The 230686-nt window shown below is 64.5% G+C and carries 210 protein-coding genes and 6 pseudogenes (2 of these 216 only partly in view); 117 read left to right on the top strand and 99 right to left on the bottom strand.

Features of this window, described 5'->3' with window-relative positions:
- On the top strand, positions 1–179 hold the 3' portion of the coding sequence (gene hpnO, locus IVA88_RS07055) for an aminobacteriohopanetriol synthase HpnO (protein ID WP_247496556.1). The gene continues 1213 nt to the left of window position 1, outside the view; only the last 179 of its 1392 coding nucleotides appear in the window; its start codon lies beyond the left edge, outside the window; its stop codon occupies positions 177–179.
- Positions 180–294: 115 nt separating this feature from the next.
- Positions 295–699, top strand: coding sequence for a GFA family protein (locus IVA88_RS07050; protein ID WP_247496555.1), 405 nt, complete (start codon positions 295–297; stop codon positions 697–699).
- Between the two features lie 15 nt (positions 700–714).
- Here the strand turns inward: IVA88_RS07050 and IVA88_RS07045 are convergent, their stop codons facing one another.
- The 5 genes from IVA88_RS07045 to IVA88_RS07025 all read right to left on the bottom strand — a co-directional run bounded on the left by IVA88_RS07045 (position 715) and on the right by IVA88_RS07025 (position 5221).
- Complete coding sequence (locus IVA88_RS07045) at positions 715–1470, bottom strand: anti-sigma factor (protein ID WP_247496554.1); 756 nt, start codon at positions 1468–1470, stop codon at positions 715–717.
- Complete coding sequence (locus IVA88_RS07040; RefSeq protein WP_247496553.1) at positions 1467–2015, bottom strand: sigma-70 family RNA polymerase sigma factor; 549 nt, start codon at positions 2013–2015, stop codon at positions 1467–1469. Before IVA88_RS07040 ends, IVA88_RS07045 begins: the two co-directional genes overlap by 4 nt.
- A gap of 142 nt (positions 2016–2157) precedes the next feature.
- Positions 2158–2493, bottom strand: coding sequence for a cupredoxin family copper-binding protein (locus IVA88_RS07035; RefSeq protein ID WP_247496552.1), 336 nt, complete (start codon positions 2491–2493; stop codon positions 2158–2160).
- A 23-nt stretch (positions 2494–2516) separates the two neighbouring features.
- Complete coding sequence (locus IVA88_RS07030) at positions 2517–3461, bottom strand: metallophosphoesterase (protein ID WP_247496551.1); 945 nt, start codon at positions 3459–3461, stop codon at positions 2517–2519.
- Between the two features lie 140 nt (positions 3462–3601).
- Positions 3602–5221: a GMC family oxidoreductase N-terminal domain-containing protein gene (locus tag IVA88_RS07025; RefSeq protein ID WP_247496550.1), complete on the bottom strand. Its 1620-nt coding sequence runs from the start codon at positions 5219–5221 to the stop codon at positions 3602–3604.
- A 175-nt stretch (positions 5222–5396) separates the two neighbouring features.
- Here IVA88_RS07025 and IVA88_RS07020 point away from each other — a divergent pair, with 175 nt between their 5' ends.
- Positions 5397–6569, top strand: a complete 1173-nt coding sequence (locus tag IVA88_RS07020) for a M20 aminoacylase family protein (protein WP_247496549.1) — start codon at positions 5397–5399, stop codon at positions 6567–6569.
- 87 nt (positions 6570–6656) lie between these two features.
- On the opposite strand, the pseudogene IVA88_RS32355 reads toward IVA88_RS07020, so the two are convergent.
- The 3 genes and pseudogenes from IVA88_RS32355 to IVA88_RS07000 form a co-directional block, all read right to left on the bottom strand.
- Positions 6657–7118: pseudogene (locus IVA88_RS32355) on the bottom strand (inorganic phosphate transporter); the annotation flags it as partial.
- An 80-nt stretch (positions 7119–7198) separates the two neighbouring features.
- Positions 7199–8641 carry a UdgX family uracil-DNA binding protein gene (locus IVA88_RS07005; RefSeq protein WP_247496548.1) on the bottom strand — a complete coding sequence of 481 codons (1443 nt, stop codon included), beginning with the start codon at positions 8639–8641 and terminating at the stop codon, positions 7199–7201.
- Positions 8641–9876: a putative DNA modification/repair radical SAM protein gene (locus tag IVA88_RS07000; protein WP_247496547.1), complete on the bottom strand. Its 1236-nt coding sequence runs from the start codon at positions 9874–9876 to the stop codon at positions 8641–8643. The genes IVA88_RS07005 and IVA88_RS07000 overlap by 1 nt, the downstream gene beginning before the upstream one ends.
- A 163-nt stretch (positions 9877–10039) precedes the next feature.
- On the opposite strand from IVA88_RS07000, the gene IVA88_RS06995 reads away from it, so the two are divergent.
- The 3 genes from IVA88_RS06995 to IVA88_RS06985 are packed head-to-tail and all read left to right on the top strand — an operon-like array spanning position 10040 to position 15733.
- A complete protein-coding gene (locus IVA88_RS06995) occupies positions 10040–10834 on the top strand; it encodes a DNA repair protein (protein WP_247496546.1) in 795 nt (264 codons plus the stop codon).
- Complete coding sequence (locus IVA88_RS06990; RefSeq protein ID WP_247496545.1) at positions 10725–12314, top strand: DNA polymerase Y family protein; 1590 nt, start codon at positions 10725–10727, stop codon at positions 12312–12314. The genes IVA88_RS06995 and IVA88_RS06990 overlap by 110 nt, the downstream gene beginning before the upstream one ends.
- Positions 12311–15733, top strand: a complete 3423-nt coding sequence (locus IVA88_RS06985) for an error-prone DNA polymerase (protein ID WP_247496544.1) — start codon at positions 12311–12313, stop codon at positions 15731–15733. Before IVA88_RS06990 ends, IVA88_RS06985 begins: the two co-directional genes overlap by 4 nt.
- A 116-nt stretch (positions 15734–15849) precedes the next feature.
- On the opposite strand, the pseudogene IVA88_RS06980 reads toward IVA88_RS06985, so the two are convergent.
- Both IVA88_RS06980 and IVA88_RS06975 read right to left on the bottom strand, forming a co-directional pair.
- Positions 15850–16619: pseudogene (locus IVA88_RS06980) on the bottom strand (SDR family oxidoreductase).
- A gap of 174 nt (positions 16620–16793) precedes the next feature.
- Complete coding sequence (locus tag IVA88_RS06975) at positions 16794–17081, bottom strand: hypothetical protein (protein ID WP_211379005.1); 288 nt, start codon at positions 17079–17081, stop codon at positions 16794–16796.
- 52 nt (positions 17082–17133) lie between these two features.
- Here IVA88_RS06975 and IVA88_RS06970 point away from each other — a divergent pair, with 52 nt between their 5' ends.
- The 3 genes from IVA88_RS06970 to IVA88_RS06960 all read left to right on the top strand — a co-directional run bounded on the left by IVA88_RS06970 (position 17134) and on the right by IVA88_RS06960 (position 23088).
- On the top strand, positions 17134–18546 hold the full coding sequence (locus IVA88_RS06970; RefSeq protein WP_247496543.1) for a CoA transferase: 1413 nt from the start codon (positions 17134–17136) through the stop codon (positions 18544–18546).
- A gap of 156 nt (positions 18547–18702) precedes the next feature.
- A complete protein-coding gene (locus tag IVA88_RS06965) occupies positions 18703–19947 on the top strand; it encodes an efflux RND transporter periplasmic adaptor subunit (protein ID WP_247496542.1) in 1245 nt (414 codons plus the stop codon).
- Between the two features lie 24 nt (positions 19948–19971).
- Positions 19972–23088, top strand: coding sequence for a CusA/CzcA family heavy metal efflux RND transporter (locus IVA88_RS06960; protein ID WP_247496541.1), 3117 nt, complete (start codon positions 19972–19974; stop codon positions 23086–23088).
- Positions 23089–23097: 9 nt separating this feature from the next.
- On the opposite strand, the gene IVA88_RS06955 is transcribed toward IVA88_RS06960, so the two are convergent.
- The 6 genes and pseudogenes from IVA88_RS06955 to IVA88_RS06930 form a co-directional block, all read right to left on the bottom strand.
- Positions 23098–23259: a hypothetical protein gene (locus IVA88_RS06955; protein ID WP_247496943.1), complete on the bottom strand. Its 162-nt coding sequence runs from the start codon at positions 23257–23259 to the stop codon at positions 23098–23100.
- A 121-nt stretch (positions 23260–23380) separates the two neighbouring features.
- A pseudogene (locus IVA88_RS06950) lies at positions 23381–23623 on the bottom strand (permease); the annotation flags it as partial.
- A 280-nt stretch (positions 23624–23903) separates the two neighbouring features.
- Positions 23904–24866 carry an amidohydrolase family protein gene (locus IVA88_RS06945; protein WP_247496540.1) on the bottom strand — a complete coding sequence of 321 codons (963 nt, stop codon included), beginning with the start codon at positions 24864–24866 and terminating at the stop codon, positions 23904–23906.
- A gap of 126 nt (positions 24867–24992) precedes the next feature.
- Positions 24993–26390, bottom strand: a complete 1398-nt coding sequence (locus tag IVA88_RS06940) for a TolC family outer membrane protein (RefSeq protein ID WP_247496539.1) — start codon at positions 26388–26390, stop codon at positions 24993–24995.
- A 221-nt stretch (positions 26391–26611) separates the two neighbouring features.
- Positions 26612–27391, bottom strand: coding sequence for an enoyl-CoA hydratase (locus IVA88_RS06935; RefSeq protein WP_247496538.1), 780 nt, complete (start codon positions 27389–27391; stop codon positions 26612–26614).
- Between the two features lie 140 nt (positions 27392–27531).
- Entirely contained in the window at positions 27532–28197 is a 666-nt protein-coding gene (locus tag IVA88_RS06930) for a hypothetical protein (RefSeq protein WP_247496537.1), read from the bottom strand.
- A 289-nt stretch (positions 28198–28486) separates the two neighbouring features.
- Here IVA88_RS06930 and IVA88_RS06925 point away from each other — a divergent pair, with 289 nt between their 5' ends.
- On the top strand, positions 28487–29032 hold the full coding sequence (locus tag IVA88_RS06925; protein WP_247496536.1) for a sigma-70 family RNA polymerase sigma factor: 546 nt from the start codon (positions 28487–28489) through the stop codon (positions 29030–29032).
- 2 nt (positions 29033–29034) lie between these two features.
- Complete coding sequence (locus tag IVA88_RS06920) at positions 29035–29673, top strand: DUF1109 domain-containing protein (protein ID WP_247496535.1); 639 nt, start codon at positions 29035–29037, stop codon at positions 29671–29673.
- Between the two features lie 10 nt (positions 29674–29683).
- Here IVA88_RS06920 and IVA88_RS06915 read toward each other — a convergent pair whose 3' ends face one another.
- Entirely contained in the window at positions 29684–30784 is a 1101-nt protein-coding gene (locus IVA88_RS06915) for a DUF2336 domain-containing protein (protein ID WP_247496534.1), read from the bottom strand.
- A 63-nt stretch (positions 30785–30847) separates the two neighbouring features.
- Positions 30848–32005: a GGDEF domain-containing protein gene (locus IVA88_RS06910; protein ID WP_247496533.1), complete on the bottom strand. Its 1158-nt coding sequence runs from the start codon at positions 32003–32005 to the stop codon at positions 30848–30850.
- Between the two features lie 435 nt (positions 32006–32440).
- On the opposite strand from IVA88_RS06910, the gene IVA88_RS06905 reads away from it, so the two are divergent.
- From IVA88_RS06905 to IVA88_RS06890, 4 genes are all read left to right on the top strand, one after another.
- Positions 32441–33010: a sigma-70 family RNA polymerase sigma factor gene (locus IVA88_RS06905; protein WP_247496532.1), complete on the top strand. Its 570-nt coding sequence runs from the start codon at positions 32441–32443 to the stop codon at positions 33008–33010.
- Entirely contained in the window at positions 33007–33702 is a 696-nt protein-coding gene (locus IVA88_RS06900) for a hypothetical protein (protein WP_247496531.1), read from the top strand. Before IVA88_RS06905 ends, IVA88_RS06900 begins: the two co-directional genes overlap by 4 nt.
- 15 nt (positions 33703–33717) lie before the next feature.
- A complete protein-coding gene (locus IVA88_RS06895) occupies positions 33718–35424 on the top strand; it encodes a S8 family serine peptidase (protein ID WP_247496530.1) in 1707 nt (568 codons plus the stop codon).
- Between the two features lie 481 nt (positions 35425–35905).
- Positions 35906–36523: a TIGR03809 family protein gene (locus tag IVA88_RS06890; RefSeq protein WP_247496529.1), complete on the top strand. Its 618-nt coding sequence runs from the start codon at positions 35906–35908 to the stop codon at positions 36521–36523.
- A gap of 44 nt (positions 36524–36567) precedes the next feature.
- Here IVA88_RS06890 and IVA88_RS06885 read toward each other — a convergent pair whose 3' ends face one another.
- The 15 genes and pseudogenes from IVA88_RS06885 to IVA88_RS06815 all read right to left on the bottom strand — a co-directional run bounded on the left by IVA88_RS06885 (position 36568) and on the right by IVA88_RS06815 (position 50649).
- Entirely contained in the window at positions 36568–37938 is a 1371-nt protein-coding gene (locus IVA88_RS06885) for a TIGR03808 family TAT-translocated repetitive protein (protein WP_247496528.1), read from the bottom strand.
- Between the two features lie 103 nt (positions 37939–38041).
- The gene (locus IVA88_RS06880; protein WP_247496527.1) at positions 38042–38695 is read right to left on the bottom strand and encodes a pyroglutamyl-peptidase I; all 654 of its coding nucleotides are present in this window, start codon (positions 38693–38695) and stop codon (positions 38042–38044) included.
- Positions 38692–39681, bottom strand: coding sequence for a methylmalonyl Co-A mutase-associated GTPase MeaB (gene meaB, locus IVA88_RS06875; protein WP_247496526.1), 990 nt, complete (start codon positions 39679–39681; stop codon positions 38692–38694). The genes IVA88_RS06880 and meaB overlap by 4 nt, the downstream gene beginning before the upstream one ends.
- Positions 39682–39732: 51 nt before the next feature.
- A complete protein-coding gene (locus tag IVA88_RS06870) occupies positions 39733–41247 on the bottom strand; it encodes a tripartite tricarboxylate transporter permease (protein WP_247496525.1) in 1515 nt (504 codons plus the stop codon).
- A 4-nt stretch (positions 41248–41251) separates the two neighbouring features.
- Positions 41252–41743 carry a tripartite tricarboxylate transporter TctB family protein gene (locus IVA88_RS06865; RefSeq protein ID WP_247496524.1) on the bottom strand — a complete coding sequence of 164 codons (492 nt, stop codon included), beginning with the start codon at positions 41741–41743 and terminating at the stop codon, positions 41252–41254.
- Between the two features lie 174 nt (positions 41744–41917).
- On the bottom strand, positions 41918–42910 hold the full coding sequence (locus tag IVA88_RS06860) for a tripartite tricarboxylate transporter substrate binding protein (RefSeq protein WP_247496523.1): 993 nt from the start codon (positions 42908–42910) through the stop codon (positions 41918–41920).
- Between the two features lie 107 nt (positions 42911–43017).
- Positions 43018–43251: pseudogene (locus tag IVA88_RS06855) on the bottom strand (hypothetical protein); the annotation flags it as partial.
- A gap of 16 nt (positions 43252–43267) precedes the next feature.
- Positions 43268–45424 carry a methylmalonyl-CoA mutase gene (gene scpA, locus IVA88_RS06850; protein WP_247496522.1) on the bottom strand — a complete coding sequence of 719 codons (2157 nt, stop codon included), beginning with the start codon at positions 45422–45424 and terminating at the stop codon, positions 43268–43270.
- A gap of 23 nt (positions 45425–45447) precedes the next feature.
- Positions 45448–45912, bottom strand: coding sequence for a GFA family protein (locus IVA88_RS06845; RefSeq protein WP_247496521.1), 465 nt, complete (start codon positions 45910–45912; stop codon positions 45448–45450).
- Positions 45909–47780, bottom strand: a complete 1872-nt coding sequence (locus tag IVA88_RS06840; protein WP_247496520.1) for a methylmalonyl-CoA mutase family protein — start codon at positions 47778–47780, stop codon at positions 45909–45911. The genes IVA88_RS06845 and IVA88_RS06840 overlap by 4 nt, the downstream gene beginning before the upstream one ends.
- Before the next feature lie 80 nt (positions 47781–47860).
- Positions 47861–48352, bottom strand: a complete 492-nt coding sequence (gene folK / locus IVA88_RS06835; protein ID WP_247496519.1) for a 2-amino-4-hydroxy-6-hydroxymethyldihydropteridine diphosphokinase — start codon at positions 48350–48352, stop codon at positions 47861–47863.
- Between the two features lies 1 nt (position 48353).
- Positions 48354–48722: a dihydroneopterin aldolase gene (gene folB, locus IVA88_RS06830; RefSeq protein ID WP_247496518.1), complete on the bottom strand. Its 369-nt coding sequence runs from the start codon at positions 48720–48722 to the stop codon at positions 48354–48356.
- Positions 48719–49579, bottom strand: a complete 861-nt coding sequence (folP, locus tag IVA88_RS06825; protein WP_247496517.1) for a dihydropteroate synthase — start codon at positions 49577–49579, stop codon at positions 48719–48721. Before folP ends, folB begins: the two co-directional genes overlap by 4 nt.
- A gap of 270 nt (positions 49580–49849) precedes the next feature.
- Positions 49850–50257 carry a DUF4332 domain-containing protein gene (locus IVA88_RS06820; protein WP_247496516.1) on the bottom strand — a complete coding sequence of 136 codons (408 nt, stop codon included), beginning with the start codon at positions 50255–50257 and terminating at the stop codon, positions 49850–49852.
- Positions 50258–50283: 26 nt separating this feature from the next.
- Positions 50284–50649, bottom strand: a complete 366-nt coding sequence (locus tag IVA88_RS06815; protein WP_247496515.1) for a DUF2267 domain-containing protein — start codon at positions 50647–50649, stop codon at positions 50284–50286.
- A gap of 346 nt (positions 50650–50995) precedes the next feature.
- Between IVA88_RS06815 and IVA88_RS06810 the strand changes: the two genes are divergently transcribed.
- The 3 genes from IVA88_RS06810 (at position 50996) to IVA88_RS06800 (ending at position 55520) form a co-directional block, all read left to right on the top strand.
- Complete coding sequence (locus IVA88_RS06810; protein ID WP_247496514.1) at positions 50996–52624, top strand: helicase HerA-like domain-containing protein; 1629 nt, start codon at positions 50996–50998, stop codon at positions 52622–52624.
- 133 nt (positions 52625–52757) lie between these two features.
- A complete protein-coding gene (locus IVA88_RS06805; protein ID WP_247496513.1) occupies positions 52758–54080 on the top strand; it encodes a glycosyltransferase family 87 protein in 1323 nt (440 codons plus the stop codon).
- 45 nt (positions 54081–54125) lie between these two features.
- Positions 54126–55520 carry a M20/M25/M40 family metallo-hydrolase gene (locus IVA88_RS06800; protein WP_247496512.1) on the top strand — a complete coding sequence of 465 codons (1395 nt, stop codon included), beginning with the start codon at positions 54126–54128 and terminating at the stop codon, positions 55518–55520.
- Positions 55521–55660: 140 nt separating this feature from the next.
- Here the strand turns inward: IVA88_RS06800 and IVA88_RS06795 are convergent, their stop codons facing one another.
- Positions 55661–56440, bottom strand: coding sequence for a class II aldolase/adducin family protein (locus IVA88_RS06795; protein WP_247496511.1), 780 nt, complete (start codon positions 56438–56440; stop codon positions 55661–55663).
- Between the two features lie 112 nt (positions 56441–56552).
- Positions 56553–58202, bottom strand: a complete 1650-nt coding sequence (locus IVA88_RS06790; protein WP_247496510.1) for a glycosyltransferase family 39 protein — start codon at positions 58200–58202, stop codon at positions 56553–56555.
- A 313-nt stretch (positions 58203–58515) separates the two neighbouring features.
- Here IVA88_RS06790 and IVA88_RS06785 point away from each other — a divergent pair, with 313 nt between their 5' ends.
- Positions 58516–59376, top strand: a complete 861-nt coding sequence (locus IVA88_RS06785) for a DUF308 domain-containing protein (protein WP_247496509.1) — start codon at positions 58516–58518, stop codon at positions 59374–59376.
- A 172-nt stretch (positions 59377–59548) separates the two neighbouring features.
- Positions 59549–59965, top strand: coding sequence for a MucR family transcriptional regulator (locus tag IVA88_RS06780; RefSeq protein WP_247496508.1), 417 nt, complete (start codon positions 59549–59551; stop codon positions 59963–59965).
- Positions 59966–59969: 4 nt separating this feature from the next.
- Here IVA88_RS06780 and IVA88_RS06775 read toward each other — a convergent pair whose 3' ends face one another.
- On the bottom strand, positions 59970–60401 hold the full coding sequence (locus tag IVA88_RS06775; protein WP_247496507.1) for a SufE family protein: 432 nt from the start codon (positions 60399–60401) through the stop codon (positions 59970–59972).
- Positions 60402–60467: 66 nt separating this feature from the next.
- A complete protein-coding gene (locus IVA88_RS06770) occupies positions 60468–60893 on the bottom strand; it encodes a DUF5330 domain-containing protein (protein ID WP_247496506.1) in 426 nt (141 codons plus the stop codon).
- A 405-nt stretch (positions 60894–61298) separates the two neighbouring features.
- On the opposite strand from IVA88_RS06770, the gene IVA88_RS06765 reads away from it, so the two are divergent.
- From IVA88_RS06765 to IVA88_RS06755, 3 genes are read left to right on the top strand one after another with little or no spacing between them, the layout of a single operon-like run.
- Positions 61299–63182 (top strand): PAS domain-containing sensor histidine kinase, encoded by a 1884-nt coding sequence (locus IVA88_RS06765; protein ID WP_247496505.1) that lies wholly within the window; start codon positions 61299–61301, stop codon positions 63180–63182.
- A complete protein-coding gene (locus IVA88_RS06760) occupies positions 63175–63870 on the top strand; it encodes a peptidoglycan-binding domain-containing protein (protein WP_247496504.1) in 696 nt (231 codons plus the stop codon). Before IVA88_RS06765 ends, IVA88_RS06760 begins: the two co-directional genes overlap by 8 nt.
- A 56-nt stretch (positions 63871–63926) precedes the next feature.
- Positions 63927–64271, top strand: a complete 345-nt coding sequence (locus tag IVA88_RS06755) for a DUF1491 family protein (RefSeq protein WP_247496503.1) — start codon at positions 63927–63929, stop codon at positions 64269–64271.
- On the opposite strand, the gene IVA88_RS06750 is transcribed toward IVA88_RS06755, so the two are convergent.
- The gene (locus tag IVA88_RS06750; protein WP_247496502.1) at positions 64268–65245 is read right to left on the bottom strand and encodes a DUF2336 domain-containing protein; all 978 of its coding nucleotides are present in this window, start codon (positions 65243–65245) and stop codon (positions 64268–64270) included. The genes IVA88_RS06755 and IVA88_RS06750 overlap by 4 nt on opposite strands.
- A gap of 253 nt (positions 65246–65498) precedes the next feature.
- Between IVA88_RS06750 and IVA88_RS06745 the strand changes: the two genes are divergently transcribed.
- The gene (locus tag IVA88_RS06745) at positions 65499–65687 is read left to right on the top strand and encodes a hypothetical protein (RefSeq protein WP_247496501.1); all 189 of its coding nucleotides are present in this window, start codon (positions 65499–65501) and stop codon (positions 65685–65687) included.
- Positions 65688–65702: 15 nt separating this feature from the next.
- Positions 65703–66464: a hypothetical protein gene (locus tag IVA88_RS06740; RefSeq protein ID WP_247496500.1), complete on the top strand. Its 762-nt coding sequence runs from the start codon at positions 65703–65705 to the stop codon at positions 66462–66464.
- Positions 66465–66478: 14 nt separating this feature from the next.
- Here IVA88_RS06740 and IVA88_RS06735 read toward each other — a convergent pair whose 3' ends face one another.
- On the bottom strand, positions 66479–67303 hold the full coding sequence (locus tag IVA88_RS06735) for a dienelactone hydrolase family protein (RefSeq protein WP_247496499.1): 825 nt from the start codon (positions 67301–67303) through the stop codon (positions 66479–66481).
- Between the two features lie 253 nt (positions 67304–67556).
- On the opposite strand from IVA88_RS06735, the gene IVA88_RS06730 reads away from it, so the two are divergent.
- The 3 genes from IVA88_RS06730 (at position 67557) to IVA88_RS06720 (ending at position 72403) form a co-directional block, all read left to right on the top strand.
- The gene (locus IVA88_RS06730; protein WP_247496498.1) at positions 67557–70976 is read left to right on the top strand and encodes a CHAT domain-containing protein; all 3420 of its coding nucleotides are present in this window, start codon (positions 67557–67559) and stop codon (positions 70974–70976) included.
- Between the two features lie 22 nt (positions 70977–70998).
- Entirely contained in the window at positions 70999–71442 is a 444-nt protein-coding gene (locus IVA88_RS06725) for a hypothetical protein (protein WP_247496497.1), read from the top strand.
- A 274-nt stretch (positions 71443–71716) separates the two neighbouring features.
- Positions 71717–72403, top strand: a complete 687-nt coding sequence (locus IVA88_RS06720; RefSeq protein ID WP_247496496.1) for a hypothetical protein — start codon at positions 71717–71719, stop codon at positions 72401–72403.
- Between the two features lie 25 nt (positions 72404–72428).
- Here IVA88_RS06720 and IVA88_RS06715 read toward each other — a convergent pair whose 3' ends face one another.
- The 3 genes from IVA88_RS06715 to IVA88_RS06705 all read right to left on the bottom strand — a co-directional run bounded on the left by IVA88_RS06715 (position 72429) and on the right by IVA88_RS06705 (position 74691).
- A complete protein-coding gene (locus tag IVA88_RS06715; RefSeq protein WP_247496495.1) occupies positions 72429–73022 on the bottom strand; it encodes an amino acid synthesis family protein in 594 nt (197 codons plus the stop codon).
- Between the two features lie 9 nt (positions 73023–73031).
- On the bottom strand, positions 73032–73895 hold the full coding sequence (locus IVA88_RS06710) for a fumarylacetoacetate hydrolase family protein (RefSeq protein ID WP_247496494.1): 864 nt from the start codon (positions 73893–73895) through the stop codon (positions 73032–73034).
- Positions 73896–73989: 94 nt separating this feature from the next.
- Entirely contained in the window at positions 73990–74691 is a 702-nt protein-coding gene (locus IVA88_RS06705; protein WP_247496493.1) for an FCD domain-containing protein, read from the bottom strand.
- A 104-nt stretch (positions 74692–74795) separates the two neighbouring features.
- Between IVA88_RS06705 and IVA88_RS06700 the strand changes: the two genes are divergently transcribed.
- The 3 genes from IVA88_RS06700 (at position 74796) to IVA88_RS06690 (ending at position 77799) form a co-directional block, all read left to right on the top strand.
- A complete protein-coding gene (locus tag IVA88_RS06700; protein WP_247496492.1) occupies positions 74796–75800 on the top strand; it encodes a zinc-dependent alcohol dehydrogenase family protein in 1005 nt (334 codons plus the stop codon).
- Positions 75801–75816: 16 nt separating this feature from the next.
- Positions 75817–76722, top strand: a complete 906-nt coding sequence (locus IVA88_RS06695) for a VOC family protein (RefSeq protein ID WP_247496491.1) — start codon at positions 75817–75819, stop codon at positions 76720–76722.
- Between the two features lie 75 nt (positions 76723–76797).
- Positions 76798–77799, top strand: coding sequence for a tripartite tricarboxylate transporter substrate binding protein (locus IVA88_RS06690; RefSeq protein ID WP_247496490.1), 1002 nt, complete (start codon positions 76798–76800; stop codon positions 77797–77799).
- 30 nt (positions 77800–77829) lie between these two features.
- Here the strand turns inward: IVA88_RS06690 and arsC are convergent, their stop codons facing one another.
- From arsC to IVA88_RS06675, 3 genes are read right to left on the bottom strand one after another with little or no spacing between them, the layout of a single operon-like run.
- A complete protein-coding gene (gene arsC / locus IVA88_RS06685; protein WP_247496489.1) occupies positions 77830–78231 on the bottom strand; it encodes an arsenate reductase (glutaredoxin) in 402 nt (133 codons plus the stop codon).
- Complete coding sequence (locus tag IVA88_RS06680) at positions 78228–78932, bottom strand: MIP/aquaporin family protein (RefSeq protein WP_247496488.1); 705 nt, start codon at positions 78930–78932, stop codon at positions 78228–78230. Before IVA88_RS06680 ends, arsC begins: the two co-directional genes overlap by 4 nt.
- Positions 78925–79287, bottom strand: a complete 363-nt coding sequence (locus tag IVA88_RS06675) for a metalloregulator ArsR/SmtB family transcription factor (RefSeq protein WP_247496487.1) — start codon at positions 79285–79287, stop codon at positions 78925–78927. The genes IVA88_RS06680 and IVA88_RS06675 overlap by 8 nt, the downstream gene beginning before the upstream one ends.
- 124 nt (positions 79288–79411) lie before the next feature.
- Here IVA88_RS06675 and IVA88_RS06670 point away from each other — a divergent pair, with 124 nt between their 5' ends.
- The 7 genes from IVA88_RS06670 (at position 79412) to IVA88_RS06640 (ending at position 88118) form a co-directional block, all read left to right on the top strand.
- Positions 79412–79729, top strand: a complete 318-nt coding sequence (locus IVA88_RS06670; RefSeq protein WP_247496486.1) for a helix-turn-helix domain-containing protein — start codon at positions 79412–79414, stop codon at positions 79727–79729.
- Positions 79730–79775: 46 nt separating this feature from the next.
- Positions 79776–81140, top strand: coding sequence for an NAD(P)-binding domain-containing protein (locus IVA88_RS06665; RefSeq protein WP_247496485.1), 1365 nt, complete (start codon positions 79776–79778; stop codon positions 81138–81140).
- 127 nt (positions 81141–81267) lie between these two features.
- Positions 81268–82440: an MFS transporter gene (locus tag IVA88_RS06660; protein ID WP_247496928.1), complete on the top strand. Its 1173-nt coding sequence runs from the start codon at positions 81268–81270 to the stop codon at positions 82438–82440.
- Positions 82441–82579: 139 nt separating this feature from the next.
- On the top strand, positions 82580–82945 hold the full coding sequence (locus IVA88_RS06655) for a hypothetical protein (protein WP_247496484.1): 366 nt from the start codon (positions 82580–82582) through the stop codon (positions 82943–82945).
- Positions 82946–83045: 100 nt separating this feature from the next.
- Positions 83046–83438 (top strand): FixH family protein, encoded by a 393-nt coding sequence (locus IVA88_RS06650; protein ID WP_247496483.1) that lies wholly within the window; start codon positions 83046–83048, stop codon positions 83436–83438.
- A gap of 82 nt (positions 83439–83520) precedes the next feature.
- Entirely contained in the window at positions 83521–84948 is a 1428-nt protein-coding gene (locus IVA88_RS06645) for an efflux RND transporter periplasmic adaptor subunit (RefSeq protein ID WP_247496482.1), read from the top strand.
- Entirely contained in the window at positions 84945–88118 is a 3174-nt protein-coding gene (locus IVA88_RS06640; RefSeq protein ID WP_247496481.1) for an efflux RND transporter permease subunit, read from the top strand. The genes IVA88_RS06645 and IVA88_RS06640 overlap by 4 nt, the downstream gene beginning before the upstream one ends.
- A gap of 62 nt (positions 88119–88180) precedes the next feature.
- On the opposite strand, the gene IVA88_RS06635 is transcribed toward IVA88_RS06640, so the two are convergent.
- Positions 88181–89260 carry a Cj0069 family protein gene (locus tag IVA88_RS06635; protein ID WP_247496480.1) on the bottom strand — a complete coding sequence of 360 codons (1080 nt, stop codon included), beginning with the start codon at positions 89258–89260 and terminating at the stop codon, positions 88181–88183.
- Between the two features lie 455 nt (positions 89261–89715).
- On the opposite strand from IVA88_RS06635, the pseudogene IVA88_RS06630 reads away from it, so the two are divergent.
- From IVA88_RS06630 to IVA88_RS06610, 5 genes and pseudogenes are all read left to right on the top strand, one after another.
- Positions 89716–89948, top strand: a pseudogene (locus IVA88_RS06630) (hypothetical protein).
- Between the two features lie 17 nt (positions 89949–89965).
- A complete protein-coding gene (locus IVA88_RS06625) occupies positions 89966–90874 on the top strand; it encodes a DUF1259 domain-containing protein (protein ID WP_247496479.1) in 909 nt (302 codons plus the stop codon).
- Between the two features lie 127 nt (positions 90875–91001).
- Entirely contained in the window at positions 91002–91625 is a 624-nt protein-coding gene (locus tag IVA88_RS06620; RefSeq protein WP_247496927.1) for a hypothetical protein, read from the top strand.
- Between the two features lie 28 nt (positions 91626–91653).
- Positions 91654–92154, top strand: coding sequence for a heme-binding protein (locus tag IVA88_RS06615; protein WP_247496478.1), 501 nt, complete (start codon positions 91654–91656; stop codon positions 92152–92154).
- A 160-nt stretch (positions 92155–92314) separates the two neighbouring features.
- The gene (locus tag IVA88_RS06610) at positions 92315–92713 is read left to right on the top strand and encodes a VOC family protein (RefSeq protein ID WP_247496926.1); all 399 of its coding nucleotides are present in this window, start codon (positions 92315–92317) and stop codon (positions 92711–92713) included.
- A 302-nt stretch (positions 92714–93015) separates the two neighbouring features.
- On the opposite strand, the gene IVA88_RS06605 is transcribed toward IVA88_RS06610, so the two are convergent.
- Genes IVA88_RS06605 through IVA88_RS06595 form a run of 3 tightly spaced genes read right to left on the bottom strand, consistent with a single transcriptional unit; the run spans position 93016 to position 96473 of the window.
- The gene (locus tag IVA88_RS06605) at positions 93016–93600 is read right to left on the bottom strand and encodes a DUF1254 domain-containing protein (protein WP_247496477.1); all 585 of its coding nucleotides are present in this window, start codon (positions 93598–93600) and stop codon (positions 93016–93018) included.
- Positions 93597–94175 (bottom strand): DUF1214 domain-containing protein, encoded by a 579-nt coding sequence (locus IVA88_RS06600; RefSeq protein ID WP_247496476.1) that lies wholly within the window; start codon positions 94173–94175, stop codon positions 93597–93599. Before IVA88_RS06600 ends, IVA88_RS06605 begins: the two co-directional genes overlap by 4 nt.
- Before the next feature lie 9 nt (positions 94176–94184).
- Positions 94185–96473: a PBP1A family penicillin-binding protein gene (locus tag IVA88_RS06595; protein WP_247496475.1), complete on the bottom strand. Its 2289-nt coding sequence runs from the start codon at positions 96471–96473 to the stop codon at positions 94185–94187.
- A 294-nt stretch (positions 96474–96767) separates the two neighbouring features.
- Here IVA88_RS06595 and IVA88_RS06590 point away from each other — a divergent pair, with 294 nt between their 5' ends.
- The gene (locus IVA88_RS06590) at positions 96768–97283 is read left to right on the top strand and encodes a YcgN family cysteine cluster protein (RefSeq protein WP_247496474.1); all 516 of its coding nucleotides are present in this window, start codon (positions 96768–96770) and stop codon (positions 97281–97283) included.
- A gap of 156 nt (positions 97284–97439) precedes the next feature.
- Entirely contained in the window at positions 97440–99023 is a 1584-nt protein-coding gene (locus IVA88_RS06585; protein WP_247496473.1) for an MDR family MFS transporter, read from the top strand.
- Positions 99024–99026: 3 nt separating this feature from the next.
- On the opposite strand, the gene IVA88_RS06580 is transcribed toward IVA88_RS06585, so the two are convergent.
- From IVA88_RS06580 to IVA88_RS06565, 4 genes are all read right to left on the bottom strand, one after another.
- Positions 99027–100724, bottom strand: a complete 1698-nt coding sequence (locus IVA88_RS06580) for an alpha/beta-hydrolase family protein (protein WP_247496472.1) — start codon at positions 100722–100724, stop codon at positions 99027–99029.
- Between the two features lie 19 nt (positions 100725–100743).
- On the bottom strand, positions 100744–103245 hold the full coding sequence (locus tag IVA88_RS06575; RefSeq protein WP_247496471.1) for a GAF domain-containing protein: 2502 nt from the start codon (positions 103243–103245) through the stop codon (positions 100744–100746).
- A 114-nt stretch (positions 103246–103359) separates the two neighbouring features.
- Complete coding sequence (locus IVA88_RS06570; protein ID WP_256466776.1) at positions 103360–105015, bottom strand: thiamine pyrophosphate-requiring protein; 1656 nt, start codon at positions 105013–105015, stop codon at positions 103360–103362.
- Between the two features lie 112 nt (positions 105016–105127).
- Positions 105128–105550: a hypothetical protein gene (locus IVA88_RS06565; RefSeq protein WP_247496469.1), complete on the bottom strand. Its 423-nt coding sequence runs from the start codon at positions 105548–105550 to the stop codon at positions 105128–105130.
- Between the two features lie 59 nt (positions 105551–105609).
- Between IVA88_RS06565 and IVA88_RS06560 the strand changes: the two genes are divergently transcribed.
- Positions 105610–107193, top strand: a complete 1584-nt coding sequence (locus IVA88_RS06560) for a hypothetical protein (protein ID WP_247496468.1) — start codon at positions 105610–105612, stop codon at positions 107191–107193.
- Between the two features lies 1 nt (position 107194).
- On the opposite strand, the gene IVA88_RS06555 is transcribed toward IVA88_RS06560, so the two are convergent.
- The 7 genes from IVA88_RS06555 to IVA88_RS06525 all read right to left on the bottom strand — a co-directional run bounded on the left by IVA88_RS06555 (position 107195) and on the right by IVA88_RS06525 (position 112895).
- Complete coding sequence (locus IVA88_RS06555) at positions 107195–107878, bottom strand: class I SAM-dependent methyltransferase (RefSeq protein WP_247496467.1); 684 nt, start codon at positions 107876–107878, stop codon at positions 107195–107197.
- A gap of 8 nt (positions 107879–107886) precedes the next feature.
- Positions 107887–108882: a glycosyltransferase family 2 protein gene (locus IVA88_RS06550; RefSeq protein ID WP_247496466.1), complete on the bottom strand. Its 996-nt coding sequence runs from the start codon at positions 108880–108882 to the stop codon at positions 107887–107889.
- 130 nt (positions 108883–109012) lie between these two features.
- Positions 109013–110605, bottom strand: a complete 1593-nt coding sequence (locus IVA88_RS06545; protein ID WP_247496465.1) for a hypothetical protein — start codon at positions 110603–110605, stop codon at positions 109013–109015.
- A 248-nt stretch (positions 110606–110853) separates the two neighbouring features.
- Entirely contained in the window at positions 110854–111018 is a 165-nt protein-coding gene (locus tag IVA88_RS06540; RefSeq protein WP_247496464.1) for a Flp family type IVb pilin, read from the bottom strand.
- Between the two features lie 193 nt (positions 111019–111211).
- Positions 111212–111394, bottom strand: a complete 183-nt coding sequence (locus tag IVA88_RS06535; RefSeq protein ID WP_247496463.1) for a hypothetical protein — start codon at positions 111392–111394, stop codon at positions 111212–111214.
- A 221-nt stretch (positions 111395–111615) separates the two neighbouring features.
- A complete protein-coding gene (locus IVA88_RS06530; RefSeq protein ID WP_247496462.1) occupies positions 111616–111852 on the bottom strand; it encodes a hypothetical protein in 237 nt (78 codons plus the stop codon).
- 59 nt (positions 111853–111911) lie between these two features.
- Positions 111912–112895 (bottom strand): Ku protein, encoded by a 984-nt coding sequence (locus IVA88_RS06525; RefSeq protein ID WP_247496461.1) that lies wholly within the window; start codon positions 112893–112895, stop codon positions 111912–111914.
- 233 nt (positions 112896–113128) lie between these two features.
- On the opposite strand from IVA88_RS06525, the gene IVA88_RS06520 reads away from it, so the two are divergent.
- The 14 genes from IVA88_RS06520 (at position 113129) to IVA88_RS06455 (ending at position 130096) form a co-directional block, all read left to right on the top strand.
- Positions 113129–113284: a hypothetical protein gene (locus IVA88_RS06520; protein WP_007593402.1), complete on the top strand. Its 156-nt coding sequence runs from the start codon at positions 113129–113131 to the stop codon at positions 113282–113284.
- 231 nt (positions 113285–113515) lie between these two features.
- Positions 113516–114187: a response regulator transcription factor gene (locus IVA88_RS06515; protein WP_027531116.1), complete on the top strand. Its 672-nt coding sequence runs from the start codon at positions 113516–113518 to the stop codon at positions 114185–114187.
- A gap of 123 nt (positions 114188–114310) precedes the next feature.
- Positions 114311–115687 (top strand): sensor histidine kinase, encoded by a 1377-nt coding sequence (locus tag IVA88_RS06510; RefSeq protein ID WP_247496460.1) that lies wholly within the window; start codon positions 114311–114313, stop codon positions 115685–115687.
- A 160-nt stretch (positions 115688–115847) separates the two neighbouring features.
- Positions 115848–117248 (top strand): hypothetical protein, encoded by a 1401-nt coding sequence (locus IVA88_RS06505; RefSeq protein WP_247496459.1) that lies wholly within the window; start codon positions 115848–115850, stop codon positions 117246–117248.
- A gap of 100 nt (positions 117249–117348) precedes the next feature.
- Positions 117349–117618: a hypothetical protein gene (locus IVA88_RS06500; protein WP_247496924.1), complete on the top strand. Its 270-nt coding sequence runs from the start codon at positions 117349–117351 to the stop codon at positions 117616–117618.
- 131 nt (positions 117619–117749) lie between these two features.
- Positions 117750–118865 carry a c-type cytochrome biogenesis protein CcmI gene (gene ccmI / locus IVA88_RS06495; RefSeq protein WP_247496458.1) on the top strand — a complete coding sequence of 372 codons (1116 nt, stop codon included), beginning with the start codon at positions 117750–117752 and terminating at the stop codon, positions 118863–118865.
- A 37-nt stretch (positions 118866–118902) separates the two neighbouring features.
- Entirely contained in the window at positions 118903–119412 is a 510-nt protein-coding gene (gene ccmE, locus IVA88_RS06490; protein ID WP_247496457.1) for a cytochrome c maturation protein CcmE, read from the top strand.
- The gene (locus IVA88_RS06485) at positions 119409–121391 is read left to right on the top strand and encodes a heme lyase CcmF/NrfE family subunit (RefSeq protein ID WP_247496456.1); all 1983 of its coding nucleotides are present in this window, start codon (positions 119409–119411) and stop codon (positions 121389–121391) included. The genes ccmE and IVA88_RS06485 overlap by 4 nt, the downstream gene beginning before the upstream one ends.
- A gap of 4 nt (positions 121392–121395) precedes the next feature.
- Positions 121396–121878: a cytochrome c-type biogenesis protein gene (locus IVA88_RS06480; protein ID WP_247496455.1), complete on the top strand. Its 483-nt coding sequence runs from the start codon at positions 121396–121398 to the stop codon at positions 121876–121878.
- A 279-nt stretch (positions 121879–122157) separates the two neighbouring features.
- On the top strand, positions 122158–123741 hold the full coding sequence (locus tag IVA88_RS06475) for a Do family serine endopeptidase (protein WP_247496454.1): 1584 nt from the start codon (positions 122158–122160) through the stop codon (positions 123739–123741).
- 274 nt (positions 123742–124015) lie between these two features.
- The gene (locus IVA88_RS06470) at positions 124016–124696 is read left to right on the top strand and encodes a response regulator transcription factor (protein WP_247496453.1); all 681 of its coding nucleotides are present in this window, start codon (positions 124016–124018) and stop codon (positions 124694–124696) included.
- Positions 124680–126140, top strand: a complete 1461-nt coding sequence (locus tag IVA88_RS06465) for an ATP-binding protein (RefSeq protein ID WP_247496452.1) — start codon at positions 124680–124682, stop codon at positions 126138–126140. Before IVA88_RS06470 ends, IVA88_RS06465 begins: the two co-directional genes overlap by 17 nt.
- Positions 126137–129118, top strand: a complete 2982-nt coding sequence (locus tag IVA88_RS06460; protein ID WP_247496451.1) for a bifunctional [glutamine synthetase] adenylyltransferase/[glutamine synthetase]-adenylyl-L-tyrosine phosphorylase — start codon at positions 126137–126139, stop codon at positions 129116–129118. Before IVA88_RS06465 ends, IVA88_RS06460 begins: the two co-directional genes overlap by 4 nt.
- Before the next feature lie 84 nt (positions 129119–129202).
- A complete protein-coding gene (locus tag IVA88_RS06455) occupies positions 129203–130096 on the top strand; it encodes a LysR family transcriptional regulator (protein WP_247496450.1) in 894 nt (297 codons plus the stop codon).
- Between the two features lie 2 nt (positions 130097–130098).
- Here the strand turns inward: IVA88_RS06455 and IVA88_RS06450 are convergent, their stop codons facing one another.
- The 13 genes from IVA88_RS06450 to IVA88_RS06390 form a co-directional block, all read right to left on the bottom strand.
- On the bottom strand, positions 130099–132429 hold the full coding sequence (locus tag IVA88_RS06450) for a PAS domain-containing sensor histidine kinase (RefSeq protein ID WP_247496449.1): 2331 nt from the start codon (positions 132427–132429) through the stop codon (positions 130099–130101).
- A 226-nt stretch (positions 132430–132655) separates the two neighbouring features.
- Complete coding sequence (locus IVA88_RS06445; RefSeq protein WP_247496448.1) at positions 132656–134029, bottom strand: cation-efflux pump; 1374 nt, start codon at positions 134027–134029, stop codon at positions 132656–132658.
- Positions 134030–134287: 258 nt separating this feature from the next.
- The gene (locus IVA88_RS06440) at positions 134288–135256 is read right to left on the bottom strand and encodes a zinc-binding dehydrogenase (protein WP_247496447.1); all 969 of its coding nucleotides are present in this window, start codon (positions 135254–135256) and stop codon (positions 134288–134290) included.
- A 25-nt stretch (positions 135257–135281) separates the two neighbouring features.
- Positions 135282–136277, bottom strand: a complete 996-nt coding sequence (locus IVA88_RS06435) for a nitronate monooxygenase family protein (RefSeq protein WP_247496446.1) — start codon at positions 136275–136277, stop codon at positions 135282–135284.
- 548 nt (positions 136278–136825) lie between these two features.
- Complete coding sequence (locus tag IVA88_RS06430) at positions 136826–137476, bottom strand: hypothetical protein (protein WP_247496445.1); 651 nt, start codon at positions 137474–137476, stop codon at positions 136826–136828.
- Positions 137477–137533: 57 nt separating this feature from the next.
- A complete protein-coding gene (locus IVA88_RS06425) occupies positions 137534–137734 on the bottom strand; it encodes a hypothetical protein (protein WP_007608336.1) in 201 nt (66 codons plus the stop codon).
- A 168-nt stretch (positions 137735–137902) separates the two neighbouring features.
- Complete coding sequence (locus IVA88_RS06420) at positions 137903–139309, bottom strand: hypothetical protein (RefSeq protein WP_247496444.1); 1407 nt, start codon at positions 139307–139309, stop codon at positions 137903–137905.
- Positions 139310–139538: 229 nt separating this feature from the next.
- A complete protein-coding gene (locus IVA88_RS06415) occupies positions 139539–140327 on the bottom strand; it encodes a fumarylacetoacetate hydrolase family protein (protein WP_247496443.1) in 789 nt (262 codons plus the stop codon).
- On the bottom strand, positions 140324–141343 hold the full coding sequence (locus IVA88_RS06410; RefSeq protein ID WP_247496442.1) for a 2-dehydropantoate 2-reductase: 1020 nt from the start codon (positions 141341–141343) through the stop codon (positions 140324–140326). Before IVA88_RS06410 ends, IVA88_RS06415 begins: the two co-directional genes overlap by 4 nt.
- Positions 141344–141450: 107 nt before the next feature.
- The gene (locus IVA88_RS06405; protein ID WP_247496441.1) at positions 141451–141879 is read right to left on the bottom strand and encodes a CBS domain-containing protein; all 429 of its coding nucleotides are present in this window, start codon (positions 141877–141879) and stop codon (positions 141451–141453) included.
- A gap of 175 nt (positions 141880–142054) precedes the next feature.
- The gene (gene oxlT / locus IVA88_RS06400; RefSeq protein ID WP_247496440.1) at positions 142055–143377 is read right to left on the bottom strand and encodes an oxalate/formate MFS antiporter; all 1323 of its coding nucleotides are present in this window, start codon (positions 143375–143377) and stop codon (positions 142055–142057) included.
- Between the two features lie 247 nt (positions 143378–143624).
- Complete coding sequence (gene oxlT / locus IVA88_RS06395; protein ID WP_247496439.1) at positions 143625–144911, bottom strand: oxalate/formate MFS antiporter; 1287 nt, start codon at positions 144909–144911, stop codon at positions 143625–143627.
- A gap of 242 nt (positions 144912–145153) precedes the next feature.
- Complete coding sequence (locus IVA88_RS06390; RefSeq protein WP_247496438.1) at positions 145154–145291, bottom strand: hypothetical protein; 138 nt, start codon at positions 145289–145291, stop codon at positions 145154–145156.
- A 279-nt stretch (positions 145292–145570) separates the two neighbouring features.
- Here IVA88_RS06390 and IVA88_RS06385 point away from each other — a divergent pair, with 279 nt between their 5' ends.
- The gene (locus IVA88_RS06385; RefSeq protein ID WP_247496437.1) at positions 145571–146902 is read left to right on the top strand and encodes an Hsp70 family protein; all 1332 of its coding nucleotides are present in this window, start codon (positions 145571–145573) and stop codon (positions 146900–146902) included.
- Between the two features lie 157 nt (positions 146903–147059).
- Here the strand turns inward: IVA88_RS06385 and IVA88_RS06380 are convergent, their stop codons facing one another.
- Genes IVA88_RS06380 through pcaB form a run of 4 tightly spaced genes read right to left on the bottom strand, consistent with a single transcriptional unit; the run spans position 147060 to position 150138 of the window.
- Entirely contained in the window at positions 147060–147503 is a 444-nt protein-coding gene (locus IVA88_RS06380; RefSeq protein WP_247496436.1) for an SRPBCC family protein, read from the bottom strand.
- A gap of 58 nt (positions 147504–147561) precedes the next feature.
- On the bottom strand, positions 147562–147693 hold the full coding sequence (locus tag IVA88_RS32405) for a hypothetical protein (RefSeq protein ID WP_256466759.1): 132 nt from the start codon (positions 147691–147693) through the stop codon (positions 147562–147564).
- Positions 147694–147736: 43 nt separating this feature from the next.
- Positions 147737–148726, bottom strand: a complete 990-nt coding sequence (locus IVA88_RS06375) for a tripartite tricarboxylate transporter substrate-binding protein (RefSeq protein WP_247496435.1) — start codon at positions 148724–148726, stop codon at positions 147737–147739.
- Complete coding sequence (gene pcaB / locus IVA88_RS06370) at positions 148723–150138, bottom strand: 3-carboxy-cis,cis-muconate cycloisomerase (protein WP_247496434.1); 1416 nt, start codon at positions 150136–150138, stop codon at positions 148723–148725. Before pcaB ends, IVA88_RS06375 begins: the two co-directional genes overlap by 4 nt.
- Before the next feature lie 272 nt (positions 150139–150410).
- On the opposite strand from pcaB, the gene IVA88_RS06365 reads away from it, so the two are divergent.
- From IVA88_RS06365 to IVA88_RS06350, 4 genes are all read left to right on the top strand, one after another.
- Positions 150411–151505 (top strand): alpha/beta fold hydrolase, encoded by a 1095-nt coding sequence (locus IVA88_RS06365; protein ID WP_247496433.1) that lies wholly within the window; start codon positions 150411–150413, stop codon positions 151503–151505.
- 212 nt (positions 151506–151717) lie between these two features.
- Complete coding sequence (locus tag IVA88_RS06360; protein ID WP_007593324.1) at positions 151718–151927, top strand: cold-shock protein; 210 nt, start codon at positions 151718–151720, stop codon at positions 151925–151927.
- 97 nt (positions 151928–152024) lie between these two features.
- The gene (locus IVA88_RS06355) at positions 152025–152267 is read left to right on the top strand and encodes a transcriptional regulator (protein WP_247496432.1); all 243 of its coding nucleotides are present in this window, start codon (positions 152025–152027) and stop codon (positions 152265–152267) included.
- A 54-nt stretch (positions 152268–152321) separates the two neighbouring features.
- A complete protein-coding gene (locus IVA88_RS06350) occupies positions 152322–152546 on the top strand; it encodes a hypothetical protein (protein WP_247496431.1) in 225 nt (74 codons plus the stop codon).
- 66 nt (positions 152547–152612) lie between these two features.
- Here the strand turns inward: IVA88_RS06350 and IVA88_RS06345 are convergent, their stop codons facing one another.
- The 4 genes from IVA88_RS06345 to IVA88_RS06330 all read right to left on the bottom strand — a co-directional run bounded on the left by IVA88_RS06345 (position 152613) and on the right by IVA88_RS06330 (position 156999).
- Positions 152613–152795, bottom strand: coding sequence for a hypothetical protein (locus IVA88_RS06345; RefSeq protein ID WP_247496430.1), 183 nt, complete (start codon positions 152793–152795; stop codon positions 152613–152615).
- Positions 152796–153153: 358 nt separating this feature from the next.
- The gene (gene frc, locus IVA88_RS06340; protein WP_247496429.1) at positions 153154–154431 is read right to left on the bottom strand and encodes a formyl-CoA transferase; all 1278 of its coding nucleotides are present in this window, start codon (positions 154429–154431) and stop codon (positions 153154–153156) included.
- Positions 154432–154494: 63 nt separating this feature from the next.
- Positions 154495–156228, bottom strand: a complete 1734-nt coding sequence (oxc, locus tag IVA88_RS06335; RefSeq protein ID WP_247496428.1) for an oxalyl-CoA decarboxylase — start codon at positions 156226–156228, stop codon at positions 154495–154497.
- Between the two features lie 78 nt (positions 156229–156306).
- Positions 156307–156999 (bottom strand): GntR family transcriptional regulator, encoded by a 693-nt coding sequence (locus IVA88_RS06330; RefSeq protein ID WP_247496923.1) that lies wholly within the window; start codon positions 156997–156999, stop codon positions 156307–156309.
- A gap of 349 nt (positions 157000–157348) precedes the next feature.
- Between IVA88_RS06330 and IVA88_RS06325 the strand changes: the two genes are divergently transcribed.
- The 11 genes from IVA88_RS06325 to IVA88_RS06275 all read left to right on the top strand — a co-directional run bounded on the left by IVA88_RS06325 (position 157349) and on the right by IVA88_RS06275 (position 170333).
- Positions 157349–159478, top strand: coding sequence for an acetate--CoA ligase family protein (locus IVA88_RS06325; RefSeq protein ID WP_247496427.1), 2130 nt, complete (start codon positions 157349–157351; stop codon positions 159476–159478).
- 79 nt (positions 159479–159557) lie between these two features.
- Positions 159558–160391, top strand: coding sequence for an IclR family transcriptional regulator (locus IVA88_RS06320; RefSeq protein WP_247496426.1), 834 nt, complete (start codon positions 159558–159560; stop codon positions 160389–160391).
- Positions 160392–160506: 115 nt separating this feature from the next.
- Positions 160507–161475: a tripartite tricarboxylate transporter substrate binding protein gene (locus IVA88_RS06315; protein ID WP_247496922.1), complete on the top strand. Its 969-nt coding sequence runs from the start codon at positions 160507–160509 to the stop codon at positions 161473–161475.
- The gene (locus IVA88_RS06310) at positions 161472–161957 is read left to right on the top strand and encodes a tripartite tricarboxylate transporter TctB family protein (RefSeq protein WP_247496425.1); all 486 of its coding nucleotides are present in this window, start codon (positions 161472–161474) and stop codon (positions 161955–161957) included. Before IVA88_RS06315 ends, IVA88_RS06310 begins: the two co-directional genes overlap by 4 nt.
- A complete protein-coding gene (locus IVA88_RS06305) occupies positions 161957–163456 on the top strand; it encodes a tripartite tricarboxylate transporter permease (RefSeq protein ID WP_247496424.1) in 1500 nt (499 codons plus the stop codon). The genes IVA88_RS06310 and IVA88_RS06305 overlap by 1 nt, the downstream gene beginning before the upstream one ends.
- Positions 163457–163508: 52 nt before the next feature.
- The gene (locus tag IVA88_RS06300) at positions 163509–164309 is read left to right on the top strand and encodes an NYN domain-containing protein (RefSeq protein ID WP_247496423.1); all 801 of its coding nucleotides are present in this window, start codon (positions 163509–163511) and stop codon (positions 164307–164309) included.
- An 85-nt stretch (positions 164310–164394) separates the two neighbouring features.
- Positions 164395–166197 (top strand): adenine deaminase C-terminal domain-containing protein, encoded by a 1803-nt coding sequence (locus IVA88_RS06295; RefSeq protein WP_247496422.1) that lies wholly within the window; start codon positions 164395–164397, stop codon positions 166195–166197.
- Positions 166198–166349: 152 nt separating this feature from the next.
- A complete protein-coding gene (gene gcl / locus IVA88_RS06290; protein ID WP_247496421.1) occupies positions 166350–168140 on the top strand; it encodes a glyoxylate carboligase in 1791 nt (596 codons plus the stop codon).
- An 11-nt stretch (positions 168141–168151) separates the two neighbouring features.
- A complete protein-coding gene (gene hyi / locus IVA88_RS06285) occupies positions 168152–168937 on the top strand; it encodes a hydroxypyruvate isomerase (RefSeq protein ID WP_247496420.1) in 786 nt (261 codons plus the stop codon).
- Positions 168938–168948: 11 nt separating this feature from the next.
- A complete protein-coding gene (locus tag IVA88_RS06280) occupies positions 168949–169836 on the top strand; it encodes a 2-hydroxy-3-oxopropionate reductase (protein WP_247496419.1) in 888 nt (295 codons plus the stop codon).
- A 113-nt stretch (positions 169837–169949) separates the two neighbouring features.
- Positions 169950–170333: a DUF1236 domain-containing protein gene (locus IVA88_RS06275; protein ID WP_247496418.1), complete on the top strand. Its 384-nt coding sequence runs from the start codon at positions 169950–169952 to the stop codon at positions 170331–170333.
- Positions 170334–170375: 42 nt separating this feature from the next.
- Here the strand turns inward: IVA88_RS06275 and IVA88_RS06270 are convergent, their stop codons facing one another.
- The 3 genes from IVA88_RS06270 to IVA88_RS06260 form a co-directional block, all read right to left on the bottom strand.
- Positions 170376–170753, bottom strand: coding sequence for a VanZ family protein (locus IVA88_RS06270; RefSeq protein ID WP_247496417.1), 378 nt, complete (start codon positions 170751–170753; stop codon positions 170376–170378).
- A 77-nt stretch (positions 170754–170830) separates the two neighbouring features.
- Positions 170831–171439, bottom strand: a complete 609-nt coding sequence (locus tag IVA88_RS06265; protein ID WP_247496416.1) for a thiamine pyrophosphate-dependent enzyme — start codon at positions 171437–171439, stop codon at positions 170831–170833.
- Between the two features lie 10 nt (positions 171440–171449).
- Complete coding sequence (locus IVA88_RS06260) at positions 171450–172016, bottom strand: thiamine pyrophosphate-binding protein (RefSeq protein WP_247496415.1); 567 nt, start codon at positions 172014–172016, stop codon at positions 171450–171452.
- Positions 172017–172281: 265 nt separating this feature from the next.
- On the opposite strand from IVA88_RS06260, the gene IVA88_RS06255 reads away from it, so the two are divergent.
- Complete coding sequence (locus tag IVA88_RS06255) at positions 172282–173331, top strand: hydroxyacid dehydrogenase (RefSeq protein WP_247496414.1); 1050 nt, start codon at positions 172282–172284, stop codon at positions 173329–173331.
- Between the two features lie 161 nt (positions 173332–173492).
- Positions 173493–173705 carry a hypothetical protein gene (locus tag IVA88_RS06250; protein ID WP_211383000.1) on the top strand — a complete coding sequence of 71 codons (213 nt, stop codon included), beginning with the start codon at positions 173493–173495 and terminating at the stop codon, positions 173703–173705.
- Positions 173706–173708: 3 nt separating this feature from the next.
- On the opposite strand, the pseudogene IVA88_RS06245 reads toward IVA88_RS06250, so the two are convergent.
- From IVA88_RS06245 to IVA88_RS06225, 5 genes and pseudogenes are all read right to left on the bottom strand, one after another.
- Positions 173709–173822 (bottom strand): annotated as a pseudogene (locus IVA88_RS06245) (GNAT family N-acetyltransferase); the annotation flags it as partial.
- A gap of 28 nt (positions 173823–173850) precedes the next feature.
- A complete protein-coding gene (locus IVA88_RS06240) occupies positions 173851–176052 on the bottom strand; it encodes a xanthine dehydrogenase family protein molybdopterin-binding subunit (protein WP_247496413.1) in 2202 nt (733 codons plus the stop codon).
- 7 nt (positions 176053–176059) lie between these two features.
- Complete coding sequence (locus IVA88_RS06235) at positions 176060–177076, bottom strand: xanthine dehydrogenase family protein subunit M (RefSeq protein WP_247496412.1); 1017 nt, start codon at positions 177074–177076, stop codon at positions 176060–176062.
- Positions 177073–177564, bottom strand: a complete 492-nt coding sequence (locus tag IVA88_RS06230) for a (2Fe-2S)-binding protein (RefSeq protein ID WP_247496411.1) — start codon at positions 177562–177564, stop codon at positions 177073–177075. The genes IVA88_RS06235 and IVA88_RS06230 overlap by 4 nt, the downstream gene beginning before the upstream one ends.
- 140 nt (positions 177565–177704) lie before the next feature.
- On the bottom strand, positions 177705–178184 hold the full coding sequence (locus IVA88_RS06225; RefSeq protein WP_247496410.1) for an Lrp/AsnC family transcriptional regulator: 480 nt from the start codon (positions 178182–178184) through the stop codon (positions 177705–177707).
- Between the two features lie 132 nt (positions 178185–178316).
- Between IVA88_RS06225 and ald the strand changes: the two genes are divergently transcribed.
- Positions 178317–179432 (top strand): alanine dehydrogenase, encoded by a 1116-nt coding sequence (ald, locus tag IVA88_RS06220; protein WP_247496409.1) that lies wholly within the window; start codon positions 178317–178319, stop codon positions 179430–179432.
- Between the two features lie 61 nt (positions 179433–179493).
- Here the strand turns inward: ald and IVA88_RS06215 are convergent, their stop codons facing one another.
- The 4 genes from IVA88_RS06215 to IVA88_RS06200 form a co-directional block, all read right to left on the bottom strand.
- Positions 179494–180129, bottom strand: coding sequence for a DsbA family protein (locus tag IVA88_RS06215; RefSeq protein ID WP_247496408.1), 636 nt, complete (start codon positions 180127–180129; stop codon positions 179494–179496).
- A 198-nt stretch (positions 180130–180327) separates the two neighbouring features.
- Positions 180328–182238: an NAD(P)-binding domain-containing protein gene (locus IVA88_RS06210; protein ID WP_247496407.1), complete on the bottom strand. Its 1911-nt coding sequence runs from the start codon at positions 182236–182238 to the stop codon at positions 180328–180330.
- Entirely contained in the window at positions 182235–182882 is a 648-nt protein-coding gene (locus IVA88_RS06205; protein WP_247496406.1) for a TetR/AcrR family transcriptional regulator, read from the bottom strand. Before IVA88_RS06205 ends, IVA88_RS06210 begins: the two co-directional genes overlap by 4 nt.
- Positions 182879–184372, bottom strand: a complete 1494-nt coding sequence (locus IVA88_RS06200) for an AMP-binding protein (RefSeq protein WP_247496405.1) — start codon at positions 184370–184372, stop codon at positions 182879–182881. The genes IVA88_RS06205 and IVA88_RS06200 overlap by 4 nt, the downstream gene beginning before the upstream one ends.
- Positions 184373–184542: 170 nt before the next feature.
- Here IVA88_RS06200 and IVA88_RS06195 point away from each other — a divergent pair, with 170 nt between their 5' ends.
- The 7 genes from IVA88_RS06195 to IVA88_RS06165 all read left to right on the top strand — a co-directional run bounded on the left by IVA88_RS06195 (position 184543) and on the right by IVA88_RS06165 (position 190827).
- Positions 184543–185802, top strand: a complete 1260-nt coding sequence (locus IVA88_RS06195) for an ABC transporter substrate-binding protein (protein ID WP_247496404.1) — start codon at positions 184543–184545, stop codon at positions 185800–185802.
- An 87-nt stretch (positions 185803–185889) separates the two neighbouring features.
- Positions 185890–186792 (top strand): branched-chain amino acid ABC transporter permease, encoded by a 903-nt coding sequence (locus tag IVA88_RS06190; RefSeq protein ID WP_247496403.1) that lies wholly within the window; start codon positions 185890–185892, stop codon positions 186790–186792.
- Positions 186789–187808, top strand: a complete 1020-nt coding sequence (locus IVA88_RS06185) for a branched-chain amino acid ABC transporter permease (protein WP_247496402.1) — start codon at positions 186789–186791, stop codon at positions 187806–187808. Before IVA88_RS06190 ends, IVA88_RS06185 begins: the two co-directional genes overlap by 4 nt.
- A gap of 2 nt (positions 187809–187810) precedes the next feature.
- Entirely contained in the window at positions 187811–188566 is a 756-nt protein-coding gene (locus IVA88_RS06180) for an ABC transporter ATP-binding protein (RefSeq protein WP_247496401.1), read from the top strand.
- Entirely contained in the window at positions 188563–189276 is a 714-nt protein-coding gene (locus tag IVA88_RS06175) for an ABC transporter ATP-binding protein (RefSeq protein WP_247496400.1), read from the top strand. The genes IVA88_RS06180 and IVA88_RS06175 overlap by 4 nt, the downstream gene beginning before the upstream one ends.
- Before the next feature lie 203 nt (positions 189277–189479).
- A complete protein-coding gene (locus IVA88_RS06170; protein WP_231171117.1) occupies positions 189480–189659 on the top strand; it encodes a hypothetical protein in 180 nt (59 codons plus the stop codon).
- A 109-nt stretch (positions 189660–189768) separates the two neighbouring features.
- Positions 189769–190827: a putative sulfate exporter family transporter gene (locus tag IVA88_RS06165; RefSeq protein WP_247496399.1), complete on the top strand. Its 1059-nt coding sequence runs from the start codon at positions 189769–189771 to the stop codon at positions 190825–190827.
- 192 nt (positions 190828–191019) lie between these two features.
- Here the strand turns inward: IVA88_RS06165 and IVA88_RS06160 are convergent, their stop codons facing one another.
- The 5 genes from IVA88_RS06160 to IVA88_RS06140 all read right to left on the bottom strand — a co-directional run bounded on the left by IVA88_RS06160 (position 191020) and on the right by IVA88_RS06140 (position 195643).
- Positions 191020–191892 carry an ABC transporter ATP-binding protein gene (locus tag IVA88_RS06160; protein ID WP_247496398.1) on the bottom strand — a complete coding sequence of 291 codons (873 nt, stop codon included), beginning with the start codon at positions 191890–191892 and terminating at the stop codon, positions 191020–191022.
- Positions 191889–192758 carry an ABC transporter permease gene (locus IVA88_RS06155; protein ID WP_247496397.1) on the bottom strand — a complete coding sequence of 290 codons (870 nt, stop codon included), beginning with the start codon at positions 192756–192758 and terminating at the stop codon, positions 191889–191891. Before IVA88_RS06155 ends, IVA88_RS06160 begins: the two co-directional genes overlap by 4 nt.
- Before the next feature lie 35 nt (positions 192759–192793).
- On the bottom strand, positions 192794–194215 hold the full coding sequence (locus tag IVA88_RS06150; RefSeq protein ID WP_247496396.1) for an ABC transporter substrate-binding protein: 1422 nt from the start codon (positions 194213–194215) through the stop codon (positions 192794–192796).
- Between the two features lie 165 nt (positions 194216–194380).
- On the bottom strand, positions 194381–195154 hold the full coding sequence (locus IVA88_RS06145; protein ID WP_247496395.1) for a Crp/Fnr family transcriptional regulator: 774 nt from the start codon (positions 195152–195154) through the stop codon (positions 194381–194383).
- 192 nt (positions 195155–195346) lie between these two features.
- Complete coding sequence (locus tag IVA88_RS06140; RefSeq protein ID WP_247496394.1) at positions 195347–195643, bottom strand: gamma-butyrobetaine hydroxylase-like domain-containing protein; 297 nt, start codon at positions 195641–195643, stop codon at positions 195347–195349.
- Positions 195644–195850: 207 nt separating this feature from the next.
- On the opposite strand from IVA88_RS06140, the gene IVA88_RS06135 reads away from it, so the two are divergent.
- The 25 genes from IVA88_RS06135 (at position 195851) to IVA88_RS06015 (ending at position 223261) form a co-directional block, all read left to right on the top strand.
- Complete coding sequence (locus IVA88_RS06135) at positions 195851–196624, top strand: ferredoxin--NADP reductase (RefSeq protein ID WP_247496393.1); 774 nt, start codon at positions 195851–195853, stop codon at positions 196622–196624.
- A 104-nt stretch (positions 196625–196728) separates the two neighbouring features.
- Positions 196729–198471 carry a fumarate reductase/succinate dehydrogenase flavoprotein subunit gene (locus IVA88_RS06130; protein ID WP_247496392.1) on the top strand — a complete coding sequence of 581 codons (1743 nt, stop codon included), beginning with the start codon at positions 196729–196731 and terminating at the stop codon, positions 198469–198471.
- Between the two features lie 29 nt (positions 198472–198500).
- Positions 198501–198734: a ferredoxin family protein gene (locus tag IVA88_RS06125; protein WP_045011595.1), complete on the top strand. Its 234-nt coding sequence runs from the start codon at positions 198501–198503 to the stop codon at positions 198732–198734.
- Between the two features lie 2 nt (positions 198735–198736).
- On the top strand, positions 198737–199714 hold the full coding sequence (locus tag IVA88_RS06120; RefSeq protein WP_247496391.1) for a HEAT repeat domain-containing protein: 978 nt from the start codon (positions 198737–198739) through the stop codon (positions 199712–199714).
- Positions 199715–199824: 110 nt separating this feature from the next.
- Positions 199825–200997 (top strand): fumarylacetoacetate hydrolase family protein, encoded by a 1173-nt coding sequence (locus IVA88_RS06115; RefSeq protein WP_247496390.1) that lies wholly within the window; start codon positions 199825–199827, stop codon positions 200995–200997.
- 380 nt (positions 200998–201377) lie between these two features.
- On the top strand, positions 201378–202343 hold the full coding sequence (ytfQ, locus tag IVA88_RS06110; RefSeq protein WP_247496389.1) for a galactofuranose ABC transporter, galactofuranose-binding protein YtfQ: 966 nt from the start codon (positions 201378–201380) through the stop codon (positions 202341–202343).
- Between the two features lie 117 nt (positions 202344–202460).
- Positions 202461–204005, top strand: coding sequence for a sugar ABC transporter ATP-binding protein (locus IVA88_RS06105; RefSeq protein WP_247496388.1), 1545 nt, complete (start codon positions 202461–202463; stop codon positions 204003–204005).
- Positions 204002–204994 (top strand): ABC transporter permease, encoded by a 993-nt coding sequence (locus IVA88_RS06100; protein ID WP_247496387.1) that lies wholly within the window; start codon positions 204002–204004, stop codon positions 204992–204994. Before IVA88_RS06105 ends, IVA88_RS06100 begins: the two co-directional genes overlap by 4 nt.
- Positions 204991–205971 carry a galactofuranose ABC transporter, permease protein YjfF gene (gene yjfF / locus IVA88_RS06095; protein ID WP_247496386.1) on the top strand — a complete coding sequence of 327 codons (981 nt, stop codon included), beginning with the start codon at positions 204991–204993 and terminating at the stop codon, positions 205969–205971. The genes IVA88_RS06100 and yjfF overlap by 4 nt, the downstream gene beginning before the upstream one ends.
- A complete protein-coding gene (locus tag IVA88_RS06090) occupies positions 205968–206744 on the top strand; it encodes a FadR/GntR family transcriptional regulator (protein WP_247496385.1) in 777 nt (258 codons plus the stop codon). The genes yjfF and IVA88_RS06090 overlap by 4 nt, the downstream gene beginning before the upstream one ends.
- Positions 206741–207667 carry a Gfo/Idh/MocA family oxidoreductase gene (locus tag IVA88_RS06085; protein ID WP_247496384.1) on the top strand — a complete coding sequence of 309 codons (927 nt, stop codon included), beginning with the start codon at positions 206741–206743 and terminating at the stop codon, positions 207665–207667. The genes IVA88_RS06090 and IVA88_RS06085 overlap by 4 nt, the downstream gene beginning before the upstream one ends.
- A gap of 2 nt (positions 207668–207669) precedes the next feature.
- On the top strand, positions 207670–208746 hold the full coding sequence (locus IVA88_RS06080; protein ID WP_247496383.1) for an aldose epimerase family protein: 1077 nt from the start codon (positions 207670–207672) through the stop codon (positions 208744–208746).
- On the top strand, positions 208746–209624 hold the full coding sequence (locus IVA88_RS06075; protein ID WP_247496382.1) for an SMP-30/gluconolactonase/LRE family protein: 879 nt from the start codon (positions 208746–208748) through the stop codon (positions 209622–209624). Before IVA88_RS06080 ends, IVA88_RS06075 begins: the two co-directional genes overlap by 1 nt.
- A 72-nt stretch (positions 209625–209696) precedes the next feature.
- Positions 209697–210770, top strand: coding sequence for a multiple monosaccharide ABC transporter substrate-binding protein (gene chvE / locus IVA88_RS06070; RefSeq protein WP_247496381.1), 1074 nt, complete (start codon positions 209697–209699; stop codon positions 210768–210770).
- A 164-nt stretch (positions 210771–210934) separates the two neighbouring features.
- Positions 210935–212512, top strand: coding sequence for a multiple monosaccharide ABC transporter ATP-binding protein (gene mmsA, locus IVA88_RS06065; protein ID WP_247496380.1), 1578 nt, complete (start codon positions 210935–210937; stop codon positions 212510–212512).
- A complete protein-coding gene (gene mmsB / locus IVA88_RS06060; RefSeq protein WP_247496379.1) occupies positions 212509–213699 on the top strand; it encodes a multiple monosaccharide ABC transporter permease in 1191 nt (396 codons plus the stop codon). The genes mmsA and mmsB overlap by 4 nt, the downstream gene beginning before the upstream one ends.
- 73 nt (positions 213700–213772) lie before the next feature.
- Positions 213773–214432: an HAD family hydrolase gene (locus IVA88_RS06055; protein WP_247496378.1), complete on the top strand. Its 660-nt coding sequence runs from the start codon at positions 213773–213775 to the stop codon at positions 214430–214432.
- An 8-nt stretch (positions 214433–214440) separates the two neighbouring features.
- Positions 214441–215391: a sugar-binding domain-containing protein gene (locus IVA88_RS06050; RefSeq protein ID WP_247496377.1), complete on the top strand. Its 951-nt coding sequence runs from the start codon at positions 214441–214443 to the stop codon at positions 215389–215391.
- Positions 215392–215676: 285 nt separating this feature from the next.
- Complete coding sequence (locus tag IVA88_RS06045) at positions 215677–216990, top strand: sugar ABC transporter substrate-binding protein (RefSeq protein WP_247496376.1); 1314 nt, start codon at positions 215677–215679, stop codon at positions 216988–216990.
- Between the two features lie 89 nt (positions 216991–217079).
- The gene (locus tag IVA88_RS06040) at positions 217080–217952 is read left to right on the top strand and encodes a sugar ABC transporter permease (RefSeq protein ID WP_247496375.1); all 873 of its coding nucleotides are present in this window, start codon (positions 217080–217082) and stop codon (positions 217950–217952) included.
- Positions 217953–217955: 3 nt separating this feature from the next.
- A complete protein-coding gene (locus IVA88_RS06035) occupies positions 217956–218786 on the top strand; it encodes a carbohydrate ABC transporter permease (protein WP_247496374.1) in 831 nt (276 codons plus the stop codon).
- Positions 218787–218802: 16 nt separating this feature from the next.
- Positions 218803–219810 carry an ABC transporter ATP-binding protein gene (locus IVA88_RS06030; RefSeq protein ID WP_247496373.1) on the top strand — a complete coding sequence of 336 codons (1008 nt, stop codon included), beginning with the start codon at positions 218803–218805 and terminating at the stop codon, positions 219808–219810.
- A gap of 40 nt (positions 219811–219850) precedes the next feature.
- Positions 219851–220624 carry an SDR family oxidoreductase gene (locus tag IVA88_RS06025; RefSeq protein ID WP_247496372.1) on the top strand — a complete coding sequence of 258 codons (774 nt, stop codon included), beginning with the start codon at positions 219851–219853 and terminating at the stop codon, positions 220622–220624.
- 37 nt (positions 220625–220661) lie between these two features.
- Positions 220662–222308 carry an FGGY-family carbohydrate kinase gene (locus tag IVA88_RS06020; RefSeq protein WP_247496371.1) on the top strand — a complete coding sequence of 549 codons (1647 nt, stop codon included), beginning with the start codon at positions 220662–220664 and terminating at the stop codon, positions 222306–222308.
- 17 nt (positions 222309–222325) lie between these two features.
- Entirely contained in the window at positions 222326–223261 is a 936-nt protein-coding gene (locus IVA88_RS06015) for a carbohydrate kinase (RefSeq protein WP_247496370.1), read from the top strand.
- Positions 223262–223268: 7 nt separating this feature from the next.
- Here the strand turns inward: IVA88_RS06015 and IVA88_RS06010 are convergent, their stop codons facing one another.
- The gene (locus IVA88_RS06010; RefSeq protein ID WP_346657558.1) at positions 223269–224156 is read right to left on the bottom strand and encodes a LysR substrate-binding domain-containing protein; all 888 of its coding nucleotides are present in this window, start codon (positions 224154–224156) and stop codon (positions 223269–223271) included.
- A 121-nt stretch (positions 224157–224277) separates the two neighbouring features.
- Between IVA88_RS06010 and IVA88_RS06005 the strand changes: the two genes are divergently transcribed.
- The 6 genes from IVA88_RS06005 to IVA88_RS05980 form a co-directional block, all read left to right on the top strand.
- On the top strand, positions 224278–225699 hold the full coding sequence (locus IVA88_RS06005; RefSeq protein WP_247496369.1) for an amidase: 1422 nt from the start codon (positions 224278–224280) through the stop codon (positions 225697–225699).
- A gap of 114 nt (positions 225700–225813) precedes the next feature.
- Positions 225814–226764, top strand: a complete 951-nt coding sequence (locus IVA88_RS06000; protein WP_247496368.1) for an ABC transporter permease — start codon at positions 225814–225816, stop codon at positions 226762–226764.
- Complete coding sequence (locus tag IVA88_RS05995) at positions 226761–227654, top strand: ABC transporter permease (RefSeq protein WP_247496367.1); 894 nt, start codon at positions 226761–226763, stop codon at positions 227652–227654. Before IVA88_RS06000 ends, IVA88_RS05995 begins: the two co-directional genes overlap by 4 nt.
- Before the next feature lie 2 nt (positions 227655–227656).
- Entirely contained in the window at positions 227657–228670 is a 1014-nt protein-coding gene (locus IVA88_RS05990; protein ID WP_247496366.1) for an ABC transporter ATP-binding protein, read from the top strand.
- Positions 228667–229671, top strand: coding sequence for an oligopeptide/dipeptide ABC transporter ATP-binding protein (locus IVA88_RS05985; protein WP_247496365.1), 1005 nt, complete (start codon positions 228667–228669; stop codon positions 229669–229671). The genes IVA88_RS05990 and IVA88_RS05985 overlap by 4 nt, the downstream gene beginning before the upstream one ends.
- A gap of 55 nt (positions 229672–229726) precedes the next feature.
- Positions 229727–230686 carry the 5' portion of an ABC transporter substrate-binding protein gene (locus IVA88_RS05980; protein WP_247496364.1) on the top strand. 537 nt of this gene lie beyond the right edge of the window, so 960 of the gene's 1497 nt are visible here — the first part of the coding sequence; the start codon lies at positions 229727–229729; the stop codon falls past the right edge of the window.

Below are 230686 nucleotides of genomic sequence, written 5' to 3'. Positions count from 1 at the left end.
TCGCCGGCCATGGCAGCCACACCATCAAGCTTCTGCCGCCGCTCACCATCACCGAGGAGGATTGCGGCTGGATCGAGCGCGCCTTCGACGACGTCATCGCCGGCAGTCACAAGGTCCCCGGCGCAATCTGGTCGCTCGGCAAGACGTTGGTGGACAACGCGGTGCGAAGGTCTGCGTAAGGCCTCTGCTGCGGCCTGATGTCGCGACGTGCGACCTGCTGAAGCAGTCCGTCTCCTGAAATTCCAAATCGACACTTATTTTCCGGCATTGACCTGACCGGGAGAGGAGTGGGCGATGCCTTTGACTGGCGGCTGTCATTGCGGCGCGATCCGCTATGAAGTGAACGGCGACATGATGGTGCACGCGCTCTGCCATTGCGCGGATTGCCGCCGCCACTCCGGGGCACCGATGGTCGGCTGGGCGATGTATTCGCTCAAAGCGGTCAAAGTCGTGCGCGGTCAGCCGAAGATCTATCAATCATCCGAGCATGGACGACGGCTCTTCTGCGCCGATTGCGGCACGGGGCTGTTCTACATCAACGAAAACCTGATGCCTGATATCATCGATATCCAGAGCGGCACCTATGATGACCCCGATGCAGTTCCGGCGACGATGCACATTCAGGTCGCTGAGCGGATTGGCTGGATGGAGCGGGCTCACGAACTGCCCGTCTTCGAACGATTTCCTCCGCTCGAATGACTGCATGCGCAGAGGCTAACCCGTTATCGCCGCCTCGAACTTCTCGACGAATTCGGCAAGCTCGTCGGCGGCGAGATCGCTGACGGCCCAGAAGTTCAGGCCGCGATTGCCCCAGCGCCGGCAGTTGAAGCCCTGCATGGTTTCGGTCTTGGGCGCGCGGTATTCCGCATTCGATGTCTGCGACACGAACAGATTGACCACGTGCTGGCGGCGCTTGTAGACGACCGCACCGATGGCACGTGCGTCGATATAATCGAGCCTGCCGCCGACCAGCGTAAAACCTTGCGCGGTGAGGTCGATCACGGGCGGGGCGACGTCAAGCTTGCCGTTGAACCACGGCTTCACCGTATGCTGGTCGGTCGAGACCACGTCAATGAGGTGGCCGGCCTGGAGCGAGCGGAGATGCGCGGAGACGACCTCCGACAGGATGCGCTGCTGGTCGTCCTGGCGCAGCACCACCGCGACGACGCCAGAGGCGGCGAGCGCGGAGACTGCCGAGCCCATCGCAAAGCCGCGCAGCACGGAGCGGCGGCTCGGTTGTTGGCGCTGCGGCTGCGGCAGCGAAGCCTCGATCCGGGTGCGCAAACTCGTCGGAGCGGTGTAGCGCAAATCGGCGTCTGCGAGTACGCGCTGCATGTCGCGTTGTGCCAAAAACTCCGCAGCGCAGGCCGGGCACCTGGCGATATGGGCTTCGACCTCGCGCGCATGGCCGGCATCGAGCTCGTTGTCGAGCAGCGCGTGAAGCAGGATCCTTGCGTCGTCGCAGGTCATCTTGCTTGCTCCTCTTCCGCCGTCCAGGCCGCGCGCAGCATGGCGCGGGCGCGGGCGAGGCGGGACATCACGGTGCCGACGGGCGCGCCGACGGCGTCGGCGATTTCACGATAGGACAGGTTGTTGATCTCCCGCAGCACGAATGTTTCCTTGAACGGCTCGGCGAGCGCGTCGATCAGCTTGCGGACCGCGCCTGCATCGCGGCTGCGCAGCACTTCGGTTTCGGGGCTTGCCTCGGTCTCCTGCCAGATCGGCGTCTGCTCGGCAGCGCCGGGCGTATCCTCGATCGGGCTGTGCCTATGCGCGCGCCGTGCGTATTCGGCGTTGCAGACGTTACGCAGGATCGCGAACAGCCAGGGCTTCATCGCCGGCCCGCGATAGCTGTCGAAATGCTTCAGCGCGCGCAGATAGCACTCCTGCACCGCGTCTTCGGCGTCGGAGGCGTCGCGCAGCAGATAGCGCGCGAGCGTGTAGACGTCATCTAGATGGGGCAGCGTCGCCTCGCGGAAGTGCTGCGCCCTCTGCAGATCGTCGCTCACGGGCATCGCTCCTCGCTTTGCCACTTGTTCTGCTCGTTGCTTGGTTTCTTCGCCGTTCGTTTCGTCCCTTTGTGTGATCGAGGGCACACCAGCCCGGCCGGCGTGGGACCACCGGCCGGGCAAGACGTTGATGCCTTGGTTCGAGATGTTACTCAACCTTGATCATCCCCGTCATTTGCGGGTGCAGCGAACAAAAATACTTATAGTCGCCCGCATTGGTGAAGGTGAACGAGAACTTGTCGTCAGTGTCCAGCGTCTTGGACCTGAACTTGCCGGCCGACACCACGGTGTGCGGGATGTCGTCCCGGTTGGTCCAGGTCACGGTGGTGCCGACCTTGATCTTGAGCTCGGCCGGCTGGAAGACGAAATTGTCGATATGCACCTCAATGTCGTCGGCACGGGCGGTTGTGACGGGCAACAGGACGGCCGCGGCCAAAGCGAGACCGAAGTCGACACCGAAGTCGCGGCGATTGAGTGTCTTCATTGTCAGCTTCCGTTAGCCCTGCATCAACCCTGGAGCGGCGTATCGATGATCGCGAGCCGCTGCTCGTTCTGCTTGAAGTTGATGCTGGCAACGCCAAGCATGGCGCGGAGCTTTGCGTCTTCGACCTTCATCGGTCCGGGCGAGGGTGCGGCTCCCGGCGCCGGCTGAGGGAAGGCGGTGGAGCGTGCAGTGTGGAAGGTGACGTTGCCCTCGACCTTCTGCATCACCTGATGGATATGGCCGTTCAGCACGGTGACCGAACCAAAGCCTTTCACCTGTTCCAGCGCGCGAGCGCCGTCCTCGGTGCCCCAGCCCCATTCGGGGTAGACGGTCCAGAGCGGGATGTGGGCGAACAGCACGATCGGCGTCGATTTCGACTTGCCGCGCAGGTCGTCCTCGAGCCAGGCGAGTTGCTCGGCGCCGAGATTGCCGAGACCGCCGGCCTTGAGATCGATGACATTGACGAGGCCGATGAAGTGTACGCCGCCGGCGTCGAACGAATACCAGCCCTGGCCCTTGGTGCCCCGGCCGTAGCGCTCGCGATAGAATTTTACTTCCTCGTCGAGGAAGTCATGCTCGCCGGGCACGTAGTGCACGTCCAGTTTGCTCTGCGAGATGATACGATCGGCGTTGTCGAATTCGGCGGCCTTCGACAAATGAGTAATGTCGCCGGTATGGATCATGAACGACGGCTTGGCCGGCATCGCGGTGATCTTGTTGATGGCCTCCTCCAGCGTGCCGAGCGCGTTTGGGTTGGCCGGCTTGTCGAAGCCGACGTGGCTGTCGCTGATCTGGAGGAACGTCATGCCGGACGCAGCCGCGGTCGCGGCTTGCGCGGAATCGATGATGCCGAGCGAGCGCGGGACCCCGCCCGTGATGGTCCAGAGCACTCCGGTGCCGGCCCAGGTCATGCATTCCAGCACCTTGCGGCGGCTGACGCCGTCGTCGCCGTGATCGTGTCCGCTCATCGCGCGTCTCCTCTCACCCGGAATTGGGCTTCGGGGAGGTGATTGGCGGAGGGACGGATTTATTCCTGGAAGAGATGACGTTTTCGTGAGCGAGGGGGGCGTGTCAGGAGGCGCGGCGCCGCGTCCGGGAGCCGCGATCTCTAACGCGCATCCTCCAGGATCATCGTCGCGCCTTTCTCCGCGATCATCGCGGTCGGCGTGTTGGTGTTGCCTGAGGTGATCGTCGGCATGATCGAGGCATCGACGATGCGCAAGCCTTCGAGACCGTAGAAGCGCAGCCGCTCGTCCACCACGGCCATCGGATCGCTCACCGCGCCCATTTTCGCGGTGCCGACGGGATGGAAGATGGTGGTGCCGATGTCGCCGGCGGCTTTTGCCAGCGAGGCATCATCGTCGCCGACGGAGGGGCCTGGCAGATACTCGCTCGGGCGATATTTTGCCAGCGCCTTCTGCTGCATCAGACGGCGGGTGGTACGAATGGCGTCGGCGCCGACCTGACGGTCGTCGTCCGTTGAAAGATAATTCGGCGCGATGATCGGCTTCTCGTTCGGCGTCGCCGAACGCAGACGAACGGTGCCGCGCGATGTCGGCTGGAGATTGCAGGCGCTCACCGTGATCGCGGGGAAGCGGTGCAGGGGATCGCCGAACTTGTCGAGCGACAGCGGCTGCACGTGGAATTGGATGTTGGCGCGCGCGCGCGTTGCATCGGAGCGCGTGAAGATGCCGAGCTGCGACGGTGCCATGGTCAGGGGACCGCGGCGGCGGAAGGCGTAGTCGAGCCCCATCAGGCCGCGTCGGACCAGATTGTAATAGGTCTCGTTCAGTGTGCGCACGCCCTCGACCTTGTAGATCGCGCGCTGCTGGAGATGGTCCTGGAGATTGCGACCGACGCCGGGCTCGTCCATCACGATGTCGATGCCGAGCGGGGACAGCCAGTCGGCGGGCCCGATGCCGGAGCGATGCAGCACCTGCACTGAGCCGATCGCCCCTGCCGAGAGGATCACCTCGCGTTTCGCACGCGCCTCGATGATCTCGCCATTCTGGATGAAGCGCACGCCGACGGCGCGGCGCTGCTCGATGATCAGACGATCGACCAGCACATGCTTCTCGAGCCGCAGATTCCGGCGGTTCAGTGCTGGCTTGAGGAAGCCGCGCGCCGACGACCAGCGCCGGCCGCGCTTCTGATTGACGTGGAAATAGCTGGTGCCTTCGTTGTCGCCGGTGTTGAAATCCGGAATGCGCTTGATGCCCATCTCCTCGGCAGCGTCGCCAACGGCGTCGAGAACGTCCCAGGACAGCCGCGGCGCCTCAATGCGCCAGCCGCCTCCGGTGCCGTGATGCTCGCTGGGACCGAGGAAGTGATCCTCGAGCCGCCTGAACAGCGGCAGTACGTCATCATAACCCCAGCCTGTCATGCCGAGCTGGCGCCAGTGATCGTAATCGGCGGCCTGTCCACGCATCGAGATCATGGCGTTGATCGACGAACAGCCACCGATCACCTTGCCGCGGGGATAGGCAAGCGAGCGGCCGTTCAGGCCGGGCTCGGCCTCGGTCCTGAACATCCAGTCCGAGCGCGGATTGCCGATGGCGAAGAGATAGCCGACGGGAATGTGGAACCAGATCCAGTTGTCGTCGCCGCCGGCTTCGAGAACGAGGACGCGATTGCTGGAATTGGCCGACAGCCGGTTGGCGACGATGCAGCCCGCCGTGCCGGCCCCAACGACAATGTAGTCAAACTCACCTTCGAGCCGCCTTGGCATTCTGCTTCCACCCGGATGGTCACTTAACGTTCCGTCCTAATAGGCAGACGCGGCGGATCGGGACAAGCCCGGCCATGCCGGGCGAGCAGGGCAAGACCCCGATCGCCGGCAGTTGGGTGGACTGGTGCTTGCATGGTAGACAGTCCTGTATTTTCAATAAGGCTTGAGACCCTCCATGCCCATCGTGAACCGCGTCGCCGACCTTCAACCCGATATTCAGGCCTGGCGCCGGGACATCCACCAGCATCCTGAGCTGCTCTATGACGTCCACCGCACCGCAGCATTCGTCGCGGACCGCCTGCGCGAATTCGGCTGCGATGAGGTCGTGACGGGCATCGGCCAGACCGGCGTGGTCGGCGTGATCAAGGGCAGCAAGCCAGTCGGCGAGGGCCTCAAGGCCATCGGCCTGCGTGCCGACATGGATGCGCTGCCGGTCGAGGAACAGACCAACCTGCCCTACGCTTCGAAAACCCCCGGCAAGATGCACGCCTGCGGCCATGACGGCCACACCGCGATGCTGCTCGGTGCTGCGCGTTATCTCGCTGAGACCCGCAACTTCGCCGGCGATGCGGTGGTCATCTTCCAGCCGGCTGAGGAGGGCGGCGCCGGCGGCTTGGCCATGGTCAAGGACGGAATGATGGAGCGCTTCGGCATCGAGCAGGTCTACGGCATGCACAACGGTCCGGGCATTCCGGTGGGCTCGTTCGCGATCCGGCCAGGTCCGATCATGGCGGCGACCGACGAGGTCGATATTATGATCGAGGGCCTCGGCGGCCATGCCGCGCGGCCGCACAGATGCGTCGATTCCGTTCTGGTCGGCGCGCAGGTGATCACGGCGCTGCAGTCGATCGTCGCGCGCAGCGTCGATCCGCTGGAGTCGGCCGTGATCTCGATCTGCGAGTTCCACGCGGGCAATGCCCGCAACGTTATTCCGCAAACCGCGATACTGAGGGGCACCATCCGCACGCTGTCGCCGGAGGTGCGCAAGCTGGTCGAGAAGCGCGTGCACGAGGTGGTGGCGGGCGTGGCGCAGATTACCGGCGCCAAGATCGATCTGCACTACAAGCGGAATTATCCCGTGGTGAACAACCACGCCGCGGAGACCGAGATTGCGCGTCGCATCGCCGGGCAGGTAGCGGGCGAGGCTAATGTGCTCGAGATGTCACCGCTGATGGGCGGTGAGGATTTCGCCTATATGCTGGAAGCGCGCCCCGGCGCCTTCATCTTCTGCGGCAACGGCGACAGCGCGGGCCTGCATCACCCCGCCTACAATTTCGACGACGGGGCGATCGTTTACGGCACGTCGTACTGGGTCAAGCTGGTCGAGGAATCGCTCGCGGCAGCGTAACGCCAAACGCAAGGTCAAGCCGAAAGCGCACATGAAAAGGGCCCGTGCATCGCACGGGCCCATTGTCTTTGAGTGACGTGATCGGCTTCAGAAGACCCGCGAGAAGATCACGTAGAGCGTGGCCGACAACGCGATCGCGCAGGGCAGCGTCAGCACCCATGCCATCAGCAGATTGCGGATCGTCGGCCATTGCAGGCCCGAGCCGTTGGCGGCCATGGTGCCCGCGACGCCGGACGACAGCACGTGGGTGGTCGAGACCGGCAGGCCGAACACGTCGGCGGCGCCCTGCGCGTAGGTGGATGGGTCTTGCCGATCTTCTCACCAACCGTGATGACGATACGCTTCCAGCCGATCATGGTGCCGAGGCCGAGCGCGATGGCAACAGCGACCTTCACCCAGGTTGGGATGAACTTCGTGGCGGCGATCGAGCGAGCCCTTGTAGGTGTTGAGCAATGCGACGTCGTCCTTGCTGAGATGGTTCGCCTTGTCCTTCATCAGGAAGCGGATGGCTTCCGAAGTCATGTGCATGTCGTTGCGGGTGTTGCCCACTTTCTGTAAGGGCGATTGTCCCCGATGGATTTGAAGGCTGGATGACAAGCGGCGCCTGAAAGGCGTTTTCCCGCCTGTATTTAGGCGGCGCGCGCGGCTTTCCTCTGCAAGCCGGCAACGATCTTCAGGTCTTCAACAAAGCGCCGATATTCCAGCACCTTGGCTTCCGGATCGGGCAGCCGGAGCAGATAGGACGGGTGCACGGTCACCAGCGCCTTGTGGCCGTCGGGAAGGTCGATCAGCCGGCCGCGGTTTTTGCCGATCGGGGTGATCTTGCCGAACACGCTTTGCGCGGCCGTGGCGCCCATCGCCACGATAAGATCGGGCTGGATTACTGAGACTTCCCGCTCATACCACTGCCGGCAGGCGCGGATTTCCGGCGTCGCCGGCTTCTGATGCAGGCGGATTTTGCCGCGCGGCACGAATTTGAAGTGTTTCACCGCGTTGGTGACATAGACCTTCTTGCGGTCGACGCCGGCTTCCGCCAGTGCCCGGTCGAGCATCTGGCCGGCGGGACCGACGAAGGGGTGGCCGGCGAGGTCTTCCTTGTCGCCGGGCTGTTCGCCGACCAGCATGATATTGGCGGACTTCGGGCCTTCGCCGAACACGGTCTGGGTGGCGTCCTTGTAGAGATGGCAGGCCCGGCAGTGGGCGGCCTCCTCGCGGAGCGCTTCGAGATCGTCGGTTGCGGTCTTGCGTCTCATCGGAGCCTCCGGCCGCTTTTGAGGCTTGTGCGGATCGGTTGCGGCATTTGCGATCATGGCGCCGGCCATGCGTTCGGCGTCCTCGATCAGAGGCTTAATGATCGAAGCCTCGGGCAGGTTCCTCCAATATTTCTTCGGCATCTCCGTTTGCATCGCCTTCACCTTCAGGCGGGCCGGATTGAAGATGCTGGCGTAGTAGTGCCGCCAGGTTTCCTCCAGCCGGTCTTCGCTCGGCGCCTCACTCTTGCTGACGCCTGATGTGAACGAGAGCGCGTGGCCATCCCAATGCGCGCACAAATCGGGCGTCAGGATCGACCAGGGCATGTCTGCAAAGCGCTTGGCGAAGAACGGCGCGGCAAGCTCGACGATGTGATGCTCCGGCTCGAACCAGGCGACATAATGTGCTTCGCGTTCCCTGCCGATCTCACGGAAGCGCACGAAGGCATGCATCTTGTGCTCGTCGCGGTAGACCGCCTTCGCCATGGCCGTGACTTGCGCGACATCGGGATCGGTCGCGACCTCGATGAGGTCGTGATTGTTCTTCAGCCGAAACAGCAACCGATAAAGGATCGCGAAACGTTCGCTGTCGCGATTTAGGATCGCGGCCTTGGCGAGTTCGACGAATTTTGCCGGCACGTTGAAGGTGCTATCGCTGCCATCCGGCAGCGGAGACGGCGAGGGCGGCGCGAACAGCTCCGCTTCACCGCCCTGCACGACCCAGGTGACGTCGGCCGGCTTCACCTCGTGAAGCACGAGCGCACGGGCGGCTTTGCGCCAGCCGTCGAAATCGGTTTCGGTGTCGAGAGTAATGAACTGCATCAGAAGCCAAACCCCAGTTGCGTTGCCTTCGGCTTGAACCGCTCGATCAGCCGGGCCTCGTCGAGGCGATGCCGCGGGGGCCGGTGATCGCTGAGGACGATGAACGGCAGCGCCTTGTTCCGGGGCACACGCAGCCGCGCGAGATCGGCGACGCGGATCGTGGTCGTGCGGCGCGTCGCGATGATGCGCTCGACCGCCTTGGTGCCGAAGCCCGGCACGCGTAACAATTCCTCGCGGCTGGCGCGGTTGACGTCGAGAGGGAAGCGGTCGCGGTGGCGCAGCGCCCAAGCGAGCTTTGGATCGGTGTCGAGCGGCAGCATCGCGCTGTCGTCGACGATCTCGCCGACATCAAAACCGTAGAACCGCATCAGCCAGTCGGCCTGGTAGAGTCGATGCTCGCGCAGCAAGGGCGGCGCGCGCAGAGGCAGTGCGCGGCTGGCATCGGGGATCGGGCTGAACGCGGAATAGTAGACGCGCTTCAGTTTGTATGAGCCGTAGAGATTGGCGCTAGTGTGAAGGATGGTGTGGTCGGAGGCCGCGTCGGCGCCGACGATCATCTGCGTGCTTTGGCCGGCCGGCGCGAAGCGCTGCGGCTTGGCTTTCGTTTTCGCGCTGCGGCTTTCTTCGGCCTCGTCCAGCTTCAGCCGCAGCCGGCCCATGGTGCGGCGGATCGCGCGCACGTCTTTCTCGGGCGCGAATTGCTGCAGGCTCGTTTCCTGCGGCATCTCGATGTTGATGGAGAGACGGTCGGCATATTTGCCGGCCTCGGAGATCAATGCATCGTCGGCCTCCGGGATCGTCTTGAGATGGATGTAGCCGCGGAAATGATGCTCTTCGCGTAGTTTTCGCGCGACGCTCACCACTTGCTCCATGGTGTAGTCGGGGCTGCGGATGATGCCGGAGGAGAGAAACAGCCCTTCGATGTAATTGCGCCGGTAGAAGTCGAGCGTCAGCTTGACCACTTCGTCGATGGTGAAGCGGGCGCGCGGCACGTTGGAGGAAGCGCGGTTGACGCAATAGAGGCAGTCGTAATTGCAGGCGTTGGTCAGCAGCACCTTGAGCAGCGAGATGCAGCGGCCGTCCGGCGCGTAGGAATGGCAAATGCCCATGCCGGGCGCGGTCGAGCCCATGCCCTTGCCGTCGCTGGAATCCCGCCTCTCGGTGCCGCTGGAGGCGCAGGACGCGTCGTACTTGGCGGCGTCTGCCAGAATCTCCAGCTTACGTTGCACGTCCATACCTAAAACCCTTTGATTCGGCTTATGAATCCCGAAGAGTGCCAATTCGATTGACTCCAAGGGCGCCGTTAGCTTTATATTAGAACATATCATGAACAATTGAGCCAGTCGTTGGTTCTCCTTTTTGAGAGCCACCGGCAATCACCCTGATGGAGCGGCGAGCATGAGCGGCGCACGAAGAAGCGCGCTTGCGACCTTGCGCGGCCAGATCGAGCGCATCGAGACGGCGGAGGTCGTGCATCATCGCGACCGCGTCGCGCTCGGCCATAGCGAGGCCGACAGCGCGCTGAAGGGCGGGCTCGCGCGCGCGGCAATCCACGAGGTGTTTTGCGATGGACGTCATGGCGCGGCCGCGACGGGCTTTGTCACCGGACTTGCGGGGCGCGTGACGACACGCAAACCGCTGCTGTGGGTGCGGCAGGATTTTTCAGAAATTGAAACCGGCGCGCTGTCGATGAGCGGGCTCGCCGAGATCGGTCTCGATCCGCGCCGCATGGTGATGGTGCGCGCCGCCGACGTGGAGAGTGCGCTACGGACTTCGGCCGATGCGCTCGCCTGCGACGCGCTGGGTGCCGTCGTGCTCGAGCTCTGGGGTGAGACCAGGCAGTTCGATCTCGTGGCGAGCCGCAAGCTGACATTGGCCGCGCAGTCTTCAGGCGTGACCGGCCTGTTGCTGCGGATGGCCGCGCAACCTTTGCCCTCGACCGCAGAGACCAGATGGATGCTGCGCGCGGCGCATTCGCCACCGGGGCCGGTGTGGAGTGCCTGGGGCGCGCCGCGCTTCGATGCCGAGCTCCTGCGCAATCGTCATGGCCCGTGCGGCCGGTGGATCATGGAATGGAAATGTGATGAGTGCCAGTTCTCTGAATCGTCGGCGTATCCTCAGCCTGTGGCTGCCGCGCCTGCCCATCGACCGGATCCAGCGGTTTTTGCAAATGGGCAGCGGCTCGCCGGATGAGCCCAGCATCGTCGTTGCCAAGGACAACAACGCGCTGGTGATCCATGCACTGGACGAGGCCGCCGAGCGGCTCGGTCTGCATATCGGCCAGCCCCTGGCCAATGCCCGGGCGATGTGTCCGGATTTAAAGGTGTTCGACGCTGATGCCGTGGCCGATGCGAAGACGATCAGCGACATCGCCGACTGGTGCGATCGTTTCACGCCGCTGGTGGCGCTCGATCCGCCGCACGGATTGTTCCTCGACATCACCGGCTGCGCGCATCTGTTCGGCGGCGAGGCTGCGCTGTTGCAGACCCTCGTCCGGGCGCTTGGGCGGCAAGGTTTTGCCGTCAGCGCGGCGATCGCCGGCACCTCGGTCTGCGCGCGCACGCTGACGCGGCAGGCATCTGGTAGCATCGTTGCCGATGGCGGGGAGGCGGCGGCGATCAGCCGGTTTCCCGTGTCCGCGCTCGGCGCGGGCGAGACTATCAGCACCGGCCTGCGACGCGCCGGCCTGAAAACCATCGGTGATGTCGCCTCGCGCACGCCGAGCGAAATCACGGCGCGGTTCGGCGCACGATTCTCCACGCTGCTCGCGCATGCGCTGGGGCAGGGCGATGCGCCGATCAATCCACGAAAGCCGCTGCCCGATTACATCGTGGAGAAACGCTTTGCCGAGCCGATCGCGACCGACACAATGATCGCGATGACGCTGTCGCGGCTCGCCGACACGTTGATCGCATCGATGGAGAAGCAGGGCAAGGGCGCGCGCCGGCTCGAGGCCGCCTTCTTCCGCACCGACGGCGCGGTGCGCGCGATCATGGTCGAGACCGGGCGTCCCGTGACACGAAGTGCGGTGGTCGACCGGCTGTTCCGCGAGCGCCTCGATGCGCTCGCCGATCCCCTCGATCCCGGTTTCGGCTTCGACATGGTGCGGCTGTCGGCAAGCCGCACCGAGATCGTGGTGCAGGAGCAGCGCGATCTCGATGCCCATGTCCACGACAATGACGAGCTTGCCGCGCTGATCGACCGCATCGCCGCGCGCATCGGCGGAAAGCGGGTCGTCGTGCACCTGCCTGAGGATACGCATATCCCCGAATGTGCAGTGCTGGCCGCGCCGGCGCAACATCATCTAGCCGTGGCCTTGCAGGCCGAATGGCCAGCGCGCACCGAGAGTGAGCCGCCGCTGCGCCCCTTGCGGCTGTTCGACAAGCCGGAGCCGATCAATGTGCCGTTCGCGACCGTGCCCGACGGCCCGCCGCATCAATTCACCTGGCGCCGCGCGCTGCATGCGGTGGTGCGGGTGGAAGGCCCCGAGCGCATCGCTATGGAATGGTGGCGGCAGGACGGCAAGCAACTGACGCGGGATTATTTCCGTATCGAGGATGCCGAGGGCCTTCGCTTCTGGATCTTTCGCGACGGTCTTTACGAGGGGGAGTGCTTCGATGACGACGGCAAGCCTGCTCCTCCCGGTTGGTATGTGCACGGTCTCTTCGCATGAATACGTCCGCTTATGCCGAGATCGGCATCACCACGAATTTCTCCTTCCTGCGCGGCGGCTCGGATCCGCGCGCCTATGTGCACCAGGCCAGTATCCTCGGCATTCCCGCGCTCGGCATTGCCGATCACAACACGCTCGCCGGCGTGGTGCGCGCCTACAAGGAGCTCGACAATGACGCGGTGCTGCACAAGCCGAAGCTTCTGATCGGCACGCGCATCGTCTTCATCGACGGTACGCCCGATATTCTGGTCTATCCGCGGGACCGCGCTGCCTATGGCCGGCTGTGCCAGCTTCTCACCAGGGGCAAGCGCGGCGACGACATTACGCGGATCGAGAAGGGCGAGTGTCATCTCACCTTCGCCGACCTCCTTGCGTTTTCCGAAGGCCAGCTCCTGATCCTGACGCTGCCGCATCGCTTTGATGCGACGCAAGCGCAGGACATTCTCGCCAAGCTGAAGGCAAGTCGGGCCGAGGGCGTGTGGCTGGCAGCGAGCCTGGTCTATCGTGGTGACGACCGGCGCCGCCTCGCGCAGCACGATGATCTCGCCATAAAAGCAAAAGTGCCGCTGCTTGCGACCAACGAGGTGCTCTATCACCATCCCGCGCGCCGTGCTCTGCAGGACGTGCTGACCTGCATCCGGGAAAAGACCACGATCGAGGCGGTCGGCCGGAAGCTGGAAGCCAATGCAGAGCGGTTTCTGAAGACGCCCAGGGAGATGGCGCGGCTGTTCCGCGATTTTCCTGAGGCTATCGCGGAGACCATGCGCTTTGCGGACAAGATCACCTTTTCGCTCGATCAGCTCAAATACCAGTATCCGGACGAGCCGGTGCCGCGGGGCAAGACCGCGCAAGGGCACCTGGAGGATCTGACCTGGGCCGGTGTCGACAAATATTTTGGCGGCAAGATCGACGAGAAGCTGCGCGCGACGCTCAACAAAGAACTCGCGCTGATCGCCGAGCTGAAATACGCGCATTACTTTCTCACCGTGCACGACATCGTGCATTACGCGCGCAGCCAGAACATCTTGTGCCAGGGGCGGGGATCGGCGGCGAATTCGGCGGTCTGCTACGTGCTCGGCATCACCTCGGTCGATCCGACCAAGGTCGATCTGCTGTTCGAGCGCTTCATCTCCAAGGAACGACTGGAGCCGCCCGACATCGACGTCGATTTCGAGCATTCGCGGCGCGAGGAGGTGATGCAATATGTCTATCGTCGTTACGGCCGCCATCGCGCCGCGATCATCGCTACCGTCATTCATTATCGCCCGCGCAGCGCCATCCGCGACGTCGGCAAGGCGCTAGGCCTGACCGAGGATGTCACCGCCGCACTCGCCGACACCGTCTGGGGCAGCTGGGGCAAGGGCCTCAACGACATGCAGGTCAGGCAGGCCGGCCTCGATCCGCAAAATTCCATGATCAACCTCGCGGTCGAGCTCGCGACCGAGTTGATCGAATTCCCGCGTCATCTGTCCCAGCATGTCGGCGGCTATGTGCTCACGCAAGACCGGCTCGACACCTATGTGCCGATCGGCAATGCCGCGATGGACGATCGCACCTTCATCGAATGGGACAAGGACGATGTCGACGCGCTCAGCATGATGAAGGTCGACGTACTCGCACTGGGCATGCTGACCTGCATCCGCAAGTGCTTTGATCTGATCGAGCAGTACAAAGGAAAACGCTGGGTGCTGGCGAGCGTCCCGCAGGACGATCCCAAGGTCTACGACATGCTCTGCGATGGAGAGTCACTCGGCGTGTTCCAGGTCGAGAGCCGTGCGCAGATGAACATGCTGCCGCGCCTGAAACCGCGGACCTTCTACGATCTCGTCATCGAGGTCGCTATCGTGCGGCCGGGACCGATCCAGGGCGATATGGTGCATCCCTATTTGCGGCGGCGGAACGGCCTGGAAAAAGTGAACTATCCATCGCCGTCACCGGATCATGGCGACAAGGATGAGCTTTACAGAGTGCTGCACAAGACGCTCGGCGTGCCCTTGTTCCAGGAGCAGGCGATGCGAATCGCAATCGAGGCCGCAAAGTTCACGGCCGAGGAGGCCAACGGCCTCCGCCGTGCGATGGCGACGTTCCGCAATGCTGGCACCATCGGCACCTTCGAAGACAGGATGACCAGCAACATGATCGCGCGCGGCTATGCGCCTGATTTCGCCAGAAACTGCTTCGAACAGATCAAGGGTTTTGGCAGTTACGGCTTTCCGGAGAGCCATGCCGCAAGCTTCGCGCAGCTTGTCTACATCTCCTCATGGCTGAAGCATTATCACCCTGATGCCTTCTGCTGCGGCCTGCTGAACTCGCAGCCGATGGGCTTTTACGCCCCGGCGCAGATCGTCAGCGACGCCCGCAAGAACGGCGTCGAGGTGCGCGACATCGACGTGTCCTACAGCTTTGCGCAGAATACGCTGGAGGAGGGGAGCGGCAAATATTGCGCCGTCCGCCTGGGCTTCCGCCAGATCGACGGTTTCCATTGGCTCGATCAGGATGAGGAGAGGCTGAAACGTTCTCAATTGTCATTCCGGGGCGCGCAAAGTGCGACCCCGAAATCCAGGCCAAGTGGCGCGCTAGGGAATGACGATGTGCGGACAGCCCAGGACTGGGCCGACCGCATCGTCGTCGCGCGCAACCGCCGGCCCTTCACCTCGCTGGAAGACTTCGCCCGCGACACCGGACTGCCCAAGCGCGCGCTGATCCTGCTCGCCGATGCCGACGCGTTCCGTTCGCTCGGGCTCGACCGCCGGGAGGCGCTGTGGCAGGTGCGGCGCCTGCCCGACGATGTGCCGTTGCCGTTGTTCGAGGCGGCCACCGCACGCGAGCAGCCGGACGAGCACGCAAAACCGTTGCCGGTGATGCCGCGTGCCGAACAGGTGGTCGCGGACTACCAGACCATTCGCCTTTCACTCAAAGGCCATCCGATGGAATTTTTGCGCGAGATGTTTACGCACGAGCGCATCGTCGCCTGCAAGGACATCAATCATGCCAACGAGCGGCGCCGCGTCCGCTGTGCCGGCGTGGTCCTGGTACGGCAGCGGCCGGGCAGCGCCAGTGGCGTCGTGTTCATGACACTGGAGGACGAGACCGGCATCGCCAATGTCGTGGTGTGGCCCAAGATCATGGAGCAGTACCGCAAGGAGGTGATGGGCGCGCGCCTCATTCTGGTCGAAGGCTACGTCCAGAGCAGCCCCGAAAAGGTGACGCACCTCATCGCCCAGCGCATGATCGACCGCTCGCACGATCTGGTCGGCCTCGCCAACGACGCCCTGAGCCGCAAGCATTCGATGCCGGCCGGCGCCGCCACGATTGAGCCGCTCAATGACGACCCCCGCGCCCACGCGGATGCGCCTGCGCAAAAACTCCGCCATCCCCGCAACGTTCGCATCCTGCCGCCGTCGCGGGATTTCCATTGAAGGCTGTAGCGCGGGCTTGTCGCCACGCCGTCATTGCGAGCGCAGCGAAGCAATCCAGACTGTCACCGCGGAAAGACTCTGGATTGCTTCGCTGCGCTCGCAATGACGATCATGTTCTAAAAATTCACCCGGCTCGAGATCGCGCCATCCACGACCAGATTGGAGCCCGTGGTGAACGACGACACCGGGCTTGCCAGAAACACCGCCGCACTCGCGATCTCCTGCGGCGTCGCCATGCGGCCGGTCGGATTGCGGCTCAGCGCATCCTCGTAGCGTTTTGGCATGTTCTGCTCGACGTATTCCAGACGCCGCCCTTGAAATAGACCGTGCCGGGCGAGACCACGTTGACGCGGATCTTCTTCTTCGCGTACTGCCGCGCCAGCCCCTTCGCCATGTGGATCAGTGCCGCCTTGATCGGGCCGTAGGAACTCGCCGTGTCCGCTTGCGCCGCGGAGATCGAGGAGATGATGACGAAGGCGGCGTCGCCGCTGCTCGCACCGCTGGCCTCGAGGAACGGCCGTGCGGCGTCGAACGCATGCACGGCGCCGAGCAGGTCGAGCCGAAAATTCTGCTCCCACGATGCGGCATCATGGCCCTGCGCCATCGCGCCCGCGTTGGAGAACAGCATGTCGATGCCGCCAAGCTCCTTTGCGGCATTCTCGATCCAGGATTTCAGTGCCGCGCCGTCGGTGACGTCGACCGGGCCGCCGGTCGCGCGGATCCCGCTGGCCTTCAACTCCGCGACGGTGGCGGCAACCTGATCGGCGTTGCGTGCACACACCGCGACATTGGTACCTTCGCCGGCCAGCGTCGCCGCAATCGCCCGCCCGATGCCGCGGGTGCCGCCGAGCACGATGGCGTTCTTGCCCTTGAGACCGAGATCCATTGTTGGCTTTCCTTTTTGTTGGTCGCAGCGAGTGTAGCTGTTTCGAGGGACGCCCAAAAGCCTCCACATCGTCGTTGCGAGGAGCTCTTGCGACGAAGCAATCCAGACTGTCACCGCGGAAAGATTCTGGATTGCTTCGTTTCGCTCGCAATGACGGTGTGGAAACAGCGGGCCTCACTCCGGCGCCGCCCCCACCGGCGGGCCGCCGGGCGGACGGTGCAGGAATGTCAGCGAGACGTAGGCGCCGGCCCAGGAGCCGATCGCGGCGAAAGCCACATAGAAAGCATTTTCCGTGTAACTGATCACCGCGTAGGAGGAGAGCAGGTACCAGACCGCGCTCCAGTTCGCCGCGGGCACACGCTTGCGCGCGATCACGGCCGAGGTGAACATGACATAGACCGCGTCGGTTGCCGCCGTTGCGATGAATACGGCGCCTGCGGTGAGGGGATCGATGGCGGCCATTGCGTTCCTCTGTGCTAATGCAAGGTCGCAAAGCTAGGGGAGAGAAGCGGCCATGCAAAGCCCTGCCAGCATTCTCAGCGATATCTGGACTTCCGCCGGCGGCGACGCCGCCGCGCTCGCGCGCGTGCGGCTAACGGGCGAGGAGCCGCAAATCCCGTCCTCCTTCCGCGTCGCCGTCGCCGGCCAGACGACGATCGCCGCCGCCGGCCTCGCCGCCGTAGAAATCTGGCGATTGCGCAGCGGCGAAGTGCAGGATGTCTCCGTCGACATGCGCCATGTCGTCGTCGAATGCCGCTCCGAGCGCTATTTGCGCGTCGATGACAAGCCGCCGCCACCCGCCTGGGACGCCATCGCCGGCGTCTACAGGACCGGCGACAACCGCTTCGTCCGCTGCCACACCAATTTCCCGCATCATCGCGACGCCGTCTGCAAGGTGCTCGGCTCCGAACCCGAGCGCGAGAAGGTGCAGGCCGCATTGATGCAATGGAAGGGCGAGGATTTCGAGACTGCGGCCTATGCCGCGGGCGGCGTCGTTGCCCTGATGCGTTCCTACGACGAATGGTCGGCGCTGCCGCAGGCCCGCGCCCTCGCCGAATTGCCGCTGGTCTCGATCGAGAAGATCGGCGAAGCCCCGCCGAAGCCGTGGCCGCAAGCACTGTCGACCGGCGATCGTCCGCTCTCGGGCCTGCGGGTGCTCGATCTCTCTCGCGTCATCGCGGGCCCCGTCGCCGGCCGCACGCTCGCCGCGCACGGCGCGGATGTGCTGCTCGTCTCAGGCCCCGAGCTGCCGGCCATTCCGTGGCTGACCATCGACACCGGCCGCGGCAAGCTCACCGCCTTCATCGAGCTGAAGAGCGAGGCGGGCAGAGCGCAGATGAGGGCGCTGTTGAAGGACGCCGACATCTTCTCGCAAGGCTATCGCCCGCGCGCGCTCGCCGCTCTCGGCTTCGCGCCGGAGGACGCAGCGAAAATCAATCCCGGCATCGTCTACGTGACGCTGTCGGCCTATGGCAATGCCGGTCCGTGGGCCGAGCGACGCGGCTTCGATTCGCTGGTACAGACCACGACCGGCTTCAACCATGCCGAGGGACAGGCCGCCGGCATCGATGGACCGAAGGAATTGCCGGCGCAGATGCTCGACCACGCCACCGGCTATCTGATGGCGTTCGGCGCGATGATGGCCAAGGCCCGCCAGGCCTGCGAAGGCGGCAGCTGGCACGTGCGCGTGTCGCTGGCGCAGACCGGGCGCTGGCTGTGGAATCTCGGACGGCTCGAAGGTGGCCTGAACACCCCGGATATTACGGGGGACGCCGTACATGCTGCATTCATCGAGAGCGTGCCATCTGGCTTCGGCACGTTGAAGGCGGTGCGCCATTCAGCACTGCTGTCGAAGACGCCGGCGCAATGGAGCCGTCCGGCGATGCCGCTCGGCAGTCATCCGGCACAGTGGCCGGTGAGAAGCTGACGCGGAGCTTACTTGGAGCTGACGCGTCGCAAAATTTTAACGCAAACCGAAAGGCGCCCGGCGTTTTTTAGGTTGTTTGAAATCACAATTCAGCACTATTAGCGCGACCGATAAGGCAGGCATCCGCCGGTATCGTCGCAGACATGACCGGGCCCAATGGTAGTTGAAAATACCAAGCGATTGCAGGTGCTTACAAAACGGCGGGTGATTACATCCGTAGTTTTACTAGCTCTCGCCGGTGCCGGGGCCTACGGCTTCCTCCGTGTGGGAGCCAAGGAGAAGAGCCATTCCGAGATTTCCAGCCAGTCGCGCAGGAATGCGCAGAACTTCACGCCGACGCCGTCGGAATGGGCGACGCTGACGATCGAGCCGGTCAAGGCCAAGACCTTTCGCGCCGAGTATGTCACGGAGGGCAAGGTCGCGGTCGACGAGGACCGTTCGACGCCGGTGTTTTCGCCCTATGCAGGCCGGGTGACCAAGCTGCTCGCCAAGCCCGGCGAGATGCTGAAGCAAGGTCAACCGCTGTTCACGATCGAGGCCGCCGACACGGTGCAGGCCCAGAACGATTTCATTGCGGCGATGAGCTCGCAGAATAAAGCGAAGTCGGCGATCGATCTTGCCGACATCCAGTTCAAGCGCGCCAAGGACCTTTACGAGGGCCGTGCCATCCCGCTGAAGGACTATCAGCAGGCGGAAGCGAACCAGGTTCAGGCGCAGAACGACATGCGCTCGTCGGCGACGGCGCTGGAGGCCGCGCGCAACAAGCTGCGCATCCTCGGCTTCACCGACGAGACCATCAAGGTCTTCCAGGACAAGGGCGTCATCAATCCGGAAGTCACGATCTATTCGCCGATCGCGGGCACGGTCGTGCAGCGCAAAATCGGCCCCGGCCAGTACGTTAATTCCGGCGCCAGCGATCCGGTCTTCGTGGTCGGCGACCTCTCCACGGTCTGGCTCACCGCCTTCGTGCGCGAGAGCGATGCGGCTGCCGTGTGCATCGGGCAGGACATCAGCGTCAACGTGATGGCGCTGCCGGGCCGCCCCTTGACCGCCAAGATCAACTACGTCGCCGCCGCGATCGATCCGAGCACCCGCCGCCTACTGGTCCGCGCCACCATCGACAACAAGGACGGCCTGCTGAAGCCGGAGATGTTCGCCAATGTCACGATCTATGCGGCTGGCGACCGCGCCGCGCCAGCGGTGCCGAAGCAGGCCTTGATCTACGAAGCCGACAAGGTCCGCCTCTGGGTCGCACGCGAGGACAAGTCGGTCGAACTGCGCGAGATCAAGATCGGCCTCATCAATGGCAACCTCGTCGAGGTCACCAGCAATCTGAAGCCCGGCGAGCAGGTCGTCACCAAAGGCAGCCTGTTCATCGACCGCGCGGCGTCCGGCAGCTGATCGACTACCAAGAAAAAGAGCTGAATGGATCGCCTCGTCGCCCTTGCCGTCAACCGGCGCTTCCTGATGGTCGGGATGTTCGTCGCCGTGCTCATCGGCGGCCTGATTGCGTTCAACCAGCTCAACATCGAGGCCTATCCCGATCCGACCCCGCCGATGGTCGACATCGTGACGCAGAGCCCGGGTCTCTCGGCGGAAGAGATCGAGCGCTACATCACGATTCCGATCGAGACCCAGGTCGCAGGTCTGAAGAACCTGACGACCATTCGCACCATCTCGCTCTACGGCCTCTCCGACGTCAAACTGCAGTTCTCCTTCGCCTACACCTATGACGAGGCGCTGCAGCAGGTCTTGAACCGCCTGGCGCAGCTCGCGCCGCTGCCCGGCAACGTGCAGCCGCAGATCTCGCCGCTCAGCCCAATCGGCGAAATCTTCCGCTACCGTCTCGTCGGTCCGCCGAACTACAGCGTGCTCGACCTCAAGACCATCCAGGACTGGATCCTGCAGCGGCGCTTTCGTGCCGTGCCCGGCGTGATCGACGTCACCGGCTGGGGCGGCAAGAGCAAGACCTACGAGCTCCAGGTCGATTTCAACAAGCTCGTTGCCAACGGCCTGACGCTGCCGCAACTGCTCCAGGCGGTCGGCAATTCCAACGTCAATGTCGGCGGCAACACCGTCAATATCGGTCAGCAATCGGCCGTGGTGCGCGGCGTCGGCCTGATCCGCTCAATCGACGACCTCGCCAACACCATGGTGGCGCAGATCAACGGCAATCCGGTGCTGGTCAAGGACGTCGCCACCGTCACCGTCGGCCAGAAGCCCCGTCTCGGCATTGCGGGCCTCGACGAGTCCGACGACATCGTGCAAGGCATCGTCCTGATGCGCCGTGGCGAACAGAGTTCGCCAACCATCAAGCGTGTCCACCAGCTCGTTCAAACCATCAACGACTCCAGCATCCTGCCGCCCGGCGTCCGCATCGAGCGCATCTACGACCGCGGGGACCTGATCGACCTCACCACCCACACCGTGCTGCACAACATGGTGATCGGCATTCTGCTGATCGTGCTGCTGCAGTGGATCTTCCTCGGTGATCTCCGCAGTGCGCTGATCGTCGGCGCCACCATTCCGTTCGCGCTGTTCTTCGCGGTGATCATCCTGGTGCTGCGCGGGGAATCGGCGAACCTGCTGTCGGTCGGCGCGATCGATTTTGGTCTGATCGTCGATGCCACCGTGATCATGGTGGAGGCGATCTTCCGACGCCTGACGCAGACGACGCCGATGTCGGAATCCGAACAGATGTCGTCCGAGACGCTGTTCGGCATGAAAAGTCACGCCATCCTCAGCGCGGCGGCCGATGTCTCGCGCTCGATCTTCTTTGCCGCGGCAATCATCATCGCGGCCTTCCTGCCGCTGTTCACGCTCTCCGGCGTCGAGGGCAACATCTTCGGGCCGATGGCCCGGACCTATGCCTACGCGCTCGCCGGCGGGCTGCTTGCGACCTTCACCGTCACCCCGGCGCTATCAGCGATCATCCTGCCCGCGCATGTCAGGGAGACCGAGACCAGGGTAATGCTGATCCTGCACCGGATCTACATGCCGGTGCTGAATTGGGCGGTCGCCAATCGCGGCATCATGCTCGGTGGCGCGCTCGGCCTCGTGTTGATGACGGTTGCGCTCAGCCGGTTGCTTGGCCTCGAATTCCTGCCCAAGCTGGAGGAGGGCAATCTCTGGATACGTGCGACGCTGCCGCCGACCATCTCGCTCCAGGAAGGCAACTCCTACGTCAACGAGATGCGCAAGGTGATCCGCGCGCGGCCTGAAGTGGAATCCGTGGTGTCGCAGCACGGCCGTCCCGATGACGGCACCGACGCTGCCGGCTTCTTCAACGCCGAGTTCTTCGCGCCGCTCAAGCCCGCCAGCCAATGGCCCGGCACCCGCGACAAGGAAGAGCTGACTGCGCAACTGCTCAAGCAGCTCGACGATCGCTTCCCCGGCGTCGAGTTCAACTTCTCGCAATATCTCCAGGACAATGTCTCCGAGGCCGTGTCCGGCGTGAAGGGTGAGAACTCGATCAAGCTGTTCGGCAGCGATCTCCAGGCGCTGACCGACACCGCCAACAAGATCAAGTCGGTGCTGGCAACCGTGCAGGGCGTCACCGACCTTGCGGTGTTCACCTCGCTCGGGCAGCCGACCATCCAGATCGACATCAACCGTGCCAAGGCCGCGCGCTATGGCCTTGCGCCGGGCGACATCAACGCCACCATCAAGGTCGCGATCGGCGGCGACACCGCCGGCGACATCTATGAGGCGGGAAGCGATCGCCACTTCCCGATCATCGTTCGCCTTGCGCCGGAATTCCGCAGAAGCGCCGAGGCGATCCAGAATTTGCGGATCGGCGCGCCCGGACCGAACGGCACCGTCACGCAGATCCCCCTCAGCGAGGTCGCGACCATCAGCCTCGTCTCGGGCGCGGCCTACATCTATCGCGAGCAGCAGGAACGCTACCTGCCGATCAAGTTCTCGGTGCGTGAGCGCGATCTCGGCAGCGCGATCCGCGAGGCGCAGCAGAAGATCGCCGCTCAGGTGCAGCTGCCGCCCGGCGCGCACATGGACTGGGTCGGCGAATTCGGCAATCTCCAGGACGCGATCCGGCGATTGTCGATCGTGGTGCCGATCTCGCTCGCGCTGATCGGCATCCTGCTCTGGTTCAATTTCGGCTCGATGACCGACACGCTGCTCGCCATGAGCGTGATCCCGATGGCGATCTTCGGCGGCGTGCTCGGTCTCTTGATCACCGGCACCGCCTTCAGCGTCTCGGCGGCGATCGGCTTCATCGCGCTGTTCGGCATCGCCGTGATGGACGGCATCATCATCCTGTCGCAGTTCAATCAGCTCATCGAAGAGGGCATGGACCGCATGAGCGCGGTGATACGCACCGGCGAACTGCAGCTTCGCCCCGTGCTGATGACCTGCGTCGTCGCCGGGATCGGCCTCTTGCCGGCGGCGCTATCGGAAGGCATCGGCTCGCAGGTGCAGAAGCCGCTCGCGGTGGTCGTGGTCACCGGCATGATGCTGGCCCCTGTCGTGATCCTGGTGACACTGCCGGTCCTGATCTCCTTCTTTTCCCGCCGCGCGCGCTGACGCCGCCTGTCACAGCATTCGCTGCGCGATCCGCACCAGCATCATGGTGCCGAGGCCCAGCAGCATCAGGCTGGCTAATCGACTGCTCATCGACAGCATGCGCGGGGTCAGCCGTGACCGCGCCGTTGCCACCATCGTGCTGAGCACGGTCCACCAGATGGCGGATCCCAAGAAGACGCCCGCGACCAGCGGCGCCGCGGCGGATTGTGCAGCGCCGCCAGGAATAGGATGACGTCCGTGGATTGGTCAGCCCGAGCGCCATGGCGCTGAGATAGGCGCGTATCAGGCGTACTTCGTCGACCTCACCTTCCTGAAGCACGACGGAGCTGCGGTGGGTCCGGATCGCGAACCAAAGCAGCGTGAGCGCCCAGACGATGCCGAAGCCGACGGCGTTGGCCTCGACCCAGAGCTGTGCCAGTGAGCCGAGTCCCAAAACCGCAAGGGCACTGTAGGTGAGATGCACGGTCGCTGCACCGAAGCCGGCTGCGAGGCCCGTGGCCATGCCCGATGCCAATGTGCGCCGAATGCGCAGCATGCCCATTGGCCCGTTGGGAGCGGCGACGGTGAAACCAATTCCAATGCCGGAGACAAGCGCGGCAAGATAATGTGACAAAGACATGCGACCACACAAAAATAAACTGCGACCGCGTACGTACCGGTGAAGTTGAATCGCCGCCTCGACAAACGGGTGAAAAGCAAACGGGAACACAAACACGTTAGTGTGAGACGAAATCGTTGTGCTCTCGTGACAACAGTTCCATGGCGCGGCATGGAATCAAATCGCAGTCGTCTGAACCTAATCGGACTGTCGCGACTCAGAACCCGTAGAGTCGCGCGGGATTGTCGACGAGAATTTTCTTGCGCAGATTTGCGTCCGGTGCCCACACCGGAAGCTGGTTGAGCAGGCGGCCGTCGTCGATCTGATAGAGGGGCGCAACGTCGGTGGCTTTGCGTCCCTCGACGCGGCTCGAATCCGGATGCGGCCAGTCCGTGCCCCAGACGACGCGGTCCGCATTCGCCGTGATCAGCGCGCGGGCATAGGGAACCATGTCCTGATAATCGGGTGCGAGCTTCGACGAGCGGTAGGCGCCGGAGATTTTCACATAGGCCTTGCCGGATTTGACGAGCTCGATCAGGTCGGCAAAGCCCGGCTGCTCGAGCCCGAGCGAAGCCTCGGGCCCACCAAAATGATCGAACACGGCGGGCACAGGTGAAGCCAGCACGAGTTCCTTGATCGCCGAGATCATCGGCAGCGTGGTGTAGAGCTGCACGTGCCAGCCGCGCGCCTTCATGCGCTCGACTGCGGCGGTGAAGCGGGGGCGGCCGACATTGGGGTCATTGACGCCGCCGGTCGCGAGATTGAGGCGGACGCCGCGGAAGCCGTCCTGATGCATCGTGTCCAGCGCGCTCTCCGGCGTCTTGTCATCGATCACGGCGACGCCGCGAGCATTGGCGCCGCGTGCTTTCATGCCAAACAAGGTCGACGAATTGTCGGTTCCGTAGACACTTGGGGTGACAATCACCACGCGTTCCATATGCAGCGCGTTGTGCAGTGCGGCCATTTCCTCCGGAGATGCCAGCTCGGGCGTGTAGACGCGCCCAGCGAAGAACGGAAACTTTTCGGGATCGCCGTGGATATGGGTGTGGCAGTCGCATGCATGCAGCGGAACGTCGAAATTGACGGGCGTCGCGGGCTGCGCGGCACGTGCGTGGGCTCTGTTGGACATGGCAACTCCGGCGGCAAGGGAGGCAAGCAGGACGCTGCGTCGGCTGAGCATGGTTTCTCTCCCGCTTCGATATTGGTACTTAACCGACAGTATCACATCAGCGAGCCGTGAGCCGCCTTGAGAAGGCCAACCGGACGGCACGATGTTCGCAGCAGCGAGCAGGAGAGTTCCGGGCGTCTACTGCCCCGATGGCGTGCGTAGGCCGTGCCAGGCGTCGCGGACCTGCTGGTAGTGCACCTCCGGCAGATAGTCCGGCGTGTTCAGGCTCAAGGTCTTGACGTCGAGATGGCCGACGGCGCTGAGCAGCGTGTAGGAGGCGATCACGCGGTCGCGATTAGCGCCGATCAGGCGGGCCTTGGCCTGAATCAAATCGGCCTGCGAATTCAGCACGTCCACCGTCGTGCGCTGTCCTCCGGCGGCCTCGCGCTGCACGCCCTGGAGCGCGACGGTTGCCGCCTTCACCTCGGACTCGGAAGCGGAGACCGCGATCTTGGCGCCTTCATTGGCAACCCACGCACTGACCGCCGCCGTGCGCGCCTGGTTGCGCACCTGATCGAGCACGAGCCGGCTCTGTGCCGTGATCTCCTTGGCCTGCCGGGTCTGTGCGGCGGCCTGGCCGCCGTCGTAGATCGGCGCGGTGACGTTGGCGACGATCGAGGCCTGGTCCTCGGCGAAGGTGCCGAGCGTCGGGTCGTTGTTGCGGCTGCGACTGGCGCTGCCCTGGATGCTGGCGCTCGGCAGCAGCGCGCCTTCGGCGACGCGGATGTTGGTGGAGGCGACATCGACGTCGAAGCCCGCCGCCATTACCGCCGGGTGCTGGCGGATCGCCATCGTCAGCGCGTCTTCGCGGCTCTTCGGCAGATAGCGGTCGACGACTTCGGCGGCCCGAAGCTGCGACGGCGCGTTGCCGATGACCTGCGCGTAGACCGCCTGGCTCACCGCCAGCGCGACTTCCGCGGCGTTGAGATCGGCGAGCCCGCGGTTGAGCCGCGCCTCGGCCTGGGCGCTGTCGGTCGGCGTGACATCGCCGGCGTTGAGGCGGCGCTGGGTGACCGAGAGCGTTTCGCGCAGGAAGGCAACGTTGGAGCGCTGCGCCTCGACCAGCGACTGGTTGGCGAGCACATTGGTGTAGGCGGTGACCGCGTCGAGCAGTACGCCCTGGCCGACGTTGCGCAGCGCCTCGCGGCCCGACTGCACCTGGAGTTCGGCGGCGCGCACGTTGTTGGCGGTGCGGAAACCGTTGAACAGGGTCTGCGTCACGGTGACGCCGATGATCCACGGCTTCAGATTGGCGGTCTGGATGGTGTTGTCGGGCAGCAGATTGCGCACCGATTGCAGCCCGGCGCTGAGACTTGCCACGATCTGCGGCCGGTAGCCGGCGAGCGCCTGCGGCACGTTCTCGTCGGTGGCGCGCTGGCGCGCACGCTCGGCATTGAGCTGTGGATTGGTCTGGTAGGCTTTGGCGAGCGCCTCCGGCAGCGCTTCCGCCCATGCGGCGGAGGGCAGGGCGCAACAGAGCGCCAGCGTGGTCCATGTCGCGAGCACAGGAGCCACGCCCGATCGATGCCGCGTCATCACGCGACCAGCTCTGGCGGCACGCCCAATCATGTAATCCCACAAATCCCGGCTGTCCGCCCCCGCCGACGGTGGCCCTCTTAGCTGTTTAACCAGCGCCGGTCCCGCAGGCAAACTGCCGCGGGGAAAAACCCCATGTATTCCGTGCTTGTTGCAGGTGCGTCACAGGGTTTCTGCGGGAAAGCGGCAGAGCCTTACACCAGCCTGACTGCTTGCTCGCCTTACCGGTTCTTGTTCACCGGCTTGCGCTTCTCGATGAACGCCGCCATGCCCTCGGAGCGGTCTTCCAACGCGAAAGTCGAGTGGAACAGGTTGCGCTCGACGCTCATGCCCTCGGCGAGCGTGGTCTCGAAGGCGCGGTTGACCGCCTCCTTGGCCATCGCGACCGCGGGCCGCGACATTGTGGCGATCTTCTCGGCAGCGGCCATCACCTCGTCCATCAGTTTGTCGGCCGGAACGATGCGGCTGATGAGGCCGCTTCGCTCGGCTTCGGCTGCATCCATCATGCGGCCGGTGAGGCAAAGATCCATCGCCTTGGACTTGCCGATCGCACGGGTCAGGCGCTGGGTACCGCCGATGCCGGGGATGGTGCCGAGCGTGATTTCGGGTTGGCCAAATTTGGCGGTATCGGCGGCGATGATGAAGTCGCACATCATCGCGAGCTCGCAGCCGCCGCCGAGCGCATAGCCCGCGACCGCGGCGATCGTCGGCTTGCGGCAGCGCGCGACCCGGTCGCCGCCGATCGCGGCAAAATCCTCGGAGAACATGTCGATGAAGCCTTTCGGCTGCATCTCCTTGATGTCGGCGCCGGCGGCAAATGCCTTCTCGCTTCCGGTCACGACGATGCAGCCGATGGCGTCATCGGCTTCAAGATCGTCGACTGCGGCGGCGATCTCGCGGAAGACGCCGAAGGAGAGCGCGTTGAGCAGCTTCGGCCGGTTCAGCTTGATGATGCCGACTGCGCCTTTGCTTTCGACGATGATGTGTTCGAACGTGCTCATGCTCCACCCACGCTTTTGATTGAGCGGACAATGTGCCCGCTGGCGCGGGGGGCTTCAAGGGGCCCCAAAGCGATCAGAGCAAGGACGGCCGGAACACGCGGCGAGACGCGCGTTCCGGACGAGGTCCCGCAGGCCGGCAATCAGGCCATAAACATGCGCGCGGCGGAGGCCAGCGTCAGCAGCGTGCCGACGCCGATGAAGATCTTGCCGATCAGGGAGCTCTGGTCCCAGGCCGAGCTCTGCTGGCTGCTTGCCATCACCGGCGCCGGCCGCGGCTGCGCGTCGATTGCGGCAATCACCGCCTTCTGTGCTGGCGCGTTGTCCTGTTGCAGGGCGCGGTCGATGTCGTTGATCTGGTCGGGTGCGACGACCTCGCTCTCGGCGGTCGGGGCGGCGGTATTATCGGCCGCGGCCTGGACGTTGTCGTTGGCGCGGCCTGTCATTGCGGAGGCGGCAGCTGCGGTCGGCGTATCGCCGGCGGCGAGCTGCGCATTGGCGTTGGCGACTTCCGGCGGCATCCGGCTCGAGGCCGGCACGCCACGATTGTCGGCCTTCGCCTCGTCGGCGGTCGCCGCGGCGTCCTTCTTCTCAGCCTTATCGTCGGATTTCCGCGCTGTCTTGGTGCTGTCGCGGTCACGCGAGATGTGGCGCCGCTGCTTGCTCGGTTGGGCCTCGTCGGCCTGTTTGCCCGCGCTATCAGATTTGCTGCTTGCGGCTGAATTCGGCGCCGCCTGTGCAACACCCCCGAACAGCAAGAAAAGCCCGGCCAGGAGAATCAGGGCCGCGCGCCCGCTGGCTTTCTTCATGTTGACGATCTCCCCAATTCCGCCCGTCCCGGGACCGAACAGAGACCCCGGGGCGTGACGACAGCGGGGCAGAAAATGGGAATCTTCGGGCTACACCGGGCAAAAACGCGGCAAACCGCTCCGTTCGCGGCTGGCCGCCGGTGCGGACGGGACCGATCGGTGTTATGAGCCGTCCCAGATCTTAACGGCCGTATCGGTCGCGTCTCCGACACAGATCACGAATTCGTGATCTGTGTCGGGCCGGCGTAACAAATTGAAAGACCGGCCGAATTGCATGGTGAGGGCGCGCGTGCGCGGACGTGAGGACGAGTGGACCGGCCTGATGCGGTCGGCCATGGCAGGCGATGACGCGGCGTATCATCGCCTGTTGAAGGCGGTCACGCCTGTGCTGCGCGCTGCCGCGAGGCGTGGCTTGGCCCGGGCCGGGCAGTCTCCCGACCAGGCCGAGGATATCGTGCAGGAGATTCTGTTGGCGGTGCATCTGAAGCGGCACACTTGGGACAGCGAAGCCCCCTTCGCCCCGTGGCTGTTTGCGATCGGCCGCAACAAGCTGATCGACATGCTGCGGCGGCGGGGCAGGCGGATCTTCGTCAACATCGACGATTTCGCCGAGACCCTGCCGGGCGAGGTGCCGCAGGAGACGGCCTCGGCAGGCGAGGTCGCCAGCCAGCTCAATACGCTGCCGCAACGCCAGCGCGACGTGTTGCAGTCGATCGCGGTCGAAAGCACCTCGATCAAGGATACGGCGGCGAAATATTCGATGAGCGAGGGCGCGGTGCGGGTCGCGCTGCATCGCGGACTTGCGGCGCTGACTGCCAAACTGCGGGACCACTAGTCATGGATACCGATCAACTCATTCGCTCGCTCGCGGCCGACAACGCCCATCGCGCGCCGCGCGTCGGCGCGGTGCTGACCATGGCGCTGCTGGTCGCCGCGCCCCTGTCGATCCTGATCTTCGCGACGTTTCTCGGCGTGCGTCACGATGTGATGACAGCGATGCACAACCCCTTCTTCGACATGAAGTTCGCGGTCACGCTGTCGCTCGCGATTCCCGCGATCATCGTCAGCCTGCATCTGTCGCGGCCCGAAGCCTTGCTGCGCGGCTGGGGCTGGCTGCTGCTGCTTCCCGTCGGGCTGCTCGCAGTGGCGATCAGCAGTGAGGCGATGATGGCGCCCGCCATGCCGATGACGATGCGTTTGATGGGCAAGAATTCCAGGGTTTGCCTGTTCGCAATCCCTGCGATGTCGCTGCCGCTGCTTGCCGGCGCGCTGTTCGGTCTGCGTCACGGCGCGCCGTCGCATCCCGCGCTCGCCGGTGCGCTCGCCGGCCTGGTGTCGGCCGGCCTCGCCGCGACGCTGTACGCCTCGCACTGCACCGACGATTCCCCGCTGTTCGTCGCGACCTGGTACACGCTCGCGACCGCGCTGGTGACCGCGATCGGGGCGGCGGTGGGGGCGAAGGTTCTGCGCTACTAGGTCGCCGGCTTCACGCCGGCGTCGCGCCCTGCTGCATGCGGTGGAAGCGCAGCACCTGCTGCGCGGTCGAGCCGCGCAGCGCCTCATAAGTGTCGCGCAGCGTCAGTATGTCCGTCTGAGAGTCGCCTGAGAGCTTCTCGCGCAGGGCGATGATGGCGCGCACGCTCGACCATTGCATGGCCGCGACCTTGGCGAGGATCATCACGCCCTCGGTCCGACTTTCGATCATCATGGACTCGGCGGTCTCGACCGCGACGCCCGCAAGCGCCGCCAGCCCCGCATTGGTCTCGTCGAACTTGCCTTGCTCTGCGAAGGTGGCGACCTGGAGCTCGGTGAGGCGGCCGTCCTCGTGCAGCGACTTCACCAGCGCCCGCGCCATCTCGGTCTGTCTGGTCATGGTGGCGGTGCGGATCCGCTGGGCCGCTTCCTGGACCACGCTGGACACGTCGTCCGCGAGCTCCGGATGCGCGGCCTCCAGCTTCCTGCGCGCGGTCAAGGACGCCTTCGCGACCAGCTTCAAATAATGATGGCGAGGCAGGTCGGGCCGCAGGCCGATGCAGGTAGCGAGGTCGTCGTCACGCTCGGCGCGGGTGACGAGATCGGCGAGACTTCCCTCGGACAGCTGCGCGCCCGGATTGCTGACGGTCGATTGCACCACGTCCTCGTCGCCGCGGGTCACCAGCACGTCGGTCAGCGCTTCCGACAGCACCCGCCGCAGCGAGATCGCCTTGAGATGGGCCTGGCCCCTGGTGCGCGCGATCTCCATCAGGGTCGCCTGGTCCAGCCGTTCAGATTTTGACAGCACGGGGCCGGAAACCTCGATCACCTCGTCGAGCGCGAGCGTGCGGATGATCTTCGGCGGCGCAGCCGCGACCGGTGCGAGGCGGTCGGCGAGCAGGGCCCTTGCGGACGTCTCGATCTGCTCGATCAGGTATTGGAACACGTCATCGAACACGCGGACGTGGTCGTCGGAATAGTCCACCGCGTTGCCCACGAAGAGATCGGTGACGCGGCGCAGCGTCTCGACCCGGTGCGCAACAGTGCCGTGCGAGAGCGCAATTTGCAATTCCTCGAGCAGACTCTCGGATGATTCTGCGGATTTGGATCTCATTGCCCTGTCCTGGAGCGTTCGGCCCGGCGGCGGCTTCTGTCGCGCCGGGAGAAAATGGAGTGGTCAGCTCGTTGCAATGCGGTTGCGCCCTTGCGCCTTGGCCGAATAGAGCGCGCTGTCGGCGCGCACGAGAAATGTGTCGGCAGTATCATTGTCGCGCAGCATCACGACGCCCGCGGAAATAGTCACGCGCATGCATGGAGAGAATGCGCTCCAGTCCAGATCGGCGACGATGGCGCGCAGCCGATCGAGCATGCGCGACGCCGCCTCAACGTCCGTTCCCGGCAGCAGCAGCAAAAATTCCTCGCCGCCGTAGCGGCCGAAGCAGTCGGCCGGGCGGATATTGGCGAAAATAGTGATCGCGAAGGTGCGCAGCACCTCGTCGCCGACGGGATGGCCGTGGGCGTCGTTGATGCGCTTGAACCAGTCGAGGTCGATCAGTGCGATCGCGCAAGGGGTCGATGTCTGTTGCGATTTTTCGATCTCGGCGTCGAGAAGCCGCATGATACAGCGGCGATTGTAGGAGCCGGTAAGCTCGTCGAGCTCGGCCAGCTCCTCGATGCGCTGATAGGCGGCCTTCAGCTCGATGCTGCGCCGGTACAGGATCTTGCGCAGGGTCGCTCCGAATAGGCCGAGGGTGGCGCACTGCCCGATCACCAGCACGAAGCACAGCATCGAGGCGGCCCGTTGCAGCCGGGTCGTAACCGGCAGTCCGATGGGCAAGTCCGAGGCGAGGAAAACGAAGGCAAGCCCGCAAGTGGCAAGGCCCCAGGTGAGTATCGCCTGACGCGAGGTCATACGAAGCGTGCCGAACGCGAAGATCAGAAACAGCACGGCAAGGAACGCGACTCCGACTGTCGGCACCGCGAGCAGGAACAGCAGCTGCAGCGTCATATGCGCCGAGATCTGGAAGACGGTGAGGTAATGATCCTCGAACCGGTCACCGACGCCGGCTTCCGACAACACGGCGAAGGTGCCGATGATCAGCAGGCCGCCGAACCAGAACAGCGAGGCAATGTCGATCGAGATCACGCCGTCAAAGGCGTAGAGCAGCAGGACGGAGGCGCCGAGCGAGTAGCTCGCCACCTGACCGATATACATCTGGCGGCGCTGCCGGACCCGGCGGGCCAGGACTTCGGGTGCCGCTGCCTCGGTCGTCAGGACGAGATCCGCGACTTCAGCGGCATTCCTCTCGGGAAAGGACGTCGCGGCCGTGCTCATGGTCCCGCCATTGGTAGATGTCAGCCCAAAAATCTATGTGGCAAGCCTTTAGGTTTGGTATCCTTCGAAACCGAATCCACACCGTGCAGCGCGGGAGCGGGCAGACGTCGATCGGCGAGGAATTTGCCGGCCGATTAGGCATCATGTACGACGCGGCCGAGCCAAAGCAGGGCTTCGGAAGACATACGTCGTGATAGGCTGCTATGGTTCCATGCAGGTCAGGTCGTCTACGCCGGGACGGCATTGCGCAGGAAAGTGCTGCATTACTATGTTACCGTTCTTGAACGACGCGCCCAGCCGCGGGTGGCAAAAGGAAATTTCGCATATGTGTGGTAGATCACACAGCGCCCCGTGTGACTGCGGTAGGTTGAACAATTTTGCCCCTCCCGTCGAACCGTCTGCCGCATCGACCCGACCAACCTTGCGAGACGGCCTTTGAGCGTGACACAAGCGGCGTCGGACGAGATCCTGATCGCCAGGATCGCTCAAGGCGACCGGCTCGCCATGCAGGTGCTGTACGGGCGGCACCATGTCAGGGTGTATCGGTTCGGCCTCCGGCTCGTGCGGGACGAGCAGGCGGCGGAAGACCTCATTAGTGAGGTGTTTCTCGACGTCTGGCGTCAAGCCGGCAAGTTCGAGGGTCGATCCGCCGTTTCCACCTGGCTGCTGGCAATTACCCGATTCAAGGCCCTGTCTGCGCTCCGGCGCAGGAAGGATTTTGAGTTGGACGACGACGCCGCGAACGCGATCGAGGATACGTCCGACAATCCGGAAACGGCGGTGCAGAAGAAGGATACCAGTGCAGCGTTGCGGGAGTGTCTGACGGGCCTCTCGCCGGACCATCGGGAAATTGTCGATCTCGTCTACTACCACGAGAAGTCCGTGGAAGAGGTGGCCGAAATCGTTGGCATCCCGGAGAACACTGTGAAGACGCGCTTGTTCTATGCGCGCAAGAAATTGGCCGAACTGCTGAAAGCAGCCGGCATTGAGCGAGGCTGGCCATGATGGCTTTGAGCAAGAAGATGCTGGAGCAAGAGCCCGGTGAAATTGAACTGCTGCTGCCGTGGCACGCCGCCGGCACGCTGAACGCGCGTGATGCGCGACGCGTCGACGAAGCGCTGGCGCGCGATCCCGAGCTCGCGAAGCAATATGCCGCGATCCGCGGCGAGTATGAAGAGACCATCCATCTGAACGAGAGCCTGGGTGCTCCGTCGGCGCGTGCGATGCAGAAGCTGTTCGCCGCGATTGACGCCGAGCCGCCGCGGGCGGCCGGATCGTTGCCGCTGTCGGCGCGCATCGCCACCTTCTTCGCGAGCCTGTCGCCGCGTACTCTGGCCTGGTCGGCGAGCCTTGGCGCCATGGCGCTCGTGCTGCAAGCCGGAATCATCGCCGCCGTGTTGACGAAGACCCAGACTGCGACCTTCCAGACTGCGTCGCTCTCGACCAGCGCGCCGATCACACGCGAACTCGGCACGACTGTCCCGCCGGCGCGCGCGCTGGTGCGCTTCACGCCCGAGGCACGCGTCGCCGACATCACGGCGTTGCTCGACGGCTACCAGGCTTCGATCATCGGTGATGCCAAGGGTGGCATGTTTCGCCTCCAGTTCGACAAGGCGATGAGCCAAGACGAACTCGCCTCGCTGCTCGGCAAGATGCAGCGCGAGAAGTTCGTCAACCTCGCCGTCGCGGCGCCGTAAGGCGCTTCCAGACCGATGACGCGCAAGTCCGAGAGTGGAGCAAGAGCCGGAGCCTATGCTTCGTCGGTCGGAGCGGCGCTCTTGCTCGCCGCCTGTCTCGACGTCGAGGTTGCGCAGGCGCAGGCGATCATGCGCACGCCGACGATCAGCGTCCCCTCGCGCATGCCGACCATTTCCCCTGGCATCGCCGCGCGCGTCGGTCCAGGTGCTGCCGCCAGGGTGGTGGCCGTCGGCCGCGGTCCCGGCCCGATCGTGACGACGAGGATTTCGGCGCGGATGGGGCCGACGCCGGTGCTGCCTTATGCACGTTACTCCCCGAACCTCTATCCTGCCTGTACCGCGCCCTATCGCGATGCCGCCGGCGAATGCCTGGCGCAGCAGAACGCAGGCGGCGATGGCTCGGGCAAATCCGGCAAGAAGACCACCGGAAAGGGGCGCGGCAACAACACGCCGGTGGCCGTGGACTTGCGCACCTTCGCCGACCAATTCGTCGCCGAGATCGAGGGCGGACTATCGTTGACCGAGGCCGACGAGCTTGCACGCCGCCATGGCCTGACACGCGTGTCCTCCGAGAATTTCCCGCTGATCGGGGCAACGTTCGGACTGTTCCGCGTCACCGACGGCCGTCCCTCCGAGACGGTACGGCGCGAGTTCGCCGCCGACGGCAGCGTGCGCTCGGTCCAGCCGAATTTCCGCTACCTGCTCCAGGACCAGAAATCGTCGGTGCCGACGGAGGGAGATCCCGCCCAATATGCGCTGGCCAAGCTCCGCCTGCCGCAGGCGCATGCGCTGGCGCATGGCGCCAATGTCACGGTTGCCGTGATCGACTCCGGCATCGACGCCCAACATCCGGAACTTGCCAATTCCATTGCCGACAATTTCGATGCGCTCGGCAGCGCCGAGGGCCCGCACGTTCACGGCACCGGCATTGCCGGCGCCATCGTGGCGCATGCCAAGCTGATGGGCAGCGCGCCCGAGGCGCGCCTCATCGCCATCCGCGCCTTTGGCGGCACCACCGGCGGGGCCCAGAGCTCGTCCTACGTCATCCTGCGCTCGCTGAACTATGCCGCCGAGCACGGCGCGCAGATCGTCAACATGAGCTTTGCCGGTCCGAAAGACGCGGTGATCGAGCGGGCCATCGCGGCGACCGCCGCGCGTGGCCTGGTCCTGATCGCGGCCGCCGGCAATGCCGGCCCCAAGTCGCCGCCGCTCTATCCGGCCGCCAATCCCAACGTGATCGCGGTCAGCGCGACCGATCAGCAGGACAGGCTGTTCACCGCCTCCAACCGCGGCAATTACATCGCGCTTGCCGCACCCGGCGTCGATATCTTCCTGCCGGCGCCAGGCGGCAAATACCAGATGACGTCGGGCACCTCGTTCTCAGCCGCCTATGTCTCCGGCGTCGCGGCGCTGCTGCTCGAGCGCAACTACGCCTTGAAGCCGGAAGCGCTGCGCATGACGCTGGCGAAGACGGCGCGCGACCTCGGTTCACCCGGGCGTGATGATCTTTTCGGCCATGGCGAGACCGATGCGTTTGCCGCGGTCATGGCCGTTCCCGCCGACGGTGCCACGCCGGTCGCGGCCGCGTCCGATACAACAAAACGTGAAGATATCGAGAGGCGTCGCGACGAGCCTGGCGTCCGCGCATTAGAGCAACCGTCGTTGTCGAGCACCGACGATAAAGCCACGGTTTCTCAGGCGGATAGGCCGGCAACGCGATAACGGCTGCGACAACTTTGCGCGCGGCGCGAAGATCGAAAAATCAAACGCCGCATTGAACGTTCAGCCCGCTGCCACGACCAAATTATGTGGGAGCGGTTATCCCTCCCCATAAGTCATATCAGGCGCGAGCGCCCATCCACCCCAAGCGCCCATATGGCTCGACCCGTCCGGTTGTCCCCCCGGACGGGTCTTTTCTTTTCGGAGCTCCGATTCCTCGAAGCCCTGGGCGGAAATCAGCTTCCGGTTGAGAGATCGCCCCGCGCTCCTTGCCATCGCCCTTCCGGCACACCGCAGGCGCGCTATGCTTGTGCGAAGCTTGACTCGAAAACCCCTTGAATCTCCGGACGACTACGGAGTTTGGCGACGAAAACGTCGTCGTTGCTGGACAAGTCAAAACTTTTCCACAAAATATTCACGTCGCGCTTAAATTGATTCGTGTGCGTTGCGTCGCGTCCGTATTTTTCTCCTGACGGGCTGGTTTATGACACATCGCCAAGAGGCTGTTCGCGACGTGGCTGTCGGCCGCGACATTGCGGCACGCTGGTGCGCTCTCGCCGAGCAGCGCCTGGTGCATCTCTCCGAAATGTTCGAGACCGGCCGCTGGCGCCGCTATCATTCCGAGATCGCATTCCTCGAAAACATCCAGGAAGCCAAGCTCGCCGTTCAGACGTGGCGCGCGCTTGCCACCGGCGCTGACGTCGCCACGGCGGCGGCCAGCGTGTCGCCCTCATTCGGTTGGTCGCCGGCGACGATGCCCCGCATGTCTCCGCGCGAGCAGCAGACGCAGACCGTGCAACCGAAGGCCGTGCACATTGCTCCCGAAAGCGCCGTGCCGGTCAGGCTCGATCCGAAGCCGAACGTTCTCGCCGAAGTCACCGAAGCCCCGATCGCGCCGCGCGCCGCGCCTGCCGCGATGGCACTGCCCAAGATTCCTGCTGCCGCGGCGCCGCCCACCGCGCCTGCTGCGATGGCAACTCTTCTGCCGCAGTTCTCTCCGCCGGCAGCCGAAATCGTCGCAGCCCCCGAGCGCGTCGTCGAATTCACCTTCAGCCTCGACGGCCTGCAGGCGAAGTATCCGCTGCTGCGGAACGCGTTTTAGGGCGAGCCCTGAAGGATGAACGTCCCCGTCGGAAAACAGCGCAGCTACCGCCGCACCGCATTCCCGCCGACCACCAGCTGCGCAAACCGCTGCGCGCCGTCCACTGACAGGTCAGACGTAACCGCACGCGCGTGATCGAGCCCGACCACGGCGCCGCGCGGGGTTTCCGAGATCATGTTGTTGTTGACGAGTGCGGTGCCGGCGCCCGACACGACGGACACGCCGACGCCGGCCAGCGCCTTGCGGATCACGTTGCCCGTGATCGCGACGTCGCGGAGATATTTGCCCCAGCCGGCGACGATGCCGTAGGACGGCGCGTTTTCGATCACGTTGCCGGTCACCGATGAATCCGCCTCGATGTAGATGCCGACGCCGGCATCATCATCCGGCGCGGTGCCGATCGGCCGCTTCGGGATCAGGTTGCGGATGATGTTGCCCTGGACCACCGCGATGCGGCCGCCTTCGTTGAAATTGCAGACGGAGACGCCGACGGCGGCGCCGTCCACTATGTTGTTAGCGATCACCGCGGCCTCGAACGCGAACTCCGAATAGAGCGCGACCTCGCGCACGTCGCTGACGCTGTTGCCGGTGATGTGGATGTTCGAGGCCGAGTTGCCGCGCACGGCGGAGTAATCGCAGTTCTTGATGCGGTTGCCGCGCACGATGACGTTGCCGGCGCGGAAGGCGTTGATGGCGTTGCCGTACTGGCCGGAGCCGCCGGGGCCGGCCTTGATGTCCTCGATGCGGTTATCAGTCACCAGCGTGCCGTCGTCGCCGATCGCCGTGCGCAGGATCTCGATGCCGTTATCGTTGGCGCCGGTGATGGTGTTGTGGGAGACGTTGAGACCCCTGGCGTCGAACGACACCACCGCCGTCACCGCGATGTTGGTAAAGATGTTGCCGGAGATATCGCCGGAGACCTGCTCGAGCCAGATGCCGCTGCCGCCGGAACCGGTGATCTCGCAATCGCTGACTCGGACGTCGCGCCCGCCGAGGATTTGGATCAGTGCCCGCCGCGTCGGCAGCGGAATGCCGCGGCCATCGAAGGTGATGCCGGTGAGGCCAATCGAATTAGAGCCATCGCTCTGGATCGCCGAGGCCCCGCCAGTGAAGATGAATTTTGTCGCGCCGCGCACGCCGATCAATTGCGCGCCATTTGGCAAGCGCAATAGTCCGGTGCGGTAGATGCCGGGTGGCAGCGCCAGTGGCATCTGCGCCCGCGTGGCCTCGTCGATTGCACGCTGGAGCGCGCGGGTTTGGTCCTCGCTGCTGCCGGGTCGCACACCATATTGCGTGGCATCGCGGCCGAGCAGCGACGTCAGCGGCGCCGCGCGCGCGGCATCGGAGGGCATCGCGAGCGCGCCGGCGATGCCTGCGGTCGAAGCTCCGATAAGATGGCGACGATTGAGGTCCATGACGCGTCCTCCGGCGGACGCGGGAGTCCGCAGCGGTTAGGTAGCGCAAAAATGGGGCCGCGCGGCTGGGGCCGTGAGGATAGTTCGCAGTAGGGTTAAATGTTTACGCAGTCCCCTTCCGCCCCTTCCGCGCCAACTGCACCATTTCCATCAGCATCGCTTCCCCCGCATCGACCAGTTCTTCCAGCGTGATCCGCGGCGCGCCCTTGCGGCGCACGGCGCCACCGCGCGCGAGCAGGGGAATATGAATGAACGCCGCAAGCCGCGGCCCGCCGGCCCTGACGTTCTCGATCGCGCGCCAGCTCAGATAATTGCAGAGATAGGCGCCGGCGTCGCGCGAGGGGCGCGCGTCGATGCCGGTGAGGCGCGCGGCGCGCAGCAGCCTTGCGGTATGCGGGCCGAAATTCATCGCGTCCGCATTGCCGGCGATGCCGCGCTTGCTCGAGCGGGTGTTGGCGGCATCGGGCCAGAGCATGGTGACGGCGTTGCGCGCGCGGCTCTCGATGCGCAGATGGGGCGTGCGTGCCGCGAGACCGAACATTAGCAGCGCATCCGGCTTCTCTTTCGCGAGCACCTCCGGCAATTGCCTGTCCACCGCGGCATAGGTGACCGGGAAGATGTGGCTGGAGATCGCGGCATCGTCGAGTGCGGGACGGCGCAATTGCGCCAGCCGGGCGACCAGCGGCTGGGTCGGATTATAGGGCGCGCCGGGGAACGGGCCGAAGCCGGTGAGGAGAATGCGGAGCTTGTCGCTCATTGCAGCAACTCCAAAATCTTTTCGGCCGCCAGCGCCGGCGTGAGGTGGCCATCAGCGACCTCAGTCTCGATCTTCCGGACCTTGGTCCGCACCGACGCCTCGCTGCGCAGCCGCGCCAGCATGCGCTGCTCCAGCATCGACCACATCCATTTCACCTGCTGCTCGCGCCGCCGCGTGGCGAAATCGCCGGATGCGTTCATCGCCTTGCGGTGATCCAGAATCTTTTGCCAGATCTTCGCGATGCCGTTGCCGGTCAGCGCCGAATAGGTCTCGACCGGCGGATGCCAGTGCTCGGAGCGCGGCGTCAGGATATGCAGCGCGCCGCGATAGTCGGCGGCGGTAATGTTGGCGCGCTTGAGATTGTCGCCATCGGCCTTGTTGATCGCGATCATGTCGGCGAGCTCGACCAGGCCCTTCTTGATGCCCTGGAGCTCGTCGCCGCCGCCCGGCAGCATCAGGGCGAGGAAGAAATCGGTCATGTCGCAGACCGCGGTTTCGGACTGGCCGATGCCGACCGTTTCGACCAGCACGATGTCGAAGCCGGCTGCCTCGCACAGCAGCATCGCCTCGCGCGTTTTCGCCGCGACACCCCCGAGGGCGCCCGAGGACGGCGAGGGCCGGATGAAGGCGTCGTCGGAAGCCGAGAGCCGGGCCATCCGCGTCTTGTCGCCGAGGATCGAGCCGCCGCTGCGCGCCGAGGACGGATCGACCGCGAGCACGGCGACCTTGTGGCCCTGTTCGATCAGATGGGTGCCGAGCGCGTCGATGGTGGTGGATTTGCCGACGCCGGGCGAGCCGGTAATGCCGACGCGGACCGCCTTGCCGGTGTCGGGCAACAGCATCTGCACCAGTTCGCGCGCCAGCGCCTGATGGTCGCCGCGCCGGCTCTCGACCAGCGTGATGGCCCGCGCCAGCGCCGTGCGGCTGCCGGCGCGGAGGTCATGGGCGAGGGATTTGATGTCCAGCGAAAGTTTCTTCTCAACCATGCCCTGCTTTACAACGCCCGGGCGGAGCAGGCGAGGGTTGCTCGCCCGATATCACCGGGATGTCGCCGCCACACCTGTCCGCACCGGTTTCACCTTCCGCCAGACCCAGACCATCACCGGCCACAGCAGCGCTCCGATCGCCATGGCGGCGAGGATGGCGGCGACCGGGCGCTCGAAGAACGGCAGGATGCTGCCGTCGGACTTGATCAGGGAGGTCACAAAAGCCTGCTCGACCATGGTGCCCATGACGATGCCGAGCACCATCGCAGCAACCGGATAGCCGTTTGCTTCCATGACATAGCCGATCACGCCGAAGGCGGCGACGGTGACGACGCCGAACATGTTGTTACCGATCGCGAAAGATCCGACCGCGCAGCATAGCATGATGATCGGCATGATTCCGGAGCGCGGTGCCAGCAGGATGTAGGCGGCAACCCGGATCATGGCGATGCCGAGCGGGATCATCAAGATGTTCGCGATGATGAACATCAGATAGATCGCGTACATGCTCGACGCTTTCTCCGTGAACAGCGTCGGCCCGGGGTTGAGCCCTTTCATGTAGAGCACGCCGATCGCGATCGCGGCGATGGTATCGCCGGGGATGCCGAACAGCAACGACGGCACCCAGCCCGAGGCAATGCTGGCATTGTTGCTGGCGCCGGCCTCGACCAGGCCCTCGACATGGCCGGTACCGAATTTTTCCGGCTCCTTGGAGAAGCGTTTCGACATCGCGTAGGAGACCCAGGCGGCCATGTCGGCGCCGGCGCCGGGCAGCACGCCGATGATGATGCCGACGATGTTTCCGCGCGTCATCTGCCAGTGATACTTCTTTGTCAGCATCCACTGGCCGGCCATGATGCTCCCGAATTTACGCCGCGGCAGCGGGGGAGGCTCGGGCGTCAGCATCGCGCGCATCACCTGGGCCACGGCGAACACGCCGACCAGAGCGGGGATCGGCTCGATGCCGCCGAACAGATCGGTGAGGCCGAACGTGAAGCGCGGCACGCCGCCCGGATTCTCGATGCCGATGCAGGAAACCAGCAGGCCGAGGAACATGCCCGCGATCGCCTTCACCGGCGAGGAGCGCGCCACTAAAGTGGCGCACATCAGGCCGAGCAGCGCCAGCCAGAAATACTCGAACGTCGAGAACGATAGCGCGATCTCGGCCAGCGGCGGCGCCAGGATCATCAGCGACAGCACGCCGGCGATGCCGCCGACGGCCGAGAACCATACGCCGGCCCCGAGCGCCAGCTCGGCCTGTCCCTTGCGGGTCATGGCGTAAGCCTCGTCGGCATAGGCGGCGGAGGCTGGCGTGCCGGGGATGCGCAGCAGCGCACCGGGGATGTCGCCGGAGAAGATCGCCATCGAGGACGCTGCCACGATGGTCGCGATCGCCGCGATCGGCGAGAGGTAGAAGGTGACGGGGACGAGCAGCGCGGTCGCCATCGTCGCCGAGAGGCCCGGCAGCGAGCCGATCACGAGCCCGTACACGGAGGCTGCGAACATCGCGATGATGACCTCCCAGGTGGAGATCAGTGCGAACGCTTCAATCAGGGTTTTCAGCATGGGATCACCAGGGCGTCGGCAACAGGCCGGCGGGAAGCGGCACGCGGAGCAGCTTGCCGAAGATGAGGTGGATCGCGAAGGGCGCCAGCGCTGCCAGCGGCAGCGCCAGCTTCCACTTCGCTCCCAGCGCGGTCGAGGTGACGTAAACCATGATCGCCGCGGTGATGATAAAGCCGAGCCGGTCGGCCGCCACCACGTAGAACAGCAGCAGCGCCGGCGGCAGCAGCGCGCGCAGGCCGTAGAGCTTTCCTTGCGGCGGCGGGGCGGCTGCTGTCTGGCCATCGAGCGGGATCAGCACTTCCTCCTCCTCGAAGGTGTGGCCGATACCGAACACGATTGCGAGCCCGCACAGTGCAAGCCCAATCCCGATCACCAGCGGAAATACGTTGGGGCCGACCGGCTGCCCGGGTACCGGCGGCAGCAGCCAGCCGCCATAGGCGGCTGCTGTGCCGAGCACGACGAGAAACGATCCCGTGACGGAGTCGGGAAGACGCATGGGAGTAGTCCTGTGAGGTTTCTGCTCCCTCGCCCCGTTCTTACGGGGAGAGGGCTGGGGTGAGGGGCCGCGTCCACAATGACGGTGAAAGCTGGATTTGCGGAGACCCTCTCACCCGGACTCGGGCTGCCCTCGATCTCGACCTCTCCCCGCGCGCGGGGGAGAGGTGAAAACTTATGCCTTGCTCAAACCCGCCGCCTTCATCGCTTCGCCCATCTGGGCATCGCCCTTGTCCATGAAGCTGCCGAACTGGCCGGCATCGCCCCACACGGTGCCGAAGCCGCGATTGCTCATGAAGTCCTTGAACTCGGCGGAGTCGTAGACCTTTTTCAGCGCCGCGGTGAGCTTCGTTGCCAGTTCCGGCGGCAGGTTCTTCGGCGCGCCGATGCCGCGCCAGGCGCCGGTCGCGTACTCGATGCCCATCGCCTCCTTCAGCGTCGGCACGTCCTTGAAGATCGGATTGCGCGCCGGCGCCATGATGGCAAGGCTCCTGGCCTTGCCGGCCTCGATGATGGCGCGGGCTTCCGGCACCGAGCAGGTGGTGAGGTCGAGCCCGCCGGCGGCGAGGTCCTGCATCGCGGGCGCGGCGCCGTTCGACGGCACCCAGGCGACCTGGTTGGCGGGCAGGCCCATCGCCTGCATCCAGCCGACAAGCGCGAGATGCCAGATGCCGCCCTGGCCGGTGCCGGAAGCCTTGAACTTGCCCGGAGGGGCCGCCTTGATGGCTTCGGCGAGCTCCTTCACCGTCTTGTAAGGCGAGGAGGAGGAGACCTGGATGCCCGGGGGGTCTTCGTTCATCAGCGCCAGCGGGGTGTAGCTCCTCGGCGCCAGCTCGGTCAGTCCTTGCCAGTGCATCATGGAGATTTCGACCGTGAGCATGCCGATGGTGTAGCCATCGGGCTGCGCGGTCGCAATCGCGGTATGGCCGACGACGCCGGAGCCTCCGGTGCGATTGACCACGTTGAAGGGCTGGCCGAGATCCTTCTCCAGAAGCGCTGCGACAATGCGCGCCGTCGCGTCGGTGCCGCCGCCCGCGCCCCAGGGCACGATCACGGTGACGGGCCGCGCCGGATAGGCTTGCGCAAGTGCGGGTGTGAGGCCGAAAGCGGCCGATGCCGCGACCGCGGCAGTTGAGGCCGCAAAGGTGCGGCGCGTAATCTTGGACATGAATGCCTCCCAGCGGCGCCCGTGACGTCGGGCGCTCTTGTCAATGGCGACATTCTAGTCGGCTTTGCAGCGCCGCCGCAAGTTAGCGCTCTGTCAGCAACGCAGCGCTCCGCGTAGGGCCCGACCACATACGGCGGATAGTGGGAGGTGAAGCCGGAACTCTTGCCCGCGTCGGTTGAAGGCGCAAACGTCACCGCGCCGATCTTGAGCAAGCTCCCTTTCAATTCCGCGCTGACATAGCGCTTCTTCTTCTCGACCATAAAGCGATGCGATCACCGCCTTCACCTCGCTTTCATGGCGGGGCCGCTGTCGGAGGTCGCCGTGAAGAACGGGCGGATCGCCCGAGCGGCGGCCAAACTACTCCGCCGCCTCGCTATGCCCGAGCCGGGCATTCAGCTTGCGGATCAGCTCCTCGGCCGCGTCTGCGATTACGGTGCCCGGCGGGAAGATGGCTTCCGCGCCAGCCGCGTAGAGCGCGTCGTAGTCCTGCAGCGGCACCACGCCGCCGACGATGATCATGATGTCGTCGCGGCCCTGCTTCTTCAGCGCGGCCTTGAGTTCCGGCACGGCGGTGAGGTGGGCGGCGGCGAGCGAGGAGACGCCGAGGATGTGGACGTCGTTCTCGACCGCCTGTCGCGCGGCCTCGTCGGCTGTGGCAAACAGTGGCCCGATATCGACGTCGAATCCGATATCGGCGAAGGCGGACGCGATCACCTTCTGGCCGCGGTCATGACCATCCTGGCCGATTTTTGCGACCAGGATGCGGGGGCGGCGGCCCTCGGCTTCCTCGAAGGCGTCGATCAGCGCTTGAACCCTCTCGACCCGGTTACCCATGCTGGACGCCTCCCTCTTGTAGACGCCGGTGATGGACTTGATCTCGGCGCGGTGCCGGCCGAACACCTTCTCCATCGCGTCCGAGATTTCGCCGACGGTCGCCTTGGCCCGCGCCGCATCGATGGCGAGCGCGAGCAGATTGCCGTTGCCCTCGCCGGCCGAGCGCGTCAGCGCGGCGAGCGCGGCCTCGACGTCCTTCTGGTTGCGTTCGGACTTCAGCCGCGTCAGCTTGTCGATCTGGAGCCGGCGCACGTTGGTGTTATCGACCTTGAGGATGTCGATCGGGGCTTCGTCGGTCGGCTTGTACTTGTTGACGCCGATCACCGCCTGCTTGCCGGCATCGATGCGGGCCTGGGTCTTGGCCGAGGCCTCCTCGATGCGCAGTTTCGGCACGCCGGCCTCGATCGCCTTCGCCATGCCGCCGAGCTCCTCGACCTCCTGGATGTGGCCCCACGCCTTTGCCGCGAGATCGCGCGTGAGGCGCTCGACATAATACGAGCCGCCCCAGGGATCGATGATGCGGGTGGTGCCGCTCTCCTGCTGCAGGAAGAGCTGGGTGTTGCGGGCAATGCGTGCGGAGAAATCGGTCGGCAAGGCGAGCGCCTCGTCCAGCGCATTGGTGTGCAGCGACTGGGTATGGCCCTGCGTCGCGGCCATCGCCTCCACGGTCGTGCGCATCACGTTGTTGAAGACGTCCTGCGCGGTCAGCGACCAGCCGGATGTCTGGCAATGCGTGCGCAGCGACAGCGAGCGCGGATCCCTGGGGTTGAACGGCTTCAGCAGCTTCGCCCAGAGCAGGCGCGCGGCGCGCATCTTGGCCACTTCCATGAAGAAATTCATCCCGGTCGCCCAGAAGAACGACAGGCGCGGTGCGAAACGGTCGACATCGAGCCCCGCCGCAAGGCCCGCGCGCAGATATTCGACGCCGTCGGCGAGCGTATAGGCGAGCTCGAGGTCCTGCGTCGCTCCGGCCTCCTGCATGTGATAGCCGGAGATCGAGATGGAATTGTACTTCGGCATTTTTTGCGAGGTGTACGCAAAAATGTCCGAGATGATCCGCATCGAGGGCGCGGGCGGATAGATGTAGGTGTTGCGCACCATGAACTCTTTCAGAATGTCGTTCTGAATGGTCCCTGAGAGCTTTTCCGGGGGTAGGCCCTGTTCCTCGGCGGCCGCGACATAGAGCGCGAGGATCGGCAGCACCGCGCCGTTCATGGTCATGGACACGCTCATCTGGTCGAGCGGAATGCCTGCGAACAGCGTACGCATGTCGTAGATGGAATCGATGGCAACGCCGGCCATGCCGACGTCGCCGCCGACGCGCGGATGATCGCTGTCATAGCCGCGATGGGTGGCGAGATCGAAGGCGACCGAAAGACCCTTCTGTCCGGCCGCGAGATTGCGGCGGTAGAACGCGTTGGAATCCTCCGCCGTGGAGAAGCCGGCATATTGCCTGACGGTCCAGGGCTGGTTGACATACATAGTCGGGTAGGGCCCGCGCAGGTAAGGCGCGATGCCCGGATAGGTCTCGAGGAAATCGAGCCCGACGAGGTCGGCCTCGCCATAAGCCGGCTTCACCAGAATGCCCTCGGGCGTCAGCCACGGCTCGGCGCTGCCGGTCGGCGCGGCAGTGGCGGTTCGTTCGAAGGCGACGTCGGCGAAATTGGGAATGCGGCTCATGGTTTCAACCATATCATAGGCACTCAATCATGATCCGGATGCTGATGGCTGACGATGGTCGCCATCTTCTCCGGTCCGTAATTCTGCTGCGTGGTCTGGCTCGGCAAATTGGAGATACCGACCACCCAGCCGAGACGGGACTCGGTGCCGAACTGGCGCGTTGGCACGATCTGGTCGGGGCGGTCGAAGGTGCCGGTCATGATCTCGATCCGGTCGCCACCGATGCGGCCAAAACTCAGCGGCGTGCCGCAGGCAGCGCAATAGCCACGTTCGGCGATGGAGGAGGAGCGGAAGAACGACGGCTGCCCCCTGGTCCAGGCAAAGTCCGTCTTGTTGATATCGGCAAAAGAGGCGAACGGCGCGCCGCTGGCCTTCTGGCACATCCGGCAGTGGCAGATCGAAACCCTGTTCGGCGCCGTGGTGACGCTAAAGCGCACTGCCCCGCATTGGCAGCCGCCGGTGAGAACGGGCTTGCTGGCGTCGGTCATGGCTGCTCCATCCGTCGATAGGCGTCCTGCAGCGTCGCAAGCGCATCGCCACCGGCAAAGACGAAGCCTGTGACGCCGGCTGCACGCAGCGCCGCCTCGGCATCGGTCGGGCGGCCTGCCAGATAGATAAGTCGCGCGCCGGCGGTTTGCAGGCCCTGCGCCGCGGCTTCGGCGTGTTCCGCGTAAACCTTGTCGCTGGAACAAAGGCAGGCAAGCTCGGCGCCGGACGCCTTGAAGGCGGCAGCTAGCTGGGCCGGATCGGCAAAGCCTTCGCTGTCGACAGCCTGGATGCCGCCGGTCTCGAACAAGCTTTTGGCAAAGGTCGCCCGCGCGGTGAAATCGGCGGGCGCGCCGAGATTGGCCAAGAACACTTTTGGCCGCGCGCCGCATGCCTTCAACGCCGCGTCGGATTTATCGCGCAGCGCCTCGAACGGTTCCGCCAGCCTGATCGGCGGCAGCGCGTCGAACTTGTATTTTTGCTCGCCATACGGCGCCAGCGCGACCGGCGTCGCCTTCAGCACTGCCGTTTCGCTCTCGTGCAGGTTCGGAAACTCGCTGGCGCCCGTCAGCACGTCGCGGCGTTTTGCGATGTTGGCCTCGCGCGCTTTTCGCGCAGCTGCGACCTTGCTCTGGAACACGCCCTGCTGAAGCGCAGCGAAGGCGCCGCCGGCTTTCTCGCTTTCCTGGAACAGCGCCCAGGCTGCGTCGCAGAGCTGACCCGTCAGCGTCTCGATGCCGCCTGCGCCTGCCGCGGGATCGCTGACCTTGGCGAGGTTGCTTTCCTCCAGCAGCACAAGCTGCGTGTTGCGCGCTACCCGCCGCGCGAACGGATCGGGCAGGCCCAGCGCCAGCGTGTGCGGCAGCACGGTAATCGCGTTGGCGCCCGCAAGTCCGGCGGCAAACGTCGCCATGGTCGCGCGCAGCATGTTCACATAGGGATCGCGCTGCGTCAGCATGCGCCAGGCGGTATCGGCGGCGATGAACAGCGGTTTTGGGGTCAACCCGCACGCCGTCTCGACGCGCGCCCACAGCAGCCGCAATGCGCGGAATTTTGCCATGGTGAGGAATTGGTCTGCATCAGCGGCAAGCCGCGCATAGACCATGCCCTGCGCCTGCTCCAGCGGAACGCCGGCGCTCTCGATCGCGCGGAAATAAGCGACGCCGCTGGCGAGCACGAAGGCGAGCTCTTGCACCTCGGAGCCTCCGGCATCGTGGATCACGCGTCCGTCGGCCGATGCGAACCGGCCCTTGAAGCCGAGCGCGGCGAGGCCCTTGATGGCGCCGGTGACGGCCGGAACGATCTCGTCCCAGGCATAGGGGCTGTGCCCCCACACCGCGCCGGCTGCGAGCGGATCGAGCCCGAAGCGGATGTCGCAGGCGGCGGGATCGATGCCCTTGCTCTTCACATATTCCGCGACGTGGATCGCCGCCATCCGCGATTGCGGACCGATCTGCAGCTCGAGGCCGATGCCGGCATCGAGCTGGACGTCCTTCAAGACTTTTGCGACCGCGTCCGCCGTCGGTTCGAGCCCGAAGCCGTGAGCGCCAGTGCTGCCGGCGAACACCAGCGCCAGACCCGTCGCGCCATTTTCGAGATCGGTCAGTGCCTGCGCATTCGCGAGCGCCGCATCGGGATGGTCGATCCGCTGCATGATCTGCCAGGGCGCCGCCGCCGGCCGCCCCAGCAAGGGCGCAACGCCCTTGGCGCGCGGATAGAGCGGATCGATCTTGATTCCGTCATAGGTCTTGCCGACCAGCTTCTCGAACGGCGCGCCCTTCAGCACGCCATCGACCAGCTTGCGCCAGTCTTCGACGGTCGCCTTGGGAAAATCCGCCGCCAGCGGCAGGTCGTCAGTCGCGGAGGTCATGCGGCGAGGGGCTCCCGAAATCTTGTTGTTCGCGGGCGAAATTGCCACGGCCCGGCGTCCCTGCAAACGGTTGTTTTTGGTTAACCGGTATCCGGAAGCCGCTCAATGCCTTGCGTCGAGACGCTGGCGAGCCCGTCACGGACACGAATGCCCGCGATCACGCGGTCGGGCGCGATCTCGGCCAGCGGCACCAGCACAAAGGCGCGCTCGAACAGATGCGGATGCGGCAGGGTCAGGTCAGGCTTCTGCATCGACACATCGTCATAGGCGATCATGTCGAGATCGAGCGTGCGCGGCCCCCAGCGCCGCTCCTTGTCGCGGGTGCGGCCGAATTTCTGCTCGACCTTCTGCATCACGAACAGCAGCGCATGTGGATCGAGGCTGGTGTCGATCTCGATGCAGGCGTTGATGAAGAGAGCCTGGTCCTCGTCGCCCCAGGGCGGGGTCGTGTAGTCGGCGGAGCGCGCGATCAACGCGGCCTGCGCCATGCCGCAGATATGGGCGATCGCCTTTTGGAATGTCGCGCGGACATCGCCGACATTGCCGCCGAGCGCGATCAGCACGCTTGCCATGTCAGGGATGCCGCGAGCGCGTCAGCATGATGCCGACGTCGTCGAAGATCGCGGCGATCGGCGCATGCGGCTTGTGCACGGTGATCTTCACGGCGCGGATGCGCGGGAAGTGCGACAGGATGGCATCGGCGACCGCGCCGGCCGCGCGTTCCAGCAGCTTGTAATTGGTGTTCTTGAACGCCGCGGTCGTGGTCGCCACGACTTCGGCGTAGGACACCGTATCGACGAGCCGGTCGGTGCGCGAAGGCTCCGACAGGTCGGTGTAGAGCTCGAGGTCGATGACGAAGCGCTGGCCGACTTCCGTTTCGTGATCCATCACGCCGTGGCGGGCATGGATCGACAGGCCGCTTACGAAGATCGTATCGGTCATTGCTTGCTCTCGATTGCGTGGGCGACCCGCAGGGCCTGCAAGGTCTCGGCGACGTCATGGGTCCGGATGATTTTTGCGCCACGCTGCGCGGCGATCAGATGCGCGGCGATCGAGCCGGCGAGCCGCTCTTTCGGCTCCGACGGCGACACCGAGGCGATGAAGCGCTTGCGCGAGGCGCCGACCAGGACCGGCAGGCCGAACATGTCGAATTCACGCAGCCGCGCCAGCGCAGTGATGCTCTGTTCGGCCGTCTTGCCGAAGCCGATGCCGGGATCGAGCACGATCTTGTCGTGGGCGATGCCGGCTTTCGCGGCTATATCCAGCGAGCGCAGGAAGAACGCTTTCATGTCCACGACGATATCGATCGCGGGATCGACGCTGTCACGGTTGTGCATGACAATGACGGGGGCGCCTTTTGCGGCGATCAGCGGCGCCATGCCGGCGTCGCGCTGCAGGCCCCAGACGTCGTTGGCGATGGCCGCGCCCTGGTCGAGCGCAAAGGCCACCACCTCCGCCTTCATGCTGTCGATCGAGACGGGCACGCCGAGCGCTACGACGCCTGATAGCACCGGCTCGAGCCGTGCCAGCTCGTCTTCCACCGTGACCGGCCGGGCGCCCTTGTAGGGGCGGGTGGACTCGGCACCGATATCGATGATGTCGACCCCGGCCTCGATCATCGCCCGCGCCCGCGCGAGCGCCAGCTCCGGCGCGATGAATTCGCCGCCGTCGGAGAATGAATCCGGAGTGACGTTGAGCACGCCCATGACCGCCGGGATCGGCCGCTCCAGCAGCGTCCGCAGCACGTCAGGCCCGACTGAACCGGCCGCCGGGACGGATGGGGAGGGCGAGGCATTCATGCGCGTGGCTTTGCGCGGTCGGGGAGGGGGAGTCAAGACGGGAAGGGGGCGTCAGCGTTTGGGCACGGCGTCGCACACCCTCGCTGCCATTGCCCGCTAAAGCGAGCAATCCGTTATTTCAGAGACAGTGCCGCGATACGGAGGAGCCGCGGCGCACTGGATGCCCCGCTTTCGCGGGGTATGACGGCGGAGTTGGGGCAAGCATTGTTGCCCATTGGGCAAAACGATGCCGAGAGAGTAGCGCGGCAACCCGTACGCGGAGAGGCAGCCCTAATAAGAAATCTTCGGCGGCAGCTTCTTCGCCCTTGCGATGATGTCGCCGACCGACTTCTCCGAGGGCAGGATGCGGAGGAGCTTTTTCTTCTCGTTGGCATCCCGCATGCTCTGGGCGAGCCGTGCCGGATTGCGATAGGCGAGCTCGCGCACGGTGGTGACGCCGGCGGCGCGGACCAGGCCGACCTTGGCTCGGCCCATGCCGGGGATGCGCATGTAGTCGGAGACGTTGGCCCATTCCAGCAGCAACTGCTCGCTGATGCCGGTCTTGGCGGAGAGCGCCTTGCGGCCCTTCACGGTCGAGGCCGCCTCGAGCAGCGCGTCGGTGGTGCGGATACCCTGCGCCTTCAACTTGTTGGCGGCAAAGGTCGACAGGCCCTCAATCTCGGAGATCGGATATGTCATGATACTCGATGTGAAATGCGCGAGCTTCAGGCGAATTGGCTGAGGCCCGGGGTCCCCGCGATGATCTTGCCCATCTGATCCGCTCCGATTTTGTCTCGGCCGAAGCGAAAAAGTTCACGGGCGACGTTCTGAATCTCGGACATGCCAAGTCCCAGGCCCATCAACCGCGTGCCGACCGCCATCAGGCCGCCGCCCATCAGCCGCGACAGTCCGCCGCCGGTTCTGGACGCTTCGATCGCCGCTTCTGCACCTGGAATGTGGTCGATCAGCACCTGGACAGTGTCGGAAGGACCCTCGTTGCGGAGGAAGCCCAGGATAATGCCGACGGTCTTTTCAGCGACAGCACTATCTATGCTGGCGTTTGTCGCCAGGCGCCCGATCAGCTCGTCCATATGGCCTGCCCCTCAGCCGGTTCACATGCCGGAGTATTGCTTTCGAAAACGATCTTGAGCCGGAGTGATTTGAAATACAAGCGATGAACGCCACCAACGTTCCGATTCATTCTCGAACGCGCGCTAAGTGTTGCAGCGATGCAAGAGCGGAGATGGAATCGGCAAGAAAATGCCGCGGTGCGAATGCGTCCTTCCTACTTTCGGCTGATGTCGCCCGCAAGTTTCCGACGATGTCGCATGCCCGGAGCGCGTTGAATGGTTTCAATCGGCACGCGACATGCGTTAAACTACGGAACTGGAGCTTCGAGTTTCGATGTGCGAAACACGGCAAAGAGATCAGAGAACAATGACCGCACAGGACAGCAAGCTCGGCGATACCGACGACAAGATCTTCGTCGGTAAAGGAAACGAGCAGGCATGGCTGACGCTGGCGTTCGCCAATCGCCACGGCCTCGTTACGGGTGCAACCGGAACCGGCAAGACGGTGTCGCTGCAAGTCATGGCGGAAGGATTTGCGCGCGCCGGTGTTCCGGTCTTCGCTTCCGACATCAAGGGCGACCTCTCCGGCATCTCCGAGGTCGGCGAAGCGAAGGATTTCATCGTCAAGCGCGCCACCGAGATGGGGCTGACGTTCCAGCCCGACCAGTTCTCGACGGTGTTCTGGGACGTCTTCGGGGAGCAGGGCCACCCGGTGCGGGCGACCGTGACGGAAATGGGCCCGCTGCTGCTCGCACGCATGCTCGACCTGAACGACGTGCAGGAGGGCGTGCTCAACGTCGCCTTCCGCGTCGCCGACGACAACGGGCTTGTCTTGATCGACATGAAGGATTTGCGGGCGCTGCTCGATGCCATCGTGCCCGACAGCGGCAAGAAGGGGCCGGACGCCGCGGCGGATCCGCTTGCCGACATTCGCAAAGCCGCGCAGGGTTTTGGCAACGTCACCAAGGCCACTGTCGGCACTATCCAGCGCCAGCTTCTGGTGCTGGAGAATCAGGGCGGCACCAAATTCTTCGGGGAGCCGGCGCTGACGCTGAAAGACTTCATGAAGACCGACCGCGACGGCCGCGGCATGGTCAATATCCTCGTCGCCGACAAGCTGCTGCAGAGCCCACGGCTTTACGCGACATTCCTGCTGTGGATGCTGTCAGAACTGTTCGAGGAGTTGCCCGAGGCCGGCGACCTGCCCAAGCCGAAGCTGGTGTTCTTCTTCGACGAGGCGCATCTGCTGTTCAACGACGCGCCCAAGGCGCTGATGGACAAGATCGAGCAGGTGGTGCGCCTGATCCGCTCTAAAGGCGTCGGCGTCTATTTCGTGACGCAAAACCCGGTCGACGTGCCCGACCGCGTGCTCGGACAATTGGGCAACCGGGTGCAGCACGCGCTGCGCGCCTTCACCCCGCGCGACCAGAAGGCGGTCGCCGCCGCGGCCCAGACCTTCCGGCCCAACCCGAAGCTCGACACCGCCAAGGTAATCATGGAGCTCGGCAAGGGCGAGGCGCTGGTGTCCTTTCTCGAAGGCAACGGCACGCCGGCGATGGTCGAGCGGGTGATGATCCGGCCGCCATCGGCCCGGATCGGACCGATCACGCCGGAGGAGCGCAAGGCGATCATGGACGCAAGCCCGGTGAGGGGGAAATACGACACCGCCGTTGATGCAGAGTCCGCTTACGAGATGATCCAGAAGCGCATTGCCGGCACGGCTGCGACTGCCGATCCCAGCGCGGCTGGTGGAATTGGAGGCGGCGGCATCCTCGGCCAGATCGGCTCGATGGTCGGCACCATCTTCGGCATCAACGTCAAGCGCGGGCGACTCTCGACGGGCCAGGTCATCGCGCGCGACGTGACCCGATCGGTCACCAACCAGGTGATCGGCGGAATGGCCGCCAACATAGGCAAATCGGTCGCCGGCCAGCTCGGTGGCTCGATCGGACGCACGCTGGTCCGCGGCGCGCTTGGCGGGCTGCTGCGTCGGTAGGCAAAAAGCCCCGTTTGAGGCAATTGGTCCGCGAACCCGCCGCTTGTGCGCGGCGGGAACAAATTCGGGTGAACAGGACTCTCCAAGCGTCCGTCGGTCTGCTAGGTGCTATGGCCCCTGACTGGACCACACCGTGACCTCATCTGAATCTGCCACTAAACCCCTCGCATTCCGAACTTTGTCGCTGCGTGCGCCGCTCGACCTGCTCTTCCTGCTCTGCTGCTTCATTCTGGTTGCCGATGTCCTCGGTCCCGAGATCTTCGGGCACGGCAAGACCAAGGATTACGGGCTGTGGTACTGGGCCGGGCAGCAGGTGTTGCAAGGGGGACCGCTCTATCCCGGCGACCTCCATGCGTACTTCGAGTTCATCTACCCGCCGCTGCCGGCGATCCTGCTGGCGATCCCGAGTTGGTTCGGCAAGATCGCGCTCTACACCGTGCTGTCGATCCTGAATGTTGCGGCGTGGTGGTACACCGGGATGTTTTCCAATGCCATGACCGGTTCGGGCCGCAGGCCCGGCCCCTGGCTGGAGGCGCTGCCCGCTGTCGTCACCGTCACTTTCGTGTTCGACATGTTCGATCTTGGCCAGCCGAACCTCGTGCTGCTGGCGATGATGCTCTACGGCTTCTGGAGCCTGCAGCATCAGCGCTCCTGGCTCGCAGGCTTCATGTTTGCGCTCGCCACCGCCATCAAGGTGTTTCCCATTGCGGTGCTGCCCTATCTGGTCTGGCGGCGGAATTGGGCGGCCGCTGTCGCCACGGTCGCCTTCACCGGCATCCTTCTCTATGTCGTGCCGGCGCCGATTCGCGGCTTCGAGCGCAACGCCGCCGAGGTCAAGACCTGGTATCGGGGCATGGTCGGCTCGAGTTCGGAAAAGGGATTTGGCCAGCGTGACGAGCAGAACTGGTCCTGGGTGAACCAGTCACTCATTGCTGTCACGCACCGGCTGGTCCGGCCGATCAACTACAATCAGGAAGATGCCAACAAGCCGCCGCGCACGATGAATGTCATCGACGTCGACTACAGCACGGCGAACTGGATCGTGCTGGCGCTGTCGGCGTTGCTCGGCCTCGGCTTCATTGCGGTCATGCCGCGGCAAGCCCGGCGTACGGCGCGCTCGGACGCCGAGGAGCTCGGCATCCTGTTCTGCCTGATGACGGTGGCATCGCCCTTGGCGCGGCAATACTACTTCATGTGGCTGTTCTTCCCGCTGACGGTGCTGATGCATCGTGCCGCCTTCGACGAGCGGGCGAACGTGCGCTTGGGAACCTGGCTCGCCCTGGGCGCCGCCGGTGTGCTCATGCTGCTGGCGCTGCCGTGGTTTCCCAATGTCTTTCAGGCTTGGGGCAATAACCTCGTCGCCACGGCGATCCTCGCAGGTGCGCTCGGATGGCACATCCGGCATCCGCCCGTCGCGGCTAGCTCCGACGCAGCGGCGGGGCTAAAAGCGCAGTGATCTTGAGACCCGATTTCTTCAGACATGAAAGTAGGGAACACGACCATGGCCAATGCACAGCTTCAATCCGTGCTCGACTACATCGACAAGGATTTCGATAACAGCCTGGAGCGTCTGTTCTCGCTGTTGCGGATCAAGTCGATCTCCGCCGATCCGGTCTTCGCGGCCGATTGCAAGATGGCGGCCGAGCATCTTGCCAAGGACATCGCGAGTCTCGGCGTTGCGACTGAAGTGAGGCCGACCGCCGGCCATCCCGCGGTCGTCGGCAAGAGCGTCGGGGGCGGCCGGCCGCATGTGCTGTTCTACGGTCACTACGACGTGCAGCCCGTCGATCCGCTCGATCTCTGGCACCGTCCGCCGTTCGAACCCGTGGTCACCGACCATGCCGACGGCCGCAAGATCATCGTGGCGCGCGGCGCCGAAGACGACAAGGGCCAGGTCATGACCTTCGTCGAGGCCTGCCGCGCCTGGAAGAAGGTGACGGGCTCACTGCCGATTGACATCACTTTCCTGATCGAAGGCGAGGAAGAGGTCGGCTCGAAGAACTTCGTGCCCTTCATCGAAGCCAACAAGGCCGAGTTCAGCGCCGATTACGTGCTGGTGTGCGACACCGGCATGTGGGACCGCGACACGCCGGCAATCACGACCTCGCTGCGCGGCCTTCTCTATGAAGAGCTGAAGATCACCGCCGCTAATCGTGACCTGCATTCAGGCGTGTTCGGCGGCACCGCGATGAACCCGATCCGGGTGCTGACCAAGATTCTCGGCGGGCTGTTCGACGACGACAATCGCATCACCATTCCCGGCTTCTATGACGGCGTGAAGGATGCACCGCCGGATATTCTGACGCAGTGGAAGAAGCTGGACTTCACGCCGGAGACGTTCCTCAAGCCAGTCGGGCTGTCGATACCGGCCGGCGAGAAGGGCCGGCTCCTGGTCGAGCAGGCTTCCACGCGTCCGACCTGCGACGTCAACGGCATCTGGGGCGGGTATATCGGTGAGGGCTCCAAGACGGTGATCCCGTCGCACGCGTCGGCAAAGGTGTCGTTCCGATTGGTCGAAGGCCAGGATCCCGCGAATGTCCGCAAGGCTTTCCGCGAGTATGTGTCAGCGCGGATTCCGGGAGATTGCAAAGTCGAATTCGGCGACCATTCCGCCGGGCCCGCGATTGCGCTCGACTGGAACATGAAGCCGCTCGCCGCGGCCAAGACCGCGCTGACCGAGGAATGGGGCAAGGAGACCGTGCTGATGGGATCGGGCGCCTCGATCCCGATCGTCGCCGACTTCAAGCGCACGCTGGGGCTCGACTCGCTGCTCGTGGGTTTCGGCCTCGACGATGACAACATCCACTCCCCGAACGAGAAGTATGACCTCCGCAGCTTCCAGAAAGGCATCCGCTCCTGGGCCCGCATCCTCGCGGCGCTGGCGGAGGTGAAGTAGGTCGCGAAAACTCTATCCTCGTCATTGCCGAGCGGAGAGTCCGCCGCACCAATAAAAACGCCGCCCGGAATTGGGCGGCGTTTCATTCCAAAAGGCGTAGAGGCTAGTTGACCGCTACCCTACACCAAAATCCCGAAAATTCAAGACCGGTACCCCGGCAGCTCGCGGTCGAGCTTACGCAGCAGCGGCGGCCACACGAGGTTGGTGGCGCGCAGCTCGGCGCGGTCGCGGTTGGCGAGCAGCTCGGTGTTCTTGTCGATCGCGACGTCGTCCACCGGGTAGACCGGCGTGCCCAGCGCGCGGGTACGCACCTGCATCGAGCAGGCGCGCTCGAGATGATACATGCGCTCGAACGCCGAGGCGACCGAGCGGCCTACCGTCAGCGTACCGTGGTTGCGCAGCAGCATGTGGTTGTGGTCGCCGAGATCCTTCTGGAGCCGCGGCCGCTCGTCGTGGTCGAGCGCGATGCCTTCATAGTCGTGATAGGCGAGGTCGTGGGTGACGAGCTGGGCGGTCTGGTTCAGTGGCAGCAGGCCTTCGGCGCTGCTCGACACCGCGGTGCCGTCGAGGGTGTGGAGATGCAGCACGCAGATCGCGTCCTCGCGCACCTCGTGGATCGCCGAGTGGATGGTGAAGCCGGCGGGATTGATGCTGTACTCGCTCTCGGAGAGCTGGTTGCCGTGCAGATCGACCTTGACGAGGCTCGAAGCCGTGATCTCGTCGAACATTAGCCCGTAGGGGTTGATGAGGAAATGGTGGTCGGGGCCGGGCACGCGCGCCGAGATGTGGGTGTCGACCAAATCGTCCCAGCCGTAGAGCGAGACCAGGCGATAGCAGGCGGCGAGATTGACCCGTTGCTGCCATTCGGCCTCCGTCATGTTCGACGGCACTTCCTTCAGGCGCGCTTCCGCTGGCGACATGGCTGATCTCTCCGAACATCGTTGTTGCGGGGAGGGAGCGTAGTCTCGGTGCTGGCCGGCGGCAAGGCGCTGAAAGCGCGGCAGTCAAGCGTTGCCCGCATGGAGAAAATTATTACGGCGCCGGGATCGAGAGCAGGCTGGAAATGCTGCTGCCACGGATGTCGTAGACACGGGCGAACACCACGTCGTCGCGCTTGATCTCAACCAGCACGGGCGCGGTGAGGCCCTTGCAGTAGAACTCACCGAGCGTCATGGCGAAATCGGCGGCATTGGAGTCCCAGCCGATGGTGAAGTCGGGGCCGAGCGCGACCTGGGCAGGACGCTGCGGACCGCACACGGCGACCTTCCATTTGCGGTTACGCGGCGGGACTTCCTGGCGTTCGACCAGCTGCTCGCGCAATTCGTCGGAGGCCTGCTTCAGCGCCAGGCCCCAATAATCCAGCATGAAGCGGTCGTCGGCGCCGCGCACGGTGCCGGCGATGTGGTTGAAATGCGTGTATTGATAGGGATGCAGCCGGATCATCTCGGCGAGCGAGAGCGCCAGGCCAAAGCAGAAGGTGGCGAGCACGACCGGCTGCCAGGTGCGGTGATTGGCTCGCAGGCGCTCCATGGCCCGGGCAAAGGCGACGCCGCCGAGCACCGCCATCGGCGGGATCACGAAGACGAAATGGCGGATGCCGTTGTACAGCGCCGGCCGCTTCACCATCGCGATCACGAGCGGCAGCGTCGCGGCGAGCGTGAGCATCAGCAGGATGGTCTTGCGGCGGGCCGGAACCTCGCGGCGCGGCAGCAGTGCGAAGGTGCCGATCACGGCGCCGAACATCAGCACCAGCATCACCTCGGGCAACTGAAGCGCGAACAGCGTCGGCAGATAGGACCAGGGCATGTCGGGCACGGATACGATTGCGCCGTCGAACATCTCCTTCCAGGGCTTCTCGAAGAAGTGCGAGAAGTAGGTCAGCGCCTCGAAGGGATTGCCGGGCTCCATGATCGACCACGGCCAGATCAGCCCCATCACGAGGTAGCCGAGCACAAGGCCGGGCAGCAGCACGTACACGACATGAGCGAAGCGGCGGACCGACTCGCGCAGGCCCTCGCTGCGCAGCTCCTCCAGCAACAGCGGCGTGAAGCCGATCACGGCGTAGACCAGCGCAAGGCCGCCGAGGATCCGGGTGCCGAGCGAGAGGCCGGCACCAAGGCCGACGATGAGGATCGTGCGCGGCGAAGGCTGCGGATATTCCTCGGCGAGGCGGACGAGACCCAGCATCAGGATGATCATGGCCACCGCGAAGGGCGCATCCTTCGGGTTCATGAACATGTGGCCGTAGAAGATCGGGCAGAGCGCGAGCAGCAAGAGTGAGGCGAGTCCCGCAAGGGGGCCACCGATACGGCGACCGAGCCGCCACGTCACCGCAAGTCCGATCACGCCGACGACGGCGCCGACCAGACGGCGTGTCTCGAACAGCTCGAGCGGAATCACCCTGTGCAGGAGGGCCGCGACCATGTCGAAGCCGCCACCATACATATACAGATTGGCGAAGGAGAGTGCCGCGGTGTCCTTGAAGCCGGAACCGAACATGCGCAGCAGCAGGTCGGCATATTCAGCGTGGGTGTAGTCGTCCCAGCCGAGCCCGTAGTCGCGGAAGGTCAAGCCTGCAACGACAGCGACCGCAGCCAGCACCAGCATGGCGAGATCGTCGCAAGTCCGTTCAACCGAGCGCCGCAGAGGCGTGTCGATCGGCGAAGTCGTGATGGCTGTCATGGCTATTGGTGACCCGGAATCCCCTCTTGGCCCTGCTGGCGCGCGCGGGCCGCTTCCCCGGAATCCCTATAGCGCAGTTCCATTACCAAGTAATTGGGCATTATGGCTAAATTCCTGATGCGACGCAGCAAATTCCACCAACTTGAGAGCAGTCTAGAAGTAGCGAGCCGTAGCTGAAGGGAATGTGAATAAGTCCCTGATTTCCTTCCCTTTAGGAACGCTGCCCATAATTCGCCGTTGGCGGGGAACACAGTATGACGGTATCGTGGCGTAACGGGTGTCGCGTGTGGATGCGCGGCCGGGGGTGAGTTCGATGACCTTGGCATTGTTGATCGCTGGGATATTCGCCGCGGTGGCGGGCCTCCTTGCGATCCTTTTTGGCTTCACAGTCAGGGAGTTCAGTCTCGGCAGCACCCTCATAATCTCCGGTACCATCGGCGTCTGCTCCGGAATGTTACTGGCCGGCCTCTATGTCGTCGTCGCGGAACTGAAGGGCATTGCCCGTCGGCTGGCTGGATCGATCGCATCGTCCGAGGTTCGGATCAGGCCCGTCCTGCCGGGCCTGGGGATGCCTGGTACGCCTGAACCGGCGGGCGCAGCGAAGATCGAGCCGGCGCCGCCATTGCCGGGCGCAGGGCCGCCGCCGTGGCAGAACGAAGCCGCCGCACGCGAGCGTCCGCGCATCGAGCCGCCGCCGGAGCCGGAGGTTCCGACCCCGCCTGAGGCTCCGGAACCGCCGCGCCGGCGCAACCTGATGTTCGCCTCGACGTCGCGCAAGGAGCGCGAGCGCGCGGAGGCGAAGACGACCGACGGCTTGCCGCCGCAGCCCCATGAAGAGCCCGCGGAGCCTGCCGCTCCTGAGAGTCCGCCTGCGAGCTTTGACGACGCCTGGCCGAAGCCGGATCGTATGAGGCCCCCGGAGCCGCCGGCCGCCTCGCGGCGCCCGCCGCCTCGGTCGCCGTCGACCTTCGCTGAGGCTGCCCCGCCGCCTGCACCCGAGTCGGCGCCAGCGGCCGAGCAGGCGCCCGTGACCGTGCTCAAATCCGGCATCGTCGACGGAATGGCCTATTCGCTCTATTCAGACGGTTCGATCGAAGCGCAGATGCCCGAGGGCATGATGCGCTTTGCCTCGATCGACGAGCTGCGCGCCCATCTCGAGCAGCGGGGGGGCTGAGACCTGGCGCACGCAAGTCTGGCGCAGGCAAGTAAAGCGCCCGCGTTCTCGTCGCTTTGTCAGTAAATCACCCATGCTCGTCAGTCCTCCCATTTCAGCCGAACGTATTGTTGACACGCAATACTTTGGCGTCGTCAATGCGTGAGACACAAGGTGGAGAAAGGTCGGGCCGATGTCGGATGCCGGGGCTAAGAATTTCATTGAGCTGACGGCGAGCATCGTGTCGGCCTATCTCAGCAACAATCCGACGCCTGCGGCTGAGATTCCGAACCTGATCAGCCAGGTGCATGGCGCCCTGGTGCGCGTTTCGTCAGGTCGTACCGAGACAGCCCAGCTCGAGCCGGCGAAGCCGGCGGTCTCGCCGAAGAAGTCGATCGCGCCCGATTATCTGGTCTGTCTGGAAGACGGCAAGCGCTTCAAGTCGCTGAAGCGCCATCTGCGCACCCAGTACAACATGACACCGGAGCAATACCGCGAGAAATGGGGCCTGCCGGCCGACTATCCCATGGTCGCGCCGAACTATGCGGTGGCCCGCTCGCAGCTTGCCAAGCAGATGGGACTGGGACAGCAGCAGCGGAAGCGGAAGTAGCTTCTCAGGAAGCTTCCGCGAGGGCTTCTTTCGCGTCGGTCTTGATACGCTCGACCATCGAGCGCAGGCCGTTGGAGCGCTGCGGCGTCAGATGATCGCGAAAGCCGAACTCGTCGAACACGGCAATGGCGTCAGTCGCAAGAATCTCCTGCGGCGTACGGCCGGAGTAAAGCGACAGCACGATCGCCACCAGGCCGCGCACGATGTGGGCGTCACTGTCACCGCGATATTTCAGGATCGGCGCGCCGCCATCGCGATGATCGATGAGCTTCTGAAGCCAGACCTGGCTGACACAGCCATTCACCTTGTTCTCGGCCGAATGCTCAGCCTCGGACATTGGTTCCAGGGTGCGGCCGAGCTCGATGACGTACCGGTAGCGGTCGTCCCATTCGTCCAGAAGCTCGAAATTGTCCCTGATTTCGTCGATCGTCGTCATGCTGGCCCGTGTTCCCGTTCAGGCCAATATAGGGACGCAAGGCCGTGAAATCGATAGGGTTTGGGGCTAATTCGCTGGCGCCGGCGCCGGGCCGCGCCATTCCAGCGCGAGGTCGTCCTGGGACAGGGTGTCGCGCGGCGCCTCACTCGTTGCGGTGTCGCCTTCGCCGGCCAGCGCGATCGAGCCGGTGTGGTCGGGCGCCTTCTTGTCGGGCTTCTCGAGCTGCTCTTTCTTGTCGTTGATGATCTGGTAGATCTTGCGCGCGCCATCCTGCGCGCGTTGGCCGATGATGGTCGCGGCCTGTCCGCCGACCTCGCAGGCCGCGGGCTGGCGCTTGCAGAACTGGGTCACGTCGGAGACGGCCGCGGTCGCAGCCTGCACCGCGTCGGCGGCGCCGATCTGCGGCAGCTTGTCCGATTCGGGCGTCTTGTCCCGCGGCAGGAGCACCAGCACCAGCCCGAGCCAGAATGTGATGCGAAGCAGAAAGCGCATCTTGCGACCTGTATGTTAGATCCCGCCGCGGCGATCTCCGCGGATGTCGGACCTAGCAACTCTCGATAAATCGCAAGTGATTGCCTTCCGCTTAATTCGCGGAAAATTGACCCAAAAATCTTCGCAATTGGCGGTCTCGTAAATTTTTGATTGACGTCCACGCCCGTGTTTCTGCCGGCACGCCCATCCACCATTTCGAAACCATGCGGATCGCGGTGAAACCTTGTGTTCACCATCCTCGCCGATGACGTCGTCAAATCGCTTAAAAGTCTCCGCGATGACACCGTGTCCGGCGGCAGGCTGCATCGCCTTAGCACTCGTTTAAGGTCGCTCTGACACGGTGGCTCAACGATAAGGAGGCGTTCCGGCGCGTCTTCTCGACGAGTGAGCCGAAGCGCGAGACCCGTGACAGTTTTGAGTATCATCCGCGATTGTCTCGATGCGCTGCTGCATCCCTCCGCGCGTTACGACGCGCTGACGCGAGCGCGCCATCGTGCCTTCATGGCCCCGCGGCTGCTCGGCAGCCTGGCCGCCTTTGCCGCATTCCCGGTCTATCTCGCCATGCGCGGCGCGCCGAGCGCGATCGAGGTCGCCGCCTTCGCCTGGCTGATCGCGCCCATCCTGCTGTCCTGGTTCCTGTCGCGCACCGGACGTTACGAAGGCGCGCATGTGCTGTCGTCACTGGCGCTCGCGGGCCTGATTATGGCGGTTGCTGTTACGACCGGCGGCATCGAATCATTCGCCGCGATCTGGTTGGTCGTGGTTCCCCTCGAAGCTGCGCTGTCGGCCTCGCGCCGCGTCGCGGCCTTCGCCTCGCTGCTCGCACTCTCCTGCGCCGGCATTCTGATCCTCGTCAGCCAGCTGGGCTGGCTGCCGATTGCCGATACCAGCGCCGCGGAACGCGGCGTGCTGATGGCGTTCGGCGTCGCATCGGCAACGCTCTATGCCGCGGGCCTCGCCTTCGGCGCGGAATCGCTCGCGCGCACCAGCGTTGCGCTGCTGCTGCGTGAGGAAGAGCGTTACCGCCTCCTGGCGCGAAACATGAGCGATGTCATCTCGCGGCATCAGCGCAACGGCGCGGTGCAGTTCATTTCGCCGGCGGTGGAAGCCATGCTCGGCATGCCCGTCGCGCAGCTGCTCGGCCACGGCCTGTTTGATCGCGTCCACGTCGCCGATCGCCCGGCGTATCTGACGGCGCTGTCCGATGCCGCGCGCGGCGACGTGCGCAGCGTCGAGTTCCGGTTGCGCCGGGAGCGTGTCGGCTCGGAGCGTGGCCAGGTTGATTTCATCTGGGTCGAGATGCGCTGCCGCCCGCTCGATCAGGATATGGGAGGTGACGCCACGCGCGAGGCCGATGTCGTCGCCGTGATGCGTGATGTCACCGACCGCAAGCTCGGAGAGCTGGCGCTCGATCAGGCCCGCGACGCCGCCGAGGCGGCCGACGCCGCCAAGACGCGCTTCCTCGCCACCATGAGCCATGAGCTGCGCACGCCGCTCAACGCCATCATCGGCTTCTCCGAGATGATCGCGCAGGAGCAGACCTTGATGCTGGGCGCGGCCCAGCGGAGGGAATACGCCCAGCTCATCAACGATTCCGGCCAGCATCTGCTCTCGGTCGTCAACGGCATCCTGGACATGTCCAAGATGGAATCCGGCAATTTCGAGATCGCATCGGAGCCGTTCGCGCCGCGTGCATCATTGATCCATTGCTGCAATCTGCTGGCGCTGAAGGCGCGGGAGAACGGCGTCGACCTCGTCACCGATGCGCCGCAGGACCTGCCTGTGATGACCGGCGATCCGCGCGCCTTCAAGCAGATCGTGCTCAACCTCGTCGCCAACGCCGTCAAGTTCACCGAGCGCGGCGGTCAGGTCACCGTAACAGCCGCGGTGTCGGGCTCGCAGCTTGTGCTGCGCGTCAGCGACACCGGAATCGGCATTGCGCCTGACGATCTCAAGCGCATCGGCGCACCGTTCTTCCAGGCCGGCAAGACCTATCAGCGCCGTCACGAAGGCACCGGCCTCGGACTTTCGATCGTGAAGAGCCTCGTGGCGTTGCATCTCGGTGAATTGACGGTACAAAGCAGGCTCGGCGAAGGCACCGCCGTCACGGTCAAGCTGCCGCTCGTCTACATGCCGCCGCAAGCCAACGCTACTGACGGCAAGATGTCTGACAGCAGGGCGAGCGAGAGCAAGATCGCGACCTTGATGCCGGTGCTGCGCCAGGAACTTCAGGACCATCCTCACGACCAAGTTCAGGACCAACCCGCTCCGGTGAAGAAAAGTGCCTAAGAAGTCTGCCAAGGACGAAGCCGCTCCGCGCCGCCGTGGCGCCAAAGCCGCGGTCATCGACGTCGAGACCGAGCGCAATCTCGTGCTGCGCGTGCTGCTGCATAGCCCCAAGGATACGCTGGCCGGTCTCGTCGCGATTGCCGCCATCAGCGCGATCGTTGCCAATGCGCTGTTCCTCCAGACCGGCCGGCATCCGGCGCCGATGTTCGGCACTGTGATTAATCTGCCTGCGCCGTCGTCCCTGTCGCTGTCGAACCCCTTGCCGCGTCCGCGTCCGGTCGGCGCCGATACCTCGCCGCTCGAGCCGAGAGCGACGGAGTTTCGTGCCGAGCCCAAACCTGCCGAGAAGGCGCCGGACAAACCCGTCGAAGCGACTGCATCGACGCAACGCTCCGGCGATCCCATGACCAATCTGGTCAAGCAGACGATTTCGGCGCCGCCGTCCGTCGCGCGTCCGCCGGCGCCGATTCCGGTGCAGCAGAGCCCGGCGGCGCGGCGCATTGCCGGCGTGCAGCGCGCGCTGTCCGAATACGGCTACGGGAATTTGAAGGTCACGGGCGCGATAAGCGGCGAGACCCAGGCCGCGATCCAGAAATTCGAGCGCGAGCACAAGATGCAGGTCACTGGTCAGGTATCCGACCGCTTGCTGCGCGAGCTCGGCGCCGCGATCGGCCATCCCGTCGAATAATCGGCTTGATTATGCGAAGGCTGGTGCTGATTGCAGCACTGGCTTATCGTGCGCTCATGCGTTTGAAATCAAACATCTGGGTCTCAGCCTATCTGCGCCGGTGCCAGACCGAGGGCGTGTTCGGCGCCGTGCGCCGTCGCGGCGCGGAGGAGGCGGGTGCGGTGTTCGTGAAGGTCTCGCTGCTCGACGGCAATGCTATGCTCTACGTGCCGGCGCCGCAGACCTCTTACGACGACGGCCGGCCGGTCGATCGTTTCTTCGTGCCGCTTGCTCCGCAGCCGATGCCGGAGCGCGCGGTGGAGGAGCGCCTGACCAAGGAAATCCGCTTCGATCCGGATGCGTGGATCGTCGAGACCGAAGACCGCGCCGGGCGGCATTTTCTCGAACTGGCGAAGACCTAACGATCCGCCGATCCGCCGCTGCCCGTCCGCACCGCAGGCGCGGAGCCCGGCTGCACTCCAGGTCGCGACTGGCTGGATGCGCCGCGCGCGCGCTGGCGCTCGCTGTCGTGCAGCGACGGCTGGTATTTTGCGCGGGTGACGGCGAGCGTCGAGCCGCGCCAGGCGGCCAGCATCACCAGCGCCGAGCGATCGCTGAGGCGATCAAAGAGCCGCGACAGCCGGTACACGTCGGTCACGGAGTTGCCGATCTCCGGCTTGAAGAACAGCAAGATGCGCTGGAACACAGGACTCGGCATGTCGAGCGCGCGCGCGGCGACCGCGAGCGCTTCGCCGCTTGCATCGTCGACGATCTGAGCTGCGACGCGCGCGGGCAGGATCAGGCTGTCGCTGAGCTCCAGCGTGAAATTCTCGACATCGCGTGCGATCGCCGCCATCTCGAGGATCTGGATCGCGCGCTTGGCGCGCACGGTCGGAATCCGCGGTGCGGCCTTCAGCGGGGTCTGCGCCAGATTGTGCAGGATCAGCGCGCGCTCGGAGGCGCCGGCGCGGAAGAACATGTCGTGGATCTCGGCTGCGTCCGTTGGCTGCATCGCCATGTTCGAGGCCATGCGCTGCTCGGCCTCGCTTGGCGTGCGAACCGGCGAGAGGGCGGGCGGCGGTGCAGGGATTTCGCGCGCGAGCGGAACCCTGCGGCCCTCCTGCGCGGCCGACAATCCGAGCTTCTGCATGATAGGAGCAGGCGTCGACGGATAGATCGCAAGCCGCGCCTTGACGGCCGCGCGCGTCGCGTCGTCGACCTGGTCAATCAGCCGCGTGGCGAGTTCGACGAACTGGCGCTGCTCGTCATCGCTGTGGGTGCTCGCCTGAACATAGAGGTCGGTCAGCACGCGCAGCAGCGTCGGACGAACATCGACGCCTTCGCGACGGGAGAGGTTCATCAGCCCGTCGAATCCTGGAAACAGCGACTTGGTCATGGAGAGATACGCGACCTGGAAGAGATACTCGCCGCCAGCCTATCGCAGGCTCCTTTAAAGGCTCGTTAAGGAAAACGAGGCGTGAAGCCGGACGCATGCTTTGAAGCATTCTCGTGCCGCAACGGGACGACGGGTCCGGCCCGTGCGGTTACGGCCCCGCCGGCACGTTTACACCCCGTTAACCATGAACTGATCTTAATGATCCCATGTTGCAGAGGCGCGCCGGGTCGCGCGGCAATAGAAGAGAGCTGATATGGGGACCATCATCGAATTTCCGGCCGGTCGCCGGGTGGGTGCGTCGGGGGACGTGGCTCCACGCGAGGGCATGGGAACGATTTTGATTCTCCCCGTGATCCGCATCGAGCGCGAGAGCGACCAGACCAGCGGCGATCACGGGCCGGAGCAGGGCACAGCGCCGGGACGCCGTCGTCGTCGCCGCTAGGCTTTCGGCCTTGCCATGCCGGAGAACCTCCGCCAGATCCGCACCGTCGCAACGGCCAGCGTGCTCGCACTGCTGGGCGCGACTCTCGCCGCCTGTAGCGGCGGCGATTTCGGCCGGACCCGCGCGGACATGCGCAGCGACGACATGCATCGCTGGCTGGGCGCGGAAGTCACCTCCAGCATCGGCCTGAAGCCATCGCAATTCCAGCTCACCGACGAAGAGCGCCAGCTTCGCGACCTCGCCTATCCCCTGATCGAGCCGCCGCTGTCGCGGCCCGCCTGGAAGAGCGTGTTCGGCGACTACAAGGCGCTGCCTTCGCCGTGGCGGCAAAAGATCGTGTTCGACCGCACCATGTACGGACGCACGCTGATCGACGAGCCGCACCGTTCGCATTCCTCGCGCTATGCGCAGCTGATCGAGGACGTGCGCAACGACATCACCCGCTTCGAGCCGTTCTTCGGCTCCGCGATCCGCGTCATCGACCTCGACAAGAAGCGTAATGCCAGCATGGCGCGCGTCTCCTCTCTCTCGCCGAAGGAGAAGGATGACGCGGTCGAGCGCATGCAGGAGAATTCGCTGATCATCCAGTGGGTGCAGCAGTGCCTCGAGCAGCGCGTCTCCTCCTATCGCTGGGGTCTGGAGCGGCTGGTGATCCAGGCGCCCGACGCCATGGCCGCGGATGCCGACCGCCTGATCGGCGAGCTCGCCGCCCAGACCGCCAACCCGCCGGTCGCGGCCCAGCCACCCTACGGCCGCGCGGTGGTCTCCAAGGGCTGATCGCGGCAGAGCTGCTACTGCCGCCTCGGCATGGCGCGGTCCAGGAATTCGAAAAGCCTGTCGCGTGAGTCTTCGGTCAAATCTGGCCGAAAATGATACTCGACGTGATGGCCGCGGATGTCGATCTTGCTGAAGCCATGCAGTTGCTGACAATCCCAGCAATGCGTCGCGTCGGGATAAAGGTGCCACTCCACAGGCAAGCCGCTTCGTTTGAGAACCTCAAGCCTGTTGATGCATTCCGACGCGGGCGTCTCGGTGTCCGCATCACCCATCAACACCAGAAGCGGCCGCGAGACGTCCGAATTGAGCAGATCGAACGGCGGCCGTTCTTTCGGCGTGACCCGGAAGCAGCCGGGATAGAAACTTGCGACAGCCGCAAAGCCCGAGTCGAACTTCAGCGCGCCGACGTAGTGAGGACTTGCGGCGAGCAGCCCTGCCATCGCTCCCCAGGAGAAGCCGACGAGAGCGATGCGTGTTCTCTCGACATAGGTCTGCCGACGGAGATGCTCCGCGGCTTGCAGGGCGTCCCTGGCACCGCGGAAGAAATTCACGCCATTCTGCGGTCCAAAGCAGACGCTCTTGACGTTCCGCGATTTGAGGCTGTCCACAAGCAGGACGACGTAGCCGCGGGAGATGGCGGTACGAGCCCACACCGCGATGGCCTGATTCAGTCCGGCGCACTGGTGCAGGAGGACAATGGCGGGAAACGGGCCCGTGCCGTCCGGCCTGATCAACGCCATCCGCGGCGATGCAAGCCGGTCGACTGTCTCCGCCGCCTCGGGGAGAACCAGATCCTGGGCGATTGTTGCTCCGCGGTAGATGGCCTCGGGCTCCCACACCGCAGCTTTCCACTCCGGCCCGTCGATGGCGGCCGCCCCGCCGCCGCACCAAACCGCAGCCAGTGCTGCAAGCAGCCCGACTAGCGTGCGCCGGCTCCGTGGTCGCGCGGACCCTGGGAACCCGTTGCGGCTGCCGCTAACCCTAACCGCGTTGAGCATCCCCGAACCACACTGATTGGCGCTTGTTCTCCCAACCTATAGGGATAGGATTATCAGATTGCTCGAAGTCGTTTCTGGAAAAAGGTCTTTCATCATGAGTCGAGACGCCGGGAATCCGTTTGAAAGCCGTCTGGATTTTACGCTGCCGCGCAGGCTGCTGACCCTTGCCATTTTGCTGGGATCGACCGGTGCCGCCGCCGCCTTGACCAAGGAGGCGGCGATCGAGAACTGCCGGATGACGATCGGCAAGCCGATCGTACAGGGCTGTATGCGCGCCGGCGGCGGGCCGGCGGGCGGCGCCAATCTCGAAGCCTGCCGCGCCAAGGCGTCGCCCCAGGTCAGGGCCTGCGTGCTCGCAGCGCTCAATGCCGCGAACGGCCGCGCCAACGTTGCCGTCGAGCTTCCGAGGGAGGTTGCGCCCAAGCTGGACCCGGGCACTGCGCGACCAAAGGACTTCATCGCGCCGCCGCGCAGTATCTCCGACATCACCGGGATTCTCGATGGCGACAAGCCGGACGAGAAGATGCTGGCGGAGCTGAAATCGGACGCGGCGGCTACGCCCACAGGCAAGGAGTCGCGGCAGGATCTCGCGCAGTTCTACTTTGATCGCGCCAACGCCCGTTCGCAGCTCGGTCGGCTCGCCGAAGCCACGGCGGACGCCGACAAGGCTGTGGAGGTGGGACGCGGAGCGGTCAGCCCGAACATGCTGGGGCGAATGATGCAGCTCCAGTCGCAGCAATATGCTGCCGCCGGTGATCCCAAGCGCGCGCTCGAGATCATCCAAAAACTGTTGCGCGAAACGGCTAGTCTGCCGGGCGCCAAAGGATACCAGTTCAACGCAAACCGCGCGATCGCCGCCATCCTCATTCAGATGGGCGACATCGCGCAGGCGGAAGCCTATATGCGTCGCAGCCTCAGCGCGATCCAGGAGGCGCGCACCAGCGGACTTCCCGGGTGGCGAGCCTCCTATGCGAGGTTCGGCCAGAGCTGGGAGGGCGAAATCGAGATTTCCCGTGGCATGATCTTCGAAGCGCGGGGGCAGTTCGCCGAAGCGGAAGCCGCCTATCGCACCGCGGAGGTTCGCAAGCGCGCCGGCAACAAGGGTGTGTTGGAGTCGGAGAATCCGCCGGCCGAGACCCTTCTGCTGCAAGCGGTCGACAGCACCGTGCTGAATCAGGCGCGCATGAAGGCAAGACAGGGAAGGCTGGCCGAAGCCGAGGTCGACGCGCGTCGGGCGCTGTTGTCGCGTTTGAAGGACACCGGCAAGTACAATCCCGTGACGCCGCGCTATGTCGTCGGTTTGGCCAGTATTCTGGTCGATGAGGGCCGGTACGACGAAGCCGAGAAGCTGGGCCGTGTCGCCCTCGAGATCAACAAGACGGTAGGTGTTCCGGACGACTCGCAAGCGACCGTGCAATTGCTTTCGCAACTCGCGGGCATCCTGAATCTTCAGCGCAAAAACGCCGAGGCGAACGAAATCTTCGCCAGGATCGACAAGGCAATCGCCAATTGGGAGCCACAGCGGCGCCAGGTGATCGAGCTCAATCCGGCGCGCATCATGTCGCTCTACGGTTCCGGTCAGTTGGAGGCCGGCATTGCGGTCGCCGAGCAGCTGGTCAAGAAGCAGGTCGGTCGTGTCGGTGAGAGCCATTTCGATGCCGCCTCCGCGCGGGGCACGCTGGCGATCGGCATGATGCGCGCACGGCGCGATGCCGATGCGATCCGCGAGTTCAAGGCGTCCATCCCGATCATGATGGCGAATGCGAATGAAAATGCCGATGACGAAAACACGAGCGTCGTGGCGGCGCGCAGCCAGCGGCTGCAGGCAATTGTCGAGAACTACCTCCTGCTGCTCGCGAGGTCGGAGGGAAATCGCAGCGGTACGGGAGAAGAGACGTTCAGTCTGGCCGATGCCATTCGTGGACGGTCGGTGCAGCAGGCGCTTGCGGCCTCAAGTGCCCGCGCAGCAGCAAAGGATCCTGCACTGGCCGAACTCGTACGCAAGGAGCAGGACCTGACCAAGCAGGTCAACGCCCAGCTCGGGACGCTCAACAACGTGCTTGCGCTTCCCTCGGCGGAGCGTGATGAGAAAGGCGTCCAGCAGATACAGGCATCGATCGCGTCCATGCGTGGCGAACGGGACAAGGCACGCCAGGAGATCAAACAGAAGTTTCCGACGTATGCCGATCTCGTCTCGCCCAGGCCGCCTAGCGTTGCAGACATCCATGCGACGCTTGCCGACGACGAGGCCATGCTGTCTTTCTATTTCGGTCAGAACGGCAGCTTCGTCTGGGCCGTGCCGAAGTCCGGGCCGGTGGCCTTCGCAGCCGTCAAGGCCGGCATTGGCGAGGTCGAGACGAAGATTCGCAAGCTGCGTGAGGCGCTCGAGCCGCAAGCCGCGATGATCTCGGATATTCCGCCGTTCGATCTCAAGCTCGGCTACGAACTCTACGATCTACTGCTCAAGCCGGTCGAGAGCGGATGGAAGCCCGCAAAGAAGCTGATCGTCGTCACCAACGGCGCGCTAGGCCTGCTGCCACTCTCGCTGTTGCCGACGGCACCGGCCGAGGTCGCTCAAGACGAAGACCCGTTGTTCGTCGGCTACCGCAACGTACCATGGCTGGCCCGCACCCATGCCGTATCAACCGTGCCATCGGCTGCCGCTTTGCGGACACTGCGGCAATTGCCGCCTGCCAAGTCCGGCAGAGGCGACCTGGTGGCATTCGGCGACCCCTACTTCAACAAGGAACAGCAGGCCGAGGCGGAAGGCGGAGATGTCAAGGTTCAGGTCGCCGACGCCGGCGGGAACGTCACCCGCGGCGGGCCGCTGAAGCGTCGCAACAGTCCAAAGCTCGATGGCGTCGATAGCGCCGAACTGGGTCTTCTGCCGCGACTGCCCGACACGGCCGACGAACTGAAGTCGATCGCGCTGGCGTTGCAGGCGGATCCCTCCAAGGTGCTGTTCCTCGGCAAGAGTGCGACTGAGAATGCAGTCAAGACGATGAATCTCTCCGGGTTCAGAATCCTGGCGTTCGCCACCCACGGGCTGGTGCCGGGCGAACTCAATGGATTGACTCAACCAGCGCTCGCCCTGTCTTCCCCCGCGGTGACCGGAGAGGGCGGGGATGGCCTGCTGACCATGGAGGAGATTCTCGGCCTCAAGCTCGACGCTGACTGGGTGATCCTGTCGGCCTGTAACACCGGCGCCGGTGCCGGTGCGGGTGCCGAGGCCGCCTCGGGCCTCGGTCGCGCGTTCTTCTATGCCGGAACGCGTGCGCTGCTGGTGACGAACTGGTCGGTGCATTCGCAATCGGCCCGGCAGCTGGTGACAGACCTGTTCAAGCGGCAGGCCGACGATCCAAAACTGTCGCGCAGCGAAGCGCTGCGCGAGGCGATGATGGCCCTTGTCGATGGCCCCGGCTATCTCAACGGGGAAGGCAAAACCGAGTTCGCCTATGCGCATCCACTGTTCTGGGCGCCGTATACGATCATCGGCGACGGCGGGGTACGCTGAGTCAGGGAAGGTTTGGACGTAAATGAAGCGGAATATTTTGCTTGGATTGATTGCGGCGGGTCTCCTGTATCCGGGCGCGTCGAGGGCGACACAGCTGATTACCGAAGAGGAAGCCAGGCTGCCGCCGCCGAAAGGCGCGATTGCCGCCGATCGGCGCGGCATCTTGCGCGGACCAAAGGTGGAGTTCGTCTCGCCCGGCGACTCCGTCAGCTCGCCGCTTCGGCTGGTGTTGAAGTTTGAATCCTATGGTGGGGCCAAGATCGATCCCGATTCCGTCAAGGTGATCTTCCTCCGCACGCCGAACGTCGATTTGACGGCCCGGATCAAACCCTTTGTGCAGGCTGACGGCATCAACATGCAGGACGCGGAATTGCCGCCGGGCGAATATATTGTTCGCGTCGACATCAAGGATAGTGATGGCCGGCCGGGGACGACCATCTTCACCTTGAAGGTTGCGCCCAAGTGACATGTCCTTACTGCCAATCGGGGAACGCGGTTGGCGCGCTGGTTTGTGCATCCTGTGGGCGTGACATCGCCGTCCCCGCCACCTTGATCGCGGAACGGGACGACCTTCTGCGCAAGCGGGATCAGCTACGCGATGAACTGAGGCGCGCGAGAGACGAAATCGAGGGCATCATGCGGCGCAGGAAGTCGCGATAGCAATGGAATGTCCGTTCTGCGCCGAGACGATCAAGGATGAGGCGATCGCTTGCAGGCATTGCTCGCGCGACTTGCGTGTCGTGCGGCCGACGCTGCGGGAAATCGACGATATCGTCACCGACCTGGACAAGCTGAGACGCGAGCTCGATCGGGTCAATGCCCGCCTGGAGCGACACAAGAACCCGCTGCGATATTTCGCAACGCACGCGGTGCTTTATATTGTCATTCCATCGCTGCTGCTGACGATCACGCATATTCTCGTGACCATCACCTTCAACCTTTCGCCGATTCCGCTTCGGATCGCCTCGATCATCATCCCGCTCCTGTTCGGGTTCCTGGCGTACCCGCTGCATAGGGTGTCCGCGCTCGCCGCGTTCATGCTGGCGTTGCTGGCCGCGGGCGTCAGCATCCTTTCGATGCTGACGGTCACTGGCATCCACGATCGTGTTCCGATCCTGCCGACGGTGTGGGTCGAATGGCGGGAAGTGTTCGAATACGGCGCGAGCATCCTGCTCGCTTTCGTCTCCGGCAACATTCTGGGTGTCGTGATCTTCCAGGTGTTACCGCGCGTGCTCAGCCAGGGTGGCAAGCCGAATGCGTTTGCCTTCCGGGTGGCGCGGCTGCTCGGGCAACATGTCGGCGAGGAACAGCTGCGACGCCGTGCTCGCTTGATCCAGGACCTCATGCAGACCGTCGGCCCCTTGGCCGGCGTCGCCGCAACCGCGGTCGGCTCCATCTACGCCGGATTGAAGGGCTTGCTCGGATAGCTGCTGCACATTGATCGCGCGCCCGTCAGCGCTGTCCGTCATGCACGGAAATCGCGGATGCCGCGAGGCCTCCGATGCGCGCGTGCGGCCGGCCGCCGGTCGCCATCACGAGCCCGAAGGCGATCTCGTCGCGCCGTGGCGAATCCCACAGCGTCATCTCGGCGGTTCCGAAATGGCTGCGGACATAGGCGGCGTGGATATGGCCGAGCGGGACCATCAGGCGCGTGCCCGGGCCCCCGACGGTCTTTGCCGCCGGGACGATCGCCTTGGGATGCCCCAGCACCTCGCGCATGCCGTGGCCGCCGGCCTCGTGCCAGACGGCGCCGTGCTCGAGTTCGCCGTCCTCGCCGACGATGATGCCCTTGCCATAGGCTTCGACCTGCGCCGCGCCGCCGAGCTGCGCGATCAGCCGCGTTGCAAGCTCACGCCCGAGCTCGCGCAAGGACGCCTGAAACGGCATCAGATCAGGTTCGAAGCGGCCCGCGAAGGGATTGCGGATCACCGCAATAGCCGTTCCGACCAGCAGCGGCTTCTGCAGCCGGGGACCGCGCTCGTGCCAGATGGTCTCGACGCTGAGCGCGGTCTTGCGGATGTCATAGGACACATCTTGGGCCGACATGCGCTGGCTCTAGGCTTCGTCGACGACGGGATTGCGCAGCACGCCGATATTCTCGATCTCGACCTCGACCACGTCGCCGGGCTTGAGGAAGACCGGCGGCTTGCGGGTGAAGCCGACGCCGGCCGGCGTGCCGGTGGCGATGACGTCGCCGGGGACGAGGTCGAAGATGGTCGAGCTGTACTCGATCAGCCGCGGGATCGAGAAGATCAGCATCGAGGTGTCGGAGGATTGCACCACCGTGCCGTTGACGCGCGTCTCGAGCTTCAGTTTGGTGGGGTCGCCGATCTCGTCCGGCGTCACCAGCCACGGTCCGAACGGGCCGGTGCCGACGAAGTTCTTGCCGGAGGCGATCTGCTGGGCATGACGCTGCCAGTCGCGCACGCTGACGTCGTTGTAGATCGAGTAACCCGCCACGTGGTCCCAAGCGTCTGCCTGGCTGATGTGACGGCCGCCCTTGCCGATGACGACGGCGAGTTCGCCCTCCCAGTCGAAATTGTCGGAGACTTTCGGCCGGATCACCGGCGAGTTGTGCGCGACCTGGGAGCGCCAGACCCGGAGGAAGATCGGCGGAAATTCCGTAATCTCGCGCTTCATGCCGAACGCCACAGCTTCATTGTGGTGGTCGAGATAATTGCGCACGGCGCAGACGATCTTCTCTGGACGCGGGATCACCGGTAGATATTTGAGATCGCTCAGCGCCATCGTGGGCTTGTGCCCGGCGACGATGGCGTCGCGGCGGGCGTAGTCGTCGCTGCCGAGAAAGTCCGCGAGCGTCGGGTACTGGGGCAGGGCGCGGCCGAGATCCACGACGCCATTTTCGACAACGGCGCCCCAGCTTTCCCGATTTCCGTCCAAGAACGACAGCAGCTTCATGATTTAGGCCCTAGGTTCGTATTTTCGATCTTTTCTATTATTTTCGAAAATGCGGCGAGACGCAAGCCCACGGCGCGAAAAAGCCGGTGTCGCCCTATTCGGCATCGAGCAGGTGCCCGGCGTAGGTTGCGACGTTGTCGGCGGTCGAGCGGATATGCGTCTCGATCAGCTGCACCGCGAGATCCGGATTGCGCGAGATGGCGGCCTGCATAATCGCCTGGTGCTCGCCGGCCTTGTCGCGGGGGCGCGGCCGGAAATTGGCCGACAGATGCCGATAGCGCTCGGCGCGATCGAACAGCTCGGCGCGAATGGCGAGAAGGGTCGCGGAGCCGCAGGCGGACACCAGCGCTTGGTGAAATTGGCGGTGGGCGATCTTCCATTCGGGATCACGCAGCGGGTGTTGGGGATCGCGCTGCTCGATCCGCTTCAATCGGTGCAGGGTCGAGATGACGGCGATTTCCCAGTCGTCGTCGCCCCGCTCGATCGCGCGGCGGATCAATTCCACCTCGATCAGCACCCGGGCATCGGTGACCTCCACCAGATCCTGGCGGCTGACCGGCGCCACGCGAAATCCGCGCTGCTCCTGCGCGTCGACCAGGCCTTCGGCGGCGAGCGCCGTCAGTGCCTCGCGCAGCGTCGTGAAGCTGACGCCGAATCGTTCGCGCAGGACATCGAACCGCAGCGGCTCGCCCGGCGTCAGGCCGCAGGCAATGATCTCCTCCCGCAGCCGATGGGTGATGTCGGCGGCAATGGTCTTGCCGAATTCCTTGCGGGGGCGGATGGCGCTATCGGGCATGATTTCTGCCATTGAATCGATGACTCAAGATGCCGTGCTAACGAGCATCTTGCAATAATTTTCGTAAACGATATGATTTTCGAAAATATGGACTTGGGAGGCGAGTGACAGACATCATGAGAGCGGTGCTGGTGCGGCAGCCGGGTGGGCCGGATGCACTCGAAATGGTCGAGCTTCCGGTGCCTGTGCCCGGACGCGGCCAAGTGCAAATCCGGGCCGAGGCGTTCGGGGTGGGGCAGCCCGATGTGCTGATCCGCCGCGGCGTCTACAAATGGATGCCGCCGCTGCCGGCCAATCCCGGCAATGATGTCGCCGGCCGCATTGCCGCGCTCGGGCCCGGCGTCGAGGACTTCAAGATCGGCCAGAAGGTGCTGCTGAGCGCGCGCGACCTGTCGCAGCGCGGCGGCTGCTATGCCGACTATGTGGTCGCGCCCGCGGACGCCATTCATGCGCTCCCCGACAATGTCGATCTGCAAGCGGCCGTGTGCCTGTCGAACTATCAGGTGGCCTACGCGCTGCTGCACGAGTGCCGCCATCCGCGCGCACCGGCGAGCGTGCTGGTGATCGGGGCGGCCGGCGGCGTCGGCACCGCGCTGGTGCAGCTCGCCAAGCTCGCCCAGATGAATGTCATCGGCACGGTCTCCGCCGAAGAGAAAGCCGCGTTCGCGCGCGGCAACGGCGCCGATCAAATCATCTATTACCGCCGCGAAGATGTGGTGGCGCGGACCCGCGAGCTGACCAACGGCGAGGGCGTCGGCCTCGTGCTCGATCACGTCTGTGGGCCGGAATTCACGGGCTATCTCGGCGCGCTCGGAAAATGGGGGACGCTGCTGTCGTACAACGCGTTCGCCGGATTGCCGGAAGAAAACCTGATGGCGGCGATGCGCGACTATCTCGACATCTGCCCGGCAATACGCTGCTTCTCCTTCCACATCTACGACCACGATCGCGACGGGCGTCGCGCGCTCATGCGCAACGTGATCGACGCGCTGAGCCGCAACGCCATCAAGCCGGCTATCTCGGCGGTCCTGAAGCTCGACGACGTCAGACAGGCGCACACGCTGCTCGAGCAGGGCTCGGCGCTCGGCAAGATCATCATGACGCCATGAGGGGGTGGATTGCACGATGACGACACAAGCACCCATTGCACGCTTCACCCGGCTCCGGCACGCGAGCTTTGCCTCGCCCGATCCCGAGCGGCTGCTCGACTATTATCGCGCCGTGATCGGTCTTGGCCTCGTCGGCCGCGACGGCAACCGCATCTTCCTCGCCAACGACTCCGAGCAGCTTTCACTGGTGGTCGAACCTGGCGACGCGGCGCTGACGAGCATCGCCTTCGAGATTTCACCGGATGTTTCGATGGAGGCGTTGGGCGCTGCGCTGAAGCAGGCCGATTTGCGGTCCGAACTCCAGACCGATCCGATGCCTGGCGTTTCCAGGCTGCTGTCATTCACCGACCCCGAAGGGACTCGCTTCGAACTGATTCAGGGCTGGACGCCCACGCCCGCGCAGGAGCGGATCGGTGCGCTCGCGGTCACCAAGCTTGGCCACGTCGCCCTTCGCACGCCCGATCCGCGCGGGGCTTGCGAGTTCTACGCCAACGTCATGGGCCTGCGGGTCTCCGACTGGATCGAGGACCGCTTCGTCTTCATGCGCAGCGGCTATGAGCACCACACGCTGAACTTCGCCCGCGCGCCCGGCCACGGCCTTCATCATGTCGCGTTCGAGCTGCGCGGCCCAACCCATATGCAGCAGGCGTGCGACCATCTCGCCCGGCACAAGCTTCCCGTTCTCTGGGGACCGGTCCGTCACGGCCCCGGTCACAACACGGCGATCTACCACCGCAATCCCGACGGGCATCTGGTCGAGCTGTTCCACGACCTCGACCGCATGACCGACGAAGAGCTCGGCTATTTCGAGCCGCGTCCCTGGCATCGCGATCGACCGCAGCGGCCAAAAGTCTGGGTCGGCCTGCCGCGCGACGTCTGGGGCATGCCGCCATCGCCTGAATGCACCGAGTTCGCTCGCTAGTGGATTCAAGCTCGACTTGAAGAATGCCGCCTCGTGGCGGCCAACGACATAAAAATCAAAAGGGAGGACGCATCCATGCGACGGATGAAGCGGCTTGCTGCGGCGATTTTTCTGCTTGGCGTTTTTCTTGGCTGTTTTCTTGGCGGTTGTCTCGCGACCACCCCGGCATCGGCCGACAATTATCCGTCGCGCCCGATCCGGCTGCTGCATGGATTTGCCGCCGGCGGCGCAGCCGACGCGCTGTCGCGCATCATCGCCGACGGGCTCTCGAAAAAACTGGGACAGCCGATCATCGTCGAGGCCAAGCCGGGCGCCGGCGGAAACATCGCCGCGGACGCCCTCGCGAAAGCGACGCCTGACGGTTACACGCTCGGGCTTGTCACGGGCGCTCACGCGATTTCCGCGGCCACCTACAAGAGTCTTTCCTACCAGCCGGCCGACAGCTTCGAGATGATCTCGACACTGGTCTATTACGCGCTCGTCATTGCGGTGCGTAGCGACTATCCGGCGAAGTCGCTCGGCGAGTTGATCGCCATGGCCAAGGAAAAGCCCGGTGCGCTCAGCTTCGGATCGGTCGGTTTCGGCAGCACGCATCACCTTGCAGGCGAGCTGTTGAACGCGACCGCCGGCGTCGAGATCGTGCACGTGCCTTATCGCGGCGATTCTCAAGTCATCACCGCGCTGCTCGGCGGAGAGGTTCCGGTCATCGTCGGCACGCCCGTCCTGCTCGCCCCGCAGATCCAGGGCGGCGCCATCCGCGGCCTGGCGGTGACCTCGCCGATGAGCACCGCATTGTTGCCCGACGTGCCGACGGTTCAGGAAGCCGGCATCAAGGGATATGACGTGCGCACCTGGGCCGGCCTCCTGGCGCCCAAGGGAACGCCGCCCGCCATCATGGCCGCACTCAATGCGGCGACGCACGATGCACTTGGGGACCCCGAGCTCAAGCAGCGCCTGGAGACGGCCGTCGGCGGCGAGGTCCGCGGCAGCTCGCCCGATGAGATGAAGACCCTGATCGAGACCGAGGTCGCCAAATGGAGGGGTGTGGTTGAGCGGGCCAAGATCCCGAAGATCTGATCCGGAGGCAGATGGCGGCGTCTCGGCCCCTTATCGCGCCTCGACCACCTCGCCGTCCTCTTTCACGAACCGGCCGACGGGATGGTCCAGGAGATCGATGACGGCTTCCGAAGGCCTGCACAGGCGTGTGCCCTTGGGCGTCACCACGATCGGACGATTGATCAGGATGGGGCGCGCGAGCATCTGGTCGATCAGTTCGTCGTCGGACCATTTGGGGTCGTCGAGGCCGAGCTCGTGATAAGGAGTGCCTTTCTCGCGCAGCAGCTCGCGAACGGAGATGCCGAGGGCCTTGACGAGCTCGACCAGCTTTTCGCGGGAGGGCGGCGTCTTCAGATATTCGATGACGATGGGCTCGACGCCGCTCTGCCGGATCATCGCCAGCGTGTTGCGCGAGGTGCCGCAAGCGGGGTTGTGATAGATCGTGACGCTCATCGAATCGTCTCCGCGAGTGGAACAGGGCCGGCCGCGCGGGACTGTCCGAGCAGCCAGTTCATCAGCAGCATGCCGGCGAACGCTCCGCACAGCTCCGCGAGAATGAACTCCGGCAGGTCAACCGGGCGAATGCCCGCGAACGTGTTGGTCAGCGACCTTGCAGTGGCCACCGCCGGATTGGCGAACGAGGTCGAGGCCGTGAACCAATAGGCGGCCGTGATGTAAAGGCCCACCAGCCAGGGGACCGACGTCCGCTGAAACCGGATCCCGGCCAGGATCGTGGCGATCAGCCCGAAGGCGGCGACGGCTTCGGCGAACCATTGCGGTCCTCCGGTTCGCACCTTCGCCGAGAAATCGAGCAGAGACAGTCCGAACATCAGATGCGCCGCCATCGTTCCCGCGATGCCGCCGGCGACCTGCGCAATCACATAGAGAGCGGCTTCGTTGACCGGCAGCTCGCGCTTGCCGGTGAAGACGAGGGTAACCGCCGGGTTGAAGTGCGCGCCGGAGATCGGACCGAGGATCGTGATCAGGACGACGAGGATGGCGCCGGTCGGCAACGTGTTGCAGAGGAGTGCAAGGGCGACATCCTTGGTCAGCGTCTCCGCCATGATGCCGGAGCCGACCACCGTGGCGACGAGAATGCCCGTGCCAAGCGCTTCGGCCGCGAGGCGGCGCGGAAGATCGAATTGATCAGGCACGGCTTCGCTCCTTTCGTCTCGGCTTGCAGCAGGATTGCAGGGTTTCGACGATGGGTGCGCAAACCTCCGGCCGTCCGCCGCAGCAATCGCGCAGCAGGAACACCGCGATGTCGCGAAATTCGACGAGATTGGCCCGGTAGATGATCGAACGGCTGTGCCGCTCGGAGGTGACGAGGCGCGCGCGGGTCAGGATCGACAGATGCGCCGAGAGCGTGTTCTGCGGGACCTCCAACAGTCGGGCGAGGTCGCCCGCAGCGAGACCATCAGGCTCGTGCCTGACCAATGCCCGGAAGGCCTCCAGCCGGGTCGATTGGGACAACGCGGCGAGCGCGAGGACGGCTTCTTCGGTTTCCATATATCCAGACTTATGGAATTGCGGCGAGGCCGTCAATCTGGAATTCTAGCCGACCGAACCAGTATTCCAACATTCTAGAAATATGGTTTGACAGTTTGCCATCGGCAGGCGGATGATGGTGATCATGAAGATCGATGACGCAGCAGCGCGCCTCGAAGCCCTGGGTAACCGGACGCGGCTCCAGATCTACCGCGCGCTGGTGCGGGCAGGGCATGCAGGCATGCCGGTCGGCCGCCTGCAGGACAAGCTGAAGATTCCGGCCTCGACCTTGTCGCATCACATCAAGACCCTGGTCTCGGTCGGCCTCGTCAGCCAGGTCCGGGAATCGACGACGCTGGTCTGCCACGCGAACTTTGACGCGATGCGGGGCCTAGTCGATTTCCTGGCCGCCGAGTGCTGTGCAGACGAGGCCGGATGCAAAGCCGCGCAAACGGCGGCCTGATTTTTTGATGAGTTATTCGATGATTCTAGAAGGATAGGAAAAGCGGATGGACGGGAAGACGGTAGCCATCATCGGTGCGGGTCCCGTCGGCTTGGCCGCGGCCGCGCACGTGCTCGAACGCGGCATGTCACCCATCGTGCTGGAGGCTGGCCCCGAAGCCGGGCACGCGGTGCGTCAGTGGCAGCATGTCCAGCTGTTCTCTCCATGGGAATACAATCTCGACAAGGCCGCGGGGCGCCTGCTCGCGCCGACCGGATGGAATTCGCCGGACCCGAGCGCCTATCCAACCGGCCGAGAGCTGATCGAGCAATATCTCACACCGCTCGCAACGCGCACGCCGTTGCGTGACACGATCCGGACGTCGAGCCGCGTCACGGCGATCAGCCGCGTCGGCTTTGACAAGGCAAAGACGAAAGGGCGCGAGCAGGCGCCGTTCGAAATTCGCTACGAGAACGGCAAGGGCCCGGAGATGTTGCGCGCCGACGCCGTCATCGACGTGTCGGGCACGTGGTTCTCTCCCAATCCTGCCGGAGGTAACGGTCTGCCCGCCATCGGTGAGCGCGAGCGCGTCGACCGCATCGCCTATGGCATGCCGGATGTGCGGGGCGCCGATCGCGCCAGATATGCCGGCAAGACGGTCGCGGTGCTCGGCGCCGGCCACTCCGCGGTGGGCACGCTGATCGATCTCGTGCAGCTCGCTGAAGACGCGCCCGGCACACAGCCCCTCTGGCTGTTCCGCGGCGCCGATCCCGCAAAGTCTTTTGGCGGCGGCAGCAATGACAAGCTGGCCGCGCGCGGCGCGCTGGGCTCTACCTTCGCTGCGCTCGTGGCCGCTGGGAAGATCAGGGTCGAGACCGGTTTTGCCGTCACGCACCTCTCGGAGTCCGAAGGTCGCCTCGAAATTTGGGCCGGCGACGGCTGCGGTGCGCGGAGTTTGGTGGCGGATGAGCTGGTGGTCTCGACCGGCTTTCGTCCCGATCTTTCGTTCCTGTCCGAACTGCGGCTTCGGCTCGACCCAGCGATCGAGGCACCCGTCGCGCTCGCGCCGCTGATCGATCCCAACGAGCATAGTTGCGGGACAGTCCGTCCTCATGGTGCCCGCGAACTCGCGCACGACGAGCCGGGCTTTTATCTCGCCGGCATGAAATCCTACGGTCGTGCTCCGACCTTCCTGATGATGACCGGATACGAGCAGGTCCGCTCCATCGTCGCCGACATCGCGGGCGACAAGGCGGCCGCGGCACGGGTCGAGCTCGTGCTCCCCGAGACCGGCGTCTGCACGCGCGGTGGCGTCGAGTCAGCCGCCGCAACGGAATGCTGCGGCGGTCCGGCGAAGAGCGAACCGTCCGCTTGCTGTGTCACTGACGAAACCGCCAAAAGGGCAGGTGCTGCGGGGTGCGGTTGTTCATGACGTTGATTCTTGAAGTTGATTCTTGCAGGTGAAGCCGGAGATTTGCCCCTGTGGGTCGTGCGTCGTTTCGGCTTGGTTACGGGAGGAGAAAATTCGTAGCCTGAGCGGCCGGTCTCTGATTGCGGTGATGTGCATCGGCCAGGTCGGCAATCTGCTGCCGCATGTGACGCTGTCCGCGAACCTTGCGCAGCATTTGATGCCGGCGTGGGGCATGTCCGCCGCCGAAGGTGGGCTGATGGCAAGCGGCTATGCGTTCGGCTACATGCTCGCTGTGCCCGTGTTGACGACGTTGACCGACCGGATCGATGCGCGGCTCGTCCTGCTCTGCGGCTCGATAATCAGCGGGCTGGCGACCTTGGCGTTCGGACTCTTCGCGCAAGGATTCTGGTCGGGGACCATCATCTGGTCGCTTGCAGGGCTGGGGTTTGCTGGCGCCTATATGCCGGGGCTCAAGGCCTTGACGGACCGGCTGCCCGCCGGTGACACCTCGCGGGCGGTGACCCTGTACACGTCGAGCTTCTCGGTCGGCGTCGGCCTGTCGTTCCTGATCGCGCAAGTCATCGCCGATCGCTGGGGCTGGCGGACAGCCTTCTATGTGACCGGGATCGGTCCCATCGCGATGGTGGTCGCGTGCCTTTTGATCGAGGGCCGTCGGCCCATGCCGAAGGCCGGACGGCTCCTGAACTTCGGGCCCGTCTTCGCCAACCGCGAAGCTCTGGGTTACATCTTCGGCTACGGTGCGCACTGCTTCGAGCTCTATGGCATTCGCACCTGGTTGGTCGGATTCTGGACCTTCGTCATCTCACATCAAGGCGCGCCGTCCTGGTTGAGCCCTGTCGTGTTGAGCTTCTGCTTCGCGGTGATCTCGATGCCCGCAAGCATCCTCGGCAACGAGGCTGCGCTGAAGTTCGGGCGCCATCGGGCGATCACCATCGTGATGATCGCATCGGCCTGCGTTGCGCTGGTCATCGGGCTGAACGCAACCGCCCCGGCCTGGCTGCTGGCGCTGCTGCTGATGATCTATGGCCTGACGGTGCCGGCCGATTCCGGCGCGTTGACCGCCGGCATGTCGGCCGCAGCAGTGTCCGAACATCGCGGCGCGACCCTGGCCTTGCACTCCACCGTTGGCTTTGGTCTATCGGCTGTCGGCGCCTGGGGAACCGGCGTCGCGCTCGATGTTGCAGGGGGCCCGCAGAGCGCGACCGGCTGGCTGCTGGCATTCATCGTCCTCGCGGCCGGAATTGCCTTGGGCCCGCTGGCGCTGTTCTGGGCGCGGCGGGGGCAGTCACCGAAAGCATAGTCAGAATGCTGTCAGGCGGGTTTCCCCCTCACACCAAAGCGTTAGGCATCACGGATGCTTGACCGGGATCAAGGACTGTATCCAAGGCCCGGATATGCTAATCAGGCTCTGCTCCGCTCCGAGAGGTAATTCGTTAATCATGCGGTTCGTCCGTACCATTCTGGCATTCGCGATCGCGGTCTCGCTGGCGTTGCTGCCGGTCGGCACGTCGGCTGCGGGCCCGACGATGGCGTCGGATGACATGCAAATGAGCATGCACATGAGCGGCGAGGCCGCCATGTCGATGGATGAGTGCTGCCCGGACATGAAGGGAACCAGCTCCCACACTGCTACCTACAAGTGCGGGATGGATTTCTGCTGCGTCGGCGGGATCATCGCGCTCGGCGACGTACGACCTGTCGCTTTCGGGTATTTCGCCGTAGCGGCGAGTAAGCTGGCCATTCCCGCCGATCAGGTCGTCTCGTTCCTCGGCGGCAGTCCTCCCTTCCGACCTCCTCGAATCTGATCTCGCAAGGCTGAGACGCGAGCGGCATGCCTGCTCGCGACGATGACCGACGTGCGCGCCCCGGGCGCCACGGCTGAGATTAATCCATGAGGACACGACAATGCTTTCCAAAGTCAGCACCGCGGCGCTTGCCGCCACCCTTTCGCTTGCCGCATCGGCCGCCACGGCGGGCGCCGGCGACTACAGCTTCGAGCCCGTCAATCCGCAGATGAAGAAGGGCGAGGGCGTCATGCTCGCCGTTCGCTTGACCAATAAGCAAACCGGCAAACCGGTCTCGGACGCGGTCATCTTCAAGACCCGCGTCGACATGGCGCCGGACGGGATGGCCGAGATGGAGTCGGCGGTTGCGCCGCTGCCTTCGAAGGAGCCAGGCGTCTACGCGTTCAAGACGGACCTGCCGATGGCCGGCCGCTACCAGGTGACGCTGTCCGCGAAGCTGCAGGGCGAACCGGAGACGGTCATCGGCAAGGTGATCGTCACGGCCACCAAGTGAGCGTTCGGGCGCCGCGCGGCGGCGCCCCTATTTTCCTCTTCCATTCATACGGACGCGCTCTTCGGGTGCGCGGATACACGCCATGAAAACGCTGCGTCTTCTGACGGCTCTTGCGCTGGGCGGCGGCCTGCTCCTGGGCGCCTCCTCGTATTCGAACGCACGCTGGCGCGCGCTGGCCGGGTTCGCCCCGGCTACGGCAGCCGCGGGCCGGACTCCGCTCTACTATCGCGATCCGGCCGGCGCCCCGCTTTGGTCCGCGGCTCCGAAGAAGGACGAGCGGGGGCGGGACTATGTGCCGGTCTTCGATGACGATGGAGCGGCCGCCGGGCCGGCGACGCCGAAGATGCAGGCGGCTTCCCCGCGAAAGATTCTCTACTACCGCAATCCCATGGGGCTGCCGGACACCTCGCCCGTGCCGAAGAAGGACGCGATGGGGATGGATTATGTTCCGGTCTACGAAGGCGACGACACCGACGACGGGGCGGTGAAGCTTTCGCCCGGCAAGATCCAGCGCACCGGCGTGAAGTCGGAGCCGGTCGGCAGGCGCGCGATCCGCATCTCAGTCAAGGCGCCCGGCACGATCCAGCTGGATGAGCGCCGCGTCTCGGTGATCGCGATGCGCGCCGAAAGCTTCGTGCAGAAGGTCGCCGACGTCACCACCGGCACGCGCGTCAAGGCCGGCCAGCCTCTGATGGAGATCTATAGCTCGGCGGTCGCGTCCGCAGCGGCGGAATATCTCGCAACGATCAGCTCCAAGACGACCGGCGGTGTCGAGATCTACGGCCGCGGTTCGCGACAGCGCCTGGTCAATCTCGACGTGCCGGAGCCGGTCATCGCGGAGATGGAGAAGACGCGGACCGCGCTCGTCACCATACGCTGGTCGGCACCGCGCGACGGTGTCGTGCTCGAACGCAATGCGGTCGAAGGCATGCGCGCCAATCCCGGCGATGTGCTGTTCCGCATCGCGGACACCTCGGTCGTCTGGGCTCTGGCCGACGTGGCCGAGCGTGACCTCGGGACTATCGCAGTCGGCCAATCCGTCGCAGTGCGTGCGCGCAGCTTCCCCGGTCGAACCTTCGCGGGACAGATCGGCGTCGTCTATCCGCAGGTGAACCGCGACACCCGAACCGTTCGTGTCCGGATCGAACTCGCCAATCCGGACGCGATATTGTTGCCGGACATGTACATCGATGCCGATATCGACACGGCGGATTCCACCCCGGTCCTGGTGGTGCCCGACAGCTCCGTGCTCGACACCGGCAGCCGGCAGGCAGTCCTCGTCGACAAGGGAGAAGGGCGCTTCGAACCGAGGGAGGTGAAGCTCGGGCGTCGCGGCGGCGGCTATATCGAGGTGCGGGACGGACTTAGCGACGGCGAGGCCGTGGTCACCTCCGCCAACTTCCTGATCGACGCGGAAAGCAACCTGAAGGCGGCGCTGAAGGGCTTCGCCGAGGGGGCGCCCCGCGCCGCCGAGGCGGCTCCCGGCATGGCGACGGGAGATCACAGATGATTGCCCGCGTCATTGCCTGGTCGGCGCGCAATCTGCTGCTGGTGCTGTTCGGCACCGGCTTTGCCGCTGCTGCCGGCCTCTATGCGCTGGTCCACCTTCCGCTTGATGCGATCCCCGATCTCTCGGACACGCAGGTCATCGTCTACACGGAATATTCCGGCCAGGCCCCGCAGGTGATCGAGGACCAGGTCACCTATCCGCTGACGACGGCCATGCTGACCGTGCCGAAATCGAAGGTCGTGCGCGGTTTCTCGTTCTTTGGCGTGTCGTTCGTCTACGTCATCTTCGAGGACGGCACCGACATCTACTGGGCGCGATCGCGCGTCATGGAGTTTCTCAATGGCGCGGCCTCGCGGCTTCCCGCCGGGGTCACGCCGACCATCGGCCCGGACGCAACCGGCGTCGGCTGGGTCTATCAATACGCGGTGATGTCGAGGGAATTGAGCCTGGCGGACACGCGCACGATCCAGGACTGGAATCTGAAGTTCGCGCTGGCCAAGGCCGAAGGCGTCGCCGAGGTCGCCAGCATCGGTGGCTTTGTCAAGCAATACAACGTGGTCCTCGACCCGCAGCGGATGCGTGACCGCGGCATCAGCATGCAGAAGATCCGGGAGGCCATTCGCGCCAGCAACGCGGATGTTGGCGGGCGCACCGTTGAGCTCTCCGAATTCGAATACGTCATTCGCGGCAAGGGTTACATCAAGAGCATCAATGATCTCGGCAATATCGTGCTGAAGACCAGCAACGGCACGCCGGTGCTGCTGCGGGATGTTGCCAACGTCGAGCTCGGCCCCGACGAGCGCCGCGGGCTAGCCGAATTGAACGGCGAGGGCGAGGTTGCGAGCGGAATCGTGCTGCAGCGTTTTGGCGTCAATGCCCTCGACGTGATCGCAAACGTCAAGAAGCGCTTCGGCGAAATCGCGAGCAGCCTGCCGAAATCGGTCGAGATGTTCCCGGTCTACGACCGCTCCAACCTGATCTATGCGGCGATCGACACGCTCAAGCATACCTTGTTCGAGGAGAGCATTGTCGTCGCGTTGGTCTGCATCGTGTTCCTGCTGCACGTCCGCAGCGCGCTCGTGGCGATTCTCATGTTGCCGGTGGGTGTCCTGATGGCGTTCGGGGCCATGAAGCTGCTGGGGCTGGGCTCCAACATCATGAGCCTCGGAGGCATCGCCATCGCGATCGGCGCGATGGTGGATGCCGCCATCGTCATGCTCGAGAACGCGCATAAGCATCTCGAACGCGCCAAACCTGGACAATCGCGCGTGCAGATCCTGATCCACGCCGCATCCGAGGTCGGACCTGCGCTGTTCTTCAGCCTGCTGATCATCACCGTGTCGTTCATGCCGATCTTCACACTGGAATCGCAAGAGGGGAGGCTGTTCAGCCCGCTGGCGTTCACGAAGACCTTCTCGATGGCCGCAGCCGCGCTCCTGTCGGTGACACTTGTGCCGGCACTGATGGTGATCTTCGTCCGCGGCCGCATCGTCCCCCAGAGCAGGAACGTCATCAACCGTTTTCTGATCTGGATCTACCGGCCGGTCATCAAGGGCGTGCTGAGCGCCAAGACGCTGGTGATCCTGGCCTCACTCGCAGTCCTCGCCGTCACGATCTGGCCTGCGCGCCAGCTCGGCACCGAGTTCATGCCGACCTTGAACGAGGGCACGCTGCTCTACATGCCGACGACGCTGCCCGGTATTTCGATCACGAAAGCCGCCGAACTGATGCAAATGCAGGATCGGATCATCAAGTCGTTTCCCGAGGTCGCCTCGGTCTACGGCAAGGCCGGGCGGGCGGCGACCGCGACCGACCCGGCGCCGACAGAGATGTTCGAGACCATCGTCAACCTGAAGCCGAAGGCAGAGTGGCGCCCCGGCGTCAGCATCGACGGCCTCGTCGCCGAGATGGACAAGGCGTTGCAATTTCCGGGCGTCTCCAACGCCTGGACCATGCCGATCAAGGCGCGCATGGACATGCTGTCGACCGGTATCCGCACGCCGGTCGGCGTCAAGGTCATGGGCACGGAGCTCGTCGAGATCGACCGGTTGGCGAAACAGATCGAACGCGTGATCAAGACCGTACCCGGCACCTCGTCGGCCTATGCCGAGCGGGGCATCGGCGGATACTATCTCGAGATCGTGCCTGATCGCGAGGCGCTTGCCCGCTACGGCATCCTGATCCAGGACGTCCAGGACACCATTGCGGCCGCGCTCGGTGGTCAGACGGTCACCACAACCGTGGAAGACCGGCAGCGCTTCACGGTGAACATGCGCTACCCGCGTGATCTCCGCGACAATCCCAACGCCATCGCCAGCGACATCCTGGTGCCGATGCCGGCGGGCGGCGCCGTGCCCCTCGGCGAAGTGGCCAGGATCGAGCCTGCGCGCGGGCCGACCTCGATCCGGACCGAGAACGGTCAGCTCGCGACCTACATCTATGTCGATGTCCGGGATCGCGATATCGGAAGCTACGTCACCGATGCGCAACGCGCCGTGACGGAGAGCATTCAGTTTCCTCCTGGCTACTACGCCGTCTGGAGCGGCCAATACGAGTATATGCAGCGGGCGGCTGCCCGCCTGAAGATCGTGGTGCCCGTGACGCTCACGATCATCTTCCTGCTCCTGTACCTGAACTTCGGCGCCATGACCGAGACCCTGATCGTGATGTCGTCGCTGCCGTTCGCGCTGGTCGGGGGCCTCTGGATGATGTGGTGGCTCGGCTTCAACCTGTCCGTCGCGGTGGCGGTCGGCTTCATCGCGCTCGCCGGCGTCGCCGCCGAGACCGGCGTGGTGATGCTGATCTACCTCGACCACGCGCTGGCCGAAGTGAAAGCCAGGCGCTGCGCCGAGGGCAGTATCCTCACCCAGCGGGATATTCACGATGCCATCATGGTGGGCGCGGTCGAGCGCGTGCGGCCCAAGATGATGACCGTGGTCGCCATCATGGCGGGACTGCTGCCGATCATGTGGAGCACGGGTCCGGGGTCGGAGATCATGCAACGCATTGCGGTGCCGATGATCGGTGGAATGACGTCATCGACGCTGCTGACGCTTGTCGTGATCCCCGCCATTTTCGGCGTGGTGAAGGGCTGGGGACTTCCCCGCGACGGCGAGGAGACCGGCGCAAGCTCGAACCGCGCCTCGCCTGACGTATCCGAGGCCGCTTGAAACGGAGTTCGGACGACGACCTCGGGAGGAACTAATGCTCAGGACGCCCCGGCATGGGATTCTTATCTGCCGGAACCCACCCTTTGCGTCTGCACAAGGCGGTGCTTTACCGTCCGCGCGATCGCCGCCGGGGCTTCCTCGGGGATCGCGAAGCAGGAACTGGCGTTGATTTCGCACAGGACGTACGTGTCGGCGCCGGCCGCATCTTTCGGGCCGTACAGGAAGTCCGCGTCCCAGATGACCGGCAGCGATCGTTCATCGATGTCCAGTGTCTTCATCATTTCCGGAGTCCAGTCGTCCTCCATCACCCTTCGCAGCCTCTGGAATTGCGGAGCATCGGGTCCATGCATGATGCGCGGTCCAGGTTGCGCCTCAGGCGAGTCCACACCTTCCGGCGGCGGCGGGATCAAGGCCTTGACCCGTTGGTGCCCAAAGCCCGCGACCTTCGAACCGCTCATGTAGCAGCGGATCATTCCGTCGGGCAGGCGAGGTTGAAAGGCCTGGTCGATGATGCAGCCGCCCCAGCCGAAATAGGGCTCACATCGCGCCATGAAAGCATCGAGTGGCATGTCCTCGGGCAGGCTGCCGCGTTGTGCATAGAGGACCCGAACCATGCTGTCTGCGCTCGAGAGTGCCTCCACTTTCCAGACCCCTTGGCCTGCGTTGCCGCGGTTTTGCTTCAGCACGCGGGGACCGTCGGAGCGAAGGCGCAACGGAAATTCGGCGCGGAACGCCGCAGCGGTGTCGTAGCGATGCGCGTCGGCACCCCAGCCGAGATGACGCGTGCGGTAGAGCACCTCCTTGACGCCCACCTTCAGGATGACGTCTGGATGCGCGCTTACCCATGGTCCTTGCGCTGCAACATCGCGGAGTAGGGGATCGAGCTCAGCACGCGTCTTGCCCTGGTGGATCGGATCCACCCAGACCAGAACGCCGTCGACCGCGAGCAACTGCTCGCGGACCGCATCGGCAAAGCTTTCGTCATAGATCACCGGCCGGGCGTCGATACCCAGGGCGGCAAGCGCTTCGAAGACGCGGACGAAGCGGCTGTTTTGCGCCGTCGCATCCCGCCGCGCGGCAGCGTCTCCACGTGAGAGGATGGCTACGGTGTGTCGGATTAATGGGTGTCGTTCGGTATCCATGCGCATGCTCCACAAATTGCGTGCTGCGCAGAGCTTGGACCGAGGCCTCACGGGTAGTCTGCTTCATCCCTACGTGAGCGACACTAATGAGGCTGCCCGCCAGTTTCAAGGCCGCGGTGCGGTTCCGTTCGAACAGTGAACTCTTCGTGACGCTCGAGCAGAGACGTTGACAGCTCCGCGTGCGCGGTTTTCTATTTGGGGGCCGGGGACGTGCGATCTCCTCGCGAGGCGACATGCCAAAGAATCGCGTCCTGATCACCAAGGGCGCGGCATGTCATCCTACATCCCGATTTCATTCTACAGATTGTCTCGACTTATCGGCACGTTGGCCGCGTCGACGCTCGTCGAAGGGCGCGTCGATGCCGGCGTCCTCCTGCGCCTCCCGGGCGCCACGTAGGGGGACAAGCTCGTGAAACGGACTTCACCTGGGGCAGGATAAACCAGGAGAAATCAACATGCGAAGGCGGACAATCTTTCACACGTTCCTGCTTTTGGCGCTCGCGGGCGGCCTGTCGCCGGTCCAGCCCTGACCCAGGAGGAGCTGGTCGCCAAGATCCAGGCGGCCGGCTACGCGCAGGTGAGCGACATTAAGTCGACGGCGGAAGGCATCACCGCCAAGGCGGTGAAGAACGGCAAGTCTGTGACGCTTGTCGTGGACAGCAGCGGCCAGATCAAAGAGCGAAACTGAAGGAGAGGAGTAGCACGATGAAAAGAATCATCTGGGCCATGGTCGGCATTGGCGTCTGCCTTCTTGCATTTCGCTTCGGCCCCTTCATCCCGGCATACGCCCAAGATGCCGAATGGCAGAAGGTGGACGAGACCCTGGGCCGCAAGCCCGCCGTCTCCGACGACGTCCGCCGTTACGGCTTTCCCCGCAGCGATCTCTCCGTGACGCTGGACGGCGTCACGATCAAGCCGGCGTTGGCTCTTGGCGGCTGGGTCGCATTCAAGCCTGCGCATGGCGGCGCAATGATCATGGGCGACCTTGTGCTGCTCGAGACCGAGATCAATCCCGTGATGGCGAAGATGATCGCGAGCGGTCTCGAAATCACCGCCGTGCACAATCATCTGCTGCGTGCGAGTCCGGCAACGTTCTACATGCACGTCGCCGGCCATGGCGATCCCGTCAAGCTGGCCGCCGCGATCCGCGATGCGCTCGCCGAAAGCAAGACCCCGATGACAGTCGCCGCCCCGGCGAACGCGCCACCGGCCGTCGACCTCGAAACTGCGAAGCTCGACCAGATCATCGGAGTGAACGGGAAACCGAATGGCGGCGTCTACCAGTTCAACGTGAAGCGGCGCGACCCGATAACGCAAGACAACATGTTGTTGACCCCCGTCGCCGCGATGGGCGTCGCAACCGCACTCAATTTCCAGCCGACCGGAGCAGGCAAGGCGGCCATCACCGGCGACTTCGTGCTGACCAGCGACGAGGTAAACCCGGTCATCCTGGCGCTGCGGACGCACGGCATCGAGGTAACGGCGCTGCATAGCCACATGCTGGATGAACAGCCGCGCCTGTTCTTCATGCACTTCTGGGCCAACGACGACGCAGTCAAGCTTGCCAACGGCTTGCGCGCGGCGCTCGACAAGACGGCGAGCACGAAGAGCTGACGCCAGGGACGGGAGCTGCGCGCCGAGTTCGATGCCTGAACGTCGATGATAGGACAATGGATGATCTGCACCCCCCGCAGGCTTTCCGTCGCGACCTTCGGCATGGGCCAGCTTTGCCGTGGCGTTGATGCTCGCATTGTTAGTAGGAGGAAACGCCGTGGCCGAGACCGTGAATTTTGACAACGCGCCTGCCGGAACGTCGCCCGAAGGTTGGACTTTAACGATGACCGGCAAGGGACAACCGAAATGGACCGTCGAGGCGGAGCCCACGGCGCCAAGCAAGCCGAACGTCTTCAAGCAATCAGGACGGGCGACTTTTCCGGTGGCGGTCAAGAATGATACCTCGATCCGCGACGGCTTCGTTGAGGTGAAATTCAGGGCGGTCGCCGGGTCCGAGGATCGCGCCGCGGGAATCATCTGGTGCGCGAAGGATGCCGACAACTACTACGTCGTCCGGGCTAACGCGCTCGAGGACAACGTCGTGCCGTACAAGACCATCAAGGGAGTTCGAACGTCGCTGGAGATCGTGGATCGCAGAGGCGGCTATGGCGTCGGCACGCCGGTGGCGTCTGGGCAATGGCACGTTCTCCGTTGCGATTTCGCAGGGAGTCGGTTCAAGGTGACCTATGACGGACAGCCGCTATTCGAGGTGGAGGACATCACGATTGCGCAAGCGGGCATGATCGGCCTGTGGACCAAGGCGGATAGCGTGACCTTGTTCGATGATCTGACATATGGTGAGAGCAAATAGGCGTTTTTCCACCTTGCCGGAGACGATCATGAATTTTCGACGTCTGTCGATCGCGACGGCCCTGCTGATTGCGTCCATCTGTCCGTTGCGGGCCGAGGAAAGTCTGGTCGCCTACAAATCGCTCGGCCCGGAGTTGGCGCTCGATCTTGCGCGCGCTGCGCTGGATAACTGCCGCACCCGCGGATACCAGGTTGCCGTCGCCGTCGTCGATCGATTCGGCGTCACGCAAGTGATGCTGCGCGATCGCTTCGCGGGCCCCCATACGCCATCAACGGCAGCCGGCAAGGCGTGGACAGCTGCGTCGTTCAAGACCAGCACGACGGAGCTGAATGCGATCAGTCAGCCCGGCATGATGCAGGCCGGCATTCGCAATCTTCCTGGAGCCGTCGTCATAGGGGGAGGATTGATCCTCGAAGCAGGTGGCTCTCTGGTCGGAGCGGTCGGCGTATCCGGCGCTCCGGGCGGTGATGCGGACGAAGCGTGCGCAAGAGCCGGAATTGACGCCGTACGTGACAAGCTGGAGTTCTGACGGGCAAGAACTCGGACCCGTGCGATCGTCGAGCTAAAATCGCGCCAGCGAGCTCGCGCGCCGTATCGCTGCCGCCTCCTGCTGACACGACGTTGTCAGCAGGGCGGCGTTACAAGCCGATCGTCGTCACCAATACGACGGACCTTCCCAGGAACGAATGATGAAATTTGCTTCGACGCGATTGATCGCTGCTGACATCAAGTCCCTCGTCAGCTTCTACGAGAACGTGCTGGGCGAAGCGGCGGAGTGGCTTGCGCCTGTATTTGCCGAGATCGTCACCCCGAAAGCGACGCTCGCTTTCGGCAGCGTGGACACGGTGGCGCTGTTTAGGGAGGGCAGCGCCGAGCCGGCGGCCAATCGCACCGCGATCCTCGAGTTCCAGGTCGATGACGTCGAAACGGAGTTTGCCAGATTGAAAGATCAAGTGGAGGTCGTGCACGAGCCGAAGATGATGCCTTGGGGAAATTGCGCGGCCCAGTTCCGCGATCCCGAAGGGACGCTCGTGAGCCTCTACACCCCGGTCACCGAAGCTGCCAAAAAGCGATTTGGAGGGCGATGACACGGAAGGACGGAGCCGGCTTTCGCGAACTGTCTCGACCAAGACAGGATCCTTCGATCATGGCAACCTCTGCTCCGGCATGAAAAAACCCGCGGCGGATTTCTCTGCGCGGGCGTGACAAATTTCGATCGTGCCATTCTGCCAGTGTTTTGCCCGACGTGTCAAAGGCGAACCGGTCATGTTGCCGTTCGCGCGGCACCTGATCGGGTGCGTGGATTAAGCCAATGATTTCAACACCCCCGCTACTGTGCATGGGGTTGTTTTCGCAGTTTTGGTTTTGAGCGTGCCGAAGCGCCTGCGCTTCAGCGCCGGCCGCGCGGCGCTTCGGCCTTGGCGGGCGGCTCGGTCTGGGGCCCGCAGCTCGCGGCGGCGAGCGAGCCTTGCGCCTGCGGCATCAGGCCGGGCTCGGGGGCGAGCGCCTTCATCACGATCAGGCCGGTCGTGCTCGGCGAGTCGATGATCAGGCGGTCGGCGGCGGTGACCTCTTCGTCCTCGGGCAGCTCGTTGTGCTGCGGCTCGGTCATCAGGTCGAGCTCGATCACCTTCTTGCCGGCCGAGCGGTCGTTGATGGCGTAATAGGCGATCTCGTTGCGGGTGTAGAACGACACCGAGGTGTAGGCTTGGCTGACCGGCACCGTCAGCTTGATCGGTCCGTTCGACAGATCGTAGCGGCAGATTGCCAGCGCAAAGGCCGGGTCCATGAACGGCATCGGCGAGGTGTTGGGATCGGCGAGCGGAAGCTGCGTGACGCCGTTGAGCTTGGTCATCGGCGTCAGCCGCGAATAGGCGTCCTGCGTCGCGATCCGCGGCAGCGCCAGCACGCTGACGAGATGGACCACGAGGCCCAGCACCACGCCGGCAACGATGGTGAACAGCAGGCGGATCATGAGCAGCCCACCGTCGTGATGTTAGGCATCGGCGCGTCGCGCTGCGTGCGCGTGGCAACGCCGACCGGGGTGTCGTAGAGCCGCAGCATCAGCGCGTAGCGCTCGATGCCGCCGGTCGGCAGCCAGTTGCCGGCCCGCGAGCGCGAGGCGATGCGGATCTCGAACGAGCCGTCGGACTGCCGCACGATCTCCTGGCTGGTGAAGCCGTAGCGCTGCAGCGAGTTGGCGACGAGATGGCCCTTGCGGTCGTAGAGCGTCAGCGTCCAGAACCGCGCCGGCGGCGTCACCCCGGAGACCACGACATCGCAGCGGCCGTCGAGCACTTTCTTCTTGTCGTCCGCTGTTGCGGTGAAGGCGACGCCATCGCCGGTGCCGATCGGCAGCTCGCCATTGCGCACGATGGTGGCGCGCGAATAGGGATCGACGTCGGCGGTGCCGGTGCGCGGACGCGCGGTCCAGGGGCCGATCGTCAGCGCGCCGATCTCGGTACCGCGCGTCGTCGTCATCCAGGTCGCGCCGACGCCCACCACGGTTGCGAGCAGAAGGGCCGTCAATGTGATCAGGATCAGCCGCACGGGGTTCGATCAGTTCTTGCGCGGGGCGGATGCGTTCGCATTCTCTTCCGCATAGTTCTGCGGGAAGGCGAGCGCGCTCGTGGACGATGCCGGCTTGGCTTGCTTGGGGTCGGTGGCGGCCGATTTGGTCGCGGTCCTGGCCGCGTCATCCAGCAGCTTCTCGACACGTACCAAAGCGTCGGCGCCGCGCTTGGTCAATACCGGCGGCGGACCGGGCTTGGTCTCCAGCACCTTCGGCGCCGCATTGGCCTGCGCGTTGGTGATCCGCTCGGGCGGCAGCTTCTGGCCCATGCCGATGCCGGCGATTTCGCGGACCTCGACGCCCTGATGCGCCGCCACCATGATGTCGTGCCAGGTCTGCGCCGGCAGCGAGCCGCCGGTCATGCGGTTGGTCGGTGAATAGTCATCATTGCCGTACCAGACCGCGCAGGTGAAATTGCCGGTGTAGCCGACGAACCAGGCGTCGCGATAGGCATTCGTCGTGCCGGTCTTACCCGCGGTCGGAATGCCGTCGAGGGCGGCACGGCGCGCAGTGCCTTCGCTGACGACGTGGCTCATCATGCCGGCCATGTCCGAGGCCACGGAGGCGGGGATTGCCTGGCGCGGCTTCGGCCCGTCGCGGTCCCAGCGCCAGACCGGATCGCCCGCGCCGGTGCGCACTTCCAGCACGGAATGCGGCGTCACCGCCTTGCCGCGGTTTGGGAAGGTCGCATACGCGACCGCGTGCTCGAGCACGGTGACTTCGTCCGAGCCGATCGGCAGCGACGGCGTGTCGGGCAGCGGCGCCTTGAGGCCGAAGCGGCGGGCGACCTCGACGATCTTGGCCCGGCCAACCTTGGCCGGGTTCTGCGCTTTGGGCTCGTTCTTCTGGCCGATCGCGATCGACAGCTTCACCGGCACGACGTTGATCGAGCGGGTGATCGCCTGCGTCAGCGTCACCGAACCGGAATAGGAATGGCCATAGTTCTGCGGGCACCAATTGCCGATGCAGACCGGGCCGTCCACCACGATCGAATTCGGCGTGAAGCCGTTGAGGAGCGCGGTGGTGTAGACGTACGGCTTGAACGACGAGCCCGGCTGGCGATAGGCGTCGGTGGCGCGGTTGAACTGGCTGGCGCCATAGTCGCGGCCGCCGACCATGGCGCGGATGCCGCCGTCGAGATCGGCGACGACGGTCGCGGCCTGCGTCGCGTGATAGTCGCGCCCGAACTGGCGCAGCTGGTTCTCGACCGCGTCTTCCGCCGCCTTCTGCACATTGGCGTCGATCGCAAGACGGACCACGAAGACGCGCTCGGTGTAGGATTTCGGGAAGGTGTCGACCAGCTTGCGCATCTCGTCGAAGGCGTAGTCGAGATAATAGTTCGGCGACGCCTCGTAGCGGCGATCGACCGCGAAGGCGGGATTGCGGCGGGCGCCGAACACCTGGCCCTCGGTCATGAAGCCGGCGTCGACGAGGTTGTCGAGCACGACGTTGGCGCGGGCGCGGGCGGCGGGCAGATTGATGTGGGGCGCGTATTTGGTCGGCGCCTTGAACAGGCCGGCGAGCATCGCGGCTTCCGCAAGCGTCACGTCACGCGCCGACTTGTTGAAGTAGAAATGCGCGGCGCCGTCGACGCCGAAGGTGCCGCCGCCCATATAGGCGCGATCGAGATAGAGTTTCAAAATCTCATTCTTGGTCAGGCGCCATTCCAGCCAGACCGCGAGGAAGGCTTCGTTGACCTTGCGCTCGATGGTGCGCTCGTTGCTCAGGAACAGGTTCTTGGCGAGCTGCTGGGTGATCGAGGAGCCGCCCTGGCGGACGCCGCCGGCCTGGGCATTGGTGACGAGCGCGCGCGCGGTGCCGGCGATGTCGATGCCGAAATGCTCGTAGAAGCGGCGGTCCTCGGTCGCCAGCGTCGCCTTGATCAGCACGTCCGGAAAATCTTCCAGCGGGATCGAGTCGTTGTGCTTGATGCCGCGGCTGCCGATCGGGTTGCCGTAGCGGTCGAGGAAGGACACTGCGAGGTCGGACTTCTTCAGCCAGTCCTCGTCCGCGGTCTCGCGGAAGGCGGGGATGGCGAGCGTGAGCATCACGACCAGGCCGCCGAGGCCGAGGGTCGCGGCCTCCGACAGCGGCTCGATGAACACCCAGCGCTTCCACCGCCCGACATAAAAGCGGTCCATGAAGGTCGAGTAGCGCTCGTAGAGCTCGCGGATGCCCTTGGCCGAGGAGAATAGCGAGGAGTCGATGCGCGCATCGAGGTCCAGGAAGAAATTCCGGATCCGGGCCTTCCAATGCGATGGTATGATCTGGCGCACCTAGAACCCTTGAGGCTTGGTTCGAAAGCGTTCAAGCACCCGGCCGGGGCGGCATCAAGACGTCTTGCGGGAGTGTTGCGGCAAACCCAAGGCGCCCGGCCAGCGGCCTTAGGGACTTGTTGTTCCTTCTAGCCGAGCAGGGCTTATAAACCAATGGTCACGCTTGCGATTTTGAACAACAGGCCTAATTGACCCCGGTTCATTACGGGCCTCACGCGGGCGCTGCTTGCAGCCCCGTGGCCGCACGCCCTAGATGGCACCAACCGTAGCTCTTTCGAACTTTTGTTGAGGCGCATGACCGCAGCTCCCAAACGACCTTCAGGCCAGGAAGGATTCTTCTGGAAAACCAAGACGTTGGAAGAGATGTCGGGGCCCGAATGGGAAAGCCTGTGCGACGGCTGCGGCCGCTGCTGCCTGAACAAGCTCGAGGAAGAGGGCACCGGCGACATCTATTTCACCCATGTCGGCTGCAAGCTGCTCGACGGGGCGACCTGCGGCTGCAAGGACTACGCGAATCGTTCCGACAAGGTTCCTGACTGTGTCCGCCTGACCCCCGCCAATGTCCGCACCCTGAACTGGCTGCCGCCGAGCTGCGGCTACAAGCTCGTCGCGGAAGGGCGCGATCTCTACTGGTGGCATCCGCTGGTATCAGGCGATCCGAACACCGTGCATGAGGCCGGCGTCTCCGTACGCGGACGGGTCGAAGGCAGCGAGGTGGAGATCCCGGACGATGAGCTCGAGAACCACATCGTGCAATGGCCGGCGCAGCTGCCGAAGCGGGCTCGCCTGAAGCGACGTCCGAAGGACTGATCCGCCGCACCCGACGGATCAATTGTTCGGGATGGCCGTGGGGTGGGATGCACCCATGCGCCGCGGTGCCTGCCTGGCAAGAACTTTGCTGTCTACATTGGACTGCATAGAACGAATCCTTCGCGGCGCTGCGCCGCCTCATGGCTTCCGATCGAGATGAACAAGTTCGAGCGGCAGAGCAGTTCTGCCGACACCCAGACATTGCCCGACGACATCGCCGAGGAATTGTCCCGCCTTCCATCCGAGGTCTTGAGCGTCGACGACGCTCCCTCGCTCGCGCCGCCGGCGCCGCTGTCGCAGGACGAGGTCCGCACCATCGTCATCAGCCTGATGCTGACGATGTTCCTCGCCGCACTGGACCAGACCATCGTCGCCACCGCGCTTCCGACCATCGGGCGCCAGTTCCACGACGTCTCCAATCTGTCCTGGGTCATCACCGCCTATCTGCTCGCCTCGACCGCGGTCGCGCCGGTGTTCGGCACGCTCAGCGACATCTACGGCCGCCGTGTGATGATCATCATCTCGCTCAGCCTGTTCGTCGCGGGCTCGGTGCTATGCGCGATCGCGCCGAACATGCCGATGCTGATTCTTGCACGCGGTCTCCAGGGACTGGGTGGCGGCGGGATCATGCCGGTGGTGCAGACCGTGATCTCCGACGTCGTGTCGCCGCGCGAGCGCGGCCAGTATCAAGCCTATTTCTCCAGCGTCTGGATGGTCGGCGGCATTCTCGGCCCGGTCATCGGCGGCGTGTTCGCCGAGCATCTGCACTGGTCGATGATTTTCTGGATCAATCTGCCGCTCGCGGCCGCCGCAATCGTAATGCTGCTGCCGAAGATGAAGAAGATCCCGGTGTTCCACCGCAAGCGCAAGGTCGACTGGCTCGGCGGCGTGCTGCTGATGGCCTCCGCCGTCGTCTTCATGCTGGTCCTGACCTGGGGCGGCACGCGCTATCCGTGGCTCTCGCCGACCGTTGTTGCGATGGTGGGCGGCGCCGTCGCGCTCGCGGTCACCTTCGTCTGGCACGCGCGGCGGGCGGACGAGCCGTTCCTGCCGCTGCCGCTGCTCGGCGGATCGGTTGCGCCGTTCGCGCTGACGGCCGGCGGCTGCGGGCTCGGCGCGATTACGGGCCTCACTGTGCAGCTGCCGCTCTATTACGAGGCGGTGTATCATCTCAGCGCCAGCGAGGCGGGCCTTGCGCTGATTCCGCTCGCCGCCGTCTCGACCATCGGTGCGGCCGTCGCTGGCCGCACCATGGCGCGTGCCAGGCACTACAAGCGCGTCGCCATCGTCGGCACGTCCTGGGCTGCGATCTGCGCGCTGGGCCTGACGCTCACGACCCTGCCGTTGTGGGGCCTGCTGACGCTGATGGCTGCGTTTGCGCTCGGATTGGGCACGACGTTCCCGGTCTGCGTCGTATCGCTGCAGAACTCGGTTGCACGTCCGCAAGTCGGCACCATCACTGGTGCGATGAATTTCTTCCGCTCGTTGATGTCCTCGTTCATGGTTGCGGCGTTCGCGGCGATCCTGTTGATCGCGCTCGGTGCCGATATTCCGCTCGCCGGCGAGCATCACGGCGCGGGGAGCGTCGCAATCCCGGCCGACGACATGCGCCACGCGTTCCGCTACGTTTTCGGCGCCGCCACGGCGCTGATGACCGGCGCCGCCCTCTGCCTGGTCATGATGGAAGAGCGGCCGCTGGCCGGCCCCGCTGTCACCCAGCAGGTCGAAATGGCGGAGTAGGCATTAGCCGCCGCGATCGTCCCCGGCGTCGCCCGCATTCGTCTTCCGCGCCTTCGCCGCAAGCTGCTCTTTAAGCCGCGCCAGTGCGTCGGCGGACCAATCACGGACATCGGTGACTGCGACCCAGGCATCGAGGTAATGCTCGGGCGCGTAGACATGGCCAAAGCCCATCGGCGTGTCGTTTGCGACCGCCATGTCGAGGGCGAGCTGCAGCATCGTGACAATGGGATACCAGCGCAGTTCCGGCGACACGTCCGGCCCGCGCGGTGCGCTCATCCAGGCCGGGGCCTGATAGGCGTCGCGGTAGGCGAAGAACGTGATCGCGTCACTGGCATATTGCAGATAGACGATCCGCATCGGACCCCAGGGCGTATCAACCGGCACCGTCGGTCCATTTTGATTCATGAAACGCACGAAGCGGCCGTCGCGAAATTGCGGCAGCCACGCCGGGGAGCCCGGATTGCGGCTCGTGGTGACCGAGCGCCAGATGCGGCTCTCGAACGGTGGCCCGCTCCAGAGCGCGCCGGCGATGGGATCGCCGATCGTCTCGAACAGTTCTGCCGATTTCTCCGAGTTCATGGCGCCGAGGCTAAGCCCATGCAAATATAGCCGGGGCCTTTTTTCCTTCGGCAGCGTCGTCCAATAGCCGTAGATTTCCGCAAACAGCGCACGCGCAGCGTCCGCGCCGTATTCGGGCTGAAACAGCAGTGACAGCGGGCTATTGAGATAGGAATATTGCATCGCGACGCTTGCGACGTCGCCATGGTGGAGATATTCGACGGTATCCATCGCGGACGGATCGATCCAGCCGGTGCCGGTCGGGGTGATGACGATCAGGATTTTACGTTCGAAGCCGTGCTGCCGCTTGAGCTCGTCGAGCGCAAGCTTGGCGCGCGCCTGCGCGGTGTCGCCGCTGGCGAGGCCCACATAGACACGCAGGGGATCCTGCGCAGGCCTCCCCGTGATTGCGCCGATGTCTGTTGCGGTCGGACCTGAGGCGATGAATCGGCGGCCCGTACGCCCGAGCTCTCTCCAATTTACCAGCGATGCCGCGCCTCCTGTTCGACCGGGATCAGTCGGCTGCGGCCGCTCGGGCTCATGCAAAGCGTCGAGTTCACGAAAGGACGAATCGAGCGCGTTGAACGCCGTGCGGACCAAGACGTTGGTGGCGATCGCCCAGAACAGCAGGCCTGCAACGAACACGCCGATTACGTTGGCGATCCTCCGCGGCATGAGGCGCCGCTTGCGTGCGGCAAGGAAGCCGGCGGCAAGCACAAACAGCCGCCCCAGCGCCAGCAGCACGATGAACGTGAGTATGGCAATGACGCAGACCTTGAGTGGATGCGCGGTTTCGACAGGGGCCATCTTCATCACAGTGCGGATCGAATTCTGCCATTCGGTTGTGCGCCAGAGGAAGACGATGACGAGTAGCAGGCAGCCGACTGCCGCCAGCGCATTCGCAATCGCTCGTGCGCGCGCCGACGGCTCGGGCAATTCGAGATAGTGCCACAGCCGGCGCCACAGGACGCCGGCGAGATAGCCGATCGCGAAGCAGCCGCCGGCAAGCGCACCTTGCGTGAGATAGCTGCGCGGGATCAGCGTTGGCGTGAGCGCGGCCGCGAAGAACAGCGCGCCCTGAATGAGGCCGATGCCGGACAGCGAGAGCAGTTGCCGGCGAATGAACCACGCGAGACTCTTCAAGGCACCCTCCCGGTAAACGCTATCCCTTGTTGTTCTCCGCAAAGCTGCTGTTACGCGGCAGCAAAATCGTGAACTCGGTGAACGCGCCGGGCTCCGTCGCGACGTCAATCGTGCCGCCGTGCTGCTTCACCACGATGTCGTGGCTCATCGACAATCCGAGCCCGGTGCCTTCGCCGGCCGGCTTGGTGGTGAAGAACGGATTGAACATCTTCTCCTTCACCTCGTGCGGAATGCCGGTGCCGTTGTCGCGGATGCGGATTTCGATGCTGTCGCCCCGGTCGCGCGTTGTGGCGATCACCACCGGCTCGTAATCGGCGGCGCCGCCATCGGACTTGCGCTTGGCGACCGCGTGGAAGCCGTTCGAGATCAGGTTCAGCAGCACCCGGGTGATCTCCTGCGGAAACACTTCCGCTTGCCCGGCCGCGGGATCGAGCTCGCGCTTCAGCGTCACGTCGAAGTGCGGCTTCTCGGCGCGGGCGCCGTGATAGGCGAGGTTGAGGCTCTCCTCGACCAGCGCGTTGATGTCGCTCAGCCGATGTTCGCCGCCGCCTTCACGTGAATGCAGCAGCATGTTCTTGACGATCGAATCGGCGCGCCGTCCGTGCTGCACGATTTTCGCGAGATTGTCTTTCAGAAGCCCGGTCAGCTCGTCCACTTCGCGGCGGACGTCGTCCGCGAGCGGGACAGGCGCGAGCGCCTCGTTCAGCTCGTTCGTCAGCTCGGCCGAGAGCGATGCAAAATTGTTGACGAAGTTGAGCGGGTTCTTGATCTCGTGCGCGATACCGGCGGTGAGCTGGCCGAGCGAAGCCAGCTTCTCGGTCTGGACCAGCCGGTCCTGGGCAGCACGCAAATCGTCGAGCGATTTGGCGAGCTCCCTGGTGCGGTCCTGCACCTCGTTGAACAGGCGCGTGTTCTCGATGGCGATCACGGCCTGGTCGGCGAAGGTCTTGAGCAGCGCGATCGCCTTGTCCGGGAAAGGACCGGCCTCCCGCCGCGTCACGCCGATGGTGCCGATCGCCATACCGTCGCGCAGCATCGGGATCACGAGGATGCTGCGATAACCCCTGGTCCGCGCCAGCTCTCTCATGGCGTCCGTGAGGTCGGGCTCGTTCTGCATGTCGCTGCGGAATGCGAAATCTCCGCTCCTCGCCACCCGGCTGTGAATGCCGGATGCCGACAGCGGCGCGGGGAACGAGCTGCGCAGCTCTTCGTTGCCCGCCTCATTGTCGGTGGTGAAGGCGGCCAGGTGCAGCAGCCCGTCGATGACGCGCGTGACGGTGGAGGAATGTCCGCCGACCAGGGTCTTGGCGCTGTCGGAGATCGCCTGGAACACCGGCGTCACATCCGCGGGCGAGGCCGCGATCACCTTGAGGATGTCGGCGGTCGCGGTCTGCCGCTCCAGCGCTTCCCTCGTGGCGTTGAACAGGCTGACATTCTTGATCGCGATCACCGCCTGGTCGGCGAAGGTCTGCAACAGCCGCACATGATGGTCGCCGAACGCGCCGGTCGCGCGCCGCGTGGCGATGATGACGCCAATGGCCTCGCCGTCACTCATCAAGGGTGCGAACAGCATGCTGCGGTAGCCGCGGGCGCGGGCGATGTCGCGCGCGGCTGGTTCGATCTCGGTGTCGGGCAATTGCGCCGCCACACCATTGGCCACGAGCTGGTAGGGTGGAAACTGCGCGAATGGCACCGGGAACGAGGACTGGAGCGCGCGATCGCCGGCAGGATCGGTCGGCGTGAACGCCGCAAGGTGCGCGGCGCCGTCGATGTAGCGCAACACTGCCGTGGAGAAGCCGCCGATCAGCCGGTTGGCATTGGCGGCAATGGCGTCGAACACCGGCTGCTCGTCGGACGGCGAACCTGCCATCACTTTCAGGATGTCGGCCGTGGCGGTCTGGCGCTCCAGCGCCTCGCGCGTTTCGTTGAACAGCCGCGTATTCTCGATCGCGATCACGGCCTGGTCGGCGAAGGTTTGGAGCAGCTGCACGAGGTCGGTTGCGAACGCGCCGGGTTCGGCGCGGGTGACGCTGATCATGCCGACCGGCGTACCCCGGTTCATCAGTGGCATGAACAAGACGCTGCGGAAGCCGCGCAGCCGTGCAAGGTTCCGGTTCAGCTCCGGGACGTCCGCGGCTTCGCTATCTGGAAACTGGATCGTCTCGCCGCCACGCACCAGCGCGAAGGTCGGAAAGTCGGCAATCTTGCGCGGGAACGACGCCTTCAGCCCTTCATCCGCCTCGGGGCTTGTGGGTGTAAACGCCACAAGGTGGAGTTCGTCGTCGATGAACTGAAGCACGGTGGCGGAGAAGCCGCCGAGCAAACGTCTGGAGCTGGCCGCAATCGCCTCGAAGACTGGCCGGGCATCGGACGGAAAGGCCGCGATGGTGCGCAGGATCTCGGCGCTGGCGCTCTGACGATCGCGGGCAATCGCGAGCTCGCTCCGAAGCTGCGCGTTCTCGGCCGTGGCCGACTGCAACAGGCGCGCGAGTTCCGCGATGTCGTTGGAAGGGATGGTCATTCGCAATCCGGCTTGATGCGGCGAGACGCGCGGCACCAAGGCGGATTATCACATCTCCCGCGGCCGGAGCCAGCACCGGCGGCAGCGAGTTTTGCCGCCAAAATCCGGCCGGATTCACGTGCCCGGCCGCGACACCTCGGTCTCCTTGCTGGTGATGAACTCCAGCAGCACGGGAACGCCTTCCTGCGTCTTCTGGATGCCGCGCTTGATTGCGGGAATGATGTCCTCGGGTCTCGTCACCCGCTCGCTATAACCGCCGAAGGCGCGCGCCATCGCGGCGTAGTCGCCGGAAATGTCGGTCGACCGATATTTTTCAGTCGAGACCGGCATCACCTTCAATTCGATCGCCATCGAGAAATTGTTCAGCAGGATCGACATGATCGGGATGCGCTCGCGCACCGCGGTCTCGAAATCCATGCCGGTGAACCCGATCGCGGCGTCGCCCCAGACATTGATGCAGAGCTTGTCGGGTTTTGCGAGTTTTGCGCCCATTGCCAGTCCCAGGCCGTAGCCGAGCTGCGTCGTCTTGCCCCAGCCGAGATAGGTAAGGGGCTCGACCGACTTCCAGAACGGCGAGAGCTGGTCGCGCGGGCTGCCGGCATCGTGGGTTATGATGGTGTTGCCGATGTTGACGGTGTGTTGCAGGTCCCACAGCACGCGATAGGGGCTCAAGGGCGCATCATTGCTGGTAAGCTTCGGTATCCATTTCGCCAGCCACTCCTTGTGCGAGGCCGCGATCTCGGCCGCGATCGCCGATGCATCGCGATCCGCGGTGACGGTCCTGCCGATCTCCTCCAGCAGGGCGTCGAGCACGAGCCCGGCATCGCCGACGAGGCCGATCCTGGCTTCCACGTCCTTGTTGAGATGGTTCGGATCGAGTGTGGAGTGGATGATGGTCTTGTCTTTCGGCATCGCGATGCCGAAGCTCGTTTCAGTGAAGGAGCAGCCGATGCCGAAAATGACGTCGGCCTCGGCCAGGAACTTCGGCACCGCGCGCGGCACCGCAAGGCCGCCGGAGCCGAGCGAGAGCGGATGCGTTTCCGGAAAGGACGATTTGCCGCCGAGGCTGGTCGTGACGGGAATGGCGAGCCATTCGGCCAGCCGCTTCAGTTGCGGCCATGCCTGTGCGTAATGCACGCCCTGGCCGGCATAGATCACCGGGCGCCTGGCGTTGACGAGCAGCGCGGCTGCCTCCTTCACATGAACGGGATCGGCGCCATAGCGGGTGCGCAGCACCGGCGTGTAGTTCAGCGGCTCCGGCACCTCCTCATTCCAAATGTCGGCAGGAATCTCGACGATGACGGGACCGCCGCGGCCGTTCTTTAGTTTCGTGAAGGCGCGGCGAAAAATATTGGGGACCTCGGCGGCCAGGATGATCGGCTCCGACGATTTCGAAAACGGCTTCATCGCCTCGCTGGAATTGAAGTTCGGCTCGATATGCGCAAGCCGGCGCTGATAGCCCATCGGCAGCACCAGCACGGGAACGGATTCGCCGTAGCATTGCGCGACACCGCCCATCGCATTCTCCGCGCCGGGACCGTGCTGCATGCAGAACGCGCCGATCGAGCGCCCCGATGTCACCCGCGAGATCGCATCCGCCATGTGGATGCCGACGCGCTCCTGCCGCACCATGATCGGCCTGATATCGGCCTTCGCCGCATGCTCGATCAGATGGTTGACCGGATAGCCGCAGAGGATCTCGATCCCCTCGCGCTTCATGATTTCCGCAATCGCGGTGCCGAGCTTCATGGCGTCTCTCTCCCTGGGCAGGCCGGTTGCTCCGGCTGGTTGGGCAGAGAGGATCAGGAATCGGGGAGAGGGTAAAGCGTGAGCAGATGAGAGTCGCGGTAGGTCAGCTATGCAGCGAGCTGGACTACGACCGCTACTTGCAGCTTTGGCAGATCATCAGCTTGCGTTTCAACGCCTCGTCTTCCTGATCGATCAATTGCTCAGCCGCGGCGCCTTTAGTACCCGGATCGGCCCTGGAACCCTTTGCCGTTCGTGACCTTACAGACGGGACTATCTGACTTGAGGTGTCGTTGTCGTCGCCTATGCCTACGCTGAAGCCATCGTAGTCGGAGGCCGGGTTCGGCGCCGATGGAAGCCCGCCGATCACCGGCGGCGAAGCTTCTCTGATGGATGCTGCCGGCGGAGGTCGGGAATTTTTGGCGCCCGCATGCGGCGGCGATGCATTGGGCGGAGAAAGCGAAACCGGCGGCCCGGCCGAAGTCTGTCCTCTCGCGCTGTCCTGCGACCAGACGCCGACAAATGTGAGGCTGAAAGCCAAAAGCATCACGCTTCTCATCCGCACCCTTCAAGCAGCTGTGGTTGGTGGATTGACGTGTGAAAGGTATCAGGACTCACATGGTCGTCAAAGCGCTGCAGCCCGGATTTCGCAGCCGGGACTATGGTTCACAAAGCGTGACCGGCCCGCCGCGCACCAAGCCAGGCGCGGTGAAGTCAAAGAGGAATTTAACGCTTGGGCCCTATCTTGCGCTCGTCATGAGTGACCAAATCGTCCACAGCGAGATTCAACCGTTCTCGGCGCGCGCGGCGCTCCCCTGGCTGGTGAGCATTGGCGTCTATTCCCTGCTGCTGACCCTCGGACCACGGCTGCTCAGTGACCCCGACAGCTATTCCCACATCGAGGTCGGGCGCTGGATCATCGCGCACGGCACGCTACCGGCGAGCGACCCTTACTCCTTTTCGATGCACGGCGCGCCGTGGATCACTTTCGAGTGGCTCTCAGAGATCATCTACGCCGGAGCCTACGCGCTCGCCGGCTGGCCAGGCGTCGTCGTCTTGGCCGCCGCGGCGATAGCGCTCGCCTTTGGCCTGTTCACGTTCTTCCTGCTGCGCGAGCTTTCGCCAACCCAGACGCTGCTCATGGTGACCGCGGCCGTCATCCTGTTGGCGCCGCATATGCTGGCGCGGCCACACGTATTGGTGCTGCCGGTGATGGTGACCTGGGCGGCTGCCCTGGTGCGCTGCATGGATCGTGGTGGGCCTCCGCCGTACTGGGCCCTTCCGCTGCTAATCGTGTGGGCCAATCTGCACGGCAGTGTGGTGCTGGCTCTCGGACTGATCGGCCCTGCGGGACTCGAGGCGCTGCTGCGCGAGAAGCGCAGCGAATGGCCGCGCGTGGTCCTGCGGTGGCTACCGTTCACGGCGCTCGCAGTCGCAGCGTCTTGCCTGACACCCTACGGGCCCGAACCGTTGCTGATGCCGCTGACGACCCTCGGCCTCGGCCCCGCGCTCGGCTGGATCGCGGAATGGCGGCCGCAAGATTTCAGCCACATAGGTTTCTTCGAGTTGCTGCTGCTGGCGGGCATCTTTGCACTCTCGCGCGGGGTGACGCTGCCGGTCGTGCGGGCCTTGGTCGTGATCGGCTTGCTCCATTTCGCGCTGGCCCAGATACGCAATGCGGATCTGCTGGCCGTGCTGGCGCCGCTCTATCTGGCGGCTCCGCTGGGGCGGAAGTTCGGCGGACCGACCGGGGAGGATGCGGCCGGCTCGTCGCGCGGCCTGAACCTGGCCGCGCTCGGCGTGTTGATCGTGGCGAGCGCGGCGACACTGGTGCGTGACATACGGCCGGCTCCGGTCATCACCCCTCAGGCTGCCATCGCTGAAGCCAACCTCGCCAAGGCGGGGCCTGTGCTCAACGATTATTCCTTCGGGGGCTATTTGATCTTTGCCGGCATTCCCAGCTTTATCGATGGTCGCGGCGAACTGTACGGGGGAGCGTTCATCAACCGCTACAATCGTGCCTTGGCGTTGGTCGATCTCGGCGATCTTCTCAAGTTGCTCGACGAATACAACATCGGCGCGACGCTGCTCGCGCCGGAGACGCCGGCGATAGCGATGCTGGACCGGCTGCCCCAATGGCAGCGCGTCTACAGCGACGGCGTGGCGGTCGTGCACAAGCGGCGCGATACGTCGCCAAGATAGATCAAGCGGTCCCGAAGGCGGCGTATTGGCCGCCGAGCGACACACCGCGGAGAGCATCTTCGAGGCGCCGCGCCGGCTTGGTGTCCCAAGGCAGCAGCAGGAAATGGCGCGCACCGATCTCGTGCAGGCCGCCGGCAGCCATCAATTTCCGCGTTGTGCCGGCACCGAGCAAAACGGCGTCCCGATCGAACTCACAACGCGCGACGGCAAGGCGTGTCAGCGGGTTGTACGGATTGTGCTCGATCACGCAGACGAGCCCTCCGGGGCGTGTCACCCGCCGCATCTCTGCGATGAATTGCGCCCATTCGGTCGGCACGACGTGGTGCATCACGCAGACGGCCGTGACCAGATCGAAGCTGGCATCGTCGAAAGGAAAAGTGCGGCCGTCAAACTCATGGTAGTCGACCCAGCCGTTGTCAGCGCGTGCCTGCGCCAGACTGGCCGAGGAAACGTCGATGCCGCTCAAGCGGCCGACCATGCCGTGCAGCAGGGGATGAAGGCTGCCTACGCCGCAGCCGACATCGAGCATTTCGGGCCTCTCCGTGTCGAGCCGCTGTGCGATCAGATTGCCCAGGAGATCGGCCTTGGCGCGCATGAAGAAGTGATGCGGCAAGCCGGAGAAGTCGATCGAGGATTGGACCACGTCACGGTAGTTGTCGTGATAACCGTCGAAGAGCTCGGTCATGCGCTCGGTCACTCGTTGACGGCGTGGATCGCGGGGGCGGCCGCCGCCTCGCTACGGTCGAAGCCAGCGCGTGCCTGCACCACGTAAAGCGGGCGGCGTTTCACCTCGGCATGGATGCGGCCGACGTAAAGCCCCACGATGCCCGTCATCAGCATGTTCATTCCACACAACAGGGACACGACGACCATCGTCGAGGACCAGCCGGTGACGAGATGACTGTCCTTGCTGAGCCACAACAGGACCACCCAGCCGCCGTAGAGCAATGCGAGCCCCGAGACGGTCAATCCGCACCAGATTGCGAGCCGCAAGGGCAGATCGGAAAAGCCGAGCGCGGCGTTCATCGCGAGCCGCACCATCTTGAACAGCGGATATTTGGTCTCGCCCGCTGCGCGTTCGAGGCGGTGGAAGGCGACCTCGGTCTGCCGGAAGCCAAGCCAGGCGATCATGCCGCGCACGAAGCGGTCCTGCTCAGGCATCTGCCGAAGTGCGTCGAGCACCTTGCGATCGATCAGGCGGAAGTCGCCGACATCGGCGGGGATGCCGACCGAGGACATCCTGCCGAGAAGCCGATAGAAGAGATGCGCGGTCGCGCGCTTGAACGGGCTTTCGCCATCGCGCGACAGGCGGCGGGCGTGGACGATGTCGTTGCCTTCCTGCCATTTTGCGATCAATTGCTCGATCACTTCGGGCGGATCCTGCAAATCGGCATCCATGACGATGATCGCTTCACCTTGCGCGGCGTCCATGCCGGCAGTGATGGCGATCTGATGACCGAAATTTCGCGACAGGCCGATATAGCGATAGCGCGGGTCGCGCGTGGCGAGCGCCCGTAGCACGATCGAGCTGGAATCACTGCTGCCGTCGTCGACGAAGATCGCTTCTGCCGGCCCGTCGAGCCGGGACAAGACCAGGTCGAGCCTGCGCAGCAGGACCGGCAGCACGGCTTCCTCATTGAACACGGGGATGACGAGGCTGTAGCGGATCGACTGGAAACTGGCCGCCATGCGAGAGGGTCCAACTCGTTGCAGAAGCGGAAGTCTATGTCGGCGGTGGTTAAGGTGGCCTTGCCACGACCGTTAAGGATATGGGGCGCCGGGGTGGCATCCAACCGGCGGTGCGGATGGTGATGCCCGATTAACCACGCTGGGCAGCCGCGCCTTCGGCCTGGGACCTGCGGCGGATCTTGTAGAGAACAAATCGCTCCGAGGTGTCCAGCGCTTCCAGCAGATCAGGCAGCGGGTTTGCCGCCCGCGGCCCGAGGACATAGAGATAGTCGTAATCCTGGTGCCAGGTGCGGACGAAAGGCGGAACGTCCGCTGGCGGCCGGCTTGCCGCAATCGCGGTAAGCACGTCTAGCGGCACCGGTCCTCCGTAGGGAATGGCAAGACGGCGCACGTCCTCGCGTGGCCGCACGGGTTGCTTGCCCGCTTCCGTGAATAGATTAGGCACGAACGCGTTGGCATAGTGCACGGCGAGCGTCGGCGCATAATACATCGGATATGAGGTGAGGTCGGCGAAGGGGGGGTCTCCATTGTCGTCCGTACTGGCGACGAGAACGCGTGAGCCGCGATCGATCTTGTGGAACGACTCGATGAAGGCCGCATAGACGGTGCGGTAAGGCAACCATACCGCGAGGACGACGGCGAGATTGATCAGTGTGATGCCACTGATCGCGGCGAGTGCGGCCATTCTCCATGCCCGGCTGGGCAGCGATAGCGAGCAGAAGGCCGGCAGGATCAAAGCTGCCGCGGGAATCAAGCGAAGGTCCACGAACGAGGTTCCGAACAGCTTGGAAGGAATGGCCAGGTAGAGAAGCGCAAAGCCGATCGCGATCCAGCTCCCGGCCGGGTCGAGCTTGAGGACGCCGCGTCTTGCGCCGAAAAGCAGCACGACCATCAGCGCCAGCCCGGTCGTTGCCGCGACCGTCAGATTGTAGCCGTTCATGATGCGCAGCGGCCAGATCAGCTTGAATCCGAAAAACCAGCTTGTTCCTTCGCTTCCGATCGAGCCCGCGGTCATGCGCATGATCATAAACAGGGCAAGCGCCGGTATGGCCAACGCGCCGAGCCGCACGACGGTGACCCCGTACGACATTCGCTCGTGGCGGATGCGCGAGAGCTCGTAAAGACCGAGCGTCGCGCCATAGATGCCGAGCGAGAAGAAATGCGCCGCAAACAGCGCCGCGACGAAGATAATGTTGACGGCGAAATGCAACGGCCATGGGCGTTCCGCCAGCATCAGATAGACGGCGATGCCACAGAGGGCCAAGCCCAGGCCGAACTCGAAATTCACGAAGCCCCAGCTGAACGGCAGACAGTAAAGGAAAGCGAGCGCCGCAAAGCCGGCGAGATGGACCCGTCCCTTCCGGGCCCATTCGAGCAAAAGCGCACCCCCGACAACGAGCAATTGGCTCAGGAGCAGAAACAGCCGTGTCGCGGTCTCGACGCTGATCAGCCGTGCCATCTGCGGGACCAGCAGATCCATTCCAAGATTGGGATAGAATGCCCAAGCCACCTCGTAATACGGATTGGCGTCGGGGGTGCCGTTCTGGCTCAGAATATACATCCGGGCGAGATGATTGGGATAATCGACCATCGCGGGGATAGGGGTCAGCAGCACCGGAAGGAACGAGACGGCAGCCAGCATTGCAAGAACGGTGATTGCCACCGATCGGTCCGAGCCAAGACGAGCCCGGATTGTCAAGGTCGGCTTGTCGGAAGGAATCATGTCATCGGGCCGCTGGAGTTTGAGCTTACGCTCTACGATGGTGCGGCCGCACGACACAACGCCATAATGCGAACCTCGCGAAAATCAAGCGGGGGTCGCGGCCGCATGCTCAAGGAAATTCCGCCTCGGGCGAAGCCGTAGCGAGAATACCAAACGCGTATCCGTATTGGAACGTCGACTGCAAAGAGGAGCCCGTCACCGGCGCGCGGACACGCACTGAGCCGACTGTGGCGCGCCGGCTATGTCGGCTACTTCACCGCGGCGCTGATCGAGTCGAATTTGCTGCTCAGGAGTGCGCTGCCCGTGTTGTTCACGGCCGTGATGATCGCGAGCGCGATGCCGGTGGCGATCAGGCAGTACTCGATGGCGGTGGCACCATTTTCATCGGCAAGAAATGACTTGAGCAAAGTCATCGTCAACTCCTGTTCATCCGTCCAACGTAGGCTGGTGCCGTTTTCGGAATGGTAAATTGATTCACTAATTTTTCGTGGGCGCGTCAAAAACGCAGGTCGGATGGTTCTCACCTGTCGTTTCATATGTTGTCATCGATTGACTTAAGGTTTCGTCACCCAAATCGGATGCATTTGGTGATGTCGTCATCCCGCCTTAGGACGAGATCGGGCGTTCCGGCAGGGCCTTGCCGGGGCGTTTCAGCACCGCTGCAAGGCGTCCGACCAGATAGACCACCACGCGCGACTGCGCCCGCGCGCAGCCGCCGGCGAGGCGTTCTTCCTTGGCCGTGTCGTTGACGATGCCGATGTAGTTCTTTCTGGCGTCTTGCTGCTGCACGAGCCCTGCAAATCCCGGTTTCGACCGAGGGGCGACCATGCTGTGCGTAGCCGGAACCGGCGGTTAATTCTGTCTTCCGTACGATTACGTGTCGTCGCCGCGACCGCAGGCGGGCGCGGAAAGCGATGGTGCTGCTTAACCGATTGTTGAGCCTGTTCTCGAAGCCTGTTCTCGGGCAGGTCGGTGGCGGACAGGAGCGCAGACCCAGTGCGGTGCCGGGTTCACGCGCGCCGGCCATCCGCATTCAGCGCCCGCAGCACCGCGATGCGGGCGAACATCATCCAGCCGCCGCCGGTCTCGGCCGCGTTGATCAGGGTTTCGATCGCGGTCTGCCAGTGGCTCGCGTGCAGGATGTCCTCGGGCAGCCGCATGATGTGATCGGCAGCTTCTTGCAGCGTCCGCAGCTTGCGCCCGCCACCCAAGGAAATGGGATCGTCGAACGCGGCCGACCAGGGCATGTCAGGTCGGCCGATCGGCGAGGGGAGGCATCACGGGGCGGTCGAAACGTGCGATGCTGCTAGCCGGCCTTCTTCGCTCGCGCCGGCGCGCGCACCGGCTTGTCCGCCTTTTTGGGAGCGGCTTTCGCAGCAATGTCCTTGCCGCCCTTGCCGGCGATCGGCAGCAGCATCTCGCGCTGGCCTTCGACGCGCTTCTTCGGCTTCTTGCCCTTGGCAGTGTCCTTGACGGTGTCCTTGGCCACCCTGGCCGTGGGGCTCGCGTCCTTCTCGTTCGCGATGCTCTTCTTCAAAGCGTCCATCAGGTTGATGACGTTGCCGCCGGTCTTGGGCGCGGCCTTCGCGGCGATGGGCGCGCCGCTGCGCTTCTTGTTGATCAGGTCGATCAGCGCGGTCTCGTAATGGTCCTCGAACAGCTCGGGCTCGAATGCGCCCGACTTCTTCTCGACGATGTGCTTTGCAAGGTCGAGCATGTCCTTGGTCAGCTTCACGTCCTGGATGTCGTCGAAATAGTCCTTCTCGCCCCGGACCTCGTAGGGGTAGCGCAGCAGCGTCCCCATCAGGCCGCTTCCGAGCGGCTCCAGCGCGATAATGTGCTCGCGGTTGGTCAGCACCACGCGGCCGATCGCAACCTTGTCCATGCTCCGGATCGTCTCGCGGATCACCGCAAAGGCGTCGTGGCCGACCTTGCCATCGGGCACGAGATAATAGGGGCGGATCAGATAGCGGCTGTCGATGTCGGTCTTCGGCACGAACTCGTCGATCTCGATCGTATGCGTGGACTCCAGCGCGATGTCGTCGAGTTCGTCCTTGGTGACCTCGATGTAGGTGTCGGTGTCAACCTTGTAGCCCTTGACGATGTCCTCGGAGGTCACCTCGTCACCGGTCTCGGCGTCGACCTTGAGGTACTTGATCCGGTGGCCAGTCTTGCGGTTGATCTGGTTGAACGAGACCTTCTCGGTATCCGACGTGGCCGGATAGAGCGCGACCGGACAGGTCACGAGCGACAAACGCAGAAAACCCTTCCAATTGGCGCGGGGGGCCATGGGCTACTCCAAACGCAACGGGGACAGAAGACCAAGATACCATCGGGGAACAACGAATCATAGCAAGGCGGATTGCGGAATCTTGCAACTGCGTTAACCGGCCGCCCGGCGCGCGGTTGCGGCCTGATCCGGCCCAAAGGCCGGAACATCATATCCGATCATGCGTTGCCACGGACATCCCGCCGCAAGGAGGTCGCGGCCATCTGACGCGACAGCCAGAGATTGAGGTCACCATGGCAACCACGCGAGACCAACGTCAGATCGTGGAAACTCCGACCGAGGCGCGCCAGGGCGAGCCCGGGCCCTCGGTGGCGGCGCTGCTCGCCATATCCACCGGGCTTGCGATCCTGATCCTCGCCGTCATCTGGTTCGTGTTCTTCCGGACCTGACGGGCACGTCGAGCGGACGGCCCGCACCTTCCGATTCGCCGCGTAACGCGGCAGATTGCGCCCGCCATGCCGCCGGTTCGTCCGGTGGCTTGGCGGGCGCAGTGCGTTGACCGCGAACAGGTCGTATATGACCAAAAAGTAACGCGGCCGGTTCCCCGCGTTCATATTCAGTTCACGCCGGAATTGCTCATCTGTGCGGGTGTTCCATGCGGCCTAATTCTGGAGAGAAGCGTGCGCCTGCTCGTCGTTGAGGACGACCCCGATCTCAATCGCCAGCTCACCAAGGCGCTGACGGACGCCGGCTATGTCGTCGATCGCGCCTTCGACGGAGAGGAGGGGCATTATCTCGGTGACAACGAGCCCTACGACGCCGTGGTGCTCGACATCGGCCTGCCGAAAAAGGACGGCATCTCGGTGCTGGAAGCCTGGCGGCGCAACGGCCGCACCATGCCGGTCCTGATCCTCACCGCACGAGACCGCTGGAGCGACAAGGTTCAGGGCTTCGATGCCGGCGCCGACGATTATGTTGCAAAGCCGTTCCACCTGGAGGAGGTGCTGGCGCGCATCCGCGCGCTGCTGCGCCGCTCGACCGGCCATGCCCAGAGTGAGCTGAGCTGCGGCCCCGTCACGCTCGATACCAGGACCGGACGGGTCAGCGTATCAGGCAATCCCGTCAAGATGACCTCGCACGAATATCGCCTTCTGGCCTATCTGATGCACCATTCGGGGCGCGTCGTGTCCCGCACCGAGCTGGTCGAGCATCTTTACGACCAGGATTTCGACCGCGACTCCAACACCATCGAGGTCTTCGTCGGCCGCATCCGCAAGAAGCTCGACGTCGACATCATCCAGACTGTCCGTGGTCTCGGCTATCTCCTGACCCCGCCGGCCCCCGGCGCTTGAAGCGTCCTGTCTCGGAGTATCTTGTCTCCAAAGAGATCCTGGCTTGACGGGCGGCCCGACAGGGGCCTTGTTCGGGTCATGAGCTCCGACGCCACGCCACCCCGCGCCTCCGGGATCATTCCGATGCCCGCCAGCTCGCTTGCGAACCGTCTGTTCCTGTCGGCGACCGCGTGGCTTGTGGTGATCCTGGCCATCACCGGCGTGGTGCTGTCGTCGGTCTACAAGAACGCCACCGAGCGCGCCTTCGACCGCCGGCTCAATCTCTATCTCCGCACGCTGATCGCCGAGGTCGCCACCCCCGACGAGCCGCCGGACCGCCAGTTCCAGTCGCTCGGCGAGCCCCTGTTCGAGCTGCCGTTGTCCGGCTGGTACTGGCAGATCACGCGGACCGACACCGAAAAGCCGGAGGTGCGTTCCTCGCGCTCGCTCTGGGACAAGAAGCTGCCGAAGCTGGAAGAGCAGGGCACCGAGCTCACCGCCGCCGGCATCCGGATCGCTTATGTCGACGGTCCCGAGGGACAGAACCTGCGCATGGTCGAGCGGCCGGTCGATCTCGGCGCGGACGGCAAATTTCTCGTCAGTGTCGCCGGCGACGACACCGAGATTTTCGACGAGACGCGCAGTTTCGACTACTATCTCGGCGGCACCTTCACCGCGCTCGGTATCGTGCTGCTGCTCACGACCGTGTTCCAGGTCCGCTTCGGCCTTGCGCCGCTCAAGCGCATCTCCGAATCCATCGCCGACATTCGCTCGGGGCGGGCGGAGCGGCTCGAGGGCGAATTCCCGGTCGAGATCGCGCCGCTGGCGCGCGAGACCAACGCGCTGATCGACGCCAATCGCGAGATCGTCGAACGCGCACGCACTCATGTCGGCAATCTCGCCCACGCCATCAAGACGCCGCTCTCGGTCATCGTGAACGAGGCCGGCGCGCATCCTACCGATCCGTTCGCGGCCAAGGTGATGGAGCAGGCCGACGTGATGCGCGACCAGCTCGCCCATCATCTCGAGCGCGCGCGCATCGCGGCGCGGGTATCGATCGTCGCGACGGTGACGGAGGTTGCTCCGGCCATCGAGGGGCTGCGGCGGACCATGGAGAAGATCCACCGCGGCCGCGGCATCGTGGTCGAGGCCGAGGCCGATCCGTCGGCGAAATTTCGCGGCGAGCGGCAGGATCTGGAGGAGATGGTCGGCAATCTCGTCGACAACGCCTGCAAATGGGCGGCCTCGCGGGTCTTCGTCGAAGTTCTGGTGGAAGCGCCGCATCAGGCGAGCACCGGTCCGCGGCTGCGTATCATCGTCGACGACGATGGCCGCGGCCTGTCGGAGGCCGAGCGCGCCCAGGTCTCACGGCGCGGCCAGCGGCTCGACGAGTCCAAGCCCGGATCGGGGTTGGGGCTGTCGATCGTGACCGAGCTCGCCGCGCTCTACGGCGGCAGCCTCTCGCTTGGCGGCGCGCCGACTGGTGGCCTGCGGGCGGAGCTGGTCCTCCCCGGAGTATAATCCCTTGTTCCGACGCGACTATTTGGCTTGCGGCACACCGATCCGCACGAAACCAGGGGTATTCCGAGCGACGTCCTAAACGGCTTCTTAAGTGGACCCCACCTATGATCGAGCAGGACGGATCCCACGTCCGCCATTTTACCGTTCATTACCCGGGCGCATGAGCCAGACATCGATCGAGCGGCTGAGGGAATATCTCGCGCAGCTCCCGCCGCAGGCGCAGGCGCTGCTGATGCGGGAGTTCGAGCGTGCGCTCGAACGCGGCCAGGACACGGCTGTGGCGACCCTCGTGCTCGACCAGCTGCGCAAGATCGTCCGCAAGACTGAAGCCGATGAGGCGCCACCGCCGCGCACGGACGATCTGTCGCGGCTGCTGTTCCAGGTGCTGGAACCGTTTCTGGTAGAAGCAGGCGCCCCGATTCGGGTCGGACAGGTCCGCCGTTCCTCGCTAGCTCCGATCTGGCAATGGCTCGGCCGCGACGGTGCCCCGGACAAGCTGAATGAATTCGAGGCGGCGCTGGCGCGCACGCCGGCCGACAGTGCAGGGCAGGTCGAAGCGCTGGCGCAGAAGCTCCAGGCGGTCGCTGCGGCTGCCATCTTCGAGCTGACGGGACCGGGCGGCGGTGACAAGTCGCGTGCGCTCGCCCGTGTTGGCCCGCCCAACGTGATCGAGGATCTCTATTCGACCGGGGCGGTGCTCGCGGTCCGCGAGGCTATCGCCACCCTGAGCGAGAAGCTGCCGCGCTCTCTGCGCACCTTCGGCGATGCCCAGATCGCCTCGGTGACTGCAGCGCTCAACATTCCCGTCCTCCAGACGCCGCAGATGCTGCCCTTCGCGCTGTCGATCGTCGTGCAGCGGATGACCGCGCCGTGGCAGATCATCCGCCTCGCCATCAAGATTGCCGCGTCCGACGACGAGATCCGCGTCGCGGCTACGCCCTATGGCGTCGCCGTCACGATTGCGCTGCATGATCTGTCCTGCGTGGCCGCCATCCTGCGCATGGACATCAAGCGCGGCTATTTCGACAACGTCGCCGGCAATCTCAAGACGCTGCACGACGGCGTCCGAGGCCTGCGCACCGAGCTCGACCTGCGCAACGATTCCGCCTGGGGCAAGCAGTTGACCTCGATCCGGGCCGACATCTCCAACGCGCTGCAATCCGAAATCGACAGCGTTCCCGGCCGCGTCCGCCGCATCCTGCGCCAGCGCGCCGAGAAGGACATTCCGCCGGGCGCGCGGATCGACAGCACCGAGGTCGAGGAAACCGTGGCGCTGATCGATTTTGTCGCGACTTGCCGCAATTATGCGAGCGAGCTTGCGATCAACGAGGTGACACTGCGCACCTATTCCGACCTCCAGCAATATGTCGAGCGTTCGACCGAGCAGCTTGTGCAGTCGCTGCGCGCCGCCGATCACAAGGTCCGCACCTATCGGCAGCAGCAGGTCCAGGCCGCGATCCGCTTCTGCCAGGTGCTGTTCGGCGATGATTATGCCTCCCTGATGAGCCGCGCCGCGGAGAACGCGGCCACGGGCGAGCGCAAATCGTCGCGCGCGAGCTGATCCAGGCGCATATTTTTGTAATCACAATTTGAGGTTGACGGTGTCGGTGACGGGCCGTACGGTCGCCGTGCAAGCTTTTGGAATTTCTATCTGTGGGCGCATGAAACCCGTTATCAGCTCCATCGAAATCGAGAATCGCGTCGTTGTCGCCAAATATCAAAGGCTGATGGTTGGCGCGAAGATGGTGCTGGTCGAGAAGGCAAGCGGTCGGCAGTTGCCTGAGACCGTCACCAGGGTTGCATCGCCCGTTCCCGTCGGGGCGTTGCGCATCAGATTGCCCGACGCCATCGAGCCGGGAACATACTTCCTGAGGGCCTTCGACGGGCACGGCGAGGACGCCGCTCAAAGCGCGGACTTCGAGATCGGCTAAGCCGTTGGATTTTCACCATTTCGGGACTGTGCGCGGTCGCGCCGAATTGACGATTGTCAATTGCCGCATCGTCCAGCCGTGGTGTAAAGCCACCTGTGGGCGCGGCTCGCGCGCTGCCGGAAGCTTGCCAGATGACGCTATGGTTTGTGTTCGCGCTGATGACGGTGGCGGCGATCTTCGCCGTGCTTCTGCCGCTCGGCCGTAGCGGACGCGCGCAAAATCAGGGCAGCGAGGTCGCGGTCTACAAGGACCAACTCGCCGAGATCGACCGTGATCTTGCCACAGGGCTGATCGCAGCGCCCGAAGCCGAGGCCGCGCGCGTCGAGGTCAGCCGAAGGCTGCTCGCCGCGGCCGGCAGCGAGCCCGCAATGGCACCGAAATCCAGCCTCAAATGGCGCCGCGCGGCGGCCGTGCTGGCGCTTGCCGGCCTGCCGCTGGTTGCGATCGGCGTCTATCTGCCGCTCGGCTCGCCCAGGCTTCAGGACTTCCCGCTGGCGCAACGGGAGCGCGGTTCCGGGGCCGGCATGGCGCAGTCGCTCGAGAATCTCGTCGTGCAGGTCCAGCAACATCTGGAAAAGAATCCGACCGACGGGCGCGGCTGGAACGTGATCGCGCCCGTGCTGGAGCGGCTTGGTCGCTTCGACGACGCGGTGCGCGCCTATCGCAACTCGCTCACCTATAATGGCGAGAGCGCGGAGCGCCGGTCCGATCTTGGCGAAGCGATCTCGGCCGCCGCCGGCGGCGTCGTGACCGCCGAAGCCAAGACCGAGTTCGAGCGCGCGCACGCGCTCAGCGCCGACGACCCCAAGGCGAACTATTTTCTCGGTCTCGCCGCCGAGCAGGACGGCCGCAAGGACGATGCCGCCAATATCTGGCGCGCGCTGCTGGCGAAAGCGCCGGCGGATGCGCCGTGGCGTCCTCTCGTGGAGACCTCGCTCGCGCGGGTCGGCGGCGGTGGCGTTACGATGCCGGCGCTGTCGGATGAGACCCTCGCAGCTTCCAAGGACATGAACGAGGGCGATCGCAACGCGATGGTGCGCGGCATGGTCGAACGGCTCGCCACGCGTCTCAAGCAGAACGGCGACGACATCGAGGGTTGGCTGCGCCTGGTGCGCGCCTATCTCGTGATGGGTGATCGCGACAAGGCGGTGGGGGCATCGACCGATGCACGCCAGGCGGTTGCCAACGATGCCGCGCGGCTGCGTCAGCTCAATGAAGGCCTCAAGACTCTCGGGCTCGACGGATGACGATGTCAGGACGAGACGAGCAGGGAATGGATACGCCATGACGCGCAAGCAGCGACGTATGACCATCATCGGCGGCTCGCTCGCCGTGCTCGCGCTCGCGGCCGCGCTGGTGCTAAACGCTCTGCGCGACTCCATCGTGTTCTTCTCGACGCCGACCATGGTTGCCGAGAAGCACGTTGCGCCCGGCAAGCGGTTTCGCCTTGGCGGCCTGGTGCAGCCCGGCTCGCTCCAGCGCGGCGACAATCTCGCAGTGACCTTTGAGGTCGCCGACGGCGGCGCAAAGCTTCCGGTCGCCTTCAAGGGCATTTTGCCTGATCTGTTCCGCGAAGGGCAGGGCGTCGTCGCCGAAGGCGCGCTCGACGCCGATGGCGTGTTCAAGGCCGACACCGTGCTCGCCAAGCACGACGAAACCTACATGCCCAAGGAGGTCGCCGATGCCCTGAAGAAGCAGGGGCACTGGAAGGATGATTACGGTGCCAAAGCTTCCGATGGCGTAAAGCCTGCCGCCACAACTGCGCAGGGCAATCCACAGGGAGCAGTGCGGTGATCGCGGAGGCAGGACATTATGCGCTGGTGCTGGCGCTCGGACTGGCACTGATCCAGTCCATCGTGCCTCTGATTGGCGCGCGTCTGCGCGATGACGCCCTGATGAATGTGGCGCGCTCCACAGCGCTGGCGCAGCTGCTGTTCGTCGGTGCATCGTTCATCGCGCTTGTGATGCTGCACGTAGCTTCGGATTTCTCGGTCGCCAACGTCTACGAGAATTCCCACTCCATGAAGCCGCTGCTCTACAAGATCACCGGCGTGTGGGGAAACCATGAAGGCTCGATGCTCTTGTGGGTGTCGATCCTCGCGCTGTTCGGCGGCTTGGTCGCGGCCTTCGGCAATAATCTGCCGCTGTCGCTGCGCGCGCATGTGCTGGCCGTGCAGGCGTGGATCGCCAGCGCCTTCTATCTCTTCATCCTGGTGACCTCGAACCCGTTCCTGCGCATCGCTAACCCGCCGATCGAGGGACGCGATCTCAATCCGGTGCTTCAGGACATCGGTCTCGCCGTGCATCCGCCAATGCTCTATCTCGGCTATGTCGGCTTCTCGATCTCGTTCTCCTTCGCGATCGCGGCGCTGCTGGAGGGCCGGATTGACGCAGCCTGGGCGCGCTGGGTGCGGCCGTGGACGCTGGTCGCCTGGATCTTCCTGACGCTCGGTATCGCCATGGGCTCGTACTGGGCCTATTACGAACTGGGCTGGGGCGGCTGGTGGTTTTGGGACCCGGTCGAGAACGCCTCGCTGATGCCGTGGCTGGCCGGCACCGCGCTGCTGCATTCGGCTCTGGTGATGGAGAAGCGCAACGCGCTGAAGGTCTGGACCATCCTGTTGTCGATCCTGACCTTCTCGCTGTCACTGCTCGGCACCTTCCTGGTACGCTCGGGGGTCATCACTTCGGTGCATGCCTTCGCGACCGATCCAACGCGCGGCGTCTTCATTCTCCTGATTCTCTGCCTGTTCATCGGCGGCAGCCTCTCGCTGTTCGCTGGGCGCGCGACTTCGCTAAAGCAGGGCGGCCTGTTCGCGCCGATCTCGCGCGAAGGCGCGCTGGTGCTGAACAATCTGCTGCTCACGGTAGCCTGCGCGGTGGTGCTGTTCGGCACGCTCTATCCGCTGGCGATGGAAATGCTCGCCGATTTCAAGATGTCGGTCGGCGCGCCGTTCTATAACCTCACCTTCGCTCCACTGTTCACGCTGCTGCTGCTCGCCGTGCCGTTTGGGCCGTTGCTGGCATGGAAGCGCGGAGATCTGCTCGGCGTGACGCAACGCCTGCTAGCGGCCGGTGTTTCCGGGCTTGTCGTCGCCGCTATGGTCTGGGGCTGGGCGCGCGGCGGCAGCGCGCTGGCGCCGCTTGCGATCGGGCTTGGCATCTTCGTCATCACCGGCGCCGTCACTGACATAGTCGAGCGGACCGGCCTCGTGCGGCTACCGTTCGCAACGGCGCTGCACCGGGCCCGCGGCCTGCCGCGCTCGGCCTGGGGCTCCGCGTTTGCGCATGCCGGCCTCGGCATCGCGCTGATCGGGATCGTCTGCGAGACCACCTGGAACAGCGAATATATCGCGACCATGAAACAGAACGACGTCGCCCATGTCGCCGGTTACGACGTGAAGCTCGACGGTTTGTTTCAGCGTCAAGGTCCAAACTTCCGCGAGATGATCGCCGAATTCAATGTCAGCCAGGACGGCGAGACGCTCAGCGTGATGACACCGTCCAAGCGCAGCTTCACCACCCGCGGCTCGTCGACCACCGAGGCCGCGCTGCTGACGCGCGGCGCTAGCCAGCTCTACCTTTCTCTCGGGGACGCCACTGCCGAGGGTGCCATCGCCGTGCGCATCTATCACAAGCCGCTGGTGCTGCTGATCTGGTGGGGACCGGTGCTGATGGCATTCGGCGGCGTGCTGTCGCTGTCGGACCGGCGCCTGCGGGTGGGCGCGCCGAAACCGGCGCGCGCCAAGCAGCGCCTGCAGCCGGCGGAGTAATCCGATGCGCCGGATGATCGCCGCGTTTGTCGCGCTGATGCTGCTGGCCTTGCCCGCGGCGCATGCCGTGCAGCCCGACGAGATCATGTCGGATCCTGCGAAGGAGTCGCGCGCACGCGACCTGTCGCGCGAGCTGCGCTGCATGGTCTGCCAGAACCAGTCGATCGACGATTCCGATGCTCCGCTCGCGCGCGACTTGCGGCTCCTGGTGCGCGAGCGCATCGCGGCCGGCGACAGCAATTCGCAAGTGCTGGACTTCCTGGTCGCGCGCTACGGCGAGTTCGTGCTGCTCAAGCCGCGCTTCGAGCGCAAGACCATGCTGTTGTGGCTGCTCGCGCCGCTGCTGCTGATTGGCGGTGGCCTGGCACTGTGGCTGCAAATCCGCCGGCGCTCGCGAAGCGGTGCAGACGTGCCAGCTCCGCCGCTCACGCCCGACGAGGAAGCGCGGCTCGCCGCGTTGATGACGGACGAAGCCAAGTCGCGCTAGCTACCTCGCTTCGCGCACCAAGCCTACACTCCGAAACGAGAAGTCGATGCGCGTAAAAAGAGGCGGAAAGCGCGATCGGCGGGCGTTCCAGGAACTCGATTAAGTTCCTGTAAGGGCACAGCTTTCGCTCTGCGATAAACTGCCGCATCCGCATTCTCCGTTCATTACAAAAGTTTAACCCCGCCGCCAGCGCACGGTAAGGCGGCAGACCCCATGTTCAGGTTCGTAAGGTGCCGCCGTCAGGTACCAAATGGATTTCAAGGCCCTGGAGATCTCTACATGACCGACCGTTCCGACCTCTCGAACCTTCCGTCCTACCGGCAGCCCCGCCGGTCGATTTTCTCGGCCCGCAAGATCGCGCTGATGGCCTCGGTCGTCGCCGGCCTCGGTGCCGCCGTCTACGGCTTCGGCACGTCGACCTCGCCGGCCGAGCTATTCTCGAGCCCGGCGCATGCGCAGGTCAACAACGAGGTTCGCAAGGTCGAACGTCCGGTGGGTTTCGCCGACGTGGTCGAGCGCGTGAAACCGTCCGTGATCTCGGTGAAGGTGAATATGAAGGAGAAGACCGCGAGCAACGACAGCGGTGACGACGAGTCCTCGCCGTTCCAGCCGGGCTCGCCGATGGAGCGCTTCTTCCGCCGCTTCGGCGGTCCGGATGGTTTTCCGGGCCAGAAGGGTGGAGGTGGTCGTGGCCGCGTCGTGCAGGGCCAGGGCTCCGGCTTCTTTATCTCGGCTGACGGCTTTGCCGTGACCAACAACCACGTGGTCGACGGCGCCGACAAGGTCGAGGTCACCACCGACGACGGCAAGACCTACACCGCAAAGGTGATCGGCACTGACCAGCGCACCGACCTCGCCCTGATCAAGGTCGAGGGCAGCTCCAACTTCCCGTTCGCCAAGCTTGCCGACGGCAAGCCGCGGATCGGCGACTGGGTGCTTGCGGTCGGCAACCCCTTCGGTCTGGGCGGCACCGTGACCGCAGGCATCGTCTCGGCCAGCGGCCGCGACATCGGCAACGGCCCCTATGACGATTTCATCCAGATCGACGCGCCGGTGAACAAGGGCAATTCTGGCGGTCCAGCTTTCGACACCAACGGTGAGGTGATGGGCGTCAACACCGCGATCTACTCGCCTTCGGGCGGCAGCGTCGGCATCGCGTTCTCGATTCCCGCGAGCACCGTGAAGAGCGTGGTGGCGCAGCTCAAGGACAAGGGCTCGGTCAGCCGCGGCTGGATTGGCGTGCAGATTCAGCCGGTGACATCCGACATCGCCGACAGCCTCGGCATGAAGAAGGCCGAAGGTGCGCTAGTTGCCGAGCCGCAGGCGAATGGTCCGGCGGCCAAGGCCGGCATCGAATCCGGTGACGTGATCACGTCGGTCAACGGCGAATCGGTCAAGGACGCCCGCGAGCTCGCCCGTACCATTGGCGGCCTGGCGCCCGGCGCGACCGTGAAGCTCAACGTGCTGCACAAGGGCCAAGACAAGGTCGTGAACCTGACCCTCGGCCAGCTGCCGAACACGGTCGAGGCCAAGGCCGACACTGACAAGGACAGTGGCAAGAGCGCGAGCCGCGGCACCGACGTGCCCAAGCTCGGCATGACCGTCGCGCCCGCCGATTCCGTGGCTGGTGCCGGCAAGGAAGGCGTCGTGATCACCGAAGTCGATCCGAAGAGCGCCGCAGCCGAACGCGGCTTCAAGGAAGGCGATGTGATTCTCGAAGTCGGCGGCAAGAGCGTGAGCACCGCCGGCGAAGTCCGCGACGCCATCAACACGGCGCGGACCGACAACAAGAACAGCGTCCTGATGCGGGTGAAGAGCGGCGGCCAGTCGCGCTTCGTCGCCGTGCCTATCGCCAAGGGCTAGGCCCCAGGAGGCCTCCGAGATGAAGGGTTGTCGCCGGCATCAGTCGCCCCCGCCGACGGCGCCCTTCGGGGGAGCAGCGCAACGTTTGCTTCCCCTGTCTACCTTCCGGTGGAATTACGCCCCCCTCCGTCGGAAGGCCTAGGGCGGTGAAGTCCCCCCAGCTTCACCGCCCGCCTTTTTCTCGATGCCAGAGTCTCTCGCTCAGCTTGCATGCGATTGCCGCTCGCGCCATGTTTAGAGAAGGTTCACTCCGTTGACCGTTGCCGAACGCACGATGCGCCTCCTCATCATTGAAGACGACCGCGAATCCGCCGATTACCTCGTAAAGGCGTTTCGTGAGGTCGGACACATTGCCGACCACGCCGCCGACGGCGAGGAAGGCCTCGCCATGGCCGAGAGCGGCGATTACGACGTGCTGGTGGTCGACCGCATGCTGCCCAAGCGCGACGGCCTGTCGGTGATCGGCGCGCTCCGCGACAAGGACGATTCGACGCCGGTGCTGATTCTCTCCGCGCTCGGCCAGGTCGACGACCGCATCAAGGGTCTGCGCGCCGGCGGCGACGACTATCTGCCAAAACCCTATTCTTTCGCCGAGCTGCTGGCCCGGGTCGAGGTACTGTCACGCCGCCGCGGCGGTCCGGCCGAGGACACGCTGTATCGGGTCGGCGATCTCGAACTCGATCGGCTCTCCCACCGCGTCGCCCGCGGCAAGGACGAGCTGACGCTCCAGCCGCGCGAATTCCGCCTGCTCGAATACCTCATGAAGCATGCCGGCCAGGTGGTGACCCGCACCATGCTGCTGGAGAATGTCTGGGACTATCATTTCGATCCGCAGACCAACGTGATCGACGTGCACATTTCGCGGCTGCGCTCCAAGATCGACAAGGGATTTGAGCGGCCGCTGCTGCACACGATCCGTGGCGCGGGGTACATGATCCGTGACGGCATTCGGTAAACTCGTCCGCACCACGGCATTCCGGCTGACGCTGGTCTACCTGCTGTTGTTCGCGATGTTCGCAGCCTCGCTGCTCGCCTATTTTGCCTGGAATACACGTCGGCTGATCACAGAGGAGATCACGCAGACGGTGAACGCCGAAACCTCGGAGATCAACGAGATCTACGGCCGCCGTGGCTTGGTCGGCCTCGTGCGCGCGATCGAGTATAGGGCGCTGCGACCGGGCGCCAATCTCTACCTCGTGACCACCCCGACGGGCCAGGCGATCGCCGGCAACGTCGGCTCGCTGGCGCCCGGAGTGATGGCGACGCGGGGTTGGTCGGAGACGGCGTACAAGCGGATCGAGGACGCGGACGAGCGCAACCATCGCGCGCTGGTGCGCGTCACCGAACTCGAAAACGGTTTCCGCCTGCTGATCGGCCGCGATCTGGACGAGCGGCGACGGCTGTTCGGCATCGTGGCGAAGGCGGCGCAATGGTCGATCCTGATCGTCGTGGTTCTCGGTCTCGGCGGCGGCATCTTCGTGGCGCGGCGGGTTTTGACGCGCATTGACGCGATGAGCGGCACTGCTCATCGCATCATGACCGGCGATCTGAGCGAGCGCCTGCCGGTGGGGCGCAGCGGTGACGAGCTCGACCGCCTCGCCGAAAACCTCAACGCGATGCTGGAGCGGATCGAGGCGCTCATGGCGGGATTGAAGGAGGTCTCCGACAACATCGCCCACGACCTCAAAACGCCGCTGACGCGCTTGCGCAACCGCGCCGAAGAGGCCCTGGCGAAATCGGGCGGCGAGGCCGATTATCGCGCCGCGCTGGAGCGGACCATCGAGGAATCCGACGGGCTGATCCGCACCTTCAACGCGCTTCTGATGATCGCGCGCGCCGAGTCCGGGCAAGCGCGCGGCAACATGGATGATTTCGACGCCGCCGACGTCGCGAACGGTATCCACGAGCTCTACGAGCCGCTGGCCGAAGACGACGGCATGACCTTGAAGGTCAGGTGCGAGCCGACGCCAGTTCATGCCAATCGCGAATTGATCAGCCAGGCCCTCGCCAATCTTGTCGAGAATGCGATCAAATACGGCAAGCCGGTCGCGCAGTCGGCGGAAACCGTGATCAGCATGGACAGCAGGCAGATCACGATCGAATCGAGGCGCGAGGGCGATCAGGTGCTGCTCAGCGTCACCGATCGCGGTCCCGGCATCCCCGAAGCGGACCGCAAGCATGTCGTGGAACGATTCGTACGGTTGGAAGCGAGCCGCACGCTGCCCGGATCCGGCCTCGGTCTCAGTCTCGCCTCGGCGGTCGCGACATTGCATGGCGGTGAGTTGAGGCTGGGTGACGCCCAGCCCGGGCTTGTCGCCACGCTGGTGCTGCCGGCGCGCGCGGGGGCGGGCGACAGGGTTGCTCCGCCAATGCTGGATGTGCCACAGAAGGTGGCATGAACCACTCCGCGCCGGGAAACGCGGACAAGCATGGTGAGAGCCTGGCCGCACGCTTCGCGGAGGCTCCCCATATTGCCGCTTCCGTCACCGACCAAGGACGTTTTGAAAGCTGGCTGGCCGAGCTCGAGCCCGCGCAATTCGCCCGTCTTCTGCTGGCTTATCCCTTCGCGCGGAACATCCTGGCCGGCGTCGCGGAATTCTCGCCTTATCTGTTCGAGCTGGTGCGCGCTGATCCGCAGCGCCTGATCCGGCTGCTGGAATGTGATCCGGATGAGCATCTCGCCACGTTGGTCGCAGGGGCGAGCGGTGCGGTGCTCGCCGCATCCGACGAAGCCGAGGTGATGCGGCTGCTTCGCCGCATGAAGGCTGAGGCTGCGCTTCTGACCGCGCTGTGCGACATCGGCGGGGTTTGGCCGGTGATGCGGGTGACCGCAGCGCTCACTGATGTCGCGGTGTCCTCGGTGCAGGCGGCGCTTCAGTATCTCCTGCGGCAGGAAGCCGCACGCGGCAAGCTCTCGCCGCCCAATCCCGAGGCGCCAGAGGAGGGCTGCGGGCTGATCGTGCTTGCGATGGGCAAGATGGGCGCAGGCGAGCTGAACTATTCCAGCGACATCGATCTCATCGTGTTCTTCGATCCCGATAACACGACGCTGGCAGCGGATATCGAACCCCAGCCATTCTTCGTGAGGGTGACGCAGGGGATGGCACGCATTCTCCAGCAGCGCACCTATGATGGCTACGTCTTCCGCGTCGATCTGCGCCTGCGTCCCGATCCATCCTCGACGCAAGTGGCCATTTCGCGCGACGCCGCGCTGAACTACTACGAGCGGGAAGGGCGCACCTGGGAGCGCGCCGCGATGATCAAGGCGCGAGCCTGCGCCGGCGATCCCAAAGCGGGCGAGGCGCTGCTCGCGGAAATCGCGCCCTTCGTCTGGCGCAAGCATCTCGACTTTGCCGCGCTTGCCGACGTTCACGACATGAAGCGACAGATGCAGACCTATCGCGGCCAGAGCGAGGTTGCGGTCGAAGGGCACAACGTGAAGGTCGGGCGCGGCGGAATCCGCGAGATAGAGTTCTTCGCCCAGACCCAGCAATTGATTGCCGGCGGCCGGCATCCCGAGCTGCGCGTGCGGCCGACGCTCGCCGCGCTCGGCGTGCTCGCTTCCAGCAACTGGATCACGTTCGCGGCGCGCGACGAGTTGGCCACGGCGTACGAATTCCTGCGCCGCGTCGAGCATCGTCTCCAGATGATCGCCGACGAGCAGACCCATACGCTGCCCGAGGACAAGGAGGCGGTCGAGCGTTTCGCCTGGTTCTTCGGCTATCCGGATCGCGAGGCCTTTGCCCGCGACCTCTTGCGCCAGCTCGGGATCGTCCAGGGCCACTACGAAAAACTGTTCGAGGGCGACGATCCGACCGGCACGGCCAAGCTGCCGGCGCTCGACTACAGTGCGGGTCCCGACGATCCGCGGCTGCTTCAACACTTGGCGACGCTAGGCTTCAAGAAGCCTGCCGCGGTCGCGCAGACCGTGCGTGACTGGATCGCCGGCGACTACCGCGTGTTCCGCGTCGAGTCGACCCGAAGCGCCTTCGTCGAATTCGTGCCGGCCCTGATCGACGGTCTCGCTCATGCCGAGGGGCCGGATCGGGCCGTCGTGGCGTTCGATCATTTCCTGGGGGCGCTTCAGCGCGGCGGCCGGCTGATCACGCTGCTCGGCCAGAACCGCGATCTTGTCGCCCTCGTGGCGCTGGTGCTGGGCGCGGCGCCCCGGCTCGGCGAGATGCTGGCGCGGCAGCCGCAGCTCATGGACGGCCTGATCGATCCACGCTTCTTCGGCGCCATGCCCGACAGGCAGGAATTGTCGGGGCGGCTCGCGACGACAGTGCGGGATGCCGCCTCTTACGAAGAGTTCCTCGACCGCCTGCGCCTGTTCGGACAGGAGAGCCTGTTCCTGATCGGCACGCGCATTCTCTCCGGCACGGTGTCGGCGCAGCAGGCGAGCACGGCCTTTGCCGACGTTGCCGAGGGCATCGTCCATACCGTACATGGCCTCGTCGCCGACCGCTTCGCTGCCCAGCACGGCCGGATCAAGGGACAGGAGACCGCGATCATCGCAATGGGCCGGCTCGGCAGCCGCGAGATGACGGCCTCGTCCGATCTCGACCTGATCCTGCTTTACGACTTCGACAGCGACAATCCGGATTCCGACGGTGCGAAGTCACTGCAAGGTGCACACTACTTCGCCCGCTTCACCCAGCGCCTGATCAGCGCGTTCACGACACGCACCAATTACGGCGTGCTCTACGAGATCGACATGCGGCTGCGCCCCTCGGGACGTGCCGGCCCTGTGGCATCGAGCCTTGTCTCGTTCGCGGACTACCAAGCCAACGAGGCCTGGACGTGGGAGCACATGGCGCTGACGCGCGCGCGCGTGGTATCGGCTTCGCCCGAATTTCGGGAACGGATTGAGCGCGTCGTCCGCGATGTCCTGACCCGCCGCCGCGATCCCGCAATCACCGCCAACGACGTCGCCGACATGCGGCGCGCGATCGCCCAGGAGAAGGGCGAGGCCGATTGCTGGGACCTCAAATATGCCGCCGGCGGCATGGTCGACATCGACTTCATCGCGCAATATCTCCAGCTCGTGCATGCTCACGAGAAGCCGGATATTCTCGACGTCGGCACCATGCAGGTGCTGGAAAATGCATGCAGGCTCGGCCTGCTCGCACAATCGGAAACCGAGATATTACGCGCCGCCGCGCGGCTCTACCACGACCTCACGCAGATCTTGCGGCTCTGCGTCAACGACCGCTTCAAGCCGGAAACCGCCGGCACCGACCTCCTGCGCGTGATGGCACGCGCCGGCGACGCGCCGCATTTCTCCTCGCTGGAGGCACGCGTGAAGGAGACGCAGAGCGAGGTGCGCCGCGTCTTCAGGGCGCTGCTGGAAGGGACGCCGCCGGCTTCAGCGAAGTGAGCGCTTCCCGTGACGGTTTTTGCGTGTTGGGAGAAGCAGGGCGTGCTAGCTTGCGTGCCACCACACGATCCGAGGGGATGACGGTTGCTCGACAAGCTTGAACTGCTGCTGGCGCTGGCGAAGGAGCGGCATTTCGGACGCGCGGCGGAGGTCTGCGGCGTGACGCAGCCGACGATGTCGACCGGGCTCAAGCAGCTCGAGGAGATCCTCGGCGTGATGCTGGTCCAGCGCGGCTCCCGCTTCCAGGGTTTTACGCCGGAAGGCGAGCGGGCGCTAGATTGGGCCCGTCGGATCGTGGGCGATGCCCGCGCGATGCGCGACGAGATCAACGGGCTGAAGCATCAGCTCTCCGGCGAGATCCGTATTGCCGCGATCCCGACCGTGCTCGGCATGGTCGCCGCGCTGACGACGCCGTTCCGCGCCAGGCATCCCGAGGTGCGCTTCCGCATCCAGTCCACCACCTCGTCCGAGGTGCTGGGCTTGCTCGAGAATCTCGAGGTGGATGCCGGGCTGACCTATATCGAGAACGAGCCGATCGGAAAGGTGCGCACCATTCCGCTCTACAACGAGAGCTATCGTCTGCTCACCGCGCCGGATGGAATGTTCGGCGATCGCGAGACGGTGACGTGGAAGGAGGTCGGGCAGGTGCCGCTGTGCCTGCTGACGCCCGACATGCAGAACCGCCGCATCATCGACCGCGCGTTACGTTCGGTCGGCGCCGAGGCGACGCCGACCTTGACCTCGAATTCGCTGCTCGTGCTGTTCACGCACGTGAAGACGGGGCGCTGGGCCAGCGTGATGCCGGCCAAGCTCGCCGAGACGCTCGGCCTTTCCGATACGGTGCGCTCGATCCCGATCACCGATCCCGATGTCAATTACAGCATCGGCATGGTGATCCCGCAGCGTGATCCGATGACGCCGCTGATTGCGGCCCTGGTCAATGTCGCGCGGGAAGTCGCGCCGTCGCTGCAATCCTAGGATCAGGCCGCGGCCGATATCCCGGACGCCGCCTTGATCGCGTCGCGGGGCAGGGTCACGCGCACGACGGTGCCGACTTCGAGCTTGGAGCGCAGCCGCATCGAGCCGCCATGGAGCTGCGCCAGCGAGCGGGCGATCGCAAGCCCCAGTCCCGAGCCGTGATAGGTCTTGGTGAGTTGGCTCTCCACCTGCTCGAAGGGGCGGCCGAGCCGCGCCAGCGAATGCGGCGCGATGCCGATGCCGGTGTCGGCGATCATCAGCACGATCCTGTCGTCGAGTTGCCGGCTGCGCACCACGATGCGTCCGCCGTCGGGCGTGAACTTCACGGCGTTGGAGAGCAGGTTGACGATGATCTGCTTGGTGGCGCGGCGGTCGGCGACGACGGAAATGGATTTTGCGATGTCGGCGTCGAGCGTCAGGTGCTTGTCCTGCGCCCGGCCGGTGACGACCCGCAAGGATTCGGCCAGGGTCTGCGCCAGGTCGAGCTCTTCCATGTCGAGCTTCATGCGGCCGGCTTCGATCTTGGACATGTCGAGGATGTCGTTGATGACTTCGAGCAGGTAATGCCCGCTGGTCAGGATGTCGTGGCAGTATTCCTGGTACTTTTCCGAACCGAGCTCGCCGAACATGCCCGAGCCCATGATCTCGGAGAAGCCGATGATCGCGTTCAGCGGCGTACGCAGCTCGTGGCTCATATTGGCGAGGAATTTCGATTTGGTCTGGTTGGCTTCCTCGGCGCGGGTCTTCTCGCGCTGGTATTTCTCGGCGAGATCGGCGAGCTCGCCTGCCTGCCGCTCCAGGGCTGCCTGCGAGCGCTTGAGGTCGATGACGGTGGCGCGCAGGCGCAAATCGTTGTCGACCAGCTTCTGCTCGTGCTCTTTGATGCGGGTGATGTCGGTGCCGACGGAGACGTAGCCGCCGTCCTTGGTGCGGCGCTCGCTGATGTGCAACCAGCTGCCGTCGTCGAGCTGCGCCTCGAAGGTGCGCGCGCCGGGGCCTTGGCTCGCGGTCTCGTTGTGCCGGGTGCGGACCTCGGGCATGCGGCCGACCTCGAGCACGGTCTCGTAGGAGGTGCCGGGGATGACGGCGGAGTCGGGCAGCTTGTGCAGGCGCTGGAAGTGCGAGTTGCAGAGCACCAGGCGGTCGCTCGCGTCCCACAGAACGAAGGCTTCGGGAATGGTCTCGATCGCATCGCGCAGGCGCAAATCGGCTTCGACGGTCCGCTCGGCCAGGCTCTTCTGCTCGGTGATGTCGACGGCGATCCCGATCAGATGCACGCTGGAGTCGGTCGCGCCGCTGGTCTTTTCGCAGCGGACGCGGAGCCAGATCCAGTGGCCGTCGACATGCTGCATGCGGAAGGTCTGGTCGATGTGGTCGATCTTCTCGGAGATGAGCTGGTCGGCGATCTCGAACAGGTCGATGTCGTCGGACTTCACGAGCGCATTGACCTCGCCGAAGGTGAGGAGCTCGTTGCGGCCGTCGAGGCCGAGCATCGAAAACATCGACTGCGACCAGAAGATCCGGCCGCGCGACAGGTCCCAGTCCCACAGCCCGCAGCGGCCGCGGTTGAGCGCGGTGTCGATCCGGCCGCGCACGGCGTCGTTGATCAGGTCGCCCTCGCGGGCACGGGTGGACTGCCAGTGGAAGGCGAAGCCGAGGATCAGGACGACGAAGCCGGTGGTGGCCGACAGCGTCACCGAGAGCGCGGCGTCCGAGCCCCAGATCGGCTCGTTGCGCTCCTGGATCACGGCGACGAAGCCGGGCAGCGATTTGATCTGCCGCGAGGTCGCCATCGCGGCGTTGCCGTTCGGCAGCGTCATGTCGGAAATGTTGCCGTCGCGCGGCGGCGCCGCCAGCAGTTGCGCCGTCGTGATCGCGTCGAGCAGGCGGTCGTTGCCCGCGGGATCGCTGTCGACCGGGATGCGGGCGAGGATGCGGCGGTCGAGGCCGGCCGAGGTGACGACGACGTGGCGTCCCGAGGCGGTGCCCCAGGACGGAATGAGATCGGGCAGCAGCGCCGGCAGGCTCTCGATGTTCTTCAGTCGCTCCTGTCGCGCCGAGGTGAGGCGGTCGATGCGCTCGGCGAGCAGGTCGGCGAGCGCCGAGATGTCGTGGCGGATCACCTGCCGCTTCTGGCGCGTCTGGTCGACGACCTGCACGAACGCGCCGAGGCAAATCGTGATCAGGAACGCGATGATGAGCGTCGGCACGGCGCGGCGCAGTGCCGGCTCCGCGATCAGGAGCCGATGATAGGCAGGTTTCGCGATCGATTGCGCCAATCCTTTGATCGAATCGGATTGGACGCACGCGTTCGCGGCGTCTGCACGCGACATGCCTTAGGCCCCCTGCAACCTGCTTGCAACTTGAGTTCGGAAGCAGCCCCACGTCGCTTCCGAATCATGGTTGATTTGAATCCAGTTTTCGCAGGCTGTCGAGAGTCAACGAATCGTTAACGCGTATTTATTCTTATCCAACGCGCAGTTTGCGCCTCGCGCGTCCGCAAGTCGACGTGCGCGGCGAGTCCGAAACGAGAACGTGTGACTCGCCGCACGTTCTGCCTCACGCGCGCGGCGGTTCGGCGTGACTGATCACGCGCTTCACGCTCGGGAACGCGCGCCGCAACGCGCGCTCGATCGCGTCGACATGCTCGTGCACCCTGATGACGCTCATCGACGGCTCGGCGCGGCAGTGGAAGTTGACGATCTCACCGGCGTCAGTGTTGCGGACGCGGACATTGTGGATGTCGTGGATCTCGCCGCCGGCGGCATATTCCGTCAGGGCGGTGGCGATGGCCCGCACCCGTTCCGGGGCGGCATCGACCCCGAACGGCAGTTCCGGTTCCAGCGGCTCGATGTGGACGTCGACCTCGACGTCAGCGCCGAACTCCTCCTGGATGTTGCGCTCCAGTGCGTTGGCGACGTCATGGGCAGCGTCGAGCTGCATTCCGGCGTCGACCTCGAGGTCGATGCTGACGATCAGCTTGCCGCCGAGATCGTGCACCGTGACGTGGTGGATGGCGAGGCCGGAATTGTGGGCGATGACCATGATGCGGTCCCGCACCGTCTCGTTGTCGCGCGCGACGGGGACTGCGGTGAAGGTGAGGTCGGTATCGCCGAAGGCCTTCTCGACAGCTGCCTGCGCGTTGCGCTTGATGTCCTCGACCCGATCGATCGGGTAAGTGCGCGGCACCTTCGCGATGGCATCGATAAACGTGGTTGCACCGACCATCCGCACGCGGAGCCGTTCGATGCCGATTACGCCCGGCACGCTACGGATCGCGGCCGTGGCCGTCTCATGCGCGCCTTCGGGAGCGCGGTCGACCAGCGTCTGCACGGTCGAGCCGGCCATGCGCAGGCCGAGCAGGGCGATCATCACGGCAACGGCGGCGGCGGCAGCCGCATCGCCCCACCAGAAGCCGAGGGCCGCGAGGATCAGGCCCACGATCACGGCGAACGAGCCCATCACGTCGGAGGCGAAATGCAGCGCATCGGCGGCAAGCGCCTGGCTCCTGGTCTCACGGGCGGCACGGTGCAGCGCACGGGCGCGCCACAGATTGACGAGGATGTCGATCACCAGCACCACGAACGGCACGGCCGAGATGGTCGGCGGCGCGGTTCCCTCGCGCAGCCGGCTGTAGGACTCCACCAGGATGCCGCCGGCGAGCACGTAGAGCAGGGCGGTGACGCCCAGCGCCGAGACGCTTTCGAGCTTGCCGTGGCCATAATGATGCTCCTCGTCCGCCGGCTTGTCGGACACCCGCACCACCGCCCAGGTGATGATGGTGGCGACCAGGTCGATCGAGGAATGCAGCGCCTCGGAGATCAGCGCCAGCGAGCCGATCGCGATCCCGACCGCGAACTTGGCCGCGGCCATGCCGCCACTGGCGAAGATCGAGATCGCCGCGACCGAGGTCTTGTTGTGTTGGGAGCTCATGGCGGGGACTTAGCACCCCATGGGTGAACATCAAGCCATGATCCACAGCTGTAGTCGCTAGTGATTTGCAGGAGCGGCGTTGCTGCGAACTGTTCCGAACTGAGTGGTGGCTTGCGCCACTACTCCGTCATGCCCGGGCTTGTCCCGGGCATCCACGTTCTCGGTACCAAGCGGCAAAGACGTGGGTGGCCGGGTCAAGCCCGGCCATGACGAGCGGTGAGAGCGTCGCCATGTCACTCTTGCCCGGTCTCCCACCCATCACACCGTCACGACGATCTTGCCGAGGTGCTTGTTCGCCTCCATGTGCTCGAACGCCTTGTCGATGTCCTGGAAGGCAAACACCTTGTCGATCGGCAGCTGCAGCTTTCGCGACTCGACCGCGCCCCAGATGTCCTTGCGGACCTCGTCGAAGATCTCGCGGACCTCCTCGATGGTGCGGGTGCGGAAGGTGACGCCGACATAGTGGATGCGGCGCGCCGCATGCAGGTCGAAGTTGAAGTCGGCATGGGTACCGCCGAGCCGGCCGACATTGACGATACGGCCCTTTACCTTGGTCGCGGCGAGGTTCTGGTTGGCGACCTTGCCGGAGACCTGGTCGACGACGAGGTCGACGCCGTCGCCGCCGGTCGCCTTGAGCACCTCGTCGACCCATTTGGGGTCGGAGGAATCGACCGCGACGTCGGCGCCATACTCCTTCAGCCGGGCGCGGCGAGCGGCATCGGTCGAGGAGCCGATCACGAGCCTCGCGCCCTTGAGCTTCGCAATCTGCATGGCCATCAGCCCGACGCCGGAGCTCGCGCCCTGGATCAGCACGGCTTGCCCGGGCTGCACGCCACCGATGGTGACGACGGCGTTGTGCATGGTCGCGAGCGCGACGGGCAGGGTGGCGGCTTCTTCGAAGTTCATGTTCGAGGGCGCGCGGAACAGCCGGCCGTGATCGGCCAGTGTGTATTCGGCAAACGCCGCGCCGCCCGAGCCCATGATGCGGTCGCCGATCTTGACGCCCTTGGCATCCGGTCCAAGCTCGGCAACCTCGCCGGCCCACTCCATGCCGAGCACGGTGCCGGCGCCGCCAGCCGAGCCATGGGCGTGGCCCTTGCGCATGCCGGTGTCGGCGCGATTGAGGCCGCAGGCGCGGACCCGGACCAGCACCTGGGTGCCTTCAGGCTTTGGTTGAGCGACGTCGGAAATTGTAGCGCCACCAGGGCCGTAGACGTAAGCCTTCATGAATTACTCTCGCTTCTTGCAGTGATTATTCCGCAGCTTGCGCGGTTGGATGAACGATCATGCCTTCGAGCCGGCTGCGGATGATGGCCTCCGCTTCGCGGACGATGCGTGAGATCAGCTCGGCGCAGGTCGGGATGTCATGGATCAGGCCCTGCACCTGACCCGCCGACCAGATGCCTTCGTCCGAGTTGCCGGTCGCGTACACCATCTTGCCGCGGGCGCCGGCGACGAGCTCGCGGATGTCCTCGAACTTGGCGCCTTCCTTCTCCATCGCGACGACCTTGGTCGAGATCTCGTTCCTGGCGACACGCGAGGTGTTGCGCATGGTGCGGAAGATCAGCTCGGTCTCGCGCTCGTCATTGGCGACGATCTTCTCCTTGATAAGCTGATGAATGGGGCTTTCCCTTGTCGCCATGAAGCGCGTGCCCATGTTGATGCCTTCGGCGCCCAGCGCCAGCGCGGCGACGAGGCCGCGCGCGTCGGCAAAGCCGCCGGAAGCGATCATCGGGATCTTGATCTTGTTGGCGGCGGCCGGGATCAGGATCAGGCCGGGGGTGTCGTCCTCGCCGGGGTGGCCGGCGCATTCGAACCCGTCGATCGAGATGGCGTCGACGCCCATGCGCTCGGCCGAGAGCCCGTGGCGGACGCTGGTGCATTTGTGCACGACCTTGACGCCATGCTTTTTGAACTCGTCGACATGCTCCTGCGGCTTGTTGCCGGCGGTTTCGACCACCGTGATGCCGCTCTCGATGATGGCGGCGCGATATTCGGCATAAGGCGGCGGCTTGATTGCGGGCAGGATGGTGAGGTTGACGCCAAACGGCTTGTCGGTGAGATCGCGGCAGCGCGCGATCTCCTTCCTGAGGTCCTCCGGCGTCGGCTGGGTCAGTGCCGTGATGAAGCCGAGCGCCCCGGCATTGGCGACGGCAGCAACCAGCTCCGCGCGTCCGACCCATTGCATGCCGCCCTGCACGATCGGGTGCTCGACGCCGACGAGTTTCGTGAACCGTGTCTGCAACATGACCTGTTTCCCCCGCCTGCGTGGCGCTCTGTTATCGGTTGATGGTGGCAGGATGCCGCCCGGGTCGGGAAAAGTCTATTGGGAGGGCGGGCAGCGCGTTTACGCGAGAGGTGAGGGAGATTCCGTGAGGCGGACAATTGGAGCGCGGTGAGTGGGCGACGGCGTCGCTCAGTCTCGTGTCCCGGACGCGCTGCAACGTCCTTCACGTTGCGGCGCAGAGCCGGGACCATGCCCCGCGAGCACTCTGAAAGATCGGCCCCGGCTCTGCAGCGCACCGTTGAAGGGACGCTGCGCTGCGTCCGGGGCACGGACGAACAGTCTGCTGATCGATTCCGACCCAACTTTCAATGGTGGACACACCTCCGCCCCCTCGCGGCGCATTTCGCGCGAGCTTTGCCTGATCGCATCGCCCTCGTCATGGCAAGGGCGCAGGGAAGGCCGGGGCCGGCTGGCACCCGCAGGTCCGTGCGCCAAAAGAATGCAAAGACTTGACTGGCGAGCCGGAAAATTGCGCGAGGTGTTTTGCCCGACGGGCTACAAGGCTCCGGCTATTCCGCCGACAGCCGCACCATCTGGCGGCCGCCGTTCATTTCCTTGAGGCTGTTGACGAAGTTTTCCGGGCGTTGCCAGCGGTAGGGGACCTTCAATCCCATGTACTCGGCGATATCGCCGATGAAGCCGGTGCAATTGGTGGTCTCGGCGTTCCAGACCGGCGAGCTCGCCTGCAATTTCTTGATATAGGCAAACACGCGCTTGGCGTCGGCTTCGTTGAGATAGACGCGGTAGTTCGCGGTCAGATAGTCCGGGTCGAGATCGCCGTAGCTCGCGCCGGTCTCCGCCGGCACCCAAGTCAGGTGGCCGAGCACATAAGCCCAGGTGTCGCCGGCCGGCGTCAGGCCCGCGACCTCGACGGCGCGCTCGCTGGTCTTGCCGTACCAGACGAAGGCATGACCCCAGCTCGCGGCCGTGCGGGCGCGGAAGTCGACGTAGTACGGGCCTTTCTCCGCGCGCGCGAGCGGGCGCCGCGTCGACGGCGGTGCCGGTCGTGAGACGGTATCGGCCGGGACAAGCGCATTTGCGTCGGCAACGCGCTTGTTGGCTTCGTGGGCTGAGGCCGATGGCGTCGTGCATGCGAGCATCGCCGCGAGGGCGAATCCCGCGAGGATGCAGGATCCCGATCGATCAGGTTTGTTCGTCACGCTGTGCCCCTCGACTGTCAGCCACTCACGCTGATTCTGCGCGTACTTCGCTGCGCGTCAGTAGCGCGCCGCGACGGGGCCGGGCGCCTTGCCGATCGGAGCTTTTCCAACCGGGCTCTTGCCAATCGGCATCTTGCCGATCGGCGCCTGCTCCGAATAGACGGGAACGGGCTGGCGACGCGGCAGATCCGCAGCGTTCGCAACCGTCACCAGAGCAAGCGTAGCACCCACGACAAATACAATCTTCTTCACAGTCATACCCCTAGAAGGTTTGGTCCAAACACGGCACCGCCGTGCCCCCAGACACGCCCACAGATGGGCGGCCGAATGCGTCCAGAGTGCGGCGCGCGCGGGACATGTTGGCGGCATCTGCCGGGCGCGCGGAGATGTGATGTGTCTGGATGTTTCGGCGGGCGCGGCTCGGCCTCACCCGATCCGGTTCAGGCTGTTCCGGATCGTCGAGAAGATGCCGCCGATGTCTTTTCGCAAGCCATCGAGCGCGTTGAAATTGTCGAAGATGCGGACGAGGCGGTCTTCGACCTCGCGCTTACTCTTGGTCAGCGCGTCGACGCGCGAGGCGAGGGTGACGTCGCCGCTCGCCTCGATCTCGCTGACGGTTTTGGCGAGGAGGTCGCGGGTGGTGCCGACGTCCGCGATCAGGGCCTCGATGCCGAACACCGGCGCCTTTAGCGGGATGAGGTCGGCCTGCGACTTCGACAGCTCCGTCTTGAAGGCGTTCAGCGTCGCCAGCGTCTCCTGCAACGCGCCGAGGCGCTGGCGCGACTGGAGAACAAAATCGTTCAGCGCATTCTGGCGGTCGGCAAGCGTTTTGCCGTCGGAATCGGTCTCGACAGCGGCGAGCGAGCGTTCGAGCTGGGCCTGGCGCTGGCCGAGCTCCTCGAAGTCGAGCCGGATGGCTTTCAGGATGTTGAAGCTGTCGTCGACGCGGGCCAGGCGCTGCTCGATTTCGATCTTGTTCTTCGACAGCGTCTCGACGCGGGCGCCGAGCGGCGCTTCGCCTCCGGTTTCGAGCTCGTCGACGCTCTTGGCGAGGCGCTCATGGCTGAGGCTCAGCTCGCCGATCAGGGCATTGAGGCCGGCGTCCGTCGATCGCAGCGGCACCAGCTCGGCGTGGGATCTCGCCAGATCTTCCTTGTACTGGTTCAGCGTCGCGAACGTGTCCTGGACCGAGCCCACCCGCGACAGCAGCGTCGATACGTCGGCCGCGATGTCCTTGAGCCGGTCGGCGAGGTTGTTCTTGCGGTCGTCGGTCTCGAGGTCGTGCAGCGAGCGTTCGAGCTGGTTCTGGCGGTCGCGGATTTCGGTGAAGACGGGCTCGACTGCACGGCGCTGCTCGGCGACCTTGCCGACCATGTCGCGCAGTTCCTGCTGGCGGCGGCGGATTTCGGCGAGCTGGTCGTGCATGTCGGTGGATTCGTTACGGCCCTTCTGGAGCAGGGCGCGCCGCTCGGTCTCGCCCAGCTTGTCATGGAGGGCGGAGACGGCCTCCCGGGGATCGCTCTCGATCAGGTGCTGGACGGTGGCGTCGAGGTGGTTTTGCAGGGCGTGGGCGACAACGACGTCCTCGCGGGTCTTCTTGAGGCGGTCGCGCAAATTGTCGAGGCGCCGGTCCTGGCGCGAGAGCCGCCAGGCGGAGGCGCCGATCAGTGCCAGCGCCAAGGCCAGGATCGCGCCGGTCGCAACACGCTGCGGGACAGGCAGGCCTCCGAACCAGGCCGGCAGGTGGCCGACATCGTACCCGAACGCCTGCTGGGCGAAGATTGCAATCGCGGCGAGCAGAACAAACCAGGCAAACAGGAAAACCAGCCACATCGTGACTTCCTCACGCCGGCACACATTATCGCCATAGTTGCTATTGGAGAGCGGAACCGAGATCAAGGGCCCGCGAGGCTTGCCGGACGTTTCCGGTAGCGCGATCCACGGCTGGTTGCGTCAGCCGATCGGTGGAGCGCGTGGGACTGCCGGCTTGTCCGAGTGGGAGTGGGCGACGTCAGGCCCCCTCGGCCGTCATCCCGGAATGCATCGCGCGGCGGAGATTGCGCTACAGCCGAAACTCGTTGGTCAACTCGCCGATGCCGTCGATCGCGACGGTCACCGTGTTCACCGGCTCTTTCATTACGCCGACGCCGACGGAGGTGCCGACCGCGATGAGGTCGCCGGGGAGCAGGGTCATGTCGTGGGAGATCCTGCTGACAAGCTCCTGCGCGGTGAAGATCATGTCCGATATCGGATAGTTCTGCCGCTCCGCGCCGTTGAGGATGGTGCGGACCACCAGCTTGGCCGGATCGAGACTGGTCGCGATGACGGGGCCGAACGGGCCGTAATCGTCGATGCCCTTGGCCCGCGCCCATTGCGGGAAGGTCGGGTCGCTGGTCAGGATGTCGTTGGCGGTGATGTCGTTGACGCAGGTGTAGCCGAAGATGAAGCCGTCTGCTTCCGCCGGTGAGACCCGGGCGCAGGTCCTGCCGATGACGATGCCGAGCTCGCCTTCATAGGTGGTCTTGCCGTCGTAGTAAGACGGGCGGCGGATCACCGCGCCGGGCGTCGTGATGCTGGTGGTGGCCTTCAGGAGGTAGAGCGGCTCCGGCGGCTCGGGCTGGTTGAGCTTGGCCGCGAGCGCGTGAAAATTGTTCCAGAGCGCGACGATCTTGCTGGGCGCGCAGGGCGCGAGTAGCTCGACCTCGGAGAGCGCCAGCGTCTTGCCGGTGGCTGCATGGCGGCCGAACATCTCGCCCTCGTGCACGCTGATGCCTGACGAATTCAGCGTGCCGAAGCCGGCCGCACCGCTCTTGCGGAAGCGGAGCCATTGTTTGATCTCGCCGGCCATCATGCCACCGCCAGTGCGCGCGGATCTGATGGCGTCGAGATGCCGTCGTAGAGACCGGCGATGCGGGCGCGCTGGGTTACCATCGCCAGCACCGAATCAAGCGCGGGGGTGGCGACGCCGGTGAGGCGGCCCATCTCCTGCACGACGGTGACGAGCGGGTCGATCTCCATCGGGCGGCCGCGCTCGAGATCCTGGAGCATCGAGGTCTTGTGCGCGCCGACCTTGCGGGCACCTTCGATGCGGCGCTCGACGTCGACGCGGAATTTGACGCCGAACGTCTCGGCGATGCCTTGCGTCTCGATCATGATCGCGCGCGACAGCGCGCGGGTGGCCGGATCGGTGCAGATCACGTCGAGCGTTGCATGGGTAAGTGCGCTGATCGGGTTGAAGCAGACATTGCCCCACAGCTTGAGCCAGATCTCGTCGCGGATGCGGTCGAGCACCGGCGCTTTCAGCCCGGCGGCGACGAAGAGATCGGCGAGGCGTTGCACGTCCGAGGTGATCTCGCCGGAGGGCTCGCCGAGCGGAAAGTTGTTGCCGTAGACGTGACGGATCACGCCGGGTGCCTCGATCTCGGTGGCGGGATAGACGATGCAGCCGATGGCGCGCTCAGCGCCGATTTCGCGCCACTGCCGCCCGCCGGGGTCGATGCTCTCCAGCGTCGCGTTCTCGTATTGGCCGCCGTGCTTGTAGAAGTACCAATACGGGATGCCGTTGACGGCGGTGACGATGCGGGTGTGGGGTCCGAGCAGCGGCTGCATCTTCTCGATCACCCCGGTGATCGAGTGCGCCTTCAGCGTGATGATGATGTAGTCCTGCACGCCGAGCTCGGCGGGATCGTCGGTGCAGCGCGGATGCACGGTGTGCTTCTCTTCGCCCGCGAGCAGCGTGAGGCCGTGCTCGCGCATCGCGGCAAGGTGCGCGCCGCGTGCGACCAGGCTAACGTCGGCGCCCGCGCGCGCGAGCTGAACCCCGAGATATCCGCCGATTGCGCCGGCGCCGTAGATGCAGATCTTCATGGAATCCTCGCGAAGCAGCAGAAGCCGGATTTCGGGACGAAAGATCCGGTCCGGCTCGGAAGGGTCCGAGCCGGGGCCGGTAGTCGCAGCGAAGGGGGCGTGGTGCTTTAAGCTGCTGCTTGCGGCGTGCCGTTGATCGCTTCGTCGATGAAGGAAGCGATGTCGCGCATGCTGATGACCGAGACGAGGCTGTAATCGTCGATCACAGGCAGGTGCCGGATGTGATTCCGGTTCATCAAATGCCGCACGTGCTCGATCGTGTCGCTCGACGTGCAGGACACGAGCTGCTGAACCGAGACGAGCTGCGAGACCTTGACGTTGACGGCATTGGCGCCGTGCTCGGCGACGGCGCGCACGACGTCGCGCTCGGTGAACATGCCGACCGCGGTGTTACCCTCGGAGCGGACCACGTCCTTCACCACCAGTGCGCTGATATTGTTGGCGCGCATCAGCTTGGCGGCGATACCCACCGTTTCGTTCATTCGCACCGTGACAACGCGCGGTGTCTTCTTGCGCAGAATGTCTCCGACCAGCATTGCAACCTCCCTGGGTGAATGATGGAGCAAGTGTGGTATACATAATGCCAATCGTCAAGCATTCGATTTGGCTGATCCGAAAAATCTTGCGGCAGCAACACTGACGTTTGCGGAGTGTCAAAAAACAGGGGCGCATCGCTGCGCCCCTGTCTCACCCGGTGAAAATGCGTCGCTGTTACGCCGTCTCGGTCTTGGCGTTAGCCGTGTTGGTGCTGGCGCTCTCGGCTTCCTTGCCGAGGATGAAGGTACGGCGCAGCGGCTTGATCACGAACAGCGCCGTCAGCGCCGCCGTCGCGTTCAGCGCGACCGCGACCACGAACACGGCCTTCCAGCCGTACGTTGCCGAGATCACGCTCGCGAGCGGAACGAGCAGGGACGCTGTCCCCTTGGCGGTGTAGAGCATGCCGTTGTTGGTGGTTGCGTATTTCGAGCCGAAGGTGTCGCCGCAGGTGGCGGGGAACAGCGAGTAGATCTCGCCGAACACGCCGAAATAGATCGCGGTGGCGAGCACGAAGACGACGGGCACGTGGCCATAGGCCGACAGCGCCAGCAGCATCACCGCGGCGGTCCCGAAGGCGATGAACATGGTGTGCTCGCGGCCGATCGTGTCGGAGACCCAGCCGAAGAAGGGCCGTCCGAAACCGTCGAAGATGCGGTCGAGCGAGATTGCGAACGTCAATGCCGCCATCTGGAAGCCGGCGAGCGTAACCGGCGTGTCGGCGATCTTGAAGTCGTGCGCGATCGGGGCGATCTGTGCCGCGGTCATCAGGCCGCCGGAGGCGACCATGACGAAGACGAGATACATCACCCAGAAAATAGGGGTGCGCAGCACCTGGGGCGGGGTGAAGTCGATCTTGGTCTGCGGCAAATTGAGCTGCTTCTTCTTCGGCGGGATCGATATCCGCGGCGGCTGGATGAAGAAGGCGAGCACGAACACGATCACGCCCTGGCCGATGCCGAAGGTGAGGAACGCGTGCTGATAGCCGCTCGTTGCGATCATGGTCGCGATCGGCACGATGGTGAGTGCGGCGCCTGCGCCGAAGCCGGCGGCAGTTGCGCCGGCGGCAAGGCCGCGGCGATCGGGAAACCATTTCAGCGCGTTGCCGACGCAGGTGCCGTACACCGCACCCGCGCCCATGCCGCCGATGATCGCGGCCGCGTAGAGCAGGGTGAGGCTATCGGCGTAGGAGTTGAGAATCCACGACAGCGCGATCATGACGCCGCCGAACATGATGACGATGCGCGGGCCGTATTTGTCGACGAACCAGGCCTCGATCGGCACCAGCCAGGTTTCGGTGACGACGAAGATGGTGAAAGCGAGCTGGATCGCGGCGCGTCCCCAATGGTGGAAGGCATCGATCGGATCGACGAACAGCGTCCAGCCATATTGCAGATTGGCGATCATCGCCATGCAAACGATGCCCATGACGAGCTGGAGCCAACGAAAACTTGTGCGAAGAGGCGCGGCCGTGACGGCGCCATCGGTGCTGGAAATCATCAAGAACCTCCCAAGCGCCTGTCGGGTCGGACACCGGTTGCAAGATGACCTGATGTCGCAATATTGTGGCTTATCGTCGCAAGCGCGACCCCGACCTTGGTATACCATATTCCAGATTGCAAGCCCTATCTCGGCGCGCGGGTGAGAAAATGTGAGGTTCCGTTCGGAACGCGAAAGCGCCGCGCAAAACGAAAACGCCCGGCCGCGAGGCCGGGCGTCTTGCGCGAGAAAGCGCTTTTGGAGTGCGTCAGACGCTCGATTGCGCGACCACAACCTTGCGCCAGGGCTTGAGCACCGCGATCGCCAGCGCCGAGGCCAGGATGTTGGCGCCCGCCGCGATGATGAACACGTTGTCCCAACTGCCCGACGATTGCTGCATGTAGTTGCCGATCGGGACCAGCAGCGCGGCCGTGCCCTTCGCGGTGTAGAGCAGACCGGCATTGGTGGTCGCGAACTTGGCGCCGAACGTGTCGGTGCAGGTCGAGGGGAACAGCGAGTAGATCTCACCCCAGGCGAAGAACACGAAGCCCGAGAGCAGCACGAACCAGAGCGGATCCTGGCCCCAGAGGTAGAGCAGCCAGATGCCGACCCCTTCCATGCCGAAGGCGATGAACATCGTGTTCTCGCGGCCGATCATGTCGGAGATCCAGCCGAAGAACGGACGCGTCAGGCCGTTGAGCACGCGGTCGATCGTGGCGGCGAAGGTCACCGCGGTCATCGTCACCGCCATCAGCGTGACGGGGACGTTGTCGATCTTCCAGTCGGCCGCGATCGGCTTCAAATTGGCTGTCACCATCAGGCCGCCGGCGCCGACGATCACGAACATGAAGTACATCAGCCAGAAGATCGGCTGACGCAGCACCTCGGTCGGCTGATAGTTGCGGCGGGTCTGCTGCAGATTTGCGTTCGCCACGACGCTCGGCACCTGGCCTGCTTTCGGCGCCAGCAGGAAGAAGGCGAGGATGCAGATGATGATGCCTTGTCCGAGGCCGAAATAGAGGAAGGTGGTCTGGAAGCCACTGTCCTTGATCATCGCCTGGATCGGCGCGACGGTCAGCGCCGAGCCCGCACCGAAGCCCGCCGCTGTGATGCCCGCGGCAAGACCGCGCTTGTCCGGAAACCACTTCAGCGCGTTGCCGACGCAGGTGCCGTAGACGCCGCCGGCGCCGATGCCCGCGATGATCATGCCGAGATAGTAGCCGTTGAGCGTGGTCGCCTCTGCGTTGATCGCCCAGCCAGCGGCACAGAGTACGCCGCCGACCAGCACGACGATGCGCGGACCGTATTTGTCGACGAACCATCCTTCGATCGGCACGAGCCAGGTCTCGAACAGCACGAACAGCGTAAAGGCCCATTGGATCGACGCGCGATCCCAGCCGAATTTCTTCTGGATGTCGGGGACGAAGAACGTCCAGCCGTATTGGTAGTTGGCGATCATCACCATCGCCGCGACACCGACCGCCAATTGCGCCCAGCGATACGTGTCGCTAACGCGCGCGGCTGTAGGGGCGGTTGCTTGCACCATGTCCGTCATAAAGCCTCCCGTGGCGCCTCTCTTTTTCTGCGAGCGCTGGAACGGCATTCTTGTATGCATTATGCCAAGGTTCAAGCGCTGGTCCGGTCACCGCGCGCAAATGCCGCAGACCTTTCCGGTCCCGGCCGTGAATCGGACAGCACAAATAGAAATGGCCCCGACGCGCGGGGCCATTCACCAAAAGTAGTATGCGGACCGTTCTGAAACCGGCGCGTCGCGCTCGCGGCGCGGGAGGCGCTGGGTTAAAGCCCGAAGCGCGGCAGGTCGCCATTGTGATTCGAGATCTCGGCGCTCGCCATCAGGAGACGGTCGATCGTGGCCATCAGGCGGGCGAACAGCGAGGAGGACGGTGCGAGAGCGACGGCAGCAGACTTGGACATCGGAAATCCCTTTCTTGAGACGATCAGTAGTGCTGTCTCATTTCGAAAGGCAATCTATGTATACCAGATGCCAATGTCTATGCATGGCAGTGCATAGCAGCATTTAGTTCTTCGCATTGCAGCATAATAATCCGTTAAATCGGCCGATTTGAGCGCGATATGCCCGAAACCCGCCGAAACTGAACCATTTGACCGCCAATGTCCAAAAAGCGAAGCCTTGGCAGCGGCGTACGAAGCCGTTAGTGGTCTGCCCCTTCCAATCATCTGTCAGAGTGGTTCATGTCGAGCGCCTCGCCCGCCGTCTCGATCGGCATCGATTTTGGGACCAGCAACACGGTCGTAGCCCTTGCGGCGGACGAGCGCCGGGTCGAGGCTATCCGCTTCGACCATGGCGGACAGCGCCACAGCGTCTTCGTGTCGGCGCTGTGCTTCTGGGAGGACCGGCCGGGGGCGGGCGCCCAGGCGGAAGGCGGCCCGTGGGCGATCGAGCAGTTCCTCGAAGGCCGCCATGTCTACCGCTTCCTCCAGTCGTTCAAGACCTTCGCCGCGAGCTCCAGTTTCAACACCACTCAGGTGTTCCGGCAGCGCTACAAGTTCGAGGATATTCTGGCGGCGTTCCTGCGGACGCTGGCGCGCCATGGGGGCGATAAATTCGGCTTCGAGACGTCCACCATCACGGTCGGCCGCCCCGTCCGCTTCGCCGGCGGCAATCCCGACGAGGCGCTGGCGATGCAGCGCTACCGGGCCGCGTTCGAGCGCCTGGGCGCCGGCCACGCGCGCTACGTCTACGAGCCCGTTGGCGCAGCGTTCTCCTTCGCCCGCCGGCTGGAGCGCGATGCGACCGTGCTGGTCGCGGATTTCGGCGGCGGCACCAGCGATTTCTCCGTGATGCGGTTCTCGCGCGCCGGCGGCGCCTTGCGCGCCGAGCCGCTCGGCCATGCCGGCATCGGGATTGCGGGCGACACGTTCGACTACCGCATCGTCGATCACGTCGTCTCGCCGCGGCTGGGCAAGGGCTCCAGCTTCCGCTCGTTCGACAAGGTGCTGCCGATCCCCACCGGCCACTACACCAATCTCGCGCGCTGGCATCAACTGGCGATGATGAAGAGCAACGGCGATCTGCGCGAGCTCCGGGAGTTGTCGCGCTCCGCGCTGAAGCCGGGTCTGCTCGAGGATTTCATCACCATCGTCGATCTCGATCTCGGCTTTTCGCTGTACCGCGCGGTGTCCGACGCCAAGGTCGCGCTGTCGGCGCAGGATCAGGTGGATTTCCGCTTCAGGGGCGGCGGGGTCGATATCGGCTCGACCATCACACGCAAGAATTTCGAAGCCTGGATTGCCGACGACATCGCGAGGCTCGGAGCCACCGTCGACAAGGTGCTGGGCGAAGCCGGCATTACCGCGCGCGAGGTCGAGAAGGTGTTTTTGACCGGCGGCACGTCCTTCGTGCCCGCCGTCCGAAAACTGTTCGCCGAGCGGTTCGGCAACGAACGACTGATGTCGGGCGACCAGTTCGAGTCGATCGCCTACGGCCTTGCTTTGATCGGACATAGCCCGGACCCGGACCGCTGGACCGCAAGCGGCGGGCTCCAGTCGAGGGCGGGCGCGTAGGTGGCGGCGATCGCGGCGTAGCAACAGCCGTCATTGCGAGCGAAGCGAAGTAATCCAGGATCTTGCAGCGAAGGCAGTCTGGATTGCTTCGCTCCGCTCGCAATGACAGGCTCTGTCGCGGTTCGCCTCGTCAGGCGAGACCCACTCCGCCTTGACGCTACTGATTGATCTCGGGCTCGACGAGCTTCGCCAGATTCCGCAGCGATTCCTGCCAGCCGAGATAACAAGCCTCCGGCGGGATGACGTCGGGGATGCCGGCCTGCGTGATATCCACCTCGGTGCCGACGGATACTTTCTTCAGGATCACGGTCACCTGGATCTCGCCCGGCAGATTGGGGTCGTCGAACTTGTCAGTGTAGCGGAGACGTTCGCCGGGGACGAGCTCGAGATATTCGCCGCCGAAGGAGTGACTGTTGCCCGTCGTGAAGTTGCGGAACGACATCTTGAACGTGCCCCCGACCTTCGGCTCGGAATGATGGACGGTGCAGGTGAAGCCGTTCGGCGGAAGCCATTTCGCCAGCGCATCCGCCTCCAGGAAGGCGCGATAGACTTTCTCCGGGCTGGTCGTGAGAACGCGGTGCAGGCGGACAGTGCTGGGCATGATCATTCTTCCTCATGAATCACTGGGCTCGACGTCGGCGTCTATTGCCCATTCATATCTAGATGACGAACGAGATACTGCCGATCCGACAGGGCGTCTCGAATTTTTGAACGGTGCCCGGCGAGAGTTGGCAGACTTCCGCCACATCCTGCGGCGTCATCGTGAACGCCAGCTCGTAGCAACCGATCATCGGATTGTCCCCGCGCGCCCGCGGCGAGGAGGAGGTGGGGTAGTTATTGATCGAGTCGAATCTGCGCTGTTTTGACAATGTCCTGCCAGCGCGCGATCTCTTCGGCCATCCGCCGCTTGAGCGGTTCGGGACCTCGCTGGTCCGGCGGCGGCAGGATCAAGCCTACCAGTTCAAGCCGTCTCCGCACGCTGTCGTCGTCGAGCGCTGCGCGAAGCGCATCGGAGAACCGGTCGCGAATGGCGTCAGGCGCGCCTTTCGGCAGGTAGAAGGCGAACCAGCTCGATGCGACAAACTGTGGAAGTCCTGCTTCCCTAGCCGTCGGTGTGTCCGGCAATTGCGGAACTCGTGCGGGGGCCGAAACGGTCAGAAAACGCAAGTTGTTGTCACCCAGGAAGGGAAGAACGTCTCCCAGCAGTCCACAGCTGAAGTCGCTGCGGCCTGCGATCAGGTCGGTCATCGCCAGCGCCGATCCGCGATATGGCACCTCCACCGGCTTGAACCCGACTACGCTGGTGAACAGCAGGCAACTGATGTGGCTGATCGAACCGACACCCGCATGGGCCAGGGTGAGGTCCGGGCCACGCGCCTTGGCGATCGCGATGAACGACGCCATGCTGTCTGCGGCGAGGTCGCGGCGAACGACGACGAGGATCGGCGTTTCCGCGACCAGGCCAACCGGCGTGAAATCAACCAGCGGATCGTAACGAAGATTCGGATACAGTGCGACCGATGCAGCATGCGTGCCGACGTGACCGCTGACCAGCGTATAACCGTCGGGAGCGCTTTTCGCGACCCGCGTTGAGCCGGTCGTGCCGCCCGCCCCGGCGACGTTCTCGACAATAATCGGCTGCCCGAGTTTTCGCGACATGTGTTCGGACACGATCCGGCTCATCACGTCATTGGGGCCGCCAGCCGCGAACGGGACGATCAACGTAATCGGCCGTGACGGGAACGGCGACTCGGCCCGTGCCGCATTCAACATTGTCAGCATTGCAGCTGCGACGAGGACTGTGCGCGTGCGTTTGAGAATCATATGGTCTCACTCCGCATCGGTGGCGTCGCCTCTGGCGCCGCGCCGGCTGGTCGATCGGCACAGGCCGCGAGGACACGATCGACCTCACGGCCGGACAGGCCGATGTATCGGGCGGGGTCCGCAGCCGCCTCGATCTCATGCGGGGCGATGTGGGCCGTCACGGCCGGATCGCGCGAAAGGGTCTGGGCTAATGTCAGCCCCGAAGCGATGGCGTGCGTGCATGCCGCACTCACCATTTCGTGCGCATGATGGCGCCCGACGCGCGGAGCCAGCGCCATCATGACGGCCTCGGCGGCAATGAGCCCCTGTGTCCGTCCGAGATTGACCTGCATCGCATCGGGTCTGACGACCAGTCCGGTGCAGAGTCGAACCGCGTTATCCATGGCCCGGGAGACCAGCACGAATGCTTCCGGCAGCAGCAACCATTCGGCTTGCCACGGTCCCGTCGCCCGTTCATGGTCGTGGACCGAGGCGTCGAGCATGGCGCTTGCGAGCCGGCGCAGCGACGGTCCGGTGCTGAGAATCTGCTCGCAGATGATCGGGTTTCGCTTGTGCGGCATGGTGCTGGAGGCGCCATGGCCCTGGCCGCCTGGCTCCAGCACTTCGCCGACCTCGGTCTGTGCCATCAACACGATATCGGTTGCGATCTTGCTCAGGGTCGCGGAGATCAACCCAAGCAGGCAAACCGTCTCGGCCAAGCCGTCGCGCGCGGCATGCCACGTCACCAGCGGTTCGCCGAGTCCGAGCTCGCGGGCCAGCGCAGCGCGGACGCGGTCGCCATCGTCGCCGAGCGATGCGAAAGTGCCGACCGCACCTCCGAACTGAACCTGGAGGACCCTCGGTTTGAGTTCGGCGAGACGTTGCCTGTGGCGCAGCAAGCCCGATAGCCAGACGGAAACTTTGAAGCCGAAGGTGATCGGGATCGCGTGTTGAAGTTTGGTCCTGCCGACCATGGGCGTATCGCGATGAGTGCGCGCCAGATCCGCAATCGCCGATATCAGGCGCTCCAGATCGCAGTGGATGAGCTCAAGCGCGTCGCGTATCTGCATCACGAGCGCGGTGTCCATGATGTCCTGACTCGTGGCGCCCCAATGGACGAATTCGCCATGGGGTTTGCCGGTGAGCCGGATCAACTGCTCGACCAGATTCACGACCGGCAAACCAGCGCGCAAAGTGCCCGCGGCCAATTCGTCGAGATCGAGTAGTTCAGTACGAGCAGCGGAGGCGATCGCAGCAGCAGCCTCGGCAGGAATCATACCGAGCTGCCCTTGAACCTTGGCCAGCGCGACCTCGACCAGGAGCATGGATTCCAGCGAATTGCGCTCACTGAAAATAGCGCGCATCGAAGCGGTGCTGAAAATATCGGCAAGGTGGCGGCTGCTGAAGACCGTTCCGGGCTCGAAACTCAGCATGGCGACGTCTGATTAAAAAATAGCCGCATCGGTCGGTATCGATCCCTCCGTCGTCGCGCTCCATTGCGCAGCCGTACGGCTTGGCATCGATCAAGCTAGGTTACCCCTTCGTTTTGCTAAAATGCATTATTGCGATACATGCGTTCTGAATTGGAGAATGCTGTCGAGCGCGGCGAAAATCTCGGAATTCGGGATATCGCCGCACTGTGATCATGTTGGGTTGCAGGTCGTCGCCGAGCATATCATAGCCGCTAGCGAGACCTTCTCCGACGGTGGCCGCGCTGTGCGGAATCTTCTGTCGGTCAGCCACGATGTCCACGCTTAGCGAGTCGAAGCCACAGTTTGGCTATCGTTCCTCGTTCAACTCTGGCGCGAGATCAGGGGAGCTTCCGTTGCGCAGCACGCTTCGGGCTTTCGCCGTTATTCTCTGCTGTCTCGGTTCGCCCGTGCAGGCGGCGGGCATTCAACTCCTCGAATCCGATCCGGCGCTGTCGGGCGCGATCTGGTATCCGTGCGCGGCGGAGCCGACACACGTGGCGCTCGGTAGCCTTTCCGCGGGTGCCGATTTCGACCTGAAATGTGCGAAGGATTGTCCCGTCACGGGGGCGAAGTTTCCGCTCATCATCTTCTCGCACGGCCGAGGTGGGTGGTTCGGTGCGAACCACGACACCGCGGAGGTGCTCGCCGATGCGGGCTTCGTCGTCGCCGCCATCAACCATCCCGGCGACACGTTCAGCGATTCCTCGCGGCGCGACACGCTGTCCGTCTGGGGATCGCGTCCCGCGGACATCGTTCGTTTGCTCGACTTCGTGCTGAACGACTGGAAAGACAAGGCGGTGATCGATCCCGCCAAGGTTGGCTTCTTCGGCTTCTCGCTCGGAGGCGCTACCGGCTTCGTGCTGATGGGGACCAAGCCGGATTTCGCAAGGGTCGCCAGCGTCTGCAAGGAGACGATCGGCGCTTGCGCACAGCTTCACAACGGCGAGACGCCGCCTGACCCGTTGCGGGATGCGCGCATCCGCACTGCCGTGATCGTCGATCCTGCGCCTGGCGTCCTGACGCGGGAGAATCTCGCCGTCGTCAAAGTGCCTTTCCAACTCTGGCGTTCGCAGTTCGGCGGGCCCGGTGTCGGTGACGGTTCGGGCACGGCGCGGGTCGCGGAGGGCTTGCCAGGGAAGCCGGAGATTCATGTCGTGCCTGCTGGTCACTTCGCGTTCCTCGCGCCTTGTTCGGCCGAGCTGGCGGCAGCCGTCTCGCGCATCTGCACCGATATCCCGGCGGGATTTGACAGGGCGGCCTTTCACCGCGAGTTCAACGGGGCGGTGGTGCAGTTCTTCCGAGAGCAGCTCGGTGGGGGCGAACGATGAGCGCTCGATAGCGAGGCGTCATGTCGGCGTTCTCGGGGGTTAACTGCCAAGCCTTGCAAAAGAGGAAGATGTGGTATACGTTGGGCTGTTCGTTCAGCCGCTGTGCCTTGTTGAATGCGCCCGCGGGCTCCTTTTCCATAGACATCGACGAATAGAATTTGTTCTGCGTGACGATCACGCGGAACCTGCGCGTATGCGCTTTGGAGAAGAAAATGACGACAGGTACTGTGAAGTGGTTTAATGGCCAGAAGGGCTTTGGATTCATTCAGCCGAACGACGGCGGCAACGATGTGTTCGTTCACATCAGCGCGGTCGAGCGGGCTGGTCTTGCGGGTCTCGCTGAGGGCCAGAAGGTCAACTTCGAGCTCAAGACCGACAAGATGCGGGGCAAGGTTAGCGCTGAGAATCTCTCGCTGGCCTAAAGCCTTGGTGCCGTTTCACGGATGTACTGAAACGGCGATGCCACCCGCTCGATCCCCGGATTGAGCGGGTTTTGTCCGTTGGAGAGCAGGGTGAATAATGACCGCCAAGAAACCGGCCGAACCGTCACCCGAAAGCATCGCGCGTTCCAACCGTCAGCGTCTGGCCGCTGAGGAAGGCGCGCGGGCGATGATGGACGTTGGAAAGCAAGCCGTCGATGTTCGCAAGAACATGGCGCGGCTTCGAGAGCTGCGCCAAGCCAAGGAAGCGGCAGACGCCGCCCTTCAGGCATCGTTGCCGGCGCCTGTCCCGACGAAGCGCAAGAAGAAGGTGACGCCGTAGCTGGCTTCCATTGCGCCGACGACAAATTGGAGAGGGCCGATCACATGCCGAAGAGTGCGGGTCGTGTCTAGAATCAAGTCGGATGGCGGTGGCACCATCACCTTCTTTCTCGCGCTTGGCGCGGGCCGACAGATGTGCCGTCTTGCGACGACATTCCTGACCCAGAAGCAGGCTTTCAGCTATCTTCGGAAGAACCGGACCGAGTTCGAGCGCATGGCGCGGGCGCAGCTCGCTTCGGGGGCAGTCGAGGACGGGATCGTCGTGCTATCGATGCTGTAGATCAGGCGCGGATTTCGGCGCCGCGCCTTCAGCGTCATTCGCGGTCGGAGCCTGATACCGACGCTCTTATTCGGAGCGGCTTGCCGGCTTCGCCTCCCGGGCCAAGCGCTCCGCTTTCAGCCGCTCGCGATTCTCGTTGAAGGAGTTCTGGTCCTTCGCATAGTCATTGATCGGCTTCTGCGTTGTCGCAGGCTTGAACGCCTTGTTGGCTTCACGCTTGGCGCGATCAGAGGATTGATCTTTCGACATTTAAGCCCTCAATTTGATCAACGAGCGTGGTCCTGGCGAGTGTCGGATGCGACGCCGCCCGTGCCTGAACTGAAAGGTCGACTTGCCACCCTCGGAAGCGAAGGCGGCCATTCTTCAGCGTGGGGCAGGTCTTTGCGAGGGGCGTGCTGCACTCGCTGTGGAGACGGCATGCTCGCATTTCCGGGAGCACGCCGGTCGAGACAGTAACGGCCGGTCACCGCGTCTGTTCCTCGCGGACCAATCTTTAATCCAGCCTTGGCGGCGCGGCAAGCGTGCCGATGGCGAGACACGGTCCATTTCGGCGGCAACAAAAAAGGCCGCCGAAGCCGGCGGCCTTTTGTTTTCTCTGTAGCTCCGCTTACTCGGCGGCCTGCTTCTGCGGCGGGTCGAGCGCGCCGGACTTGTGGATATCGGCGACCTGGTGGTCGCTGAAGCCGAGCACCGAGCGCAGGATCTCGTCGGTGTGCTCTCCGAGCAGCGGGGAGCGTTCAACCTCACTCGGGGAATCCGACAGCTTGATCGGGTTGCCGACCGAGATGTACTTGCCGCGGGTAGGGTGGTCGACCTCGACCACGGTGCCGGTCGCGCGCAGCGACTGGTCCTCGGCGATCTCCTTCATCGACAGGATCGGGCCGCAGGGGATGTCGTCCTTGTTGAGGATTTCCATCGCCTCGAACTTGGTCTTCGTCATCGTCCACTGCTCGATGCGGCCGAAGATCTCGTTGAGGCGCGGCAGGCGGGCGGCCGGCTTAGCGTAGTTCGGATCGGTCTTCCAGGTCGGCTCGCCGATGACGTCGCAGATCTTCTCCCAGACCGGGGCCTGGGTGATGAAGTAGATGTAGGCGTTGGGATCGGTCTCCCAGCCCTTGCACTTCAGGATGCGGCCGGGCTGGCCGCCGCCGGAATCATTGCCGGCACGCGGCACGGCATCGCCGAACGGCACGCCTTCGCCGAACTGGCTGTATTCCTTCAGCGGGCCGTGGACGAGGCGCTGCTGGTCGCGCAGCTTGACACGGCAGAGGTTTAGCACGCCGTCCTGCATTGCAGCGGTGACGCGCTGGCCCTTGCCCGAATGCGTGCGCTGATAGAGTGCGGTGACGATGCCGAGCGCCAGATGCAGACCGGTGCCGCTGTCGCCGATCTGCGCGCCGGTGACGAGGGGCAAGCCGTCGCGGAAGCCGGTGGTGGATGCAGAGCCGCCGGTGCACTGGGCGACGTTCTCGTAGACCTTGCAGTCTTCGTAGGGTCCGGGACCAAAGCCCTTGATCGAGGCGACGATCATCTTCGGGTTGATCGCCTGGATCTTCTCCCAGGGGAAGCCCATGCGGTCGAGCACGCCGGGACCGAAGTTCTCGACCAGTACGTCGCACTTCTTGATCAGCTCGGTGAGGACTTCCTTGCCCTTCGGGTTCTTGGTGTCGAGCGTGATCGAGCGCTTGTTGTGGTTGAGCATGGTGAAATACAGGCTGTCCACGTTCGGGATGTCCTGCAACTGGCCGCGGGTGATGTCACCCACACCCGGACGTTCCACCTTGATCACGTCGGCGCCGAACCAGGCCAGCAGCTGCGTGCAGGTCGGTCCGGACTGGACGTGGGTGAAGTCGAGAATGCGAACGCCCTCGAGCGCTTTGGTCATCGTGTTGCTCCGTACTCTGTCTGCCCCTGCACCCGCAGGGAATCAAGGATTGAAGGGGTGGACTTACTTCTTCTTCTGCAGAACGCTCTGCGGATTGAGGTTGCCGATGCGGCCGCTCTCGGAACCGGCGGCCGGATCGATCACCGCGTTGATGAGCGTCGGCTTGCCCGAGGCCATGGCTTCGTTGACGGCGCGCTTGAGCTCGTCCGGCGAAGTCGCGTTCACGCCGACGCCGCCGAAGGCTTCCATCATCTTGTCGTAGCGGGCGCCCTTGACGAACACCGTCGTCGCCGGATCGGAATTGACGCTGTTGACGTCGGTGCCGCGATAGATGCCGTCATTGTTGAAGATCACGATGCAGATCGGCAAATTGTAGCGGCAGATGGTCTCCACCTCCATGCCGGAGAAGCCGAACGCCGAGTCGCCTTCCACCGCGAGCACGGGGTGGCCGGTCTCGAGCGTGGCCGCGATCGCTTGGCCCATGCCGATGCCCATGACGCCCCAGGTGCCGACGTCGAGACGCTTGCGGGGCTTGTACATGTCGATGACGCCGCGGGCGAGGTCGAGCGTGTTGGCGCCCTCGTTGACGAGAATCGCCTCGGGATGATCCTTGATGACGTTCTTCAGCACGCCGAGTGCGCCGTGGTAGTCCATCGGCGATTTGTTGTTCATGAGCTTCGGCGCCATCTTGGCGACGTTCTCGTCGCGCTTGGACGCAATCGCCTTGGTCCATTCGGCCGGCGGCGCGGTCCAGCCCGCATTTATCGCCTGATTGAAGGCGGAGACGACCGAGCCGATGTCGCCGACGACGGGCGCGACGATCTCGACGTTGGAGTCCATCTCCCTGGGCTCGATGTCGACCTGGATGAACTTCTTGGGCGCTTCGCCCCAGTTCTTGCCCTTGCCGTGCGAGAGCAGCCAGTTCAGCCGGGCGCCGATCAGCAGCACGACGTCGGATTCTTTCAGCACCGTCGAGCGGGCAGCGCCTGCGCATTGCGGATGCGTGTCGGAGAGGAGGCCCTTGGCCATGCTCATCGGCAGGAACGGGATGCCGCTCTTCTCGACGAAGGTTTTGATCTCCTCGTCGGCCTGCGCGTAGGCCGCGCCCTTGCCGAGAATGATGAGCGGACGCTTCGCGCTCTTCAAAACATCAAGCGCGCGCTTGATCGAATCGGGCGAGGGGATCTGCGCGGGAGCCGCGTCGATCACCTTGACCAGCGACTTCCGGCCGGCATCGGCGTTCATCACCTGGCCGAACAGTTTTGCCGGCAGGTCGAGATAGACGCCGCCCGGACGTCCGGAGACGGCGGCACGGATGGCGCGGGCCAGACCGATGCCGATGTCCTGGGCGTGCAGCACGCGATAGGCCGCCTTGCACAGCGGCTTGGCGATCGCGAGCTGGTCCATCTCTTCATAGTCGCCCTGCTGGAGGTCGACGATCTCGCGCTCGGAGGAGCCCGAGATCAGGATCATCGGGTAGCAGTTGGTGGTGGCGTGCGCGAGCGCGGTGAGACCGTTGAGGAAGCCGGGCGCGGAGACGGTGAGACAGATGCCGGGCTTCTTGGTGAGGTAGCCGGCGATACCCGCCGCATAACCCGCGTTCTGCTCGTGGCGGAACGAGATCATGCGAATACCGGCCGCCTGCGCCATGCGGCCCAAATCCGTGATCGGGATGCCCGGCACATTATAGATGGTGTTGATGCCGTTCAGCTTGAGCGCGTCGATGACGAGATGAAAACCATCCGTCAATTCCTGCTCGGTGCCCGGTGCTTCGGACTTGGTCGCGGTATTCAGCATGGGCCTTGTCTCCCTGGTCTCAAGATGCCGTTTCGGCTTTGGGGGCGAATGCCTCGCCCTTCTGGTGAACGTTGCTGGCTAGAAGAGTTCCTGACCATGCGCTTCGACGTAAGCGGCAAGGCCAAGGGTGTGATCGCGGGCGCGCTTCTCGGCGAGTTCCGTATCGCGCGCCTCCAGGGCTTCGATCATGCCGAGATGCTCGGGTAGCGAAGTCGCGGTGCGGTCCTTGCGTCCGATGGTCAGCTGGCGATAGCCGCGCACGTGCAGCAGCAAATCATTGGTGAGGTCGACCAGCACCGGCGATTCCGACAGCGAGATCAACGCCTGGTGGAAGGCGATGTTGGCGCGCGAATATTCCTCGACGTGATCTTCGGGCAGGCGGTCCTTGCCAAATTCCTTGAAATAGTCGCGCAGCGCCGTGATGTCCTTTTTGCGCGCGGTGGTGGTGATGAGGCGGGCCGCCATGCTCTCCAGCGCCGCCCAGGCGCGGATCATGTCGACGATCTCGCTCTTGGTCCTGCGCACCACCATGATGCCGCGGCGTGGAACCGTCTTCACGAAACCGTCCTGCTCGAGCATCGCGATGGCTTCGCGGATCGGCGTGCGGCTCACACCCAGGCGTTCGGACAGCGCGCGCTCGTCGAGCATCACCGGCTCGGGCGCGGAGTAGATGTCCATCTTGAGGATGGCTTCCTTCAAGGCGTCATACGCCTTGTTCTTGAAGCTGCTCTCCGGGGCAATACGAACGATTGCGATATCTGCCTCGGCCATGTTCGGCAACGCCTTGGTTGGTTTCCGCAGTGACACGACGAATCTCCTCCAGTGGGAGTCGTCTTTTACAGGATTATTAACGGGAAAGTTTTTGGCATACCAAATACCAGTATGTCAAGCTGCCTATTTTTTGCAGCGTTCTAAGCTGCGCTGCAGCTTGACAAGTTGGCTTCTGGCATACCAAATGCCATCGCCAGCCATTTTTGATCCAAGCCGGCGGAGTAATCTCGGCTTTATGCCACTCCGTTCCGCGACATGGAACAGAGCGCGGCGAATGGAAAGCATCACGGGCAGCCGCAACACGCGCGCGCTTTGAGAACGCAAGAACCAAGGTCAAGGGAGAAGCCACATGTCCAATTCCAAAGATGCCGTCCGCAAGGTGCTTGACCAGGTCAAGGTGGACAACCGCACCAGCCTGACCGCGCCGGAAGGCAAGCTGGTCTGCGACGCCTACGGCATTCCCGTGCCGAAGGAGGGTGTGGCGAAGTCGGCCGGCGAGGCCGGCAAGATGGCCTCGTCCATGGGTTTCCCGGTGGTGATGAAGATCGTCTCGCCGGACATTCTCCACAAGACCGAAGCCGGCGGCGTCATCGTCGGCCTCAAGACGGCTGAAGACGCCGAGAAGGCCTACGAGACCATTCTCGGCAACGCCAGGAAGTACAAGTCCGATGCCAAGATCGAGGGCGTCCAGGTGCAGCAGATGCTGGCTGGCGGCACCGAGGTCATCGTCGGCTCGATCACCGACGGCTCGTTCGGCAAGCTGGTCGCCTTCGGCCTCGGCGGCGTGCTGGTCGAGGTGCTGAAGGACATCACCTTCCGCCTCGCCCCCGCGACCCAGCAAGACGCGCTGTCGATGCTCGACGGCATCCAGGCGCATGAGATTTTGAAGGGCGTTCGCGGCGGCGAGCCGGTGAACCGCACGGCGCTTGCAGATGTCATCGTCAAGGTGTCGCAGCTCGTCACCGATTTCCCTGAGATCGTCGAGCTCGACCTCAACCCGGTGTTCGCGACGGCCAAGGACGCGATCGCCGCCGACGTCCGCATCGTCGTCGACTTCGCTTACGTGCCGAAGCCGAAGCCGCGCCCGACCGAAGAAATCGTCGCGGCCATGAGCCGCATCATGCAGCCGAAGGCGGTTGCTGTGGTCGGCGCTTCGGCCGAGGACGGCAAGATCGGCAATTCCGTGATGAAGAACCTCATCAACGGCGGCTACAAGGGCGACATCTACCCGATCCATCCCAAGGCCGCCGAAATCCTCGGCTATAAGGCGTATAAGAGCGTCAAGGACGTGCCCGGCGTCATCGACACCGCAGTATTCGCAATTCCCGCGAAGTTCGTGGCGGCGGCGCTCACCGAATGCGGCGAGAAGAAAATTCCCGGCGCGGTTCTGATCCCGTCGGGCTTCGCGGAAGCCGGGGCGCCGGAGCTCCAGGCCGAGATCGTCGAGATCGGCAAGAAGTACGACATCCGCCTGATGGGGCCGAACATCTACGGCTTCTATTACACGCCTGCCAATCTCTGCGCGACCTTCTGCACCGCCTATGATGTCAAGGGCCATGCGGCGCTGTCCTCGCAATCGGGCGGCATCGGTATGGCCATCATCGGCTTCTCCCGTTCGGCGAAGATGGGCGTTTCCGCGATCGTCGGCCTCGGCAACAAGTCCGACATCGACGAGGACGATCTGCTGGCGTTCTTCGAGCAGGATCCGAACACCAACCTGATCGCGCAGCACTGCGAAGACCTCAAGGACGGTCGCGCCTTTGCGGAAGCGGCGAAGCGCGTCTCCAAGAAAAAGCCGGTCATCGTGCTCAAGGCCGGCCGCACCTCGGCCGGTGCGAAGGCGGCCTCGTCGCACACCGGCGCGCTCGCCGGCAACGACAAGATCTACGAGGACGTTTTGGCGCAGTCCGGCGTGATCCGCGCCCGCAGCTTGCGGCAGCTGCTCGAATTCGCGCGCGGCGTGCCGGTGCTGCCGACGCCGAAGGGCGAGAACGTGCTGATCATCACCGGTGCCGGCGGCTCGGGCGTGCTGCTGTCGGACTCCTGCGTCGACAACGGCCTGTCGCTGATGTCGATGCCGCCGGATCTCGATGCGGCCTTCCGGAAGTTCATCCCGCCGTTCGGCGCGGCCGGAAATCCGGTGGACATCACCGGCGGCGAGCCGCCGATCACCTACGTCAACACGGTGAAGCTCGGCCTGACGGACGAGCGCATCCATTCGCTGATCCTCGGCTACTGGCACACCATCGTCACGCCGCCGATGGTGTTCGCCCGCAACATGGTCGAGGTGAAGAAGGAGATGGAGGCCAAGGGCTTCGTGAAGCCGATCGTCGCCTCGCTCGCCGGCGACGTCGAGGTCGAGGAGGCGGCCGAATATCTCTACCAGAACGGCATCCCGGCCTATGCCTATTCGACCGAGCTTCCGGTGGAAGTGCTCGGCGCCAAGTACAAATGGGCACGTGGGGCAGGGCTGCTCTAAGCCGCACCTTCACCTCTTCCCGCGCTTGTCAGCCGAAGCGTTGGCGGCTGCGGGGAGAGGTGAGAACAGTCAGGTCGCGATGGGCAAGAACGTGATCCGGCGCAAATCGCTCGAGCCTCGATCATCATCGGAGGCCGACCGCGACGGCGGCGTGCAATCCGTGGACCGCGCGCTGTCGATCCTCGAGACGCTGGCCGAGGACGACGTAGGCTATCGCCTCAGCGATCTCGCCGTCCGCACTGGTCTGTCGGCCTCCACCGTGCACCGCCTGCTGGCGACGCTGGAAAGCCGCCGCTTCGTGCAGTTCGACCGCGCCGAATCCAAATGGCACGTCGGCGTGCGCAGCTTCACGGTGGGCGCGAGTTTTGCGCGGAGCCGCAATTTCTCCACGCAGGCGATTCCCTACCTCCGGAAGCTGCGCGATCTCACCCGCGAGACCGCCAATCTCGCCGTCGTCGACGACGAGTTCATCATCGTGCTGACCCGCATGGAGAGCCGCGAGATCATGCGCTCCCTGACCCAGGTCGGTGGCCGCGTCCCGATGGTAACCTCCGGCGTCGGCAAGGCGGTACTCGCGACCTATTCGGACGAGGACGTCGGCGCGGTCATCCGCCACCACGGCATGCCCCGCATGACCGAGAAATCGATCGTGCGGCCGAGCGACCTGTTCAAGGAGCTCGAAAGAATCCGCAAGCATGGCTACGCCCTTGACGACGAAGAGGCCTCCATGGGCCTGCGCTGTGTTGCCGCGGTCGTCTATAACGACTGCGCCGAGCCGCTCGCGGCGATTTCGGTGTCCGGCATGACCACTCGGCTGACCGACCAGAGGTTGCCGGAAATCGGGCAGATCGTGCGGGATGTCGCCGCCGAACTGACAGCTGCGCTAGGCGGGGTGATCCCGACGCCCCGCTAACCAGGCCTCGCGGGGGATGTCACTGGACAGCATCGGCCGTTTTGGCTGATATGCGACCAAACGACACAATGCGGCAGTGATCAACGACGTCCGCATGAGCCTGGAGAATGCCCTGATGTTTCAATTTCCCGCGCGCCTTTTCGGCGCAGCCGTCGCGCTGACCCTCGTCGCAGCAACACCGTCCTTTGCCCAGCAACTGGAGCTCAAGCTGATGGCGCCGGCGGCACCGGGCGGCGGCTGGGACCAGACCGCGCGCTCGATGCAGCAAGCGCTGGTTGCCGCGGGCGTCGCCCGCAGCGTGCAGGTCACCAACGTTCCCGGCGCAGGCGGCAGCGTCGGCATCGCCCAGTTCGTCAACGGCGCCAAAGGCGATGGCAACCAGTTGATGGTCAACGGCTTCGTCATGGTGGGCGCGCTCGCCATGAACAAATCGCCGGTGACGCTCGAGCAGGTGACGCCGATCGCGCGCCTCACCGAGGAAATACAGGTCATCGTGGTGCCGGCGAATTCGCCAATCAAAACTGCGCAGGATCTCGCCGCCGCGGTGAAGGCGGATATCGCCAAGGTCACCTTCGCCGGTGGCTCGGCCGGCGGTGTCGACCATGTCATGGCGGCGTTGTTCGCGGGCGCCGTCGGAGCCGATGCGAAGAAGATCAACTACATCCCGTTCTCCGGTGGCGGCGAGTCGCTGGCTGCCATCCTCGGCGCCAAGGTCACCGCCGGCATTTCGGGTCTCAGCGAATACGATGGGCAAATCAAGTCCGGCAAGCTGCGGGCGATCGGTGTGACCTCGGAGAAGCGCATCCCAGGCAGCGACATCCCGACCTTCAAGGAGCAGGGCATCGACCTCGTGATTGCCAACTGGCGCTCGGTGGTCGCGCCTCCCGGCATCACGCCGGAACAGCGCAAGACGTTGAGCGATGCGGTCGAGAAGATGGTGAAATCGGATGCCTGGAAGGAGATCCTCAAGCAGAAGGGCTGGGAGGACGCCTATCTCGGCGGCGACGACTTCGCCGACTTCCTGAAGAAGGAAACGGTCCGCGTCACCGACGTGCTCAGATCAGTCGGCCTGGTCAAGTCGTGACCGCAGGCGATCCCGTCCAGCCGCGGCGGCGTGTCGACCGCGCCGGCATCGTCATCGCCGCGTTGCTCGCAGGTCTCGCCGCGGTACTGGTCTGGGACGCGCGCGGCCTGCAATCCACCGCGATGTACGGGATGGGGCCGGAAGCCATGCCGGTCGTGATCGCCTCCGGCCTCGCGCTGCTCGCGATCGGCAATTTCATTGAGGCGTTGCGCGGTAACCTGCCGGCGCGCGAAAGCGCCGATCCCGTGCCTGTGGTTTTGATCCTCGTTGGACTTGCGCTGCTGATCGGGATCATCGGCTTCGGCGGCGGCTTCATCCTGGCCACGTCCGCGCTGTTCGTCACCACATCGGCGGCATTCGGGCGCCGGGCCATCGTCGTCGACTCCATCATCGCGATCGTGATGTCGACCCTGATCTATCTCGCATTCGATCGGTTGCTGACGCTGAGCCTTCCGACCGGCCCCTTGGAGCGCCTGCTGTGATGGACACCTTTGCCGCGCTGGCGCATGGCATGGCGGTCGCCGTCCAGCCGATGAATCTGCTGTATGCCCTGATCGGCGTGTTCCTCGGCACGGCCGTGGGCGTGCTGCCCGGCATCGGTCCGGCATTGACGGTCGCGCTGCTGCTGCCGGTGACGTACAAGCTCGATCCCGGCGGCTCGCTGATCATGTTTGCCGGCATCTATTACGGCGGCATGTATGGCGGATCGACCACGGCGATCTTGATCAACACGCCCGGCGAGAGCGCATCGATGGCGACCGCGCTCGAAGGCAACAAGATGGCCAAGGCCGGCCGCGGAGGGCCGGCACTTGCGACATCCGCGATCGGCTCCTTCGTCGCCGGCACCATCGCCACCATCGGACTGGCCTTTCTCGCGCCGTGGCTGGTCGATTTCGCCGTGCGCTTTGGCCCAGAAGATTACTTTGCGCTGATGTGCGTCGCCTTCGTGACGGTGTCGGCAACTTTCGGAGATTCACCGATCCGCGGCCTGACCAGCCTGTTCATTGGCCTGACGCTCGGCCTGGTCGGAATCGATAAGTTGACCGGGCAGGCGCGGCTTGCGTTCGGCGTCCCCGAGCTGCTCGATGGCGTCGAGGTGACGACGCTCGCCGTCGGCCTGTTCGCGCTGGGCGAAGCGCTCTACGTCGCATCGCGCCGCCACCACTCGGAGGAGAAGCTCGAGCCGGTGCGCGGCTCGCTGTGGATGACCAAGGAAGACTGGAAGCGCTCGTGGAAGCCGTGGCTGCGTGGCACCATGTTTGGCTTCCCGATCGGCGCGCTTCCGGCAGGCGGCGCGGAGATCCCGACCTTCCTGTCCTATTCGACCGAGAAACGGCTGACCAAGTACCCGGAAGAATTCGGCAAGGGCGCGATCGAAGGCGTCGCGGGACCGGAAGCCGCCAATAATGCCTCCGCCGCCGGCACGCTGGTGCCGCTCCTGACGCTTGGGCTGCCGACCTCGGCAACGGCCGCGATGATGCTGGCGGGCTTCCAGCAATACGGCCTCAACCCGGGGCCGCTGCTGTTCGCCGAGAGGCCCGACCTGGTGTGGGGCTTGATCGCCAGTCTCTTCATCGCCAATGTGATGCTGCTGGTGCTTAATCTGCCGCTGGTTGGCCTGTGGGTGCGGCTGCTCGCGATCCCGCAGCCGTGGCTCTATGCCGGCATCCTCGTCTTCGCGACCATGGGCACCATCGCCGCAAAGCCGTCGATCGTCGAATTGTCGATGCTGGCCGGCTTCGGGGTGCTCGGCTTCCTGATGCGGCGGTTCGATTTTCCGATTGCGCCCGTCGTCGTCGGCCTGATTCTCGGCCCGATCGCCGAGAGCCAGCTGCGTCGCGCGCTCGCGATCAGTCTCGGCGATCCCATGACGCTGCTCCAGAGCCCGATCTCGGCGACGCTGCTTGCGCTGGCGTTGATCGCGCTGCTGGCACCCTTCGTGCTGAAAGGGATGGGACGCTTCAAGGCGAACGAGGACTAGCCATCCCGACGCGAGCGTCTTCTAATGCTAGGTCCATCTCGTGGGGAAAGTCATGCCGTCAGAGCTCCGTTCGCCCCGTCTCGCTGTCCTGATCGATGCCGACAATGCCTCGGCAAAGATCGCGGATGGGTTGTTCGAAGAGATTGCCAAGATTGGCGAGGCCAGCGTTCGCCGCATCTACGGCGACTTCTCCAATGCCAGGTCCAGGGGCTGGGCCGACATCCTGTCCAAACACGCCATCATCCCGCAGCAGCAGTTCGCCTATACGACGGGAAAGAATGCCTCGGACATAACTCTGGTGATCGACGCGATGGACCTGCTTCACAGCGGCCGATTCGATGGCTTTTGCCTGGTGTCGTCGGACAGCGATTTTACCCGTCTCGCCGCCCGGATCCGGGAGCAGGGCATCGATGTCTTTGGGTTCGGCGAACAGAAGACGCCGGAGAGCTTCCGGCAGGCCTGCCGAAGGTTCGTCTACACGGAGAACCTGCTTGCCGCCCCGGCGAACACCCAGGACGCCGCCTCGAGATCAACGTCGCTTCAGCCGCTTGATGCCGCGACTCCCATCATCAAGAAGGTCATCACCCAGATGGAGAGCGAGGACGGCTGGGTGACGCTCGGGGAAGTCGGCCGCCAGCTTGCCAATCTCGCGTCCGATTTCGATCCGAGAACGTTCGGCTTCCGCAAGCTGAGTGACCTCGTGCGAAAGACAAATTCCTTCGAGATCGACGAGTCGAAGGGGAGGTCGATGCGGATTCGGGTCAAGCCTGCTGCCGAACTGGCCCCGAGACGACGGAACTCGCGCAGACCTGCAAGATCAGGGGCGGCCGGCGGTTCGCCGCCTAAGGCGTAAGCAGGGCGTGCCGTTATATTTGAGCTTGCCCGGTCCGGCGCAGGGCGTAACCATCGCAGGGCCGTAACGCCACGCGAGGGTCCAGATGACCAGACTTACCCGCTTCGCCGTCGCACCGCTGCATTCGATGACCCGGCGTCTCGCCGATGTGGCCTCGGCGCGTGTCGCGCCGGATCTCGTCCTCACCGGCGCGCGGGTGCTCTCGACCTATTCGGAGCGCATTCACGCGAACCGCGAGGTCTGGATCACCGGCGGGCGGATCGTTGCGGTGAAGCCGGCCGGCGCGGCCAAGAAGGTGTGGAGCGATGTTGCGGTTTACGACGCGGCCGGCGGCATCATCGCGCCGGGGCTCGTCGATCCGCACATCCACATCGAATCCTCGATGGTGACGGCCTGCGCCTATGCCGAGGCGGCACTGCTCAATGGCACCACCACGATCTTCTGCGACAGCCACGAGATCGGCAACGTGATGGACGTCGCCGGCGTCGAGGCGATGCTGGAGGACGCGCGCGAGGCGCCGCTTTCAATCTTCCTGACGGTGCCGAGTACGGTGCCTGCGACCTCGGCGGAACTGGAGACCGCGGGCGGCGACCTCACCCCGGACAAGATCGCCGGCCTGTTCGACCGCTGGCCCGAAGCCGTTGGGCTCGGCGAGAAGATGGATTTCGTGCCCGTCACCACGGGCGACGAGCGAAGCCACGCCATCCTCGCCGCCGCCCTGAAGCGCGGGCGGCCGGTGTCCGGCCATGTCTATGGCCGCGAGTTCGTTGCGGCCTATGCGGCGTCCGGTGTCACCGATACCCATGAGGCGATCGACCGCGACATCGCCGACGATTTGCTCGATGCCGGCGTCTGGGTGTTCCTGCGCGGGGGACCGCCGACCACGCCGTGGCATTCGCTGCCGCAGGCGATCCGCACCATCACCGAGCTCGGCGCTTCGCACAAGCGCACGGCCGTGTGCACCGACGACCGCGACGCCGACGATCTTCTGCTGTTCGGTCTCGACTGGGTGGTGCGGGAGGCGGTGAAGGCGGGGATGTCGCCGGAGCAGGCCTGGTCGATGGGCTCGCTGCACGGCGCTACGCGCTTCAACATGGACAGCGATATCGGCGGGCTCGGCGGCGGGCGCCGCGCCGATCTGGTGCTGATGGACGACAATCTGAAGCCGCAATGCACCTGGTATGGCGGCGAGCTGGTGGTCGAGAACCGCAAGATCACGCCGCAGCTCGATCAGGCACTGTCGCAGCGCTATCAATATCCGAAGGCGGCCTATGCGACCGTGAAGCTGCCCGAGAAGGTCAAGCTGACGCCGGAGCTACCGGCGAAAGCCTGTACCGTCAACGCGATCAAGACCGCGCTGCCGGGCATCACGCTCATCCACGAGAAGATCGCGATCGAGCCCGCAAAGGACTGGCCGTCGCTGTTCGCCCGCTACGGCCTGTGCTTCGTCACGGTGGTCGAGCGCCATGGCAAATCGGCCGGCAATGTCGCCTATGGGCTGCTGAAGGATTTTGGCCTGAAGCGCGGGGCGGTGGCCTCCAGCGTCGGCCACGACAGCCACAACATCATCGTTGCCGGAACCAATGAGGCCGACATGCAGGTGGCGATATCGGCCATCAAGGAGCATCAGGGCGCCGTCTGTGTCGTCGCCGACGGCAAGGTGAGGGCGCTGGTCCCGCTGCCGATCGCTGGGCTCTTGTCCGACAAGCGCGTCACGGAGGTGGCCGAACAGGTCAAGCTGCTGAAGAAGGAGTGGGCGGAAGCCGGCTGCACCATCCCCTACATGGGCTTCAATCTGATTCCGCTATCGGTCATCCCCGAAATCCGCATCACCGACAAGGGCCTCGTGCTGGTGCCTCAGATGCAGCTGGCGCCGCTGTTCGAGTGAACGCTTTCACGCGTGCCTCAACCTAACCGGTTGAGAGCGCCGTGTTTTTTCCGCGGCTGCCGCATCGTGGAAAATAAAATCGATCTCGTTGAGTGCAGCCCTCGCTGGCCCGATGATCTCGCTCGAGCCAATGCAACCGAGCGAGGTCCGATATGGCGAAGATGCGAGCCATCGATGCTGCCGTGCGTATTCTGGAGAAGGAAGGCATCTCGACTGCCTTCGGCGTTCCCGGGGCCGCGATCAATCCGCTTTATTCGGCGCTGAAGAAGCGCGGCTCGATCCGCCATATCCTGGCGCGGCATGTCGAGGGTGCCTCCCACATGGCCGAGGGCTACACGCGGGCCAAGGCAGGCAATATCGGCGTCTGCATCGGAACCTCGGGGCCGGCAGGCACCGACATGATCACCGGGCTTTATTCGGCGATCGCCGATTCCATCCCGATCCTCTGCATCACCGGGCAGGCGCCGCGGGCGCGGCTCTACAAGGAAGATTTCCAGGCGGTCGACATCGAGTCGATCGCCAAGCCCGTAACCAAATGGGCGGTGACCGTGCGCGAGCCCGCGCTGGTGCCGCGCGTGTTCAGCCAGGCCTTTCACGTGATGCGCTCCGGCCGGCCAGGACCAGTGCTGATCGACATGCCGCTGGACGTGCAGCTCGCCGAGATCGAGTTCGACGACGAGACCTACGAGCCGCTGCCGGTCTACAAGCCGACCGCGACGCGGAAGCAGGTCGAGAAGGCGCTGGAGATGCTCAATGCGGCCGAACGGCCGCTGATCGTCGCGGGCGGCGGCGTGATCAACGCCGACGCGTCCGACCTTCTGGTCGAGTTTGCCGAGATCGCGAATGTCCCGGTGGTGCCGACGCTGATGGGTTGGGGCGCTATCCCCGACGACCACGTGCTGATGGCCGGCATGGTCGGTCTTCAGACCAGCCATCGTTACGGCAATGCCACCATGCTCGAATCCGATTTCGTGCTCGGCATCGGCAACCGCTGGGCCAATCGCCACACCGGCTCGGTCGAAACCTACACCAAGGGCCGCACCTTCGTGCATGTCGACATCGAGCCGACCCAGATCGGGCGCGTGTTCAATCCCGATCTCGGCATCGTCTCGGACGCGAAGGCCGCGCTCGAACTGTTCGTCACCGTCGCCAAGGAGTGGCGCCGGTCAGGCAAATTGCGCGAGCGCCAGGCCTGGCCCGCGGCCTGCCGCGATCGCAAGAAGACGATGCTGCGCAAGAGCCATTTCGACAACGTGCCGATCAAGCCGCAGCGCGTCTACGAGGAGATGACCAAGGCCTTTGGCCGTGACACCTGCTACGTCTCCGTGATCGGCCTGTCGCAAATCGCCGGCGCGCAGTTCCTCGGCGTTTACAAGCCGCGTAACTGGATCAATGCCGGGCAGGCGGGGCCGCTCGGATGGACGCTGCCCGCCGCGCTCGGGGTGCGCGCGGCGTGTCCGGATCGCGACATCGTCGCGCTCTCCGGCGACTACGATTTCCAGTTTCTGATCGAGGAGCTCGCAGTCGGCGCGCAGTTCAATCTGCCCTACATCCATGTCGTCGTGAACAATTCCTATCTCGGGCTGATCCGCCAGGCCCAGCGTGGCTTCGACATGGACTATCACGTCCAGCTCTCTTTCGATAACATCAACGCGCCCGAGCTCGGCGGCTATGGCGTCGACCATGTCGCGGTCGCCGAAGGCCTCGGCTGCAAGGCGATCCGCGTCACCGATCCCAAGGATTCGCAGGCCGCGTTCGCCACCGCGCGCGAATGGATGGCGAAGTACCGCGTGCCCGTGATGGTCGAGTTCATCCTCGAACGCGTCACCAACATCGCGATGGGCACGGAGATCGACAACATCGTGGAGTTCGAGGAGGTGCTGGATCTGCCGCTCGATGAGGTCACGACCGCGCGGCCCGGCGTGCTGCAGCCGGCGGAATAGGAGACAGCATCATGCCGAAATTCGCAGCCAACCTCACCATGCTCTTCAACGAGATGCCGTTCGTGGACCGCTTCGCTGCGGCCAAAGCGGCGGGCTTTTCCGGGGTCGAGTACCTCTTCCCCTACGATTTCGACAAGGCGCTTTTGCGCGAGCAGCTCGACGGCCATGGGCTGACGCAGGTGCTGCACAATCTGCCGGCCGGCAGCTGGGCCGCGGGTGAGCGCGGCATCGCGATCCTGCCCGATCGCGTCGCCGAATTCCGCGACGGCGTGTTCCGCGCCATCGACTATGCCAAGGCGCTCGATTGCGAGCAGCTCAACTGCCTCGTCGGCATCGCGCCAGTGGACGCCGATCCGCGCGAGCTGAACGAGACGCTGGTCGGGAATCTGCTCTTCGCCGCTTCGACGCTGGCGCGGGAGAACATCAAGCTTCTGGTCGAGCCGATCAACACGCTCGACATTCCCGGCTTTTTTCTCAACGGTACCGAGCAGGCCGTGCAGTTGATCTCCGAAGTGCGCTCGAACAATCTGTTCGTCCAATACGACATCTATCACATGCAGATCATGGAGGGCGACCTCGCCCGTACCATGCAGGCATACCTCCCGCAGATCGCGCACATCCAGCTCGCGGACAATCCCGGTCGCCATGAGCCCGGCACCGGCGAGATCAACTATCCCTTCCTGTTCCGCCATCTCGACGCGATCGGCTATCGCGGCTGGATCGGCTGCGAATACAAGCCGCGCACGACGACGCTGGAAGGCCTGTCTTGGCACGCCGCGCAAACATTCGAGACCTGAGGAATTCGGACATGATCGACATCGGCTTTATCGGACTTGGCACCATGGGGCGGCCGATGGCTGGCCATCTTCTGGCCGCAGGCCATCGCGTTCTCCTGCATGACGTCGCGCCGGTCGCGCCCGAGCTGATCGCAGCGGGCGGCGTTGCCTGCAAGTCAAGCAGGGAGGTTGCGGAGGAGGCGGATGCGGTCATTATCATGGTTCCGGATACGCCGCATGTGGAAGCCGTGCTGTTTGGCAAGGACGGCGTCGCGGGCGGCATCTCCAAGGGCAAGATCGTAGTCGACATGAGCTCGATCTCGCCGCTGGCGACCAAGGAGTTCGCCAAGAAGATCGAGGCGCTCGGCGCGGACTATCTCGACGCACCGGTCTCGGGCGGGGAGGTCGGTGCCAAGGCCGCAAGCCTCACCATCATGGTCGGTGGCCCCGAGCGCGCGTTCAACACCATGAAGCCGATCTTCGACCGCATGGGAAAGAACGTCACCCGGGTCGGCGCCAATGGCGACGGCCAGACCACGAAGGTCGCCAACCAGATCATCGTCGCGTTGACGATCGAGGCGGTGAGCGAAGCGCTGCTGTTCGCGTCGAAAGCCGGCGCCGATCCGGCACTGGTGCGGCAGGCCTTGATGGGTGGCTTTGCGTCGTCGCGGATTCTCGAAGTGCATGGTGAGCGCATGGTGAAGCGCAATTTCGATCCCGGCTTCCGCATCGAGCTGCACCAGAAGGATCTCAACCTCGCGCTCGAAGGCGCTCGCGCGCTCGGCCTGTCGTTGCCGAGCACGGCGGTGGCGCAGCAGTTGTTCTCGTCCTGCACTGCGCATGGCGGCAAGGGCTGGGATCACTCCGCGATGGTGCGGGCACTGGAACTGATGGCCGACCACGAGATCGCGGCGGCGTGAGTGTTACGCAGTAACACTTCCCAGATTGGCGTGGCTTTCGGCATGCAGGAACCGGAACAATGGTCCGCTCCCGTGGGTTGAAGGCGCACAACAATCACTGGAGACATGAGCACATGAAAACCCGTTTTGCGATTACGTTGGCTGCCGCGTCGCTGCTGGCGTCCAGTGCAGCCTTTGCCCAGTCGACGACCGAAGAGGGTGCCAGGAACGGCGCACGCGCCGGCGGCGATATCGGCGGTCCGGTAGGCGCGATGGTTGGCGGCACCGTCGGTGCAGCCGTTGGCGCCGGCCTGGAGATTCCGAATGCGGTGCTGGGTGGAATCCCGCGCAGTGATTCGGTCGTCGTAGAGGATCGCGTCGTAGTCGGCGAGCCGCTGCCGCCGACCGTGGTGCTGCGCCCCGTGCCGAACTACACCGAGTATCGCTATGCGGTCGTCAACGATCGCCGCGTGATCGTCGAGCCGCGCACACGCCGCGTCGTCAAGATCATCGACTGATCGGCCGGAGCTAGGCTTTGAAGAGTTGGGCCCTGCGGAGTATCACTCCGCGGGGCCTTGGCTTGTCAGGGCCGAATTTGCGCGAAATCGGGCTATGACCCAATCGGCGACGGCTGCGAGCACGAAGCCGATGCAGGCGGTGCCTGCATCAACCAAAAAGTCTTCCAGCCGCGCATGGCGTCCCGGCGCCCAGAATTGCATCAGCTCTAGCAGGCCGATCAGGATCACCGCGAAGGCGGCGACCATCCAGCGACGATCCCGGTAAGCGAGACCGAAAGTCAGTCCTATTAGGATGAAGGCAAGCGCATGCTCGCGGTCCTGGCCTAGGTCGGAATGGGGCCGCAGGCCGGGCGGCCCGAGGGTTGCAAAAGTGACGGCGGCTGCGAGCAGCCAGGCAAATGCGCGGACCAAAATGGACATCTGATCCGGATAGCACGGATCTGCACCAGCCTGTTGCCGGACCTGCATCAGATCGCCGTGTAGTTAATGACCAAATGTTAAAGTGGCTCGCGTACGCCAAGGCCGTGCATGAAGCGTTCCCGGATCTGCACGGGATCGCGTCGGGTGGCGCCGATTCCGGGCTTATCGTCGATGCGGACGGCGATCAGGCTCGGCCCGGAAGCCGACATGGCTTCCTCGATCAGACGCTCGAAATCCTCCTCGTCCGCGGCCCAGGCGCTGTTGGCAAGCCCTGAGCCGGCGGCGATGGCGACGATATCGGCGACGTGCGCTGCCGGCGTCGGTTGCGCACCGGTGATCTGGTAGATGCCGTTGTCCATCACGATCATGATGAGATTCTCAGGCTTCAAAGTCGCAATCGTCGAGAGGGCGCCGAGCTGCATCAGCAGCGAGCCGTCCCCTTCGAGCGCAAAGACGCGCCGGTCCGGCTGCGCCAGCGCCACGCCCAGCGCGATCGGAAAGGCGAGGCCCATGCTGCCGAGCATGTAGAAATTCTGCGGACGGTGGCCGGCCGCCCAGAGATCGAAATTGGTGTTGCCGATGCCACCGATCACGGCTTCCTCGTGCTTGAGCTTCGCTATCAGGCGCGAGGTGACGTCAAAGCGGTTCATCACTTTGGTGTTGCGGACGTTCATTCTTGAACTCATTTGGCCGGACTCACTTGTCGAAAGTCTTGCCGCCCGTGAGCAGCGGGTTGAGGATCAGCGCCACCGGCGCCTGCGTCGTCACGGCCTGCTTGATCGAACGGTCGGCAATGAATTCGAGCTCGTCGAGCCGTGTGATGGTGTGATGCTCCAGCGCCAGCGAATCCAGCACGGGACGCATGGTGCGGCAAACCAGCGACTGGCCGTAGTTGAACTCGCCGAGCGTGCCGCGCTCGGACACGAACATGATTAGTGGGATTTGGTAGGGCACCGCGAGCGAGGCCAACACGTTGGCGAGCGTGGCAAAGCCGGAGGTCTGCATCAGCACCGCGGCCCGCCGTCCGCCCATCCATGCACCCGAGACGATGCCGACGGCTTCCTCCTCACGGGCGGTGGCAAAGGTGGTGAAGAAGGGATCGGCGTGCAGGTTCTTGATCAGCGGCGTCAGCACGCGGTCGGGCACGTAAGGGACGAGGCTGATCTCGTTCCGCTTCAGGATTTGCAGGACGATGCTGTGCCAGCTCTTGTCGCTGGAGGTCTGCGCCGCCTCGGATGAGGTATGTTGCTCCGCAATTGCCATTGCGTTCTCCCTTCAGCCGCGCATGCTTCTTGATCTTTGCCATTGTCTTAGGGATCGGCTTGGCCGTCGCGGCGGTCTGCCCGAACTTGACGCGGCGGGCGGGATTGTCAACATGGCCGGGCTGCACATTGATCTGCGCCTGGCGACCTGCCGCGGCCGGCGCCGCCGTGTCATAAGTGGCAATAACAAGAACGGAGGAACGCATGACAGGAGCGCGCACCGCGCTGGCCGTGCGGATCTCCTGGAGAGAGCCGGAAGGGTCCTGATGTCCGTCAACAGCAAGCGCGTCTTCTACGTCAAATATCTGGCCAATCCGATCTATATCGACATCCTGAAGGCGCGGCCCGACGTCCGGCTCGATCGCATCGAGAACGAAAGCCCCGAGGATTTTTATGCTCCGATCCTCTCTGCGGCACATGTCTATCAGATCGGCGCCGCCCGAGACGAGCTGGCGCCGCATTTCCATGTTGACGCCGCCTTCCTGAAGCGTACGCCGAACCTGCTGCTCGTCTCCAGCAACGGCGCGGGCTTCGATCCCGTCGACGCCGAGGCGTGCACCGACGCGGGCGTGCTCGTCGTCAACCAGTCCGGGGGTAACGCGCATTCGGTCGCGGAGCATGCGCTGGCGATGATGCTGACGCTGTCCAAGCGTATCATCCAGTCGGACCGCCGGCTGCGCCGCGAGCGCGACGTCAACCGCAACGATCTCGTCGGCAACGAGGTCGAGCACAAGACGGTCGGCATCATCGGCCTTGGCAATGTCGGCCGCCGTATCGCCGCGCTGTGCCGGGGCCTGCTCGGCATGAAGGTGCTGGCCTATGATCCATATCTCACGGCCGAGGTGATGGCCGAGCGGGGCGGCGAGAAGGTCGAGCTCGACGAGCTGCTGCGCCGCGCCGATTTCGTTTCGATCTCCTGTCCGCTCAACAAGGGCAGCCGCAACATGATCAGCGTGCGCGAATTCGCGCTGATGCAGCCGCACGCTTATTTCGTCACCACGGCCCGAGGCTTCATTCACGACGAAGACGCGCTGCTCCAGGCGTTGCGCGACAAGCGCATTGCGGGCGCCGGCCTCGACGTCTGGTCCAAGGAGCCGCCGCCGCCGGAGCATCCGCTGCTCCAGTTCGACAACGTGCTGGCGAGCCCGCATACCGCGGGCGTCACGGTCGAGGCGCGGCAGAACATGGGCCGGATCGCCGCCGAGCAGGTGCTGCTGACGCTCGGCGGCAAGCGCCCGCCGCGCATCATCAATCCCGAGGTCTGGCCACGCTATGCGGAGCGCTTCAAGCAGGCCTTTGGTGTGACTCCGGAGTAGGAAGCAGTCGCTTTGTCATTTGCGGGCTCGCGCCACGGACGCCCCGGAATGACCCGGCGGTCGGGAACCCGGTCCCGACCTTGATCCGCGTCAAAATCTCCCTCCCGCATCCAGGCTAAATGGGATTAGAGTGAGTGCCGCCGGGGCAGGCAGGAGGTCCCATGTCAACTTATGTCGTCAGGTTCATGAAGGACGTGCTCGGGCAGTACGGCCGGCAGATCGAGGTGTGCCAGGGCACGCTGGAGATCGACGCCTCCGACGAGGACGAAGCCAGAGAGCGGGCGAAGGCGAGGTTCTGCAAGGACCAGGCCTTGCACCACTGGTCGCTGCATGCCGACCGCATCCAGGTCAGACCGGCTGACTTTCCGTCGTGAGGCCTAACGGCCGGGCGCCGCGACGGGCGGTGGCGCGGTGACGCCCGCGCCGAGCGACCGCTGCACTATGAAGGTGTCCGACCAGTGGCCGTGGCGATAGGCGACACTGCAGAGCAGGAGTCCGCCTGGCCGGACGATCTGCGTCTCAGTCGAGCACTTTGTCCAGCGTGATCGGAAAGCGGCGGATGCGCTTGCCGGTGGCGTGATAGACGGCGTTTGCGATCGACGCCGGGACGCCGACGATCCCGATCTCGCCCAGTCCCTTGACGCCAAGCTTATTGATGTGTGCGTCCGCCTCATCGACGAAGATCACGTCGATGTCGTGAACATCGGCATTCACGGGAATGTGGTACTCCGCGATGTTCGCGTTCATGATCCGCCCGAAGCGGTGGTCCATCACCGTCTCCTCGTGCAGGGCCATCCCGATCCCCCAGACCACGCCGCCCATGATCTGGCTGCGGCCGGTCTTGGTGTTGAGAATCCTCCCGGCCGCGACGGCGCTCACGATCCGCGTGACCCGGATGATGCCCAGCTCTTCGTCCACCCTGACCTCGGCAAAGACGGCCGAATGGGTATTGCGCGCGTGCTTCTTGTCTTCCGCGAACTGGTTGAGCTTTTCTTTCTCAATGCGTTCGACGCCGCCATGGCGCATCGCGTCAGCGATCGTGACCGCGCGGCTGTTGTCGTCGGCTCTGGCAATGCTGCCATCGATCAGGGCCGTATCGGCCAACTCGGCGCCGGCGAGCGGCGAGCCAGGCATTTTCCCGGCCAGACCTAACAGTTCCTTGCGCACCTCCTCCGCGGCGGCGAGCACCGCATGCGCGCTCGATGCCGCCATCCAGGAGCCGCCTTCGACCGGCGCTTGCGGCAGGGTGGAGTCGGCAAGCCGGACACTGATGTTTTCGATCGGCAGACCGAGGGCATCGGCCGCAACCTGCGCCACGATGGTGTAGGTGCCGGTGCCGATGTCGGATGCCGCGCAGGACACTTCGGCATGTCCGTTCGACGTCAGTACGATACGCACCGCGACCGGCATCTGCAGCGCTTCCCACACGCCGGTGGCCATGCCCCAGCCAACCAGCTCCTTGCCGTCGCGCATCGAGCGCGGCGCAGGACTGCGTCTGCTCCAGCCGAAGGCCTCCGCGCCGCGGGCGTAGCATTCGTGCAACTGCTTGCTGGTGTAGGGCAGGTTTTCGCTCTGGTCGCGATCCGAATAGCACTTCAGCCGCAATTCGATCGGGTCGAGCTTGAGCGCGACGGAGAGCTCGTCCATCGCGCATTCGAGGGCGCAGACGCCCGACGCCGCGCCCGGTGCGCGCATATCGCAGGGGGTGGAGACGTCAAGGTGGACCAGCTTGTGGGAGAAACGGCTGTTCGGGCTGCTATAGAGCTGTTCGGCCCAGCCGGTATCGTTGCGTGCAAAGTCCTCGTAGCGCGAGGTGACGGCAATGGCCTCGTGCGTGACCGCGTCGAGTGTACCGTCGGATTTTGCGCCAAGCCCGACGCGCTCGATGGTCATCGGCCGGTAGCCGAGCCCATACATCTGCTGCCGCGTCAGCACGACGCGAACGGACCGCTTCAGCGCGAGCGCGCCGAGCGTTGCCAGCACGACCTGGTATTGCGGCCGCAAGCCGGAGCCGAAGGCGCCGCCGACGTAAGGCGAGACCACGCGAATGTCATCCGGCTTCTTGTCGAACACGGTGCAGAGAAACTTGTGCACATTCTGGACGCCCTGCGTCTTGTCGTAAATCGTGAGCTTGCCATCGCTCTCCCAGATCGCCGTGGTCGCATAGAGCTCCATCGGGTTGTGATGCTCGGTGGGTATCACGTAGTCCGCCTCGTGGCGCACATCAGCTCGGGCAAGGGCCGCTGCGGCGTCGCCGCGCGGCTTATGCGGCCTGTCCTTCTCGGCGGCTTTGCTGCGCTCGCCTTCGAGGTCGGTCGCAAACCCTTGCTGCTCATATTCGACCCGGACGAGTGTGGCCGCGAATTTCGCGGATTCCCAGTCCTCTGCGATAACCAGTGCGATCGGCTGGCCGTTGAACTTGATCTTGTCGTCGTAGAGCGGGCGGAAAGGCGAACCCTCCGGCGCCACCTCGTCCTTCCACGCCTCGTCCTTGTCGGCGAGCGGCGGACGGTTCGCATGCGTGAGCACGTCGAGCACGCCCTTGACTTTCAACGTCTCGCTCGCGTCGATTGTAGCAATGCGCCCGCATGGAATAGTGGCCTCGACGACGAAGCCATGAACCAGCCCGCCGGCCGGGAACTCGCCGGCATATTTGGCGGCCCCGGTGACTTTGGCCCGGCCGTCGACACGCGACGTTGGCGTTCCGATATAGGCGTTCATCGGTCCCTCACGCGATCTTCTTGTGGGCCTGCGATTGCGGCGTGGCGTTCGCCGCCTGTGCCAGTGTCCGCACGATGGCGCGGCGTGCGAGCTCGACCTTGAAGCCGTTATGTGAGCGGGACGTTGCTCCCTGAAGCAAGAGATCCGCGGCGTGCGAGAAATGATCGGGCGTCGCGGCCTGGCCGCGCAACGCCGTTTCGGCTTCGAGGCTGCGCCAGGGCTTGTGAGCCACACCGCCGACCGCCACGCGTGCCCCGCTGATTGCGTTGCCCTCCAATTCGAGCGCGGCGGCAACCGAGACCAGAGCGAAAGCATAGGACATCCGGTCGCGAATTTTCAGATAACTGTAGTTTTGAGCGAAGCCGTGCGGCGGCAGCTCGATCGCCGTGATGATCTCGCCGGTGCCGAGATTGGTATCGACATGAGGCGTGTTGCCGGGAAGTCGATGGAAGTCGGTCAGCGCGATGGTGCGTTCGCCGGATGGACCCGCGATGTGCACGAGTGCGCCTAGCGCGGCAAGCGCCACGCTCATGTCGGATGGATTGGTCGCGATGCAGGCGGCGCTCGTACCCAGGATCGCATGGTTGCGGTTGAGGCCGTCCATCGCCGAGCAGCCGCTGCCGGGATTTCGCTTGTTGCAGGGCGTGGCCGTGTCATAGAAATAGGGGCAGCGCGTTCGCTGCATCAGATTGCCTCCGACCGACGCCATGTTGCGCAGTTGCGCCGAGGCGCCGGCCAGGATGGCGCTGGCGAGCAGAGGGTAGCGCTGCTCGATCAGGGGATGGTAGGCGAGGTCCGAGTTCGGCACCAGGGCGCCGATGCGCAAGGACCCGTCCGCCGTCTCCTCGACATTGCGGAGCGGCAGGCGGGAAATGTCGATCAGCCGGGAGGGGCGCTCGACATTCTCTTTCATCAGGTCGATCAGATTGGTGCCGCCCGCAATCAGCTTGGCGCCGAGATCGGCGGCGAGCAGGCGGATCGCGTCGGCAACGTCCGTGGCCCGAGCGTACTGAAAGTTGTTCATGGCTGGCCCATTGCCTGCTGGATGGCGGCGACGATGTTCGGATAGGCGCCGCAGCGGCAGAGATTTCCGCTCATCAGCTCCCGGATCTCGTCCGCATCCCGGGCACGGCCTTCAGCGAGCAGTCCGGCCGCCGAGCATATCTGTCCCGGCGTGCAATAGCCGCACTGGAAGGCGTCATGATCGATAAACGCTTGTTGCACGGGATGCAGCGCGCCGTCCTTGGCAAGACCTTCGACGGTCGTGATCTCGGCGCCGTCCTTCATGACGGCGAGCGTGAGGCAGGAGTTGACGCGCCGGCCGTTCACCAGCACCGTGCAGGCGCCGCACTGACCATGGTCGCAACCCTTCTTGGTGCCGCTCAGCGCAAGATGGTCTCGCAAGGCGTCGAGCAACGTGGTCCACGGCACGAGATCGAGCGTGTGATTGACGCCATTGACGACAAGATGGATCGGAATGCGTTCGGGAATCTGATGCGTGAGATCGCTCATGTCCTGCTCCCTGCGGCGGCGACGATGCCGGACGTCAGCCGTGTTGAACGCGGGGGCACGCCTCCGCCGGCCAATAGCGCCCAACGGACCACCGGCCGGTTGGTTCCTTGCCGGCAGTTCGCCTTTCCGAGAGGCCGCGGTCAGCGCTTGGCTTCGCCGAACACCACATTCGGCACGGCGCGGTTGACGACCTCGCGCAGTGCGAAGCTCGATTGCACCCGAGCGACGCGCGGCAGGCGTGACAGCTCGGTGCGATGGATACGCTCGAAATCCTGGATGTCGCGGGCGAGCACGATCAGGATGTAGTCGTCGTTGCCAGACATCAGGAAGCAGCGCACGACCGAGGGGCACTTCACGACCTCCGCCTCGAACGCCTTCAACGCCTCGTCGCTCTGGCTTTCCAGCGCGATACGGACCAGCACCGTGGTGGTGAGGCCGAATTGGGCGAGGTCGAGCGCGGCCTGGTAGGCCTGGATGTAGCCATCGTCCTCCAGCGCCTTCTGCCGCCGTGCCAGCGCGGTGCTTGATAGCCCGACCTTGTTGGCAAGCTCGGTGTGGCTGGCCCGCGCGTTGGTGGTGAGTTCCGCGAGGATGGCGAGATCTTTCCGGTCCAGGGCCAAAGTTTCGTTTCCAGCATGAAAGGGCGTTTGCGCGCCGGAAACCGGCGCAGGGAGGCCAAAGCTAGCGGATATTTGCACGAAACCAAACCGGACACGTCGCTACGATCATGCCGTGAATCAAAGGAGCCCGGGATGCGCGTCGGAGTGCCCAAGGAAATCAAGGTGCAGGAGTATCGCGTCGGGCTCACCGCGGGCGCGGTCCGCGAATATGTCGCGGCCGGGCACGAGGTGACGGTCGAGACCGGCGCGGGCGGCGGCATCGGCGCCTCCGACGAGGTTTATAGGCGGGCAGGGGCCACCATTGCCGACAGCGCGCGGGACATCTTCGCGAAGTCCGACATGGTCGTGAAGGTGAAAGAGCCTCAGAAAAGCGAGTGGGCTCAGCTCCGCGAAAGCCAGATCCTGTTTACTTATCTCCATCTCGCGCCGGATCCTGGACAGGTCAAGGGTCTGCTCGCCTCCGGCTGTACTGCGATCGCCTATGAAACCGTCACCGACGCGGCCGGTCACCTCCCCCTGCTTGCGCCGATGAGCGAAGTCGCCGGCCGCCTCGCCATCGAGGCCGCCGGCGCCGCGCTCAAGCGGTCGGCTGGCGGCCGCGGGCTGTTGCTGGGCGGTGTTCCCGGCGTGCAGCCGGCGCGGGTCGTCGTGCTCGGCGGCGGTGTGGTGGGAACGCAAGCGGCGCGCATGGCCGCGGGCCTTGGCGCCGAAGTCACCGTGATCGACCGCTCCATTCCCAGGCTTCGCGAACTGGATGATCTCTTTGCCGGGCGCGTGCGCACCCGCTTCTCCACTATCGAGTCGGTTGAGGAGGAGGTGTTCGCTGCCGACGTCGTGATCGGCGCGGTGCTGGTGCCCGGCGCGAGTGCGCCCAAGCTCGTGACGCGTGCGATGTTGACATCGATGCGACCGGGCGCCGTGCTGGTCGACGTCGCGATCGATCAGGGCGGCTGCTTCGAGACCTCGCACCCGACGACACATGCAGAACCAACTTATGTGGTCGACGGCATCGTGCATTATTGCGTCGCCAACATGCCCGGCGCCGTGCCGGTGACGTCAAGCCAGGCGCTGAACAACGCGACGCTGCCGTTCGGCTTGATGCTCGCGAACAAGGGCTTTGCCGCGGTGCTGGAAAATCCACATCTGCGCAATGGGCTGAACGTGCATCGCGGCCGTATCACCAACAAGGCTGTGGCGGAAAGCCTCGGGCTGGAGTTTGCTCCGGTGGAGAGCGGGCTGGCGGCCTAGAGCATGATCCGAAAAGCACGCAGCGGTTTTCCGAAAAGATCATGCTTAAAATATATAGAGCCTACGCCGGCTTGCGATGGCGGCTGCCGAGCGCGGCCTCGATCGTCTCGGGCTTCTCGATGCGCGCGATCAGCATGTCGATGCCGTCGCCGCCCCAGAACAGCTCGCCATTGAACACCATGGTCGGTACGCCGAACACGCCGAGCGCCTCGGCCTCGTCGAGGATGCGGTCATGCTCGGTGCGCGCGGGACCGTGAACGTAGGCTTCGAACTCGCTGGCCGAACCGCCGCACGATGTGATGACGTCAGTGATCGCGGCGAGATCGTCGATCTCGAGCTCATGGCTCCAGAAACGGCGAAACACCGTGTCGTGGTACGGACGGAAGAAGCCGTGCGACTGCGCGAACAGCATGCCGACGCTGGAATAAAACGCGTCGTAGATCCGCCGGGGCCCTTTCATGACGAGCCCTTGCGCATTGGCATAGCGCCGCGCGTCCATATAGGCGTAGCGAACCTTGCGCCAGAAATGCGGCGTGCGCTCTTCGACGGTCCCCATAAATTCGGCGACGCGTAGCGTATAGGGCAGCCATTCGAGCTCGACGCCATGCGTCTCCTCGAGTTCGAACAGGCGCTTGTTGGCCACGTACGCGTAGGGGCTCTTGTAGTCGGTGTAGATGCGCACGCGCGGCTTCGGCATCGGCGAACTCCCTTTTTCCTTCCTTCTCCCCTTGTGGGAGAAGGTGGCGCGCAGCGCCGGATGAGGGGTTTGCACCCGCAATGACAGAGTTGCGTTCGCGGAGACAACCCCTCACCCGGCTTCGCTGTCGCGAAGCCACCCTCTCCCACAAGGGGCGAGGGTGCACCGTCCTCTTGGCGCCATCAACGTCTCAAGCCGTCAGGCCGTCGTTAGCTTGTACTGCCGCAGATCCGGATCATGCGTCATGCGCCAATAATCGACGAAGCGCCAGGGCATCGCGGAAAACACGCGGCCGCTCGAATTGCGATAGTAGGTGCTCATGCCGGGATGAGTCCAGATCATCGCCTCGTGCTCGGCATCGACCTTCCGGACGTAGTCGTCCAGGACCTCCTTGCGGACATCGATCGCTGCGACGTCGTGCTCGATCATGTCGGCGAGGCAGGCGGAGATGTAGCGGCTTTGACACTCTGACTGGAAGATGACGCTGCCGCCATGCGCGGGGCCGGAGTTGGGCCCGAGCATGCAGAAGAAATTCGGGAAGCCCGGCACGGTGAGGCCGAGAAACGCGATCGGATTGTCGTTGGCCCAGGCGTCGCGCAAATCCTTGCCGTCGCGGCCGCTGATGTTGAGGCGCGCCGCCATTTCCGTGACCTTGAAGCCGGTCGCGACCACGATGATGTCGGCGGGACGGTGCTTGCCGTCCGCGGTGACAATGCCGTTCTGGTCGAAATGATCGATCGTGTCGGTGACGAGTTCCACGTTCGGGCGCGTCAAGGTCTTGAACCAGTTGTTGTCGAGCAGGATGCGCTTGCCATAGGGCGGATAGGTCGGCACGCATTTTTCGATCAGGTCCGGCCGGTCCTTCAACTCCGATCGAATAAAATCGGTCAGCTCCTGGCGATGGCGGTCGTTGCCCTTGTTGACGGCGCGCTCCGGATGCGGCCAGGCCGGGTCCTTGCGCAGGAAGGGCAGCAGGCCATCGCCATAGCGCCAGAACATGTTGAAGCGATACCACTGCACATAGAACGGCAGATGCGCGAGCAGCCAGCGCGCGCCCTCGCTGATGGGGTCGGCATACCCTTTCACCGGCCGCGCCCATTGCGCGCTGCGCTGGTAGATCGTGACCGAGGCGACGCAGTCGGCAATCGCCGGCACGAGCTGCATCGATGTCGCGCCGGTGCCGATCACAGCGACGTGCTTGCCGTCGAGCTTGATGTCATCGGACCACAGCGCGGAATGCAGGACCGTTCCCTTGAAGTCTTCCTCGCCCTGGAAGCGGGCGCGCGAGGGATCGTTGAGCTGGCCGATCGCCGAGACCAGCGCGGTCGATTCGAAGGTCTCTTCGCCGTTCTCGGTCCTCAGCGTTGAGATCCAGCGCCGCTTGCCCTCATCCCAGCGCGACGAGGTCAGCTCGGTGTTGACGCGCAGATGCTTGCGAATGCCATATTCGTCCGCGACCTTGACCAGATATCCGTGCAGCTCCTCGCGCTGGCAGAAATAGCGGGTCCAGGCATTGCCCGAGCCGAACGAGTAGGAATAGGAGTGGTTCGGCGTGTCGACGCCGCAGCCGGGATAGCGGTTGATCCACCAGGTGCCGCCGAGCTCCTGGTTCTTCTCGACGATGGTGTAGGGGATGCCGAGATGGCCGAGCGCGACGCCGAGCGCGATGGCGCAGACACCGGCGCCCACGATCAGCACATCCTGGCCGGCGATCTTCTGGTCTGAAGGACGCTTGGTCCAGCGCGCCTCGCGCGGCACAAAACCCATCTCCTCGCGCATCAGGGGCGCATATTCCGGCGAGACATTCTCGCCGAGGCAGGCGCGCATCATCTTCAGCAACAGCTCCTCGCCGGGATCGGTGATCACCGGCTTGGGCGTGCCTTCGGCGAACAGTTTGACCACTGCGGCGCGGATCTCATCCTGGATCTCCCGGGGCACGCCGGCCTCGGGATCGGGAATGAGGCGGATGTCGCGCTTGGGCAGATAGGGTGGCTCGAGCCAACGCTCGTCGCCGGTCATGTGCACCAGCACCATCAGCAGGCAGCGGATGTCGCCTTCTGCAATCGCCGAGGTGAGGTCGAGCGCCTTGAGCGGAGATTCGATGTTCATGGCGTGTCCTGATCTCCGGGTGCAGTGAAGAGGCCGCGCGTCATCAGCTTGCGATAGGCGGAGATGACGTGGTCGGGAACGGCGGTGACGCCGTCGGCGGAATAGGAGTAGCGCCGGCTGAGATAGCCGCGTGAGCCCATCAGCATGTGGACGATGGCCTCGAACTCTTCGTCGCTGTAATCCTCGATCGCGCCTGAGCGTCGCGCGCGACGCAAAATGCGGACATAGGCGACCGAGATGTTGTCGAGGTGCTTCTGGTAGCCGAGCGGAGCGAAGAACTCGGCCTCGTTGAGGATGCGCAGAAATTCCGGCACCTCGCGGATGAAGTCGAAGAAGGCGGAGAAGCGCTCGATCTCCTGCCGCGCCGCATCCGCCGTGCCGGTGCGGGCGCGGATGAACTCGACCATGTCGAGGCCAATCTTAGGCAGCAGCTGGTCGAGCAGCTCCTGACGGTTCTCGAAATGATTGTAGAAGGTGCCTTGCGCGACGCCGGCTTCCTCGGTGATGCGGGCGACGGAGGCTTCGGCATAGCCATGCTTGCCGACGATTTTCGTGGCGGCCTCGAAGATCTTCTGCTTGGTCCAGGCATTGCGCTCGACGCGGTTGAGCTTTGTGACTTTCTCGGTGGCGGGGGCTTGCGTCATGCCACGGTCTCCAGTTCGGCGCGCAGCACGCGCTTGAGAATCTTCCCCGAGGGGTTGCGCGGCAGGCTGCTGCGGATGATGAGCTCTTTCGGCACCTTGAAGCTCGCCAGCCGCGTGCGGCAGTGCTCGGTGAGGGCAGGAAGCTCAAGGCTAGCGCCGTCAGCCAGCACGACGATGGCGACCGGCCGCTCGCCCCAGCGCGGATCGCGCAGGCCGATCACCGCGACCTCGCGCACCTCTGGCAGATCGTAGATGACGCGCTCGACCTCGGAGGATGCGATGTTCTCGCCGCCGGAGATGATCATGTCCTTCTTGCGGTCAGTCAAATACAGGAAGCCGTCCTCGTCGAGATAGCCGACGTCGCCGCTGCGGAACCAGTCGCCGAAGAAGGCGGAAGCCGTCTTCCCCGGATCGTTCCAATAGCCGCGCGTGATCTTCGGTCCGCGCAGGCAGATCTCGCCATTGACGTTCGGCGGAAGTTTGTTGCCATCCTCGTCGCGGATCTCGATCTCGACGTGAGCAATGGCGCGCCCCGCGGAGCCGATCTTCTCGATTTCGCGGCCTGCGTCCATGAAGGTGTCGCCGCCGACGGTTTCGGTCAGGCCGTAGGCGTCGATGTAGCGCGCGTTGCGGAAATATTCGGAGAAAGCGCGGATGCGCAGCTCAGGCGTCTTCTCGCCGCCGCCGATCGCCCATTTCAGGCTGGAGACGTCGTAGCGGTCACGCGTCGGACAGGTGAGCATCGCGGTGGTCATCACGGGCGCGAACCAGGCGGCGTTGAGCTTGTCTTCCGCGATCGCGGCAAGCGCGCTCTCCGGCTCGAAAGAGCGCTCGATGCGGATGAAGCCGCCATGCCAGAGCACGGCGATGCCGGGCAAATCGAGCGCGCCGATGTGATAGAGCGGGCCGACGACGAGAAGGCGCGTCTCCGCGCTCAAGGAGAGCGCGATCGTCTGGTCCGCCGACTTCCAGTAGAAATTATCGTAGCTGATCATCACCCCCTTGGGGCGGTCGGTCGTGCCCGACGTGTACATCAGTCGCATCAGATCGGACGGCTGGCGAACGTGCATCGGCGCGGCCGCAGCGTCGCCTGCGAGGCACGTTACGCTCTGCTGTGCGGCCTCGTCGACTACGACAACTCGCGCTCCCGCGGCATTCGCAGCGAATTCCTCATCGGCTATCAACAGGCGAGCACCGGCATTGCCGGCGATGTAGCCGACCTCGTCGCGCGAGAGGCGGAAGTTGATCGGCAAGAACACCGCGCCGAGATGGCTGGTGGCGAAGACGAGCTCGAGGAACGCCGCACTGTTCTTCATTAGCACGGCCAGGACATCGCCGGCGCCGATGCCCCGAGCGTCGAGCCAGCCTGCCACCTTCCGGACGCGCGCGTCAAAGGCGGCGTAGGAGATCTCCTCGCCGCGATATTTCAGCGCGGGCCGCTCCGGTGTGCGCCGGGCATGAAAGGCGATGAAGCTCGAAAGGTTGATCATTTTGCGGGTTCTGGGCCGATTGCCGGCACCGTTTTCGTCGTTGATGAATTCTGACTCATAATTCATCTTTGGCTTGACGTCACCCCCTGCCTCTGAAATCTTGGGAATACGGAGACGAGATGATCTCCGGCAGGGATCAGGACACGCCGACCCCACAGAGGGAGGGAAAAATGACGAGAATCCGCACGCCGGGCATCAGCCGCCGTTCAACATTGGCGCTGATGGGCGCCGGTGCGATGAGTGTTGCCGCGCCGTGGGTGGCGCGCGCGCAGGCCAAGACCATCAAGGTCGGCATGCCGACGATTTTGTCGGGCCGGGTCGCGCAGCTCGGTACGTCGTCGCGCAACGCGGTGATGCTCGAGGTCGACAAGGTCAACGCAGCCGGCGGGCTCGCCGGAAGGCCAATCGAGATGGTGATCCGCGACTCCAAGGGCCAGCCGCAGGAAGCGGCCCGCGTCGCGCGCGAGCTCGTCAACACCGACGGCTGCGAATGGCTGATCGACGCCGAGGCGTCGTCCGGATCGTTCGCGGTGCATGAAGTGGCGCGCGATCTCGGCGTGCTCTGTGTCCACACCTGCTCGGAAGCGTCGTCGCTGACGGCCGATCCGAAGCAGCACATCCCGAACGCGTTCCGCTGCGTCCGCCAGGGCATTCACGATTCCATCGTCGGCGGCAGCTACGCCGCGTCGATCTCGAAGGCCAAGGGCCTGAAGAAATGGGCGACCTGCTCGCCCGACTATGCCTATGGCCGCGACACCACCGGCGAGTTCACGCTGTACCTGAAGCGCTTCGCGCCCGACGTCGAGATCATCAGCGAGTCCTGGCCAAAACTGTTCCAGCCCGACTACACCGAAGTCGTGACCAAGATTTTGCAGGCGAAGCCGCAGGCGCTTTACTCCTGCCTGTGGGGCGGCGATCTCACCTCGTATATCGACCAGGCCAACATCTACGCGATGTTCGGCCAGATGGAGGTGTTTGCGGTCAACATGGCCGACTACACCGCGCTCACCGTGGTGAAGAACCTGCCCAAGGGCATCCATTCGGGTAACCGCTACATCAAGTCGTTCCCGGCCACGCCGGAAAATGCCGCCTGGGGTGATGCCTACAAGGCCAAGTACAACGAGTATCCGACCAACTGGTCGTGGCAGAACGCAACCGCGGTGATGTTCCTGGCAGAAGCCGCGAAGAAGGCGAACTCCACCGACGGCAAGAAGATCGCGGAGGTCTTGAAGGGCCTCACCATCAAGTGCCCGTTCGGCGCCGACGGCACCGTGACCATGCGCGGCGACGATCACACCCTCGTTGGCTACGCCATCGGCTGGGGCACCACGATCCCGCAGGAGCCCTATGTCCCGGAGGTCAAGGCCGGCGATTGGAAGGCCATCTTCGAGCTCGAAGCCGAGTGGAAGAAGAGCAAGGGCTACACTTGACCCTGCATATGGCGGAGGCGAGCGATCGCCTCCGCCTTCATTTGTTTTTCCGCGCCGCGACCGGCGCACGACAATGAAAGTGCTCCCGTGGATCTCGACGCGCTTGCCGGCTGCCTCTCCAGCTCCGCCTGCCTGGTGACGCAAACCACCAGCGGCCTTATCATCGGCATGCTGCTGTTCCTAGTCGCGGTCGGATTGACGCTGATTTTCGGCGTGCTCAAGATCGTCAATTTCAGCCACGGCGCCTTCTACATGTTCGGCGCCTATTTCGCGATGGCGGCCTATCAGTTCACCGGCAGCTTTGCGCTTGCAATGCTGGCCGGTGCGGCCGGCACCGCCATTCTTGGACTGATCTTCGAACGCATCTTCATGAGCCGCGTCTATGGTGCCGACGTGCTGATGCAGCTGCTCGTCTGCTACGCCTTCGTGCTGATCTTCGACGATGTGGTGCGGCTGATCTGGGGGCCGGAATTCAGGTCGATGGGCATGCCTGCGGCGTTCCAGGTGATGCCGCTGTTCATCGCGGGCGGCGTGGTGCCGCCTTATTATCTGCTGCTGATCGGCGTAGCGCTGATCGCGGCGATCGTGCTCGGCATTGGGCTCTCGCGCAGCCGCATCGGCAAGGTGATCCGTGCCGCTGCGCATAATCCCGGCATGGTCTCCGCGCTCGGCATCAACACCGGCCTGATTTACGGCGGTGTGTTCGCGCTCGGGGGTATGTTGGCGGGGCTGGCGGGTGCGCTCGCCGCGCCAGTGCGGTCGCTGACCCCCGGCATGGGATTTTCGGTGCTGATCGAGTCCTTCATCGTCACCGTGATCGGCGGCATGGGCTCGATTGTGGGCGCGCTGGTCGGTGCGCTGCTGATCGGCCTGATCCGCTCGTTCGGCTCGCTCGGCTTTCCGCTGTTCACGGAAGGCCTGATGTATCTGTTCATGGTGATCGTGCTGGTCTCGAAACCCACCGGCCTGTTCGGCAAGGAGGCGGCATGACCGAGCTGGAGGCCGGACGCGCCGACAGGCTGGCGCCGGTGCGCAGCGTCGCCGCGCTTCAACGCTACCGCGATGTGCTGATTGCGCTGATCGCCTTCGCCGTGCTGGCCAGCCTGCCGCTGTTCACGGACAGCAAGGCGCTGCTCGACTTCGTCATCCGCTGCTCCGCCTACGGCCTGTTTGCGACCTCGCTCAACCTGCTGGTCGGCTACACCGGGCTGACCTCGTTCGGCCATGGCATGTTCTTCGGCCTCGGCGCATACAGTTTCGGCCTGATCATGCAGAAGCTCGGCTTGCCCATTCCGGTCGCCTTCGTCGCGACGCTGGCGATCACGGCGGTTGTCGCGACCGTCATCGGTGCGATCTGTGTGCGGCTGAAGGAGATCTATTTCGCCTTCGTCACGCTCGCGTTCCAGATGCTGATCCACTCGACGATCCTGTCCTGGGCTTCCTTCACCGGCGGTGATCAGGGCCTGCGCGGCGGCATTCCGCGTCCCGCATTCCTCGGCATCAATCTCGCCGACCACGTCCATCTCTATGTCGCGAGCTGTGCGCTTCTCATCCTCGGCCTGCTGGCCATGCGCCAGATTGCGCAATCGCCGTTCGGCTACACCCTGCGCATGATCCGCGACAACGCCGCGCGCGCGAGCTTCCTCGGCATTGACGTCTGGCGCGCAAAACTCACCGTCTTCGTGCTGGCGGCGCTGTTCGCGTCGATGGGCGGCATGGTGATGGCGCTGTTCGTCTCCGGCGCCTATCCGGAATTCGCCTATTGGACGATCTCGGGCGAGGGCATCTTCATCAACATGCTCGGCGGCGTCTCGACCTTCCTTGGGCCGATGGTCGGGACCGTGCTGTTGCTGCTGCTCAACGACACCGTGACGCGGTTTACCGAGTACCACGGCATCGTGCTGGGCGTCGTCATCCTGTTCTTCGCGCTCGGCTTGCGCAAAGGCCTTTTGGACTTCGTCGCTGAATGGTTTTCACAACGTCGCGGCGCAGGCGAGGGACGCTAGCCATGCTCGAGATCCGCAACCTCGCAAAATCCTTTGGCGGCGTGAAGGCGACCAACGACGTCTCGCTCGACTTCCTCGACGGCTCGCTCACCGCCGTGATCGGCCCGAACGGCGCGGGCAAGAGCACCTTCTTCAACCTGATCACTGGGGCGCTGAAGCCGGATTCCGGAGAGGTGCTGCTCGGCGGCGTCGATCTCGCCGGCCGTTCGCCGCCGGAGATCGTCCGCCACGGCATCGGCCGCGCGTTTCAGGTCGCCAGCATCTTCAAATCGCTGACGGTGCAGGAGACCATGCTCGCCGCCGTCAGCGCCGACCAGCTATCGTCCGCGGTGCTGCACAAGCGTTTTCCGTTGCCGGAGACCCGCGATCGCGCCGAGCATGTGATGGAGCTGCTGGGCCTCGCCGGCAAACGCAATCGCACCGCCGCGACCCTGTCGCATGGCGACCAGAAGCTGCTCGACATCGCGCTGGCGCTGGTGCTCGAACCAAAAGTGCTGCTGCTGGACGAGCCCACCGCAGGCATGGGCCCGGAGGAGCGCTGGCGCATGATCGATAGGGTCCGCGAGCTCTGGGAGACGCAAAAGATCACCGTGATCTTCATCGAGCACGACATGGACATCGTGTTCAAGATCGCACCGAAGATCGTGGTGCTCTGCTACGGCCGCATCCTCGCAACGGGAACGCCCGACGAGATCCGCAACAACAGCGCCGTGATCGAGGCGTACCTCGGCACCGAACATGCGGGAGCCGCAGCATGAGCGCCGCAATCATCGAAGTCGCCGATCTCGACGTCTATTATGGCACCAGCCAGATCCTGTTCGGCGTCGCCCTGACGGTGCGGCAGGGCGAGACAATGGCGCTGCTCGGCCGCAACGGCGCGGGCAAATCGACGACCATGAAAGCGATCATGGGTCTGGCGCCGCCGCGACGGGGCAAGGTCAGCCTGCGCGGCGCGGTGATCTCCGGCCGGAAGCCGCACCATATCGCGCGCGCCGGCCTCGGCTTCGTGCCGGAGGACCGCCAAATCTTTCCGGAGCACACGGTCGAGGACAACCTCGTCATCGGCAGGAAGCGCGGACCGGAGGGCCAGGACGAATGGCCGATCAAGCGCATCTACGACGTCTTCCCGCTGCTGGAGCCGCTGCGCCACCGCATCGCCGGGCGCCTGTCGGGCGGCGAGCAGCAGATGCTCGCGATCGCGCGCACGCTGATGGGCAATCCGGCGCTGCTGCTGCTCGACGAGCCGAGCGAGGGCCTCGCGCCGATCATCGTGCAGCGGATCGGCGAGTTGTTGCGGCAACTCCGTCAGCTCGGCTCGACCGTGCTTATCGCCGAGCAGAACATGCATTTCTGCCTGGGGCTGGCGAGCCATGCCACCGTCATCGACAAGGGCCAGATCGTCTATGCCGCCGGAATCGACGAGCTGAAGGCCAACGACGCCATCCGCCGCCGCTATCTGGCGCTGTAAGCCGGGGTGCCGGTGCCCCAATAGGCCGGAAGAAGAAAACTATTGCCCCGGGTCTCTCCGGCGGAAGGAGTTTCCCCTCCGGCTGGCAAAAAAGCCAATCGCTTCCATTGCTGTTTGAGGCCGAAACGACGACATTTCTGGCAGAAATTGATGGATTGACTGCTATGGAACGCACCGGGTTTGAGCCTTTCGGCGAGCGATTGGTGTCCGCAACGGACACCCAGCCGCGTTCGCGCGGGTCAAAGCTGCTGCTGCGGGTCGGCACCGGTCTGTTCTGGTCGCTGGTTGCCGGCATCGTGCTCGCGCGTGCGGCCTTCTTCGAGCCGGGCGTCTACGACGGTTTCAGCCGCGTCGCCTCGCTGGCCAAGAGCCTGATCTTCTAGGCTCGATCCTCGGCCTGAGGATAGAACTTCCCTCGGCCCTGATATGTCGAAAACTTATTCCCCAATCGGATGGCGCTGCGTATAAATCCTTCTCCTCTGGGAGAGATTTGTGTCGCAGAATCAAGCATCCAGCCCGGCCGACGCCAAGCCGACCACGGCCACGGGCCGTATCGTCGCGCTGATTCCCGGCATCCTCCTCTGCATCGCCGTGGCCGGCGTCTCGGCCCTGCTCGAGCGAGGGGAGCTCGGTCTGTTCGAGCACCCCTATGTCGAGGCGCTGGTGATGGCGATCCTGCTCGGCATGGCCCTGCGCAGCTTCTGGAAGCCCGCGCCGCGCTGGCAGTCGGGCATCGCCTTCAGCGCCAAGCAGCTGCTCGAAGTCGCCGTCATGCTGCTGGGGGCCTCGATCAGCTTTGCCGCTATCGCCGCGTCCGGCGTCGCGCTGTTGGCTTCGATCGCAGCGGTCGTCGTGGTCGCGCTCTGCGTCTCCTTCGGCATCAGCCGCCTGCTCGGCCTCTCGACGCGGCTGTCGATCCTGATTGCCTGCGGCAACTCGATCTGCGGCAATTCGGCGATTGCTGCCGTGGCGCCGATCATCGGCGCCAACAATGACGAGATCGCATCCTCGATCTCCTTCACCGCGATCCTCGGTGTCATGATGGTGCTGGGCCTGCCGCTGCTGATCCCGCTGCTGCAGCTATCGGCCACGCAATACGGCATCCTCGCAGGCCTGACCGTCTATGCCGTACCGCAGGTGCTCGCCGCGACGGTCCCAGCGGGGCTCGTCTCGACACAGATCGGCACGCTGGTGAAACTGATGCGCGTGCTGATGCTCGGGCCGGTCGTCGTCGGCCTCTCGCTGACGGCCTCGCGCTGGCAGAGCGACGCCAAGAAGACCAATGTCGGCTTCTTCCGCCTGGTCCCGTGGTTCATCCTCGGCTTCCTTGCGCTGGCGACATTGCGCTCGCTGGAGATCGTGCCGGGCACGGTGGTCGGCCCAGTGACGAAGATCACCAGCTTTCTTACGGTGGTGTCGATGGCGGCCCTCGGCCTCGGTGTCGATGTGCGCGTGCTGGCCAATGTCGGCGGGCGGGTGACCGCGGCCGTGACGTTGTCGCTGATGCTGCTGCTCGGGATCAGCATCGCGCTGGTGCACTGGTTCAAGTAGTCTCGCCGCGATGGCGGTGCACCCTCGCCCCTTGTGGGAGAGGGTGGCTTCGCGAAAGCGAAGCCGGGTGAGGGGTTCTCTCCGCGAATGAACCTATTGCAGTGAATGTGCGGAGAGAACCCCTCATCCGGCGCTTCGCGCCACCTTCTCCCACAAGGGGAGAAGGGAAGAAGTGCGAGAGCGCTTGCGCTTCTAAATCACATCCGCGAGCGAAGCGCCGTGCAGTTGGATGTTCAGCCCCTGCATGCCAAGATCGGTGATCTCGCCGCCCATCGCCTTGATGCTCTCCTCGCGGATCAGCGACATCAGTCCGCGGCGCAGCGCCAAAAACTCCGACGACATCATCATCGACTGCTGCCGCGGCCGCTCCAGCGGGATCGGAATCTCCGCCTTGATCGAGCCGGGGCGGGCGGTCATGCAGTAGACGCGGTCGGACAGGAAGATCGCCTCGTCAATGTCGTGGGTGACGAACAGGACCGAGATCTTCAGCCGCTGCCACATGTTAGTGAGGATCTGCTGCATGATGACGCGGGTCTGCGCATCGAGCGCGCCGAAGGGCTCGTCCAAGAGCAGCACCTTTGGTCCCGTCGCGAGCGCGCGGACGATGCCCACGCGCTGCTTCATGCCACCCGAGAGTTTCTCGGGGTAATGTTTTTCGAAGGCTTCGAGGCCCGCCAGCCCCAGCAGCGTGCGCGCGGCGCGCTCGCGCTGTGAGCGCGGCATGCCGCGCATCTTCAAGCCGAACTCGACGTTCTCCCGCACCGTCTTCCAGGGAAACAGCGAATATTGCTGAAACACCATGCCGCGCTCGGCGCTGGGGCCGTTCACCTTCTCACCGTCGACGGTGACGATGCCCGTGGTCGGCTTGAGGAAGCCCGCGACCGCGTTGAGCAGCGTCGACTTTCCACAGCCGGAGGGCCCGACGATCGAGACGAACTCGCCGGGCTTCACATGGATCTGCGTCTCGGTGACGGCCTGTACCGGTCCTTCGATGCTGTCGTAGCTGAGGGAGAAATTCCTGACCTCGATATGGCCCTGCGGTGCTTTGGCAACGATCTCGCTCATTTCAGCCTCCACGGCATCACCAATTGTCCGGCTCCCCGGATCAACATGCTTGATCCGAGACCGAGTACGCCGATGGCGATCATGCCGAGCGCGATGTCGGCATACTGGACCAGCGAATAAGCCTCCCAGGTGAAATAGCCGATGCCGTATTGCCCAGAGATCATCTCGGCGGCGATCAGGGATACCCATGCCACGCCCATGCCGACGGTGAGGCCGGTGAAGATGTGCGGGAGCGAGGCCGGGAAATACACATCGCGAAAGATCGAGCGCTCGCGGGCGCCGAGACATTGCGCGGCGCGCACCAGCACGGGATCGACCAGCGACATGCCGTGCAGCGTGTTGACCAGGATCGGGAAGAACGAGCCGAGGAACGTGATGTAGACGATGCTCTGCTCGTTGGTCGGCCACAGCATGATCGCCATAGGTACCCAGGCGATCGCCGGGATTGGCCGCAGCACCTCCGCTACCGGAAAGATGATCTCATGGACAAGCTTGAAACGGCCCATGATCAGGCCGAGCGGCACGGCGACGATCGCCGCGAGCGAGAAGCCGAAGAAGATGCGCCGGCAGCTCAACAGGACATGCAGCAGGAATTTCGGATCATGGATCGCCTTGGTGAAGCTCGCATAGACCGCGAGCGGCGAAGGCACGTTGGTGAAGCGCACGAAGAACACGACGCGATAGGTCGTCAGCAGGTGCCAGGCCAGCAGGAAGACGATCAGCGAGATGATGCCGATCGCGGTCGCACGGAGCCCGCCGCGGTTGAGCCGGTACCAGCGCAGTGCCAGCGTGCCAAAGGCGGGCGACGTCGCGGGCGGAGTGGCGGGAACGGGGCCCGCCTCGCCGATGGCATCTGCTGCCGGCATGCTGTCCTCGGAATGTCTGAGGAGGGCGGGACTGCTCACGTCTTGCCTCCGCCGACCGCCGCCTTCACGGCGTCGTCGAAGCCGAGCACCTTGCCGCTGATCTTGGCGGCATAGGCTTCGGCGTCCTTCTTCAGCAGGAACGGGGCAACCTCGCCATTGCCGACCGCGAAGAAAGCTTGGTCGGCGAACAGCTTGATGCCGCGGGTGGTATCGAAGACGTAGGCCACGTTGATCTTCTTGCCCTTCGCCTTGTAGTCGGCATAGGCGCCGAGTGTGCAGCTGGCTGACGAGAAGGGCACGATGCCTGAATCGTCGACCCAGACCTCGCCGGCCTTGCGCGGATCGGCGATCGGCTTTTTGCAGAATGAATCTTCGCCGGCGATCTCGTAGTTTTTGGTGCTCGCAAGCTGCGTGTCATAGTCGAGATTCATCTCGGCATAGGCTTTGCGGATGTAGCTGTCGTCGACCCATTTCTTGGGATCGAACTCCTTCATGCGGCCGAGGTTCTGCAGCACCTTGACGTCGGCGGTGGCGGCGTCGATCAGCGCCGGCTTGACCGTCGGGTCGGTGGTCATGTTGCCGCTGGGGCCGAGGAAGATGTAGACGACCTCCTTGCTGATGCCGGTCCATTCCTGGATCTTCTCGGCGGCGAGCTTGGGATCGTCGCGCAGCCATTGATTGGCGGCGATAATCGCCTTGAAGTAGGCGACGACGACCTCGGGATATTTCTCGGCGAAATCAGTGCGCACGACGATGCCGTGGAAGGTCGGCAGATTGGTCTCGACGCCGTCAAAGATCTTTCGTGCAAAACCGCGGAACGGCAGCAGCTCGGCGAACGGGACGAAATCGGCGTGCGCGTCGATCTTCTTCTCCTGGAGATTGGTCGAGCCGACCTCCGGGCTCTGGCTGACGAGCTGGAAAAAATCCGGCGCGTAGCCGCGGTCCTGCATCGCCTTCAGCACCATGCCGTGCGCGGCCGAGCCGAACGGCACGCTGACGAGCTTGCCATTGAGATCGGCGAGATCGTAGTAGGGCGAATCCTTGTGAACCACGATGCCGTTGCCGGAGCCTGACAGGCTGTAGGCGGCGATGCCGATCAGCCGGCTCTTGCTCTCCGGATTGCTGTCGAAGGTGAAGCCGTTCACGATCAGCGGATAGTCGCCCATCATGCCGATTTGCAGCTTATTCGCCACCATTGCGTTGGTGACGGGCGGGCCGGAGGTGAAATTCTGCCACTCCAGCTCGAACTTGATGTTGGCGTATTTGCCTTCCTTCGGCAGATATTTCTCGAGGAAATGGAGCTGACGGATGACGACGCCGGCGGTCACCGTGTTTGTGGTGGTGTCCTGCGTTCCGATCCCGAGCGTGACGGTTTCCGCCGCGGCCGGCTGCGCGAGGAGAAGCGCCAGCGACGTCACCGACATCGCGATCGAGAGCGTGGGAAGATGGCGGACCATTCTCATCCTCATTCGGTTGGATGTGCTGTGATTGCCATGATTGGGTGAGGGCGTGGGCAGGGCAAATCCGGAATGAGCACCACAGTCGATTAGTTGCCGGGAAAAGTTGATTGCATACTCCTTGGGCAGTCCTGCACTATAAAGCCGCATGCATGGGCACCGGCCCTAGTCGGATGCTTGCCCTCGCATCTCTTCCAGCACATCGGGCCGGCAGACCACGATCTGCGAGCGCTTGGTCAGCACGATTCCCTTCTCCTGCATGCGCTTCAGGCTGATCGTGACCCATTGCCTGGTGGCGCCGACCATGTGGGCGATATCGGCATGGGTGAAGGCGGCCGCGATCACACGGCCGTCGGCGTCATGGACGCCATAGAGGTCAACGAGATGCAGCAGCAGATGCGCAAGGCGCTGTGTGATCGAGCGCGTTCCCAGCATCTGGGCCAGCGCCGAATAGCACTTGCCCTTGAAGGTCAGGCCTTCGATCAGCCCGATCGCAAGGTTCGGGATCTCCACGGCAAGGGATCGCAGCTCCTTTCCGGGCAGATGCACCACGCTGCAATTGCTGGATGCAACGCCGGACCATTGATGCGCTGTGCCTTCGAACACTTCCGGCCCGCCGACGAAATTGCCGACATGCCAGTAGGCCAGCGTGATCTCGCGGCCGAGCGGGGAGGTGTAGAACACCCGGATACGGCCGCTCTCGATCAACCAGATACCGTCATGCTTGCCACCCTGGCTGAACAGCGTCTGGCCGCGGTTGAGCACTTTTCGGCGGCCCTGCTTCAGCACCAGCTCGCGCTCGCGCTGGCTGAGCTTGTCCATCAAGGGCGGCGGTCCGCCGATCCATTGCTGGTTCTCGGTGAGCAGCAGCGAGGAGCCGCCGGCCGGCCGGACTGCCGGGGGGACAGTCCCGCGAACCACATTGGCCGCCTGTAACATCGTCTGCCTCCGGAACGTTGAAATCGTTCTAAAGAGGAGCAATGTCCGTGCCAGTCACTCAGCTGTCATCGCCCGGCGAAGACCGGGCGATCCAGTATTCAAGAGAAAGCAATGGGATACGGATAAGCCGCGGGGTACTGGATTCCCCGCGTTCGCGGGGAATGACAGCGGAGTTGGCGGAGAGATTTTGGCCTAGCGCCCCGCCAAGCTCAACAAATACGGCTTCGGGTAAATCCCCCGGTTGTGCCCATCCGAAAACGAGATGTTCAGCCCGTAGCCGAGATCGCCGATCTCGGTGATCGCGATGCCCGGAAACCGCTCGGGGAAGCGGCCGTCGAAGCGGGCGCGGGTGCAATGGGCACATTTGCAGGAGAGGCGGAGCTGCTCGGCGGGAAGGCTGAGCTCGCCGTCCTGCGTGGTGCGGACGCGGAGCGTCGCGAGGTCGGCGCTTGCTTCGTAATCTGCCACGGTCGGTGTCACCAAGGTCATGACGTGTCTCCGACCCTCCCTACGTTGTCGCAGCGCTGCTGCGATAGCAACTAATTGCCAGGCGCGGACGCGAGCCACTGGTCCTCGCTGCCTGCACTTCGATCATCGTCCACGAAATGTGAAACTAATCGACCGGGAATTTCAGTTCGGCGTTGCCCGATTCCTGTCTCTCCGAAACCTTGCGCGCAATCGAGGTCAGGAGAGACAATGAGCGCATTTCAGAAGGAAACGGTTCTGTCGGTCAGGCACTGGACCGAATCCCTGTTCAGCTTCACCGCGACGCGCGATCCGGGCTTTCGCTTCCAGAACGGCCAGTTCGCGATGATCGGGCTGGAAGTCGAGGGCAAGCCGCTGCTGCGGGCCTACAGCATGGCCAGCGCCAATCACGAGGAGGCGCTCGAGTTCTTCTCGATCAAGGTGCAGGACGGCCCGCTGACCTCGCGGCTCCAGAAGATCAGGGAAGGCGACGTCATCCTGGTTGGCCGCAAGGCGACGGGCACGCTGATCACCGGCAATCTCATTCCCGGCAAGCGCCTGTTGCTGCTCTCGACTGGAACGGGGCTCGCGCCGTTCGCCAGCCTGATCAAGGACCCCGACGTCTACGAGAATTACGAGACCATCGTGCTCGCCCATGGCTGCCGCCAGGTCTCCGAGCTCTCTTATGGCGAGCACCTCGTCGAAGGCCTGCGCAATCACGAGTTCTTTGGGCCGCTGATCCACGACAAGCTGGTCTACTATCCCACCGTCACCCGGGAGCCGTTCAGGAATCGCGGCCGCATCAGCGACCTGATCGCCTCGAACCAGCTTTTCGACGACATCGGTCTCTCAGGCCTCGATATCGAGACCGACCGCATCATGTTGTGCGGCAGCCCGGCGATGCTGGAGGAACTGCCCGCGATGTTGTCTGCGCATGGCTTCATCGAGGGCAGTCACAGCCGGCCCGGCCATTTCGTGATCGAAAAGGCGTTTGTCGAGCGCTGAGGCGCAAATCGCACCCCGCCGACAACTAATTGCTATCGCCGGGACGCCTGCTGAACAAATCTGATGCAAAGGCGCCGGACCTGCCGGCGAACCAGGAGCAAGCGATGGCACTAGATCAGATCGTCGACGGACTTTCGGAGGTTTCCTGCGACGTGCTGGTGATCGGCGGCGGCACGGCCGGCCCGATGGCGGCACTAAAGGCGAAGCTGAAGAACCCGAAGGCCAACGTCGTCCTGCTCGAAAAGGCCAACGTCAAGCGCTCCGGCGCAATCTCGATGGGCATGGACGGCTTGAACAACGCCGTCATCCCCGGCTATGCGACGCCGGAGCAGTACACCAAGGAGATCACCATCGCCAATGACGGCATCGTCGATCAGAAGGCGGTCTACAAATACGCGCAAAACTGCTATTCGATCATCGAGGAGCTCGACAGTTTCGGCATCCGCTTCCTGAAGAACGAGAACGGCGACTACGCCGTCAAGAAGGTGCATCACATCGGCACCTACGTGCTGCCGATGCCGAACGGCGAGACCGTGAAGAAGGCGCTCTATCGCCAGCTCCGCCGCGCCCGCATCCTGATCTCCAACCGCTACATGGCGACGCGGCTTTTGAAGTCCGCCGACGGCCGCATTGCCGGTGCGATCAGCGTCAACACCCGTACCGCCGAGATCCTGGTGATCAAGGCCAAGGCCGTGATCCTGTGCATGGGCGCCGCCGGCCGTCTCGGCCTGCCGACCTCCGGCTACATGTTCGGCACCTATGAGAACGCGGCCAACTCGGGCGACGGCTATTCCATGGCCTATCACGCCGGTGCGGCACTGGCGAACCTCGAATGCTATCAGATCAATCCGCTGATCAAGGACTATAACGGCCCGGCCTGCGCCTATGTCGCCGGTCCCTTCGGCGCCTTCACCGCCAACAACGAGGGATCGCGCTTCATCGAATGCGATTACTGGTCCGGACAGATGATGCTCGAATTCTACAACGAGCTGCTGTCCGGCAAGGGCCCGGTGTTTCTCCAGCTCAAGCATCTGCACCCGGACACCATCTCCGAGATCGAATCCACGCTGCACAAGGTCGAGCGTCCCACGCGCGGTCTGTTTCAGCAGGGACGCGGCGTCGACTACCGCAGCGAGTCGATTGAGATGCATATCTCGGAGATCGGCTTCTGCTCCGGTCACAGCGCGTCGGGCGTGTTCGTCGACGACAACGCGCGCACCACGGTCCCCGGCCTCTATGCCGCCGGCGACATGGCGAGCGTGCCGCACAACTACATGCTCGGTGCCTTCACCAACGGCTCGGTCGCCGGGATCGACGCGATGGAGTTCGCCGACAATCACGATTTTGCTGAATTCGACGCGGCCGAAGTCGCGAAGGAACGCGACCGCGTGATGGCCCCAACCAAACGCGAGGACGGCATCCCGCCGAACCAGATCGAGTACAAGACCCGGCGCCTCGTCAACGACTATCTGCAGCCGCCGAAAGTCACGCGCAAATACGAACTCGGCATGCGCCGGCTCGCCGAAGCAAGGGAAGACATGCAGGAGCGCATGATCGCGCGCAACGCGCACGAACTGCTCCGCGCGCTCGAAGTACAGTCGATCATGGACTGCGCGGACATGGCTGTGCATGCCTCGCTCTACCGCGAGGAAAGCCGCTGGGGCCTCTATCACTGGCGGACGGATTTCCCGGAGAAGGACAACGAGAACTGGTTCTGCCACACACTGCTGAGCAAACAGGACGGTAAGATGACCAGCGAGAAGCGTGCCGTGGAGCCCTATGTCGTGCCGATCGCCGACGGCGAGAAGGATCTCTACGCCAAGCAGCGCATCCGCGCCACAGCCTGACCCGCCGCACAAGTAACAGGAGACATACGATGCCTCTCGCTTCCTATCAGACATCGGTTCCGGTGGTCGTCGACGACGCCAAATGCATCGCGGACAAGGGCTGCACCGTGTGCGTCGACGTCTGTCCGCTCGACGTGCTGCGCATCAGCGACATGAGCGGCAAGGCCTACATGGCCTATGACGAGTGCTGGTATTGCATGCCTTGCGAGGCCGATTGCCCGACCGGCGCCGTCACCGTCAACATTCCCTATCTCCTGAGGTAGTCATGTCGAGCCCGTTCGAATCCTACGACGATCTCGAAGATGCCGACGAGCGGCTCCAGGCCGCCGATCCAGGGGAGCGCCGTGTCGCGATCATCGCGCTCGGCCATTCCGGCGATCCGGCCGCCGTCGGCCATCTCGCCAACATGGTGACCGATCCCGATGCCGGCGTCCGCCAGCAGGTCGCGATGGCGCTCGGCGAGTTCGACGGACCGGAGGCCGCCAGCGCGCTGGTGAAGCTGCTCGTCGACCCCGAACGAATTGTCGCGGCCGCCGCGGCCGACAGCATGGCCGAGTTCAAGGATCCCGCCTGCGCCGAAATCATCCTGCCGCTGGTCAAGCATGCCCACGCCTTCGTCCGCATGGGCGCATTGCGTGCGCTGAAGGAGCTGCGCTGCAAGGACACGCTGAAGCCCGCGCTGGAAGCGCTCCAGGATTCCGACGCCGCCGTGCGCGTGCAGGCAATCGGCGTGATCGGGTTCCTCAAGCTGGAGGAATCGATTCCGGCGCTGACCTCGCTGATCAACGATCCCGACGCTCATGTGCGCCGTGCCGCCGTCAGCGCGCTCGCCTTCTCGCATTTGAAGCCGGCGGCCGAGACGATCACCCGCGCGCTGAAGGATACCGACTGGATGGTGCGCGAGATGGCGGCGGAAACTTTGGGCCTGAACGTCAACGGCTCGCTCGCCGCCGACCAGCTCATCGGTTCCCTCGCAGACGAATTCTGGCAGGTGCGGCTGAAGGCGATCCGCAGCCTCGGCCGGATGAAGATCGAGCGCGCCGTGCGCCCGATCGGCAATTGCATCAATCATGATCAGGCCAATCTGCGGAAGGAAGCCGCTGCGGCGCTCGGCGAGATCGCCCATCCCGACGGCGAGGCGTTCCTTGCCGTCATCGCCGACGATTCCGATCCTGAGGTGCGCAAGAACGCGCGCTGGGCGCTTCAGCAGATTGCGGCGCGAAAAGCCCGGGCGGGGGCATAGAAGCGCGGCAGGCTGCCGCTCTGGACTTCCCGTCCCAGACGTTTATTGGTCTTCGCCAACGTGATCGGCCTCTGCGAACGCGGCCGATCCGAAAAGAGCGAGGACACGCCATGACGACATTGACGGTTAAGGACCTTCTTCCCGAGGACGGCACGCGCGGAACGCTCGTCGGCCGCGTCTGGCTGCCGCAGTCGAATGGCCCGGCCGTGGTCGTCGTGCGTAGCGATGGTGTATTCAACGTCACGGCAAAATTCCCGACCGTCAGCGCGCTCTGCGAGGAGGACGATCCGGCGAAGGCGCTTGCCGCGACCAAGGGCGAGCGCATCGGCGACCTCGAGCCGATCGTCGCCAACACGCCGCCCGATCAGCGCGATCCGAAAAAGCCGTGGCTGCTCGCGCCGGTCGATCTCCAGACACTGAAGGCGGCCGGCGTGACCTTCGCCATCTCGATGCTGGAGCGCGTGATCGAGGAGCGGGCGAAAGGCAATCCGGCCTCGGCCGAAGCGATCCGGAAAGAAGTGACGCGGCTGATCGGCGATGATCTGTCAAAACTCAAGCCGGGCTCGGACCAGGCGATGCACCTGAAGCAGGTGCTGATCGACCAGAACGCTTGGAGCCAGTATCTCGAGGTCGGCATCGGCCCCGATGCCGAGGTCTTCACCAAGGCGCCGACCTTGTCGTCGGTCGGCACGGGCATGGATGCGGGGCTGCATCCGAAGTCGACCTGGAACAATCCCGAGCCGGAGCTCGTGCTGTTCGTCTCGAGCCGCGGCAAGATCGTCGGCGGCGCGCTCGGCAACGACGTCAATCTGCGCGACTTCGAGGGTCGTTCAGCGCTGCTGTTGTCGAAAGCCAAGGACAACAACGCCTCGTGCTCCATCGGTCCGCTGCTGCGCCTGTTCGACGACAGCTTCACGCTTGACGACGCCCGCAAGCTGGACATCAGCCTGAACGTGAAGGGGCAGGACGGCTTTGTCCTCGACGGTCACTCCTCGATCAGCATGATCAGCCGCGACCCCACCGACCTCGTCGAGCAGACCATCGGCAAGGTTCATCAATACCCCGACGGCTTCGTGCTGTTCCTCGGGACCATGTTCGCGCCGGTCAAGGATCGCGATGCGCCGGGGCAGGGGTTCACCCACAAGCGCGATGACATCGTCACGATCGCGGCGCCCCAGCTCGGCAAGCTCATCAACCGTATGCGCGGCAGCGACGAGTGCGAGCCGTGGACGTTCGGCATCGGCGCGCTGATGAAGAATCTGGCGCAGCGGAAGCTGATCTAGGGCCGGCTCTCCCTCACGTTGCCCCCGAGCAGCGCATTCGCAAAAGGTCGTCATGCCCGGGCTCGTCCCGGGCATCCACGTTCTTTGACCCGCATGGCAAGGCCGCGGATGGCTGGGACGAGCCCGGCCATGACGATGTGGCGCTGGCCAAGCCGCATCATTTCCTTCATCTTCCCGTTGCATCCACGGAACACAATCGCGCTTGGCGTGTCATACGGTGGCCCTCTCGCCGAGCGCAGTGTTCGGCGCAAATAGTCAGATAATATGACTAGTCGGAACCAAACTTCCGTGAAATAGTCCCTCCCGCCGCCTCCAAGGCCGGCCTGCGGGTGCCATGCTACCAATCGGCGCCCTGGATAACATTTTGGGAGACACGCCTGATGATCCTCAAAGCCCTCTTTGCGGCCAGCGCCACCGCCGCGTTGCTGCTCGCGTTGCCGGCGAATGCCGCCGAGCTCACCATCGGCTTCTCGCAGATCGGATCGGAATCCGGCTGGCGCGCGGCCGAGACCTCGGTCTCCAAGCAGGAAGCTACCAAGCGCAAGGTCAATCTCAAGATTGCCGACGCGCAGCAGAAGCAGGAGAACCAGATCAAGGCGATCCGCTCCTTCATCGCGCAGAACGTCGATGCGATCTTCCTAGCGCCCGTCGTCTCGACCGGCTGGGACTCGGTGCTGAAGGAAGCCAAGGAGGCCAAGATCCCGGTCGTGCTGCTCGATCGCGATATCGATCCCTCCGGCAAGGAGCTCTATCTCACTGCAGTGACCTCCGACAGTGTGCATGAAGGCGAGGTCGCCGGCGACTGGCTGGCAAAGACCGTCGGCGGCAAGGCCTGCAACATCGTCGAATTGCAGGGCACGGTCGGCGCGAGCGTCGCCGCCAACCGCAAGAAGGGTTTTGACACCGCAATCGCCAAGCATGCGAACCTGAAGGTGGTGCGCAGCCAGACCGGCGACTTCACCCGCGCCAAGGGCAAGGAAGTGATGGAAAGCTTTATCAAGGCCGAAGGCGGCGGCAAGTCGATCTGCGCGGTCTACGCACACAACGACGACATGATGGTCGGCGCCATCCAGGCCATGAAGGAAGCCGGCCTCAAGCCCGGCAAGGAGGTCCTCACCGTCTCGATCGATGCGGTCCCCGACATCTTCAAGGCGATGGTCGCGGGCGAAGCCAATGCCACGGTCGAGCTGACGCCGAACATGGCGGGGCCCGCGCTCGATGCCATCGCGGCCTTCAAGGACAAGGGCACCGTTCCGCCGAAATGGATCCAGACCGACTCGAAGCTCTACACCGCCACCGATGATCCGCAGAAGATCTACGACAGCAAGAAGGGCCTCGGTTACTGAGGCGAGTGCGTCGCCAGACCGCTCTTTGCGGCCCGGCGCCCCCCTTCGAAACCGCTGCGCGAACGGATAGGCTAGGTGTCCGCATCATCAGCGGGCGCCGGTGGGAGTGAATTTGCTATGGAGAACAGCCCGGATCCTGCTGCTTCCCTGCTGGAGGTGCGCGGGATCAGCAAGAGTTTTGGCGCTGTGCGCGCGTTGCAGGAGGTCGACTTCACGCTCCGCGCCGGCGAGATCCACGCGCTGCTCGGTGAGAACGGCGCCGGCAAGTCCACGCTGATCAAGGTGATCACCGGCGTGTTCCCGCGCGATGCCGGCATCGTCAGGATCAGCGGCGAAGAGGTCGCGCCGCGCTCGGCCAAGGCGGCACTTCAGACCGGCATTGCCACCGTCTACCAGGAAGTCAATTTGCTGCCGAATCTCTCGGTGGCGCAAAACCTGTTCCTCGACCGCCAGCCGATGCGCTTCGGCATCGTGCGCGAAGGCGAGATGCGACGTCGCGCGAAAACGCTACTCGCGGATTTCGGCCTCGACATCGACGTATCAGCGCCGCTCGGCAACTATTCCGTTGCCGTGCAGCACGTCACTGCGATCGCGCGCGCCGTCGATCTCTCGGCGCGGGTGCTGATCCTGGACGAGCCGACCGCGAGCCTCGACCGCCATGAGGTCGAGATCCTTTTCGGCATCATGCGCCAGCTTGCCAAGCGCGGCATTGGCATCGTCTTCGTCAGCCATTTCCTCGACCAGGTCTACGAGATCTCCGATCGCATCACCGTTTTGCGAAATGGTCGGCTGGTCGGCGAGCGCGAGACCGCATCGCTGTCGCGGCTCGAGCTGATCCGGATGATGCTCGGCCGCGAGCTGGCCGAGACCACCAGCGCGCGGGCCTCGGCAGGCGCGCAGAAGACGCGCGAAGTCTGTGCGAGCTTCGAGAATTACGGCAAGGCCGGCTATGTCGCGCCGTTCAATCTCGAGCTGCGGCATGGCGAGGTTGTTGGTCTGGCCGGGCTGCTCGGCTCGGGCCGGACCGAGACGGCGCGGCTGGTGTTCGGCGCCGAGCGCGCCGATTGCGGGCAGGCAAGGGTGGAAGGCACGCCGGTGCGGCTCCAGTCGCCGCGGGATGGCGTGCGCCACGGCTTTGGCTATTGCGCGGAGGAGCGCAAGACCGACGGCATCGTCGCCGAGCTCACCGTGCGCGAGAACATCGTGCTCGCGCTCCAGGCCAAGCGCGGCCTGCATCGGCCGCTGTCGCGCCGCGAGCAGGACGAAATCGCCGGTCGTTACGTCAAGATGCTCGACATCCGCCCGCCCGATCCGGAGCGTCCCGTCGGTCTGTTGTCCGGCGGCAATCAGCAGAAGGTGCTGCTGGCACGGTGGCTCGCAACCACGCCGCGGCTCCTCGTGCTGGACGAGCCGACCCGCGGCATCGACGTCGGCGCGCACGCCGAGATCATCCGCCTGATCCGCGAGCTCTGCGACGACGGGCTGGCGCTGCTCGTGATCTCCTCCGAGCTCGACGAGATCGTGACCTATTCCGATCGCGTGGTGGTGCTGCGCGATCGCGCCCATGTCGAGGAGCTCGCGGGCGAGGACATCGATGTCGGCAGCATTCTCGCCGCCATCGCCGCCGATGGCGCCAGTATCGCGCATGAGGGCCGGGCATGACAGCGCTGCTGCCGCGCCGCGGCCTTGCCCAGATCCTCGCGTTGATTGTCATCCTGGCGGTCGACCGCGTGGTGTCGCCGCAATTCTTCGACCTGCGCCTCCAGGACGGCCGGCTGTTCGGCAGCCTGATCGACGTGCTCAACCGCGGCACGCCGGTGGCGCTGCTCTCGCTGGGCATGGTGCTGGTGATCGCGACGCGCGGCATCGATCTGTCGGTCGGCGCGGTGATGGCGATCTCGGGCGCGATCGCGGCGAGCCTCGCCGACAGCCACAGTCTGACCGTGGTGCTGGCGGCCGCACTTGGTGCCGGCCTGATCTGCGGATTGTGGAACGGATTTCTCGTCGCGGTGCTCGGCATGCAGCCGATCGTGGCGACCCTGATCCTGATGGTGGCGGGACGCGGCATCGCCCAGCTCATCACCGAGGGGCGCATCGTGACCTTCTCCTCGCCGGATCTGGTCTGGCTCGGCAATGGCTCAATTCTCGGCCTGCCGGTGCCGGTCGCGATTGCGCTGGGCATGCTGATCCTCACCGGCACGGTGGTGCGCGCCTCGGCACTCGGGCTCCTGATCGAGGCGACCGGCGGCAATGCGCGGGCCAGCGAGCTTGCCGGCGTCGGCACGCGCGCGATGATTTTGGCGGTCTATGTGTGGTGCGGCGTCTGTGCCGGCCTTGCCGGCGTCATCGCGGCGGCCGACATCATGGGCGCGGATGCCAACAATGCCGGCCTCTGGCTTGAGCTCGATGCGATTCTGGCGGTGGTGATCGGCGGCACCTCGCTGTTCGGCGGCCGCTTCAGCCTCGTGCTGGCCGTACTCGGCGCGCTGATCATCCAGACCATGAACACCGGCATTTTGCTGTCGGGCTATCCGCCGGAATTCAATTTGCTGGTCAAGGCGGTGGTGGTGCTCGCGGTGCTGCTGCTGCAATCGCCGAAGCTGTCCGGTGTTGCCGGCGTCGTGACGCGGCTGCGGAGGACCAAGGCATGAAAGGCCTCCCGCCCGTCCTCATCACCGCCGTCGTGCTCGTCGCCGGATTCGCGCTCTGCGCGGTGCAGTTTCCCAACATCGCCTCCACCCGCGTGGTCGGCAATCTCCTGACCGACAATGCCTTCCTCGGCATCGTCGCGACCGGCATGACCTTCGTCATCATCTCCGGCGGCATCGATCTCTCGGTCGGCTCGGTGATCGGCTTCACCACTGTGTTCGTCGCGCTGGCGATCGAACGCTGGGGCATGCCGCCGCTGGTGGCCTTCGTCGCCATTCTCGCGCTCTCGGCGGCCTTCGGCGCGGCGATGGGCGCGGTGATCCATGTCTTCGATCTGCCGCCTTTCATCGTAACGCTCGCCGGCATGTTCCTGGCCCGTGGCGCAAGTTTTCTGCTCTCGACGCAATCGGTGCCGATCACCGCGCCGGTCTATTCCACCGTGTCGGACTTCGCATTGCGATTACCCGGCGGTGGCCGGCTGACGGCGGTCGCGATCATCATGCTTACGATCGTGATCGGCGGCGCGTTGCTGCTGAAGCTCACCCGGTTCGGCGCCAATGTCTACGCACTCGGCGGCAGCCGGGCGACCGCGAGCCTGATGGGCGTTGCCGTCGGCAGGATGACGGTGAAGATCTACATGCTGTCGAGCCTGCTTGCAGGCATCGCCGGAATCGTCTTCTCCTTCTACACCAGCGCCGGCTACTCGCTCTCCGCCGTCGGCGTCGAGCTCGACACCATCGCAGCCGTCGTGATCGGCGGCACGCTGCTCACGGGCGGGCAGGGATCGGTGATCGGCACCTTCTTCGGCGTGCTGATCCAGGGCATGATCCAGACCTACATCAATTTCGACGGGACGCTGTCGAGCTGGTGGACCAAGATCGCGACCGGCGTGCTGCTGTTCGCCTTTATCGTCTTGCAGCAGGGGCTGGTCGCGCTCGCGCGTCGGCCGGTGGTGAAGCGCGCGGGAGCAGTCTCATGACCTCGCGCATCGTCGTGATCCCGACGCGCCGGGCGCACTCCCATCACGCGGAGGTGGCGCGCTCGATCGGCGTCGACATCATCGCCGGCCGTTACGCGGAGGGGACGCGCCTGCCGGGCGATGCCGAGATGATCGCGATGTTCGGCGTGTCGCGGCCGGTGCTGCGCGAGAGCGTGAAGACGCTGGTGGCCAAGGGCCTGCTCACCACCAAGGCGCGGGTGGGCACCGTGGTGCGCGAGCGCGTCGCCTGGAACATGTTCGACGCCGACGTGCTGGCCTGGCACCTGGACGCCGGGATCGACAAGCGCTTCCTCAACGACCTCGCCGAGATCCGCCTCGCCGTCGAGCCGCGCGCCGCCGGGCTCGCCGCGGCGCAGCGGTCGGAGCAGGACTTGACCGAGCTGCGTCGCTGCATGGAACGGATGCGGCTTGAAGCTTCCGATTCTGTTGGCTTTGCCGACGCCGACCTCGCGCTTCATGTCGCCGTGGCGCGGGCGTCCGGCAATCTGTTCATGCGCTCGATCGGGCACGTTATCGAAGCCGCGTTGCGGGCCTCGTTCCTGCTTAGCGCACCGGTCGAACCGGAGGACCGCGACACCGTGCTGCTCTGGCATCAGAACATCGTCGATGCCATCGCGGCCGGCGATACCCGGACGGCTTCGGAGGCGATGGTCTATGTCATTCACAACGGCATGCGCCGCCACGAGGGTACGGTGACCGTCACCGCGCCGGCCGAGGCGCTGCCGTCCGCGGACACTGGAGAGAGATCGTGACTGAACTTCGCATCGCCATCGTCGGCTTCGGCAAGATCGCGCGGGACCAGCATGTCGGGGCGATCGCCGCGGTACCGGGTGCGACGCTCGCGGCCGTTGCCAGCCGCAACGCCTCGCTGCCGGGGCTACCTCATTTCGCCACGATCGAGGAACTCCTTGAGAAGGGTCCGCGAATTGATGCTGTGTCGCTCTGCGCGCCGCCGCAGGTGCGCCGCGCCCAAGCCGCCGCAGCGCTCGCTGCCGGCAAGCATGTCATGCTGGAGAAGCCGCCCGGCACCAGCGTTGCCGAGCTCGACCCGCTGATTGTGATGGCGGCGGAGGCAAAGCGGACGCTGTTTGCGACCTGGCATTCGCGCCATGCGCCCGCAGTCGAGCCGGCGCGCGAGTGGCTCGCCGCGCGGCGGATCACCTCCGTGCACGTTAACTGGAAAGAGGACGTCCGCGTCTGGCATCCCGGGCAGGCCTGGATCTGGGAGCCAGGCGGGCTCGGTGTATTCGATCCCGGCATCAATGCGCTGTCGATTGTGACCAAGATCCTGCCGAAGCCGGTGTTCGTCACCGCGGCCGAGCTGGCGTTTCCCGCCAATTGTCAGGCGCCGATCGCGGCGAACCTGACGCTGACCGACATCGGCGGCCTGGCTATCACCGCGGAGTTCGACTTCCGCCAGACGGGGCCGCAGAGCTGGGATATCCTGGTCGAAACCGACCAGGGCCGGTTGACGCTGTCCGGCGGCGGCAGGCACATGGCGATTGACGGCAAGACCGTTGCCGAGGCGCCCGATGAGGAATATCGGGAGCTTTACCGGCGCTTCGTCACGCTCGCCGTGACAGGCGCGAGCGATGTCGATCTGGCGCCGCTTCGTCTTGTTGCGGATGCCTTCCTGCTCGGCAGGCGCACGATCGTCGAACCTTTTGTGGATTGATCATGGCGGGCTCGAAAACAGAAAAAGACATCTTCGGAAGGCTGCCGGACGGCCGCAAGGTGGAGCGCATCGTGCTGCGCGGGGAGGGCGGGTTCGAAGCCCGCATCATCACTTTTGGCGCGGTGATTCAGGCGCTGATCGCGCCGGACGCCGGGGGCAGCCATGACGACGTCGTGCTCGGCCACGATGCGTTCGCCGGCTATCTCGCCGAGCGGAAGTTTTTTGGCGCCACCGTCGGCCGCTACGCCAACCGCATCGCCCAAGGACAATTTTCGCTGGACGGCGAGACGGTGCAGCTTCCCGTCAACAACGGCCCGAATGCGCTGCATGGCGGCCTCGACGGCTTCGACCGCAAGCTCTGGGAAATTGCGGAGATCGACGGCGGCGCCGAGCCCGCGGTCACGCTGTCCTATGTCAGCCCGCACGGCGAAGAGAACTATCCCGGTCGCCTCGACGTTCGCCTGACCTATCGCGTCACCGGCCCGACCGAGCTGTCGCTCACCATGGAGGCGCGGACCGACCGGCTGACCATCGTCAACCTGACCAACCACAGCTTCTTCAATCTGGAAGGCGCGACGTCGGGCACGCCCATTCTCGATCACAAGCTAACGGTCGCTGCCGGGCATTTCCTCGCGATCGACCCCACCGCCATTCCATTGCCGGAACCGCCGCGCAGCGTTGCCGGCACGCCGTTCGACTTCCGCGAACCGTGGTCCGTCGGCGAGCGCATCCGCGAGAGCGACCAGCAATTGCGCAACGGCAGGGGTTACGACCATACCTACTGTCTCGCGCGCGACGGCAAGCTTGCGCTCGCGGCGCGGCTGGAGGCGCCGCGCTCGGGGCGCATCATGGAGCTGCTCACCGATCAGCCCGGCCTCCAGGTCTATTCCGGCAACTATCTCGACGGCACGATCTCGGGTAAGGGCGGCAAGCTCTACCGCCAGTCCGACGCCATGTGCCTGGAGCCGCATATCTGGCCGGATGCACCGAACCGGCCGGATTTTCCGAGCCCGCGCCTTGCGCCCGGTGAGGTCTATCGCCATCACACGGTCTATCGCTTTGCAGTGAGGCGGCCGTGATGGAACAAGTGCCGACCTCGGTTCTTTCGGACGATCCTTGCCATCTCGGCGAGGGACCGACCTATGATGTGACCACCGACACGGCCTGGTGGTTCGACATTCGCGAGGGCCGGCTGTTCGAGGCGCAGCTCGGCAGCGGCGGCATTCGCGTTCATGCGCTGGGCCGGATGGCGAGCGCACTCGGGCGGATCGATGCCGAGCGGCAGCTGATCGTCGCGGAGGATGGCCTCTATGTCCGCAAAATTGTCGACGGTGCGATGACGCTGCTCTGTCCGCTCGAAGCCGACAATCCCGCGACCCGCTCCAACGATGCCCGCGTGCATCCCTCCGGCACGTTCTGGATCGGGACCATGGGCCGCAAGGCGGAAGCAGAGGCAGGCGCGATCTATGCGTTCCAGCGCGGCAAGATATCGATGCTGTTCCCCCGCATCAGCATTCCCAATTCGATCTGCTTCTCGCCCGATGGCGCCACCGGCTATTTTGCCGACACCGCGCGCGCGGCGCTCTATGCGGTGCCGCTCCATCCCGCAACCGGCCTGCCGCGCGGCGAGCCGGAGGTGCTGCTGCGCCACACCGGCACTGGCGGCCTCGATGGCTCCGTGTGCGACGCCGACGGAAACATCTGGAACGCCTGCTGGGGCGCGAGCCGGATCGATGTCTACAGCCCGCGGGGCGAGCGCCTGCGCTCGCTGAGCGTGCCGGCGAAGCAGGCGAGCTGCCCCGCTTTCGTCGGCCCTGATTTGTCGCGCATTCTCGTCACCTCGGCCTGGCAGGATATGGACGCGACGGCGCGCGCCACCGATCCGCAGGCCGGCTGCACCTTTCTGTTGGAGGCCTCCGCGCATGGTCGCTCGGAGCCGGACGTCAAGCTCGTATAGGAGACCTGAAGCAGCTCACCGCCACTTTCTCGACGAAACCAAGAAACAGTCCGATACCCAAGGGAGTGAACCATGCTGAAACTGAAGACGACATTCCTCGCGCTGGCGCTGGCCGGCGCTGCAACGATGGCCGCAGTCGCCAGCGCCTCCGCGCAGGACAAGGCGACGGTCGGCATCGCCATGCCGACCAAATCGTCGGCGCGCTGGATCGACGACGGCAACAACATGGTCAAGGTGCTGAAGGAGCGCGGCTACAACACCGACCTGCAATATGCCGAGGATGACATCCCGAACCAGCTCTCGCAGGTCGAGAACATGGTGACCAAGGGCGCGAAAGCGCTGGTGATCGCCGCGATCGACGGCACCACGCTCTCCGACGTGCTCAAGCAGGCCAAGGCCAAGGGCATCATCGTGATCGCCTACGATCGCCTGATCCGCGGCACGCCGAACGTCGACTATTACGCGACCTTCGACAATTTCCAGGTCGGCGTGCTCCAGGCGCAGTCGATCGAGCAGGGCCTCGGCCTCAAGGAGGGCAAGGGTCCGTTCAACATCGAGCTGTTCGGCGGCTCGCCCGACGACAACAACGCCTACTTCTTCTACAACGGCGCGATGAGCGTGCTGAAGCCGTACATCGACAGCGGCAAGCTCGTCGTCGCCTCCGGCCAGATGGGCATGGACAAGGTCGCGACCTTGCGCTGGGACGGCGCCACGGCGCAGGCCCGCATGGACAATCTGCTCAGCGCCTACTACGGCAACAAGAAGGTCAACGCGGTGTTGTCGCCCTATGACGGCCTGTCGATCGGCATCATCTCCTCGCTGAAGGGCGTCGGTTATGGCAGCGCCGGCCAGCCGATGCCTATCATCTCTGGCCAGGATGCCGAAGTGCCCTCGATCAAGGCGATGCTGCGCGGCGACCAGTATTCGACCATCTTCAAGGACACCCGCGATCTCGCCAAGGTGACCGCCGACATGGTCGACGCGGCGCTTGCCGGCAAGCAGGTCACCGTCAATGACACCAAGACCTACGAGAACGGCGCCAAGACCGTGCCGTCCTATCTGCTCAAGCCGGTCGTGGTCTACAAGGACAATTGGGAGAAGGTCCTGGTCGACAGCGGCTACTACAAGAAGTCGCAGTTCCAGTAAGATTCTCACTTCTCCCTCGCCCCGCTCTTGCGGGGAGAGGGCGGGGTGAGGGGCGTCTCCACAAAAGTGGTGGGAGCCGTTGTTACGGAAACACCCTCACCCGATCGCTGCGCGATCGACCTCTCCCCGCAAGACGGGGAGAGGTTAAACAAGGGACAACGACGATGACCGCAATGCTGGAGATGCGCAACGTCAGCAAGAGCTTTTCCGGTGTCCAGGCGCTGCGCGACGTCAACTTCTCGGTTGACGCTGGACAGATCCACGCTCTCGTCGGCGAGAACGGTGCCGGCAAGTCGACGCTGATGAAAGTGCTCAGCGGCGTCTACCCGGCCGGCAGCTATGACGGCACCATTATCTTTGATGGCGAGGAGCGCCGCTTCCGCGACATCAACGATTCCGAGGCGCTCGGCATCATCATCATCCATCAGGAGCTGGCGCTGATCCCGCTGATGTCGATTGCGGAAAACATCTTCCTGTCGCATCCGCCGTCGAAATTCGGCGTCATCGATCGCGACGAGGTGTACCGGCGCACCCGGGAACTGCTCGCGCAGGTCGGCCTCAAGGAATCGCCGGATACGCTGATCACCGATCTTGGCGTCGGCAAGCAGCAGCTCGTCGAGATCGCAAAGGCCCTGTCCAAGCGGGTGCGGATGCTGATCCTGGACGAGCCGACCGCCAGCCTCAACGAGGCCGACAGTGCCGCTCTGCTCGAACGTCTCATGACCTTCCGCGAGCAGGGCATCGGCTCGATCCTGATCTCGCACAAGCTGAACGAGGTCGCCCGCGTCGCTGACCACATCACCGTGCTGCGCGACGGCCGCACCGTCGACAGCATCGATTGCCGCGTTGAGCCGATCCAGGAAGATCGCATCATCCGCAGCATGGTCAACCGCGATCTCGCCCATCGCTTCCCGGAGCGCAGCGTAGACATCGGCGAGCCGGTCCTCACCGTCGAGAACTGGTCGGTCTACCATCCCATCCATCCCGAGCGGCAGGTGATCAAGAACGTCGACTTCAGCGTGAGACGCGGCGAGGTCGTCGGCATTGCCGGATTGATGGGCGCCGGCCGCACCGAATTCGCCATGAGCCTGTTCGGTCGGGCCTGGGGCACCATGATCAGCGGCCGTATCCGGCTCGAGGGCCATGAGATCGTGCTGCCGAACGTCGCCGCTGCGATCGACGCCGGCCTTGCCTATGTCACCGAAGACCGCAAGCAGCTCGGGCTGATCCTGGCCGACGACGTCCGCAAGAACATCACGCTGGCAAGCCTGGATCAGGTCGCGCCGGGTCGCGTGATCGACGACATCGCCGAGCTGAAGGTCGCCAGCGACTACCGCAACCGAATGCGCATCCGCTGCTCCGACGTCTATCAGGAAACCAGCCAGCTTTCCGGAGGCAACCAGCAGAAGGTCGTGCTGTCGAAATGGCTGATGACCGACCCGAAGGTCTTGATCCTGGACGAGCCGACACGGGGTATCGACGTCGGTGCCAAATACGAGATCTACTGTATCATCAACGAGCTTGCGGAAGCCGGCCGCGGCGTGGTGGTGATCTCCTCGGAAATGCCCGAGCTGCTCGGCATCTGCGACCGCATCTGCGTCATGAACGACGGTGCCTTCGTCGGCGAGTTCAAGGGCCGTGATGCGACGCAGGAAAAGATTATGCGCGCCATCATGCGCAACGACAGAAACTTTTACAGCGGCGCGCCTGAGGCCGCGGAGATGGGAGGATCGCAGCCATGACCGACAAGACGGTTTCGCTGCCCGAGGAGGGCCGGCACGGCAGCTTCATCAAGAACAATTTGCGCACCTACGGCATGCTGATGTCGCTGATCGCGATCATGCTGTTCTTCCAGGTCATGACCGGCGGAACGCTGCTGCAGCCGCTCAACTTGACCAATCTGGTGCTCCAGAACAGCTACATCGTCATCATGGCGCTCGGCATGCTGCTGGTGATCGTCACCGGGCATATCGACCTCTCGGTCGGCTCGGTCGCGGGCTTCGTCGGCGCGGTGGCCGCCGTGCTGATGGTGACGTACAAGATCGACTATACGCTCGCCTTCATCGCTTGCCTGCTGTTGGGCGCGGCGATCGGCGCCGCGCAGGGCTATTGGGTGGCCTACTTCAAGATCCCGTCCTTCATCGTGACCCTGGCCGGCATGCTGGTGTTCAAGGGTCTCGCGCTTGCGGTGTTGCAGGGCCAGTCGCTCGGGCCGTTCCCGTCGACCTTCCAGAAATTGTCGTCGGGCTTCATTCCGGAGATGCTGCCTGAAGCCGGCACGCTGCATCCGACGTCGATGCTGATCGGTGCCGTGCTCGCGCTCGGCCTCGTCTATGCCAGCGCCAAGGGCCGCTCGCGCGAGCAGTTGCACGGCATCGAGGTCGAGCCTTACGCGTTCTTCCTCGGCAAGAGCATTCTCCTGGCCTGCGCCGTGCTCTATTTCACCTATCTGATTGCCTCGCATCGCGGCCTGCCGAACGTGCTGGTGATCATGACCGCGCTGATCGCGCTCTACGGCTTCGTCACCCGCCGCACCGTCATTGGCCGGCAGATCTATGCCGTCGGCGGCAACGCCAAGGCGGCCGGCCTGTCGGGCATCAAGACCGAGCGGTTGACCTTCCTCACCTTCGTCAACATGGGCGTGCTCGCCGCGCTCGCCGGCCTCGTCTTCGCCGCGCGCCTCAACACCGCAACGCCCAAGGCCGGTCTCGGCTTCGAGCTCGACGTCATCGCCGCCTGCTTCATCGGCGGCGCCTCGGCCTATGGCGGCGTCGGCCGCGTCGGCGGCGCCGTGGTCGGCGCCATGATCATGGGCGTGATGAACAACGGCATGTCCATCCTCGGCATCGGCATCGACTATCAGCAGGTCATCAAGGGCCTGGTGCTGCTGGGGGCGGTGTGCATCGACGTTTATAATCAGCGGAGGTAGAGGTCGGCCCTACCGACCAAGGTCGAGTTGGTGAGCTATTGCCCAAAGCTTGAGCATATGATCGAATGGCGGGATGGATCCTGGCCAGTTCGATCTGATCATCTTCGACTGCGACGGCGTGCTCGTCGACAGCGAGCTGTTGAGCTGTCAGTGCCTGTCAGACGAACTGTCCGAATCCGGGATATCTCTGACACTTGCACAAGCGCTCGAGCTGTTCCTCGGGCGAAGCACGAGCGCAATCACCCGGCATTATCGCGAACTCGGCCGGGCCGTGCCGGTCGATTTTCCCTCTCGGCTGAAGTCGCGCGTGTTGATCGCCTTCGAGAAGGCCCTTCACCCGATTCAGGATGTCGATACGGTCTTGGCGGGCCTGCGGGCACCATTCTGCGTGGCGTCGTCCAGCGACATCGACCGCGTCGCGCTCTCCCTTGACGTCACCGGCCTGCGGGCGCATTTCGGCGACCGGATCTACACCGCGCAGATGGTCAGGCACGGCAAGCCGGCGCCCGATCTCTTTCTCCATGCGGCAGAGCAGATGGGCGCGCAACCCGCGCGTACGCTGGTGATCGAGGACAGTGCGAGCGGTGTGCAGGCGGGCAAGGCGGCCGGCATGACCGTCTGGGGATTTGTCGGCGGCAGCCATTATCGCGGCCGCGACGGGCGGGCTATATTGTCCGGTGCGGGGGCCGACCGGGTCTTCGCGCGCATGATTGATTTCTGGAAGGACGCCTGACGCCCGCCATGGCCGCCGAGAACGAAAAGTCCAGGCTTGATGACGCCGCGCGCGCCGGCTGGCTCTATTTCATTGCCGGTCACACCCAGGACGAGATCGCCAAGATGCTCCAGGTCTCGCGCGCCTCGGCGCAGCGGCTGGTCTCGCTGTGCCTCGCCGAGCGGCTCATCACCTTCCGGCTCGAACATCCCATCGCCGCGTGCATGGAATTGGCGGCGCGTCTGAAGGCGCGTTTCGATCTCGCCCATTGCGAGGTGGTGCCGGCCGATCTCGCGGCACCGCAGGCCACAGCGGGCATTGCCGAACGCTGCGCCAACCTGCTCGACGCGACGCTGCGCTCCGAGACGCCCGTCATCGTCGCGCTCGGAACGGGCCGGGCCGTACGTGCCGCGGTCGAGCGCGTCATGCCGATCGACCGGCCCAACCACCAGATCGTTTCGCTGGTCGGCAACATCTCCGCCGACGGCTCAGCGAGTTTCTACGACACCGTTGGCCGGCTCGCCGACCGCACTGGCGCGCGGCATTACCCGATGCCGCTGCCGTTCCTGATGTCGTCGGAGGACGAGCGCAACAAGATGGTCCGGATCGAGCCGATCGCGAAGGTGAAGGCGGTCGCGGCCAAGGCGGATTTGCGTCTCGTCGGCATCGGCCAGATGGACCAGAAGGCGCAGGTCCATGTCGACGGCTTCGTCACCCGCGATGAACTGTTCGAGATGATGCGACAGGGGGCCATCGGCGAGATCACCGGCTGGGCCTATGATTCCAAGGGCCGCCTGCTCAAGGCCGGCACCAACAAGCGCCTGACTAGCATTCCGCCGGAGGTTCCGGCAAAGACCACGACCATCGGCGCCGCAGTCGGCGCGGCCAAGGTGCCGGCGATCGCGGCGGCGTTAAATGGGCGGTTGATCAACGGGCTCATTACCGATGAGACGACCGCAAGGGCGATTCTGGAGCGGTAGGGCGGCGATCTCGCCCGTCGTACTGCTGTCATCATCCGCGAAGGCGGATGATCCAGTACGCCGCGGCCTCGCTTAGGGCAAATCAATAAACAACCCGAGTGCTGGATGCCGCGCTTCGCGGGGCATGACAGCCGTGTGCGAGGCGGCAACTCTCATCACTCCCGCACTGCAGCACTCATAAGTTGCGCGAACACCTAGCGCCTGCTTGACAACGGCCCGGCCTCAGTTGAACATACACCCAACGCGTGGGCATATGCTCAAAAGCGCGATCCTAGGGAGGTCACCGTGAAACACGTCCTCGGCGCCGTCTGCGGCGCGTCTTGCCTGTTGCTGGCCGTCCCCGCGATGGCCGAAACGACCCTGACGATCGCCACCGTCAATAACGGCGACATGATCCGCATGCAGGGGTTGACGGCCGAATTCACCAAGAAGAACCCTGATATATCGGTGAAATGGGTGACGCTTGAGGAGAACGTGCTGCGCCAGCGCGTCACCACCGACATTGCCACCAAGGGCGGCCAGTTCGACGTCCTCACCATCGGCACCTACGAGGTGCCGATCTGGGCCAAGAAGGGCTGGCTGGTGCCGCTCGCCAATCTCGGCGCCGATTACGACGTCGCCGACCTCCTGCCCAAGATCAGGGATGCGGTCTCCGTCGACGGCAAGCTCTACGCCGCGCCGTTCTATGGCGAGAGCTCGATGGTGATGTACCGAACCGACCTGTTCGACAAGGCCGGCCTCAAGATGCCGGAAAACCCGACCTGGGATTTCGTCGTCGACGCGGCCAAGAAGCTCACTGACAAGAGCGGAGGCGTCTACGGCATCTGCCTGCGCGGCAAGGCCGGTTGGGGCGAGAACATGGCGTTCCTCTCCGCCATGGCCAATTCCTATGGCGCACGCTGGTTCGACGAGAAGTGGCAGCCGCAGTTCAACACGCCGGAATGGAAGGCGACGCTGTCGACCTATGTCGACCTGATGAAGCAGGCCGGCCCTCCCGGCGCGAGCTCGAATGGCTTCAACGAGAACCTCGCGCTGTTCAATGCTGGCAAGTGCGCGATGTGGATCGACGCCACTGTCGCGGCGTCCTTCGTCACCAACCCGAAGGACTCCAAGGTCGCCGACAAGGTCGGCTTCGCGCTGGCGCCCAACACCGGGCTCGGCAAGAACGCCAACTGGCTGTGGGCCTGGAGTCTCGCAATCCCCGCCGGCTCGAAGAAGTCAGAAGCCGCCGAGAAGTTCATCGGCTGGGCCACCAGCAAGGACTACACCAAGGTCGTGGCGGCGAAGGAGGGTTGGGCCAACGTGCCGCCGGGCACGCGAACCTCGCTTTACCAAAACCCTGATTATCTGAAGGTCGCCCCATTCGCGAAGCTGACGCTGGCCTCGATCGACGCGGCGGACCCGAACAAGCCGACGGTGAAGCCGGTGCCCTACGTCGGCGTGCAATATGCCGCGATCCCCGAATTCCAGGGCATCGGCACGCAGGTCGGACAGCAGTTCTCAGCTGCGCTCGCGGGATCGATGACGGTCGATGCCGCGCTCACCGCGGCGCAATCCGCAACCGAGCGCGAGATGAAGCGCGCCGGCTACATCAAGTGAACCCGAGCTCTCCCTCCTGAGCTCAAACTTGCGGCCATCCACCGCTCCGGATGGATGGCCGCCTTCTTCCCGCTAGCGGAGAAGCCTGAATGGCAACCCGGCAGACGCAGCTTCTCGCACGGACGCTCCTGACGCCCGCCGTGGGGCTGCTGTTCATCTGGATGATCGTTCCGCTGGCGCTGACGATCTATTTCTCGACGCTGCATTACAGCCTGCTCGATCCCGGCTCGGAAGCGTTCGTCGGGATTGAGAATTTCCGCTACTTCCTCACCGATCCCGCGTTCCTCGCCTCGCTCCAGAACACGCTGGTGCTGGTCGGCTCGGTGCTGGCGCTGACCGTCCTGCTCGGAATTCCGCTGGCGCTGCTGCTCGACCAGCCCGTGATCGGCCTCAACATCGTCCGGCTGATGGTGATCGCGCCGTTCTTCGTGATGCCGACGGTGAGCGCGCTGGTCTGGAAGAATTTATTGATGCATCCGGTGTCCGGGCTGTTTGCCTGGATTGCGTCGATGTTCGGGTTGACGCCCATCGACTGGTTCAACGACATGCCGCTGTTGGCCGTGATCCTGATCGTGTCCTGGCAATGGCTGCCGTTCGCGACGCTGATTTTGCTCACTGCGATGCAGTCGCTCGACGAGGAGCAGAAGGAAGCCGCCGAAATGGACGGTGCCAGCGCGATCTCGACCTTCATCTACATCACGCTGCCGCACCTCGCGCGTCCCATCACAGTGGTGATCCTGATCGAGACGATCTTCCTGCTCACCGTCTTCGCCGAGATTTACGTCACCACGGGCGGCGGCCCGGGACTGTCGACCACCAACATCGCGTTCCTGATCTATTCGCAGGCACTGATCCAGTACGATGTCGGTACCGCCTCGGCCGGCGGCCTCGTCGCTGTCGTGATCGCCAACGTCGTTGCCTTCTTCCTGGTCCGCATTGTCGGCCGAAATCTGGAGGCATGAGACATGGCGCGAATGGCGACGAGGCGGCGGGTGGTGGTCTCGACGATCGGGGCGTGGTTGTTCGGCTTCCTGATCTTCTTTCCTATCCTCTGGATGGTGCTGGCGAGCTTCAAGACCGAACTTGAGGCATTCGCCATTCCACCGTCTTTCCTGTTCTTCCACTGGACCACGGAAAACTATGCGACCGTGCAGGAGCGCAGCGACTATTTCCTCCATGCGATGAACTCGGTCATCATCGCCGGTGGCTCGACCTTGATCGCGCTGCTGATCGCGATCCCCGCGGCCTGGTCGATGGCGTTCTCGCCGACCAAGCGCACCAAGGACATCCTGCTCTGGATGCTCTCGACCAAGATGATGCCGCCGGTCGGCGTTCTGGTGCCGATCTACCTGATCTACAAGAGCTTCGGCCTGCTCGATTCCCGCATCGGCCTCGTCTTCATCCTGTGCCTTGGGAATTTGCCGATCGTGATCTGGATGCTCTTCACCTATTTCAAGGAGATCCCGCGCGACATTCTGGAAGCCGCGCGCATGGACGGCGCCACCATCGGCCGCGAGCTGGTCTATGTCCTGACGCCGATGGCGATCCCGGGGCTGGCATCGACCATGCTGCTGAACCTGATCCTGGCCTGGAACGAGGCGTTCTGGACCCTCAATCTGTCGACCTCGAACGCCGCGCCGCTCACCACGTTCATCGCGTCCTATTCGAGCCCGGAAGGGTTGTTCTGGGCAAAGCTGTCGGCGGCCTCGACGCTGGCGATTGCGCCCATTCTCGTCCTCGGTTGGTTCAGCCAGAAGCAGCTCGTGCGCGGGCTCACCTTTGGCGCGGTAAAGTAAAAAGGGCTGCCGGATCATGGGTCAGATCACACTTCAGGACGTGCAAAAATCCTTCGGCCCCGTGCACATCATCAAGGGCGCGGACCTCGAGATCGTCGACGGGTCGTTCGTGGTGTTCGTGGGCCCCTCGGGCTGCGGCAAGACCACGCTGCTGCGGTTGATCGCCGGGCTTGAGGATGTCAGCGGCGGCAAGATCTTGATTGACGGCAAGAACGTGGTCGACACGCCGCCGGCCAAGCGCGGGCTGTCGATGGTGTTCCAGTCCTACGCGCTCTATCCGCATATGAGCGTGCGCGGCAATATCGGCTTCGGCCTGAAGATGGCGGGGCTGGCAAGGGACGAGATCAACCGCAAGGTCGAGGCGGCCGCCGCGACGCTGAACCTCACGCCTTATCTCGACCGCAAGCCGCGCGAGCTCTCCGGCGGCCAGCGCCAGCGCGTCGCGATCGGGCGCGCCATCGTCCGGGAGCCCAAGGCGTTTCTGTTCGACGAGCCACTCTCCAACCTCGACGCGGCGCTGCGCGTGCAGATGCGCATCGAGGTGACGCGGCTCCAGAAGCAGCTCGGCACGACTGCGATCTACGTCACCCATGATCAGGTCGAGGCCATGACCATGGCCGACAAGATCGTCGTGCTCAACGGCGGCAAGATCGAGCAATATGGCTCGCCGCTGGATCTCTACGAGAAGCCGGCCAACCTCTTTGTCGCCGGCTTCATCGGCTCGCCCAAGATGAACTTCGTGACCGGCGAGCACGCCGTGCAGAAGGGCGCGGCAACGATCGGGGTACGGCCGGAGCATCTCAAGATCGAGCGCGACGGCGCCGGCGGCTGGCAGGGAACGATCGCGGTGGCCGAGCATCTCGGCAGCGACACTTTCCTCTATGTCGATGCCGGTCCGCTCGGCATGCTGACGGCGCGCTACATCGGTGAATTGAGCCTGCACGCCGGCGACCACGTGTCGCTGGTGCCGGAGCCCATGCGCATCCATCGCTTCGACGCGAGCGGCAACGCCATCAGCGGCTGACAAGAAACGGCAAGAACACGGCAAGAAACGGAAGAGCAACATGTACCTGGAAAAGTTCAAGCTGAACGGCAAGACGGCGTTCATCACCGGCGGCGGGCAGGGCATCGGGCTCGCCTGCGCCGAAGCGCTGGCTGAAGCCGGCGCCAGGGTCGTCATCGGCGATCGTGACAGCAAGGTCGCCGACGTTGCGAAAGCCAGCCTGAACGCGAAGGGCTTCGACGTCGAGACGGCGATCATGGATGTCACCGACACCAAGCGCGTGGCGGAGGTCGCGAGCGACCTTGTTGCGCGCCACGGCAAGGTCGACATCCTCGTCAACAATGCCGGCATTGCCCGCAGCGAGACGCCGGCCGAGACCGTGGCGGACGAGCACTGGCTCAATGTCATCGACGTCAATCTCAACGGCACGTTCTGGTGCTGCCGCGAGTTCGGCAAGCACATGCTCAACGCCAAGAGCGGTGCCATCGTCAACGTCGGCTCGATGTCGGGTTTCATCGTCAACAAGCCGCAGGAGCAGTGCTTCTACAACGCATCCAAGGCCGGGGTGCACCATCTCACGAAATCGCTGGCCGCCGAATGGGGCGCGCGCGGCGTCCGCGTCAATGCGGTGGCGCCGACCTACATCGAGACGCCGCTCAACGCCTTCGTGAAGAGCAATCCGAGAATGTACGATGCCTGGATCGGCGGAACTCCGATGGCGCGGATGGGGCAGGTCGAGGAGATCGCCTCCGTGGTGCTGTTCCTTGCTTCCGAGGCCGCGAGCCTGATGACCGGCAGCATCGTGCTGGTGGATGGCGGCTACACTTGCTGGTAGGCTTGCGTCAAAACTGACGAAGCGACCAGGAGCGACAATGCCGCGAGCGTATATCGGCGTCGATGTAGGGACCACGAGCGCGCGGGCAGGGGTGTTTGACGAGGCCGGTACCTTGCTGGCGATCGCACGGCATCCGATCAGGACATGGCACGAGGCCGGCGACATCGTCGAACAGTCGTCCCAGGATATCTGGGACGCTTGCACGGCGTCGGTGCGGGCTGCGATGGCGGAAGCTGCAATCGCGCCTGACAGCGTCGCCGGCATCGGTTTCGACGCCACCTGCTCCCTCGTGGTGCTCGATGCCAAGGGCGAGCCGCTCACCGTCAGCACCTCCGGCGACAGGCAGCGCAACGTCATCGTCTGGATGGATCACCGCGCCATTGCGGAGGCGCGGCTGATCAACGAGACCAGGGACGCCGTGCTGCGCTATGTCGGCGGCTCGGTCTCGCCCGAGATGGAGATGCCGAAACTGCTGTGGCTGAAGCGGCATCTGCGTGCGAGCTTCGACGCCGCAGGGCACTTCTTCGATCTGGCGGATTACCTGACCTGGCGCGCGACCGGCTCGCTGCAGCGCTCGACCTGCACCGTCACCTGCAAATGGAACTACCTCGCGCATGATAGCGGCGGCTGGAGCGCGTCGTTCTTCCAGCGCATCGGCCTCTCGGATTTCGTCGCCGAGAAATATGCCCGGATCGGCACCGAGATCGTCGCCCCCGGGACGCGCCTGGATACGGGTCTCACCCGCACCGCCGCCGCCGATCTCGGCCTGTCAGCGGGTACACCCGTCGGAGCGTCCCTGATCGACGCGCACGCTGGCGGCATCGGCGCGATCGGCGGCCGCGATGAATCGGACACCGCGACAGATGTCTGCGACCGTCTTGCCTACATCATGGGAACGTCGGCCTGCATCATGGCGACGACCAGGGAGCCATGCTTCGTTCCCGGCGTGTGGGGTCCTTACTACTCCGGCATGGTACCCAATTTCTGGCTCAACGAAGGCGGGCAGTCGGCTGCGGGCGCGGCGATCGATCATCTCCTCAAATCGCATCCCGGCCATGCCGAAGCGAGCGCGGCGGCGCGCAGTGAGGGCCTCGACCTCATCGAGTTTCTTGAGCGCCGCATCATCGCGCGCGCGGGCGACGCCAGCCGCGCCGCGCTGCTGGCCCGCGACGTCCATGTGCTTCCAGAGTTCATCGGCAACCGCTCGCCCTACGCCGACCCTGAAACGCGCGCCGTGATCGCGGGGCTCGATCTCGACACCGACATCGCCTCGATGGAACGGCTGTTCGTCGCCGGTCTGTCCGGGCTCGCCTATGGGCTTGCCGAGGTGATCGAGGCCTTTGCCGCGCACGGTGTCTGTTCCAGCATCATGATCATGGGCGGCGGCGCCAGCCGCAGTCCGCTGGTGCGGCAGATCATGGCCGATACGACTGGCCTCACCGTGGCGCTGCCGCAGACCAGGGAGCCGGTGCTGCTCGGCGCCGCGATGCTCGGCGCGGTCGCCGGCGGCGCCTACGCTTCGATCGGCGAGACCATGGCAAAGATGTCGGCGCTGGGAGCGAAGAGCGAGCCGACCACGCCCGACATCGCCGCCTTTCACGCCCACAAGCGCAAGGTCTACAAATTACTGCGCGAGGTCGATCGCGGCAGCCGCACCGCGATGCGCGACATCGCAAACGACTGATTTTGGGGTTGAAACGGATGCTGATTTCCTGCGGCGATGCGCTAATCGATTTCGTCCCGACGCGAGCCACCGACGGGCGCGAAGCGGTGATGCCGGCGGTCGGCGGCTCCTGCCTCAACGTCGCCATCGGCATGGCGCGGCTGGGCGCGCCGACCGGCTTTGTCGGCGGGATCTCGACGGACATGTTCGGGCGCATGATCGCCGAGCACGCCGCTGCCTCGAATGTCGAGCTCGCTCTCGCCACCCGCGGCGATCACCAGACCACGCTCGCTTTCGTGCGTATTGTCGCCGGCGAGTCGCATTATGCCTTCTACGATGCCGAGACAGCGACGCGAAGCTGGACCTATCGCCGTGGCACCATTCCATTCGCAACTGTCGATGCCGTCCATGTCGGCTCGACCACGCTCGTCAACGACCAGGGCGCGACCGAAACCGGGGCCCTGATCGCGGACGCACGGGCGTCGTCGACCATCTCCCTTGATCCGAACTGCCGGCCCAACCTCGTGAAGGACAAGCCGGCCTATCTCGCGCGCATGACCGAGTTTGCCGGCTGCGCCGATCTGATCAAGATGTCGGACGTCGATTTTGTGTATTTGTTCGGCGACGAGCCTTATCAGCAGCGTGCGAGCGCGCTGCTGATACGGGGCGCGAGCCTGGTCGTCATCACCCGCGGCAACAACGGCGCGATCGCTTGGCATTCGGGGGCAGGGCAGATCGAGGTCGCCGCGCCCAAGGTCGTGGTCGCCGACACCATCGGTGCGGGCGACAGTTTTCAGGCGGCGCTGCTGTTCGCCTTGCACAAGCAGGGGCGTCTTGCCCGACAGCAACTAAAGGACATCGGCGCGGACGAGCTTCGCCGCGCGCTGTCCTTTGCCGCCAATTGCGCCGGTCTCACGTGTACCCGTCCCGGTGCCGATCCGCCGTGGAGCCACGAGATCACCTGGAGCTTGTAGCGCCGCGTCACAGCGGCGCGACGGCCTTCTCGGCGCATTTGAGGAAGGTGCGGATCAGCGGGCTGTGAGAGTCCCGCCGCCAGCACACCGCGATATCGATGGAGTCGGTCGCATCCCGCAGCGGCCGGAATACGATGCCGCGCGGCGCCCCGAGCCGGGCGCAGGCGGGCAGGATGCCGAAGCCTTCACCGGCCAGAACCAGGCTCATGGCCGAATGTACCGTCTCCACCCGGCTTGCGATCGGCATCACGATCTGATGCCGCCGCAGCAGGGCCGCGACCGCGGAGGAGGAGGGGTCCCGCTCCGGAGGCGGCAGTGCAATCAGCGGACGGCCCTGCAGCCGCGCCATCGGCACCGAGCCCAGGCGGGCGAATGGCGAGCGGATCGGCATCGCCAGCATGAACGGTTGCGCGCCGATCCGCGCCACCTGGATCTCGGGATGGTGGATCGCCGGCATGCATAGCGCGACGGTGACGCTGCGGTCGAGGAGCCGCGCCTCGCGCGTCGAGGCACTGAGCTCGGCGAAGTCGAGATCGACGCCGGGAATGGATCGCCGCAGCTCGGGGATGAGACGCGGCAGCATCGCGTTCGCCAGCACGAACATGTAGCCGACGGACAGCCGACCACGGCTCCCGGCCGCGACCGCGCGCGCGGCTTCGATGCCGTCGGCCGCAAGCGCCAGCGCCTCGCTGGCGCGCGCCAGCAGCGCCTGGCCCGCTTCGGTCAGGTCCATGCCGCGCGTGCCACGGCGGAACAGCGGCGCGCCGATTTCGGATTCGAGCTTGCGGATCTGCACCGAGAGCGGCGGCTGCGCCATCCGCAGCCGCTCGGCCGCCTTGCCGACGCTGCGCGCCTCGGCCACGGCGACGAAATAGCGGAGCCGGCGAATATCCATTGGCATACCGAAAACGTATGGGTCGGCGTTAAAAATCGTATTGGACGGCGAGTTAACAAAACTGTCATCCTCGCTGTCAATGCTATCGGCCAACGGCGGCCGGCTTCGGAGCGATTTGACGATGATCGGCGATCCTTGCTTGCTATCCGCAACCGAGCTGCGCGGCCTCATCGCGAAAAAGCAGATTTCGCCGGTCGAGCTCACCCGCGCCGTGCTCGCGCGCGCCGAGGCGCTCCAGCCCCGGCTGAACTGCTTCATCACGCTGTGTGGCGGCGAGGCGATGGCAGAGGCGCGCGCGGCCGAGCGCAAGATCATGGACGGCGAGCCGCTCGGCCTGCTGCACGGCATCCCCGTCACCGTCAAGGATATCGTCAACACCAGGGGTGTGAAGACCACGTTCGGCGCCGTTCCCTACAAGGACAACGTGCCGGTCGAGGACGCCGTGGCGGTTGCACGGCTGCGTGCGCAAGGCGCGATCCTGATCGGCAAGACCACCACGCCGGAATTCGGCAGCAAATGTCTGACCGACTCGCCGCTGTTCGGCCGCACCCGCAACGCCTGGAGCGCCGAGCGCTCGTCGGGCGGCTCCAGCGGCGGCGCGGCGGTGGCGGTGGCGAGCGGGATCGCGCCGCTTGCGATCGCGACCGATGGCGGCGGCTCGACGCGAATTCCCGCCGCCTGCAACGGCGTGGTCGGGCTGAAGCAGAGCAACGGCGTCATCCCGCACAGCCAGGCGCTGGACGTATTCGGCAACCAGACTTACGTCACGCCGATGACCCGCGACGTCGCCGACACCGCGCTGATGATGCAGGCGATGGCCGGCGAGGATTCTTGCGATCCTTGGTCGATCGGCGTTCCCGTGCCCGATTTCATCGGCACGGCCGCCCCGCGCGGCGATCTGCGTGGGAAGAAGATCCTCTTCTGCCTGTCGCCGCCCGGCCGCCCCGTCTCGGCCGATGTCGCAGCCGGCTTCAAGGTGAGCCTGGACCGGCTGGCGGGGCTCGGCGCCGAACTCGAGGAATTCTCCGGTGAGGATTTCGACATCGAGCCGATCTGGCGCGCCATCAACCACACCGTCTGGCGCACGCGCTTTGCAAAACTCGCGGCCGAGCACGGGGACGCGCTGAGTGAGGCCTTCCTGAAGCAGCTTGCGCTTGCCACCGACGTCAGCGGCGTCGCGTATCAGGAGGCGATGTTCGCGCGCACGGCGTTGTTCCGCTGCGTGCAATCCCTGCTTGCGCGTGGGGATCTGCTGGCGATGCCGACCATCACCCGCACCGCCCTGCCGATCGATCAGGACCTGTTCGGCAGCATCGAGATCGATGGCAAGCACTTTGACAGTGTCCGGCCGCACTGGTTCCCCTGGACCATGCCGTTCAACATGACCGGGCACCCCGCGGTCAGCCTGCCCTGCGGCTTCGGCCGTGACGGCCTGCCGATCGGATTGCAACTCGTCGGCCGCTTCCGAGCTGATGCGGACTTGCTGCGCGTGAGCGCGCTGTTCGAGGCTTCGCATGACCTTCTGTCCCGCTGGCCCAGCTAAGGTGAGGCACATGCCGCAAAGGGACCGTTTGCAGAGCGTCTGTTTGCAAAGCACTTGCCTCCGGTGCCCGGACATGTTGATCGTGCAACAGATGAGCCCTGAATCCGAGCGCGCATGAGCGTATTTGTTCTCCGTCGTCTGTTGACTTTGCTGGCGACGCTGGTCGGCGCATCCGTGATCATTTTCCTGGTGCTGGATGCTCTTCCGGGCAATGCCGCGCAGATGCTGATGGGCGCCGATGCCTCGGCGGACGCGGTGCGTGCGCTCACGGTCAAGCTCGGGCTCGACCAGCCGCTGGCGGTTCGCTATTTGCAGTGGATCAAGGGGCTGCTCGTCGGCGATCTCGGCAACTCCTATGTCTACGGCACACCGGTTGCCGCCTTGATCGCGGAGCGGCTGGTGCTGACTATTCCGCTCGCGATGATGTCCATGCTGATCACGGTGACGCTGGCGCTCTCGGCCGGCATCTACACCGCCGCCAACCACAACAAGCTCGGCGACGTCGGCGTGATGTCGCTGACGCAGGTGGGCATCGCGCTGCCGAATTTCTGGTTTGCGATCCTGCTGGTGCTGTTGTTCTCGGTGCGGCTGCAATGGCTGTCGGCGGGCGGCTTTCCCGGCTGGGAGGACGGCATCTGGCTCGGCATCAAGTCGCTGCTGCTGCCGGCGCTCTCGCTCGCGGTGGTGCAGGCCGCGATCCTCGCCCGCGTCACGCGTTCGGCCGTGCTGGAAGTGCTGCGTGAAGACTTCGTCCGCACGGCGCGCGCGAAGGGGCTCGGCAAGCGCGAGGTGCTGTGGAGCCATGTGCTGCGCAACGCCATGATCCCGGTGATGACGGTAATGGGCCTGCAATTCGCCAATCTGCTCGCCGGCACCATCGTGATCGAGAACGTGTTCTATCTGCCCGGCCTCGGCCGCCTGATCTTCCAGTCGATCGCCAACCGCGACCTGATCGTGGTGCGCAACTGCGTGATGCTGCTCGCCACCATGGTCGTCATCGTCAATTTCGTGGTCGACGTGCTCTATGCCTTCGTCGATCCCCGCATCAAGGTGCACGATCTGTGAGCGCGCCGCTGACCACCCTCGTCGACGCGCCGGCCGCAACGCGCCCTCTGCCGGCGCGGACGTTCTGGCGCCGCGCGCTGCGCCATCGCAGCTTCGTGCTGGGCGGCGCGCTGAGCCTGCTGGTTCTCGCCTCGGCGCTGCTGTCGCTGGTGTGGACGCCCTGGTCGCCCTACGAGATCGACATCGCCTCGAAACTCCGGCCGCCCTCGGCCGCGCATTGGCTCGGCACCGATGTCTTCGGTCGCGATATCGTCTCGCTGCTGCTGGCCGGCGCCCGCTCCACCATCATGGTCGGCATCATCGCAGTCAGCATCGGTCTCACCTTCGGCGTCTGCCTCGGCCTGCTCGCATCGGCAAGGCGCGGCTGGACTGAAGAGATCATCATGCGCTTCTCCGATTTCACCTTCGCCTTTCCGGCCGTGCTCTCCGCCATCATGCTCTCTGCGGTCGTCGGGCCCGGCATGGTGACCTCGATCGTCGCCATCGGCATTTTCCAAATCCCGACGCTGATCCGCCTGACGCGCGGCTCGGCCAACGCGATCTGGGCGCGCGAGTTCGTGCTGGCCGCGCGCGCCGCGGGGAAAGGGTCTTTCCGCATCACCATTGAGCACGTGCTGCCCAACATCCTGTCGGTCCTGATCGTGCAGGCGACCATCCAGTTCGCGCTCGCGATCCTCGCCGAGGCCGCCTTGTCCTATCTCGGCCTCGGCACGCAGCCGCCGCAGCCGTCCTGGGGGCGGATGCTGAACGACGCGCAGACGCTGCTGTTCCAGTCGCCGATGCTAGCGGTTTATCCCGGCGCGGCGATCGCAATCGCGGTGCTCGGCCTCAATCTGCTCGGCGACGGACTTCGCGATCTGTTCGATCCACGACTGGCGCGGGAGCGATGACGATGGGCGAACGCTCTACCATGCCGTTGCTGGAGGTCGCCAATCTCGGCGTGCGCCTCAACACCAGCCGCGGGCCGGCACACGCCGTGCGCGGCGTCAGCTTTTCCTTGAAACGGGGTGAGACGCTCGGGCTCGTCGGCGAATCCGGCTGCGGCAAGTCGGTCACCGCGTTGTCGCTGATGGGGCTGCTGCCTGACAGTGCGGCCGTCACCGGCAGCGTCAAGCTGGATGGCGGCGAACTGGTTGGTTTGTCGGACGCGGAATATTGTCGTCTGCGCGGCAACCGCATCAGCATGATCTTCCAGGAGCCGATGACCGCGCTCAACCCGATGCACACGATCGGCCACCAGGTCGCCGAGCCGCTGCGGCGTCACAAGAACTATTCGGCCGGGCAGGCGCGCAAGGAGACGATCGCCTTGCTCGATCGTGTCGGGCTGCCTGATCCGGCCAGGCGCATTGATGCCTATCCGCACCAGTTTTCCGGCGGCCAGCGCCAGCGTGTCACGATTGCGATGGCGCTCGCCTGCGAGCCCGACCTTCTGATCGCGGACGAGCCGACCACCGCGCTCGACGTCACCATCCAGGGCCAGATCCTCGACCTCATCGCCGATATCGTCGAAGAGCGCGGCATGTCGATGATCCTGATCTCGCACGATCTCGGCGTCATCGCCGAGAACGTGCAACGCATGATGGTGATGTATGGCGGCACGGTCGTCGAGAGTGGACCGACCGACGAAGTGTTCCGCCGCATGGGACATCCCTACACGCAGGGCCTGTTCCGGGCTCGACCGAAGCTCGGCGCACGCAAGGGGACACGGCTGACGACGATATCGGGCACGGTGCCGGAGCTCGCCGATCTGCCTTCCGGTTGTACCTTCGCCGATCGGTGTCCGCTCGTAATCGAGCAATGCCGGGTCGCACTTCCACCGATGGTGGACGTCGGGCCGGGCCACTTCGTGCGCTGCATCCGGACGGACGTGTCGATGGCTGAACGCGTCGGAGCGCTGTCCGCATGAGCACGGCGCCCCTTCTCGACGTGAAGGATCTCGAGCAGCGCTACACGCTCCCGCGCGAGAGCCTGTTCCGCCCGCCTGGGCAGGTGCGCGCGCTCAATGGCGTCAGCGTGCGGGTCGACGCCGGCAAGAGCCTCGGCATAGTAGGCGAATCCGGCTCGGGCAAGTCGACCTTCGCGCGGGTGGTGATGGCGCTGGAGCGGCCGACGTCGGGCCAGGTCGCGCTGCTCGGCCGCGATCTCAACCGCATCACTGCCGACGAATTGCGCCGCGCGCGCCGTGATTTCCAGATGGTGTTCCAGGATCCCTACGGATCGCTCGACCCGCGCCAGACCATCGCGCGGATCGTCGCCGAGCCGCTCACTGTGCTGGAGGGCGCCGACCGCACCACGTTTCGCACGCGCGTCTCTGCGGTGCTGAGGCAGGTGGGCCTGCGCGATGCCGACATGGAGAAATATCCGCACGAATTCTCCGGCGGTCAGCGCCAGCGCATCGCCATTGCGCGCGCGCTGATCACCCAGCCGAAGCTGATCGTGGCCGACGAGCCAGTCTCCGCGCTCGATGTCTCCGTCCAGGCGCAGGTGCTCAACCTGATGCAGGACCTCCAGGAACAGTTCGGGTTGAGTTACGTCCTGATCAGCCACGACCTCGCCGTCGTCGACTATCTCTGCGACGAGGTCGCGGTGATGTATCTCGGCCGTATCGTCGAGCAGGGCTGTCCCGAGGACTTGTTCGAGCGCTGCGCCCATCCCTATACGCGGGCATTGCTGGATGCCGTACCGCGGGCGCGCGCCGGTGGTGGCCGGCGCCGCCGCGGGGCCCAGGCGATCGCCTCGCAATCGGCGGCCGCGACCGGATGTCCTTATGTGTCGCGGTGCGCGCTCGCCGACCAGCATTGCCGCGAGGTTCTGCCTGAGCTACGCAAGGTGGGCGAGACGCATCTCGCCGCCTGCCACAAGGCCGAGGCTGTGATGGCGTTGCCGCCATTGCCCGTGGAGGGTTAGCGCCCGCGGCGGGATTGGCGTAGGGTAGGACAAGATGAAGGCCGGGGAGTTACGCATGTTCAGGAAACTATCCATCGTCGTATTCGCCGTCGCGCTTGCCGCGGCACCGTTGCCGGTGCTGGCGCAGAGCAAGAAGGACAGCGTCGTCATGGCGATGGCGCTGGAGCCGCCGGGCCTCGATCCCACCAACGCTGCGGCCGCCGCGATCGCCGAGGTCACGCTCTACAACATCTACGAGACGCTGACCAAGATCAACGAGGACGGCTCCACGTCGCCCCTGCTGGCGGAGAGCTGGACCGCATCGCCCGATCTGAAATCCTATACCTTCAAGCTGCGCAAGGGCGTCAAATTCCACAACGGCGAGCCGTTCGACTCCGCAGCCGTGAAGTTCTCGTTCGAGCGCAATGCTGTCGCCACCAGCACCAACAAGGACAAGAGCCTGTTCCAGAGCTTCGAGTCGGTTACCGCGCCTGACGCGGACACAGTCGTGATCACGCTGAAAAATTCCGAGCCGAACCTGCCGTTCCTGCTCGGGCAGGCGAGCGGCTCGATCGTCGAGCCGAAGAGCGCGCCGACCAATATCACGCAGCCGATCGGGACCGGGCCTTATCAGCTTGGCGCCTGGGCCAAGGGCTCCTCGATGACCCTGACCAAATGGACGGACTACCGCAACGCCGCCGCGATCAAGCTCTCGAAGGTGACGATCCGCTTCATCTCCGATCCGTCAGCGCAGACGGCGGCGCTGCTGTCGGGCGACGTCGACGCGTTTCCCCGCGTGTCGGCCCAGCGCACCATCGCGCAGTTCAAGGCCGATCCGCGCTTCAATGTCATGGTCGGCGGCTCCAGGGCCAAGACCATCGTCGCGATCAACCATCGCAAGAAGCCGCTCGACGATGTCCGCGTGCGCCGTGCGATCCTCGCCGCGATCGATCGCAAGGCCATGATCGACGGTGCCGTCGACGGTTTCGGCACGCCGATCGGCAGCTTCTACGTGCCGGGCGCGCTCGGTTTCGTC

This window comes from Bradyrhizobium sp. 149, assembly GCF_023073915.1.
Lineage (GTDB): Bacteria > Pseudomonadota > Alphaproteobacteria > Rhizobiales > Xanthobacteraceae > Bradyrhizobium.
Note: the sequence above shows the minus strand (reverse complement) of the source record. Positions and strands in the feature narration are given on the sequence as shown.

Excerpts from the sequence above, each read along its gene's own strand:
- IVA88_RS07050 (WP_247496555.1), top strand. The coding sequence starts at position 295 with ATGCCTTTGACTGGCGGCTGTCATTGCGGCGCGATCCGCTATGAAGTG.
- IVA88_RS07045 (WP_247496554.1), bottom strand. The coding sequence starts at position 1,470 with ATGACCTGCGACGACGCAAGGATCCTGCTTCACGCGCTGCTCGACAAC.
- IVA88_RS07040 (WP_247496553.1), bottom strand. The coding sequence starts at position 2,015 with ATGCCCGTGAGCGACGATCTGCAGAGGGCGCAGCACTTCCGCGAGGCG.
- IVA88_RS07035 (WP_247496552.1), bottom strand. The coding sequence starts at position 2,493 with ATGAAGACACTCAATCGCCGCGACTTCGGTGTCGACTTCGGTCTCGCT.
- IVA88_RS07030 (WP_247496551.1), bottom strand. The coding sequence starts at position 3,461 with ATGAGCGGACACGATCACGGCGACGACGGCGTCAGCCGCCGCAAGGTG.
- IVA88_RS07025 (WP_247496550.1), bottom strand. The coding sequence starts at position 5,221 with ATGCCAAGGCGGCTCGAAGGTGAGTTTGACTACATTGTCGTTGGGGCC.
- IVA88_RS07020 (WP_247496549.1), top strand. The coding sequence starts at position 5,397 with ATGCCCATCGTGAACCGCGTCGCCGACCTTCAACCCGATATTCAGGCC.
- IVA88_RS07005 (WP_247496548.1), bottom strand. The coding sequence starts at position 8,641 with ATGCAGTTCATTACTCTCGACACCGAAACCGATTTCGACGGCTGGCGC.
- IVA88_RS07000 (WP_247496547.1), bottom strand. The coding sequence starts at position 9,876 with ATGGACGTGCAACGTAAGCTGGAGATTCTGGCAGACGCCGCCAAGTAC.
- IVA88_RS06995 (WP_247496546.1), top strand. The coding sequence starts at position 10,040 with ATGAGCGGCGCACGAAGAAGCGCGCTTGCGACCTTGCGCGGCCAGATC.
- IVA88_RS06990 (WP_247496545.1), top strand. The coding sequence starts at position 10,725 with ATGAGTGCCAGTTCTCTGAATCGTCGGCGTATCCTCAGCCTGTGGCTG.
- IVA88_RS06985 (WP_247496544.1), top strand. The coding sequence starts at position 12,311 with ATGAATACGTCCGCTTATGCCGAGATCGGCATCACCACGAATTTCTCC.
- IVA88_RS06975 (WP_211379005.1), bottom strand. The coding sequence starts at position 17,081 with ATGGCCGCCATCGATCCCCTCACCGCAGGCGCCGTATTCATCGCAACG.
- IVA88_RS06970 (WP_247496543.1), top strand. The coding sequence starts at position 17,134 with ATGCAAAGCCCTGCCAGCATTCTCAGCGATATCTGGACTTCCGCCGGC.
- IVA88_RS06965 (WP_247496542.1), top strand. The coding sequence starts at position 18,703 with ATGGTAGTTGAAAATACCAAGCGATTGCAGGTGCTTACAAAACGGCGG.
- IVA88_RS06960 (WP_247496541.1), top strand. The coding sequence starts at position 19,972 with ATGGATCGCCTCGTCGCCCTTGCCGTCAACCGGCGCTTCCTGATGGTC.
- IVA88_RS06945 (WP_247496540.1), bottom strand. The coding sequence starts at position 24,866 with ATGCTCAGCCGACGCAGCGTCCTGCTTGCCTCCCTTGCCGCCGGAGTT.
- IVA88_RS06940 (WP_247496539.1), bottom strand. The coding sequence starts at position 26,390 with ATGACGCGGCATCGATCGGGCGTGGCTCCTGTGCTCGCGACATGGACC.
- IVA88_RS06935 (WP_247496538.1), bottom strand. The coding sequence starts at position 27,391 with ATGAGCACGTTCGAACACATCATCGTCGAAAGCAAAGGCGCAGTCGGC.
- IVA88_RS06930 (WP_247496537.1), bottom strand. The coding sequence starts at position 28,197 with ATGAAGAAAGCCAGCGGGCGCGCGGCCCTGATTCTCCTGGCCGGGCTT.
- IVA88_RS06920 (WP_247496535.1), top strand. The coding sequence starts at position 29,035 with ATGGATACCGATCAACTCATTCGCTCGCTCGCGGCCGACAACGCCCAT.
- IVA88_RS06915 (WP_247496534.1), bottom strand. The coding sequence starts at position 30,784 with ATGAGATCCAAATCCGCAGAATCATCCGAGAGTCTGCTCGAGGAATTG.
- IVA88_RS06910 (WP_247496533.1), bottom strand. The coding sequence starts at position 32,005 with ATGAGCACGGCCGCGACGTCCTTTCCCGAGAGGAATGCCGCTGAAGTC.
- IVA88_RS06900 (WP_247496531.1), top strand. The coding sequence starts at position 33,007 with ATGATGGCTTTGAGCAAGAAGATGCTGGAGCAAGAGCCCGGTGAAATT.
- IVA88_RS06895 (WP_247496530.1), top strand. The coding sequence starts at position 33,718 with ATGACGCGCAAGTCCGAGAGTGGAGCAAGAGCCGGAGCCTATGCTTCG.
- IVA88_RS06890 (WP_247496529.1), top strand. The coding sequence starts at position 35,906 with ATGACACATCGCCAAGAGGCTGTTCGCGACGTGGCTGTCGGCCGCGAC.
- IVA88_RS06885 (WP_247496528.1), bottom strand. The coding sequence starts at position 37,938 with ATGGACCTCAATCGTCGCCATCTTATCGGAGCTTCGACCGCAGGCATC.
- IVA88_RS06880 (WP_247496527.1), bottom strand. The coding sequence starts at position 38,695 with ATGAGCGACAAGCTCCGCATTCTCCTCACCGGCTTCGGCCCGTTCCCC.
- meaB (WP_247496526.1), bottom strand. The coding sequence starts at position 39,681 with ATGGTTGAGAAGAAACTTTCGCTGGACATCAAATCCCTCGCCCATGAC.
- IVA88_RS06870 (WP_247496525.1), bottom strand. The coding sequence starts at position 41,247 with ATGCTGAAAACCCTGATTGAAGCGTTCGCACTGATCTCCACCTGGGAG.
- IVA88_RS06865 (WP_247496524.1), bottom strand. The coding sequence starts at position 41,743 with ATGCGTCTTCCCGACTCCGTCACGGGATCGTTTCTCGTCGTGCTCGGC.
- IVA88_RS06860 (WP_247496523.1), bottom strand. The coding sequence starts at position 42,910 with ATGTCCAAGATTACGCGCCGCACCTTTGCGGCCTCAACTGCCGCGGTC.
- scpA (WP_247496522.1), bottom strand. The coding sequence starts at position 45,424 with ATGAGCCGCATTCCCAATTTCGCCGACGTCGCCTTCGAACGAACCGCC.
- IVA88_RS06845 (WP_247496521.1), bottom strand. The coding sequence starts at position 45,912 with ATGACCGACGCCAGCAAGCCCGTTCTCACCGGCGGCTGCCAATGCGGG.
- IVA88_RS06840 (WP_247496520.1), bottom strand. The coding sequence starts at position 47,780 with ATGACCTCCGCGACTGACGACCTGCCGCTGGCGGCGGATTTTCCCAAG.
- folK (WP_247496519.1), bottom strand. The coding sequence starts at position 48,352 with ATGGCAAGCGTGCTGATCGCGCTCGGCGGCAATGTCGGCGATGTCCGC.
- folB (WP_247496518.1), bottom strand. The coding sequence starts at position 48,722 with ATGACCGATACGATCTTCGTAAGCGGCCTGTCGATCCATGCCCGCCAC.
- folP (WP_247496517.1), bottom strand. The coding sequence starts at position 49,579 with ATGAATGCCTCGCCCTCCCCATCCGTCCCGGCGGCCGGTTCAGTCGGG.
- IVA88_RS06820 (WP_247496516.1), bottom strand. The coding sequence starts at position 50,257 with ATGACATATCCGATCTCCGAGATTGAGGGCCTGTCGACCTTTGCCGCC.
- IVA88_RS06815 (WP_247496515.1), bottom strand. The coding sequence starts at position 50,649 with ATGGACGAGCTGATCGGGCGCCTGGCGACAAACGCCAGCATAGATAGT.
- IVA88_RS06810 (WP_247496514.1), top strand. The coding sequence starts at position 50,996 with ATGACCGCACAGGACAGCAAGCTCGGCGATACCGACGACAAGATCTTC.
- IVA88_RS06800 (WP_247496512.1), top strand. The coding sequence starts at position 54,126 with ATGGCCAATGCACAGCTTCAATCCGTGCTCGACTACATCGACAAGGAT.
- IVA88_RS06795 (WP_247496511.1), bottom strand. The coding sequence starts at position 56,440 with ATGTCGCCAGCGGAAGCGCGCCTGAAGGAAGTGCCGTCGAACATGACG.
- IVA88_RS06790 (WP_247496510.1), bottom strand. The coding sequence starts at position 58,202 with ATGACAGCCATCACGACTTCGCCGATCGACACGCCTCTGCGGCGCTCG.
- IVA88_RS06785 (WP_247496509.1), top strand. The coding sequence starts at position 58,516 with ATGACCTTGGCATTGTTGATCGCTGGGATATTCGCCGCGGTGGCGGGC.
- IVA88_RS06780 (WP_247496508.1), top strand. The coding sequence starts at position 59,549 with ATGTCGGATGCCGGGGCTAAGAATTTCATTGAGCTGACGGCGAGCATC.
- IVA88_RS06775 (WP_247496507.1), bottom strand. The coding sequence starts at position 60,401 with ATGACGACGATCGACGAAATCAGGGACAATTTCGAGCTTCTGGACGAA.
- IVA88_RS06770 (WP_247496506.1), bottom strand. The coding sequence starts at position 60,893 with ATGCGCTTTCTGCTTCGCATCACATTCTGGCTCGGGCTGGTGCTGGTG.
- IVA88_RS06755 (WP_247496503.1), top strand. The coding sequence starts at position 63,927 with ATGCGTTTGAAATCAAACATCTGGGTCTCAGCCTATCTGCGCCGGTGC.
- IVA88_RS06750 (WP_247496502.1), bottom strand. The coding sequence starts at position 65,245 with ATGACCAAGTCGCTGTTTCCAGGATTCGACGGGCTGATGAACCTCTCC.
- IVA88_RS06745 (WP_247496501.1), top strand. The coding sequence starts at position 65,499 with ATGGGGACCATCATCGAATTTCCGGCCGGTCGCCGGGTGGGTGCGTCG.
- IVA88_RS06740 (WP_247496500.1), top strand. The coding sequence starts at position 65,703 with ATGCCGGAGAACCTCCGCCAGATCCGCACCGTCGCAACGGCCAGCGTG.
- IVA88_RS06730 (WP_247496498.1), top strand. The coding sequence starts at position 67,557 with ATGAGTCGAGACGCCGGGAATCCGTTTGAAAGCCGTCTGGATTTTACG.
- IVA88_RS06725 (WP_247496497.1), top strand. The coding sequence starts at position 70,999 with ATGAAGCGGAATATTTTGCTTGGATTGATTGCGGCGGGTCTCCTGTAT.
- IVA88_RS06715 (WP_247496495.1), bottom strand. The coding sequence starts at position 73,022 with ATGTCGGCCCAAGATGTGTCCTATGACATCCGCAAGACCGCGCTCAGC.
- IVA88_RS06710 (WP_247496494.1), bottom strand. The coding sequence starts at position 73,895 with ATGAAGCTGCTGTCGTTCTTGGACGGAAATCGGGAAAGCTGGGGCGCC.
- IVA88_RS06705 (WP_247496493.1), bottom strand. The coding sequence starts at position 74,691 with ATGCCCGATAGCGCCATCCGCCCCCGCAAGGAATTCGGCAAGACCATT.
- IVA88_RS06695 (WP_247496491.1), top strand. The coding sequence starts at position 75,817 with ATGACGACACAAGCACCCATTGCACGCTTCACCCGGCTCCGGCACGCG.
- IVA88_RS06690 (WP_247496490.1), top strand. The coding sequence starts at position 76,798 with ATGCGACGGATGAAGCGGCTTGCTGCGGCGATTTTTCTGCTTGGCGTT.
- arsC (WP_247496489.1), bottom strand. The coding sequence starts at position 78,231 with ATGAGCGTCACGATCTATCACAACCCCGCTTGCGGCACCTCGCGCAAC.
- IVA88_RS06675 (WP_247496487.1), bottom strand. The coding sequence starts at position 79,287 with ATGGAAACCGAAGAAGCCGTCCTCGCGCTCGCCGCGTTGTCCCAATCG.
- IVA88_RS06670 (WP_247496486.1), top strand. The coding sequence starts at position 79,412 with ATGAAGATCGATGACGCAGCAGCGCGCCTCGAAGCCCTGGGTAACCGG.
- IVA88_RS06665 (WP_247496485.1), top strand. The coding sequence starts at position 79,776 with ATGGACGGGAAGACGGTAGCCATCATCGGTGCGGGTCCCGTCGGCTTG.
- IVA88_RS06660 (WP_247496928.1), top strand. The coding sequence starts at position 81,268 with ATGTGCATCGGCCAGGTCGGCAATCTGCTGCCGCATGTGACGCTGTCC.
- IVA88_RS06655 (WP_247496484.1), top strand. The coding sequence starts at position 82,580 with ATGCGGTTCGTCCGTACCATTCTGGCATTCGCGATCGCGGTCTCGCTG.
- IVA88_RS06650 (WP_247496483.1), top strand. The coding sequence starts at position 83,046 with ATGCTTTCCAAAGTCAGCACCGCGGCGCTTGCCGCCACCCTTTCGCTT.
- IVA88_RS06645 (WP_247496482.1), top strand. The coding sequence starts at position 83,521 with ATGAAAACGCTGCGTCTTCTGACGGCTCTTGCGCTGGGCGGCGGCCTG.
- IVA88_RS06640 (WP_247496481.1), top strand. The coding sequence starts at position 84,945 with ATGATTGCCCGCGTCATTGCCTGGTCGGCGCGCAATCTGCTGCTGGTG.
- IVA88_RS06635 (WP_247496480.1), bottom strand. The coding sequence starts at position 89,260 with ATGGATACCGAACGACACCCATTAATCCGACACACCGTAGCCATCCTC.
- IVA88_RS06625 (WP_247496479.1), top strand. The coding sequence starts at position 89,966 with ATGAAAAGAATCATCTGGGCCATGGTCGGCATTGGCGTCTGCCTTCTT.
- IVA88_RS06620 (WP_247496927.1), top strand. The coding sequence starts at position 91,002 with ATGCTCGCATTGTTAGTAGGAGGAAACGCCGTGGCCGAGACCGTGAAT.
- IVA88_RS06615 (WP_247496478.1), top strand. The coding sequence starts at position 91,654 with ATGAATTTTCGACGTCTGTCGATCGCGACGGCCCTGCTGATTGCGTCC.
- IVA88_RS06610 (WP_247496926.1), top strand. The coding sequence starts at position 92,315 with ATGAAATTTGCTTCGACGCGATTGATCGCTGCTGACATCAAGTCCCTC.
- IVA88_RS06605 (WP_247496477.1), bottom strand. The coding sequence starts at position 93,600 with ATGATCCGCCTGCTGTTCACCATCGTTGCCGGCGTGGTGCTGGGCCTC.
- IVA88_RS06590 (WP_247496474.1), top strand. The coding sequence starts at position 96,768 with ATGACCGCAGCTCCCAAACGACCTTCAGGCCAGGAAGGATTCTTCTGG.
- IVA88_RS06585 (WP_247496473.1), top strand. The coding sequence starts at position 97,440 with ATGAACAAGTTCGAGCGGCAGAGCAGTTCTGCCGACACCCAGACATTG.
- IVA88_RS06575 (WP_247496471.1), bottom strand. The coding sequence starts at position 103,245 with ATGACCATCCCTTCCAACGACATCGCGGAACTCGCGCGCCTGTTGCAG.
- IVA88_RS06565 (WP_247496469.1), bottom strand. The coding sequence starts at position 105,550 with ATGAGAAGCGTGATGCTTTTGGCTTTCAGCCTCACATTTGTCGGCGTC.
- IVA88_RS06560 (WP_247496468.1), top strand. The coding sequence starts at position 105,610 with ATGGTCGTCAAAGCGCTGCAGCCCGGATTTCGCAGCCGGGACTATGGT.
- IVA88_RS06555 (WP_247496467.1), bottom strand. The coding sequence starts at position 107,878 with ATGACCGAGCTCTTCGACGGTTATCACGACAACTACCGTGACGTGGTC.
- IVA88_RS06550 (WP_247496466.1), bottom strand. The coding sequence starts at position 108,882 with ATGGCGGCCAGTTTCCAGTCGATCCGCTACAGCCTCGTCATCCCCGTG.
- IVA88_RS06545 (WP_247496465.1), bottom strand. The coding sequence starts at position 110,605 with ATGATTCCTTCCGACAAGCCGACCTTGACAATCCGGGCTCGTCTTGGC.
- IVA88_RS06540 (WP_247496464.1), bottom strand. The coding sequence starts at position 111,018 with ATGACTTTGCTCAAGTCATTTCTTGCCGATGAAAATGGTGCCACCGCC.
- IVA88_RS06530 (WP_247496462.1), bottom strand. The coding sequence starts at position 111,852 with ATGCCCTGGTCGGCCGCGTTCGACGATCCCATTTCCTTGGGTGGCGGG.
- IVA88_RS06525 (WP_247496461.1), bottom strand. The coding sequence starts at position 112,895 with ATGGCCCCCCGCGCCAATTGGAAGGGTTTTCTGCGTTTGTCGCTCGTG.
- IVA88_RS06520 (WP_007593402.1), top strand. The coding sequence starts at position 113,129 with ATGGCAACCACGCGAGACCAACGTCAGATCGTGGAAACTCCGACCGAG.
- IVA88_RS06510 (WP_247496460.1), top strand. The coding sequence starts at position 114,311 with ATGCCCGCCAGCTCGCTTGCGAACCGTCTGTTCCTGTCGGCGACCGCG.
- IVA88_RS06505 (WP_247496459.1), top strand. The coding sequence starts at position 115,848 with ATGAGCCAGACATCGATCGAGCGGCTGAGGGAATATCTCGCGCAGCTC.
- IVA88_RS06500 (WP_247496924.1), top strand. The coding sequence starts at position 117,349 with ATGAAACCCGTTATCAGCTCCATCGAAATCGAGAATCGCGTCGTTGTC.
- ccmI (WP_247496458.1), top strand. The coding sequence starts at position 117,750 with ATGACGCTATGGTTTGTGTTCGCGCTGATGACGGTGGCGGCGATCTTC.
- ccmE (WP_247496457.1), top strand. The coding sequence starts at position 118,903 with ATGACGCGCAAGCAGCGACGTATGACCATCATCGGCGGCTCGCTCGCC.
- IVA88_RS06480 (WP_247496455.1), top strand. The coding sequence starts at position 121,396 with ATGCGCCGGATGATCGCCGCGTTTGTCGCGCTGATGCTGCTGGCCTTG.
- IVA88_RS06475 (WP_247496454.1), top strand. The coding sequence starts at position 122,158 with ATGACCGACCGTTCCGACCTCTCGAACCTTCCGTCCTACCGGCAGCCC.
- IVA88_RS06470 (WP_247496453.1), top strand. The coding sequence starts at position 124,016 with ATGCGCCTCCTCATCATTGAAGACGACCGCGAATCCGCCGATTACCTC.
- IVA88_RS06460 (WP_247496451.1), top strand. The coding sequence starts at position 126,137 with ATGAACCACTCCGCGCCGGGAAACGCGGACAAGCATGGTGAGAGCCTG.
- IVA88_RS06450 (WP_247496449.1), bottom strand. The coding sequence starts at position 132,429 with ATGTCGCGTGCAGACGCCGCGAACGCGTGCGTCCAATCCGATTCGATC.
- IVA88_RS06445 (WP_247496448.1), bottom strand. The coding sequence starts at position 134,029 with ATGAGCTCCCAACACAACAAGACCTCGGTCGCGGCGATCTCGATCTTC.
- IVA88_RS06440 (WP_247496447.1), bottom strand. The coding sequence starts at position 135,256 with ATGAAGGCTTACGTCTACGGCCCTGGTGGCGCTACAATTTCCGACGTC.
- IVA88_RS06435 (WP_247496446.1), bottom strand. The coding sequence starts at position 136,277 with ATGTTGCAGACACGGTTCACGAAACTCGTCGGCGTCGAGCACCCGATC.
- IVA88_RS06425 (WP_007608336.1), bottom strand. The coding sequence starts at position 137,734 with ATGACTGTGAAGAAGATTGTATTTGTCGTGGGTGCTACGCTTGCTCTG.
- IVA88_RS06420 (WP_247496444.1), bottom strand. The coding sequence starts at position 139,309 with ATGTGGCTGGTTTTCCTGTTTGCCTGGTTTGTTCTGCTCGCCGCGATT.
- IVA88_RS06415 (WP_247496443.1), bottom strand. The coding sequence starts at position 140,327 with ATGATGGCCGGCGAGATCAAACAATGGCTCCGCTTCCGCAAGAGCGGT.
- IVA88_RS06410 (WP_247496442.1), bottom strand. The coding sequence starts at position 141,343 with ATGAAGATCTGCATCTACGGCGCCGGCGCAATCGGCGGATATCTCGGG.
- IVA88_RS06405 (WP_247496441.1), bottom strand. The coding sequence starts at position 141,879 with ATGCTGGTCGGAGACATTCTGCGCAAGAAGACACCGCGCGTTGTCACG.
- oxlT (WP_247496440.1), bottom strand. The coding sequence starts at position 143,377 with ATGATTTCCAGCACCGATGGCGCCGTCACGGCCGCGCCTCTTCGCACA.
- oxlT (WP_247496439.1), bottom strand. The coding sequence starts at position 144,911 with ATGACGGACATGGTGCAAGCAACCGCCCCTACAGCCGCGCGCGTTAGC.
- IVA88_RS06390 (WP_247496438.1), bottom strand. The coding sequence starts at position 145,291 with ATGTCCAAGTCTGCTGCCGTCGCTCTCGCACCGTCCTCCTCGCTGTTC.
- IVA88_RS06385 (WP_247496437.1), top strand. The coding sequence starts at position 145,571 with ATGTCGAGCGCCTCGCCCGCCGTCTCGATCGGCATCGATTTTGGGACC.
- IVA88_RS06380 (WP_247496436.1), bottom strand. The coding sequence starts at position 147,503 with ATGCCCAGCACTGTCCGCCTGCACCGCGTTCTCACGACCAGCCCGGAG.
- IVA88_RS32405 (WP_256466759.1), bottom strand. The coding sequence starts at position 147,693 with ATGATCGGTTGCTACGAGCTGGCGTTCACGATGACGCCGCAGGATGTG.
- IVA88_RS06375 (WP_247496435.1), bottom strand. The coding sequence starts at position 148,726 with ATGATTCTCAAACGCACGCGCACAGTCCTCGTCGCAGCTGCAATGCTG.
- pcaB (WP_247496434.1), bottom strand. The coding sequence starts at position 150,138 with ATGCTGAGTTTCGAGCCCGGAACGGTCTTCAGCAGCCGCCACCTTGCC.
- IVA88_RS06360 (WP_007593324.1), top strand. The coding sequence starts at position 151,718 with ATGACGACAGGTACTGTGAAGTGGTTTAATGGCCAGAAGGGCTTTGGA.
- IVA88_RS06355 (WP_247496432.1), top strand. The coding sequence starts at position 152,025 with ATGACCGCCAAGAAACCGGCCGAACCGTCACCCGAAAGCATCGCGCGT.
- IVA88_RS06345 (WP_247496430.1), bottom strand. The coding sequence starts at position 152,795 with ATGTCGAAAGATCAATCCTCTGATCGCGCCAAGCGTGAAGCCAACAAG.
- frc (WP_247496429.1), bottom strand. The coding sequence starts at position 154,431 with ATGACCAAAGCGCTCGAGGGCGTTCGCATTCTCGACTTCACCCACGTC.
- oxc (WP_247496428.1), bottom strand. The coding sequence starts at position 156,228 with ATGCTGAATACCGCGACCAAGTCCGAAGCACCGGGCACCGAGCAGGAA.
- IVA88_RS06330 (WP_247496923.1), bottom strand. The coding sequence starts at position 156,999 with ATGGCCGAGGCAGATATCGCAATCGTTCGTATTGCCCCGGAGAGCAGC.
- IVA88_RS06325 (WP_247496427.1), top strand. The coding sequence starts at position 157,349 with ATGTCCAATTCCAAAGATGCCGTCCGCAAGGTGCTTGACCAGGTCAAG.
- IVA88_RS06320 (WP_247496426.1), top strand. The coding sequence starts at position 159,558 with ATGGGCAAGAACGTGATCCGGCGCAAATCGCTCGAGCCTCGATCATCA.
- IVA88_RS06315 (WP_247496922.1), top strand. The coding sequence starts at position 160,507 with ATGTTTCAATTTCCCGCGCGCCTTTTCGGCGCAGCCGTCGCGCTGACC.
- IVA88_RS06305 (WP_247496424.1), top strand. The coding sequence starts at position 161,957 with ATGGACACCTTTGCCGCGCTGGCGCATGGCATGGCGGTCGCCGTCCAG.
- IVA88_RS06300 (WP_247496423.1), top strand. The coding sequence starts at position 163,509 with ATGCCGTCAGAGCTCCGTTCGCCCCGTCTCGCTGTCCTGATCGATGCC.
- IVA88_RS06295 (WP_247496422.1), top strand. The coding sequence starts at position 164,395 with ATGACCAGACTTACCCGCTTCGCCGTCGCACCGCTGCATTCGATGACC.
- gcl (WP_247496421.1), top strand. The coding sequence starts at position 166,350 with ATGGCGAAGATGCGAGCCATCGATGCTGCCGTGCGTATTCTGGAGAAG.
- hyi (WP_247496420.1), top strand. The coding sequence starts at position 168,152 with ATGCCGAAATTCGCAGCCAACCTCACCATGCTCTTCAACGAGATGCCG.
- IVA88_RS06280 (WP_247496419.1), top strand. The coding sequence starts at position 168,949 with ATGATCGACATCGGCTTTATCGGACTTGGCACCATGGGGCGGCCGATG.
- IVA88_RS06275 (WP_247496418.1), top strand. The coding sequence starts at position 169,950 with ATGAAAACCCGTTTTGCGATTACGTTGGCTGCCGCGTCGCTGCTGGCG.
- IVA88_RS06270 (WP_247496417.1), bottom strand. The coding sequence starts at position 170,753 with ATGTCCATTTTGGTCCGCGCATTTGCCTGGCTGCTCGCAGCCGCCGTC.
- IVA88_RS06265 (WP_247496416.1), bottom strand. The coding sequence starts at position 171,439 with ATGAGTTCAAGAATGAACGTCCGCAACACCAAAGTGATGAACCGCTTT.
- IVA88_RS06260 (WP_247496415.1), bottom strand. The coding sequence starts at position 172,016 with ATGGCAATTGCGGAGCAACATACCTCATCCGAGGCGGCGCAGACCTCC.
- IVA88_RS06255 (WP_247496414.1), top strand. The coding sequence starts at position 172,282 with ATGTCCGTCAACAGCAAGCGCGTCTTCTACGTCAAATATCTGGCCAAT.
- IVA88_RS06250 (WP_211383000.1), top strand. The coding sequence starts at position 173,493 with ATGTCAACTTATGTCGTCAGGTTCATGAAGGACGTGCTCGGGCAGTAC.
- IVA88_RS06240 (WP_247496413.1), bottom strand. The coding sequence starts at position 176,052 with ATGAACGCCTATATCGGAACGCCAACGTCGCGTGTCGACGGCCGGGCC.
- IVA88_RS06235 (WP_247496412.1), bottom strand. The coding sequence starts at position 177,076 with ATGAACAACTTTCAGTACGCTCGGGCCACGGACGTTGCCGACGCGATC.
- IVA88_RS06230 (WP_247496411.1), bottom strand. The coding sequence starts at position 177,564 with ATGAGCGATCTCACGCATCAGATTCCCGAACGCATTCCGATCCATCTT.
- ald (WP_247496409.1), top strand. The coding sequence starts at position 178,317 with ATGCGCGTCGGAGTGCCCAAGGAAATCAAGGTGCAGGAGTATCGCGTC.
- IVA88_RS06215 (WP_247496408.1), bottom strand. The coding sequence starts at position 180,129 with ATGCCGAAGCCGCGCGTGCGCATCTACACCGACTACAAGAGCCCCTAC.
- IVA88_RS06210 (WP_247496407.1), bottom strand. The coding sequence starts at position 182,238 with ATGAACATCGAATCTCCGCTCAAGGCGCTCGACCTCACCTCGGCGATT.
- IVA88_RS06205 (WP_247496406.1), bottom strand. The coding sequence starts at position 182,882 with ATGACGCAAGCCCCCGCCACCGAGAAAGTCACAAAGCTCAACCGCGTC.
- IVA88_RS06200 (WP_247496405.1), bottom strand. The coding sequence starts at position 184,372 with ATGATCAACCTTTCGAGCTTCATCGCCTTTCATGCCCGGCGCACACCG.
- IVA88_RS06195 (WP_247496404.1), top strand. The coding sequence starts at position 184,543 with ATGACGAGAATCCGCACGCCGGGCATCAGCCGCCGTTCAACATTGGCG.
- IVA88_RS06185 (WP_247496402.1), top strand. The coding sequence starts at position 186,789 with ATGACCGAGCTGGAGGCCGGACGCGCCGACAGGCTGGCGCCGGTGCGC.
- IVA88_RS06180 (WP_247496401.1), top strand. The coding sequence starts at position 187,811 with ATGCTCGAGATCCGCAACCTCGCAAAATCCTTTGGCGGCGTGAAGGCG.
- IVA88_RS06175 (WP_247496400.1), top strand. The coding sequence starts at position 188,563 with ATGAGCGCCGCAATCATCGAAGTCGCCGATCTCGACGTCTATTATGGC.
- IVA88_RS06160 (WP_247496398.1), bottom strand. The coding sequence starts at position 191,892 with ATGAGCGAGATCGTTGCCAAAGCACCGCAGGGCCATATCGAGGTCAGG.
- IVA88_RS06155 (WP_247496397.1), bottom strand. The coding sequence starts at position 192,758 with ATGCCGGCAGCAGATGCCATCGGCGAGGCGGGCCCCGTTCCCGCCACT.
- IVA88_RS06150 (WP_247496396.1), bottom strand. The coding sequence starts at position 194,215 with ATGGTCCGCCATCTTCCCACGCTCTCGATCGCGATGTCGGTGACGTCG.
- IVA88_RS06145 (WP_247496395.1), bottom strand. The coding sequence starts at position 195,154 with ATGTTACAGGCGGCCAATGTGGTTCGCGGGACTGTCCCCCCGGCAGTC.
- IVA88_RS06140 (WP_247496394.1), bottom strand. The coding sequence starts at position 195,643 with ATGACCTTGGTGACACCGACCGTGGCAGATTACGAAGCAAGCGCCGAC.
- IVA88_RS06135 (WP_247496393.1), top strand. The coding sequence starts at position 195,851 with ATGAGCGCATTTCAGAAGGAAACGGTTCTGTCGGTCAGGCACTGGACC.
- IVA88_RS06130 (WP_247496392.1), top strand. The coding sequence starts at position 196,729 with ATGGCACTAGATCAGATCGTCGACGGACTTTCGGAGGTTTCCTGCGAC.
- IVA88_RS06125 (WP_045011595.1), top strand. The coding sequence starts at position 198,501 with ATGCCTCTCGCTTCCTATCAGACATCGGTTCCGGTGGTCGTCGACGAC.
- IVA88_RS06120 (WP_247496391.1), top strand. The coding sequence starts at position 198,737 with ATGTCGAGCCCGTTCGAATCCTACGACGATCTCGAAGATGCCGACGAG.
- IVA88_RS06115 (WP_247496390.1), top strand. The coding sequence starts at position 199,825 with ATGACGACATTGACGGTTAAGGACCTTCTTCCCGAGGACGGCACGCGC.
- ytfQ (WP_247496389.1), top strand. The coding sequence starts at position 201,378 with ATGATCCTCAAAGCCCTCTTTGCGGCCAGCGCCACCGCCGCGTTGCTG.
- IVA88_RS06105 (WP_247496388.1), top strand. The coding sequence starts at position 202,461 with ATGGAGAACAGCCCGGATCCTGCTGCTTCCCTGCTGGAGGTGCGCGGG.
- IVA88_RS06100 (WP_247496387.1), top strand. The coding sequence starts at position 204,002 with ATGACAGCGCTGCTGCCGCGCCGCGGCCTTGCCCAGATCCTCGCGTTG.
- yjfF (WP_247496386.1), top strand. The coding sequence starts at position 204,991 with ATGAAAGGCCTCCCGCCCGTCCTCATCACCGCCGTCGTGCTCGTCGCC.
- IVA88_RS06090 (WP_247496385.1), top strand. The coding sequence starts at position 205,968 with ATGACCTCGCGCATCGTCGTGATCCCGACGCGCCGGGCGCACTCCCAT.
- IVA88_RS06080 (WP_247496383.1), top strand. The coding sequence starts at position 207,670 with ATGGCGGGCTCGAAAACAGAAAAAGACATCTTCGGAAGGCTGCCGGAC.
- IVA88_RS06075 (WP_247496382.1), top strand. The coding sequence starts at position 208,746 with ATGGAACAAGTGCCGACCTCGGTTCTTTCGGACGATCCTTGCCATCTC.
- chvE (WP_247496381.1), top strand. The coding sequence starts at position 209,697 with ATGCTGAAACTGAAGACGACATTCCTCGCGCTGGCGCTGGCCGGCGCT.
- mmsA (WP_247496380.1), top strand. The coding sequence starts at position 210,935 with ATGACCGCAATGCTGGAGATGCGCAACGTCAGCAAGAGCTTTTCCGGT.
- mmsB (WP_247496379.1), top strand. The coding sequence starts at position 212,509 with ATGACCGACAAGACGGTTTCGCTGCCCGAGGAGGGCCGGCACGGCAGC.
- IVA88_RS06055 (WP_247496378.1), top strand. The coding sequence starts at position 213,773 with ATGGATCCTGGCCAGTTCGATCTGATCATCTTCGACTGCGACGGCGTG.
- IVA88_RS06050 (WP_247496377.1), top strand. The coding sequence starts at position 214,441 with ATGGCCGCCGAGAACGAAAAGTCCAGGCTTGATGACGCCGCGCGCGCC.
- IVA88_RS06040 (WP_247496375.1), top strand. The coding sequence starts at position 217,080 with ATGGCAACCCGGCAGACGCAGCTTCTCGCACGGACGCTCCTGACGCCC.
- IVA88_RS06035 (WP_247496374.1), top strand. The coding sequence starts at position 217,956 with ATGGCGCGAATGGCGACGAGGCGGCGGGTGGTGGTCTCGACGATCGGG.
- IVA88_RS06030 (WP_247496373.1), top strand. The coding sequence starts at position 218,803 with ATGGGTCAGATCACACTTCAGGACGTGCAAAAATCCTTCGGCCCCGTG.
- IVA88_RS06025 (WP_247496372.1), top strand. The coding sequence starts at position 219,851 with ATGTACCTGGAAAAGTTCAAGCTGAACGGCAAGACGGCGTTCATCACC.
- IVA88_RS06020 (WP_247496371.1), top strand. The coding sequence starts at position 220,662 with ATGCCGCGAGCGTATATCGGCGTCGATGTAGGGACCACGAGCGCGCGG.
- IVA88_RS06015 (WP_247496370.1), top strand. The coding sequence starts at position 222,326 with ATGCTGATTTCCTGCGGCGATGCGCTAATCGATTTCGTCCCGACGCGA.
- IVA88_RS06010 (WP_346657558.1), bottom strand. The coding sequence starts at position 224,156 with ATGGATATTCGCCGGCTCCGCTATTTCGTCGCCGTGGCCGAGGCGCGC.
- IVA88_RS06005 (WP_247496369.1), top strand. The coding sequence starts at position 224,278 with ATGATCGGCGATCCTTGCTTGCTATCCGCAACCGAGCTGCGCGGCCTC.
- IVA88_RS06000 (WP_247496368.1), top strand. The coding sequence starts at position 225,814 with ATGAGCGTATTTGTTCTCCGTCGTCTGTTGACTTTGCTGGCGACGCTG.
- IVA88_RS05990 (WP_247496366.1), top strand. The coding sequence starts at position 227,657 with ATGGGCGAACGCTCTACCATGCCGTTGCTGGAGGTCGCCAATCTCGGC.
- IVA88_RS05985 (WP_247496365.1), top strand. The coding sequence starts at position 228,667 with ATGAGCACGGCGCCCCTTCTCGACGTGAAGGATCTCGAGCAGCGCTAC.